This is a genomic window from Streptomyces xantholiticus (assembly GCF_014651015.1).
GTDB lineage: Bacteria > Actinomycetota > Actinomycetes > Streptomycetales > Streptomycetaceae > Streptomyces > Streptomyces xantholiticus.
Map to the genome: position 1 here is coordinate 1 of NZ_BMWB01000018.1, position 170,216 is coordinate 170,216.

At 70.8% G+C, this 170,216-nt stretch carries 148 protein-coding genes, 5 tRNA genes, 3 pseudogenes and 1 riboswitch; of the genes and pseudogenes, 44 read left to right on the top strand and 112 right to left on the bottom strand.

Annotation, left to right across the window (positions count from 1 at the left end; translation table 11 throughout):
• Positions 1-330 precede the first annotated feature (330 nt).
• From IE198_RS23600 to thyX, 3 genes are all read right to left on the bottom strand, one after another.
• Positions 331-2,016, bottom strand: coding sequence for a ribonuclease J (locus tag IE198_RS23600; protein WP_189889835.1), 1,686 nt, complete (start codon positions 2,014-2,016; stop codon positions 331-333).
• A 168-nt stretch (positions 2,017-2,184) separates the two neighbouring features.
• Entirely contained in the window at positions 2,185-3,084 is a 900-nt protein-coding gene (gene dapA, locus IE198_RS23605; RefSeq protein ID WP_189889837.1) for a 4-hydroxy-tetrahydrodipicolinate synthase, read from the bottom strand.
• A 215-nt stretch (positions 3,085-3,299) separates the two neighbouring features.
• Positions 3,300-4,040 (bottom strand): FAD-dependent thymidylate synthase, encoded by a 741-nt coding sequence (thyX, locus tag IE198_RS23610; RefSeq protein ID WP_189889839.1) that lies wholly within the window; start codon positions 4,038-4,040, stop codon positions 3,300-3,302.
• A 215-nt stretch (positions 4,041-4,255) separates the two neighbouring features.
• Between thyX and IE198_RS35500 the strand changes: the two genes are divergently transcribed.
• Both IE198_RS35500 and IE198_RS23615 read left to right on the top strand, forming a co-directional pair.
• On the top strand, positions 4,256-4,495 hold the full coding sequence (locus tag IE198_RS35500; protein WP_100109486.1) for a hypothetical protein: 240 nt from the start codon (positions 4,256-4,258) through the stop codon (positions 4,493-4,495).
• A 123-nt stretch (positions 4,496-4,618) separates the two neighbouring features.
• The gene (locus IE198_RS23615; RefSeq protein WP_189889841.1) at positions 4,619-5,164 is read left to right on the top strand and encodes an SCO5741 family PH domain-containing membrane protein; all 546 of its coding nucleotides are present in this window, start codon (positions 4,619-4,621) and stop codon (positions 5,162-5,164) included.
• Between the two features lie 18 nt (positions 5,165-5,182).
• Here IE198_RS23615 and IE198_RS23620 read toward each other — a convergent pair whose 3' ends face one another.
• The 6 genes from IE198_RS23620 to eccD all read right to left on the bottom strand — a co-directional run bounded on the left by IE198_RS23620 (position 5,183) and on the right by eccD (position 12,246).
• On the bottom strand, positions 5,183-5,635 hold the full coding sequence (locus tag IE198_RS23620) for a tetratricopeptide repeat protein (protein WP_189889844.1): 453 nt from the start codon (positions 5,633-5,635) through the stop codon (positions 5,183-5,185).
• Positions 5,636-5,643: 8 nt separating this feature from the next.
• The gene (gene dapB / locus IE198_RS23625) at positions 5,644-6,396 is read right to left on the bottom strand and encodes a 4-hydroxy-tetrahydrodipicolinate reductase (protein ID WP_189889846.1); all 753 of its coding nucleotides are present in this window, start codon (positions 6,394-6,396) and stop codon (positions 5,644-5,646) included.
• Between the two features lie 19 nt (positions 6,397-6,415).
• Complete coding sequence (locus IE198_RS23630) at positions 6,416-7,795, bottom strand: M16 family metallopeptidase (RefSeq protein ID WP_189889848.1); 1,380 nt, start codon at positions 7,793-7,795, stop codon at positions 6,416-6,418.
• Positions 7,792-10,002, bottom strand: coding sequence for a polyribonucleotide nucleotidyltransferase (locus IE198_RS23635; RefSeq protein ID WP_189889850.1), 2,211 nt, complete (start codon positions 10,000-10,002; stop codon positions 7,792-7,794). Before IE198_RS23635 ends, IE198_RS23630 begins: the two co-directional genes overlap by 4 nt.
• A gap of 299 nt (positions 10,003-10,301) precedes the next feature.
• A complete protein-coding gene (rpsO, locus tag IE198_RS23640) occupies positions 10,302-10,589 on the bottom strand; it encodes a 30S ribosomal protein S15 (RefSeq protein WP_189889852.1) in 288 nt (95 codons plus the stop codon).
• A 178-nt stretch (positions 10,590-10,767) separates the two neighbouring features.
• Entirely contained in the window at positions 10,768-12,246 is a 1,479-nt protein-coding gene (gene eccD / locus IE198_RS23645; protein WP_189889854.1) for a type VII secretion integral membrane protein EccD, read from the bottom strand.
• A 186-nt stretch (positions 12,247-12,432) separates the two neighbouring features.
• Between eccD and eccCa the strand changes: the two genes are divergently transcribed.
• Both eccCa and IE198_RS23655 read left to right on the top strand, forming a co-directional pair.
• A complete protein-coding gene (gene eccCa, locus IE198_RS23650) occupies positions 12,433-16,383 on the top strand; it encodes a type VII secretion protein EccCa (RefSeq protein WP_189889856.1) in 3,951 nt (1,316 codons plus the stop codon).
• A 126-nt stretch (positions 16,384-16,509) separates the two neighbouring features.
• Positions 16,510-16,755, top strand: a complete 246-nt coding sequence (locus IE198_RS23655; RefSeq protein ID WP_189889858.1) for a DUF397 domain-containing protein — start codon at positions 16,510-16,512, stop codon at positions 16,753-16,755.
• Positions 16,756-16,819: 64 nt separating this feature from the next.
• On the opposite strand, the gene IE198_RS23660 is transcribed toward IE198_RS23655, so the two are convergent.
• From IE198_RS23660 to eccB, 4 genes are all read right to left on the bottom strand, one after another.
• The gene (locus tag IE198_RS23660) at positions 16,820-17,116 is read right to left on the bottom strand and encodes a WXG100 family type VII secretion target (RefSeq protein ID WP_189889860.1); all 297 of its coding nucleotides are present in this window, start codon (positions 17,114-17,116) and stop codon (positions 16,820-16,822) included.
• 57 nt (positions 17,117-17,173) lie between these two features.
• A complete protein-coding gene (locus IE198_RS23665; RefSeq protein ID WP_189889862.1) occupies positions 17,174-17,512 on the bottom strand; it encodes a WXG100 family type VII secretion target in 339 nt (112 codons plus the stop codon).
• A 139-nt stretch (positions 17,513-17,651) separates the two neighbouring features.
• Entirely contained in the window at positions 17,652-18,896 is a 1,245-nt protein-coding gene (gene mycP, locus IE198_RS23670; protein WP_189889864.1) for a type VII secretion-associated serine protease mycosin, read from the bottom strand.
• Positions 18,897-18,905: 9 nt separating this feature from the next.
• Complete coding sequence (gene eccB / locus IE198_RS23675; RefSeq protein WP_189889867.1) at positions 18,906-20,447, bottom strand: type VII secretion protein EccB; 1,542 nt, start codon at positions 20,445-20,447, stop codon at positions 18,906-18,908.
• Between the two features lie 218 nt (positions 20,448-20,665).
• Here eccB and eccE point away from each other — a divergent pair, with 218 nt between their 5' ends.
• The 8 genes from eccE to IE198_RS23710 all read left to right on the top strand — a co-directional run bounded on the left by eccE (position 20,666) and on the right by IE198_RS23710 (position 32,248).
• Positions 20,666-21,964 carry a type VII secretion protein EccE gene (gene eccE / locus IE198_RS23680; protein ID WP_189889869.1) on the top strand — a complete coding sequence of 433 codons (1,299 nt, stop codon included), beginning with the start codon at positions 20,666-20,668 and terminating at the stop codon, positions 21,962-21,964.
• Entirely contained in the window at positions 21,964-22,683 is a 720-nt protein-coding gene (locus IE198_RS23685) for a hypothetical protein (RefSeq protein WP_189889871.1), read from the top strand. Before eccE ends, IE198_RS23685 begins: the two co-directional genes overlap by 1 nt.
• A gap of 285 nt (positions 22,684-22,968) precedes the next feature.
• Positions 22,969-26,172: an SCO5717 family growth-regulating ATPase gene (locus IE198_RS23690; RefSeq protein WP_189889873.1), complete on the top strand. Its 3,204-nt coding sequence runs from the start codon at positions 22,969-22,971 to the stop codon at positions 26,170-26,172.
• 199 nt (positions 26,173-26,371) lie between these two features.
• Positions 26,372-28,231 (top strand): ABC transporter substrate-binding protein, encoded by a 1,860-nt coding sequence (locus IE198_RS23695; protein WP_189889875.1) that lies wholly within the window; start codon positions 26,372-26,374, stop codon positions 28,229-28,231.
• Positions 28,232-28,234: 3 nt separating this feature from the next.
• On the top strand, positions 28,235-29,287 hold the full coding sequence (locus IE198_RS23700) for an ABC transporter permease (protein ID WP_189889877.1): 1,053 nt from the start codon (positions 28,235-28,237) through the stop codon (positions 29,285-29,287).
• Positions 29,284-30,243, top strand: a complete 960-nt coding sequence (locus IE198_RS35505; RefSeq protein WP_229834270.1) for an ABC transporter permease — start codon at positions 29,284-29,286, stop codon at positions 30,241-30,243. Before IE198_RS23700 ends, IE198_RS35505 begins: the two co-directional genes overlap by 4 nt.
• Positions 30,240-31,241, top strand: a complete 1,002-nt coding sequence (locus tag IE198_RS23705; protein WP_229834271.1) for an ABC transporter ATP-binding protein — start codon at positions 30,240-30,242, stop codon at positions 31,239-31,241. Before IE198_RS35505 ends, IE198_RS23705 begins: the two co-directional genes overlap by 4 nt.
• Before the next feature lie 14 nt (positions 31,242-31,255).
• The gene (locus tag IE198_RS23710; RefSeq protein WP_189889879.1) at positions 31,256-32,248 is read left to right on the top strand and encodes an ABC transporter ATP-binding protein; all 993 of its coding nucleotides are present in this window, start codon (positions 31,256-31,258) and stop codon (positions 32,246-32,248) included.
• A 39-nt stretch (positions 32,249-32,287) separates the two neighbouring features.
• Here the strand turns inward: IE198_RS23710 and IE198_RS23715 are convergent, their stop codons facing one another.
• From IE198_RS23715 to rimP, 9 genes are all read right to left on the bottom strand, one after another.
• Positions 32,288-33,241: a bifunctional riboflavin kinase/FAD synthetase gene (locus IE198_RS23715; RefSeq protein ID WP_189889881.1), complete on the bottom strand. Its 954-nt coding sequence runs from the start codon at positions 33,239-33,241 to the stop codon at positions 32,288-32,290.
• Positions 33,242-33,282: 41 nt separating this feature from the next.
• A complete protein-coding gene (locus IE198_RS23720; RefSeq protein WP_189889883.1) occupies positions 33,283-37,317 on the bottom strand; it encodes a hypothetical protein in 4,035 nt (1,344 codons plus the stop codon).
• Between the two features lie 213 nt (positions 37,318-37,530).
• Positions 37,531-38,430 carry a tRNA pseudouridine(55) synthase TruB gene (truB, locus tag IE198_RS23725; RefSeq protein ID WP_189889885.1) on the bottom strand — a complete coding sequence of 300 codons (900 nt, stop codon included), beginning with the start codon at positions 38,428-38,430 and terminating at the stop codon, positions 37,531-37,533.
• Positions 38,427-38,864, bottom strand: a complete 438-nt coding sequence (gene rbfA, locus IE198_RS23730) for a 30S ribosome-binding factor RbfA (RefSeq protein WP_189889888.1) — start codon at positions 38,862-38,864, stop codon at positions 38,427-38,429. Before rbfA ends, truB begins: the two co-directional genes overlap by 4 nt.
• A 27-nt stretch (positions 38,865-38,891) precedes the next feature.
• Positions 38,892-39,185 carry a DUF503 domain-containing protein gene (locus IE198_RS23735; protein ID WP_189889890.1) on the bottom strand — a complete coding sequence of 98 codons (294 nt, stop codon included), beginning with the start codon at positions 39,183-39,185 and terminating at the stop codon, positions 38,892-38,894.
• A gap of 139 nt (positions 39,186-39,324) precedes the next feature.
• A complete protein-coding gene (gene infB / locus IE198_RS23740; RefSeq protein WP_189889892.1) occupies positions 39,325-42,384 on the bottom strand; it encodes a translation initiation factor IF-2 in 3,060 nt (1,019 codons plus the stop codon).
• A 151-nt stretch (positions 42,385-42,535) separates the two neighbouring features.
• Positions 42,536-42,814: a YlxR family protein gene (locus IE198_RS23745; protein ID WP_189889894.1), complete on the bottom strand. Its 279-nt coding sequence runs from the start codon at positions 42,812-42,814 to the stop codon at positions 42,536-42,538.
• A gap of 130 nt (positions 42,815-42,944) precedes the next feature.
• On the bottom strand, positions 42,945-43,952 hold the full coding sequence (nusA, locus tag IE198_RS23750; protein WP_189889896.1) for a transcription termination factor NusA: 1,008 nt from the start codon (positions 43,950-43,952) through the stop codon (positions 42,945-42,947).
• A 2-nt stretch (positions 43,953-43,954) separates the two neighbouring features.
• The gene (gene rimP / locus IE198_RS23755; RefSeq protein ID WP_189889898.1) at positions 43,955-44,452 is read right to left on the bottom strand and encodes a ribosome maturation factor RimP; all 498 of its coding nucleotides are present in this window, start codon (positions 44,450-44,452) and stop codon (positions 43,955-43,957) included.
• A gap of 152 nt (positions 44,453-44,604) precedes the next feature.
• On the opposite strand from rimP, the gene IE198_RS23760 reads away from it, so the two are divergent.
• The 3 genes from IE198_RS23760 to IE198_RS23770 are packed head-to-tail and all read left to right on the top strand — an operon-like array spanning position 44,605 to position 46,498.
• Complete coding sequence (locus IE198_RS23760; RefSeq protein WP_189889900.1) at positions 44,605-45,156, top strand: hypothetical protein; 552 nt, start codon at positions 44,605-44,607, stop codon at positions 45,154-45,156.
• Positions 45,153-45,608, top strand: coding sequence for a ferritin-like domain-containing protein (locus tag IE198_RS23765; protein ID WP_189889902.1), 456 nt, complete (start codon positions 45,153-45,155; stop codon positions 45,606-45,608). Before IE198_RS23760 ends, IE198_RS23765 begins: the two co-directional genes overlap by 4 nt.
• A 23-nt stretch (positions 45,609-45,631) precedes the next feature.
• On the top strand, positions 45,632-46,498 hold the full coding sequence (locus IE198_RS23770; RefSeq protein ID WP_189889904.1) for an aminoglycoside phosphotransferase family protein: 867 nt from the start codon (positions 45,632-45,634) through the stop codon (positions 46,496-46,498).
• A gap of 471 nt (positions 46,499-46,969) precedes the next feature.
• On the opposite strand, the gene IE198_RS23775 is transcribed toward IE198_RS23770, so the two are convergent.
• From IE198_RS23775 to IE198_RS23825, 11 genes are all read right to left on the bottom strand, one after another.
• Positions 46,970-48,664 (bottom strand): proline--tRNA ligase, encoded by a 1,695-nt coding sequence (locus tag IE198_RS23775; protein WP_189889906.1) that lies wholly within the window; start codon positions 48,662-48,664, stop codon positions 46,970-46,972.
• A gap of 65 nt (positions 48,665-48,729) precedes the next feature.
• Positions 48,730-49,311, bottom strand: coding sequence for a GNAT family N-acetyltransferase (locus IE198_RS23780; protein ID WP_189889908.1), 582 nt, complete (start codon positions 49,309-49,311; stop codon positions 48,730-48,732).
• A 50-nt stretch (positions 49,312-49,361) separates the two neighbouring features.
• A complete protein-coding gene (locus IE198_RS23785) occupies positions 49,362-50,207 on the bottom strand; it encodes a GNAT family N-acetyltransferase (protein ID WP_189889911.1) in 846 nt (281 codons plus the stop codon).
• 129 nt (positions 50,208-50,336) lie between these two features.
• Entirely contained in the window at positions 50,337-51,506 is a 1,170-nt protein-coding gene (gene ispG / locus IE198_RS23790; protein WP_189889913.1) for a flavodoxin-dependent (E)-4-hydroxy-3-methylbut-2-enyl-diphosphate synthase, read from the bottom strand.
• A gap of 171 nt (positions 51,507-51,677) precedes the next feature.
• Positions 51,678-52,979 carry a M50 family metallopeptidase gene (locus tag IE198_RS23795; RefSeq protein ID WP_189889915.1) on the bottom strand — a complete coding sequence of 434 codons (1,302 nt, stop codon included), beginning with the start codon at positions 52,977-52,979 and terminating at the stop codon, positions 51,678-51,680.
• Positions 52,976-54,226 carry a 1-deoxy-D-xylulose-5-phosphate reductoisomerase gene (gene dxr, locus IE198_RS23800; RefSeq protein ID WP_189889917.1) on the bottom strand — a complete coding sequence of 417 codons (1,251 nt, stop codon included), beginning with the start codon at positions 54,224-54,226 and terminating at the stop codon, positions 52,976-52,978. Before dxr ends, IE198_RS23795 begins: the two co-directional genes overlap by 4 nt.
• 67 nt (positions 54,227-54,293) lie before the next feature.
• On the bottom strand, positions 54,294-56,252 hold the full coding sequence (locus tag IE198_RS23805; protein WP_189889919.1) for an acyl-CoA dehydrogenase family protein: 1,959 nt from the start codon (positions 56,250-56,252) through the stop codon (positions 54,294-54,296).
• A 177-nt stretch (positions 56,253-56,429) separates the two neighbouring features.
• Positions 56,430-57,875, bottom strand: a complete 1,446-nt coding sequence (locus IE198_RS23810; RefSeq protein ID WP_189889921.1) for an aldehyde dehydrogenase family protein — start codon at positions 57,873-57,875, stop codon at positions 56,430-56,432.
• A 157-nt stretch (positions 57,876-58,032) separates the two neighbouring features.
• Complete coding sequence (locus IE198_RS23815) at positions 58,033-59,001, bottom strand: EamA family transporter (protein WP_189889923.1); 969 nt, start codon at positions 58,999-59,001, stop codon at positions 58,033-58,035.
• Positions 59,002-59,536: 535 nt separating this feature from the next.
• The gene (locus tag IE198_RS23820) at positions 59,537-61,126 is read right to left on the bottom strand and encodes a PucR family transcriptional regulator (protein WP_189889925.1); all 1,590 of its coding nucleotides are present in this window, start codon (positions 61,124-61,126) and stop codon (positions 59,537-59,539) included.
• A gap of 141 nt (positions 61,127-61,267) precedes the next feature.
• On the bottom strand, positions 61,268-63,496 hold the full coding sequence (locus IE198_RS23825) for a type IV secretory system conjugative DNA transfer family protein (RefSeq protein ID WP_189889927.1): 2,229 nt from the start codon (positions 63,494-63,496) through the stop codon (positions 61,268-61,270).
• Positions 63,497-63,870: 374 nt separating this feature from the next.
• Between IE198_RS23825 and gabT the strand changes: the two genes are divergently transcribed.
• On the top strand, positions 63,871-65,205 hold the full coding sequence (gabT, locus tag IE198_RS23830) for a 4-aminobutyrate--2-oxoglutarate transaminase (RefSeq protein ID WP_189889929.1): 1,335 nt from the start codon (positions 63,871-63,873) through the stop codon (positions 65,203-65,205).
• 354 nt (positions 65,206-65,559) lie between these two features.
• A complete protein-coding gene (locus tag IE198_RS23835; protein ID WP_373299950.1) occupies positions 65,560-66,126 on the top strand; it encodes a phosphatase PAP2 family protein in 567 nt (188 codons plus the stop codon).
• A 334-nt stretch (positions 66,127-66,460) separates the two neighbouring features.
• Here IE198_RS23835 and IE198_RS23840 read toward each other — a convergent pair whose 3' ends face one another.
• From IE198_RS23840 to IE198_RS23865, 6 genes are read right to left on the bottom strand one after another with little or no spacing between them, the layout of a single operon-like run.
• Positions 66,461-67,873: an NAD(P)/FAD-dependent oxidoreductase gene (locus IE198_RS23840; RefSeq protein ID WP_189889933.1), complete on the bottom strand. Its 1,413-nt coding sequence runs from the start codon at positions 67,871-67,873 to the stop codon at positions 66,461-66,463.
• A 29-nt stretch (positions 67,874-67,902) separates the two neighbouring features.
• A complete protein-coding gene (locus IE198_RS23845; protein ID WP_189889935.1) occupies positions 67,903-68,700 on the bottom strand; it encodes an ABC transporter permease in 798 nt (265 codons plus the stop codon).
• The gene (locus IE198_RS23850) at positions 68,700-69,629 is read right to left on the bottom strand and encodes an ABC transporter permease (RefSeq protein WP_189889937.1); all 930 of its coding nucleotides are present in this window, start codon (positions 69,627-69,629) and stop codon (positions 68,700-68,702) included. The genes IE198_RS23845 and IE198_RS23850 overlap by 1 nt, the downstream gene beginning before the upstream one ends.
• Entirely contained in the window at positions 69,626-70,777 is a 1,152-nt protein-coding gene (locus IE198_RS23855; RefSeq protein ID WP_189889939.1) for an ABC transporter ATP-binding protein, read from the bottom strand. Before IE198_RS23855 ends, IE198_RS23850 begins: the two co-directional genes overlap by 4 nt.
• 46 nt (positions 70,778-70,823) lie before the next feature.
• On the bottom strand, positions 70,824-72,071 hold the full coding sequence (locus IE198_RS23860; protein WP_189889941.1) for a polyamine ABC transporter substrate-binding protein: 1,248 nt from the start codon (positions 72,069-72,071) through the stop codon (positions 70,824-70,826).
• Between the two features lie 48 nt (positions 72,072-72,119).
• The gene (locus tag IE198_RS23865) at positions 72,120-73,634 is read right to left on the bottom strand and encodes a gamma-aminobutyraldehyde dehydrogenase (protein WP_189889943.1); all 1,515 of its coding nucleotides are present in this window, start codon (positions 73,632-73,634) and stop codon (positions 72,120-72,122) included.
• 176 nt (positions 73,635-73,810) lie between these two features.
• Between IE198_RS23865 and ybiA the strand changes: the two genes are divergently transcribed.
• Positions 73,811-74,365 carry a riboflavin biosynthesis intermediates N-glycosidase gene (gene ybiA / locus IE198_RS23870; RefSeq protein ID WP_189889945.1) on the top strand — a complete coding sequence of 185 codons (555 nt, stop codon included), beginning with the start codon at positions 73,811-73,813 and terminating at the stop codon, positions 74,363-74,365.
• Here the strand turns inward: ybiA and IE198_RS23875 are convergent.
• Complete coding sequence (locus tag IE198_RS23875) at positions 74,355-75,065, bottom strand: DUF4190 domain-containing protein (protein WP_189889947.1); 711 nt, start codon at positions 75,063-75,065, stop codon at positions 74,355-74,357. The two genes, ybiA and IE198_RS23875, sit on opposite strands and share 11 nt — an antisense overlap.
• A gap of 146 nt (positions 75,066-75,211) precedes the next feature.
• On the opposite strand from IE198_RS23875, the gene IE198_RS23880 reads away from it, so the two are divergent.
• The 3 genes from IE198_RS23880 to IE198_RS36170 are packed head-to-tail and all read left to right on the top strand — an operon-like array spanning position 75,212 to position 77,068.
• Complete coding sequence (locus IE198_RS23880) at positions 75,212-76,237, top strand: adenosine deaminase (RefSeq protein ID WP_189889949.1); 1,026 nt, start codon at positions 75,212-75,214, stop codon at positions 76,235-76,237.
• Between the two features lies 1 nt (position 76,238).
• Positions 76,239-76,946, top strand: coding sequence for a glycerophosphodiester phosphodiesterase (locus IE198_RS23885; RefSeq protein ID WP_189889952.1), 708 nt, complete (start codon positions 76,239-76,241; stop codon positions 76,944-76,946).
• A complete protein-coding gene (locus IE198_RS36170; RefSeq protein WP_268246496.1) occupies positions 76,943-77,068 on the top strand; it encodes a hypothetical protein in 126 nt (41 codons plus the stop codon). Before IE198_RS23885 ends, IE198_RS36170 begins: the two co-directional genes overlap by 4 nt.
• A 70-nt stretch (positions 77,069-77,138) precedes the next feature.
• Here the strand turns inward: IE198_RS36170 and IE198_RS23890 are convergent, their stop codons facing one another.
• The 3 genes from IE198_RS23890 to IE198_RS23900 all read right to left on the bottom strand — a co-directional run bounded on the left by IE198_RS23890 (position 77,139) and on the right by IE198_RS23900 (position 80,031).
• Entirely contained in the window at positions 77,139-77,678 is a 540-nt protein-coding gene (locus tag IE198_RS23890; RefSeq protein WP_189889954.1) for a hypothetical protein, read from the bottom strand.
• Between the two features lie 36 nt (positions 77,679-77,714).
• Positions 77,715-78,245, bottom strand: a complete 531-nt coding sequence (locus tag IE198_RS23895; protein ID WP_229834273.1) for an HXXEE domain-containing protein — start codon at positions 78,243-78,245, stop codon at positions 77,715-77,717.
• Between the two features lie 346 nt (positions 78,246-78,591).
• The gene (locus IE198_RS23900) at positions 78,592-80,031 is read right to left on the bottom strand and encodes a gamma-aminobutyraldehyde dehydrogenase (protein ID WP_189890103.1); all 1,440 of its coding nucleotides are present in this window, start codon (positions 80,029-80,031) and stop codon (positions 78,592-78,594) included.
• 164 nt (positions 80,032-80,195) lie between these two features.
• Between IE198_RS23900 and IE198_RS23905 the strand changes: the two genes are divergently transcribed.
• From IE198_RS23905 to IE198_RS23925, 5 genes are all read left to right on the top strand, one after another.
• Entirely contained in the window at positions 80,196-80,711 is a 516-nt protein-coding gene (locus IE198_RS23905; protein ID WP_037773650.1) for an Lrp/AsnC family transcriptional regulator, read from the top strand.
• Positions 80,696-82,075 (top strand): aspartate aminotransferase family protein, encoded by a 1,380-nt coding sequence (locus tag IE198_RS23910; protein ID WP_189889957.1) that lies wholly within the window; start codon positions 80,696-80,698, stop codon positions 82,073-82,075. Before IE198_RS23905 ends, IE198_RS23910 begins: the two co-directional genes overlap by 16 nt.
• A gap of 189 nt (positions 82,076-82,264) precedes the next feature.
• Entirely contained in the window at positions 82,265-82,993 is a 729-nt protein-coding gene (locus IE198_RS23915; protein ID WP_189889959.1) for an ABC transporter ATP-binding protein, read from the top strand.
• The gene (locus IE198_RS23920; RefSeq protein WP_189889961.1) at positions 82,975-84,084 is read left to right on the top strand and encodes a hypothetical protein; all 1,110 of its coding nucleotides are present in this window, start codon (positions 82,975-82,977) and stop codon (positions 84,082-84,084) included. The genes IE198_RS23915 and IE198_RS23920 overlap by 19 nt, the downstream gene beginning before the upstream one ends.
• Before the next feature lie 144 nt (positions 84,085-84,228).
• A complete protein-coding gene (locus IE198_RS23925; RefSeq protein ID WP_189889963.1) occupies positions 84,229-85,353 on the top strand; it encodes an LOG family protein in 1,125 nt (374 codons plus the stop codon).
• Here IE198_RS23925 and IE198_RS23930 read toward each other — a convergent pair.
• The 11 genes from IE198_RS23930 to rpsB form a co-directional block, all read right to left on the bottom strand.
• Entirely contained in the window at positions 85,270-86,385 is a 1,116-nt protein-coding gene (locus tag IE198_RS23930) for an ABC transporter ATP-binding protein (RefSeq protein WP_189889965.1), read from the bottom strand. The genes IE198_RS23925 and IE198_RS23930 overlap by 84 nt on opposite strands.
• Positions 86,385-88,001, bottom strand: coding sequence for an ABC transporter permease (locus tag IE198_RS23935; RefSeq protein WP_189890105.1), 1,617 nt, complete (start codon positions 87,999-88,001; stop codon positions 86,385-86,387). The genes IE198_RS23930 and IE198_RS23935 overlap by 1 nt, the downstream gene beginning before the upstream one ends.
• A 38-nt stretch (positions 88,002-88,039) precedes the next feature.
• Entirely contained in the window at positions 88,040-89,137 is a 1,098-nt protein-coding gene (locus IE198_RS23940; RefSeq protein WP_189889967.1) for a thiamine ABC transporter substrate-binding protein, read from the bottom strand.
• Positions 89,133-89,254, bottom strand: a riboswitch (TPP riboswitch). It overlaps the preceding gene by 5 nt.
• Positions 89,255-89,316: 62 nt before the next feature.
• Positions 89,317-90,423, bottom strand: a complete 1,107-nt coding sequence (gene rlmN / locus IE198_RS23945) for a dual-specificity RNA methyltransferase RlmN (protein WP_100109414.1) — start codon at positions 90,421-90,423, stop codon at positions 89,317-89,319.
• A 496-nt stretch (positions 90,424-90,919) separates the two neighbouring features.
• Positions 90,920-91,207 (bottom strand): hypothetical protein, encoded by a 288-nt coding sequence (locus IE198_RS35515; RefSeq protein WP_229834275.1) that lies wholly within the window; start codon positions 91,205-91,207, stop codon positions 90,920-90,922.
• 258 nt (positions 91,208-91,465) lie between these two features.
• Positions 91,466-92,020: a hypothetical protein gene (locus tag IE198_RS23955; RefSeq protein WP_189889971.1), complete on the bottom strand. Its 555-nt coding sequence runs from the start codon at positions 92,018-92,020 to the stop codon at positions 91,466-91,468.
• A 273-nt stretch (positions 92,021-92,293) separates the two neighbouring features.
• Entirely contained in the window at positions 92,294-93,439 is a 1,146-nt protein-coding gene (locus IE198_RS23960) for a phosphatidate cytidylyltransferase (RefSeq protein ID WP_189889973.1), read from the bottom strand.
• Entirely contained in the window at positions 93,439-93,996 is a 558-nt protein-coding gene (frr, locus tag IE198_RS23965) for a ribosome recycling factor (protein WP_100111401.1), read from the bottom strand. The genes IE198_RS23960 and frr overlap by 1 nt, the downstream gene beginning before the upstream one ends.
• Positions 93,997-94,123: 127 nt before the next feature.
• A complete protein-coding gene (pyrH, locus tag IE198_RS23970; protein WP_189889975.1) occupies positions 94,124-94,888 on the bottom strand; it encodes a UMP kinase in 765 nt (254 codons plus the stop codon).
• Between the two features lie 158 nt (positions 94,889-95,046).
• Complete coding sequence (gene tsf, locus IE198_RS23975) at positions 95,047-95,883, bottom strand: translation elongation factor Ts (RefSeq protein ID WP_189889977.1); 837 nt, start codon at positions 95,881-95,883, stop codon at positions 95,047-95,049.
• 103 nt (positions 95,884-95,986) lie between these two features.
• Positions 95,987-96,910 carry a 30S ribosomal protein S2 gene (gene rpsB, locus IE198_RS23980; protein ID WP_189889980.1) on the bottom strand — a complete coding sequence of 308 codons (924 nt, stop codon included), beginning with the start codon at positions 96,908-96,910 and terminating at the stop codon, positions 95,987-95,989.
• A gap of 257 nt (positions 96,911-97,167) precedes the next feature.
• Between rpsB and IE198_RS36675 the strand changes: the two are divergent.
• A pseudogene (locus IE198_RS36675) lies at positions 97,168-97,788 on the top strand (peptidoglycan DD-metalloendopeptidase family protein); the annotation flags it as partial.
• A 285-nt stretch (positions 97,789-98,073) separates the two neighbouring features.
• Here the strand turns inward: IE198_RS36675 and IE198_RS23990 are convergent.
• The 18 genes and pseudogenes from IE198_RS23990 to IE198_RS24075 form a co-directional block, all read right to left on the bottom strand.
• Positions 98,074-98,631 carry a TetR/AcrR family transcriptional regulator gene (locus tag IE198_RS23990; RefSeq protein ID WP_189890107.1) on the bottom strand — a complete coding sequence of 186 codons (558 nt, stop codon included), beginning with the start codon at positions 98,629-98,631 and terminating at the stop codon, positions 98,074-98,076.
• Between the two features lie 62 nt (positions 98,632-98,693).
• Entirely contained in the window at positions 98,694-99,530 is an 837-nt protein-coding gene (whiG, locus tag IE198_RS23995) for an RNA polymerase sigma factor WhiG (RefSeq protein WP_189889982.1), read from the bottom strand.
• A gap of 243 nt (positions 99,531-99,773) precedes the next feature.
• Positions 99,774-100,961, bottom strand: a complete 1,188-nt coding sequence (gene dprA / locus IE198_RS24000) for a DNA-processing protein DprA (protein ID WP_189889984.1) — start codon at positions 100,959-100,961, stop codon at positions 99,774-99,776.
• Positions 100,958-102,583, bottom strand: a complete 1,626-nt coding sequence (locus tag IE198_RS24005; RefSeq protein ID WP_189889986.1) for a YifB family Mg chelatase-like AAA ATPase — start codon at positions 102,581-102,583, stop codon at positions 100,958-100,960. The genes dprA and IE198_RS24005 overlap by 4 nt, the downstream gene beginning before the upstream one ends.
• Positions 102,583-102,945 (bottom strand): YraN family protein, encoded by a 363-nt coding sequence (locus IE198_RS24010; protein ID WP_189889988.1) that lies wholly within the window; start codon positions 102,943-102,945, stop codon positions 102,583-102,585. Before IE198_RS24010 ends, IE198_RS24005 begins: the two co-directional genes overlap by 1 nt.
• Before the next feature lie 116 nt (positions 102,946-103,061).
• Positions 103,062-103,370 (bottom strand): DUF2469 domain-containing protein, encoded by a 309-nt coding sequence (locus IE198_RS24015; RefSeq protein ID WP_005311352.1) that lies wholly within the window; start codon positions 103,368-103,370, stop codon positions 103,062-103,064.
• A gap of 56 nt (positions 103,371-103,426) precedes the next feature.
• Positions 103,427-103,930 (bottom strand): NUDIX hydrolase, encoded by a 504-nt coding sequence (locus IE198_RS24020; protein WP_189889990.1) that lies wholly within the window; start codon positions 103,928-103,930, stop codon positions 103,427-103,429.
• Complete coding sequence (gene lepB, locus IE198_RS24025) at positions 103,920-104,663, bottom strand: signal peptidase I (RefSeq protein ID WP_189889992.1); 744 nt, start codon at positions 104,661-104,663, stop codon at positions 103,920-103,922. Before lepB (IE198_RS24025) ends, IE198_RS24020 begins: the two co-directional genes overlap by 11 nt.
• Positions 104,664-104,736: 73 nt before the next feature.
• Entirely contained in the window at positions 104,737-105,636 is a 900-nt protein-coding gene (gene lepB / locus IE198_RS24030) for a signal peptidase I (RefSeq protein WP_189890109.1), read from the bottom strand.
• A pseudogene (lepB, locus tag IE198_RS24035) lies at positions 105,542-106,613 on the bottom strand (signal peptidase I); the annotation flags it as partial. The gene lepB (IE198_RS24030) and the pseudogene lepB (IE198_RS24035), both read right to left, overlap by 95 nt.
• On the bottom strand, positions 106,606-107,400 hold the full coding sequence (gene lepB, locus IE198_RS24040; RefSeq protein WP_189889995.1) for a signal peptidase I: 795 nt from the start codon (positions 107,398-107,400) through the stop codon (positions 106,606-106,608). The gene lepB (IE198_RS24040) and the pseudogene lepB (IE198_RS24035), both read right to left, overlap by 8 nt.
• A gap of 72 nt (positions 107,401-107,472) precedes the next feature.
• Positions 107,473-107,823 (bottom strand): 50S ribosomal protein L19, encoded by a 351-nt coding sequence (rplS, locus tag IE198_RS24045; RefSeq protein WP_100109387.1) that lies wholly within the window; start codon positions 107,821-107,823, stop codon positions 107,473-107,475.
• A gap of 128 nt (positions 107,824-107,951) precedes the next feature.
• Entirely contained in the window at positions 107,952-108,773 is an 822-nt protein-coding gene (trmD, locus tag IE198_RS24050) for a tRNA (guanosine(37)-N1)-methyltransferase TrmD (RefSeq protein ID WP_189889998.1), read from the bottom strand.
• Positions 108,773-109,330: a ribosome maturation factor RimM gene (rimM, locus tag IE198_RS24055; protein WP_189890001.1), complete on the bottom strand. Its 558-nt coding sequence runs from the start codon at positions 109,328-109,330 to the stop codon at positions 108,773-108,775. Before rimM ends, trmD begins: the two co-directional genes overlap by 1 nt.
• Before the next feature lie 94 nt (positions 109,331-109,424).
• Positions 109,425-109,664: an RNA-binding protein gene (locus tag IE198_RS24060; protein WP_189890004.1), complete on the bottom strand. Its 240-nt coding sequence runs from the start codon at positions 109,662-109,664 to the stop codon at positions 109,425-109,427.
• A 2-nt stretch (positions 109,665-109,666) separates the two neighbouring features.
• Entirely contained in the window at positions 109,667-110,110 is a 444-nt protein-coding gene (gene rpsP, locus IE198_RS24065) for a 30S ribosomal protein S16 (RefSeq protein WP_189890006.1), read from the bottom strand.
• A 256-nt stretch (positions 110,111-110,366) separates the two neighbouring features.
• On the bottom strand, positions 110,367-110,960 hold the full coding sequence (locus tag IE198_RS24070) for a hypothetical protein (protein WP_189890008.1): 594 nt from the start codon (positions 110,958-110,960) through the stop codon (positions 110,367-110,369).
• 142 nt (positions 110,961-111,102) lie between these two features.
• Positions 111,103-112,498 (bottom strand): annotated as a pseudogene (locus IE198_RS24075) (His/Gly/Thr/Pro-type tRNA ligase C-terminal domain-containing protein).
• Positions 112,499-112,708: 210 nt separating this feature from the next.
• Between IE198_RS24075 and IE198_RS24080 the strand changes: the two are divergent.
• On the top strand, positions 112,709-113,509 hold the full coding sequence (locus tag IE198_RS24080; RefSeq protein ID WP_189890010.1) for a methyltransferase domain-containing protein: 801 nt from the start codon (positions 112,709-112,711) through the stop codon (positions 113,507-113,509).
• Between the two features lie 60 nt (positions 113,510-113,569).
• Here the strand turns inward: IE198_RS24080 and ffh are convergent, their stop codons facing one another.
• The 5 genes from ffh to nsdA all read right to left on the bottom strand — a co-directional run bounded on the left by ffh (position 113,570) and on the right by nsdA (position 121,421).
• On the bottom strand, positions 113,570-115,120 hold the full coding sequence (gene ffh, locus IE198_RS24085) for a signal recognition particle protein (RefSeq protein WP_189890013.1): 1,551 nt from the start codon (positions 115,118-115,120) through the stop codon (positions 113,570-113,572).
• A 229-nt stretch (positions 115,121-115,349) separates the two neighbouring features.
• Complete coding sequence (locus IE198_RS24090; RefSeq protein WP_189890015.1) at positions 115,350-117,803, bottom strand: [protein-PII] uridylyltransferase; 2,454 nt, start codon at positions 117,801-117,803, stop codon at positions 115,350-115,352.
• A 141-nt stretch (positions 117,804-117,944) separates the two neighbouring features.
• Positions 117,945-118,283, bottom strand: a complete 339-nt coding sequence (locus tag IE198_RS24095; RefSeq protein ID WP_189890018.1) for a P-II family nitrogen regulator — start codon at positions 118,281-118,283, stop codon at positions 117,945-117,947.
• Positions 118,280-119,638: an ammonium transporter gene (locus tag IE198_RS24100; RefSeq protein WP_189890021.1), complete on the bottom strand. Its 1,359-nt coding sequence runs from the start codon at positions 119,636-119,638 to the stop codon at positions 118,280-118,282. Before IE198_RS24100 ends, IE198_RS24095 begins: the two co-directional genes overlap by 4 nt.
• 310 nt (positions 119,639-119,948) lie before the next feature.
• The gene (gene nsdA / locus IE198_RS24105; protein ID WP_189890023.1) at positions 119,949-121,421 is read right to left on the bottom strand and encodes a transcriptional repressor NsdA; all 1,473 of its coding nucleotides are present in this window, start codon (positions 121,419-121,421) and stop codon (positions 119,949-119,951) included.
• A gap of 426 nt (positions 121,422-121,847) precedes the next feature.
• Here nsdA and IE198_RS24110 point away from each other — a divergent pair, with 426 nt between their 5' ends.
• A complete protein-coding gene (locus IE198_RS24110; RefSeq protein ID WP_189890025.1) occupies positions 121,848-122,510 on the top strand; it encodes a bifunctional DNA primase/polymerase in 663 nt (220 codons plus the stop codon).
• A gap of 63 nt (positions 122,511-122,573) precedes the next feature.
• Here the strand turns inward: IE198_RS24110 and ftsY are convergent, their stop codons facing one another.
• Positions 122,574-123,797, bottom strand: a complete 1,224-nt coding sequence (gene ftsY, locus IE198_RS24115) for a signal recognition particle-docking protein FtsY (protein ID WP_100109374.1) — start codon at positions 123,795-123,797, stop codon at positions 122,574-122,576.
• Between the two features lie 431 nt (positions 123,798-124,228).
• Between ftsY and IE198_RS24120 the strand changes: the two genes are divergently transcribed.
• Positions 124,229-125,200, top strand: coding sequence for an LLM class flavin-dependent oxidoreductase (locus tag IE198_RS24120; protein WP_189890027.1), 972 nt, complete (start codon positions 124,229-124,231; stop codon positions 125,198-125,200).
• A gap of 39 nt (positions 125,201-125,239) precedes the next feature.
• Here the strand turns inward: IE198_RS24120 and IE198_RS24125 are convergent, their stop codons facing one another.
• From IE198_RS24125 to IE198_RS35525, 5 genes are all read right to left on the bottom strand, one after another.
• Positions 125,240-126,661: a sugar porter family MFS transporter gene (locus IE198_RS24125; protein WP_189890029.1), complete on the bottom strand. Its 1,422-nt coding sequence runs from the start codon at positions 126,659-126,661 to the stop codon at positions 125,240-125,242.
• A gap of 222 nt (positions 126,662-126,883) precedes the next feature.
• Positions 126,884-130,486: a chromosome segregation protein SMC gene (gene smc, locus IE198_RS24130; protein ID WP_189890031.1), complete on the bottom strand. Its 3,603-nt coding sequence runs from the start codon at positions 130,484-130,486 to the stop codon at positions 126,884-126,886.
• A 204-nt stretch (positions 130,487-130,690) separates the two neighbouring features.
• Positions 130,691-130,909 carry a hypothetical protein gene (locus IE198_RS24135; protein ID WP_100109370.1) on the bottom strand — a complete coding sequence of 73 codons (219 nt, stop codon included), beginning with the start codon at positions 130,907-130,909 and terminating at the stop codon, positions 130,691-130,693.
• 392 nt (positions 130,910-131,301) lie between these two features.
• Positions 131,302-131,583: an acylphosphatase gene (locus IE198_RS24140; protein WP_189890033.1), complete on the bottom strand. Its 282-nt coding sequence runs from the start codon at positions 131,581-131,583 to the stop codon at positions 131,302-131,304.
• Positions 131,584-131,663: 80 nt separating this feature from the next.
• Positions 131,664-132,248, bottom strand: a complete 585-nt coding sequence (locus IE198_RS35525; protein WP_229834277.1) for a hypothetical protein — start codon at positions 132,246-132,248, stop codon at positions 131,664-131,666.
• Here IE198_RS35525 and IE198_RS35530 point away from each other — a divergent pair.
• The gene (locus IE198_RS35530; protein WP_229834278.1) at positions 132,247-132,594 is read left to right on the top strand and encodes a CAP domain-containing protein; all 348 of its coding nucleotides are present in this window, start codon (positions 132,247-132,249) and stop codon (positions 132,592-132,594) included. The two genes, IE198_RS35525 and IE198_RS35530, sit on opposite strands and share 2 nt — an antisense overlap.
• 83 nt (positions 132,595-132,677) lie before the next feature.
• Here IE198_RS35530 and mutM read toward each other — a convergent pair whose 3' ends face one another.
• The 8 genes from mutM to recG form a co-directional block, all read right to left on the bottom strand.
• On the bottom strand, positions 132,678-133,538 hold the full coding sequence (gene mutM, locus IE198_RS24150; RefSeq protein WP_189890038.1) for a bifunctional DNA-formamidopyrimidine glycosylase/DNA-(apurinic or apyrimidinic site) lyase: 861 nt from the start codon (positions 133,536-133,538) through the stop codon (positions 132,678-132,680).
• Between the two features lie 143 nt (positions 133,539-133,681).
• Positions 133,682-134,503 carry a ribonuclease III gene (gene rnc, locus IE198_RS24155; RefSeq protein ID WP_189890040.1) on the bottom strand — a complete coding sequence of 274 codons (822 nt, stop codon included), beginning with the start codon at positions 134,501-134,503 and terminating at the stop codon, positions 133,682-133,684.
• Between the two features lie 19 nt (positions 134,504-134,522).
• On the bottom strand, positions 134,523-134,696 hold the full coding sequence (gene rpmF / locus IE198_RS24160; RefSeq protein ID WP_026165248.1) for a 50S ribosomal protein L32: 174 nt from the start codon (positions 134,694-134,696) through the stop codon (positions 134,523-134,525).
• A gap of 2 nt (positions 134,697-134,698) precedes the next feature.
• On the bottom strand, positions 134,699-135,331 hold the full coding sequence (locus IE198_RS24165; RefSeq protein ID WP_189890111.1) for a YceD family protein: 633 nt from the start codon (positions 135,329-135,331) through the stop codon (positions 134,699-134,701).
• 135 nt (positions 135,332-135,466) lie between these two features.
• Complete coding sequence (locus IE198_RS24170) at positions 135,467-136,555, bottom strand: F0F1 ATP synthase subunit B (RefSeq protein WP_189890042.1); 1,089 nt, start codon at positions 136,553-136,555, stop codon at positions 135,467-135,469.
• A 96-nt stretch (positions 136,556-136,651) separates the two neighbouring features.
• Positions 136,652-137,134, bottom strand: coding sequence for a pantetheine-phosphate adenylyltransferase (gene coaD, locus IE198_RS24175; RefSeq protein ID WP_189890113.1), 483 nt, complete (start codon positions 137,132-137,134; stop codon positions 136,652-136,654).
• Positions 137,135-137,160: 26 nt separating this feature from the next.
• Positions 137,161-137,745 (bottom strand): 16S rRNA (guanine(966)-N(2))-methyltransferase RsmD, encoded by a 585-nt coding sequence (gene rsmD / locus IE198_RS24180; RefSeq protein ID WP_189890044.1) that lies wholly within the window; start codon positions 137,743-137,745, stop codon positions 137,161-137,163.
• A gap of 64 nt (positions 137,746-137,809) precedes the next feature.
• Complete coding sequence (recG, locus tag IE198_RS24185; RefSeq protein WP_189890046.1) at positions 137,810-139,999, bottom strand: ATP-dependent DNA helicase RecG; 2,190 nt, start codon at positions 139,997-139,999, stop codon at positions 137,810-137,812.
• Positions 140,000-140,165: 166 nt separating this feature from the next.
• Between recG and IE198_RS24190 the strand changes: the two genes are divergently transcribed.
• Together IE198_RS24190 and IE198_RS24195 are read left to right on the top strand one after the other, a co-directional pair.
• On the top strand, positions 140,166-142,001 hold the full coding sequence (locus IE198_RS24190) for an HSP90 family protein (RefSeq protein WP_189890048.1): 1,836 nt from the start codon (positions 140,166-140,168) through the stop codon (positions 141,999-142,001).
• Positions 141,998-144,940, top strand: a complete 2,943-nt coding sequence (locus IE198_RS24195; protein ID WP_189890050.1) for a tetratricopeptide repeat protein — start codon at positions 141,998-142,000, stop codon at positions 144,938-144,940. Before IE198_RS24190 ends, IE198_RS24195 begins: the two co-directional genes overlap by 4 nt.
• Positions 144,941-145,271: 331 nt before the next feature.
• Here the strand turns inward: IE198_RS24195 and fakA are convergent, their stop codons facing one another.
• Positions 145,272-146,888 carry a DAK2 domain-containing protein gene (fakA, locus tag IE198_RS24200; RefSeq protein WP_229834280.1) on the bottom strand — a complete coding sequence of 539 codons (1,617 nt, stop codon included), beginning with the start codon at positions 146,886-146,888 and terminating at the stop codon, positions 145,272-145,274.
• Positions 146,889-147,155: 267 nt separating this feature from the next.
• On the opposite strand from fakA, the gene rpmB reads away from it, so the two are divergent.
• A complete protein-coding gene (rpmB, locus tag IE198_RS24205; protein ID WP_003957616.1) occupies positions 147,156-147,341 on the top strand; it encodes a 50S ribosomal protein L28 in 186 nt (61 codons plus the stop codon).
• A gap of 179 nt (positions 147,342-147,520) precedes the next feature.
• Here the strand turns inward: rpmB and thiD are convergent, their stop codons facing one another.
• Positions 147,521-148,321: a bifunctional hydroxymethylpyrimidine kinase/phosphomethylpyrimidine kinase gene (gene thiD / locus IE198_RS24210; RefSeq protein WP_189890055.1), complete on the bottom strand. Its 801-nt coding sequence runs from the start codon at positions 148,319-148,321 to the stop codon at positions 147,521-147,523.
• A gap of 10 nt (positions 148,322-148,331) precedes the next feature.
• On the bottom strand, positions 148,332-149,303 hold the full coding sequence (locus IE198_RS24215) for a thiamine-phosphate kinase (RefSeq protein WP_189890057.1): 972 nt from the start codon (positions 149,301-149,303) through the stop codon (positions 148,332-148,334).
• 239 nt (positions 149,304-149,542) lie between these two features.
• Here IE198_RS24215 and IE198_RS24220 point away from each other — a divergent pair, with 239 nt between their 5' ends.
• A complete protein-coding gene (locus IE198_RS24220; protein ID WP_100109359.1) occupies positions 149,543-149,776 on the top strand; it encodes an Lrp/AsnC family transcriptional regulator in 234 nt (77 codons plus the stop codon).
• A gap of 20 nt (positions 149,777-149,796) precedes the next feature.
• Positions 149,797-150,267 carry a DUF3515 domain-containing protein gene (locus IE198_RS24225; protein ID WP_189890059.1) on the top strand — a complete coding sequence of 157 codons (471 nt, stop codon included), beginning with the start codon at positions 149,797-149,799 and terminating at the stop codon, positions 150,265-150,267.
• Positions 150,268-150,279: 12 nt separating this feature from the next.
• Here the strand turns inward: IE198_RS24225 and IE198_RS24230 are convergent, their stop codons facing one another.
• From IE198_RS24230 to IE198_RS24240, 3 genes are read right to left on the bottom strand one after another with little or no spacing between them, the layout of a single operon-like run.
• The gene (locus IE198_RS24230; protein WP_189890061.1) at positions 150,280-151,437 is read right to left on the bottom strand and encodes a D-alanine--D-alanine ligase family protein; all 1,158 of its coding nucleotides are present in this window, start codon (positions 151,435-151,437) and stop codon (positions 150,280-150,282) included.
• 34 nt (positions 151,438-151,471) lie between these two features.
• Complete coding sequence (locus tag IE198_RS24235) at positions 151,472-152,482, bottom strand: NAD(P)H-dependent glycerol-3-phosphate dehydrogenase (RefSeq protein ID WP_100109356.1); 1,011 nt, start codon at positions 152,480-152,482, stop codon at positions 151,472-151,474.
• Positions 152,479-153,231: a lysophospholipid acyltransferase family protein gene (locus tag IE198_RS24240; RefSeq protein ID WP_189890063.1), complete on the bottom strand. Its 753-nt coding sequence runs from the start codon at positions 153,229-153,231 to the stop codon at positions 152,479-152,481. Before IE198_RS24240 ends, IE198_RS24235 begins: the two co-directional genes overlap by 4 nt.
• 148 nt (positions 153,232-153,379) lie before the next feature.
• Here IE198_RS24240 and cofC point away from each other — a divergent pair, with 148 nt between their 5' ends.
• Both cofC and IE198_RS24250 read left to right on the top strand, forming a co-directional pair.
• Entirely contained in the window at positions 153,380-154,099 is a 720-nt protein-coding gene (cofC, locus tag IE198_RS24245; RefSeq protein WP_189890065.1) for a 2-phospho-L-lactate guanylyltransferase, read from the top strand.
• 45 nt (positions 154,100-154,144) lie between these two features.
• A complete protein-coding gene (locus IE198_RS24250; RefSeq protein ID WP_189890067.1) occupies positions 154,145-154,348 on the top strand; it encodes a hypothetical protein in 204 nt (67 codons plus the stop codon).
• 115 nt (positions 154,349-154,463) lie between these two features.
• Here the strand turns inward: IE198_RS24250 and IE198_RS24255 are convergent, their stop codons facing one another.
• The 4 genes from IE198_RS24255 to leuC form a co-directional block, all read right to left on the bottom strand.
• Positions 154,464-155,111, bottom strand: a complete 648-nt coding sequence (locus tag IE198_RS24255; protein ID WP_189890069.1) for an HU family DNA-binding protein — start codon at positions 155,109-155,111, stop codon at positions 154,464-154,466.
• A gap of 143 nt (positions 155,112-155,254) precedes the next feature.
• The gene (locus IE198_RS24260; RefSeq protein WP_189890071.1) at positions 155,255-155,482 is read right to left on the bottom strand and encodes an SCO5555 family protein; all 228 of its coding nucleotides are present in this window, start codon (positions 155,480-155,482) and stop codon (positions 155,255-155,257) included.
• A gap of 104 nt (positions 155,483-155,586) precedes the next feature.
• Complete coding sequence (leuD, locus tag IE198_RS24265; protein ID WP_189890073.1) at positions 155,587-156,180, bottom strand: 3-isopropylmalate dehydratase small subunit; 594 nt, start codon at positions 156,178-156,180, stop codon at positions 155,587-155,589.
• A 5-nt stretch (positions 156,181-156,185) separates the two neighbouring features.
• Complete coding sequence (leuC, locus tag IE198_RS24270; protein WP_189890075.1) at positions 156,186-157,610, bottom strand: 3-isopropylmalate dehydratase large subunit; 1,425 nt, start codon at positions 157,608-157,610, stop codon at positions 156,186-156,188.
• 145 nt (positions 157,611-157,755) lie between these two features.
• Here leuC and ndgR point away from each other — a divergent pair, with 145 nt between their 5' ends.
• Positions 157,756-158,472, top strand: a complete 717-nt coding sequence (ndgR, locus tag IE198_RS24275) for an IclR family transcriptional regulator NdgR (RefSeq protein ID WP_189890077.1) — start codon at positions 157,756-157,758, stop codon at positions 158,470-158,472.
• 125 nt (positions 158,473-158,597) lie between these two features.
• Positions 158,598-158,846, top strand: coding sequence for an SCO4226 family nickel-binding protein (locus IE198_RS24280; protein WP_189890079.1), 249 nt, complete (start codon positions 158,598-158,600; stop codon positions 158,844-158,846).
• Between the two features lie 49 nt (positions 158,847-158,895).
• Here IE198_RS24280 and IE198_RS24285 read toward each other — a convergent pair whose 3' ends face one another.
• On the bottom strand, positions 158,896-159,387 hold the full coding sequence (locus IE198_RS24285; RefSeq protein WP_189890081.1) for a DUF4188 domain-containing protein: 492 nt from the start codon (positions 159,385-159,387) through the stop codon (positions 158,896-158,898).
• 77 nt (positions 159,388-159,464) lie between these two features.
• Here IE198_RS24285 and IE198_RS24290 point away from each other — a divergent pair, with 77 nt between their 5' ends.
• The gene (locus IE198_RS24290) at positions 159,465-160,109 is read left to right on the top strand and encodes a MerR family transcriptional regulator (protein ID WP_189890083.1); all 645 of its coding nucleotides are present in this window, start codon (positions 159,465-159,467) and stop codon (positions 160,107-160,109) included.
• Positions 160,110-160,169: 60 nt separating this feature from the next.
• Here the strand turns inward: IE198_RS24290 and IE198_RS24295 are convergent.
• The 10 genes from IE198_RS24295 to IE198_RS24340 all read right to left on the bottom strand — a co-directional run bounded on the left by IE198_RS24295 (position 160,170) and on the right by IE198_RS24340 (position 164,994).
• Positions 160,170-160,242 (bottom strand) — tRNA-Glu (locus tag IE198_RS24295).
• A gap of 17 nt (positions 160,243-160,259) precedes the next feature.
• Positions 160,260-160,331 (bottom strand) — tRNA-Gln (locus tag IE198_RS24300).
• A 16-nt stretch (positions 160,332-160,347) separates the two neighbouring features.
• A tRNA-Glu gene (locus IE198_RS24305) sits at positions 160,348-160,420 on the bottom strand.
• Between the two features lie 87 nt (positions 160,421-160,507).
• Positions 160,508-160,580, bottom strand: a tRNA-Glu gene (locus IE198_RS24310).
• A gap of 21 nt (positions 160,581-160,601) precedes the next feature.
• A tRNA-Gln gene (locus tag IE198_RS24315) sits at positions 160,602-160,673 on the bottom strand.
• A gap of 90 nt (positions 160,674-160,763) precedes the next feature.
• Positions 160,764-161,486: an HAD family hydrolase gene (locus IE198_RS24320; RefSeq protein WP_189890085.1), complete on the bottom strand. Its 723-nt coding sequence runs from the start codon at positions 161,484-161,486 to the stop codon at positions 160,764-160,766.
• Between the two features lie 43 nt (positions 161,487-161,529).
• Entirely contained in the window at positions 161,530-162,210 is a 681-nt protein-coding gene (locus tag IE198_RS24325) for a DUF4241 domain-containing protein (protein ID WP_189890087.1), read from the bottom strand.
• 117 nt (positions 162,211-162,327) lie between these two features.
• Positions 162,328-163,803, bottom strand: coding sequence for a glutamate--tRNA ligase (gltX, locus tag IE198_RS24330; RefSeq protein ID WP_189890089.1), 1,476 nt, complete (start codon positions 163,801-163,803; stop codon positions 162,328-162,330).
• A complete protein-coding gene (locus tag IE198_RS24335; protein ID WP_189890092.1) occupies positions 163,796-164,569 on the bottom strand; it encodes a fumarylacetoacetate hydrolase family protein in 774 nt (257 codons plus the stop codon). The genes gltX and IE198_RS24335 overlap by 8 nt, the downstream gene beginning before the upstream one ends.
• Before the next feature lie 251 nt (positions 164,570-164,820).
• Positions 164,821-164,994: a hypothetical protein gene (locus tag IE198_RS24340; RefSeq protein WP_189890094.1), complete on the bottom strand. Its 174-nt coding sequence runs from the start codon at positions 164,992-164,994 to the stop codon at positions 164,821-164,823.
• A gap of 603 nt (positions 164,995-165,597) precedes the next feature.
• Between IE198_RS24340 and IE198_RS24345 the strand changes: the two genes are divergently transcribed.
• The 3 genes from IE198_RS24345 (at position 165,598) to IE198_RS24355 (ending at position 170,197) form a co-directional block, all read left to right on the top strand.
• Positions 165,598-169,233, top strand: a complete 3,636-nt coding sequence (locus tag IE198_RS24345; RefSeq protein ID WP_189890096.1) for a sensor histidine kinase — start codon at positions 165,598-165,600, stop codon at positions 169,231-169,233.
• A gap of 9 nt (positions 169,234-169,242) precedes the next feature.
• Complete coding sequence (locus tag IE198_RS24350) at positions 169,243-169,656, top strand: roadblock/LC7 domain-containing protein (protein WP_005311457.1); 414 nt, start codon at positions 169,243-169,245, stop codon at positions 169,654-169,656.
• Between the two features lie 136 nt (positions 169,657-169,792).
• The gene (locus IE198_RS24355) at positions 169,793-170,197 is read left to right on the top strand and encodes a DUF742 domain-containing protein (RefSeq protein WP_005311458.1); all 405 of its coding nucleotides are present in this window, start codon (positions 169,793-169,795) and stop codon (positions 170,195-170,197) included.
• Positions 170,198-170,216: the final 19 nt, after the last annotated feature.

Below are 170,216 nucleotides of genomic sequence, written 5' to 3' on the forward strand. Positions count from 1 at the left end.
TGTACTCACCCTCGCGGGCTTTCCTCCGGGCGCTTCCCTTCGGTCTTGCGTTTCCGACTCTACCAGACTCTTTCGTGTCCGATTCCCGGCCGACGGGATTTTGCTTGCCTTTCAGTTCTCCGCTTTCGCGTTTCCCTTTCCGGCGACTCCGACTTTATCAGAGGTTCTGAGTCGGAATTCCCCGCCCCCTCCGGGCACCACGAAGCACACATGAGTGTGGGGGGTTCCCGTCCAGGCGGAGCCGTAAACGTACTGGAGCGGGGCGCCCCGATGCAAATCGGGGGCCCCGCTCCGGTGTTGGCGCCCTCGGACGCGCTGTCCGACGCCGCGTCAGACCTCGACGACGACCGGAAGGATCATCGGACGCCGGCGGTAGGTGTCTGAGACCCACTTGCCCACCGTGCGGCGGACGAGCTGCTGCAGCTGGTGCGGCTCTGCGACGCCGTCCGAGGCCGCCCTGGCGATCGCGTCTTCGATCTTGGGCATGACGCCCGAGAACGCCGCGTCCTCGATACCGGACCCCCTCGCATGGATGTTGGGTCCGCCCAGGACCTTGCCGGTCGTGCTGTCGACGACGAGGAAGACGGAGATGATGCCTTCCTCCCCGAGGATCCGGCGGTCCTTGAGCGCGGGCTCGGTGACGTCTCCGACGGACAGGCCGTCGACGTACACATAACCGGCCTGGACCTTGCCGACGATCTTGGCCTTGCCGTCGACGAGGTCGACGACCACGCCGTCCTCGGCGATCACGATGTGGTCCTTGGGGACACCTGTCAGAGCGCCGAGCTCCGCGTTGGCGCGCAGATGGCGCCACTCGCCGTGGACCGGCATCAGGTTCTTCGGCTTGCAGATGTTGTAGAAGTACAGCAGCTCGCCGGCCGACGCGTGGCCCGAGACGTGCACCTTGGCGTTGCCCTTGTGGACGACGTTGGCGCCCCACCGGGTGAGACCGTTGATCACGCGGTACACCGCGTTCTCGTTGCCCGGGATGAGGGAGGAAGCCAGGATGACCGTGTCGCCCTGCACGATCCGGATCTGGTGGTCGCGGTTGGCCATCCGGGAGAGGGCGGCCATCGGCTCACCCTGGGAACCGGTGCAGACGAGCACGACCTCGTGGTCGGGCAGATCGTCGAGCGTCTTGACGTCCACGACGAGTCCGGCCGGGACACGGAGGTAGCCCAGGTCACGGGCGATGCCCATGTTGCGGACCATCGAACGCCCCACGAAGGCGACACGCCTTCCGTACTCGTGGGCGGCGTCGAGGATCTGCTGGATGCGGTGGACGTGGCTGGCGAAGCTGGCCACGATGATGCGCTTCTGGGCGTTCGCGAAGACGGTGCGCAGCACGTTGGAGATGTCGCGCTCGGGCGGCACGAAGCCCGGCACCTCGGCGTTCGTCGAGTCCGAGAGCAGGAGGTCGATGCCCTCTTCGCTCAGCCGCGCGAAGGCGTGCAGGTCGGTGAGGCGCCGGTCCAGCGGCAGCTGGTCCATCTTGAAGTCGCCGGTGTGGACCGCCATGCCCGCCGGGGTGCGGATGGCGACGGCCAGCGCGTCCGGGATCGAGTGGTTGACCGCGATGAACTCGCAGTCGAAGGGGCCGATGCGCTCACGTTGGCCCTCGGCCACCTGGAGGGTGTACGGGCGGATGCGGTGTTCCTGGAGCTTGGCCTCGATCAGAGCGAGGGTCAGCTTGGAGCCGATCAGCGGGATGTCCGGCTTCAGCCGGAGCAGGTACGGGACGCCGCCGATGTGGTCCTCGTGGCCGTGCGTGAGCACGATGCCGTCGACGTCGTCGAGGCGGTCCCTGATGGTGGTGAAGTCCGGCAGGATCAGGTCGATGCCGGGCTGCTCCTCCTCGGGGAAGAGGACGCCGCAGTCGACGATCAGCAGCCGGCCGTCGTACTCGAAGACGGTCATGTTGCGGCCGATCTCGCCGAGACCGCCGAGCGGGGTGACGCGCAGGCCGCCCTTCGGCAGCTTGGGCGGCGCGCCGAGTTCAGGATGCGGATGACTCAAAAGACTCTCCTCACCATGTACGCCACCTACCGCTGGGGCACGTGGCGTACATGACATTCATGCACTTGCTGTTGTCTGTGTACAGCCGGGTCCGTCGGCCGACCGCGGTGGGTCGGCCCGGGGCGGTCTCGCCGGCCGGTTCTTCGCCTATTCAGTTGTGAAGTCTGTTCAGAGCTGTACCCCGCCGGCCGCCAGGTCGAGCTTGAGCTGTGCGGTTTCTTCCGGGGAGAGCTCGACGAGGGGCAGCCGCAGCGGACCTGCCGGCAGGCCCTGGAGGGTCAGTGCCGCCTTGGTGGTGATGACGCCCTGGGTGCGGAACATGCCGGTGAACACCGGGAGCAGCTTCTGGTGGATCTCCGTGGCCTTCTCGACGTCCCCGCCCCGGTGGGCGTCGAGCAGGGCGCGCAGTTCCGGGGTGACGACGTGGCCCACGACGGAAACGAAGCCGCAGGCGCCGACGGAGAGCAGCGGCAGGTTGAGCATGTCGTCGCCGGAGTACCAGGCGAGGCCGCTGCGGGCGATGGCCCAGCTGGCGCGGCCGAGGTCGCCCTTGGCGTCCTTGTTGGCGACGATCCGCGGGTGGTCGGCCAGCCGGACGATCGTCTCGGTGTCGATCGGTACACCACTGCGGCCGGGGATGTCGTAGAGCATCACGGGCAGACCGGTCGCGTCGGCGATGGCCGTGAAGTGCCGGAACAGGCCCTCCTGAGGGGGCTTGTTGTAGTACGGCGTCACGGCGAGCAGGCCGTGTGCGCCGGCGCGCTCGGCGGCGCGGGCGAGCTCGATGCTGTGGTGGGTGTCGTTGGTGCCGATTCCGGCGACGACATGTGCCCGGTCTCCTACCGCTTCCAGCACTGCCCGTACGAGCTGGTCTTTCTCCGCGTCGCTGGTGGTGGGCGACTCGCCGGTGGTGCCGTTGACGATCAGGCCGTCGTTGCCTGCGTCCACCAGATGGGCGGCCAGTTGCTGGGCGCCTGCGAGGTCAAGTGCGCCGTCCGCCGCGAACGGCGTGACCATGGCGGTGAGGACCCGCCCGAAGGGGGTCTGCGGAGTGGAGATCGGAGCCATGGGTAACACGCTACTCGCTGCTCAGCGCCGGGGGTCCCCTTGGGTGGCGTGAGGTACGACGTGGCATGCGGAGCCCGGCACTGCCTGCTCGGGGGTTCAAGCAGTGCCGGGTCCGTTTGATCAGCCTAGATGAACTTCTCGAAACGCCGCAATACGGACACTTCGCTGCGCCTGCCGCACATCTGTGCCCTGCCTGGCCGGTGCCCCTGTGTGCCTTATGGGGCGATGCGCCCGTTGGCGTTGAAGGCGGCGTACGTGAGCGGCATGAGCTTGGCCCAGTGCTGCTCCATCTTCTCGCCGACCATCTCGATCTCACGCTGTGGGAAGGACGGCACCTTCGCCTGCTCGTGCTGGGTGCGCAGACCGAGGAAGTGCATCAGCGAGCGTGCGTTGCATGTGGCGTACATCGAGGAGTACATGCCGACCGGAAGGACGGACCGGGCGACCTCACGCGCGACGCCCGCGTCGAGCATCTCCACGTACGCCTCGTAGGCCTGGCGGTAGGAGTCGACCATCACCCGGCCGGTCAGCTCCTGCTGGGCCTGGGTGCCCTCGACGAACACGTACTTGCCGGGGCGGCCCTCCTGGACGAGCTTGCGCTCGGCGTCCGGGATGTAGAAGACCGGCTCCAGACGGCGGTAGCGGCCGGACTCCTCGTTGTACGACCAGCCGGCGCGGTGCCGCATGAACTCGCGGAAGACGAAGATGGGGGCGCTGATGAAGAACGTCATCGAGTTGTGCTCGAAGGGGCTGCCGTGCCGGTCCCGCATCAGGAAGTTGATGAGGCCCTTCGAGCGGTCCGGGTCCTTCGAGAGCTCCTCCAGCGACTGCTCGCCCGCGGTGGAGACGCGGGCGGCCCACAGCACGTCGGAGTCTCCGGCGGTGTGCTTCACCAGCTCGACGGTCACGTCGCTGCGGAAGCTGGGCTCGGCCATCTCTGCGGGGGTCTCACTCACCGGCGGGGTCCTTCCAGTTGCATCGCTCGGGGCGGCGCCCACTCTACGGCGCGGCACCGACAGCGCCGACCACGACGGCCGCTGGAGGTGTCCTTTGGTCAATTCGGGGAATTCGGGCACCAAATGACCCTTGCTTTCGTCTGTACCAGTAGCAGTGTTCAACCACACAGCGTCGATGACGCAGCCTTCCTCACGAGTTCCTTGGAGAGTCCCCGATGTTCCTCCGGCGAGAAGCCGTCCCTTTCGCATTCGTCGCAGAGGCCGACGCCTTCCGCAGTAATGTCACTCCCCCGCCGCGCGTCCGTCCCAGCCGTTCACAGCTCGCGGGCCGGGCGCTCGTCGGGCTGACCGTCGTCGGCGGGCTGGTCGGGTCCCTGCTCTTCGGGCTTCCCGCCCTGGAGACGGACCGGACGCCGGCTCATTCCCAGAAGTCCGAAGCGTCACGAAACCGCTGACGCCGCCGCCCGACGACACGGAAGGCACCCCCATGGCCCCCCTGGGGTGGTCCACGTCCGGCGGCCTCGGTAGCCTCACCCGGGCACAGCCCAACCGAGTGTGCCGGTGAGTGAGGATCAGTCGTGCCCCTGCCCTTTCTGACGGCCGACCGTGCTTTTGACACGCAAGCGGACGACGTCGCACTGCCTTTCGACGATCGCGACCAGTGGCGGCGTCCGTACCGCCCCGGGCCGTGGCGGGTGGGGGCCGCTGCCCTGCTGTTGTTGCTCGCCTCGTTCGTGCTGATCGCGGCAGTGATCACCGCCTTCGCCGGGGCCCTGTCCGGTGCCGGGGCGTGTTTCCTGCTCGGTCTCGTCGTGATCGCGGCGGCGCTGAGGCTGCTGCGCATGGGCGTCTGGGTCAGCGGGCACGGCCTGCGGCGCGTGGCCTTCTTCTCGACCAGCACGATCCCGTGGCGCCGTACCGCCCAGCTGCGCACGGTGCAGCAGCCGGTGCGCTGGCTCGGCATGCCCCGCACGGTGCAGGGGCAGGCGTTGGTGGTCGCCCGGCAGGGTGAGCCCCTCACGCTGCTCACCGACCACAACGCCGACTTCCTGTCGCGCCCCGAGGCCTTCGACCGCGCCGCGGACACGGTCGAGGCGTGGGGCGCCGAGTACCGCACCGGCTGACACCGGCCCGGTACGGCGTCAGCTCGGGACGGACCGGCCGTCGTGCAGGGCGATCGCCCGCTGCATGGCCCGCCGGGCCCGCGGTGTGTCCCGCGCGTCGTGATAGGCGACGGCCAGCCGGAACCAGCAGCGCCAGTCGTCCGGTGAATCCTCCGTCTCCGCACGTCGCTTGGCGAACACGGCGTCCGCGGAGTCGCGGTCGATGCGTCCGCCGGGCGTGCGGACCAGCTCGTCGGCCGGCAGTCCGCCTTCCGCCTCCAGTTCCGCGGCCAGTCGGTTGGCCCGGCTGACGAACTGGGTGTTCTTCCACAGGAACCAGGCACCGATCACCGGCAGGATCAGCACCGCGACCCCGAACATGACGGTGAGCGCGGTGCCCTGTTTCAGCAGCATCACACCCCGGCTGCCGACCAGGACGAAGTAGACGACCAGGACGGCAGCCGTGAGGAAGTACGTGATCTTTGCGCGCATGGTCCGCTTCAGCCGAGGTCGAGGAAGTTCTCCAGGCCGAACGTGAGGCCGGGAGCAGATACGACACGGCGCACGCCGAGCAGGATGCCGGGCATGAAGCTGCTGTGGTGCAGGGAGTCGTGGCGGATGGTGAGCGTCTCGCCCTCACCGCCGAGCAGCACCTCCTGATGAGCCAGCAGGCCGCGCAGCCGCACCGCGTGCACCGGGATCCCGTCGACGTCCGCGCCCCGCGCGCCGTCCAGGGCGGTGACCGTGGCGTCGGGCTGCGGCGCGCAGCCGGCCTCGGCACGCGCCGCCGCGATGAGCTGGGCCGTGCGGGTCGCGGTGCCGGAGGGGGCATCCGCCTTGTTCGGGTGGTGCAGCTCGACGACCTCGACCGACTCGTAGTAACGGGCGGCCTGCTGAGCGAACTTCATGGTGAGGACCGCGCCGATGGAGAAGTTGGGGGCGATGAGCACCCCGGTCTCCGGGGAGGCCGCGAGCGAGGTGTTCAGCTGCGCGAGCCGGTCGTCGGTCCACCCCGTGGTGCCGACGACGGCGTGCATCCCGCGGCGTACGCAGAAGTCCAGATTGCCCATGACGGACGCCGGGGTGGTCAGCTCGACGACGACCTGGGTGCCGGACTCCACGAGGGTCTCCAGCTTGTCGCCGCGGCCGAGCGCCGCGACCAGTTCCATGTCGTCGGCGGCCTCGACCGCTCGTACGGCTTCGGAGCCGATACGGCCCTTGGCACCGAGTACGGCCACGCGCAGCTTGCTCATCGCTTCGTTTCCTTAAGGGTTAGGAGACCGCTTCATGGAGGCGGTCCGCCTGCTTGTCCTTGAGCGGGCCGATGACCGACAGCGACGGGCGCTGTCCCAGTACGTCCGCGGCCACCGCGCGCACCTCGTCGGGCGTGACGGCGGATATCCGGGCGAGCATCTCGTCGACCGACATCTGGGAGCCCCAGCACAACTCGCTCTTGCCGATGCGGTTCATCAGCGCGCCCGTGTCCTCCAGGCCCAGAACCGTGGAGCCGGAGAGCTGGCCGACGGCGCGGCGGATCTCCTCGTCGGACAGCCCCTCGGAGGCCACCCGGTCGAGCTCACTGCGGCAGATCTTGAGCACGTCGTGGACCTGGTTGGGCCGGCAGCCCGCGTACACGCCGAACAGGCCGGTGTCCGCGAAGCTGGAGGTGTACGAGTACACGCTGTAGGCGAGCCCGCGCTTCTCCCGTACCTCCTGGAAGAGACGTGAGGACATACCGCCGCCAAGGGCGGTGTTCAGCACGCCGAGGGCCCAGCGGCGGTCGTCGGTACGGGCGAGGCCCGGCATGCCGAGCACGACGTGCGCCTGCTCGGTCCGGCGGCTGAGCAGGTCGACCTTGCCCGCGGTGCGCAGGGCGCGGCTCCCGTCGCGGGGAGGAGTCGGGACGGCGTCCGTACGGGACAGCGCGCCGGCCTTCTCGAAGGCGCGGCGCACCTGGCGTACGACCGTGGCGTGGTCGATGTTGCCCGCCGCGGCGACGACCAGGTGGGTCGGGTCGTAGTGCTTCTTGTAGAAGCGCCTGATCCGGTCCGCCGTCAGGGCGTTCACCGTGTCGACGGTGCCGAGGACCGGGCGGCCCAGGGGGGTGTCGCCGAACATGGTGTGCGCAAACAGGTCGTGCACACAGTCGCCGGGATCGTCCTCGGTCATGGCGATCTCTTCGAGGATGACGCCGCGCTCGGCGTCGACGTCCTCCTGCAGGATCAGTGAGCCGGTGAGCATGTCGCACACCACGTCGATGGCGAGCGGCAGGTCGGTGTCGAGCACCCGCGCGTAGTAGCAGGTGTACTCCTTGGCCGTGAAGGCGTTCATCTCGCCGCCGACCGCGTCGAGGGCGGCGGAGATGTCGAGTGCGGAACGCTTCTTCGTGCCCTTGAACAGGAGGTGCTCGAGATAGTGGGTGGCGCCGCCGAGCGAGGGCGTCTCGTCGCGCGAGCCGACGTGCGCCCAGATGCCGAAGGTGGCGGACCGCACGGACGGCAGGGCCTCCGTGACGACACGCAGCCCGCCGGGGAGGGTGGTGCGCCGGACGGTGCCGATGCCGTCCTTGCCCTTGAGCAGGGTTTGGGTACGGGCGACGGCCCGCGCCTCCGAGGAGGTGCGGGCCGTCGCCTGCGAACTACGGGACGTCACTTGTCGGTGTCGTCCTTCGCCTCGTCCTCGCCCTCGACCACGGGGATCAGGGAGAGCTTGCCGCGGGAGTCGATCTCGGCGATCTCGACCTGGACCTTGGAGCCCACGGCCAGCACGTCCTCGACGTTCTCCACGCGCTTGCCGCCGGCGAGCTTGCGGATCTGCGAGATGTGCAGCAGGCCGTCCTTGCCCGGGAGCAGGGACACGAACGCACCGAAGGTCGTCGTCTTGACGACGGTTCCCAGGTAGCGCTCGCCGACCTCCGGCATGGTCGGGTTGGCGATGCCGTTGATCGTGGCACGGGCGGCCTCGGCGGCCGGGCCGTCGGCGGCACCGATGTAGATGGTGCCGTCGTCCTCGATCGTGATGTCGGCGCCGGTGTCCTCCTGGATCTGGTTGATCATCTTGCCCTTGGGGCCGATGACCTCACCGATCTTGTCCACGGGGATCTTGACGGTGATGATCCGCGGGGCGTTCGGGGACATCTCGTCCGGGACGTCGATGGCCTCGTTCATCACATCGAGGATGTGGAGGCGGGCGTCGCGGGCCTGCTTCAGCGCGGCGGCCAGGACCGAGGCGGGGATGCCGTCGAGCTTGGTGTCGAGCTGCAGCGCGGTGACGAAGGTCTTGGTGCCTGCGACCTTGAAGTCCATGTCACCGAACGCGTCCTCCGCACCGAGGATGTCGGTGAGGGTGACGTAGTGGGTCTCGCCGTCGATCTCCTGGGAGATCAGGCCCATCGCGATACCGGCGACGGGGGCCTTCAGCGGCACACCGGCGTTCAGCAGCGACATGGTGGAGGCGCAGACCGAGCCCATGGACGTCGAGCCGTTGGAGCCCAGCGCCTCGGAGACCTGGCGGATGGCGTACGGGAACTCCTCGCGCGTCGGCAGCACCGGCACGAGAGCGCGCTCGGCGAGAGCGCCGTGGCCGATCTCGCGGCGCTTCGGGGAGCCGACGCGGCCGGTCTCACCGGTGGAGTACGGCGGGAAGTTGTAGTTGTGCATGTAGCGCTTGCGGGTCACCGGGGAGAGCGTGTCCAGCTGCTGCTCCATGCGGAGCATGTTCAGGGTGGTGACGCCCAGGATCTGGGTCTCGCCACGCTCGAACAGCGCGGAGCCGTGCACCCGCGGGATGGCCTCGACCTCGGCGGCGAGCGTACGGATGTCCGTGACGCCACGGCCGTCGATGCGGACCTTGTCCTTGATGACGCGCTCGCGCACCAGGGTCTTGGTCAGCGAGCGGTAGGCGGCGGAGATCTCCTTCTCGCGGCCCTCGAAGGCCGGGAGGAGCTTCTCTGCGGCGACTGCCTTGACGCGGTCCAGCTCGGTCTCGCGCTCCTGCTTGCCCGCGATGGTGAGCGCCTGGGCCAGGTCGGACTTGACCGCGGCGCTCAGCGCCTCGAGGACGTCGTCCTCGTAGTCCAGGAAGATCGGGAACTCGCCCACGGGCTTGGCGGCCTTGGCGGCGAGGTCCGACTGCGCCTTGCACAGGACCTTGATGAAGGGCTTCGCGGCCTCGAGACCGGCGGCGACGACCTCCTCGGTCGGCGCCTCGGCGCCGCCCTTGACGAGCTCGATCGTCCGCTCGGTGGCCTCGGCCTCGACCATCATGATCGCGACGTCGCCGTCCTCCAGGACGCGGCCGGCGACCACCATGTCGAAGACGGCGTCCTCGAGCTCGGTGTGTGTCGGGAAGGCGACCCACTGACCGCGGATCAGCGCGACACGGGTGCCGCCGATAGGGCCGGAGAAGGGCAGGCCGGCCAGCTGCGTGGAGCAGGAGGCGGCGTTGATGGCGACCACGTCGTAGAGGTGGTCGGGGTTGAGAGCCATGATCGTCTCGACGACCTGGATCTCGTTGCGCAGGCCCTTCTTGAAGGAGGGCCGCAGCGGGCGGTCGATCAGGCGGCAGGTGAGGATCGCGTCCTCGGAGGGCCGGCCCTCACGACGGAAGAAGGAGCCAGGGATCTTGCCGGCCGCGTACATGCGCTCCTCGACGTCCACCGTGAGGGGGAAGAAGTCGAGCTGGTCCTTGGGCTTCTTGGAAGCGGTGGTGGCCGACAGCACCATGGTGTCGTCGTCCAGGTACGCCACAGCGGAACCGGCGGCCTGCTTGGCCAGGCGGCCCGTCTCGAAGCGGATGGTGCGGGTGCCGAAGGAGCCGTTGTCGATGACGGCCTCGGCGTAGTGGGTCTCGTTCTCCACCAGCGGTTTCTCCTACATATCGTCTTTTCGTCCGACCGACCCGTGTGGCCGGGGACGGTGGTGGAGAAGCGCGCCTTGGGTGCGGGCCGGTCTTCGATCGAAGCACCCGGGGTGATGTCCGGGGGCCACTACCGAGGACCGGCGGCGAGGAGGCGGCTTCTCGTGGCTTGTGCCGTTGTGCGACCAGACTAATTGGCCTCGGGCACATCGCGCACGTACAGCAGCATGTGCGGCTGGTACGGCGAGTAAAGCAAAGGGAGCGGCTCCCTCGGCGGGGGAACCGCTCCCTTCACGGCGTCCTACTTGGCGCCGGCCGCACCGCGGCGGATGCCGAGCCGGTCGACCAGCGCACGGAAGCGCTGGATGTCCTTCTTGGCCAGGTACTGCAGCAGGCGGCGACGCTGGCCGACCAGGATCAGCAGACCACGACGGGAGTGGTGGTCGTGCTTGTGGGTCTTGAGGTGCTCGGTCAGGTCCGAGATACGACGGGAGAGCATCGCTACCTGGACCTCGGGGGAACCGGTGTCGCCCTCCTTGGTGCCGAACTCGTCGATGATCTGCTTCTTCGTAGCGGCGTCGAGAGACACTCGGTACTCCTCATGGTGATTCGATGCGCCCGCGAGTGCCCCTGGTCTCTGTCTCAGGGGAGCTTCCGTGACTCGGAGGCGAGGGCCGATGGGCGGTGCACCCGGATCACCGGGGACGCGTACACAGACGGCCGTCACACAGCGTACCAGTCTGCTCGAGCCCCCCTGGCCGGGGCCGCTAGCTGGTGAGCGAGCGGGCCGCGTTGTAGACGTCGAGCACGGCCAGGCAGAGCGGGACCAGGGAGAGGAGCACCGCGCCTTCGGCGATGTCGAGAAGGCGGCCCCAGAAGGGCGAGAGGCCCTTCTTCGGGATGACGAGACCGATCGCCGTGATCAGCGCCGCGCCGGCGGCCACCGCGGTCGTGAGCCAGATCGTACGGATGTCCAGGCCGGCCCGGTCCCCGTACATCAGCAAGTCCTTCATCAGGTCGACCGGCGGGTTCAGGGAGAGACCGAGGACGAGCAGTGCGATGGCGGCGATGCCCGCGACCAGGGCGCAGCCGACCTGGGAGGTGTAGCGGAAGAGGCGGGCGCGCAGCAGCATCGCGAGGCCGGCGGCCAGGGCCAGCAGCTGGCCCCAGATGTTGCTCGAGAAGCCGAGCACGGCGGCGCAGCCGACGACGACGGCGGCGCAGCCGCCGACCAGGCCGAGCAGCATCTCGTGGCCGCGGCGCGCCTGGGCCGCGATCCGCTCCGCGTCGACCGGCTCCGCCTCGGGTGTCACGTCGGGGTCCGCGTAGGCATCGCCGTCGAAGTCGTCCCCGGCGCTGCGGGGCGCGGCATAGCCGATGGGCAGTCGGGCGAAGCGGGCGGAGAGGCCGGGCAGGAAGGCGACCAGGCCGATGGCGACCGGTACGACCACTGCCGCCGTTTCGGTCGCGGACGACTCGGTCGTGATCGCGACGAAGGTGGCGAGGGTGCCGGTGACGGCGAGGAAGGTGGCCGCGACGAAGGGGGCGTCGCCGCTCGGTGTGAGGGCGACGAGCGCCACCGAGGCGATGAGCACGGTCACACAGCCGAGCAGGAACTGGAGCCGGCCGGGCCCCTGGCCCGCGTCCGGTCCGATGATCCCGGAGCCCGCGATCAGCAGGAGCGGCAGCGCGCCGAGTCCGAGGGCGACGGCTGTGGCACGGTCCGCGTAGACGCGTGCCCGTACGCCCGCGAACGCCGTGAGGAGCACACCGGCGGCACCCGCGATGATGCCGGGCAGGCTGTGCATGTCGTGGCGGACCGGATCGGCGAACCACAGCACGAAGCCCATCAGGACCAACAGGACCACACCGCCGACGAGTCCGGCCCCGCGCAGCAGGTCGTCGCTCCACAGATGCCGGTCACGCACCACGGCGGAGGCCACCGCGTCGGAGACGTCGTCGAAGACGGCCGGAGGCAGTGACTCGCCGAAGGGGCGCAGGCTCAGCACCTCGCCGTCCAGCACCTGTTGGGCGGCCAGGGAGCGGGCACCGTCCAGGACCGTGCCGTCCCGGCGGACCAGGTGGTACCCGGTCGGTGTGCCCGCGGCCTGGGTCTGGCCGGTCAGGCGCAGGATCTCCGGGTAGACGTCGGCGACGGCGATGTCCTCGGGGAGGGCGACATCGATACGGCTGTCCGGCGCCACGACGGTGACGCGGCAGAAGCCGGTCGCTGCGGTCGTACTCACGTGTGTGGACCCCCTGATTCGCGGTTGCGCACGATGCGCGCGCCACCCTACCGGGACACGCCGGACCGGTCTGCAAGTAGGATCACCGTCGCGCGGAGGGGAGCGCGCCGATCACCCGGTCCGGGGACGTCGGTGGCGGAAAGGGCCCATCCGTTCTTCCGTCCGTCTCGAGGGATTGATGCTCCGGTGAGCCAGATCGTCGTGAAACGCCCGCCGAGGTCCCTGCCGCCCGAAGTTCCCAGCGAGGAACTGATGCTGGAGGCGCCTCCGGAACTGCCGCGCGGCCAGCAGGAGGGCATGCTGATGCAGGTCCTGCCGGTGCTCGGCATGGGCTCGTCCGTGGTCTTCTTCTTCTCGCCGCAGGCGCCTCCGTTCATGCGCATCATGGGTGTGCTGATGCTGGTGTCGACGGTGGCGATGGTGATCGCACAGGTCGTCAGACACCGACGAGGTACGCAGGGGCAAATGGCCGATGTCCGTCGCGACTACCTCAAATACCTCGCGCAGACCCGTCGCACGGTGCGCAAGACGGCGCGCAAGCAGCGTGACGCACAGCTCTATCTGCACCCTTCCCCCGAGCAGTTGTGGTCCGTGGTGGCCGAGGGGTCACGCCTGTGGGAACGGCGCGTGGGCGACAAGGACTTCGCGCAGGTCCGGGTCGGTCTCGGCGCCCAGCAGCTCGCGACACCGCTTGTCGCACCCGACACGGCGCCCGTCGACGAACTGGAGCCGCTGGCGGCCGGTGCGATGCAGCAGTTCCTGGCGACGCACGGCTCGTTGGACGGACTGCCGATGGCGGTCTCGATGCGCGCCTTCTACCACGTGACCGTCTCCGGTGAGCCGGAGTCGGCGCAGTCCGCCGCCCGTGCACTCGTCGCCCAACTGGTGACGCTGCACTCGCCCGAGGATCTGATGCTGGCGGTGGTGGCCGCGCCGGGCGCGGTCACCCGGTGGGACTGGACGAAGTGGCTGCCGCACACCCAGGTTCCCGGCCAGGTGGACGGCGCGGGCACCAAGCGCCTGTTCGGCGACGACCTCGGGGAGCTGGAGCAGCTGATTCACAGCCGGCTCGACGGCCGGCCGCGGTTCAGCCGCGAGAGTCAACCCGTGCTGGACCAGCCGCACATCGTGGTGGTCCTCGACGGCGGGATGGTGCCGCCGGACTCGTTGTTCGCGGCGGCCGAGGGGCTGCAGGGCGTCACCATCGTCGAGATCGTCCCCGGGGATCTGGACGAGCCGCGCGGCGGGCTGTCCATAGTGGTACGGCCCGGCCGGCTCAGGCTGGAGTCGGGTTCCCGAGTGGCGTACGAGGGGGTGCCCGACGGCATCTCGCTGCCCGCCGCGGAGGCGCTGGCCCGGCAGTTGGCCCCGCTGCGGATGGGCGGTGGCGACGACGACGAACCGCTGCTCGCCAACCTCGACTTCACCGATCTGCTGAACCTCGGCGACGCCGCCGGGATCGACGTTGCCCGCACCTGGCGGCCCCGTTCGGTGGCCGAGCGGCTGCGGGTCCCGATCGGTGTCGGCGAGGACGGCCAGCCGGTCATGCTGGACCTCAAGGAGGCCGCTCAGGAGGGCATGGGCCCGCACGGCCTGTGCGTCGGCGCGACCGGTTCCGGCAAGTCGGAACTGCTGCGCACCCTGGTGCTCGGACTCGCCGTGACGCACTCCTCCGAGACGCTCAACTTCGTGCTCGCGGACTTCAAGGGTGGTGCGACGTTCGCGGGAATGTCGCAGATGCCGCACGTCGCGGCCGTCATCACCAACCTGTCGGACGATCTGACGCTGGTCGACCGCATGGGCGACGCGATCCGCGGTGAGCTGCAGCGCCGCCAGGAACTGCTGCACAAGTCCGGTAACTACGCCAACATCCACGACTATGAGAAGGCACGAGCGGCCGGCGCCGCCCTGGAGCCGCTCGCCTCGCTGGTGCTGGTGCTGGACGAGTTCTCCGAACTCCTCACCGCCAAGCCGGACTTCATCGACATGTTCATTCAGATCGGCCGCATCGGCCGCTCGCTGGGTGTGCATCTGCTGCTCGCCTCCCAGCGTCTGGAGGAGGGCAAGCTGCGCGGCCTGGACACGTATCTGTCGTACCGGATCGGTCTGCGCACCTTCTCGGCGGCCGAGTCGCGTACGGCGATCGGTGTCCCCGACGCGTACCACCTCCCTTCGGTGCCGGGTTCCGGCTACCTGAAGTTCGGTACGGACGAGATGACCCGTTTCAAGGCGGCCTACGTCTCCGGTACGTACCGCACCGGCGGCCCGGACCTGTCGGTGGGACGGCTGCCCATCGAGCGGCGGCCCGCGGTGTTCACCGCGGCGCCCGTACCGGTCGTGTACGCCGCTCCCGATCCGTCCGCGAGCGCCGGGCCGAGCACCTCGGACGACGCCCTCGCGGACACGGTCCTCGATGTGATCGTGCGCCGTCTGGAGGGCCAGGGCGTGCCGGCGCATCAGGTGTGGCTGCCCCCGCTGGACCAGGCACCGACCCTGGATCAGCTGCTGCCCGGTCTCGCTCCGACCGCGGATCGCGGTCTGACCGCCACCGAGTACACCCGGCCGGGTGGTCTGGTCGTCCCGCTGGGGCTGATCGACAAGCCGTTCGAGCAGCGGCGTGAGGTGCTGTACCGGGACTTCTCGGGTGCCGCGGGCCACATGATGGTCGTCGGTGGTCCTCAGTCCGGCAAGTCGACGCTGATGCGTACCCTGATCTCGTCCTTCGCCCTGACCCACACACCGAGCGAAGTGCAGTTCTACGGGCTGGACTTCGGCGGTGGCGGTCTCGCCTCGCTCGCGGACCTGCCGCACGTCGGCGGCATCGCCTCCCGTCTCGACCCGGAGCGGGTGCGGCGTGCCGTCGCCGAGGTGATGGGCGTACTGAACCGGCGCGAGGAGTTCTTCCGCGCAGCCGGCATCGACTCGATACAGACGTACCGGCGCAAGCGGGCCGCCGGCGAACTGCCGGGCGAGGCCTGGGGAGACGTCTTCCTGGTCATCGACGGCTGGGGCGGTTTCAAGAACGACTACGAGATGCTGGAGCCGATCGTCTCGGACATCGCGGCCCGGGGCCTCGGTTACGGCATCCACGTCGTCATCACCGCCGCCCGCTACATGGAGGTGCGCGCGGCCCTCAAGGACCAGATGCTCGGCCGGCTCGAGCTGCGCCTGGGCGATGTGATGGACTCCGAGTTCGACCGCAAGGTCGCGGCGAACGTCCCCGCCGGGGTGCCGGGCCGCGGGCAGGTCCCGGAGAAGCTGCACTTCATGACGGCGCTGCCGCGCATCGACTCGGTCAGCAGCGCCGGTGATCTCGCCGACGGCTCCGCGGCGTTCGTGCAGGCCGTCAAGGGCCACTGGTCGGGACCGGCGGCTCCGACGGTCCGGCTGCTGCCCCGCCGGCTGCCCGCGGAGCAGCTGCCGAAGGGCTTCGAATTCCCGCAGCACGGCATCGCCATCGGCATCGACGAGACGAACCTGGAACCGGTGTTCGTCGACTTCGAGACGGACCCGTTCCTCATGGTCTTCGGCGAGAGCGAGTCCGGGAAGACCAATGTGCTGCGGCTGGTCGCCAAGCAGATCTGTGAGCGGTACACACCGGAAGAGGCGCGCATCGTGGTGGGCGACTACCGGCGCACCATGCTGGAGGCGGTCCCGGCGTCCCATCTGCTGGAGTACGCGCCGATGGCGTCGGCCATGGAGATGCACATGGACGCGATCTCCACCGTGATGCAACGGCGTGCGCCGAAGCCGGACATCACGCCGCAGCAACTGCGCGACCGCAGCTGGTGGTCGGGCCCGCAGCTGTTCGTCGTGATCGACGACTACGAGCTGGTCGCCACCAACTCGGGAAACCCGCTGGCGTCGCTGGCGGAGCAACTGCCCTACGCACGTGATGTCGGTGTCCGCTTCATCGTCGCGCGCAACGCCGCAGGCGCGTCCCGCGCCATGTACGAGCCGTTCATGCAGCGCATGAAGGAACTGGGCGCCCAGGGTGTCGTACTTTCCGGCAACCCGGGCGAGGGGGACATCATGGGCAACGTGCGGGCCCGTCCGATGCCTCCGGGCCGGGGCACCTTCGTGTCACGCAAGAGGGGCAACCCTCTGGTGCAGATCGGCTGGTACCCGGGGCAGTAGTCGCACATCCCGCCGACCCACGGTCGCCATGCACGGTGCCCGGCCGCTCGTCAAGACCGGCCGTGCCCAGGCAGTAGTGTGACCATCTGCAACTGCTGGGTGACATCCATGGGAGGGACCGCGCCGATGGCTGACGCAGTCGACAAGGAACGTCAGAAGGACGAGCTGTACGCCCTCGACATCTCCGGTGCGGAGTGGGTCGGCGCCCCCGGCACCAGTCCTGACGAGGAGCGGGTCGAGATCGCGCATCTGCCGGGCGGTGCCGTGGCGATGCGCTCGTCGCTGGACCACGACACGGTGCTGCGCTACACGGAGGCCGAGTGGCGGGCGTTCGTACTGGGTGCGCGGGACGGCGAGTTCGACCTCAGCTAGACGGCACGACGAAGGGGGCTGCCCGCCGTGGCGGGCAGCCCCCTTCGTCGTGAGGAGAGGGGCGTCAGCCCATCATCATGCGGAACCGGGCGGCGTTGCCCTTGTCGGTGTCCTGGTAGCCGACGACGGCGTCGCCGAGCAGCTTGGCGATCGTCTGCAGGTCCTGGTTCAGGCCGTCCATGTCGGTGGCGAGCTGGCGCTGGATGGCCACGTAGGCCTCCTTGGCCTCACCCTGCCACTGTCCGGCGACGCGGTTGACGTGTCCCAGCAGGGTGCGCAGTTCCCCGTCCAGGTCCGACGCGGTCTTGAGCGTGTCGCGCGCGGCCTGGGTCACTGTGTCGTAATTGACGGCAGTGGTCATTGTGTGCTCCTTGGCGAAGTTCGGCGAAACGGGTTCAGGCTGTCGGGACTGCCCGGATCAGACGTCGAGGATGGCGCTGGTATTGCCCTTCGCGTTCTCCATGCCGGAGAAGGACGACAGGCGCTTGCGCTCCTCCTCGTCGAAGCCGTCGGCGCTCATCTTCACCATTCGCTCGAGGTTCTCGAGGCTCTGCTGCAGGTTGCTCAGTCGGCGGTTCACCCGCGTCTGCACTGCGTCGTACTGCTGGCTCGCCGCACCCTGCCAGCCCGCCTGGATGGTGTCGACCACACGGTTCAGGGAGGTGATCCGGTTGCCGAGCTCGATCTGGAAGCTCTGGATCTTGCCACTGAGTTCGGTGATATCACCGGTGGTTACGTCGAGATTCTTGTCCGACATCGTGCCCCTTCTTCCTGCGACAGTGACTGTAGACGGAAGCCGTTCGGATGCCGCCCCCGTGCCGGACCTATGGTCCGACGGTCACTCTATCCACTTGGTACTGCGGTTCCAACTGCAAAGCGGGCCAAGGTCGTTCGCTTCAGCGTGCCCGTTTCCGTGCGGTATCCCTCAGGACCGTCGCCGTCCCTGCGATCACCGCCACCAGTACGACGCCGATTCCGAGCGCATAGGTTGCATAGCGCTCGTTGCGTTCCTGCGGGGTCTCCGTCATGGCCAGATGGGCCGGCTCCGGCGCGGGCGGTCTGGCCGGGCCGGGGTCCTCACGCGGGGCGGGCTGGGGCTTGTCGTCGCCGCTGAGGGCACGTACCGGGTCGATCACTCCCCAGCCGACGAAGTTGTCGTGGCCGTTGATGCTTCGAGTGGCCGTTTGCTCGATCTCGGCGATGATCTCGGCCGACGTCCACTTCGGGTGCTTGGCCGTCAGCAGGGCCGCCACTCCGGCGACGTACGGCGCGGAGAAGCTGGTGCCGTTGTCGACGCACTGCCCGTTGCCGGGAACAGTGGAGACGATGTCCACGCCCGGTGCGGCGACGCCGACGAATTCGCCGGCCTGGGAGAAGACCGCTCGCTCGTTGTTGCGGTCGGAGGAGGCAACGGCCAGCACACCCGGGAAAGCGGCGGGGAAGGTGTTCTTGGCCTTTCCGTCCATGCCGTCGTTGCCGGCGGATGCGACGACCACGATGCCGGCGGTTATCGCCCGCTGCACCGCCTTGTTGAGCGCCGAGTCGAGTCCGAGCGGCTTGGTGGTGTCCTGGGAGATGTTGATGACATCGGCGCGCTTGGCGATGGCGTGGTCGATCGCCGCGGCCATCGTCCGGTCGTTGCCGCTGTTGTTCTCGTCGTTCTGCCGGATCGGAATGATGGTCGACTCGGGCGCGATGCCCACGAAGCCGGTCCCCTCGCGGGGACGTGCGGCGATGATGCCCGCGACCTTGGTGCCGTGGCCCACCAGGTCGACCGTGCCGTCGGTCTTGCCTCGCTTCTCGTCGCTGTTGTTCTTGTCGGGCTTGAGGAGATCCATGCCCGTGGAGGCGTCGACGGCCGACTTGAGCTGGACGTTGTCGTTGTCGACGCCGGTGTCGATGACGGCGACCCGGACACCCTTGCCCTTGGTGTCCTGCCACAACTCGTCGAGCAGGACCCGCTGAAGAGGCCACGGAGTGCCCGCGATCTGCTCCTTCATGGGGAAGGTGCACTCGCCGCTGCCGTCGAGGGCGGCGCCGCCCGCCCCTTCGGCGGCCGCTGCGGCCGGGGGCGCGACCGTCAGGGCGGTGAGCAGTGCCACGGCGGCCGCCGCGGCGGCACGGCTGAGCGGATACAGCATCGGCCCCCCTTACGAACCCTGCGGCTGGCGTGCGCTGTTGGTGTCCAGACGTGGACCCTTGGACAGAAACTCGGACCAGGCGATCGGCACCAGCGACGGGACGATCTTGCCGTATCCGAGGCGGATCTGCGCCTGGCTGGGCTCGGGCCGACCGTCCTGCTGCTCCCCCTGGCCCCCGGCACCGATGTCGGAGCGCTCGGAGTCACTGTCACCGTTCGCCTGGACCGCGTAGCGGAGTCCGGTGTCGGTCACCAGGAAGAGCGACCCGTCGGGCTTCGTCTGCTTGCCCTGGACCTGGGTGTACAGCAGTCCCGAGCCGGGGGTGACGTAGGTGCTGGTGCCGCCCGCGGTGATCTCCGCCGGGTAGGCGGAACCGGCCCAGGTGGACAGGGTCGTACGGCCCTTGTCGTCGACCTTCCGCAGCACGCTGCACACGGTGTCGCGGCCGCCGGTCGCGGAGTTGACGTGCTCGGCCTTCTCCTGCGGCCAGCGCTTGTCCGCGGCGAAGACGTCCGGCTCCGGAGTGAAGGAGGCGGCGTCGACGACCGTCGCCTCGCCGCCCATGTCGAGCGCATCCGTCTGCGGAGAGTTGATCAGAAGCCACGCCGTGAAATCCGAGACCGGCTGGACCTTGCCGTCGAGGACGACGTAGTGCTGCGGTCCGGCACCCGTCTGGGCCTGGAGCACCATGCCGACCTGGTCCTGCTCGGCGCTCAACCCGCCGCCTACACCGGCCGATGCGCCGACGTCACCAGGAATGACGGGGAAGTCGATCGGGCTGCCGTCGTGCAGGGTCGCCAGCCAGTCGTCAGTGACGGGCTGGGGCTCCGTCCGTTCGCCGACCAGTGCGCGGGTGAGGAAGTCGGCGTCGGCCTGGGTTCCGCGGACCAGGTACTTGGTTCCTGCCGCGTCGACCAGATAGCGCCCGCTCTTGCCCTCGACGTACAGGACCTGACCGCCCGTCAATTTCCCCCTGTCCTCGGTCCTCTTGAGGTCACGGTCGGCGAAGATGAACGTCGCCTTCTGCACCGACGCGCCCTTGCCGGCGCCCGGCTGCTCGCACACCGCCCAGCGCTTGGCCCTGGCCGCTTCCTTCTCGCTGGGCAGACGGTCGGGTGCGTACGGGATGCCGAGGATCGGGCCGCGGGGCGGCTTGCCCGAGTCGAGGATGTCGTCGGCTACCTGAATGACCTTGAACTGATCGGGCGTCAGCAGGAGCCGCGCGGAGGCCAGGTTCAGCACCGGGTGGAGCAGGACCTTCTTGTCCTTGCCCTTGCCGGTCTGGAGCACCACGTAGCGGGTGGTGGAGTCCTTGCCGACGATCACCTTGGTGCCCGGTGCCGCCCAGTCCTTGGGGGCCTTCGGCTTGAACATGCCGAAGGCGCCGAAGCCCGCGACGATCAGCACACCCACGATCAGACTCGGCACGATCGCGCGCAGCGGCCGGGGCGCACCCTCTTCCGTACCGGACGGGGAGGGTTGGAGGAATGCCGCCACCGTGCGCTTCTTCGCGAAGGTGTACGCATTGAGCTCATCCCGCCGTGATGCCATGAGTCCCCATTGGTGAAGAAGGCACTGACTCCCCGCGGGGCCCGCGCGGTGAGCGCGGTCCCCGGGCCCGCAGTGTCGGACCGGCCCCCTACTATGCCTGTTGATCGATGGTGCTTGTGGGGCGGGTAGGGTGATCCAGCCGCCGGAAGCCTTGCTGGGCGGGGCTGGACAGGGGTGATCGGGATGAATCGGGGCCTAATGAACCGGGGGGTGCCCAGATGACGGCTTCCGCGACGCGCGCGCGTCCCTCGGCCCGCAGAAGGTCGTCCACACCACCGGTTTCGCCGTCCACAGGTCCCGGTGCCCCACGCCTGCGTGCCCGGCCCGGCCACTTCGGCACGTTCCGACTGCAACAACTCGTGCTGATCGAGACAGCCGCCGCTCTGGTGCTGGTGGCCTGGATCGTCGACCCGCTGTTGCTGGTCCCCGCGGGCGTGGTCGCGGCCCTGCTGGTGCTGCTCGCGGTGGTGCGCAGGCATCGCCGCTCGCTGCCCGAGTGGCTCTCCACGGTGTTCGCCCTGCGCGCCCGCACGCGGAGGGCCAGGTCCCTGGTCATCGCTCCGGACACCGAGCCGGGTCTGGCACCGGTCGTGGAGTGCGACCCGGCGCTGCGGACCTACACGTACAGCGACCGTGACCGGCGTCCGGTCGGAATGATAGGCGACGGCACGTTCCTGACCGCCGTGCTCCAGGTCGAGGCGGGCACCACGGCACTTCGGGCCGACCGCACCGCCCGGCCCCTTCCCATGGCGCTGGTCAGGGACGTCATGGAGGTGGACGGCATCCGGCTGGAGTCTGCCCAGATCGTCCAGCACACCCAGCCCGCGCCTGCCCCGCATCTGCCGCAGCAGTCCATCGCGGCGCGCAACTACGCGCCGCTGCAGGCCCAGACCGGTTCACCGGCGCTGCGGATCACCTGGATAGCCCTGAAGCTCGACCCCGAACTGTGCCCCGAGGCGGTCGCCGCCCGCGGTGGTGGTCTCGAAGGTGCGCAGAAGTGTGTGGTGCGGGCCGCCGACCAGTTGGCGAGCCGTCTGACGGGCGCAGGCTTCAGGACGACCGTGCTCACCGAGCAGGAGCTGACGTCCGCCATCGCCACCTCGTCCTGTGCGAGCCCCATGGCCATCGCGCAGGCCGGCAGGTCCGAAGTGCCCACCCGGCGCACCCAGGAGACCTCCCGCACCTGGCGGATCGACGACCGCAGGCATACGACGTACTGGGTGGGCCGCTGGCCCGGGCTCGGCGGCGGTGGAGCATCGATGCCTCAGCTGGTGGCCCTGCTCACCTCGATTCCGGCGCTGGCGACGACATTCAGCCTGACGCTGGGTCAGGGAGACCGGCAGGGCGTGACCGTCACCGGTCATGTCCGGATCACCGGACGCAGCGACGAGGAACTCCTCGCCGCGCGCCACGAACTGGAGCGAGCGGCTCGCGGGGTCAAGACCGGCCTGGTGCGACTCGACCGCGAGCAGCTTCCCGGCATGCTCGCCACACTGCCGCTCGGGGGAGCCCGCTGATGTCCGCATCCACCGCCAAGCCACGTATCGGTTTCGGCCTCGTCGGCCCCCGCAGGGACCGGCATGCGATGTCCCTGGACCAATTGGCCGCCCTGGCACTGCCGGTGGGGGACGACGGCATGGTCATCGGCGTCGACGCCGAAGGCAGACCCGCCGTACTGGGCATCAACCGCCCCACTCCGTACGACGTGACGCTGATCGGCGGTCTGTGGACGGCTCAGGTCCTAGCGCTGCGCGCTGCCGCGACCGGGGCGAGGGTCACGGTCGAGACCGGTCGGGCGCCGGCGTGGACCACGCTCGCGCAGGCCGCGGGCGGCGGGCAGCAGTGCATCTCGCTGCACGATGTGGGCAGGGTGCCGCCGCAGGGCGCCTCTGCCGGGAGCCCGGTCGTCGTGGTGCGTGACTGCGGAATGCGGCCGCCGCGGGGGCGCGTCGTCTCCGGTCCGTGGCAGTCGGTGCTGACGCTGCTGCCGTATCTGAGCCCGGTCGCACCCCGGTTGATGGAGAAGTCGGGTCTGGTCGGCATACAGCGGGTCTCGCCGGACGAGGCCCGGCAGATCGGTCGCATCATGCATCTTCCCCAGGCGGAGACGGAGGCGCTCTCCACCCTCGCCGACGGGGTCACCCTCTGGTGCACGCCGCGGGACCGTCAGTTCGTCATGACACAGCCCACCGACGCCGAGACCGGATTGTTGGGCAGCGCCCGGCGGATGGACTGAGCGGACCGGTTCCGTCAGGGGTTGCGCCGGTTTGCCCTGCCGGATTTCTCACCCTCTGGTGTACCCGGGTCACCGGGGGGCAGGGCGTGATGTACGGGACAGTGGCCGACGGCCGGACGGGCCTGCCGCAGTGGCGTTGTCGGCGATTAGGCTGGGTCGGGGCAACAGCGGAAGAACCTGCGGGCAGTCCGACCGCGTCCCAGGGGGAGAGCCGGGCCGATCCGAAGAAGGCGGTGGCCCCCGGCCCCGACGGCACAAGGGTGCTCGACCACACCAGGAGGCAAAGTGAACGGCGATCGGGACGACATCCACGGGAGCTGGAACATTCCCGTCGACGAGTCCGACGCGGAGCCCGCCGAGATGACGGGTGAGTTCACCATCGACTACACCCCGCCTGCCTGGTACACGCAGAACGCGTCGGGCGACACCTCGGGCGCGGGCACCGGGCAGCAGACGCCCCCGCCGCCACCGCCGCAGGGTGCGCCCGTGGCGGTGCCGGGGCTGCCGGCAGGGAGCGGCTACGAGCCCAACTGGGTGGCTACGCCACCCTCTCCTGCTCCGCAGGAGCCCACACCGCCGCCTGGGGTGGTGCCTCCGGCCTCGCCGGTGCCGGCACCGGCTGCCGAGCAGACGCACCGACCCCCGTCGGAGGCGCCTGTGGCGCCGCCGGCGAACGAGCCCGCGGAGACCGCCGCCACGCCGCAGGAACCGGAGTTGTCGTGGCAGTCGTTCGGCGGAGGGGACGTGGAGAGTGGGTCCACGATGCGCTTCTCCGCCGGCGCACTGAAGCGCGAGATCGCCGAACGGGCCGCAGCGGAGGCGGCGGACGCGGGCGGGACGGACACCGGCTCCGGTGAGAGCCCGCTGGCGGCACCTGACGCCGGGACGGCGGCCGAGGGCCTGTCCACCGGCCCGGAAGCGTCGGTGGGCGACCTCGATGGGCGCAGCGACGGCGACGAGGCCGTTGCGACCGCCAACGCGGGCGGTACGGAGGGGGCGGAGGGCGACGCGAGCGCAGCGCCCACGGCTGACGGCTCCGACGCGCCGGCTTCGGCCCAGGACGACGAGAACGAGAACGAGAGCGACGACAGCGGTCAGGGCGAGGCCGACGCCGAAGCCGGACAAGGTGACATCACCACCGCGACCGCTCCGGCCGCCGACGACGACGAGCCCTCCGACGCCGTGCCGACCGTCGCGTCCCAGGCGTCCCAGCACTCCGGACCGACCGCTCCCGAGTCCCAGGACCCTCCGGCGGGAGGTCAGCCCTGGTCGCCCGCGCCGACGGCGCAGGGTGGCGGACTGCCGCCGCTCCCGCCCGAGTTCCAGCCGGCCGCACCGGCGGCCGCGCCGCAGTGGCCCGCGACGGCGGCGCCGGGACAGCCGGGCGGCTACGGCTTCCCGCAGCAGGGGCAGCAGCCGGGGCAGCCCGGGCAGCCGACACCCGGTGCACCCGCACCGCAGGGCGGCTACGGCTTCCCCCAGCAGACGGGACCGAGCCAGCAACCCGGAGCCGGTGCACCCACACCCCAGAGCGGCTACGGCTTCCCCCATCAAACGGCTCCCGCCACGCCCGGACAACCCGCCCCCGGCGCGCCGTTGCCACCGGCCGCCACCGGCCCGGGCGCCGCAGCGCCGCAGGGTGGCTACGGCTTCCCCCAGCAGACAGGACCGAGCCAACAACCCGGAGCCGGTGCACCCACACCCCAGAGCGGCTACGGCTTCCCCCATCAAACGACTCCCGCCACGCCCGGACAACCCGCCCCCGGCGCGCCGTTGCCACCGGCCGCCACCGGCCCGGGCGCCGCGGCGCCCCAGAGCGGCTACGGCTTCCCCCAGCAGCCGGGGCAGCCCGGGCAGCCGACACCCGGTGCACCCGCACCGCAGGGCGGCTACGGCTTCCCCCAGCAAACGGGACCGAACCAACAACCCGGAGCCGGTGCACCCACACCCCAGAGCGGCTACGGCTTCCCCCAGCAAACGGGTCCCGCCACGCCCGGACAACCGGCACCCGGACAGCCCGCATCGGGCGCGCCCGGGCAACTGCCGCCACAGGCCGGCGCGCCGGCACCGCAGGGGCAGCCGTACCAGCCGCCCGGTCCGCCGATCGACCCGCGTACCGGAGGGGCTTGGCCCACGCCGGTCACGCACGACCAGCGCGAGCGCTCGGTGCCCGGCGCTCCGCTCGGTTACACGGCGGCCGTCGAGCTGTCCTCGGACCGGTTGCTGCGCAACAACAAGCAGAAGCCCAAGTCGAGCCGCAACCCCTCCGGCGCCACCCGCTTCAAGCTCGGCGGCAAGAAGGAGGAGGCAGAGCGGCAGCGGAAGCTCGACCTGATCCGTACGCCGGTGCTGTCCTGCTACCGGATCGCGGTCATCTCCCTCAAGGGCGGTGTCGGCAAGACGACGACCACCACGGCGCTGGGCTCGACCCTCGCGACGGAGCGGCAGGACAAGATCCTCGCCATCGACGCCAACCCGGACGCCGGCACCCTGGGCCGCCGGGTGCGCCGCGAGACCGGGGCCACCATCCGTGACCTGGTCCAGGCGATCCCGTACCTGAACTCGTACATGGACATCCGCCGCTTCACCTCGCAGGCGCCCTCCGGTCTGGAGATCATCGCCAACGACGTGGACCCCGCCGTCTCGACGACGTTCAACGACGAGGACTACCGGCGCGCGATCGACGTGCTGGGCAAGCAGTACCCGATCATCCTCACCGACTCGGGCACCGGCCTGCTCTACAGCGCGATGCGCGGGGTGCTGGACCTGGCCGACCAGCTGATCATCATTTCGACACCGTCCGTCGACGGCGCGAGCAGCGCGTCGACGACTCTGGACTGGCTCTCGGCGCACGGGTACGCGGAGTTGGTGCAGCGTTCGATAACGGTCATCTCCGGGGTCCGTGAGACCGGCAAGATGATCAAGGTCGACGACATCGTGCAGCACTTCCAGACCCGTTGCCGCGGCGTGGTGGTCGTGCCGTTCGACGAACACCTCTCCGCGGGCGCGGAGGTCGACCTCGACATGATGCGGCCCAAGACCCGTGAGGCGTATTTCAATCTCTCCGCGCTGATCGCCGAGGACTTCGTGCGTGCCCAGCAGCAGCAAGGGCTCTGGACGGCGGACGGGAACCCTCCGCCCCAGGCCGCCCCGCCGATGCCGGGCCACGGCCAGGGGCAGTGGCAGGGCCAGGCCCAGCCCGGGCAGCCGGTTCCCGGGCAGCCGGGTCAGCCCGTGCCCGGCCACCCGTACCCGCCGCAGCACCAGCAGCCCCAGCCCCCGTACGGCGGGCCGCAGCAGGGGTATCCGCCGCAGGGTTGGCAGCAGCAGCCTCCCGCCCAGGCGCAGTCCCCGGGGAATCCGGCCGGTCCGCCGCCCCCGGCGGCCGGCGGACCTGATGCGCAGCAACAGGTTCCGCCGGGCCAGTTCCCGCCTGCCGGATGGTCGCAGCAGCAGCCTCCGCAAGCACCGCCAGCCCCTCAGCAGTAACGCGACAGAGGTCTGAACCAATGAGGGCCCGCACCGACTTCCCGGTGCGGGCCTTCGTCGTATTCCCGCAGCCCACACGGGGTTTGAGGGGCCGTTGACGCGGCATGACCACCCTGATAAACCTTCGCTTCACCAGCTGGCGAACCAGAGATCACCAACCCGCCCTCTCCGTGCGAGTAATGACGCGAGGTCACTGTCCATGGTTACAACGGCATTACCCCAGAGCGCCCGGCAACGCCCCCGCTTCCGATTGGTCCTCGCCACTGGCGCCGCGGCCGCCTCGTTGGTGACGGCGGGCGCCGTGGTCCCGGAGGCCCAGGCGCAGCCTCAGGCGCGGGCGGCGGCCGCCGACAACGGCAGGCAGGTCCTCACCGTCGCCGTGTCGCAGAGCATCGACTCGCTGAGCCCGTTCCTGGCCCAGCGTCTGGTGAGCACCTCGATCCACCGTCTGGCCTACGACTACCTGACGAACTACGACCCCGAGGACGGCCACACCGTCCCGGGTCTCGCCACCGAGTGGAAGCCGTCGGCGGACAAGCTCACATGGACCTACGCCATCCGCGACGACTCCAAGTGGTCGGACGGCAAGCAGGCCACCGCGGAGGACGCGGCCTGGACGTTCAACAAGATGATGACGGACCCGAACGCCGCCACCGCCAGCGGCAGCTTCACCGCCAACTTCAAGAAGGTCACCGCGCCCGACCCCGAGACGCTGGTCATCGAGCTGAAGGAACCTCAGGCCACGATGACGGCCCTCGACGTGCCGATCGTGCCCAAGCATGTGTGGGAGAAGGTCGGCGACTTCTCGAAGTTCAACAACGACAAGCAGTTCCCCATCGTCGGCAACGGCCCGTTCGTCGTCACGGACTTCAAGGTCGACCAGTATGTGAAGCTCGCGCCGAACAAGGCCTTCTGGCGCGGCGCGCCCAAGTTCGACGAGCTCGTCTTCAAGTACTACAAGGACGGTGACGCCGCCGTCGCGGCCCTGCGGAAGGGCGAGGTGTCGTTCGTCCAGGGCCTGACGCCGGCCCAGGCCGAAGCCCTGAAGAGCGCCGAGAACATCAAGGTCAACGACGCTCCCGGCCGGCGCTTCTTCGCCCTCGCCACCAACCCGGGCGCGCAGTCCAAGGACGGCAAGAAGTTCGGCAACGGCCACAAGGCGCTGCTCGACCCGGCCGTGCGCAAGGCGCTCTTCCACGCCATCGACCGCAAAACCATCGTCGACAAGGTCTTCCAGGGCCACGCCGTCGAGGGCGAGGGGTACATCCCGCCGCGCTTCGAGTCGTACTTCTGGAAGCCGGACGCGAGCCGGAAGATCGCGTACGACCCGGCGAAGGCGGCTCAGATCCTCGGCGGGGCCGGCTACAAGAAGAACGGCAACGGCAAGCGACTCGGCAAGGACGGCAAGCCGCTCGACTTCCGCATCCTGTGCCACGCCACCGACCCGAACGACAAGGCGATCGGAAAGTACCTCCAGGAGTGGTGGGGCGAGCTCGGCATCGGGCTGAAGGTCGAATGCCTGGACAACGTCTCGGACCCGTGGCTCAAGGGCGACTACGACCTGGCCTTCGACGGCTGGTCCGTCAACCCCGACCCGGACTTCGTCCTGTCGATCCACACGTGCGCAGCACTGCCCGCCACGCCCAAGGACACCGGCGCGACGGACAACTTCATCTGCGACAAGCAGTTCGACGGGCTGTACGCGCAGCAGGCCGCGGAGTACGACCCCGCCAAGCGCGCCGACCTGGTCAAGCAGATGCAGTCGCGGCTGTACGACACGGGCTACATGAACGTCCTCGCGTACCCGAACGCCGTCGAGGCGTACCGTACGGACCAGATCAAGTCCATCACGACGATGCCGGAGGCGGCCGGCAACATCTACGGCCAGGACGGCTACTGGAGCTGGTGGTCGGCAGAGCCGGCCGCGGCCGACGACGGTTCCGACAGCGGCTCGTCCATGGGCGTGGCGATCGGCGCCGGCGCGGCCGTCGTCCTCGCCGCCGCTCTCGGACTGTTCGTCGTGATGCGGCGCCGTTCCACCGCGGAAGACCGTGAATAGTCGATGAGCACCACAAGCACGACCGGCACGACCGCTGTGGCGCGGGCCCCCGAGGCCCGCGCCGCGAGCGGCGGCAACGTACACGCCTATCTTCTCCATGTCGCGGGCAGGCTCGGCGGCGCGGCGGTCTCGCTGCTCGCCGTCCTCGTCACCAGCTTCTTCCTCTTCCGGATCATCCCCGGCGACCCGGTGAAGGCCATGACCCATGGCATGCCGACGTCCGCGGAGCAGATGGCCACGCTGCGGCGGCAGTTCGGCCTCGACAAGCCGATGTGGCAGCAGTTCACCGACTACTGCGCGAACGCCCTGACGGGCGACTTCGGCATGTCGTACCAGTTCCACGCGCCCGTCGGCGACCTGATCGCCCAGAAGGTCCCGGCGACGCTGCTGCTCACCGGGGTGGCGGTCGTCATCTACTCGGCGATCGGGCTCTGGCTGGGCACCCGTTCGGCCTGGCGGCACGGCAGCCTCGGCGACAGGCTCAACACGGGCATGGCACTCACCCTGTGGTCCGTGCCGGGCTTCTGGCTCGGGTTGCTGCTCATCATCACCTTCTCGGTCGGCTTCGGCCCACTCCCGGGGATGTTCCCGACCGGCGGCATGGAGTCGGGCAACGAGACCGGCTTCGCGTACGTCATCGACGTGGCGCACCACATGGTGCTGCCGGTCCTCACCCTCGTCGCCGTGGGGTACGCCCAGACGCTGCTGGTGATGCGCTCCTCGCTGCTCGACGAGATGGGCAGCGACTATTTGACGACGGCACGGGCCAAGGGGCTGCGTGACGACGTGGTGCGGCGCCGGCATGCCGTGCCCAACGCGCTGCTGCCGACGGTCACCATGGTGTTCATCAACCTCGGCCATGTGGCCGCCGGTTCGATCCTGGTCGAGACGGTCTTCTCCTGGCCCGGGCTCGGCGGGCTGTTCTACCAGGCGCTGAGCGTGCCCGACCTGCCGCTCGTCCAGGGTCTGTTCGTGGTCTTCGCGGGCGCGATGATCGTGATGAATCTCCTCGCCGACCTGCTGTATCCGCTGCTCGATCCCCGGGTGGGCCGATGACGACGACACCGACTCCGCCGACGAAGCAGGTGACGCCCGGGACCGGGCCGGCCACCGGCCCCGTCCGCACCGCGAGGTCCCTGGCGTGGGAGCGGCGCCGCCACTCCATGGCCCGCTTCTGGAGCTCGTACCGCACCCACCGCGCCGGGCTCTTCGGCCTCGCGGCGCTGGCGCTCATCGCGCTGACCGCGCTCACCGCGCCGCTGCTCGTCGGCAGCGACGTGCAGAGCGTCACCGCCGCGCCCGGCACGGCCATGGAGAAGCCGAGCGGCGAATTCCCTCTCGGCACGGACCAGTTCGGACGCTCGCTGCTCGGGCTGCTGGTGTGGGGGGCGCGAATCTCGCTGACCGTGGGGCTGCTGGCAGCCGCGCTGTCCGTGGCCATCGGCACACTCGTCGGCATCATCGCGGGCCACTACGGCGGCTGGTTCTCCACCGTGCTGATGCGGATCACGGACTGGTTCCTGGTCATGCCGACACTGGTGCTGGCGATCGTGCTGGCGACCGTGATGTCACGCAACATCTGGACCGTCGTCATCGCCATCGGCGTCACCAGCTGGCCCACTACGGCACGGCTCGTACGGGCGCAGACCATCGCCGTGGAATCCCGGCCCTACATCGAGCGCGCCAAGGCGCTCGGCGGCGGACACACCCACATCATGAATCGTCACGTCCTGCCGAACGTGATGCCGCTGGTGCTCGCGCAGACCACGCTCGGCATCTCCAGCGCGATCCTGACGGAGGCGACGCTGGCCTTCCTCGGTCTCGGCGACCCCACCGTCGTCTCCTGGGGCGGCATGCTCCAGGACGCGCGGGAGGCGGGCGCGGTGTCCTCCGGCCACTGGTCGTACCTCGCCCCGCCGGGCATCGCCATCGCGCTCGTCGCCCTCGCCTTCACCCTGTGCGGGCGGGCCATCGAGTCCGTACTCAATCCGAAGCTGGGAGTGGCGCGTTGAGCCTGCTCGAGGTCAAGGACCTGCATGTGACCTACGGCTCCGGGACACGGGCGGTGCCCGCCGTCCGCGGCGTGGACCTGTCCCTGGCCGCCGGGCAGAAACTGGGCGTTGCGGGTGAGTCCGGCTGCGGCAAGTCGACGCTGGCACTCGCGCTGCTGCGGCTGCTGCCGGCCTCGGCGAAGCCGACCGGCGAGATCCTGCTCGACGGCGAGAACGTCCTCACCATGAAGTGGGGGCGGCTTCGGGCCGTGCGGTGGGCGGGTGCGTCGATCGTCTTCCAGGGCGCGATGCACTCGCTCAACGCGGTGCACCGGGTCGGCGACCAGATCGCCGAGCCGATCCTGCTGCACCGCAGGACTATGACACCGGCGGAGGCGAAACGGCGCGTCGGTGAGCTCCTTCAGCACGTCGGGCTGCCGGTGACCCGTGCGGACGGCTATCCGCACGAGCTGTCGGGCGGGCAGCGGCAGCGTGTGATGATCGCGATGGCGCTCGCCTGCGATCCGCAGTTGATCGTGGCCGACGAGCCGACGACCGCGCTCGACGTGATGATCCAGGCGCAGATCCTGCGGCTGATCGAGCAGCTTGTCGCCGAGCAGCACATCAGCCTGCTGATGATCAGCCACGACCTGGGGGTGCTCGCCGACACGTGCGACCGGCTCGCCGTGATGTACGCGGGCCGGGTCGTGGAGGAGGGCCCTGCCCGCGCGGTGTACAGCCGCGCGGAGCATCCGTACGGGCGGGCGCTGTCCGCCGCGTTCCCGCGCATCGGCGACCCGGCCTCGCGCCGTGCGCCGCGCGGCCTGCCCGGTGACCCGCCCGACCCGTCGGCACTGCCGAGCGGCTGCGCGTTCCACCCGCGCTGCGCCCTCGCGCTCGACTCGTGCTCCGAGCAGGACCAGGAGCTGGTGCCTGCGGGCGAAGGCCGCCGGGCGGCGTGCGTACTGGTGGGTGCGGGTCCAGCGGGTGCGGGTGCAGGAACGGAGATGCAGCTGTGACACAGGAGCACGTCATGACCGCGACCGCCACCGCCTCTCCCCTGCTGTCCGCCTCCGGGCTGCACGTCACCTTCCCCGGCCGCCGGGGCGGGCCGTCCGCGCGGGCCGTGGACGGCGTCGACCTGGACATCGGCGCGGGCGAGATCGTCGCCCTCGTCGGCGAGTCCGGCTGCGGCAAGACGACCCTCGCGCGCTCGCTCCTCGGCCTGGTGGCACCCACCTCCGGGCAGGTCACCTTCGGCGGGGAGCCCCTCGGCCACGGCTCACGCGCACTGAAGACGTACCGCAAGCGGGTGCAGCTCGTGCTCCAGGACCCGAGCGGATCGCTCAACCCGCGGCACACCGTCTACGACGCCGTCGCGGAAGGCCTGCGGATCCACCGTTACGCGGGTGACGAACGCGCGGCCGTCGCCGAGGCGCTGTCCCGGGCCGGTCTTCGTCCGCCCGAACGCTTCTTCCTCCGCTACCCGCACGAACTCTCCGGCGGCCAGCGGCAGCGTGTCGTCATCGCGGGCGCGCTGGTCCTCGAACCGGAGCTCATCGTCGCCGACGAGCCGGTGGCCTCGCTCGACGCCTCCGTACGCGGCGAGATCCTGGCGCTGCTGCTGCGGCTGCGTGACGAACTGGGCCTGTCCGCACTGGTCGTGACGCACGACCTGGGCCTGGCGTGGAACATCGCCGACCGGGTGGCGGTGATGTACCTGGGGCGCATCGTCGAGTCGGGGCCGGTCGAGGATGTGCTGACTTCGCCGCAACATCCCTACACGCAGGCACTGTTGTCGGTCCTGCCGGAGTCCGAGGTCCCGCCGGTGGTCCTCACCGGCGAGCCGCCGGACCCGTCCCGTATCCCGGAGGGCTGCCGCTTCCACGCCCGCTGCCAGATCCTGTCATCGGGCGAGGCCGCACGCGCGGGCGTCGCGGACCTGTGCCGCTCCCGGGCCCTCCCGGTCCTCCCGAACGCACACGCCGCCCAGGTCGCCTGCCACTGGGCAACGGCGTCGCCCTGAGTCCGGTCCGGGTCGCGCGGAGGCGTGACCCGGACCGGGTCACGCCCGGTCGTACTCCGTGGTCAGTTCTCGGCACTTCTTCACGTCGTCCCCGATCGCCACCAACAGCGACTCGATCGTGTCGAACTTCTTCTGGCCCCGCACATACGCCAGGAAGTCCACCGCCACGTGCAGCCCGTACAGATCGAGCCCCACTCGGTCGATCGCGTACGCCTCCACCGTGCGCTCCGTCCCGTCGAACTGCGGGTTCGTGCCCACCGAGATCGCCGCCGGCATCCGTTCGCCGGCTGCGGTCAGCCAGCCCGCGTACACGCCGTCCGCGGGGATCGCGGTGTGCGGCAGGGTCTCCACGTTCGCCGTCGGGAAGCCGAGTTCGCGGCCGCGCTGGGCGCCGCGGACGACGACGCCCTCGACGCGGTGCGGGCGGCCGAGGATCTCGGCGGCGCCCTCGACGTCGCCCTCGGCGATCAGTCGCCGGGTCAGGGTGGAGGAGAAGGGCTCGCCGCCGCCTGCCTCGCCCCGTACGTACAGGTCGACGACCTCGACGTCGTAGTCGTACGTCGCTCCGAGTTCGGTGAGGAAGGCGACGTTGCCGGCCGCCCGGTGGCCGAAGCGGAAGTTGGGGCCCTCGATGACCGCGCGGGCGTGCAGCTTGTCGACCAGTACCTTCACGATGAAGTCGGCCGGTGAGAGCTTCGAGAACTCGGCGGTGAAGGGCAGGACGAGCACCGCGTCCACGCCGAGCTCGGCCATCAGATCCGCACGCCGGTGGTGCGGTGCGAGCAGCGGCGGGTGGCTGCCGGGGCGGACGACCTCGCTGGGATGCGGGTCGAAGGTCACGACGACCGACGGCACATCGAGTTCACGCGCCCGCTCCACGGCGCGCCCGATGATCAGTTGGTGCCCGCGGTGCACACCGTCGTAGGAGCCGATGGTGACGACGCTGCGTCCCCAGTCCTGGGGGATGTCCTCCAAGCCACGCCAGCGCTGCACTGTGACCGCTCCTCGCCCGAACCTGTGTACGTGATTACCGATTACGCAGGTCTAAGACTGCCATGCCCCACGCTCCCGGTCGGCATCGGCACCTGACCGTCCCCGGTGCCGAGCGCCCGGCAGGCTTCCACCACGGCCCATTCCTGCGGGTCCGCGGCAGGCCAGCGCGACATCAGCGAGGCGAAGGCGGGCACCTCGCGGGAGAGCTCGGTGAGCCGCCGGTCGAAACAGACGGCGCCCTTGGGGGTACGGACCAGAAGCAGGCCCGTGCGGTGCACCAGTGCGCGGGTCCAGGCCTCCTCCCGCACGCCGCAGCCGTGCGCGGCGGCGTGCAGCAGGGCGTCGAGGACGGCGACGTCACGGGCCGCGTACTGCTCGTACCGCAGCAGTTCCTCCAGCAGCTCGGCCCGCAGCGGGCGGGAGGCAGGACTGCCCGGGGCAGCGAGGACGGGGGCCAGGGCGCTGCGTACGCCGGCTGGGCGGCCGCGCACCAGGTGGGTGACGAGCGGGAAGAGCACATCGCCCCCGTCCGGTCCGTGCTCGAGGCGGTGGTGGACGTACGCGGCCGCGTGCGCGGCACCGTCGGGGCGGTGGTCGACGTACTCGCAGACGAGGGCGGCGACGCGACGCGCGGTCGCGGCGGTGGTAGCGGCCTCCGCGAGTGTGGCGAGGATCTCTTCCGCGTCGGCCGTGGTGCCCGGCCGCAGCAGGCGGGTCCGGAAGGCGGTGAGGACCGGGCCGGGGTCGGTGGCCACGGCGTCGGTCAGCGCGGCGACGGGCAGCCGGGGGTCGCCCGCCGCGACGAGGTCCAGGGCACGTTCCAGGTGCCGTGCCCTGCTGACCGGATCGCGGACCAGGACAGTGAGCGCCGGGCCGTAGGCGTCCCGGGTCCCGGCGAGCAGTGCGCGTGCCGCGCGTCGGAGCAGGTCCCGGTCGGCGGCCTCGGTGGGCGCGAGCAACGCGGCGTAGGCAGCGGCCGCTGCCCGTCGCTCGGGGCGCGGGTCGCGGGCCCAGCGGTCGACGGCCCGGCACATCGCGGACGGTTCGTCCTCCGTCAGCGCGTGGAGAAGTTCGGCGGCCCGGGGGTGGGCGGCGTCGACGAGGGCTTCGGTGAGGTCGTCGGGCGCGAGGCCGCGGCGGGCGTAGAGCAGTGCCTGGGCGGCCGCGCCGACGGTGGGCCGCACTGCGGTGTCAAGGCCGGCGGCCAGCGGGGTGTCGTCGTCGAACCATCGGCACAGCAGCGGCTGTACGGCGCCGGGGTCGGCGGTCAGCCGCTCGTCGGCGAGCTCCAGATGCCGCGGTACGAGGGCGTCGGCGGACGGCGGAGGGTCGCTGGGGACGAGCCGCCGCAGAAGGTCGAACCTGCTCGGGTCGCCGAGCGCCGGCCGCGCCCAGAAGCGGGGCCCGAATTCGCCGCCCGGCCGCTCCACGAGCCGGTGCAGCACGGCGAGAAACGGCTCGGCGTCCGGCACGCGTACCAGCACCTCGCGCAGCAGCGCGGACGCCCACCAGCGGGCGTCGGGGGTACACCGGTCGTCGAGCGCGTCGACGAGTTCCCAGAGTTTGGAAGCCAGGAGGCCCGCGCCACGCTCGCGGCCGAGAAGGAGAAGTCCGTGGACGACAGGGCCGATGCGATGACGGGGCACGGCGGGGCCGTCCTCGCCGGGGCGGTGGTGCAGGAGGGAGCGCAGTGCCACGTCGAGGTCGAGATGCGCGCCCTGGATCCAGTCGGCCAGTTCCTCGTGGGCGAAGCGGTAGCCCTCGCCGGCCGGGACCAGCAGACCCTCGGCGAGGACGGCAGACGCCCAGCCGTCCGCACAGGGGAAGAGTTCCTCGAACGCCGCGTGGTCGAGTTGCCCGTGGCCGGGCCCGAGGCAGCGCCGGGCGGCCTCGTGCGTCCTGTCGGCGACCGTGGCGGCGAGCCGGCGGACCGCGCTGCCTCGGGGCTGGGTGCCGCTCCGGGCGGTGATGCGTACGGCGACCCGCAGGCACACCAGGTCCAGGTACGCGCCGAAGACGTCCTCCCGCCCCGGCCTGCCCGCAGCTGCGCCGGGCACGGCCCGGCGCAGCTGCGCGAGCAGCCGGAGGACGAGCGGATGCCGCTCGTCGACGGCCGCGACGGCACCGTCCTCGAGGCCGTACCGCTCGCGCGCCAGCCGGGCCTGCTCGGGAGTGAGGTCCCCCAGCCGCAGGGCGGGCGGGGTCCCCGGGTCCGGCGCCACGTAGGGGTCACGGCCCGGGTCCGGGCTGCCCGGAGCCGGCTCCGGGCAATGGTCCCGGTAAGTCCGGCTGCGCGGTACGCCGGCGGGGTCACCGGCCGTACGGCTCCGCGATGCGTCGCTGCCGCCGGGCATCACCTGCGCCGGCGAACCGGGACCCTCATGCGGCCGAGCGGGGGGCAGGCCCACGGCGGCCGTCGGCCGGGGCGCGGGTGCACTCGATCCCTCCGCGGGGAGAGCGGAAGGCCTCCCGCACCGCTGCGGCGCGAGCTGAACGCCTGCCGGCGTCCCCGACGGACGGGCGCCGGGGACGCCGGCAGGCGGCTTCAGCACGGCGGTCCTCGCCGAGGCCTTCGCGGCCGCGCCGGCTGGCATGGCGACCGTCGCCGGCCCGGGGTCGGTGTCCCACGCGGGGACACCCCCGGACTGCTCGCCCCTCGCAGCTCCTGCGGCGACCGCCACCGCGAAGGCGCCCGCAGGCCTCCCGCCAGTACCCGCGCAGCCGCCGGGCGGCGACGACACGCGTGCCGGTTCCCAAGGCACCGGGAACCTGTCCTGCGCCTCCGGGCCGGTACCCGCCCCGGGCCGGCTGCCGCTCGCCTCGGACGCGGCGAGCACGCCCGAGGGCGTGGCCGGCTGCAGCGGGGTACCGCCCTGTGCCACGCGGGGCGGAACCGGGGCGGGCCCGCCCCCGGCCGGGCGGTGCAGCACACCGGGCGGATAGAGCACCCCGGCCTCGGCCCAGTACTCGGGGCGGCAGGACACCACCAGCCTGACGCCGGAGGAGACCAGCCACTCAACCGTGGCCGCTGTCCACTCCGGCAGGGCCCCTGCCGCCTCCGGCGCCATCTCCTCCAGGCCGTCCAGGACGACGAGCAGCGGCCGCCCTGCCTCTGCGGCCAGCCGCGCCACCTGGTCCGGGCCGACGCCGCGCTCCGGTACGGCGAGGATTCGGGCGGCGCCGCGCAGCGTGCGCGCCACCGCGACGGCCAGTGATGCGTCACCGGCCCGCAGGTCTGCGCCGCGCAGCCAGAGCGTCGGGGCCGGTTGGGGGCCCTGGGCGCGGCGGTCGGCGAGGGCGCGGAGTTCCGTCGTACGGCCGGTCCCGGGGGCGCCGACGAGCCCGAGCACCCGACCGGTGCCGCTCTGCCCGGTGAACGCCCCGAACTCCCGTGCCATCTCGGGCCGTCGGACGGGCTGCGGCCGGTCCTCGTCCAGGGCACCGGCCCGGCCGAGCGTAATGGCGGTCAGCGCCAGTACCGCCGCGAGGTTCAGGTCCTGCCCGTACGCGGGCGCGATCGCCGCGTTCCTGCGCAGCAGGGCGGCATGCGGCTCGGACCGGGCCGTGCCCAGGGGCCGTGCGAGGTCTGCCGCCGGGGCGCCCGGAGGGGGCGCGGCGGCGAGCACGGCGAGGACCGCTCCGGTCGCCGCGTCGAGCACCGGACCACCGGCGGCGGTGCCCGCCAGCCGCAGGGCGTCGCTGCCGTCCGTGCCGATGGCGAGTTCCAGGACGCCGTGGCCGGCGGCGAGCACGCGGGCCTCTCGCCAGCCACCCGCCGGGAGGCGCACATATGTGCCCGGCTCCACGCGTTCGCGGGCGCCGAGGGGCAGAGGCGGGAGCCGCAGACCGCGCGCGTGGACGAGGGCGAGAGCGCTGTCGGGCAGCGGGGTGACGGCGTCGGCCTCGACTGCGGGCCCGGAGCCGTCCAGGGGCACAAGAACGGGCCGGATCAGACCTCGGACCACGTCATGGCCGGTCACGACCGTGCCGATGTCGTCGGCGACGAAGCCGGTGCCGTACGGCCGACCGGCCGGATCGCAGATCCGTACCAAACTTGCCAGGTCAGCGCGTCCCATGCGGACGACGTTAGGTCGAAGATGATCAGTCGGAGAAGTCCGCACGACGAACGCGCCCCCCAGTGCACCCCCGTTCACTCCGAGCGCCTGGCCGATGGGGTGAATACAGGGTCCGTAGTGGATAGACCCTCTGCGGGGGAGAAGAAGGGGGATCGTGGGGCGGCCGGCGCGCCGGCCGCCCCACAACGAGATCCGACGGGACGGCCGCCGGCGTCAGCCGAAGACGGCGAGGCTCTTGGCCTTGCCGTTCCGCTCCTCCACCAGCGCCAGGAAGCGGTCGCCGGGACCGAAGACGGCCACCGGCGCGTGCTCCTGCGCGGGCATGTCGAGCCGTACACCGTTGGTGAGGAGCTTGGCCCGCCGCTCGTCCACGTCCCAGCGGGGGAACGCCGCCGCGGCCGCCTCTGCGATCGGCATCACGGTCAGCTCCTCCTGGAGCTGCTCGAGCGTCTTCGCCGCGTCCAGGCCGTACGGGCCGACCCGGGTGCGCCGCAGGGCCGTCAGATGTCCGCCGACGCCAAGACCCGCCCCGAGGTCGCGCGCGAGCGCCCGGATGTAGGTACCCGAGGAACAGACCACGGACACGACCAGGTCGACGACGGCGAGCCCGTCGTCCGTGGTCGTCTCCCGGACGTCGTGGACACGGAAGGCGGAGACGGTCACCGGCCGGGCGGGGATGTCGAACTCCTCGCCGCCGCGGACCCGCGCGTACGACCGCTTGCCGTCGATCTTGATGGCGCTGACCTTGGACGGCACCTGCATGATGTCGCCGGTGAGCGCGGCGACGCCCGCGTCGATCGCCTCGCGGGTGACGCCGGAAGCATCGGCGGACGAGGTGACCTCGCCCTCCGCGTCGTCCGTGACGGTGTTCTGCCCCAGCCTGACGGTGCCCAGGTACTCCTTCTCGGTCAGCGCGAGATGGCCGAGCAACTTGGTGGCCTTCTCGACACCGAGCACGAGCACACCGGTGGCCATGGGGTCGAGCGTCCCCGCGTGTCCGACGCGCCGGGTCCTGGCGATCCCGCGCATCTTGGCGACGACGTCGTGCGAAGTGAAGCCCGACGGCTTGTCGACGATGACAAGTCCGTCGGGCGGTGGGGTGCGCTGTGTCATTCCGAGGCTTCGTCCTCGGGCTTGCGGTACGGGTCGGCCTCGCCCGCGTACGTGGCGCCGGAGGACGCCTCACGGACCTTGGCGTCCAAGGCGCGCGCCTTGTCGAGAAGGTCCTCGATGGTCTTGGCGTTCTCCGGGAGCGCGTCGGCCACGAAGGTCAGGGTCGGCGTGAACTTGGTGCCCGCCGCCGCACCGACCGCCGAGCGCAGGATGCCCTTGGCGCTCTGCAGGCCCGCCGCGGCGCTGGCCCGGTCCTCGTCGTCGCCGTAGACCGTGTAGAAGACCGTGGCCTCCCGCAGGTCACCGGTGACGCGGGTGTCCGTGATGGTCACGTTCGAACCCAGGCGAGGGTCCTTGATGCCGCGCTGCAGCTTCTCGGCGACCACCTCCCGGATGAGGTCCGCCAGCTTCTTCGCCCGCGCGTTGTCGGCCACTGGTCCGTCTCCTTCTTTGCCTTGCATTCAGTCTTCGTCGCTGTGGAGTCTGCGCCTCACCGACAGCAGCTCCACCTCGGGCCGGCCGGCGACAAGGCGCTCGCACCGGTCGAGTACGTCCGTGAGGTGCCCGGTGTCACCGGACACCACGGCCAGGCCGATCTCGGCCCGGCGATAAAGGTCCTGGTCGCCCACCTCCGCCACGCTCACGGCGTACTTCCGTTGGAGCTCGGCGACGATGGGGCGGACCACGGAACGCTTCTCCTTCAGCGACCGTACGTCGCCGAGAAGCAGGTCGAAGGACAGTGTCCCCACATACATGTATGTCCGGATGTCCCGCCGGTTCGGGGTCTGGGGCCCCGCCGCGGCTGCTTGGCAGGGACATCCAAACCGTACACGCAACGGCCGGGGCCGATCGACGGAAATACATCCGCCGACCGGCCCCGGACCGCACCGTGCGTCAGCCTCGCGGCTTCTCGCGCATCTCGTACGTCGCGATGACGTCGTCGATCTTGATGTCGTTGAAGTTTCCGAGGTTGATACCGCCCTCGAAGCCTTCGCGGATCTCGGTGACGTCGTCCTTGAAGCGGCGCAGACCCTCGATGTTGAGGCTCTCCGCGATGACCTTGCCGTCGCGGATGAGCCGGGCCTTGGTGTTGCGCTTGACCTCGCCGGAGCGGATGAGAACACCCGCGATGTTGCCCAGCTTGGAGGAGCGGAAGACCTCGCGGATCTCCGCCGTACCGAGCTCGACCTCTTCGTACTCCGGCTTGAGCATGCCCTTGAGGGCCGCCTCGATCTCCTCGATGGCCTGGTAGATCACCGAGTAGTACCGGACGTCGACGCCCTCGCGCTCCGCCATCTGCGAGGCACGGCCGGCCGCGCGGACGTTGAAGCCGATGACGATGGCGTCGGAGCCCATCGCCAGGTCGATGTCGGACTCGGTGACCGCACCCACGCCGCGGTGCAGCACGCGGATGTCGACCTCTTCGCCGACGTCGAGCTGGAGCAGCGAGGACTCGAGAGCCTCCACCGAACCGGACGCGTCGCCCTTGATGATGAGGTTGAGCTGCTGGATCTCGCCGGCCTTGAGCACCTTGTCGAGGTCCTCGAGGGACACCCGGCGGGTGCGCTTGGCGAACGCGGCGTTGCGCTCACGGGCGGCACGCTTCTCGGCGATCTGACGGGCCGTACGGTCCTCGTCGACGACCAGGAAGTTGTCGCCGGCGCCCGGGACATTGGTGAGACCGAGCACGAGGACGGGGGTCGAGGGACCCGCCTCCTCCACGTTCTCGCCCTTGTCGTCGAGCATGGCGCGAACACGGCCGTAGGCGTCGCCGGCGACCATCGTGTCACCGACGCGCAGCGTGCCTCGCTGGACGAGGACGGTCGCGACGGCGCCGCGGCCCTTGTCCAGGTGGGCCTCGATCGCGATGCCCTGCGCGTCCTGCTCCGGGTTGGCCCGCAGGTCGAGCGAGGCGTCCGCGGTGAGGACCACGGCCTCCAGCAGGGAGTCGATGTGCAGACCCTGCTTGGCGGAGATGTCGACGAACATGGTGTCGCCGCCGTACTCCTCGGCCACCAGACCGAACTCGGTGAGCTGGCCGCGCACCTTGGTCGGGTCGGCGCCCTCGACGTCGATCTTGTTGACCGCGACCACGATCGGCACCTCGGCCGCCTTGGCGTGGTTCAGCGCCTCGATCGTCTGGGGCATCACACCGTCGTTCGCCGCGACCACGAGGATCGCGATGTCGGTGGACTTCGCACCACGGGCACGCATGGCGGTGAACGCCTCGTGACCCGGGGTGTCGATGAAGGTGATGGCCCGCTCTTCGCCGTTGACCTCGGTGGCGACCTGGTACGCACCGATGTGCTGCGTGATGCCGCCGGCCTCGCCCGCAACGACGTTCGTCTTGCGGATCGCGTCCAGCAGTCGGGTCTTGCCGTGGTCGACGTGACCCATGACGGTCACCACCGGCGGACGCGAGACCAGGGCCTCGTCGCCGCCCTCGTCCTCGCCGAACTCGATGTCGAAGGACTCGAGCAGCTCACGGTCCTCCTCCTCCGGGCTGACGATCTGAACGGTGTAGTTCATCTCGTCACCGAGGAGCTGCAGCGTCTCGTCGGAGACGGACTGCGTGGCCGTGACCATCTCGCCGAGGTTCATCATGACCGCGACGAGCGACGCCGGGTTGGCGTTGATCTTCTCCGCGAAGTCGGTGAGGGACGCACCGCGCGACAGGCGAATGCTCTCGCCGTTGCCGCGAGGCAGCATCACACCGCCGACCGACGGGGCCTGCATGGCCTCGTACTCCTGGCGCCTCTGCCGCTTCGACTTGCGGCCACGACGCGCCGGGCCGCCCGGGCGACCGAAGGCGCCCTGCGTGCCACCACGGCCGCCGGGACCGCCGGGACGGCCACCGAAGCCGGGACGACCGCCGAAGCCGCCGCCACCACCGGGGCCACCGCCACCGGGACGACCGGCGAAACCGCCACCGCCACCGGGACGGCCGCCGCCGCCACCGCCACCGGGACGGCCGGCGAAGCCGCCGCCTGCCGGACGGCCGGCACCGCCGGGACGACCGGCACCGCCGGGACCGCGACCGCCACCGCCACCGCCGGGACCGCCGCCACCAGGACGGGGACCGGCAGCAGGACGCTGCGGCATCATGCCCGGGTTGGGACGGTTACCACCGGGGCCGCCGCCAGGACGCGGGGCCTGCGGACGGGGCATGCCGCCCGGGGTCGGACGGGGACCGCCCTGACCCTGCGGGCGCGGGGCACCGCCGGGACCGCCCTGCGGGCGGGGGGCGCCGGGGGCGGCACCGCCACCGGGGCGCGGAGCGCCACCCGGACGGGGGGCCTGGGGGCGCGCCATGCCGGTGGAGCCACCGGACGTGAACGGGTTGTTGCCCGGACGGGGACCGGCCGGACGGCCACCGGGACGCGGGGCGCCCTGGCCGCCGGCGGGACGCGCCGGACGCTCGCCGCCACGACCGCCGTCGCGCTGGCCGCCGGCCGGAGCCGGACGGGCAGGGCGCGGACCGGGAGTGGCACCCGCGGGACGCGGGGCCTGCGGGGCAGCGGGCTGGGACTGGGCCGGGGCCGAGAACTCGGCAGCGGGCACCGGAGCCGCCGGAGCGGGCTTGGCCGGTGCGGGCTTGGGCCCCGGGGTCGGACGCGGACCCGGAGCCGGGGCCGCGGAGGGGGTGCTGCTCGCCGCGGCCGGCTTGGGGGCCGGTGCGCCGGGCTTGGGGGCAGCAGGACGTGCCGCCTGCGCCGGGGAGGGCGCTGCGGGCTTCGAGGGCGTCGCCTTGCGGGGCGCGCCAGGCTTTGCTGCGGTCTTGCCGGCGTTACCGCCGGGACCCTGCAGCGCGTCAGTCAACTTGCGTACAACCGGCGCCTCGATCGTCGAGGACGCCGAACGGACGAATTCACCGAGTTCTTGGAGCTTGGCCATGACGACCTTGCTCTCCACGCCGAACTCCTTGGCGAGTTCGTATACCCGGACCTTAGCCACTTCGCTCCTTTTAGGTCCGGGTTACCGCCGGACCGTCGCTACTTCATGGGCGTACTCATCGCGTACTCATCGAGTGCTCATCGCAATCTCGACCTACTTCCGACTCGCGAGGTACCTGACCGCACGGGGTTCCGTGCCGTACTTCTTTCTCTTACGGTGCTGCCTGCTCGACATGCCGCCGCACAGCGGCGGTCTCGAGCGGCCCCTGGGCCCGGAAGGCCCTCGGGAACGCCCGGCGGCGGACCGCCAGGTCGAGACAGACCAAGGCGGGGTGCACGTACGCACCCCGGCCGGGCAGCGTACCGCGATCATCGGGGACGCACTCGCCCTCGATCACCACGATGCGCAGCAGATCGCTCTTGGCCGCTCGCTCCCGGCATCCCACACAGGTTCGCTCAGGGCACACGCGGGCATGCGTCCGGCCAGACACGCTTAAGTCTACCTCCCCGTACCGACATCACCCCTTGGGGGCAAAAATCGAACGGTTGTTGTCCTGATCTCGTTGAGATCCTGGTCGGTGCCCGTCAACGGTGCAACGGGATTCCGCCCCGGTCCATTCCTCAGCCCTGGTCGGAGTCCCGGTCGGCGCCCTGTTCGGTGTCGGGCCGGATGTCGATGCGCCAGCCGGTGAGGCGTGCGGCCAGTCGGGCGTTCTGCCCCTCCTTGCCGATCGCCAGGGACAGCTGGTAGTCCGGAACGGTGACGCGCGCCGAGCGGGCGCCGAGGTCGACGACCTCCACCTTGCTGACACGGGCCGGCGACAGGGCGTTCGCCACCATCTCGGCCGGGTCGTCGGACCAGTCCACGATGTCGATCTTCTCGCCGTGCAGCTCGGCCATCACATTGCGCACGCGGCCGCCCATGGGGCCGATGCAGGCGCCCTTGGCGTTCAGCCCGGAGCGGGTCGAACGGACGGCGATCTTGGTGCGATGACCGGCCTCGCGGGCGATCGCGGCGATCTCCACGCTGCCGTCCGCGATCTCCGGGACCTCCAGCGCGAACAGCTTCTTCACCAGGTTCGGGTGCGTACGGGAGAGCGTGACGGACGGGCCGCGCACACCCTTGGCCACCCGGACCACATAGGTACGCAGCCGCAGACCGTGCGTGTACTCCTCGCCCGGCACCTGCTCCTGCACCGGCAGGATCGCCTCGAGCTTGTCGTCCAGCTTGACCAGGACGTTTTTGGGATCCTTGCCCTGCTGCACCTGACCTGCGACGACGTCGCCCTCACGGCGGGCGTACTCGCCGAAGGTGACATCGTTCTCCGCGTCCCGCAGCCGCTGCTGGATGACCTGGCGGGCGGTGGTGGCGGCGATCCGGCCGAAGTCCGACGGGGTGTCGTCGAACTCCTTGGGCTCCTGGCCCTCCTCCAGATCGGCAGGGTCCTCCTTGGCCCACACGGTCACATGGCCGGTGTCCCGGCTCAGCACCACACGGGCGTGGCGGCGGCTGCCCTCGGTACGGTGGTACGCGATGAGGAGGGCCGACTCGATGGCCTCGACCAGCAGGTCGAAGGCGATCTCCTTCTCCTGGGCCAAGCCCTTCAGGAGCTTCACGTCGATGTCCACGGCTACGCCTCCTCTTCCTTCTTGTCCTTGCGGTTGAACTCGATTTCCACGCGCGCCTTGGCGATGTCGTCGAAGGGGATCCGGCGGGCGGTGGGCTTGCGCCCCTTCACGCCAGGCACCTCGAGATCGAGTCCGTCGTCGTCCACGGTCACGAGGCGGGCCACCAGGTCCCCGCCCTCGTGCAACTGGAGCTTCACCAGACGGCCGGTGGCGCGCACATAGTGGCGGTGCTCGGTGAGGGGCCGGTCGGCGCCGGGGGAGCTGACTTCGAGGACGTACTCGCCCTCGCCCATCGCGTCCGTCTCGTCGAGCTTCTCGGAGATGGCGCGGCTCAGCTCCGCACAGGCGTCCAGCTCCACGCCTTCGTCGGAGTCCACGGTGATCCTCAGCATGCGGCGCCGGCCCGCGCGGGAGATCTCGATCTCCTCCAGATCCAGTTCCGCGGCGCTGACGAGCGGTTCCAGCAGCCCGCGCAGCCTCTCGCTCTGGGTGGTGCTCATCCGGGTGACTCCTCGGCCGCGTGTGCTGTTGTGGGATCGTCGCGTGTCGAAGAAAGGGTATCCGGTCGCGGGGGGTGTTGCCGTCCACCCACGCAGGGCCCGCAGGTACGCTCGCCTGCGGCGATGATCACTGCGAGCCCGAGGAGACACGCGTGGGGCGCACGGGGACGACACGCAGACGTGCGCTTTCGGCGACGGGGGCGGCCGCGGTCGGCCTGTTGACGGGCTGTTCGAACGACGAGCCGGAGTCCCGCCGCACGCCGGGCCCCTCCCCCGACCCCGCCCGTACCGAGGCCGCGCTGCGCGTGCGACTCGTGCGCTCGAGCACGGCGCTGCGGGACGAGTACGACGCCGTCATCGCCCGCCACCCCTCGCTCACGGACCGGCTGACTCCGCTGCGGGCGGCAGTCGCAGCACATGCGGCGGCGTTGGCCGGGCCCCGGACCAAGGTGCCGCAGTCCGCTTCCGCGTCTTTGTCCCCCTCGTCGTCCGCATCCCCTTCCGCATCTTCCGGTCACTCCGGCCCGGTCCCCCAGGAGCCCGCCGCCGCCTTGAAGGCGCTGGCCGCGGCCGAGCGGCGCACCGCCGACAGCCACACGGCTGCCCTCACCGAAGCCGCACCCGAGCTCGCCCGCCTGCTGGCCTCCGTCGCTGCGGCGGGCGCCGCACATGCGTACCTGCTGACGAAGGGTGACGGCCGATGAGCAGGGTGGACCGGGGGAGCGACGTGGCGGCCCGGCTGGACGCCCTGCAGGCCGCGCTCGCGGCGGAGCACGCGGCGGTCTACGGCTACGGGGTGGTCGGCGGCCTCGTCGGCGACGACCGGGAGAACGAGGCCGCCGCCGCGTACGCTGCGCACCGGTCACGGCGGGACGCGCTGGGGCGGACGGTGCGCGACCTCGGCGGGAGGCCCGCGGTGGCCGCCGCCGGCTATGCCCTGCCCTTCCCGGTGCCGGACGCCGCCGCCGCGATACGGCTCGCCGCCGTCCTCGAGGAACGTGTGGCGGCCGTCTACTCCGATCTTGTCAGGGCCACGGAAGGGCCCTTGCGGCTGGAGGCCGCCGGCGCGCTGCGGGAGGCGGCGGTCCGCGCCGTGCGCTGGCGCGGCAGCGGCGTAGCCTTTCCTGGGCTCGCCGAGCGGGCCGACCAGGACTGACGGGGAAAGGGAACTACGGACGTATGGCTTTCGAACCGCCGCAGCGGCTGGTCCGGGCACTCGGTGAGGACGACGAGTGGCTGACGCGGCTGCCCGGGACCGTCCAGGAGGCGGTGGACCGGCGGAAGCTGCACGTCGAGCGGGCCGTCGCGCCGGGCGGCCGGAGCAGCCTGGTCCTTCTCGTACGACAGCCGGACGGCACCCCCGCCGCGCTGAAGCTCGTCCCACCGTCCGCGGCCCCCGGCCTCGAACGGACCGCGCTTGAGCAGTGGAACGGCTTTGGCGCGGTGCGGCTGTTGGACACCGCCACAGAGGACGGGCTGCTGCTGGAACGGCTGCATCCTGAGGTCTCGCTCCGGTCGCTGCCGGAGGCGAAGGCGCTGCTGGAGGCGGCGGGCACGGTGCGACGGCTGTGGGTCGAGCCGCCGGCCGGCCACGGATTCGAGACGGTGGCGGAGCGCACGGGGCGGCAGGCCGAGGCGATGCGGAAGTCCGGCGAGCCGCTCGTCGCGGCGGCGCTCGCGGTCCGGGACGAACTGGTCGCACTCGCGCCGGAGGAACTGCTGCTGCACGGCAACTTCCGCCAGGGCAAGGTGCTTTCCGGCGACCGCGTGCCATGGCTGGCGGTCGGGCCGGAGCCGCTGGTGGGCGAACGCGCCTACGACCTGGCCCGGTTGGTGCGCGATCGGGTCGAGGACCTCGTCGCCTCCGCGGCGGGAGCGTCGGCGGCCCGACGCCGCGTGAACAAACTCGCGGACTCCCTGGACGTGGACCGGGAGCGGCTGCGGGCCTGGACGCTGTTCCGGGCGGTGGAGTCGGGGACACGGGCGCTGGCCGCGGGGCGGCGTGCGGAGGGGGAACTGTCGCTGGAGTTCGCGGGCTGGTTGTAGCGGGGCGGCGCGGGTCCGCCTGCGGCGGGCTTGTCGCGCCCGCTTCCCAACCGGGACAAGCCCCGGACCCCCTCTACGGGGGCTCCACCCTCGAACCCCGCGTCTACGGCCTTGCCGTGGGCCCCGGCAAGGCCGGAACCCGCCCGGCCCCAGGGGCTCCACCCCCCGGCCCGCGCCTCGAACTCCCCCTACGGACCAGCGGCCGGGCAAGGTCCCCCCAGCGCAACGGAGATGCCACCGCCGGTCGGACCGGTTCTGCCGTGCAGCGGCGACTACCGCCCGGCTGCGGGCACCTCACGGCCGCCAGGCGGAGGCCACCGGGCGGGAGAGCCCCCGGGGGAGCCCCGAAGCTCGCCCGGAGGGCGGCACGGGTCCGGGCGGAGCCCGGTTCCGGGAAGGGGCGGGGAGGGGCAGAGGGGCCGGGCGCGGGCGCTTGCGTGCACGCGACGCGCCCCCGGCTCCCCATGTGCGCTATGCGCGCAGGCGCGCCACCGCCTCCGCGACCGGAAGCTCCTCGCGCTCACCCGTGCGCCGGTCCTTCAGTTCCAGCACGCCCTCGCCGGAGCGACGGCCCGCCACCAGGATCTTGGGGACGCCGATCAGCTCCGCGTCCGTGAACTTGACGCCCGGTGAGACTCCGGCGCGGTCGTCGACCAGGACCCGCAGGCCCGCCTCACCCAGCTGCTTCGCGACGTCGAGGGCCAGTTCGGTCTGCAGGGCCTTGCCGGCCGCGACGACATGGACGTCCGCGGGGGCGATCTCGGCGGGCCAGCACAGGCCCTGCTCGTCTGCGGTCTGCTCCGCGAGTGCGGCGACCGCGCGCGAGACGCCGATGCCGTACGAGCCCATGGTCACCCGGACCGGCTTGCCGTTCTGGCCGAGCACGTCGAGCTGGAACGCGTCGGCGTACTTGCGGCCCAGCTGGAAGATGTGGCCGATCTCGATCGCACGGTCCAGCTTCAGACCGGTGCGGCACCTCGGGCACGGGTCGCCGTCCTCCACGACCACGACGTCGAGGTACTCGTCGACCTCGAAGTCACGTCCTGCGACGACGTTCTTGGCGTGCTTGCCCGCCGTGTTGGCACCGGTGATCCAGGCGGTGCCGGGCGCGACGCGCGGGTCGGCGATGTAGCGGACCTTCTCGAGGCCCTGCGGGCCGACGTAGCCGCGCACCAGGTCCGGGCGGCCGACGAAGTCCTCCGCGGTGACCAGCTCGACGGTCGCCGGGGCGAGGTGGTCGCCCAGCTTGCCGAGGTCGACCTCGCGGTCGCCGGGGACGCCGACCGCGACGATCTCGCCGTCGACCTTGACCAGCAGGTTCTTCAGGGTCGCGGAGGCCGGGACGCCCAGGTGGGCGGCGAGCGTCTCGATGGTCGGGGTGTCGGGGGTGTCCAGCTCCTCGACGGGCCCGGGGTCCGCTGCCTCGACCGGAGCGAGCGCGAAGGTGACGGCCTCGGTGTTGGCCGCGTAGTCGCAGGAGGGGCAGTGGACGAAGGTGTCCTCACCGGCCGGGGCGGGCGCCAGGAACTCCTCGGAGGCGGAGCCGCCCATGGCGCCGGACACCGCGGAGACGATCTTGTGCTGGAGGCCGAGGCGCTCGAAGATCTTGACGTACGCCTCGCGGTGCAGGGCGTACGACTCGGTGAGGCCCTCGTCGCTGGTGTCGAACGAGTACGAGTCCTTCATCTGGAACTCGCGGCCGCGCAGGATGCCCGAGCGGGGACGCGCCTCGTCGCGGTACTTGGTCTGGATCTGGTAGAGGATCACCGGCAGGTCCTTGTAGGACGTGCACTGGTCCTTGACCAGCTGGGTGAAGATCTCTTCGTGGGTGGGACCGAGCAGATAGTCGGCGCCCTTGCGGTCCTGGAGGCGGAACAGCTCGGCGCCGTACTCGTCCCAGCGGCCCGTCGCCTCGTACGGCTCCTTCGGCAACAGCGCCGGGAGCAGCACCTCCTGCGCGCCGATCGCGTCCATCTCCTCGCGCACGACGCGGGCGACGTTCTCCAGGACGCGCTTGCCGAGCGGCAGCCAGGACCAGATGCCCGCGGCGTTGCGGCGGACGTAACCGGCACGGACGAGGAGCTTGTGGCTGAGCGTCTCTGCGTCCGCCGGGTCGTCGCGCAGTGTCTTGATCATCAGGCGGGACATGCGCTGGACCTGGGCCATGGTGAACTCCTGCTCGGAATGTGCGATGTGCAGGAGGTTAGCCGGACCGTACCGGCAGGCGGAAATCAGTTCCCCCGGCCGCCCGCCCTCAGCAGCGGCAGAAGGGCACCCATCACGGCGTAGGGGCTGGGGGCGCTCGGGAACAACACCTGGCCGGCGAGGTCCTGGTAGCCGAGCTTGCGGTACAGGACCCGGGCGGGGCTCTCGATGTCGATAGCGGAGAGGATCGAACGGGGCTCGTCCGCGCAGTCGGTGATGACCGTGATCAGTTCGCGGCCGATACCGCGTCCCTGGAAGGCGGGGTGGACGTGGAGTTCGGTGATGACGAAGGAGTCGTCGAGCCAGCCTTCGGTGCCGGTGCGGCGCAGGTACGGCTCGACGACGGTGGACCACCAGTGGGTGCGGTCGTTGGGCATGCCGTAGACGAATCCGACGAGCCGGCCGTCGGCGGTCGTGGCGCCGAGTGCGCGGGCGCCGGGGTTCTGCAGGTGCCGCAGCACGATGTACCGGCGGATGTCGATCTCGTCCTCGCTGAGCCCGAAGGCGAGTGCCTGCACGGCGAGTGCCTCGTCGACCCGTGCGGCAAGATCGAGCGGTCCGACCACGACGTCGGGGGCATGCGCGCCGTCCCCGGTGAGTGCTGGCATGGCCGAACCCTACTTGCCGTCGTCGGCCACCCCGTACGGGGCGGCGGGAATCAGAACAGCACGCTCATGAAGGCGCCGACCTCGCGGAAGCCGACCCGCCGGTACGAGGCCCTGGCGGCGGTGTTGTAGTCGTTGACGTACAGGCTCACGACCGGGGAGACCTCGGCCAGGGCGTAGCGCAGGACGGCCGCCATGCCTGTCTCCGACAGGCCGCGGCCGCGGTGCTCGGGGTCGACCCAGACGCCCTGGATCTGGCAGGCCTGATCGGTGGCCGCGCCGATCTCGGCCTTGAAAATGACCTTGCCGTCCTCGATGCGAGCGAAGGACCGTCCTGCGCCGACGAGTTCGGCGACCCGGGCCTGGTAGAGGAGTCCCCCGTCGCCGGCCGTCGGCGAGATGCCGACCTCCTCGGTGAACATGGCCACGCACGCGGGCATGATCACGTCCATCTCTTCCTTGCGGATCCGGCGGACGTACGGATCGGGTTCGATGTCGTCGGGCATCCGCTCCGTGACCATCAGCGGCTGATGGGCGCGGACGTCCCGGGCGGGGCCCCAGCTCGGTTCGAGCAGCCGCCACAGCTGGGCGGTGGGCTCTGCCGGACCGACGATGGACGAGCAGCGGCGCCCCGCCCTGCGGGCGCGGTCGGCGAAGGCGCGCACGGCTTCGTGTGTGGCGCAGATGGGGACCAGGTTGGCGCCCGAGTAGCACAGGGAGCGCAGTTGCCCGTCCGCGTACCAGCCCCACATCTCGCCGCCGAGTCGCCAGGGGTCGAGTCCGGCGACCTGGACCCGGGCAGCGACGAAAGCATTCGTCACCGGCTCGCTCTCGAGGATGGCGAGCGCTGCGCCGAGTTCGCCGGGGTCGAGGACCCGGGTGGTGGTCTGCGTCAACACGAGGGCGCCTCATCACACGGTTTGCTGGTCTTGGCACTCTACCCGGCGGGTCCGGGGCGTGGCGCGCGCACGGGAGGACCCCGCCGACCGGCGGGGGTCGGCGGGGTCCTCGGGACGCTCGGGCGCCCGTCAGGCGCCGGGCTCGCCGACGGCGACGACGTCCGGCGTCCCGGAGGCGACGCCGTCCTTCTCCATCTGCTCGGCGATCTTCAGGGCCTCCTCGATGAGGGTCTCGACGATCTTCGACTCGGGCACCGTCTTGATCACCTCGCCCTTGACGAAGATCTGGCCCTTGCCGTTGCCGGAGGCCACACCGAGGTCGGCCTCGCGTGCCTCGCCGGGGCCGTTGACGACGCAGCCCATGACGGCGACCCGCAGCGGCACCTCCATGCCCTCCAGCCCGGCGCTGACCTGGTCGGCGAGCTTGTAGACGTCGACCTGGGCGCGGCCGCAGGAGGGGCAGGAGACGATCTCCAGGCGGCGCTGGCGGAGGTTCAGGGACTCCAGGATCTGGATGCCGACCTTGACCTCCTCGGCCGGCGGCGCGGACAGGGAGACCCGGATGGTGTCGCCGATGCCCTCGCTCAGCAGTGCGCCGAAGGCGACGGCGGACTTGATGGTGCCCTGGAAGGCGGGGCCGGCCTCGGTGACGCCGAGGTGCAGCGGGTAGTCGCACTGGGCGGCGAGCTGGCGGTAGGCGTTGACCATGACGACCGGGTCGTTGTGCTTGACCGAGATCTTGATGTCGCGGAAACCGTGCTCCTCGAAGAGGGAGGCCTCCCACAGCGCCGACTCGACGAGAGCCTCCGGCGTCGCCTTGCCGTACTTCTCCAGCAGACGGCGGTCGAGGGAGCCCGCGTTCACCCCGATGCGGATCGGGGTGCCGGTCTCACCGGCGGCCTTGGCGATCTCCTTGACCTTGTCGTCGAACTGCTTGATGTTGCCCGGGTTGACGCGGACCGCGGCGCAGCCGGCGTCGATCGCCGCGAAGACGTACTTGGGCTGGAAGTGGATGTCCGCGATCACCGGGATCTGCGACTTCCTGGCGATGGTGGCCAGTGCGTCCGCGTCGTCCTGGGTCGGGCAGGCGACCCGCACGATCTGGCAGCCGGAGGCGGTGAGCTCGGCGATCTGCTGCAGCGTGGCCCCGATGTCGGACGTCCTGGTCGTCGTCATCGACTGCACGGAAACAGGCGCGTCACCGCCGACGGCGACCGAGCCGACCTGGATCTTCCGGCTGACCCTGCGGTCGGCGAGCTTCGTCGGAACGGACGGAATTCCGAGTGAAATTGCAGTCATCTGCTGTGCAACCCCAAGGCTGTGGATCGAGGTCCCGAGATCGGCGGGCTCCAGCACCCGAGATTACGGCACTGGCGTTCGGCCGGGCACATCGCACACCGAAGTGCACCCAAAGGTGACGGCCGGACACAAAGGGTGTCCGGCCGTCATGCAGTTCCGCGGAGGGACCTCTCAGCTGATCTTCACCGGGTTGACGATGTCCGCGACCAGCACGAGCAGCGTGAAGCAGATGAAGATCCCCGCCACCACATAGGCGACCGGCATGAGCTTCGCCACGTCGAACGGGCCCGGGTCGGGGCGCCGGAAGACCTTGGCGATGTTCCGCCGCACGGACTCCCACAACGCACCCGCGATGTGCCCGCCGTCCAGCGGCAGCAGCGGCAGCATGTTGAAGAGGAACAGCGAGAGGTTGAAGCCGGCGAGAAGCATCAGGAAGGTCGCGACGATGTTCGTCGTCGGCACGTCCAGGTTGAGCACCTCGCCGCTGAGGCGGGCGGCGCCGACCACGCCGACCGGGGAGTCGTCCTTGCGCTCCCCGTCGCCGAAGGCGGCGTCCCACAGGTCGGGGACCTTGGACGGCAGGGCGATGATCGACTCGGCGCCGTTCTCGATCATGTCGCCCATACGGTCGACGGAGGCACCGAACGACAGGGGCAGGATCTCGGTCTTCGCGGCGAAGCCGAAGTAACCGGCCGGCACGTACTCGCCGGGGACGACCTCTCCGTCCTCGTCCTTCTTCGCCACCGTGTTCTCGATGAGCGTCGCCTGGAGGACCTTCTCGGTGCCGTCGCGCTCGACGGTGACGCTGGCGGTGCCGATGGTGTCGCGGATACGGGCCGAGAGGCCGGCCCAGTCCTCGACGGGCTCACCGTTGAACGCGACGATCTTGTCGCCCACCTGCAGTCCGGCGGCGAATGCCGGCGACTCGGGGTCGCCCTTCGCGCAGGTGTCCCGCTCCTCGCTCTGGGCGATGACGCACTTCTGCACGCCGGCGACCTCGGTGGTCTGCGTCGGCGAACCGAAGGTCATCATCACACCGAGGAAGATCGCCACGGCGAGCACCAGGTTCATGAACGGCCCCGCGAACATCACGATGACGCGCTTCCACGGCTTGCGCGTGTAGAACAGACGCGTCTCGTCGCCCGGCTTCAGCTCCTCGTACGCGGCGGAGCGGGCGTCCTCGATCATGCCGCGCCACGGGGAGGTGGAGCGGGCCTCGATCTTGCCGTCCGCACCGGGGGGGAACATCCCGATCATGCGGATGTAGCCCCCCATGGGGATGGCCTTGATGCCGTACTCCGTCTCGCCCTTGTGCCGTGACCAGAGGGTGGGGCCGAAGCCGACCATGTACTGGGGCACCCGGATGCCGAAGAGTTTGGCCGTGGAGAGGTGGCCGAGCTCGTGCCAGGCGATGGAGAAGAGCAGCCCGACGGCGAAGAGCGCGATGCCCAGAATGGTCAACAGAATCGTCATGCGCGAGCCTCCGCCGTCGCCTTCGCTGCCGTTTCACGGGCCCTGGCCCTTGCCCAGGTCTCCGCTTCGAGGACGTCCGTCACCGTCAGGGAAGTTCCCGGGTCGGGATTCCCGTGCTCGGTGACCACCTCGGTGACCGTATCCATGATGGCGTTGAACGGCAGCCGTCCGGCGAGGAACGCCTCGACGCACTCCTCGTTCGCGGCATTGAACACCGCCGGGGCCGTTCCGCCCAACTTGCCCACGTGCCGGGCGAGTGCCACTGAAGGGAACGCCTCGGTGTCGAGCGGGAAGAACTCCCAGGTCGAGGCGGTGGACCAGTCGAACGCAGGGGCGGCGTCGGGGACCCGCTCCGGCCAGCCGATTCCGAGGGCGATCGGGCCGCGCATGTCGGGCGGGGTGGCCTGGGCGAGGGTGGAGCCGTCCATGAACTCCACCATCGAGTGCACGTACGACTGGGGGTGGACGACGACCTCGATCCGGTCGAAGGGGATGTCGTAGAGCAGGTGCGCCTCGATCACCTCGAGGCCCTTGTTGACCAGGGTCGCGCTGTTGACCGTGATCACCGGGCCCATCGCCCAGGTCGGGTGCGCGAGGGCGTCGTCCCGGGTGACGTGCGCCAGCTCCGCCTTGCTGCGGCCGCGGAAAGGGCCTCCCGAGGCGGTCACGACCAGCTTGCGGACGTCGGCGCGGGTGCCTGCGGCGAGCGCCTGGAAGAGCGCGGCGTGCTCGGAGTCGACGGGGATGATCTGCCCGGGCTTGGCGAGCGCCCTCACCAGCGGCCCGCCGACGATGAGCGACTCCTTGTTGGCCAGCGCGAGGGTACGGCCGGCCTCGAGGGCGGCGAGGGTGGGGGCGAGGCCGATGGAGCCCGTGATGCCGTTGAGCACCGTGTGGCACGGGGAGGCGGCGACCTCGGTCGCGGCGTCCGGGCCGGCCAGGATCTCGGGCAGCGGCTCGGTGCCGTACTGCTCGGCCAGCGCCTCGCGCAACGCGGGCACTGCGTCCTCGCGGGCCACCGCGACCGTGCCCGCGCGCAGCTTGTACGCCTGCTCCGCGAGCAGGCCGACCCGCCCGCCCGCGGCGGACAGTGCGGTGACGCGGAAGCGGTCGGGGTTGCGCAGGACGAGGTCGATGGCCTGCGTGCCGATGGACCCGGTGGAGCCGAGGACGACGATGTCCCGGCGGCCTTCGGCGGCGTCGAAGACGAGATGCGGGTCTGCGAGGGGAGATGGGCTGTCGCTCATCCCCCCATTGTGGCCGTACTCCCTGTCCGCTCGGACAGGGAGTCCTTGAGGCGCCCGGCCGGGGCCGTCAGCGGATCGGGCGGTGGACGTTCTCCTTCACCGTCGGGCCGGGGGTGGCGTCGGCGATCCAGGGGCCGTCGCCGCCGGCGTCGACCACGCCCTCCTCGAGCCAGGTGTAGGTGCCCGACAGAACGCCGTTCACGACCTTGCGGTCGAGGTCGTCGGTGTTCGACCAGAGCCGGGTGAACAGTTCCTCCACACGGACCCTCGCCTGGCTGCAGAAGGCGTCGGCGAGCTGGTAGGCCTCGCGGCCGTGGTCGCCGGACGCGCGGAGCATGTCCGCGCGGACGCAGGCCGCGCTCATCGCGAAGAGTTCGGCGCCGATGTCGACGATCCGGCCGAGGAAGCCCTGCTTGGTCTCCATGCGGCCCTGCCAGCGGGACATGGCGTAGAAGGTCGAGCGGGCCAGCTTGCGCGAGTTCCGTTCGACGTAGCGCAGATGGGTGGACAGGTCGCGATGCCCGGCGGGGTGGAACTCGGCGTAGCTACGGGGCAGCTGGCCCGGGCCGGTGACGAGTTTGGGCAGCCAGCGGGCGTAGAAAGCGGCCGCGTTCGCGCCGGCCTTCGCCTTCGCGGACATCGGCTTGTCGGGGTCGATGATGTCGCCGGCGACGGCGAGGTGCGCGTCGACCGCCTCACGGGCGATCAGCAGGTGCATGATCTCGGTCGAGCCCTCGAAGATGCGGTTGATGCGAAGGTCGCGAAGCAACTGCTCGGCCGGTACGGGCCGTTCGCCGCGCGCCGCCAGCGACTCGGCCGTCTCGTAGCCGCGTCCGCCGCGGATCTGGACCAGTTCGTCGGCCATCAGACAGCCCATTTCGGAGCCGTAGAGCTTGGCGAGCGCGGCTTCGATGCGGATGTCGTTGCGGTCCTCGTCCGCCATCTGGGAGGCCAGATCGACGACGGCCTCCAGTGCGAAGGTGGTGGCGGCGATGAAGGAGATCTTGGAGCCGACGGCCTCGTGCTTCGCGACGGGCTTGCCCCACTGCTCGCGCACCGCGGACCACTCTCGGGCGATCTTCAGGCACCACTTGCCGGCGCCGACACACATCGCGGGCAGCGAGAGGCGGCCGGTGTTGAGAGTGGTCAGCGCGATCTTCAGGCCCGCGCCCTCGGGGCCGATGCGGTTCGCGGCGGGGACGCGCACCCGGTGGAAGCGGGTGACGCCGTTCTCGAGGCCGCGCAGGCCCATGAAGGAGTTGCGGTTCTCGACGGTGATGCCCTCGCTGTCCGCCTCGACGACGAAGGCGGTGATGCCGCCCTTGTGGCCCTCCGACTTCGGAACGCGCGCCATGACGACCAGCAGGTCGGCGACGACACCGTTGGTGGTCCACAGCTTGACGCCGTCCAGAACGTAGTCGTCGCCGTCCGGGACGGCGGTGGTGGCGAGGCGGGCCGGGTCCGAGCCGACGTCCGGCTCGGTGAGCAGGAAGGCCGAGATGTCACTGCGGGCGAGGCGCGGCAGGAACTTCTGCTTCTGCTCGGCGGTGCCGAACTGCTTCAGCGGCTGCGGCACACCGATCGACTGGTGCGCGGACAGAAGGGCGCCGACCGCCGGGTTCGCCGAGCCGACCAGGGCCAGCGCCTTGTTGTAGTACACCTGGGTGAGACCGAGGCCTCCGTACTTGGGGTCGATCTTCATGCCGAGCGCGCCGAGCTCCCGCAGGCCGTTGATCACCTCGTCGGGGATGCGCGCCTCCCGCTCGATGAGCGCGCCGTCGATCTTCGTCTCGCAGAAGTGGCGCAGCTTCGAGAGGAACTCCTCACCGCGCCGGGTGGCCTCACCGGTCGGCATCGGATGCGGGTGGATCAGGTCGAGCCGGAAACGTCCGAGGAAGAGCTCCTTGGCGAAACTCGGCTTGCGCCAGTCCTGTTCCCGCGCCGCCTCCGCGACCTGTCGTGCCTCGCGCTCGCTGATCTTCGGGGTCTGGGGCTTGTGCAGGGGCTTGTCCGTGGGAGCGGACATGAGGCTCACCTCGCCGCGAATCGGGGACCGCCCAGGGCGTGTGCCGGACGGTGCTACTCGTTCGTAGTACCCGATTCCGGGCACCTCCACCAGCCCGCGTACGGCAGCGGGAGGAACGAGAGACGGCCAGAGCCCCCGCACAGTGGGCTCCGGCCGCCTCTCGTGGAAGTACGCGCGTTACAGCGCCAGTCCGGTGAGGACCAGCACCCTCTCGTACGTGTAGTCGTCCATCGCGAAGGCGACACCCTCGCGGCCGACGCCGGACTGCTTGGCGCCGCCGTAGGGCATCTGGTCGGCGCGGTAGGACGGAACGTCGCCGACGATCACGCCGCCGACCTCGAGGGCGCGGTGGGCGCGGAAGGCGGTCTGTACGTCGTGCGTGAACACGCCTGTCTGGAGGCCGTACTTGGAGTCGTTGACCGCGGCGAACGCCTCGGCCTCGCCCTGAACCCTGGTCACGGTCAGGACCGGTCCGAAGACCTCCTCGCAGGCGAGGGTGGCATCGGCGGGGACGTCGGTCAAAACCGTGGGCGCGTAGGCGGCACCGTCACGCTTTCCGCCTGCGAGCAGCTTCGCGCCACCCTGGACGGCCTCCTCGACCCAGGACTCGACGCGCTTGGCGGCGTCCTCGCTGACCAGCGGGCCGACGTCGGTGGCCGCGTCGGACGGGTCACCGGTGACCTGGGCCTCGACGGCCGCAACGATCTTCGGCAGCAGCCTGTCGTACACGGCGGCGTCGGCGATCACGCGCTGCACGGAGATGCAGGACTGGCCACCCTGGTAGTTGGAGAAGGTGGCGATACGGGTCGCCGCCCAGTCCAGGTCCTGCTCGGACGCGAAGTCGGCGAGGACGACGGCCGCGCCGTTGCCGCCGAGCTCCAGGGTGCAGTGCTTGCGCGGCACCGAGTCCATGATCGCGTAGCCGACCTTGTCGGAGCCGGTGAAGGAGATGACCGGCAGGCGCTCGTCCTGGACGAGGGCGGGCATCTGCTCGTTCGGGACCGTCAGCACCGACCAGGAGCCGGCGGGCAGCTCGGTCTCGGCCAGCAACTCGCCGAGGATCAGGCCCGACAGCGGGGTCGCCGGGGCCGGCTTGAGGATGATCGGCGCGCCGACGGCGATCGCCGGGGCGATCTTGTGGGCGCAGAGGTTGAGCGGGAAGTTGAACGGCGCGATGCCGAGCACGACGCCCTTCGGGAAGCGGCGGGTCAGCGCGAGCCGGCCCTGGCCGCCGGCGTCGGTGTCGAGGCGCTGCGCCTCGCCGCCGTTGAACCGGCGGGCCTCCTCGGCGGCGAACCGGAACACCGAGACGGCGCGGCCGACCTCGCCGCGGGCCCACTTGATCGGCTTGCCGTTCTCGGCGGAGATCAGCTGCGCGAGCTCCTCGGTGCGCTCGAGCAGCCGCTTCGAGACGTGGTCGAGGGCGGCCGCGCGGACGTGGGCGGGCGTCGCGGCGAACTCGTCACGGACGGCGTACGCGGCGGCGACGGCCTCCTCCACCTGGGTCTCGGTCGGTACGGAGACCCGGCCGACGAGGCGGCCGTCCCACGGGGAGGTGACGTCGAAGGCGGTCTCGCCGGTGGCCTGGCGGCCGGCGAGCCAGAAGGCGTGGGTGGAAGTCATGCGGGTCCCGGCCCTTCCGAAGTAGTGGGGTTTGCTCTCGGTCGTTCTCACCACACGGTAGGGCCGCCGGTCCGTCCGGTCGTTTGTCCGGCGTGGAGTAGTCGCGGCCCGCGTCTGGCCTCTTTGGCGGGTCGGCGGCGGGGCCGACGGCGGGCGGTCAGCGGCGGCGTTCGGTGGACACGATGAGGCAGACGCCTGCCACCACCACGGCCCCGCCCACCGCGATGGGCCAAGACAGCCGCTCGTCGAGCACCAGCGCGCCGAGCAGCACGGCGACCACGGGGTTGACGTACGCGTAGGTGGCGACCAGCGAGAGCGGTGCGGTGTGCAGCAGCCAGGCGTACGCCGTGAACGCGAGCAGCGAGCCGAAGAGGACGAGGCAGGCGAGCGCGACCCAGGAACGGGTGGAGACGCCGGCGAGAACGAAGCCTCGGTGCTCACCGCGGCCGAGCGCGACGAGGGCGCAGCCGATGCCGCCGGCCACCATCTCGTAGGCGCTGGCCGCGAAGGGGTCGGCCGGCATGGGGATGCGCGATGACGAGAAGGAGCCCACCGACCACATCACGGCCGCCGCGATCAGGGTGAGGACTCCCGCGATGTGCACTTCCCCGCTGAGCCCGGGCAGGGTCAGCACAGCGAGTCCCGCGAGCCCGAGGGCGACACCCGCGTAGGCCCCGGGCCCGGGGCGCTCGCCGGACGCCCGGCGGAGGACGACCACCCAGGCGGGGACAACGGCGATCAGCAGCGCCGCGAGCCCTGAGGGGATGGACGTCTCCGCGAGGACGACCAGTCCGTTGCCACCGAGGAGAAGCAGCAGACCGACGAGGGCCGCGGACGCGAGCTGCTTCCCGGTGACCTTGAGCGCGGTGGGGCCGCGCCGCCAGGCCACCAGGGCGCCGAGGATCAGACCGGCGACGACGAACCGGGCCGCCGCCGAGAGGAACGGCGGCATCGTCTCGACGACGATGCGGATGCCGAGGTAGGTGGAGCCCCAGACGACGTACACGATGGCCAGTGCGGCCCAGACCGCCCCGGAGATCCGACCGCGGGTGTGGGCACGGGAAGCGGAAAGGGCCGGCGAGGAAGCGCGGTTGTCGGGTGCCGACTCGGCGGCGGGGCTTGTCATGCGCAGGAGATTAGGCATTTCGAACCACGAAGACCAACAATCCTGCCCGCCTTCGGGCAGGATTCGGGACTTCGGGTGACTCCGGCCCGAATGGGCAGCTCTCCACGCCCCCGCAGCAGAGGCCGGGCCGGACGGGCAGGGCGGACGCCGTGATGGCGGTGGCCGGCACGGTGCCGCAACCGACCGCGTCGACCGCGTGCGCCGGCGCAGCCCGATCGCGACGGAGGTGCCGCAGAGGTGGGCTTCGAGCTCTGTACCCGGCCGGCCACGGCGGCCCGGGAGGTGGCGCGTGATCCGCGAGGCGTGCGGACATCGCACCCGCCGAGGACGGCCGACCGCAACGCGCCGGGGACGGCCCGGCCGCAGGTGGCTGCGCCGCCGGGCGACGGCCCGACGGCCCCGTCAGCAGACCATCGACGTGCGCGGCTCCGACGTCGTCACGGTCCGGATCGTCGCGGACGCCGCCCGCGGGGCGCGTGGGGACCACCGGCCGGCGGTCGCCCGGATCGAGTTCTACGGCCGCAGGTCGCGACCGTCATGACCCCGGCCGCGGCTGCGGCTCGCCCGTCGCCTTGAGCGCGAGCCACAGCTCCATGCGCACATCCGGGTCGTCCAGCGAGCGCCCGAGTATCTCCTCCACCCGGCGCATCCGGTAACGGAGCGTGTGGCGGTGGACGCCGAGGTCGGCCGCAGCCGCGTCCCACTGGCCGTGGCGGGACAGCCAGGCCCGCAGCGAGGCGACCAGATCACCGCGGCCGGTCGCGTCGTGCTCGTGCAGTGCGCGGAGCATGCCGTCCGCGAACGCGCGCACCGCGTCGTCGCCGAGCAGCGGCAGGATGGAACCGGCCGTCAGTTCCTCGTGCTCGACGAGGGCGCGACCGCGCCGGCGGGCTACGGAGAGCGCCTGCTCCGCCTGCTTGTACGCGCCGCCGGCCGCCGTCGGACCGGTCGGCGCGGAGAGCCCGACGTAGAGCTGCGCATCTTCCGCCTCCTTGTCCCCGTAGGCGCCGACGCACGCGGCGGCCACCGCGCCACCGTCCACGGCGAGCACCACCATGCGGTCCTCGGACCCGTCGGGCACCGCGAGGACCGTCTCCCCGGCGCGTGCCGCCGCCGACTCGACCGACTCGGCGAAGGCGGCCAGGGCTGCGGACCGCTCACCCGCGACGGGGTCCGGCTCACCTACGCGTTCGGCGATCAGCAGCCGGAACGGGGCGTCGAGCAGCCCGCCGTACAGCTCGCCGGCGACGGCACGGGCGTGGTCCGGCTGCCCGGCCAGCATCATTCGCAACACCGCTGCCCCCAGACGCTGTTCGGCGGCCTGCAGCGACCTGGAACGGGCCGTGGACAGGGTCAGCAGGGCGACCGCCGAGTGCACGGCGTAGCGCTCCGCCGTGCCCAACGGGGCGCCCGTGCCGACGGCGAGGGCGCCGCGGACCCGTCGCCCGGTGCCGAGCGACTGGAGCTCGACGCGGTCGTCGTCCTCCGTGCCGCCGACGACGGCGCTCGCCGGCGCGGCGCGCTCACGCAGCCGCTCGACGTCGGCGGTGAGCCGTGCCGCGCGCCGCGCGGCCCACTCGGGCGCCGCGGCGACGACCGCGCCCGACGTGTCGTACAGCGCCGCCCACCCGTCGACGTGCGCGGCCAGCCGCGCGACGACGGCAGCGGGCCCTTCGGTGAGCGCGGCCCGGGTCAACTCGCGCTGGGCATCGAATCCGGCGGTCACGGCCCGGTACTGGTCCGCGGCGATCGCCGCGGAGACGGCCTTGCTGATCGCGAGGAACGGCGTACGGCGCGGCACGGCGAGCAGCGGCAGCCCCTCCTCCCGTGCGGCCTCGACGAGCGCTTCGGGGATGTCGTCGTAGTAGACGCCGACGGCGAAGCCCAGTCCCACCACCCCGGCGCCCACCAGCCTGCGCACATAGCGGCGCATGGCCTCGCGGTCCTCGGCGTCGAGCTTCATGGCGGTGACGAGCAGCAGCTCGCCGCCTTCCATGTACGGCACGGGGTCGGTCAGTTCGCTGACGTGGGCCCACCGCACGGGCGTCTCGAGGCGGTCCTCCCCGGCGCGCACGGTGAGCTTGAGCGCCGAGTGCTGGACGAGCGAGGCGAGGGTGGGCGGCATGGGACCAGGGGCCCTTCGAGGCAGCGGACGGAATGAGGATTTCGCCGTCCCGTATGAACGGCCTACCTCGATTCTGCCAGGTTGTCGCAGTCCGGGTCGCGCCCGCCGGGGCCGCGGATCGGCTGAGGTCCGCGGACCCGTTCAGGTCCGCAGATCCACCAGCAGCGGCGGCGCGAGCTCCCCCCGCACGGTCGTCAGCGACAGCACGGCGTGCCCGGCGGGCACGGCGTGGGCGAGGTCGGACGCCGACCACCGTGCACGCTCGACCTCCCGCACGGTGACGGCCTCCGCAGTGGCCGCCTTGCCGGTGACCATGCGGCGCATCATGTGCAGCGCCTTGGTGAGCGGCTCGTCGGAGATGATCTGCCGGTTGGTGACGTCCCGGGTCTGGACCCACTCGGTGCCCCACGCCTCCGCGAACCGCCCGCCGTCCCAAGGGGCGAGACCCGCGAAGGCCATCCGGCACCCGACCGCACCGAGCAGCGGACCGCGCAGCGGCTCCGGCACGTCCTCGAGCGTACGCAGCGCGAGCACGACCCCCGCGTTTGCGGAACGCAGCCGTTGCAGCGCGCGCACCGAGTCGGCGGTCACCGTGCAGGTCGCGTCGTCGAGCACCAGGCACGCGAACAACGAACGGTCCGAGCGGGTGAGCGCCGCCTCGTTGAACTGGGCGAACACCAGCCGGGCGATGATCCGCGACGCCTCCGCGTGGCCGCGCTCGGGCAGGTCGACACGGACCCGCATGGGGTGCTCGATGGCCCGTAGCGAGAACGTGCGACCGCCGCCGTCGGTGCGGAAGAAGTCGGCGAACGCGGGCCGGTCGAGGAACGCGATCCGCTCGGCGAGGAGCACACCGATGTCGTCGCCGCGGGCCGACTGTCGTTCCCTGGCGTCCAGTTCACGCAACTGCGACGCCTCGCCCGCCTCCTCCAGCGCCGCCCGCAGGGCGCTCAGCGCCGCCGGTGCGCCGCCCAGCAGCTCACGCAGTTCGGGAACGTCCGGGAAGTGCCCGTGCACGCACCGGTAGGGCCCGATCAGCTGCGCCAGCGCGGTCGCCGCACGGCGGCTGTCACCACCGGGCAGACCGGCGGCGAGATCCCCGACCAGCGCCTCCGCGAGCATCCGGGCCGCCTCGTCCGGGTCCTCCGCGCCCCCGTAGAGGTCGAGGTCGTGGGTGGCCTCCGGCCTCCCGACGGAGATCACGAGATCGAAGTCGCCGTCGGGGGCCACGGCGGCCCCTTGGGCCGTCACGGCGACGAGAGCGGCGCGGTTGGCGAGCGCCAGCAGGCACATCGACTCGACGACGGGCCGTACCAGCCGCACGCTCTTGCCCGAACCGGAGGGGCCGACGGCCAGGAGGGACGTGCCGAGCAGCGCGGGCTCCAGGGCGACGCCCGTGGTCCGGCGGGCGTACGGATTGCGTCCCTCGTCGACGACGGTGCCGATCTTGACCTGGCCGGTGGCCAGGTCGTGCGTCGCGCTGCGCACCGGCAGATCGCGCAGGCCGGAAGGGTGGGCGCAGGCGGCCGGACCGTGCCTGCGGACGGTGTCGGCGAAGGCGGCGAGCCGCTCGGGCCGGGCATGGACGCCCTGCCAGGCGCGCCGGATCCGCGCGTAGTCCACGTCACCGAGGGTCCCGGCCCTGGCCGCCTCCGTGAGCCTCCCTGCCGCCTCCGCGAGCCCTGCGGCCCTCAACTCGGGCCACTCGGCGGGGTCCTGCGGCGGCGACGGGTCGCCGGCCGCCGGTGCTGCTCCCGCCGCCCGCGCGCGCCTGCGCTGAACGACCGGCCAGGTGCCGGCACGCCCGACCGCGGCGACGACCGCCGCAGCGAGGAGCACGTAGTAGATGTTCGAAAGCCACGTGAGAGAGGTGACGGTCCGTGGGATTTCCCGCCAGACGCCCGGCAGGAACACGAACAACGGCCACAGCGGCACTCCGTACCGCTGCCACACCTCTTTCCAGTTCCCGACCCGGCCGAAGGCGACGGCGAGCAGACCGAGCACGAGGCCGTAGTAGAGGCTGCTGACCATGGCGAACGTCTCGAAGTCCGGGTGGGTCGGGACCCGCCACTCCTCGGGTACGGCCCACAGCATGGGCAGCAGCCACCAGTCGTCGACGAAGAACCACCATCCGTCGAGGTAGCGGTTCCAGAGCAGGGACCACAGCAGCCAGCCGCACAGGTAGGCGATGAAGGCTCCGCTGAAGAGCTGCCGGGCCGGGACGAGGTCGGGTTCCTCGTCGGGGCGCTCGGTGTGGCCCAGCCGCCAGACTCCGGGTGCCGCAGTCGGACGGGGTACGCGCAGCCAGTCCACGAGCCGGGGCCGCGTGATCGGTGCGTGCCCCGGCAGGGCGGGGGCGCCGGGCGGCACGGACAGCGGCTCCCTCGGTGGACCGGCAGGACGTGGCACCGGACCGGCGTGTGTGCCGCGTGCGTCGAATGTGCCTTCGGATTCCATGTGAACCGCTGCCCCCTGACCAGCCAGGCCCGCTCTGTTGCACGGGCCAATCTAGTGCGTGTGCCTTCGTGCGGGTGGCGTGCCGGAACACGCGTTCCCGGCGCGGTCGGCCCCGGCCGCGGTGCGACCCCAGTGCGCTGCCGCGGCCGCCGGCGCGCGCGCCTATGTCCGTCACGGACAACGGCACATCGTCAACACTCCCGATCGGCGCATGCCCGTACCCCCGCGCCGCCCCTAGCCTGCGGAGAAAGACATCAAGCGTCCGGATACACCCCCAGGAGCCCCGCATGACCGCAATCCCGCAGGAGCGCCGCGTCGTCACCGCCATCCCCGGCCCGAAGTCGATCGAGCTGCAGGCCCGCCGCACGGCGACGGTCGCCGGTGGTGTGGGGTCCGTGCTGCCCGTGTTCACGGCCCGGGCCGGCGGCGGGATCATCGAGGACGTCGACGGCAACCGTCTGATCGACTTCGGCTCCGGCATCGCCGTGACCTCGGTCGGCGCGTCCGCAGAGGCCGTCGTGCGCCGGGCGAGCGCCCAGCTGCAGGACTTCACGCACACGTGCTTCATGGTGACCCCGTACGAGGGCTACGTGGAGGTGTGCGAGCAGCTCGCCGAGCTGACGCCGGGCGACCACGCCAAGAAGTCGGCTCTGTTCAACTCGGGCGCCGAGGCCGTCGAGAACGCCGTCAAGATCGCCCGCGCGCACACCAAGCGCCAGGCCGTCGTGGTCTTCGACCACGGCTACCACGGCCGTACGAACCTGACGATGGCGCTGACCGCCAAGAACATGCCGTACAAGCACGGCTTCGGCCCGTTCGCCCCCGAGGTCTACCGCGTCCCGGTCGCCTACGGCTACCGCTGGCCGACCGGCCCGGAGAACTGCGGCCCCGAGGCCGCCGCCCAGGCCATCGACCAGATCACCAAGCAGATCGGCCCGGAGAACGTCGCGGCGATCATCATCGAGCCGGTGCTCGGCGAGGGTGGTTTCATCGAGCCGGCCAAGGGCTTCCTCCCGGCGATCGTGAAGTTCGCGAACGACAACGGCATCGTGTTCGTCGCCGACGAGATCCAGTCCGGCTTCTGCCGCACCGGCCAGTGGTTCGCCTGTGAGGACGAGGGCATCGTCCCCGACCTGATCACCACCGCAAAGGGCATCGCCGGCGGTCTGCCGCTGGCCGCGGTGACGGGCCGCGCCGAGATCATGGACGCTCCTCACGCGGGCGGCCTCGGCGGCACCTACGGCGGCAACCCGGTGGCCTGCGCCGGCGCGCTCGGCTCGATCGAGACGATGCGCGAGCAGGACCTCATCGGCAGGGCCAAGCGGATCGAGGAGGTCATGAAGGGCCGTCTCACCGCGATGCAGGAGAAGTACGACGTCATCGGAGACATCCGCGGCCGCGGCGCGATGATCGCGATCGAGCTGGTGAAGGACCCTGCGACGAAGGAGCCGAACCCGGAGGCGGCCGGCGCGCTCGCCAAGGCCTGCCACGCGGAGGGCCTGCTGGTCCTCACCTGCGGCACGTACGGCAATGTGCTGCGCTTCCTCCCGCCGCTGGTGATCGGTGAGGACCTGCTCAACGAGGGTCTCGACATCCTCGAGCAGGCGTTCGCACGCGTCTGACCGGGGGCGACAGCACTGCTCTGTGAAGAAGCTGTGGGGGGCCGATGGCGGGATGGGAATCCGGCTGTCGGTCCCCTTCCGCCTGACGTACGGTCTCTTCAGATGAGAGAAACACCCCGCTCGCAGGAGACTGCGGGCGGCCCCAGGCCGGAGCCTCCCCAGCCCCGACTTGGTCGTGCCCTCGCGCACACCACTGGAGCTTCAGGCTCCGGAACTCCTCACCGATCGGATGGCCGCTCGCCCCAAACCCCCCGGGGCGTGCGGCAAACCGGTCCGGCCGGCCACCTCGGAACCACCCCCCCTGTTCCGATGTGGCCGGCCTCTCGGCGTTCTCGCACAGCCGTCGGTCCGTGCATGGTGCTCTTCGCCCTGATCACCTGGCAGGTTGCGGTGGAAGGGCCTCTGTTCGACGCGGACGTGCGACTGGGGCGGGCCTTGTTCGGGACCGGGCCGACCGCGCCGGCGGAACTGCTCGCGGATCTCGGGAACATGACTGTCGCGCTGCCCGTCCTGGCCGCGGCGATCGGTTACGTCCTGGTGCGCGACCGGCGGCAGTGGCGGGCGGCGCTGACCGCGGTGCTCACCATGGCGGCCGTGCCCGCGCTCGTGGTCCCGCTGAAGGCGTGGATCGCCCGCCCGGCGCCGCTGGAGCCGGGCACCGGCTGGTACCCGTCGGGACACACGGCGACCGCGACGGTCGCCTACTGCGCGGCGGCGCTTCTTGTCACGCCGTATCTGCGGCGGAGATGGGCGATGCCCGTGGCCGTGGTGCTCATCGGGGCGACAGCCATCGGTCTGGTGCTGCGCGGCTATCACTGGCCGCTGGACGTGCTCGGCAGTCTGTGCCTGTTCGGGGCACTGCCGGCGATGCTCAACTCCATTTGCAGGCGCCGAAGTTCTTCGAGAACTCGAACTGGTTGAAGCGGTCCCGGCTGATCGACCGGGTCATCAGGCCGTGCAGGGCCGGCCAGGGGCGATCAGCCGCCGCACGCCCCCGGTCGTCCGGCCCGGGTACGTAACGACGATCCAGGTGTACTGCCCGGCGGTCCGGACGCCCGTGCCCGGCCACCGGCAGGCGGTGCCCGGCGGCAGGAAGAAGCCTTGCGAGACTCACCGAAGTCGGCGAGGACGTGGCACGGCCGGTCGACCGGCCGGGTCACAACACCGCATGGGGCAGCCCGGTTCGCCCCGGGATCGGTACGTCCCAGCGCCGGCCGGCAGAAGGGCGTCCGGGACGCGCGCCGCGGCCTCGGGGTCAGCTGTCGAAGCCGAGGCCGAAACGGTCCATCGTCCGCAGCCACAGATTGCGCCGGCCGCCGTTGGCGTCCGCCTTGGCCATGGCCCACTTGGTCAGCCCGATACCGGCCCAGGCCACCGGCTCCGGCGGGAAGGGGAGCGGTTTGCTGCGCACCATCTCCAGCTCCGTGCGTTCGGTCCGCTCGCCGGACAGCAGGTCCAGCATCACATCGGCGCCGAACCGGGTGGCGCCGACGCCCAGGCCGGTGAAGCCGGCCGCGTAGGCGACCTTGCCGCCGTGCGCGGTGCCGAAGAAGGCGGAGAAACGCGTACAGGTGTCGATCGCACCGCCCCAGGCGTGGCTGAACCGGAGTCCTTCCAGCTGGGGGAAGCAGCGGAAGAAGTGCGACGCGAGCTTGAGGTACGTCTCGGGGCGGTGGTCCATCTCGGCGCGCACCTTGCCGCCGAAGGGATAGACGGCGTCGTAACCGCCCCACAGGATGCGGTTGTCGGCCGTGATGCGGAAGTAGTGGAACTGGTTGGCGCTGTCGCCGAGCCCCTGCCGTCGCTTCCAGCCGACGGAGTCGAGTTGGGCGGCGCTGAGCGGTTCGCTGATCAGGGCGTAGTCGTAGACGGGGACCGTGTAGGCCCGGACACGCCGGATGAGCGAGGGGAAGACGTTGGTGCCGAGGGCGACCCGGTGCGCGAGGACACGGCCGTACGGCGTGCGGACGACGATCCCCGGGCCGGAGGCCGACAGCCGCAGGCCGGGGGTGTTCTCGTAGATGCGGACACCGAGGTCCAGGCATGTCTGCTTCAGACCCCAGGCCAGCTTCGCGGGGTGCAGCATGGCCACCCCCTTGCGGTCCCACAGGCCGCCGAGGAAGGTCGGCGAGTCGACCTCCGCCCGCACGGCTTCCGCGTCGAGGAGGTCAAGACCGGTGAAACCGAGCCGCGTTGCCTTTTCGTGCATCTCGTGGAGCTCGGCCAGCTGGTGGGGCTCGGTGGCGACGTCGATCTCGCCGGTGCGTTCGAAGTCGCAGTCGATGCCGTAGCGGGCGACGGCGTCCTCGATGGCGTCGAGGTTGCGCGCGCCGAGATCCTCCAGTTTCGCCAGCTCGTCCGGCCAGCGGGCGAGTCCGTTGCCCAGGCCGTGGGTGAGGGAGGCGGCGCAGAAGCCTCCGTTGCGACCGGAGGCTGCCCAGCCCGCCTCCCGGCCCTCGATCAGGACGACCTCCCGCCCGGGGTCCCGTTCCTTGGCGAGCAGCGCGGTCCACAGCCCGCTGTAGCCGCCTCCGACGACGAGCAGGTCGCACCGCTCGTCACCGGCGAGGGCGGGCAGCGGCTCGGGCTTGCCGGGGTCCTCCAGCCAGAAAGGCGCCGGGCGGGCGTCGGCGAGTGATCCGGCAAAGGTCATGGCTGCTGGGGCCATGGTTCCCACTCCTTAGTGCTGCTGCCGTACTACTGCGGAAGGGCGCGTTTCCTGCGGCGGTTGGTGACGATCTGACCGCCGGCCACGATCAGTACGGCGAGGGCGAACATGGCCGTACCGATGACGTTGATCTGGACGGGCGTGCCGCGCTGGGCGGAACCCCACACGAACATGGGGAAGGTGACGGTGTTGCCCGAGTTGAAGTTGGTGATGATGAAGTCGTCGAAGGACAGGGCGAAGGCCAGCATCGCGCCCGCCGCGATGCCGGGGGCGGCGATCGGCAGTGTGACCCGCAGGAAGGTCTGCACGGGCCCCGCGTAGAGGTCCCGCGCCGCTTCCTCCAGCCTGGGGTCCATCGACATGACGCGTGCCTTCACCGCCACCACGACGAAGCTCAGACAGAACATGGTGTGGGCGATGAGGATGGTCCAGAAGCCCAGCTCGGCGCCGAGGTTGAGGAAGAGGGTCAGCAGCGAGGCGGCCATGACCACTTCGGGCATCGCCATCGGCAGGAAGATCAGCGAGTTGATCGTGCCGCGGACCCGGAAGCGGTAGCGCACCAGCGCGAAGGCGATCATCGCGCCGAGCACCGTGGCCCCGATCGTCGCCCAAAGGGCGATCTGCAGGGACAGCGTGAGCGAGCCGCACAGGTCGGCGACCCCGCACGGGTCGCGCCACGCGTCGGTGGAGAACTCCCGCCAGGCGTAGTTGAAGCGCCCGGCCGGCTTGTTGAACGAGAACACCATCACAATGATGTTCGGCAGGATCAGATAGGCGAGCGTGAGCAGGCCCGCGATGACGACGAGGTTGCGCCTCAGCCATTGCATCAGACCAGGTCCTCCGTTCCGGCCCGGCGGATGTAGACGGTGACCGTGATCAGGACGACCGCCATCAGGATGAACGACAGCGCGGCCGCCGTCGGGTAGTCGAGGACCCGCAGGAACTGCGACTGGATGACGTTTCCGATCATCCGGGTGTCGGTGGAGCCCAGCAGTTGGGCGTTGACGTAGTCACCGCTCGCCGGGATGAACGTCAGCAGCGTCCCGGAGACGACACCCGGCATGGACAGCGGGAAGGTCACCTTGCGGAAGGTGGTGGACGGCTTGGCGTACAGGTCGCCGGCCGCCTCGTGGAGCCGGGGATCGATCCGCTCCAGCGAGGTGTAGAGAGGAAGGATCATGAACGGCAGGAAGTTGTACGTCAGACCGGTGACCACTGCGAGAGGCGTGGCGAGCACCCGGTCGCCCGCGGTCATGCCGAGCCAACTGGTGACGTCCAGGACGCCGACCGTGTTCAGGACCTCCACCACCGGGCCGCCGTCCGCGAGGATCGTCTTCCAGGCGAGGGTCCGGATCAGGAAGCTGGTGAAGAACGGCGCGATGACCAGGACCAGCAGCAGATTGCGCCAGCGGCCCGCCTTGAACGCAATCAGATAGGCGAGCGGGTAGCCGAGCAGCAGGCACAGGGCCGTCGCGGTGCCCGCGTACAGCAGCGAGCGCAGGAACTGCGGATAGTACTCGGTCAGCGCGTCCCAGTAGGTGGCGAAGTGCCAGGTGACCTCGAAGCCCTGCTCCAGGGAGCCCGTCTGCACGGAGGTCGACGCCTGGTAGACGAGCGGCAGCACGAAGAAGACGACGAGCCACAGGACGCCGGGCAGCAGCAGCCAGTACGGGACCAGTCTGCGGCGGACCGAGGTCCTGTGGACGGGCGGCCGCGCCGGGGCCGGGGAGGTGGGCGGGGCCTCGGTGACGGTCATGGCGTCTCCCCCACCGTCTCCACACCGGCGTCGATGGCCTGGGCGGCGTCGAGACCGAAGGTGTGCTCCGGGTTCCAGTGCAGGACGACCTCGGCGCCGGGTTCCAGCCCTGCCCGGTGTTCGACGTTCTGGGCGTAGACCTCGAGCCCCTTGCCTGCCGGGCTCTCCACGACGTATTGCGTGGAGACGCCGATGAAGGACGAGTCGAGGATCCGGCCGGTGACCGAGTTGCGGCCGGCGGGGACGGCGTCCACGTCGGCGGCGGGGGCGAGGGAGATCTTCTCCGGCCGGATACCGACGAGGACTTTGCCGCCGGTGGCGGTGGCGTCGGGACAGCGTCCGGCCGGCAGCCGGAGCTTGCCGCCGCCCACGGTGACGACGACCTCGCCGTCGGTGTTCCGGACGACCTCTGCCTCGAGGAGGTTGGAGGTCCCGAGGAAGTTGGCGACGAACGTGGTCCGCGGGTTCTCGTACAGCTCCGCGGGCGCCCCCAGCTGCTCGACCCTGCCTCCGTTCATCACGGCGACCGTGTCGGCCATGGTCATGGCCTCCTCCTGGTCGTGGGTGACATGGACGAAGGTGATGCCGACCTCGGTCTGGATGCGCTTGAGCTCCAGTTGCATCTGGCGGCGCAGTTTGAGGTCGAGGGCGCCGAGCGGCTCGTCGAGCAGCAGGACCTGGGGGTGGTTGATGAGGGCGCGGGCGACGGCGACGCGCTGCTGCTGACCGCCGGAGAGCTGGTGCGGCTTGCGCTGTGCGAAGTCGCCGAGCTGGACGAGCTCCAGCATGTCGTCGACCTGTTTCTTCACGGACTTGATGCCGCGGCGGCGCAGCCCGAAGGCGATGTTTTCGTAGATGTTCAGATGAGGGAAGAGCGCATAGCTCTGGAACACCGTGTTGACGGGGCGTTTGTGCGGGGGGAGGGCGGTCACGTCCCGGTCGCCGAGGCGGACGGTTCCCGTCGTGGGCTCCTCGAGTCCGGCGATCATCCGCAGCGTGGTTGTCTTCCCGCAGCCGGAGGCGCCGAGCAGAGCGAAGAACGAGCCTTGCGGGACGGTCAGGTCCAGCGGGTGGACTGCCGTGAAGGAGCCGTAGGTCTTGCTGATCCCGGAGAGGCGGACGTCGCCGCCCGCTTGCTTGTCAGTCATGGATCGCGATCCCAGGTGTGTCGGGGGAAGGGGGCGGGTCGAGGCGTCAGGCACCGATGAGCTTGGCGAACTTCTCCTCGTACGCCGTCTCTTCCTCGGAGGAGAGCGAGCGGAACGAGTGGGACTTGGCGGCCATGGCCTCGTCCGGGATGATCAGCGGGTTCTTCGCCAGTTCCGGGTCGATCTTGGCGAGTTCGGCGCCGACACCGGCGACCGGACACACATAGTTGATGTACGCGGCGAGCTGCGCGGCGACGGGGAGCTCGTAGTAGTAGTCGATCAAGCGGGTGGCGTTCTTGCGGTGTCTGGCCTCCGCCGGGACCAGCAGGTTGTCGGTGGCCGTGACGTAACCGGCGGCCGGGATGGCGAACTTGATCTCCGGGTTGTCGGCCTGGAGCTGGATCACGTCGCCCGCCCACGCGAGACAGGCGGCGAGGTCGCCCTTGGCGAGGTCCGAGGTGTAGTCGTTGCCGGTGAAGCGGCGGATCTGGTTCTTGTCCACGCCCTTCTGCAGCCGGCCGATGGCGGCGTCGTAGTCGGCGTCGGTGAACCTGCCGGGGTCCTTGCCCAGGTCGAGGAGGGTCATGCCGATCGTGTCGCGCATCTCGGTGAGGAAGCCGACGCGGCCCTTGAGCGACGGGTCGTCGAGCAGTTGGGTGACGGAGTCGACCTTGCGTCCCCGGGTCGCCCTGGAGTTGTAGGCGATGACGCACGGGATGCCGGTCCACGGGTAGGAGTAGGCCCGGCCCGGGTCCCAGTCCACCCTGCGGAACTGCGAGGAGAGATTGGCGTAGGCGTGCGGCAGCAGCGAGGGGTCGAGCTTCTGCGCCCAGCCGAGCCGGATGATCCGGGCCGCCAGCCAGTCGGTGACGTTGATCAGGTCGCGCCCGGTGTCCTGGCCGGCCGCCAACTGCGGCTGGATCTTGCCGAAGAACTCGACGTTGTCGTTGATGTCCTCGGTGTACTTGACCGCGATCCCGGTGCGCTTGGTGAACGCCTCGAGGGTGGGGCGGCTCTTCCCGTCCTCGCTGGTGTCCATGTACTCGGTCCAGTTGGAGAAAGTGATCTGTTTCTCCTTGTCCGAGTGGTCGTCGGAATCCGCTGTGCCTGCCTCCCGCTTGGCGGGCGGGATGCCGCAGCCGCTCAGGATGCCCGCGCCGCCGGCGGCGAACACGCCCGCACCGGAGGCGCGCAGCAGCGAACGGCGGGAGAGTGCCCCCCGTCCGCTGGTCAGGCTGCGCCGCACGGCCGCCAGCTGGGCGGCTGAGAGGCGCTCGGTCTCGTACTGCTCCATGACGCTCTGCCCTTTCGGGTGGATGGCCGCAGAAGGCGCGGCCGCCGGCTATCGGCCTTGGAAGATCGTGCGGTGCCAGTCCTTGCGGACCACGGCGGTGTTGTCGTACATCACGTGCTTGACCTGCGTGTACTCCTCGAAGGAGTACGCCGACATGTCCTTCCCGAAGCCGCTGGCCCGGTATCCGCCGTGCGGCATCTCGCTGATGATCGGGATGTGGTCGTTGACCCACACGCAGCCGGCCCTGATCTCGCGGGTGGCGCGTCCGGCCCGGTAGACGTCGCGGGTCCACGCGGAGGCCGCCAGCCCGTACGGCGTGTCGTCGGCGAGCGCGATGCCCTCGTCGTCGGTGTCGAAGGGCAGCACGACGAGGACGGGCCCGAAGATCTCGGACTGGACGATCTCGCTGTCCTGGGCGGCGCCGGTGACGAGGGTGGGCAGGTAGTAGGCGCCGTTCTTCAGTTCGCCCTGCGGCGCCGCGCCGCCCGTGACGACGGTGGCGTAGGCCCGGGCCCGGTCGACGAAGGCGGCGACACGGTCGCGCTGCGCGTGGGAGACGAGGGGGCCGAGATCGGTGCCCGGGTCGAACGGGTCGCCGAGCCGGACCGTCGCCATGAGATCGGCGACCGCGCCGACGAAGGCGTCGTACAGGGGCCGCTGGACATAGGCGCGCGTGGCGGCGGTGCAGTCCTGGCCGGTGTTGATGAGCGACCCGGCGACGGCCCCGTGCGCGGCGGCCTCGAGGTCGGCGTCGTCGAAGACCACGAAGGGGGCCTTGCCGCCGAGCTCGAGGTGCAGCCGCTTGACGGTGTCCGTGGCGATGCGTGCGACGCGTTTGCCGACGGCGGTGGAGCCGGTGAAGGAGGTCATGGCGATGTCCGGGTGGCCGACGAGGTGCTCGCCGGCGTCCCTGCCCGCGCCGCTGACGATGTTGACGACGCCGTCGGGGATGCCCGCCTCGGTGGCCGCCTGGGCGAACATCAGCGAGGTGAGCGGGGTGATCTCGGCGGGCTTGAGCACGATGGTGTTGCCTGCGGCGATGGCCGGCAGGACCTTCCACGCAGCCATCTGCAGCGGGTAGTTCCAGGGGGCGATGGAGCCGACCGGGCCGATCGGTTCACGCCGTACGTAAGAGGTGTGGTCACCGCTGTACTCGCCGGCGGACTGGCCCTGGAGGTGACGGGCGGCGCCGGCGAAGAAGGCGGTGTTGTCGATGGTGCCGGGGACGTCGAACTCAGTACTCAGTCTGACGGGCTTGCCGCACTGGAGCGACTCCGCCCCGGCGAGGTCGTCCGCCCGGTCCGCGAGCACCGACGCGAACCGGTGCAGTGCGTCGGAGCGCTCTCCCGGTGTGGCGCCTGCCCAGCCGGGCAGGGCCTCGCGGGCGGCGGCGACGGCCGCGTCCACCTCTGCGGTGCCGGCCAGCTCGTAGGTGTGGACCGTCTTGCCCGTGGCCGGGTCGACGACGTCCTGCATGCGTCCCGAGGTGCCGGGCCGCAGCCTGCCTCCGATGTACTGCGCGCCGGCCGCGAAGCGGTCCTGCGTCTGGAAGCGGTTGCCCATAGCGCTCTCCGTAGTTCCAGCTCGAATTGAGTGCCGATCCTGACAGAGGGTGACCCATGCAACAAGTGATTCCGTTGTTGCCTTTTGATTACGCGACGGAATCGGTCGACCATGTGTCGCGTCACCGGGCCGGTGGCGGGACGTGGTGTCAATGGCGGCTGCCACACTCGTGTGTCATGGGGATCGACGAGCTGATCAAGCAGACGGCCGAGGGGCAGCGGGTGAAGTACCTGTACTTCTGGGGGCACACCGCGCGGAGGGACGGCACGATCGGGGCGAGCTGCCTCAGTCAGTGGTGGCCGTCGCCGTTCGAGGTGGACGGCGTGCGGTACGAGACGGCGGAGCACTGGATGATGGCGTCCAAGGCCCGGCTCTTCGGTGATGCGGAGGCGGAGCGCGTGGCGCTGGCCGCGAGGACGCCGGCGGAGGCCAAGAAGGCGGGGCGGCTGGTGCGCGGCTTCGACGACGCCGAGTGGAAGCGCGAGCGGTTCGGCGTCGTGCGCTCCGGCAGTGTGCACAAGTTCGGGCAGGACGCGGCGCTGTGCGACTTCCTGCTGGCCACGGGGGACCGGGTGCTCGTCGAGGCCAGCCCGATGGACCGCATCTGGGGCATCGGACTGGCCGCGGACGACGAGCGGGCGCAGGACCCCGCGCGCTGGCGCGGACTCAATCTGCTGGGGTTCGCGCTGATGGAGGCGCGCGAGGAACTACGGGGCCGGATCAGCGGGTGACGTCGACGACCAGGTGGTTCGAGTAGCTGTCGTAGTCGTAGTCGTAGTCGTCCTGCTTGTTCTCCTCGTTGATCGCCGTGGTGATGCCCCAGGCGATCAGCGCGATGACGACGGCCCCGATGACGATGCCGCACACGCCGAGGATGATGCCCGCCAGTGCCATGCCGCCGTTGGTGGCCTCGCCCCGCTGGGCGCGCTTGCGGCCCAGGATGCCGAAGATCAGCGCGAGGATGCCGAGGACGATGGCGACGACGCCGTACAGACAGAAGAGGCAGACGGAGAGGATGCCGAGCACCATCGCGGTGATGCCCATGCCGTTGGCCGGCTGCTGCTGCCAGCCGGTGGTCTGGCCATAGCCGGGATAGCCCGGGTACCCCGACCCGTACGGGTCGGGGGCGCCGAAGCCAGGGGCGCCGGCGGCCGGGGGCTGCGGCAGGCTCGGGGCCGCCGGGTAGCCGTAGGCTCCCGCGGCGGGCTGGGCGTGGCCGGGGCCACCGGGCGCGACGGGCGGCGGCGGCACCGAGCCGGTGTCGTCGGCGCCCGGCATCGAGATGACCGTCGGCTGGTCGTGCACGCCGGGCGGCGGGCCGGCCGCCGGCTTGTCCATGGGGACCTTGCCGGCTGCGCTGCTGCTCTCCGGCGGAGCCCACGGGTCGTTCGGCTGAGGCCCGCCCGGCGGCTGGGCCTGATTGTCGGACATGGTTCTCCCCCATCGGTGGTCCGGCCATGTTACGGCCTCGCCTTCGCGCTCCGAGGGCCGCCTACGATGATCCCCGGGCAGGATCACCGCCCGGCGAACAGGCCCTGCCCGTGAGCAGGAGCGGCAAGTCCCCACCCGGAGGAACGATGACCGATCTGCACCCCTTCATCGCTGGCCTGCCCAAGGCCGAGCTTCATGTGCACCACGTCGGTTCCGCCTCTCCCCGGATCGTCGCGGAACTGGCCGCGAACCACCCGGACTCGAAGGTGCCGACCGATCCCGAGGCGCTCGCCGACTACTTCACGTTCACCGACTTCGCTCACTTCATCGAGGTCTATCTGTCGGTCGTGGACCTGATCCGCACCCCTGACGACGTGCGGCTGCTCACCTTCGAGGTCGCCCGTGACATGGCACGGCAGAACATCCGGTATGCCGAGCTGACGATCACGCCCTTCAGCTCCACCCGCCGCGGGATAGAGGAGAAGGCCTTCATGGCCGCCATCGAGGACGCCCGCAGGGCGGCGGAGACCGAGTTCGGGGTGGTGCTGCGCTGGTGCTTCGACATCCCCGGCGAGGCCGGCCTCGATGCGGCGGAGGAGACCGCCCGGCTAGCGGTCGACCTGCACCCCGAGGGCCTCGTCTCCTTCGGCCTCGGCGGACCGGAGATCGGGGTCCCCCGCCCCCAGTTCAAGCCGTACTTCGACCGCGCGATCGCCGCCGGGCTCCGCTCCGTGCCGCACGCCGGCGAGACCACCGGACCGCAGACCATCTGGGACGCGCTCAACGACCTGGGTGCCGAGCGCATCGGGCACGGCACCAGCGCGGTGCAGGACCCCATGCTGCTGGCGCACCTGGCCGAGCACCGGATCCCGCTGGAGGTGTGCCCCACCTCCAACATCGCCACCCGCGCGGTGGCCCGCCTCGACGAGCACCCGGTCAAGGAGATGGTCTCCGCCGGAGTGCTGGTGACGATCAACAGCGACGATCCGCCGATGTTCGGCACCGACCTCAACAACGAGTACGGTGTCGCCGCCCGGCTGCTGGACCTGGACGAGCGCGGCCTCGCCGGCCTCGCGAAGAACGCGGTGGAAGCGTCGTTCCTCGACCCGGCGGGCAAGGCGAGGATCGCCTCGGAGATCGATGCGTACACCACCGAGTGGCTCGCCCGCTGACATGCGCGCGGTGACGGTGGTCGCCCACCGGGGCGACCCGTACCGGTTCCGCGAGAACACCCTGCCCTCGCTTCGCTCGGCCCTCGAACGCGGCGCGGACGCGGTCGAGATCGATGTGCGCCTCACGCGCGACGGCGTCCCCGTGCTGCTGCACGACGCGACGCTCAAACGGCTGTGGGGTCATGACCACCCGCTGGCGCGGCTCACCGAGGACGAGGTCGACCGCCTCTGTCACGGTGGTGTGCCGAGCCTGCGTGAGGCGCTGACCGAGCTGGGTCCGCACCGGCTGATGATCGATCTGCCCGGCGCGACACCGGAGTCGGTGCGCAGAGTGCTGGACACCGTCCGCGACTGCGGCGCCGAGGAGCGCGTCTACTACTGCGCGGGCCCCCGGACGATGCTGGCGGTGCGGGCGGCCGACGGCTCGGCGGAGATCGCGATGACCTGGACGACGCTCGCCCCGCCGCGGCCGGCGCTGCTGCACGCCGTGAAGCCGCGCTGGCTGAACTACCGCTTCGGCCTGGTGGGGCGGGAGTTGACGGACCGGGTACACCGGGACGGCCTGCTCCTGTCCACCTGGACGGCCGACACCCGGCGCACGATGCGGCGGCTGATCGGCTGCGGCGTCGATTCGATCACCACGAACCGGCCCGACGCCCTCAGGGCCGTACTGGACGCCCCGCGCTCCCCGGAGGGACCACGCAGGTGAAAGACGGGATCCGCACCGACATTGCGGACAACGCCCGTGTCCGTAACCACCACTTGGGCGCCGAGGACCACCACACCTTCGAGCCGGGCGTCGTCGCGCGTGCCCGCTGGGGCGCCCTTTGAGGCGGCGGAGGTGGCGCAGTTCGGCGCCGCGGACCGCAGGCGGCAGTGGACCTCCGCACGACCAGGGACGTCAGGTCGCCGACGGCACCGGTTGCCGCGCGGGCACCGGCGCCGTCAACGCCTCCAGTCGCTTGATCCTGCGGCGGACGGCGTACAGCGGGATCACGCCGAAGACGCCGAAGGACATGTCGATCACCGACCACCACAAGGGGATGCCCCGGATCGGGCCGCAGATCAGGGCGAGCGGAATGATTCCGGCGCAGGCGATCATGCCGAACTCGACGACCCAGATGTTGCGCACGGGGTCGCGGTAGGGCCCGTAGAAGGCGACGGCGATCACCAGGTGGGCGAAGGCAAGCCAGTCCGTGCCGTAGAGCACGAACGGATACTTCTCGTCGGTGGCGTCGAGTCCCTCCCGTACCCGCTCGACCCACTCCACGAGGGCCGGCATGTGCTCGGGGACGGGCGAGGCGGAGGACTTCAACAGATCCTCCAGCCAGTGCAGTTCCGTCACCAGCGGGAAGGCGGTCACTCCGCTGAGCACCAGGCACACGACGAAGACGGCCAACCACACGCGTATCCCCCGCAAGAGGGCTGCTCGCTCGCTCATACGGGCACCCTACGACAGAAGTGAACATGTTCAAAACTAGTGGGTGCCGCTGATCCTCCGGCCGACGAGGTGGGCGACGGCCGTGGCGCCGGCGGCCACCGCCAGGCCGGCCGCCGCATCCCGCGTCCTGGCGGGCCGGAGCACTCCGGCGCGCCGGAGCCGCCCCCTTGCCCAGAGCGCGAACGGCACCACGATCAGGGGCGAGGTGACGGAGCCGGGGGTGTAGCCGCGCACGGCGGCCGCCTGGGCGATGTGGACCAGGCCGTGCAGCCCGAACCCGTCGACGGCGCCCTGGTAGAAGGCGGACCGGCCGCCGGTGCGGTGCCCGGCCACGGCGGCCGCGCCGACGATCGCGGCCATCACGCCCACCGCCGCGGTGAACTCCCGCTGGTCCACCGATTCCATCGCCCGCCACACCCGCTGGGGGACCTGCGGGAACCGTTTACGGAGCAGGGGCACGTTCCGGCGTATCCAGCGCGGCCCGGTGGCCAGTTCCTCGAGGTCGTGCAGCGCCCAGGCGGCCAACAGGCCATAGGTGACAGTCGCGTTCATGCGGTCATCGCTCATGATCCCCAGTTTGATCCAGGGGGCACTGCCGTGCCGCACCTCATACCGGGCCGGGAGGGTCAGCCGTCGCGCGGGCCGGTCGGTCACCGAACTGCGCGCCGGCGCCCCCGACGGCGAGCCGCTCGCCACCACACCGGTGCACAACACGGGTGACTGGGGCAGCTACGGGGCGCACCGACCGTCCCGGCCAGGACGCGCAGCTGTAGCTCGTCCTCACGTCCCCGCAGCACGCGTTCGACGCTGACGCGGTCGGGCCGCAAGCAGCCCGTTGCAGCCGGCGCATGACAGCGCGCCCGGTGCACGGGTGCACCGGGCGCGCAGCGTTTCCGTACGGGACGGAATCAGGTCAGCCGTCGAGCGACGTCATCACGTGCTTGATGCGCGTGTAGTCGTCGAAGCCGTACGCCGACAGGTCCTTGCCGTAACCGGACTTCTTGAAGCCGCCGTGCGGCATCTCCGCCACCAGCGGGATGTGGGTGTTGATCCACACACATCCGAAGTCCAGGGACTTGGACATGCGCATCGCCCGCGCGTGGTCCTTCGTCCACACCGAGGACGCCAGCGCGTACTCCACGCCGTTGGCCCACTCGAGGGCCTGCGCCTCGTCGGAGAAGGACTGGACGGTGATGACCGGGCCGAAGACCTCGTTCTGGATGATCTCGTCGTCCTGCTTGAGGCCGGAGACGACGGTCGGGGCGTAGAAGTAGCCCTTGTCGCCGACCCGCCGGCCGCCCGCCTCGACCTTGGCGTGCGCCGGCAGCCGGTCGATGAAGCCGGTGACCTGGTCCAGCTGGCTGGCGTTGTTCAGCGGGCCGTAGAGCACGTCCTCGTCGTCCGGGGCGCCGGTCTTGGTCGCCGCCGCCGCCTTGGCGAGCGCGGACACGAACTCGTCGTGGATGGCCTCGTGCACGAGCACACGGGTCGCGGCCGTACAGTCCTGGCCGGCGTTGAAGAAGCCCGCCACCGAGATGTCCTCGACGGCCTTGTCGATGTCGGTGTCCTCGAAGACCACGACCGGCGCCTTGCCGCCGAGTTCGAGGTGGACGCGCTTGACGTCCTTGGCCGCGGAGGCCGCGACCTGGATGCCGGCGCGTACGGAGCCGGTGATGGAGGCCATCGCGGGGATCGGGTGCTCGACCATCGCGCGGCCGGTGTCGCGGTCGCCGCAGACGACGTTGAAGACGCCCTTGGGTGCGATCGCGCCGATGATCTCGGCCATCAACACGGTGGACGCGGGCGTGGTGTCCGACGGCTTCAGGACGACGGTGTTGCCCGCGGCCAGCGCCGGGGCGAACTTCCAGACGGCCATCATCATCGGGTAGTTCCACGGCGCGACCTGCGCGCAGACGCCGACCGGCTCGCGCCGGACGATGGAGGTCATGCCCTCCATGTACTCGCCGGCGGAGCGGCCCTCCAGCATGCGCGCGGCGCCCGCGAAGAAGCGGATCTGGTCCACCATCGGCGGAATCTCTTCGGTACGGGTGAGGCCGAGCGGCTTGCCCGTGTTCTCCGACTCGGCCGCGATCAGGTCCTCCGCACGCACCTCGAACGCGTCGGCGATCTTGAGCAGCACCTTCTGGCGCTCGGCCGGCGTGGTGTCGCGCCAGGAGGGAAAGGCGGCCGCGGCAGCTTCCATGGCGGCGTCGACGTCGGCCTGGCCGGAGAGCGGCGACGTGGCGTAGACCTCTCCGGTGGCGGGGTTGACGATGTCGATCGTCCGGCCGTCGGCGGCGTCCTTGAACTCCCCGTTGATGTAGTTGCGCAGACGACGCAGCTCGGTGGTCACTGTTGCCACCCCTCCTGTCTTGTCCGATGGGTGAGACACCCCACCCTAATCTCTTCGCGGAAGATTTCAACAGCCCCACCCGCCCGCAACTTCGGATTCAGTGAGATTTGAACCCTCACACAACGAATTTCATCACCCAGGGCTTGTCAGACGGACGAGTCCCGGTGCAGAGTGAGGTTGTGGCCAGTCGTAGCGCAGACTCCAGGAACGGGACCGCAGGCGGTTCGTCGACCCCGACGATCGACGCGGTCTCCCTCGCGATCATCGAACAGCTCCAGGAGGACGGTCGCCGTCCCTACGCCGCGATCGGCAAGGCCGTGGGCCTTTCCGAAGCGGCCGTGCGGCAGCGCGTCCAGAAGCTTCTCGACCAAGGCGTGATGCAGATCGTCGCCGTCACCGACCCGCTCACCGTGGGCCTGCGGCGCCAGGCGATGGTCGGCATCAAGGTCGAGGGCGACCTCGACCCCGTGGCGGACGCGCTGACGGCCATGGCCGAATGCGAGTACGTGGTGATGACCGCAGGCTCCTTCGACCTGATGGTGGAGATCGTCTGCGAGGACGACGACCACCTGCTCGAAGTGATCAACAAACGGATCCGTGCGCTCCCCGGCGTGCGCTCCACCGAGAGCTTCGTCTACCTCAAGCTCAAGAAGCAGACCTATATGTGGGGAACCCGATAGCCGTGAGCAAGGACCTCTCCAAGACCGCCTACGACCACCTGTGGATGCACTTCACCCGCATGTCGTCGTACGAGGACGCGCCCGTGCCCACCATTGTGCGTGGTGAGGGCACCTACATCTACGACGACAAGGGCAAGCGCTACCTGGACGGCCTCGCCGGGCTGTTCGTGGTCCAGGCCGGCCACGGCAGGCACGAACTCGCGGAGACCGCCTACAAGCAGGCCCAGGAGCTCGCGTTCTTCCCCGTGTGGTCCTACGCGCACCCCAAGGCCGTCGAACTGGCCGAGCGGCTCGCACACCACGCGCCGGGCGACCTCAACAAGGTCTTCTTCACCACCGGCGGCGGCGAGGCCGTCGAGACCGCCTGGAAGCTCGCCAAGCAGTACTTCAAGCTCACGGGCAAGCCGACCAAGTACAAGGTCATCTCCCGCGCGGTCGCCTACCACGGCACCCCGCAGGGAGCCCTTTCGATCACCGGTCTGCCGAGCCTCAAGGCCCCGTTCGAGCCGCTGGTGCCCGGTGCGCACAAGGTGCCGAACACCAACATCTACCGCGCCCCGATCCACGGTGACGACCCGGAGGCCTTCGGCCGCTGGGCCGCCGACCAGATCGAGCAGCAGATCCTGTTCGAGGGCCCCGAGACCGTCGCCGCGGTCTTCCTCGAGCCGGTGCAGAACGCCGGCGGCTGCTTCCCTCCGCCGCCCGGCTACTTCCAGCGGGTCCGCGAGATCTGCGACCAGTACGACGTGCTGCTCGTCTCCGACGAGGTCATCTGCGCCTTCGGCCGCCTCGGCACGATGTTCGCCTGCGACAAGTTCGGCTACGTGCCGGACATGATCACCTGCGCAAAGGGCATGACCTCGGGCTACTCCCCGATCGGTGCGTGCATCATCTCCGACCGCCTCGCGGAGCCGTTCTACAAGGGCGACAACACCTTCCTGCACGGCTACACCTTCGGCGGGCACCCGGTCTCCGCGGCCGTGGGCCTCGCCAACCTCGACATCTTCGAGCGTGAGGGCATCAACCAGCACGTCCTGGACAATGAGGGCAACTTCCTGTCCACGCTGCGGAAGCTGCACGACCTGCCGATCGTCGGCGACGTGCGCGGCAACGGCTTCTTCTACGGCATCGAGCTGGTCAAGGACAAGGCCACCAAGGAGTCCTTCACCGACGAGGAGACCGAGCGCGTCCTGTACGGCTTCCTCTCCAAGGCGCTCTACGACAACGGTCTCTACTGCCGGGCCGACGACCGCGGCGACCCGGTCGTCCAGCTGGCGCCGCCGCTGATCTCCGACCAGTCGACGTTCGACGAGATCGAGCAGATCCTGCGGAACGTGCTCGCGGAGGCCTGGACGAAGCTCTGACCCGACCGCCCTCTCCGCGTACGGCCCGTGGCCCGGGTACCTCCATCCGAGTGGGATGGACGGTGCCCGGGCCGCGTGCTTCCCCGGCAGCCCGGCAGTGACTCCTTAGCGTGCCCAGTGACCCATCGGCCCTGTCTTCGTTCCCCCGTACGGGGGGCCGGAAATCTGATCAGAACCGAGGTGTACGTCATGGTGACTCCGCCCGACAACGATGTGATCTGGGCTCGCTCCCTGCACCACGCCCACCGCGGCTCCCCGGCCCTCGTCGGCGTGTCGCTGGGCGTGCGGGAGGGCGAGATCCTCGCCGTGCACGGTGCGCGCGGCAGCGGAAAGACCACACTGCTGCAGTGCCTGTCCGGCCGGCTCGTCGCACAGCAGGGCGAGGTGTGGTTCAACAGTGCCCCCGTGCACACCATGTCCGCGATGGCACGCGAGCGGCTGCGGCGCGACCGGTTCGGCTGGATCGACCCCGAGCCGACGCTCGTGCCGGAGCTCAGTGCCTGGGAGAACGCGGCCCTGCCGCTGCTGCTCGCGGGCGTGTCCCGCCGGACCGCGAAGCCCACGGCGCTGGAGTGGATGGAGCGGCTGGACATCGGCACCTGCGCGAACAAGCGCCCCTGCACGCTGGTCCGTGCCGAACAGCAGCGCGTCGCCGTCGCGCGGGCACTGGTCACCACGCCGTCCGTGCTCTTCGCGGACGAGCCGACGGCGTCGCTGCACAGCAGGGACCGGGCGCACGTACTGCGTACGCTGGCCGCCGCCGTCCGCTCGCACCGGATCACCATGGTGCTCGCCACGCACGACCCGGACGTCGCGGCGCTCGCCGACCGTACGATCACGATCGCCGACGGGCGGCGCGTGGCCTTCCCTGCGGCCACCGACGCGGAAGGCCGGGCCGCGTGCTCGCTCTCCGTCTAGCCCGCGGGGCTCGTCTGCTGGTACTGCTCCGCCGCCTGATGGTGGCGGCGGCATCGGCGTGTGTCGGCTTCCTGCTGCTGTGCACGCTGATGTACGCGCTGTCGCACCCCGAGGACTCGGCCGCCGTGGTGCGCCTGCTGTGGTGCGGGCTGCCGCTCGCCTCGACGGTGTACCTCGCGGTGGCCGTGGCCCGTGCGGACCCCGGGACCCGGCCGCGACCTGGACTCTTCGCCGTCGGGCTCGGACCCTTCCGTCTCAGCGCGCTCGCCGCGGCGTCCACCGCGCTGACCTGCACGCTCGGCAGCATGGTCGCGCTCCTGTTCTTCCTCCATCTACGGGGCGATCTGTCGGGGCTGCCGTTCGACGGGGCCGCCGCCGGGATGCTCGCGGCGGAGCAACCGCTGCCGCTGCCCGCCGCGCTCACGCTGCTGGCGCTCGTCCCGCTCCTCGCCACCGTGGCGACCGCGGTGGTCCTGCGGCCGCGGGCGGCGGCGCCCGACGCCGAGGAGCCTTCCGGCACCCCGGGCGGGCTGCCGTGGGGCGTCGCACTCGTCGCACTCGGCCTGGCCGTCGAGACGTACACGAGCGACGGCCGCCCCGACGACCGGCCGGCCGGCGTGCTGGCGGGCTGGGCCCTCACAGCACTCGGCCTCTGGCTCGCGGGCCCGGGCGTCACCCATCTGTGCGGACGCCTCCTCCAGTCGCTCCGGCCGGGCGCGACCCGCCTGCTGGCCGGCCGCATCCTCATGGCGGAGTCCCGGCGCCTCGGCCCCCCGCTCGGCGTGATGTGCGCGGTGGCCTCCGGTGCGGTCACGGCGACAGCCGCGTACGGCTCAGCCCTCCAGCCCTGGGGCCCGCTGACGACCCTCGGCGCGACGCTCGTCGTCGTCTGCACCGCGACGACGCTGCTGACGGCGGCGATCGAGGTCAGACAGGGCCGCTCCGAGGCGACGACTGCGCTGCGGATCGTGGGCGCCCCGGCAACGATCCTGCGCCAGGCGGCGGCGCTGCGTGCGGGCGTCCTCGTCATGGTCTTCGTCCCCCTGACCCTCACCGTGGGCGCGCTGGCTGCCGCCCCACTGACCCGCTGAACCGTTTCGCCGGGCCCCATGTCCCATGGGGGGCTTCGAAACCCGCGCCGCCGGCTGGCAACCCAAGGCCCGCCGGCGATCGAGGGGCGGGGCCCTTGGGGGCGAGGTGGGGGGGAGGAACCCGCCGCGGCCTATCGTGGGCGCATGACGGCCACCCCGCACGACCGCGAGATCGAGTCCATCGAAGAGTTCGACCAGGTCGTCGCCCACGGCTCACTCGTCGGGTACCGCCTGCAGTCCCTCGACCTGACGGCCCGCACCTCCGAGCTGCTTCGCGTTGACGCGACCGCCGCCGTGTTCCTCGGGTGCCTGATGGAGCCCGACGCCGCCGCCAAGATCCGCGCGGACGGCGCACTCGTCCTCCCGCCCGTACCCGACCTGCCGTTCGACCCGTACCGCGGCCGGCTCTACTCCCCCGACGACCTGTTCGCAGGCCTCGCGGACAGCGGCGGCTACGAGACGACGCCCGACGCGCGCGCCCACGCCTGGTTCCAGCGGACGAAGGCAGACGGCGACATCTACGCCTCGATGCTCCGTGCCGTCCACGACGACTCGATCTCCGACGCGCTCGACGAACTCCTCGTCGGCAAGCAGGTCGTGGGCGTCATGGGCGGGCACGCGATGGGCCGCGGCACCGACGCGTACGCCGGCGCCGCACGGCTCGGCCGCGAGCTGTCCCGTGCCGGGTTCACCGTCGCCACCGGCGGCGGGCCCGGCGCCATGGAGGCCGCCAACCTCGGGGCGTACGCCGCACCGCACCCGGACGGGATGCTGGACGACGCGCTGCTGCTGCTCGCCAAGGCCCCCTCGTTCATGCCGTCGGTCACGGACTGGGCGGAGGCCGCGTTCGAGGTGCGCCACCGCTGGCCGCAGGGCGGGGACTCGGTCGGGATCCCGACGTGGTTCTACGGTCACGAGCCGCCGAACGCCTTCGCGGACCACATCGCCAAGTACTTCGCCAACGCCACCCGCGAGGACGGCCTGCTGGCCCGTTCCACCGCGGGTGTGATCTTCCTGCCGGGCGCCGCCGGCACCCTGCAGGAGGTCTTCGACAACGCCACCCCGAACTACTACGAGTCCCGCGGCGAACCAACCCCCATGGTGCTGGTCAACCGGTCGCACTGGACGGACCACCTCCCCGCCTGGCCGCTGCTCCGGTCGCTCGCGCGCGGCCGGTCGATGGAGTCACGCATCGCCCTCGTCGACTCGGTCGAGGAAGCTCCGGCCGCCCTGAAGCGTCTGCTCGCGGCGACGCCGGACGCCCTTTAGACCCTCGTCCGGCCCGAGGACCACGACCTCGTCCGCGGCGAACACCACGCCCACCGAGGCGCCCTCCTCCGGTGCCTGGGCCAAGGAGCACTCCGCCTCCAACTCGGGGCCGTCGTCCGGTCGCAGCCGTACGGCGACGTGGGTCCCGCGGAAGGTACGGGACTCGACGGTGCAGCGCAGGCCCTGCGAGGGGTCGGTGATCCGTACCCCGTCGGGCCGTACGAGCAGCGTCCGCGCGCCCTGCGGCGAGCCGTCCGGCACGGGGAGCTTGCCCCAGACCGTGTCGGCGGCCGCGCCGCCGACCGTCGCGGCCACCACGTTCTCGAAGCCGAGGAAGCGTGCGACGAATGGAGACGCGGGCCGCTGCCAGACCTCCAGCGGCGTCCCCGCCTGCGCGATTCGGCCGTCCCGCATGACGACGACGCGGTCGGCGAGGGCGAAGGCCTCACCCTGGTCGTGGGTGACTGCGAGCACCGTCGTACCCAGTCGGCCGAACAGACCGCGCAGTTCGACGACGAGCCGCTCCCGCAGCCCGCGGTCCAGCTGCCCGAGCGGCTCGTCGAGCATCAGCAGCCTCGGCTCCGGCGCCAGCGCCCGCGCCAGGGCGACCCGCTGCTGCTCGCCGCCGGACAGCGCCGCGACGGACCGCTTCTGCGCCCCGGGCAGCCCCACGAGCCTCAGCAACTCGTCGGTCCGGCGCGCCTGTTCACCGCGTTCCGCGCCGCGCATCCGCAGGCCGAACGCGACATTGCCGCCGACGTCACGCTGAGGGAAGAGCTGGTGGTCCTGGAACATCAGCCCCACCCCGCGCCGGTGCACCGGCACCCCCGCCTGGTCGGCACCGCCGAGCAGGACCCGCCCCGCGTCGACGGCCTGGAGCCCGGCAACCGCCCGCAGCAGCGTCGACTTGCCGCTGCCGCTCGGTCCGAGCAGGCACACGATCTCGTGCTCGGCGACCTGGAGGTCCACCGTGTCGAGCGCGGTCCGCGGCCCGAACCGTACGGTCACGCCCCGAAGTTCGAGCAGCGTCATCAGAACTCCTCGGAGGTGGACTCGGTACGAACGCGTTCGAGCAGGAGCAACGCCGCCGCGCACACCACCATCAGGATCGTGCTCAGCGCCATTGCCTGCCCGTAGTTGAGCTCGCCGGGCCGTCCCAGCAGGCGGGCGACGGCGACGGGCAGCGTCGGGTTGTCGGGCCGGGCGATGAAGACGGTCGCACCGAATTCGCCGAGGGAGACGGCGAACGCGAAACCCGCCGCCACCAGCAGCGCCCTGCGCACCAGCGGCAGATCGACCTCGCGCCAGGCCCGCAGTGGTGACGCGCCGAGTACGGCGGCGGCCTCCCGGAGCCGCTCGTCCACGGCACGCAGCACGGGCAGCATCGTGCGGACGACGAAGGGCACGCCGACCAGTGCCTGGGCCAGGGGCACCAAAATCCATGAGGCACGCAGGTCGAGCGGCGGTTCGTCGAGGGTGATGAGGAAGCCGAAGCCCACGGTCACGGCGGAGACCCCGAGCGGCAGCATCAGCAGGGCGTCGAAGCCGCGGACCAGCCGCCCGGCCCTCCGGGTGAGCGCTGCCGCGGCCGGCCCGCCCACGGCGAGCGCGATGGCGGTGGCCGCCAGGGCGTACTGCAGCGAGTTCCACACGGCTTCGATCGGCGCCACGAGGAACGCACCGCCGGCCGGGTCAACGGTCCCCAGTTCCCGGTAGTGGTCGAGCCCGTGGCCGCCCGCGGTGTCGAAGGAACGCTCGACCAGCACCGCAAGCGGCGCCAGGAGCAGTACGAGAACGGTGGCCAGGACGCCGCCGAGCATCGCCCACTGGGCCGTACCGCGCGGCGGCCGAGCGGTACGCACCGGGTCGACGAGCCGCAGTGCGCTCTCCCGCCGCCGCACGGTCCATGCGTGCACGGCGAGCACCGCACCGACCGCCGCGAACTGCACCAGCGTCAGCACGGCCGCTGTCGGCAGGTCCAGGAAGTCGGCGGTCTGCCGGTAGATCTCCACCTCCAGGGTGGAGAAGGAGGGGCCGCCGAGGATCTGCACGACGCCGAAGGAGGTGAAGGTGAAGAGGAAGACCATCAGGGCGGCGGCGGCCAGCGACGGCACCAGAGCGGGCAGCGTCACCCGACGCCAGGCGGCGAAACGCCCCGCGCCCAGGACGCGGGCGGCCTCCTCCTGGCGGGGGTCGAGCTGGGACCACAGACCGCCGACGGTGCGTACGACGACGGCGTAGTTGAAGAAGACATGCGCGAGCAGGATGGCCCACACCGTGGTGTCCAGCCGGATCCCCCACAGCTCGTCGAGGAGTCCGCCGCGCCCCAGCAGCGCCAGGAACGCCGAGCCGACGACGACCGTGGGCAGCACGAACGGCACCGTGACCACCGCGCGCAGCAGCCGCTTGCCCGGGAAGTCGAGGCGGGCGAAGACGTACGCGCCGGGCAGGGCGATCAGCAGGGTCAGCGCCGTGGAGGCGAGAGCCTGCCAGGTGGTGAACCACAGCACCGAGAGAATGTCCGGCCGACCGAGCACCTCACCGAAGCGGCCGAACTGCCAGACACCGTCCGTATGGAGGCCGCGTCCGACGATCGCGGCGACGGGGTAGGCGAAGAAGACGGCGAAGAACGCGACAGGGCCGGCCATCAGGCCGAGCCGTGCCGCGTTTCCGCGCAGCGAGCCGACTACTTCACGACGAGCGAGGACCACGACCGGACCCACTGCTCACGGTTCTTCGCGATGGCGTCCGCGGCGACGGTCTCCGGCTTCTCGATCACCGCGCCGTGCTCGGTGAACAGCTCCGGCAGCTTCGCGTCCTTGATCACCGGGTTGACGAACATGTTCAGCGGCATGTCCTCCTGGAACTTCTTGCTGATCAGGAAGTCCAGCAGCGCCTTGCCGCCCGCCTCGTTCTTCGCGCCCTCGAGCAGGCCCGCGAACTCGATCTGGCGGAAGCAGGTGCCGGTCGCGACACCGGTCGGCGCCTCGGTGGGCTGCGGGTCGGAGTACAGGACCTCGACCGGCGGACTGGAGGCGTACGAGACGACGAGCGGACGGTCGGCCCCCGCCTTCTTGCCGCCGGCGGAACCGGAGAACTCCTCGTTGTACGCCTGCTCCCAGCCGTCGACGACCTTGACGCCGTTGTCCTTGAGCCTCTTCCAGTAGCCCTGCCAGCCGGATTCGCCGTACTCGCCGACGCTGCCGAGGAGGAAGCCGAGGCCGGGCGAGGAGGTGGCGGCGTTCTCGACGACGAGCATGTTCCTGTATTCGGGCTTCGCCAGATCGGCGAACGTCTTCGGCGGCGCGAGCTTCTTGTCGGCGAAGAACTTCTTGTCGTAGTTGACGCAGATGTCACCGGTGTCGACGGGCGTGACGCGGTGCTTGTCCGCGTCGAGCTGCACCTCCTGCACGACCTGATCGAGGCCCTTGGCCTCGTAGGGTGTGAAGAGGTCGTTGTCGAGCGCGCGGGAGAGCAGGGTGTTGTCGACGCCGAAGAAGACGTCGCCCTGCGGGGAGCCCTTGGTGAGGATCTCCTTGTTGAGCGCGGTGCCCGCGTCGCCGCTCTTGAGCACCTTGACCGTGTAGCCGGTCTGCCGGGTGAACTCCTTCAGCACCGCCTCGGACGCCGCGAAGGACTCGTGGCTGACGAGGGTGACGGTCCTGGACTTGCTCCCGTCGCCGGACCCGGAGTCCTTGGACTCCCCGCCGCAGGCGGCGAGCGTGGAGATGCCGAGGGCGCCGACGACTGCCGTACCGACGGCACGCCGAAGCTGGCTGTTCATGATGATGCTGACTCCCTACGCCGGTATGACCCGGATCAGGTCCGAGGGTCTGCGGCCCGTTGCCGTGAAGGCCTCGCCGCACTCTCAGCGCTGTGGTGCGCTCCCCTGTCGGAATGTTTCGTTGTTCATTTGTGCGAACGCCCAGGGCACAGTATCAGCCATGGCCGACGACCCTTCGGTCACCGCTCCTGCGCCGCCAGCTGCCCGCAGGCGCCGTCGATCTCCTGGCCACGGGTGTCCCGGACGGTGACCGGCACACCGTGCGCGGCGATGGCGTCCACGAACGCCTTTTCGTCCTCGGGGCGCGAGGCCGTCCACTTCGACCCGGGCGTCGGGTTGAGCGGGATCAGATTCACATGGACCCTCTTGCCCTTCAGCAGCCGGCCGAGCAGATCGCCGCGCCACGCCTGGTCGTTGATGTCGCGAATCAGCGCGTACTCGATGGAGATCCGGCGGCCGGACTTCTCCGCGTACTCCCAGGCGGCGTCGAGGACCTCGCGCACCTTCCAGCGGGTGTTGACCGGGACCAGGGTGTCGCGCAGCTCGTCGTCCGGCGCGTGCAGCGACACCGCGAGGCGGCACTTGAAGCCCTCGTCCGCGAACCGCAGCATCGCCGGCACCAGACCGACGGTGGAGACCGTGATGCCGCGCTGCGACAGGCCGAGGCCGTCCGGCTCGGGGTCGGTGAGGCGACGGACGGCTCCGACGACCCGCTTGTAGTTGGCGAGCGGCTCGCCCATGCCCATGAAGACGATGTTGGACAGCCGTGCCGGCCCTCCGGGGACCTCGCCGTCACGCAGCGCCCGCATGCCGTCGACGATCTGGTGCACGATCTCCGCGGTCGACAGATTCCGGTCGAGACCGGCCTGTCCCGTGGCGCAGAAGGGGCAGTTCATCCCGCAGCCGGCCTGCGAGGAGATGCACATGGTCACCCGGTCCGGGTAACGCATCAGCACGGACTCGACGAGGGTTCCGTCATGCAGTCGCCAGAGCGTCTTGCGGGTGGTGTCGCTGTCGCAGGAGATGTGCCGGACGACGGACATCAGATCGGGCAGCAGCTCACCGGCGAGCTTCTCGCGGGCCGCAGCAGGGATGTCCGTCCACTGGGCGGGGTCGTGCGCGTACCGCGCGAAGTAGTGCTGGGACAGCTGCTTGGCGCGGAACGGCTTCTCGCCGATCGCGGCGACGGCTTCCTTGCGCTCGGCGGGCGTGAGGTCGGCAAGGTGCCGCGGCGGCTGCTTGGCTCCGCGGGGCGCGACGAAAGTGAGTTCTCCGGGCTTCGGCATGGTTTCTCCAGTGTCGCAGACGCCGGCCGATGGCCTGCGAGCGATGCCTCGGGCGCCGCGCAGCCCCTGACGCCTGCCACGGGGCGCCCCGGCAACGCTGTCGGCCCGGCCGGCTCCCGCCCGCAAGGCGTGCCATTTCGAGGCGCGAGCCGGGAACTGGGCGTGGCATGCCATAGATACGCGGATGACGTTCTTACGGTCGGTCGGCCCGTGCCCGGAACACCTTGCCGCTACTGACAGCGGCCACCGTCCACGGTGGCCGCTGGACTGCTCCTTGCGGTCATGGTCAACGGGCGGCGGTTACGAGACGAGCGCAGCCCGCTGCAGGAGCCGGCCCATGCCTGATGCTGCCGGCCGAGTACCGACACGGCACGTTGCACGCCCCCTCAGCCCTGGACGCGTCGACGTCAGGGGGTTGTGTTGCGCCGTACTTCCGGCCTGGCCGCCGAGGGCCGGCTCGTCCCGCCGGTCACCGGAGCAGGCCGCAGCTACGGCTTCAGCTCGACAACAGCCGGTTGAAGAACGAACGGTACTTCCGCAGGGCCATGCGCAAGTTCTCCGTGTCGGCCTCCCCGCCTTGGCTCCACTGTCCCTCGAGCTCTTGCTTGTGCTGGGAGAATGTGGTGGCCAGGGTCTGCATGACATCCGCCACCAGCCCGTCGGCCTCATGGACGGCTTCGCGTGGGTCGTCGACGAACCGGTTCTGAATTTCCTGCCACCGCGTGCGGAATCCTTCCTCGTCCTGCGAGGTCAGCAGTTGCGGAACGTCCTCCGGTGCAGACACGTCCGGAGCGTCGGACACAGGCCCCGGCTCCCCCGAGTCGGTCGAAGCCGCCTCCGGAGCCGCGTCGGCCTCTGGCGTCGCCCCAGGTGCCTCGCCGGGGAAGCTCGGGGGCTGCTCCTCGGACCGGCGGCCCGCGTCCCTGTCCAGAGGTGCGGCAAGGTCCTCCGTGGACAGTCCGCTCTCAGTGGTGCCCGGGGTGTGTTCGCGTTCCATCTCTCCTCCGTCCTGATGATCGAAGAGTTCCGATGTGTGAGGCGCTCATGTGTGGGCCTGAGGACGCCCACCGTCGGAGAGCAGCTCGTCGAACAACGCGCGGTAGTGCACCATCGCCCCACGCAGTTGTTCGGTGGTCGCCGTGTGCTGCAGGCTGCGCTCGTTGACGTCGTGGGCAGCGCGGTAATGCTCCACGGTTCTGCCGTGCTCGACGGACAGATCCTTCAGCTTCTGAGCAAGGTCGTCGGTGGGGTAGCCGCGTTCACGCATGAGCGAGGCCACCAGGAGGTCCGCCTCGTGCACGGCGTCCTCGGGGCGATCCACGAACTCGCCTTGGACCTTCTGCCAGTCCCCGGCGTAGCGGTCACGGACGGCAGGAGACAGCGGCCTGATGTCCAGGGCGTCATGCCGCTTCTCCCGCTCACTCAGTTCGCGGTCGGCAGCGACCCGGCTGCCTGCGTCCTCGACGGTCCGCCCGTACTCAGGGCCGAACCGCTCACGGAGACGGCGCCGACGCGCGGTGTACCAGCCGAGCGTGGCCAACGCAGCTACCACTACGACCACCGGGATGATGATCGCGAGAAGTGTTCCTGTGGACATCCGCTCACCCCTTGGCAACGCATCCTTTACGCCACATAGGAAATCCCCCTGAAAAGGGAGCATAAACAGACCAAAGTTGCCTTTTTTGCAAGTCTGTTCGGCCGCGGTGGAAGCCGTTCGAGAGCGCGCCCAGGGCGCCGGAAGGCGTGCGGGCCTTGTCCCGGCCTCTGCATGTCGACGCTCCGGGCCCGGGCTGTGCCGGCAATCTCGCCGTGGAAGAGCCGAGGGCCCGCCGCCCTGTGGACAGCGAGCCCTCACGGAGAACCGCGCAGGTCAGCCCGACCCGACGAAGAGCACCAGCAACAACCACACCACCGGCGCCGTCGGCAGGAGCGAGTCCAGCCGGTCCATGATGCCGCCGTGGCCGGGGAGCAGCGTGCCCATGTCCTTGATGCCGAGGTCCCGCTTGATCATCGACTCGCCCAGGTCGCCGAGCGTGGCGCTGACCGCGACCGCGAGGCCGAGCAGCAGGCCCTGCCACCAGATGCCGTCGTCGACGAGGAACTGCATGCACAGCGCGCCCGCGGCCATCGCGAAGGACACCGCGCCGAGGAGCCCCTCCCGGGTCTTGCCGGGGCTGATGCGCGGGGCCAGCTTGGTCCTGCCGAAGCGCCAGCCCACCGCGTACGCGCCGGTGTCGCTGACCACGGTGAGCAGCAGGAAGGTGAGCACCCGCTCGGGGCCGTCGTCCGCCGTCAGCATCAGGGCGACGAAGGTGGCCAGGAAGGGCACGTAGAACGCGGCGAAGATGCCCGCCGTGACGTCCTTCAGATAACCCTCGGGCGGTTCGGTCATCCGCCAGACCAGGACCGCGAGGGCCGTCAGCGCCATCGCGACCCAGGCGCCCTCGGCGCCGGCCACGTAACCGGCGACGACCATCGCCGCGCCGCCCACGGCGAGCGGGACCAGCGGCGCCTTGATCTGCTTGCGCTCCTCGAGCCGGGAGGTCAGCTCCCACAGACCGACCACGACGGCGACAGCGATGACACCGACGAAGACGGCCTTGACGAAGAAGAGCGAGACGACGATCACCGCGCCGAGCCCGACGCCGACCCCTATCGCCGCGCGCAGGTTACGGCCGGCCCGCTTCTTCTGCGGGGGCTCGGGCCGCGAGGACGGCTGTGGAGTGGGCTCGCCCGGCGGCGGCGGAGTGGGCATGGGCTCCTGCGGCATCTCATCACGGAACAGGGGGCCGCCCAGCCGAGCGGCCCCCCGGTCACGGGCCTCGCGGTCTTCGCCGCGGCGGCCCCCGGCATCTCTACCTGCGTCGGGAAAGTCCGGCACGATGGGCATGCGCCGAGTCTGCTGTGCGTCGTGCCCATCGTGGGCGGGACCCGCCGGGAGGGGCCCCTGGTCGGGCGGCGGCCACGCTCCGGCGTATCCGGCGCCGTGCGAGGGCCCCCAGGAAGAGTCGTTCATCAGACCTCGAGAAGCTCGGCTTCCTTGTGCTTGAGCAGCTCGTCCACCTGCGCGACGTACTTCGCGGTGGTGTCGTCGAGCTCCTTCTCCGCACGGCGGCCCTCGTCCTCGCCGACCTCGCCGTCCTTGATCAGCTTGTCGATGGTCTCCTTGGCCTTGCGGCGCACCGAGCGGATCGAGATCTTGGCGTCCTCGGCCTTGGTCTTGGCGACCTTGATGTACTCCTTGCGGCGGTCCTGGGTCAGCTCGGGGAACACCACGCGGATGATGTTGCCGTCGTTGCTCGGGTTGACGCCGAGATCGGAGTCGCGGATCGCCTGCTCGATGTTGCGCAGCGCGCTCTTGTCGAACGGCGTGACGACGGCCATCCGCGGCTCGGGAACCGAGAACGAGGCCAGCTGGTTGATCGGGGTCAGGGCACCGTAGTAGTCCGCCACGATCTTGTTGAACATCGCCGGGTGCGCACGTCCGGTGCGGATCGCGGCGAAGTCATCCTTGGCGACCAGGACGGCCTTCTCCATCTTCTCCTCGGCCTCGAGGAGGGTCTCTTCGATCACCACTTGCTCCTGCGTGTCTTGAGGTAGGCCCGGCTCGTACCACTGGGCCGGCGGAACCTGCGTCGCGTATTGCCTGCACGGTGTCCGACCGGCAGGACTTTGTCCATCCCTCTTGGGGCGCCCAGGATCAGGCCCGGGTGCCCCGGTCGCTCACGAGCGTGCCGATCTTCTCACCCTTGACGGCCCGAGCGATATTGCCCTCGGTGAGGAGTTCGAACACGAGGATCGGCAGGGCGTTGTCGCGGCAGAGCGTGATCGCGGTGGCGTCGGCGACCTTGAGATTGCGCGACAGCACCTCGCCGTACTCCAGCGCGTCGAACTTCACCGCGTCGGCGTTGGCCTTGGGGTCCGAGTCGTAGACCCCGTCGACTCCGTTCTTACCCATGAGCAGCGCCTCGGCGTCGATCTCAAGGGCCCGCTGTGCGGCGGTGGTGTCGGTGGAGAAGTACGGCATGCCCATACCGGCACCGAAGATGACCACACGGCCCTTCTCCAGGTGGCGCACGGCGCGCAGCGGAATGTACGGCTCCGCGACCTGGCCCATGGTGATGGCGGTCTGGACGCGCGAGTCGATGCCCTCCTTCTCCAGGAAGTCCTGGAGGGCAAGGCAGTTCATGACCGTGCCGAGCATGCCCATGTAGTCGGAGCGGGCCCGGTCCATGCCGCGCTGCTGGAGCTCGGCCCCGCGGAAGAAGTTGCCTCCGCCGATGACGACCGCGATCTCCGCCCCGTCGCGTACGACCGCGGCGATCTCGCGGGCGATGGCGTGTACGACGTCGGGGTCGACGCCAAGACCTCCGCCACCGGCGAACGCCTCGCCGGACAGCTTCAGCATGAAGCGTCCGGACTTTTTGCCGTGGTTGTCGTCGCTCTGTACGGCGCCCTGATTCATGGAGATCTCCTCGTGCACATACGAAGAAGGCCATTGCCACTGGGTCCTTGCGGTTTCCCGTACGGCAATGGCCTCCTCGTCAGATCTGCGATCGTCCGGCGCGAACGCCGACGACTGCTTCAGACCCTACCGGGGTCCGGTGTCCGTCGCGTATGGACTCAGATGCCGACCTTGATGCGCGCGAAGCGCTTCAGGGTGACACCGGCCTCGTCCAGAATCTGCTGAACGGTCTTCTTGTTGTCCAGCGCGTACGGCTGGCCGAGGAGAGTGGCCTCCTTGAAGAAGCCGTTGACGCGACCCTCGACGATCTTCGGGAGGGCGGCCTCGGGCTTGCCCTCGGCGCGGGTGGTCTCCTCGGCGACGCGACGCTCGGACTCGACGACCTCGGCCGGAACGTCCTCACGGGAGAGGTACTTCGGGGCGAAGGCGGCGATGTGCTGGGCGACGCCCTTGGCGAGGTCGGCGTCGGCCTTGTCCAGCTCGACCAGAACACCGATCTGCGGCGGCAGGTCGGGCATGGTGCGGTGCATGTAGGACGCGACGTAGGCGCCGGAGAACTGCGCGAAGCGGTCCAGGACGATCTTCTCGCCGAGGTTGGCGTTGGCCTCGTCGACGTACGCCTGGACGGTCTTGCCGGGCTCGATCTCGGAGCCGAGCAGCGCCTCGAGGTCGGCCGGGGAGGTCTTGGCGACGTGCGCGGCGAGCGCACCGGCGACGTCCTGGAACTTGTCACCCTTGGCGACGAAGTCCGTCTCGCACTTCAGCTCGACGATGACACCGGAGGTGTTGTCCTCGGCGATCAGGGAGACGACGGCGCCGTTCTCGGCGGAGCGGCCCTCGCGCTTGGCGACGCCCTTCTGGCCCTTGATGCGCAGAGCCTCGACGGCCTTGTCGACGTTGCCTTCGGCCTCGTCCAGCGCCTTCTTGCAGTCCATCATGCCGGCGCCGGTGAGCTCGCGGAGCTTCTTGACGTCAGCGGCGGTGTAGTTCGCCATGTCCTTGAATCTCTCTCGAAAGTCGAAAGTCGAAGATCTACGGGTGAGCGGCGGGGCCGGTGTGGTCACACCGTCCCCGCCGTCAGCAACCGAACCTGTGAGGTCAGGCCTGCTCGGCGTCCTCGGCCGGCTTCTCGGCCTCGGCAGCCGGCGCCTCGGCGGCCGGGGCCTCGACAGCCGGCGCCTCGGCAGCCGGCGCCTCGACAGCCGGCGCCTCGGCGGGCTTCGCCTCGGCGTCGTCGGCCTTCTTCTCGCCCTCGAGGAGGTCACGCTCCCACTCGGCGAGCGGCTCGCCGGCGGCCTTCTCACCCGGCTTGGAGTCACCGGTGGCGGCGCCGGAGCGGGCGATGAGGCCCTCGGCGACGGCGTCGGCGATCACACGGGTGAGCAGGGTGACGGAGCGGATCGCGTCGTCGTTGCCCGGGATCTTGTAGTCGACCTCGTCCGGGTCGCAGTTGGTGTCGAGGATCGCGACGACCGGGATGTGGAGCTTGCGCGCCTCACCGACGGCGATGTGCTCCTTCTTGGTGTCGACGATCCAGACCGCGCTCGGCACCTTCTGCATCTCGCGGATACCACCGAGGGTCTTCTCCAGCTTGGCCTTCTCACGCGAGAGGACCAGGAGCTCCTTCTTGGTGAGGCCGGAGGCGGCCACGTCCTCGAAGTCGATCTGCTCGAGCTCCTTGAGGCGCTGCAGACGCTTGTAGACGGTGGAGAAGTTGGTGAGCATACCGCCCAGCCAACGCTGGTTGACGTACGGCATACCGACGCGCGTCGCCTGCTCGGCGATGGCCTCCTGGGCCTGCTTCTTGGTGCCGACGAACATGATGGAGCCGCCGTGCGCGACGGTCTCCTTGACGAACTCGTAGGCGCGGTCGATGTACGACAGCGACTGGAGCAGGTCGATGATGTAGATGCCGTTGCGCTCCGTGAAGATGAAGCGCTTCATCTTCGGGTTCCAACGACGGGTCTGGTGACCGAAGTGGACGCCGCTCTCCAGCAGCTCCCGCATCGTGACGACGGCCATGGCCGTATCTCCTTGGATTCTCGGTTGTGTCCTGACGCCCCGACGCGCCGTGCCACAAGGGACCGAGGAGCGCGGCCACCGACCGCTGAGGGTGTGGTGGCGGGGCGTGCGAAGTCGACCCGGTGACCCGGATCGCCAGAAGAAGTGTACGGGACCGCTGACCTACCGGGTGACGGCGCTGTCCACAACGGGACCGTTGTCCACAGAACCGGGCCATGATCAGCGAGCGGGGCTTCGTCCGCGGGACGGTTCCGTCCATGAAGCGTACGTACTCCGCGTCTTCCGCGTCCGCGGTCTGCCTGGTGGTCACCCTCCTGCTGCTCGCCGCGCTGCCGGCGGTGGCCGGCCCCCTCCCGGCGACCGTCGTGCCCCGCCCGCCCGGCGGCGGTGGGGGCGGCGCGGCCATCCCGGTCCCGGCCGCGCACGCATGGCGTGGTGGCGCGCACGGCCATGGCGCGGCCAACGCCGAGGGGCGGGGACGCCGCGCGGCCGAGGGTGGGCAGCCGCAGAGCCGTGGGCACGGTCGGGCGTCGCAGGCACCCGTGGCGGGTGCCGCTGACGACGGTGCGGAGCGGAGTTGGCCCGTCGGGTCGCCGCGGCCCGTGGTGGTGCGGGGATGGGAGCCGCCCGGTTCTCCCTACGGGCCGGGCCACCGCGGTGTGGACCTGGCCGCGGCGGCGGGAACACCCGTGCGGGCCGCGGCGCCGGGCATGATCTCCTTCGCCGGCTCGGTCGCGGGCCGAGGAGTGGTGTCGATCAGCCTCACCGGTACGGGTGACCCGCCGATGCGCACGACGTACGAGCCCGTCCGCCCGATCGTCGAGAAGGGCACAGAGGTACGCGCCGGCGACGTGGTCGGCGTCGTCGAGCCGGGGGCGTCGCACTGCGCGGGCTGTCTGCACTGGGGGCTGCGCCACGGCCCCGCGTATCTGAACCCGCTGTCGCTGCTGCCGCCCTGGATGCTGCGCCGTGCGCCGTCCCGGCTGCTGCCGGTGTTCGGCGTGCCCCACCCGGCGGCGGGGCCGGCTGCCTTCGCGGGCCCGGCCGCTGCCGCGGGGACAGCGGGGACGCCGCACGCCGGGCTGCTGCTGCTCGCCTGCCTGGCGGCACATCGGGCCCTGCGGCGGTCCGGCCGGGCCACGGCTTGTGCCGAGACCGGCCGGTCAGCCCCGTACGCCCCGCAGCACCATTGCGACGGCCGCCTCCGCGACGGCGTCGGGCTCCTCGGCGGCGCCGAGCTCGATGCGGCGGACCGCGGCGTCCACGATGCCCTGGAGAAGCATCGCGGTCAGCCGGGGCCGGTCCTGGCCCAGCTCACCGAGCGCCTCGACGATCATCGCGATCAGCCCGCCGTGCGCGGCCCGGATCTTCTCGCGGGCCCCGGCGTCCAGTTCACTCGCCGAGATCGCGACGACGGCCCGGTGTCGCCGGTCCCCGACCAGCTCGAGCTGTCGGCGCACATACGCCTCGACCTTGTCCTCCGGCGTCCGGGCCCGCCCCATCGCGGCCTCCACCTCGGCCGCCCAGACGGGGAAGTCGACCGCACAGAGCTCTTCGACGACCGCGGCACGCGAGCGGAAGTACTCGTACACGGAGGACCTCGCCAGGCCGGTGCGCTCGGCGAGGGCGGGGAAGGTCAGCGCCTCCGTACCGCCTTCGGACAGGAGGGAACGCGCGGCGTCCAGCAGGGCGCCTCGCTGCATCGTCCGGTGCTCGGCCACGGAGGCCGCTCGAATCCTGGGCACGTCCCCACTTTACGGATGCCGTCCCGGGGATCCCAGAGTCACCGCCCCACGTCGGCCAGCTTCGCCCGCAGCTGCAGGACCGACTTGGTGTGGATCTGACTGACCCTGCTCTCCGTGACGCCGAGGACGTGCCCGATCTCGGCCAGCGTGAGGCCCTCGTAGTAATAGAGCGTGACCACGGTCTTCTCACGGTCGGGCAGGGTGTTGATGGCGCGGGCGAGGAGTCTGCGCAGCTCGCGGTCCTCGGCCACCTCGACCGGATTGTCGGCTGCGGTGTCCTCGAGCGTGTCCATGAGGCTCAGGCGCTCACCGCCCTCCGCGCCGACATGCAGCAGTTCCTCCAGGGCCACCACGTTCGCCAGCGACAACTGGCTGAAAACCGCGTGCAGTTCCTCCACCGCGACGCCCATCTCGGCGGCGACCTCACACTCGGAAGGAGTACGTCGCAACTGCGCCTCGAGCGTCGCGTATGCCCGCTCGACTGCCCGCGCCTTCTGCCGCACGGAACGGGGGATCCAGTCCAGCGCGCGCAGTTCGTCGATCATCGCGCCGCGGATCCTGGTGATGGCGTACGTCTCGAACTTGATCGACCGGTCGATGTCGAACTTCTCGATGGCGTCGATGAGCCCGAAGACCCCGGAGGAGACGAAGTCCGCCTGCTCGACGTTGGACGGCAGCCCCACACTCACCCGGCCCGCGACGTACTTGACCAGCGGTGAGTAGTGCAGGATCAGCTGCTCCCGCAGCCGGTCGTCACCCGTGGCCTTGTACGACCGCCACAACTCCTCGAGCGACGAGGGAGCAGCGGGCCGCGCGGCGCCACGGGCAGCGGGTGGCGCTGCCGCGCGGTCCGACCCGGAGGTGTGCTGGGGCATGCGTTGCCTTGAGCCGTTCTGCTGTGAGGGGAGGTGGGGAGGGGCCCGCCTGGGCCCGGAACCCGGTGAGCGTAGCGTGACTGCACGGTCGCGTTGGGCGAAGGTCAGGGATACGACCCTGCGCGTATTCGCCCTCGCCCACACCTTCGAACCGGGGCCGATGCCCCACGCACCGGCCCCTCCGGTCCCGCCGACTGGCCTGAAGAGGTCATCGGCTTCACCTTTTCACCCGAATGCTCCAGGTCAAGCACCGCCTCGCCGTGCGTTCGAACCGAGGCCGGGTCCCTGCGTCAACCTCCACCCTTCGCCGTCCCGTTCCACGAATCCGAGTGAATGCAGTTCGTACAGCTTGCCCAGGGCCTCGTCCACCGTCGCCCCCGCGCCGCGGGCGACCTCCCGCCCAGCGACGGCGCCTCTGGCCGGAAGCGCCTCCAGCACCCGTCTGCCGACCGGATCCAGCAGGTCCCTGGGAAGCACCGGGCCGATGCGCTCGGGGGCCAGGTCCCCCATGCCGCCGACCAGTTCGACCACTTCCGCCGCGTCGGTGACCAGCACGCTCTCGCCACGCAGCAGTTCGTGGACGCCGGCCGACAGTCCGCTGGTGGCAGGGCCCGGCACCCCCATCGTGCAGCGGCCCAGCCGCTGGGCGTTGCGCGCGGTGACCAGCGAGCCGCTGCGGTACTCGGCCTCGACGACCACGGTGCCCCGTGTCAGCGCCGCGATGACGCGGTTGCGCATGACGAACCTGCTGGGCGTCGGGTGATCCCCCGGCGGCAACTCGCCGATGACGAGCCCCTGTTCGACGATGCGTCCGATGAGTTGGCCATGCCCCCGGGGGTAGACGACGTCGACCCCGCAGGCGAGGACGGCGACCGTGGCACCGCCTGCGGCCAGCACGCCGCGGTGTGCGGAGCCGTCCACGCCGAACGCCGCTCCCGACACCACGACCCAGCCGCGCTCCGCCAGTCCGGCGCCGAGGCCGGCCGCCATGTGCGCCCCGTAGGGCGTGCATGCCCGCGCCCCGACAACCGCGACCGAGCGCAGCGCCCATTTCCTCAGGTCGGGCCGGCCCCGCACCCACAGGCCGACCGGACGGGCGTCGTGGAGGTCGTCGAGCTGACTCGGCCACTCGGCGTCGCCGGGCACCACGAACCGGCCGCCGACCACGTGCACCGCATCCAGATCGCGCTCCGGCTCCACCCCGACGGCACGCGCCCGCAGCCCTTGCGCCCGCCGCTCGTTGACGCCCGGCAGCGATTTCGCCGTGCGGTCCTGCGACGTCAGCCGGGCCAGCAGTTCCTCGGCGCCGAATTCCCGCAGCCACCGTCCGCCGCGTTCGTCACCCGGTTCCAGGATCCGTGTCAGAGCTGCCCGCGCCGTCCGCTCCGGCTCGTCCGGTGGCCCGTTCGGCGGGGGCGTCAGCGGCGTCATGACCCTCCTCCGGCCCCGCCGACCGCCGCGGCCGGTGCGCCTCTCGCGATACCGGTCCGCAGCTCAAGTGCCAGCGCCACGTCGCACGGCTCCGGCCGGTCCCGGCCGGCGAGGTCGGCGACGGTCCAGGCCACCCTCAGCACGCGGTCCAGGCCGCGTGCCGTGAGCAGGCCGCGCTCCACGTCCCGCTCGGCGGCCGCCAGGGCGCCTGCGGACACCGTCCAGCGGGTCCGCAGCTCATGCCCGGGGACCTCGCTGTTGACGCTCCAGGGGGTGCCGTCCAGCCGGGCCGCGGCACGTGCCCTCGCCTCCCGCACCCGGTCCGCGACCACTGCCGTGGACTCGCCCCGGCCGCCCTGACCGAGGAGATCGGACCGGCTCACCGGCTCGACCTCGATCCGCAGGTCGACCCGGTCCAGCAGGGGCCCCGACAGCCGGGCCTGGTACCGCCGGATGACCGAGGCGGGGCATTCGCAGCCGGCACCGTGAAGCGTGTGCCGGCCGCACGGGCAGGGATTGGCGGCCAGCACCATGAGGAACTTCGCGGGCAGGCGCACCACTCCGCCGCTCCTGGCCACGACGACATGGCCCGACTCCAGTGGCTGCCGCAGCGCGTCGAGCGCCTTGGCGGAAAATTCCGGGGCCTCGTCCAGGAAGAGCACGCCCCGGTGGGCGAGCGAGACGGCGCCAGGCTTCGGCAGACCGTTGCCACCGCCGACCAGCGACTGCATCGTCGCCGAGTGGTGCGGTGAGCAGTACGGCGCCGTCCGCACCAGCGGTTCTCCCGGCGGGAGGATGCCCGCCACCGAGTGCACCGCGGTCACCTCGAGCGATTCCCGGCGGGTCAGCGGGGGCAGCACCCCGGGCAGGCGCTCGGCCAGCATGGTCTTCCCCGCGCCCGGCGGGCCGGAGAGCATCAGATGATGGCCGCCGGCCGCCGCGACCTCCAGACCGGTACGTGCGCGGTGCTGGCCCGCAACTTCGGCGAGGTCCGGCCCGTCGCCCGGGGCGGCGGACAGTCCCGTGCCGACACCGGCGCCCGGTACCAGCAGGCCCGCCAGCATGGCGTCGGGTCTGCCCGGCTCGAGAGCCTCCTCGTCCGGCACCGGCTCGTCGGCGAGCACGGCGATCAACTGGCGCAGACTGCGCACGCCGAGGACCGCGATCCCCGGTACGAGTGACGCCTCGCCCGCGGTCCGTTCCGGCACGACGACGTGTTCGTACCCCGCCTCCGCCGCCGCGAGCACCGCGGGAAGCACGCCGCGCACCGGTCTGACCCGGCCGTCGAGCCCCAGCTCCCCGATCAGCACGAGGTCGGCGATCTGACGCGGGTCGATCCGCTCGGCGGCACCCAGGACCGCGCACGCCACCGCGAGGTCGAAACCACTGCCGCCCTTCGGCACGGACGCCGGGCTGAGTCCCACGGTGAGTTTCTTCTGCGGCCACTCGGCGCCCGAGTTCACCACTGCCGCCCGCACCCGGTCGCGGCTCTCGACCAGGCTCTTGTCGGGCAGCCCCACCAGCGTGAACGCGGCCACTCCCGGCTCCAGGTCCGCCTGGACCTCGACCACCACGCCCTCGACGCCCACCAGGGCCACGGAGCACGCTCGTGCGAACCCCATCAGGCCACCCCGCGGGCATGTTCTACCACTGCGGCACCGCGCCTGGGCAGCAGCACGCCCACGAGGTCGATGCGCACACCTCCCGGTGGCGCGCCGCCGTGCCGCTCGATCCAACACTCGGCGAGGCGTCGCAGGCGCCGCGCCTTGACCGGCGTGATCGCGGCCATCGGATGCTCGTACGCACCGGTCCTGCGGGTCTTGACCTCACAGACGACCACGGTGTCGCCGTCCCGGGCGACGATGTCGATCTCCCCGGCCCGCCCGCAGCGCCAGTTCCGCGCCAGCAGGCGCATGCCGGACCTGGTCAGCAGCCGCGCGGCCAGGTCCTCTCCGTACCGTCCCAGTGCCCCCGTCGCGTTCATCTCGGCACCACCTCCGGCACCGACTCTGACGCGTGGGACCCCTCAATGTGGATCTTGGTCGGGAACTGTGGACAACCCCCGGACTGTGGACAACCGCGTCACCCGCGGGAGTGGGTTCAGCTCCCGGGAAGCTCGAGGTCGCTCTTGTTCAGCTCCTCGATGTTCACGTCCTTGAAGGTGAGCACCCGGACCTGCTTGACGAACCTGGCCGGCCGGTACATGTCCCAGACCCAGGCGTCGGCCATCGACACCTCGAAGAAGACCTCACCCTGAACCGAGTGCACCTGCATCTCGTAATCGTTGGTGAGGTAGAAGCGCCGCTCGGTCTCGATCACGTATTTGAACAGTCCGACGACATCTCGGTACTCCCGGTAGAGCTTCAGCTCCATCTCGGTCTCGTACTTCTCGAGGTCCTCGGCGCTCATGGCATGTTCCCCTTCAGCCTTGCGTCCCCCCATTGTGCGCCAGTCACCCTGGGTCCTCAGACGATTTCCGGGTCCAGGACCACCGGCGCATTCGGAGGCCCCTCGTCGAGCAGCGTGCTCAGCAGCTCGGCGAGCCTGGTCGGGTACACCGTCTCACGCGCTGCCGACAGTTCGGCGGAGGTCCACCACCTCAGGCCGGAGACGCTCCGCAGCTCGAGCTCCGTCAGCCCGCCGGGCGCGGTCCCCGTCTGGGCGGTGCGCCCCAGGAAGTACCACTCGTCCTGGTCCCAGCGCCGGCCGTCGAAGGGGAACGAGCAGTGCCGCTGCCACAGCACCGGCCCCAGTTCCACTTCCGTGATCCCGGTCTCCTCCGCCAGTTCCCTCAGCGCCGCCTCTTCCCGCGTCTCGTCACCCTCCAGACCGCCGCCGGGGGTGAACCACCAGTCGTCGGACGGGTCCGCCGGCTCGTACCCGTGCAGCAGCAGGATGCGGTCCTGCGGGTCGAGGAGCACGACCCTGGAGACCTTGCGCAGCCGGGTCGGCGGGCCGTCATGCGACACCGGCGACCGCCCTGCCGCGCCGCTTGCGCCCGAAGCGGCCCGCCACGGGCCCGTACCCCGCCCCGCCGACTATCAGCAGGGCACCGGCCACCACGGATGCGGCCATCAGCTTGACCGGCCCGGGGTGCGACACCCCGCCGGGCAGATCGGCGAAGCCCTCGGGGCGCTCGACCATCCCGCCGTCGAGGGGCCACGCCACGGCGTCCACCCGGGCGGAGACGGCGGACCGCGGGACGGAGCCGTGACCGGGGTCCTGCAGGTGGGACCTGGAGTCGAGCGAGCCCAGACGCTCGTCACCGAGCAGGAACAGCTGGCCTTCGGGCACGGATGCCGTGAACTCCTCCGACGCGGGCTGGTCGCCCTGCAGCAGATACGGTTCTTCGATGGCCTTGCCGTTGACGGTCAGCCGACCGTTGTCGGAGCAGCAGGCGATCTCGTCGCCGCCCACGCCCACCACCCTCTTGAGCATGGGCATGTCGCCCCACTGCTTGTCGCGGAAGACCACGATGTCTCCGCGGCGCACCTCGCCGCCGTCGATGCGCTCCGCGAGCACCCGGTCACCCGACTCCACGGTCGGCGACATGGACGCCGTGGGCACGGTGTACGGCTGGTAGACGAGGGCGCCCCAGACGAACCCGCCGAGGAAGAGCACACAACCGACGGCCACGGCCAGCCCCGACAGCGCATTGCCGAGCCGGCCGCGGCCGTCGTCGTCACGTCCTGTTCCGCCCATCCCGGCGCTCCCCACCTCGGAGATTCGATCCCCGGGACTCCGGCACCCGGCGATCGGCGATCTGGGCGGCACCCTACCCGGCGGTACGCCCGGCGGTCAGCCTCCTGCGCCACAGTACGACCGGCACAGCGCCGGCCACGCCGAGTGCAGCGGGCACGGCGGGCAGTGCGGTGGCGGCGGCGTTGATCCCGGGCTGGTCGAAGGTGTCCGGCACCGGCAGGGTGGACCAGCGGTCCAGCGGCCAGGCGACCACCACGGCGCGGCCCACCACCTTGTCGACCGGAACGAAGCCCCGGTTCACGTCCTCCATGTGGTAACGGGAGTCCTGGGAGTTCTGGCGGTTGTCGCCCATCACCCAGATCTTGCCGTCCGGCACCTTGAAGGGCCCGAACGGCATGTCGTCGCAGGCCGTGCTGCCCGGGCTGACGTACGGCTCGTCGAGGGCCTTGCCGTTGACCTTGACCGGGCCGCCCTTCTTGCACTCCACCGTGTCACCACCGACCGCGATCGCCCGCTTGATCAGGTCCTTGTCCTCGGCGGACGGCATCAGGCCGATGAAGCTCAGGAACCGCTGCACGGCGTTCGGCTCCGGGGTGGGCTCGCCCTCCAGCCAGCCGCCCGGGTCGTGGAAGACGACGACCTCGCCGCGCTCGGGCTCGGACCCGAACCACGGAGTGAGCTTGTCCACCAGCACCCGGTCGCCCCGCTGCAGGGTGTTCATCATCGATTCCGACGGGATCGAGAACGCCTGCAGCAGGAACGTCTTGATCAGCAGTGCGAGAAGCAGGGCGATACCGATGAGGAGCGGCAGTTCCTTCCAGAAGGACTTCTGCTGCTTCCGATCCGTACCGCCGCCCTCCGAGGAGTCGCCGTCGGTCGCCGGCGCGGAGTCCTCCGTCACGCCCGGGGGCGTCTCGGGGGGACCGTGCCTCTCCTCGGGATCGTCGTGCCCGGACCGTGCGCCGACCGCCACGTCCCCCACATCCACTCCTCACGCCGTGCAAACCGCCTGTCCCGCACCAGGTACAGGCCCACCACTCCCATAACGAGCGGGAGTTCCGCAGGGGTCGGGAGCAGGACCATTCGGTTGTGGTCCTGGGAGGACAGACTATTCGACGGCGGCCCTGCAGCCGCCGCCCCGGCGCGCGGGTTGGGCACGGATGCGTATGTCTCCGGCTCCTCCAGCTGCCGCCAGTGGTCCAGCGGCCAGGCGATCACGACCGCCCTGCCGACGACCCGGTCCTCCGCAACCGTGCCGCTGCCCTCCTCGTCGAGGTGGAAACGCGAATCGGCCGAATTCGACCGGTGGTCCCCCATCACGAAGAGCCGCCCCTGTGGCACCTGCACATCGAACCGCATCGTCGAGGGGACGTCGTCCGGATGGAGATACGGTTCGTTCAACGGGGCGCCGTTGACAGTGACCCGACGGTCCTTGTCGCAGCACACGACCCGGTCGCCACCGACGGCCACGACCCGTTTGATCAGGTCCCGCTCGTCGTCCGACGGCAGCAGCCCGATGAAGGTCAGGGTCTGCTTGACCTGCTTGACCACGATCGGGTCGTCCTGCTTCGGCTTCTCCTCCGCCGGCAGCCAGCCGCCGGGGTCCTTGAAGACGACGACATCGCCCCGCTCCGGCTTCGAGCCGAACCACGGGGTGAGTTTGTCCACCAGGACCCGGTCCTGGATCCTGATCGTCTGCTCCATGGAGCCCGACGGGATCACGAAGGCCTGCACGAGGAACGTCTTCAGCACCAGGGCTATGAGGAGCGCCACCGTGATCAGGACGGGTATCTCCTTCATCGCGGAGCGGCGCCGTTTTCTCTTGACCTTCTGCGCCAGCCTGCGCCGCTCGGCCCGGCCGGGCAGCGGTCGGGCGCCGTTGGTGGGCCGGGTCCCGGTCGGGAGCCGGGTGTCCGCCCGGTGGCTGGGGCTGCGCCCGCGGTTACCCATGGGCGCCGCCCGGGGGTGCGCCGGGCACACCGGAGAACGAGTCGGTCGCGGCGATGCCCGACCAGCGGCCGACGGGCCAGCCGATCCAGTCCACCCGTCCGACCACCATGTCGACGGGCACCATGCCACCGCCCGGCCGCCCGAGGTGGTCCCTGGAGTCACGCGAGTTGCTGCGGTGGTCCCCCATGACCCAGAGCGTCCCCTTCGGAACGACGATGTCGAAGGCCACCTCGGAGGGCACGCCGTCGGGGTGCAGATATCTCTCGTCGACCGGTACGCCGTTCACCTCGACCCTGCCCCCCTTGTCGCAGCAGACCACCCGGTCACCGCCCACGCCCACCACCCGCTTGACGAAATCGGTCTCCGCCGGCTCGGCGAGTCCGAGTACGGCGAGCCCCTCTCGTACTACGGAACTGACCGGATTTTCAGTCACTTCTTCCTGCACGAAGGAGCCCGTGCCGTCGAAGACGATCACATCGCCGCGTCGGGGCTCTGCGTCGAAACGGTACGCCAGCTTGTTCACCAGCACCCGGTCACCGACCTGGAGTGTGGGCTCCATGGAGCTGCTCGGGATCTGGAAGGGCTGGATCACGAAGTGGCTCAACAGCAGCACGAAGACCGTGCAGGCGGCACCGATCAGCCCCGCCGTGCGCAGGGACATCGGGCCGCGCCGATCGCGGTGCCGCGAAAGGCGGTAACGACGCGCGGAGCGCGACCCCTCTTCCTCGGCCCCGTCCTTCGGGGTGGAAGAGCGGTCGCGCTCCGTGTGCTGTGCGTCGGTGTCCATCGGGGGCAGAGCCTATCCGGCCGCCCTGTGACCGGTTGAACCGAAGCGTCGTCGCGGCTGTGAGCCCAGGGCTCAGTTGTCGCGCTTCTCCTTGATCTTGGCGGCCTTGCCGCGCAGCTCACGGAGGTAGTACAGCTTGGCGCGACGGACGTCACCGCGGGTGACGAGCTCGATCTTCTCGAAGATCGGGCTGTGCACCGGGAAGGTGCGCTCCACGCCGACGGAGAAGGAGACCTTGCGGACCGTGAAGGTCTCGCTCACGCCCGCGCCCTGGCGGCGGATGACGACGCCCTTGAACTGCTGGATACGGGAGCGGTTGCCCTCGATGACGCGAACGTGGACGTTCACGGTGTCACCGGGACGGAAGGCCGGGACGTCGCTGCGCAGCGAAGCCGCGTTGACGTTGTCGAGCAGGTGAGCCATGGTGGTCTGCTTCCTCGCCGATGCCACAGGTCATCAGCGGAATGTCGTGATGAGAAGAGGGTGCTCGCGCGTCGGGCGGGCGTCGTTCCCCCTGTGGCAGGGGCGCCGGCCGGACGTACAGCAGCGGCTCATTCTTCCACGGCCTCGGGCCTGCGCCAAAATCGGCCGCCGGGCTCCGGTGCCCAGCCGAGTATCGACAGGGTCTCGCGGTCCTTCTTGTCGAAGGCCGCCGGGTCCAGGCGCTCGATCAGGTCCGGCCTGTTTGCGGCGGTGCGGGCCAGCGCCTCGTCGCGTCGCCAGCGCGCGATCTTCCCGTGGTGGCCACTGATCAGCACCTCGGGGATCTCGCGCCCGCGCCAGACGGGCGGCTTGGTGTAGACGGGGCCCTCCAGCAGGTTCGCCATCGCGCCGGGGGCGAAGGAGTCGTCACGGTGCGACTCGGCGTTGCCGAGGACACCCGGCAACAGGCGCGCCACGGCCTCGGTGACGACCAGCACCGCCGCCTCGCCACCGGCCAGCACGTAGTCGCCGATGGACACCTCGCAGACCGGCATACGGGTCGCGTACTCGTCGACGACGCGGCGGTCGATGCCCTCGTAGCGGGCGGGCGTGAAGATCAGCCAGGGACGCTCGGAGAGTTCGACGGCGAGCTCCTGGGTGAAGGGCCTCCCGCTGGGGGTGGGGACCACGAGAACCGGGCCGTGGGCGCCCGCTTCGTAGCCGCTCGCCAGGACGTCGTCGAGGGCCTCGCCCCACGGCTCTGTCTTCATGACCATGCCGGGGCCGCCGCCGTACGGGGTGTCGTCCACGGTGTTGTGCCGGTCGTACGTCCACTCACGCAGATCATGCACGTGGACGCCGAGCTGCCCGCGGGCGCGGGCCTTGCCGACCAGGGAGACGTTCAGCGGCTCCAGGTACTCGGGGAAGATCGTGACGACGTCGAGACGCATCAGGACTCGTCCTTTGCCGCGTCACGGCTGCTTGCCACCTCTGCCTCACCGCCGTCGAGCAGCCCCCTCGGCGGGTCGATCACGGCCCGCTGCTCCTCCAGGTCGATCTCGGTGACGATCTCCTGGACGAACGGGATCATCACCTCGCTGCCGTCGGGCCGCTCCACGATGAACAGGTCCTGCGAGGGCAGGTGGCTGATCTCGGTGATCCGGCCGATCTCCGTGCCGTCCGCCAGCACCACGTCGAGGTCCATCAGCTGGTGGTCGTAGTACTCGTCGGGGTCCTCGGGCAGTTCCTCCGGGTCCACCTCGGCGATCAGCAGAGTGTTGCGCAGCGCCTCCGCCGCGTTGCGATCGCCCACGCCCTCGAAGCGCAGCAGCAGCCGTGAGCTGTGCACCCTGCCGCTCTCGATGGTCAGCGGCCCTGCGGCGGCCGGGTCGGTGGCCAGCACGGCGCCGGGCCCGAGCCGGAGCTCCGGCTCGTCCGTGCGCACCTCGACGGTGACCTCGCCCTTGACGCCGTGGGCGCGGCCGATCCGCGCCACTACCAGCTGCACCTGTATGTCTCCTTCGATACGACTACGGGCCGGGGAAGGCCGACGGCCCTCCCCGGCCCGAGCCGGCGCATCCAAGCAAAAACAGCCAACTTGTTCAGCGGGCCTGATCCACGTCGACGAGGTCGACGCGGATGCCACGGCCGCCGATGGCGCCCACGACGGTGCGCAGGGCGCGCGCGGTGCGGCCATTGCGGCCGATCACCTTACCGAGGTCGTCGGGGTGGACCCGGACCTCGAGCACACGCCCGCGGCGCAGGTTGCGAGAAGCCACCTGCACTTCGTCCGGGTTGTCGACGATGCCCTTCACGAGGTGCTCGAGAGCCTCCTCGAGCATCCTCAGGCCTCGGTCGACTCGGTGGACGCGGCGTCGGCCTCGTCCGCCTTCTTGTCGGCCTTCTTCGCCTTCGGGGTGATGGCCTCACCCTTGGCGTCGTCACCCTCGAGGGCCTTGGCGAAGGCGTCGAAGGAGGCGCGCTTGTCCTCCTTGGCGGCCGGGGCCAGCAGCGGCTTCTCCGGGGCGGGCAGGCCCTTGACCTTCTGCCAGTCACCGGTGAGCTTCAGGATGGCCAGGACCGGCTCGGTCGGCTGAGCGCCGACGGACAGCCAGTACTGCGCACGCTCCGAGTCGACCTCGATGCGCGACGGGTTGTACGTCGGGTGGTACAGACCGATCTCCTCGATGGCCCGGCCGTCACGGCGGGTGCGGGAGTCGGCGACGACGATGCGGTAGTGGGGCTGGCGAATCTTGCCGAGACGCTTCAGCTTGATCTTGACTGCCACGGGAGTGGTGTCTCCTGGTCTTGACGTGGTTGGGCACAACGAGATGCCACGTGGGGTTGCGGTACTCGGGTGCCCGATGGACGCGTCAGCCGGAGGCGAGAGGGTTCCTGTGCGGCTGTCGAGTACAGCTAGCCATTGTGCCACACACCCGCGACGGCTTCTCACCCGCCCGGGCATACGCGACCCCGCCGACGGCACGGCATACAGGCCGCCGGTCAGGCCGGCGGCCTGTATGCCGTGGCGCGGGCGCGGACGGTCAGTTCGCCGCGCCCACTGCCTCCGGGATCCGGAAGGGCTTTCCGCAGCCCCCGCAGACGATAGGCGCCTGGGCGAGGACCGAGGGGACCACTCTGACATTGCGGCCGCAGTCGCAGACGGCCTTGACCCGCACGCCGCCGCCCGAGGAGCCGTGCCGCGCGGCAGGTCCACGGAAGGTGCGCTTGGTGTCGGATGCCGTCGCGACCGTGTGCGCCTTGAGGGCGCGCTGTAGCCGCTCGATGGTGGGGCGGTACCGCCGCTTGGCCTCCGGGTTGAGCACGACCAGCGAGAAACCGCTGCTCGGGTGCGGCTCCTCCACGTGGTCCAAGCCCATCTCCTCGGCGATCGCGAGGAAGCGGCGGTTGTGGTAGCGGCCGGCGCGTGAGGTGTCGCGGACTCCTCGCGCGGCGGCGATGCCGTGGACTGCCTCGTGGAGCAGTCGCTCGAAGGAGAGTTCCGCGCCGCAGGCGGACGAGGACTCTCCGATCAGGGACTCTGGCGCGGCAAGATCCGGCAGCTCGGGGTGGTGCCGCTGAATGTCGGCCCACGCCTGTGCCAGCTCTGCGGCGAGAACAGGTGGTGTCGTGCTCACGTCGTGATAACGAGCCGGAGGGCCGTCGGGTTCCATTCCGGGCCATCCCAAATAATTTGCACGTACCAGTCAGTTGCCATCAGTTGCCGTTGATGCGTCCTGACGCGGTCGGGTGGGCCGATCTGTGGAGAACTCTCACAGGTCACACCATGTCGGGATGTGGCGGTTCCGCCACCAGGAGGGCCGGCGGTCGGTGCGACCGGGCCACCACGGCGACAGTACCGGGCACGTCGTCCGCATCGGGCACCGACCCGTCCTCCGTGACGAGGCAGCGCACAGGAGACCGCCTGCTCCGCGAGCTTCGCCTCGCCCTCCTCGCGCGGCGTCGCCCACGGGATGCGCGCCCAGCCGCCGGCGTCCGCCGCCTCCTCGATGGTGGTGACGTCGCTCGTGGGGGACTCCCGGCGCACCCGGGACTGCCGGAGCAGCAGCGCCTGGTCGCCCTCGAGGATCTTCGGCAGCAGCGCGGCGAGCGATTCGATGCTCACCGGCTCCTTCCCTCCCGGGGTACGGCGGGCCGGCATCGCGGGACCCGCCTCCAGGACCCTGGGGCCGATCTCGATCCGTACCGGCATGTCCTTGATCTCCCAGTCGACCGCACGGCGGCCGAACGGCGTGTCCACCCCATCGTCCACCTGCACCCGCAGGCGCGGCGCCTTGAGCGCCTCACCGATCTCCCTGACTGGCGACGGCTTCGTCGCCCTGGACGGCCATGACCACCACCTGCACGGCCGCCGGCCGCGGCGGCACACGGAGTCCGTCGACGACTGCCGGACCGGCTCCTTTTGCCCGTCCTTCGACAGGCACGAGGTGTGGAAGGCCTTGGCGAAGCTGGTGCCGGGTTCGTGACCGGTGCCCATCTGCAGCGCCTTGCCGTCGCCCGTCGTCCCTTCCGGGTGGAGGGTGTTGACGGCACCGGCGAACCACTCGCGGGGCGTCTTGCGGCCCAGGACCACATCGGTGCCGAGGACGTTCACCATGAGGTCCGCGCACACCTCCCGGTGGATGCAGGCGGCACAGCCCCTGGCGTCCTCGGACGTGACGTGCGCGGTGTGGCCCTCCTGCCGGAGGAATTCGGTCGTCCGCAGGAAGACCCGCGGCCGCATCTCCCAACGGACCATGCGCGCCCACTGGTTGATCAGCAGCGGCAGATCCCGGTAGCTCTGCACCCCCTGGGAGAACTGGTCGTTGATGATCACCTCGGAGGTGGGACGCACCACGACCGGCCCCTCGAGCTCCCTGCCGCCACCGTGCGTGACCACCGCCGGCTCGGGCGCGAAGCCCTCGACGTGCTCGGCCTCGCGAGTCGGGTAAGACTGGGGGATGAAGAGCGGGAAGCAGGCGTTCGACGCACCCGCGTCCTTGATGCGGGCGTCCATCTCCTGCTGCATCCGCTCCCACAGGCCGTAGCAGTACGGTCGGATGACCCTGGTGCCGCGCACCGGGCCGTTGTCCGCCGGTTCGGCCTTGTTGATCAGGTCCTGGTACCAGCGCGGGAAGTCGTGCGACCGGGGCGTGAGAACGGGTGCCTTGGCCATGGCCGGCATCGTACGGCGGTGACACGGGACCTGTGCGTGAATCGGCCAGGTTGCCGGGGCTCCGGCCCAGGCGCAGAAGCAGTGCCGCACAACCTCTGGACGTGGGGACGCCCACGGAGTTCCCTGGCATACGGGGAAGCGCGGAGCGTACGCACACGGGGGCTGACCTTCAGGGCACAACAGACCTCTCGGCGGATTGGGGCGCTTTCGATGACATCCACGCTCGTCCAGCACCGACGCCACAAGGCGTCGGCGTCCTCTGCGGAGGCAGGCACACGAGCCCGGGACTGGGCCGAGATCCAGGAACGCATGCTGGTGCCGCTCTACGAAGCGGTCTACGAACGCCTCGAGGTGGGCACCGGCACACGACTGCTGGGACTGGGCTGCGGCTCCGGCCTCGCCCTGCTGATGGCGAGGACCCGCGGTGCGACCGTGACGGGCGTCGACACCGACCACCACCGACTCGCCCTCGCACGGGAACGCATGGAGAGCAGCCCGGCGGCCCGGCTGCTCGACGGCGACGCCGCCGCGGCGGCAGCGGCCGGGACCGGCTACAACCTCATCACCGCCTTCCAGCCGATCGGCTCCGGCACCGGCGACGCAGAGCGGCTGGAACAGGTGCTCAGGGAGTCGGTCGGCCTCGCGGAGCGCAGGAGCGTCGTCGTCCTCACCGGATGGGGCCCGCCGGAGCGGTGCGCCACGTCCGGGGTGCTGCGGGTCGCCGGTGAGCGCAGGCGATCGGCCCACCGCGACGCCCTGGAGGACATCGCCGGGCGTGCCGGCCTCAACCCGGACGGCTCGGGCCGGGTGGCCTGCCCCTTCGGATACGCCGACACGGACAGCGCGGTACGGGGACTGCTGTCGACCGGGCTCTACGACGCGGCCGTACGGGAGACCGACCTCGCGCGGGTGGAGAAGGAGATCGCCGAGGCGCTCCACGACCACCGGCGGCCCGACGGCACGGTCTGGATGCCCAACGTCTTCCGCTATCTGATCGCCCGCACGTCCTGACCCCGGTACGACAAGGCCCGCGACCGTGGCGGTCGCGGGCCCTCTCGGCTGTCTGTCGGATCAGCCCATGAACTTCTTGAACTCGTCCGGCAGTTCGAAGTCCTTGCCCGGCTCACCGGCCGGCAGCCCGAACGCCCCGCCCTGCGCCGCCTGCTCACGGCGTGCGGCCGCTGCCTGCTCCTCGGCCTTGCGCTTCATCGGGTTGCCGCTCTTGCGCTTGCCCTTGGCCTGCTTCTGCTGCTTCTTCTGCCGGCCGGGGCCGCCCCCCATGCCCGGCATCCCCGGCATACCGGGCATGCCGCCGCCCTGAGCCATTCGCGACATCATCTTGCGTGCCTCGAAGAACCGCTCCACCAGGCCCTTCACCACACTGACCTCGACGCCGGAGCCCTTGGCGATACGGGCACGGCGCGAACCGTTGATGATCGTCGGGTCCTGGCGCTCGCCGGGCGTCATCGACTTGATGATCGCGGCCGTACGATCCACGTCACGCTCGTCGATGTTGTTGATCTGGTCCTTCATCTGCGCCATACCGGGGAGCATCCCGAGCAGCTTCGAGATGCTGCCCATCTTGCGGACCTGCTCCATCTGGGCCAGGAAGTCGTCGAGCGTGAACTCCTTGCCCTTGCTGCTCGCCAGCTTGGAGGCCATCTTGGCGGCCTCTTCCTGGCTGAAGGTCTGCTCGGCCTTCTCGATCAGCGAGAGCATGTCGCCCATGCCGAGGATGCGGGACGCCATGCGGTCCGGGTGGAACGCGTCGAAGTCGTCCAGCTTCTCGCCGTTGGAGGCGAACATGATGTTCTTGCCGGTGACGTGCGCGACGGAGAGCGCGGCACCGCCTCGGGCGTCGCCGTCCAGCTTGGACAGGACCACGCCGTCGAAGCCGACCCCGTCGCGGAAGGCCTCCGCGGTGTTGACGGCGTCCTGACCGATCATGGCGTCGACGACGAAGAGGATCTCGTCGGGGTTGACGGCGTCGCGGATGTCCGCGGCCTGCTGCATCAGCTCCTCGTCGATGCCGAGGCGGCCGGCGGTGTCGACGATGACGATGTCGTACTGCTTGGTCCGCGCGTGCTCGATGGAGTCCTTGGCGACCTGGACCGGGTCACCGACGCCGTTGCCGGGCTCGGGCGCGTAGACGCCGACACCGGCGCGCTCGGCGACGACCGCGAGCTGATTGACGGCGTTGGGGCGCTGCAGGTCACAGGCGACGAGCAGAGGCGAGTGCCCCTGGGCCTTGAGCCAGAGGCCGAGCTTTCCGGCGAGGGTGGTCTTACCGGCACCCTGCAGACCGGCCAGCATGATTACGGTCGGCGCGGTCTTGGCGAACCGCAGACGGCGGGTCTCGCCGCCGAGGATGCCGATCAGCTCCTCGTTGACGATCTTGATGACCTGCTGGCTCGGATTCAGCGCCTTCGAGACCTCGGCGCCGAGAGAGCGGCCCTTGACCTGCTTGATGAACTCCCGGACGACGGGAAGAGCGACATCCGCCTCGAGGAGGGCGATACGGATTTCCCGGGCTGCCGCGTCGATGTCGGCCTCGGACAGGCGCCCCTTGCCGCGCAGGTTCTTGAAGGTCGCTGAGAGGCGATCGGAGAGAGTGTCGAACACGGCGGCGTCGGTCCTCAGGAGTCGGGGGCGGTGGATCGCCCTCCAGAGTATCGGGCCCGGCAAAGGAATCGTCCCTGCCCACCGGATCGGATGGGCAGGCACGGGGGCCCGACGGTGGCGGGGAGCAGACTTTGACGATCCTCACGATGTGCTGAGCGGGGGGGGACACTCCCCACAGGGGCGGGAGGCACACCCGATTCAAGGAGCAGCCCGGCCGCTGGTCACGCCATCACCGCAACGCCTCCTCCATCACCTTGGCCAGCTGCCGTGCCTCGCCGTCGGGCAACGGGGAGCCGTCCCCGTCCGTGACGTAGAGCGTGTCCACCGCGTTCGCGCCCAGCGTCGAGACGTGGGCGCTGCGGACCCGGACCGTCGCGCCCTCCAGGGCGCGGCCGATCCTGTGGAGCAGGCCGGGGGCGTCGTGGGCGCGGACCTCGATGACCGTGGCCAGGCGGGACCCCGTCGGCGCGACCGTCACCCGCGGCGGCGGGGCCTTGACGCCGCGCCGCCGCGGGTAGGCGGCCTCGCGTTCGGCGAGGCGGCCAGGGATGTCCAGGGAGCCGTCGAGAGCGCGTACGAGGTCCGCACGGAGCCGGACGGCCTGCGGCAGGGAGCCGTACTCGGCCGCCACCCGCCAGTTCAGAACGAGGACGGCTCCGTCGCCCACCTCGCTCGGCAGCTCGATCGACCGCAGGTCGGCGGCGCGGACGGTGAGCCGGTGCAGTGCGAGGACTCCGGCGACCGCGGGCAGCACGCCCGGCTGGTCGGGCAGGGCGATGAGCAGTTCGACGCCGACGGGTTCCGGTCGGCCGTCCTCGGCCGGGGTCTCGTGCTGGGTGTGGAGGGTGAGCACGGGCTCACCGGTGCGCAGGGCCTCGATCGCGAGGCGTTCCTGCTCGGCGCTGGGTGCGGCCTGGTCCGGCTCGTCCGGGACGTCGCCGGCGAGCAGGGCGGCGACCCGCCGTACGAGGTCCGCGACGAGCGAGCCGCGCCAGGAGGACCAGGCCGCCGGCCCTGTCGCGAGGGCGTCCGCCTCGGTCAGGGCGTGCAGCAGCTCCAGCGTGGAGGCGGACACGACGACGGAGGCCACAGAGGCCACGGTCGCGGGGTCGTCGAGGTCGCGCCGGGTCGCCGTGTCGACGAGCAGCAGGTGGTGGCGGACGAGGGTGGCGATGACGCCCACGTCGGCACGGTCGAAGCCGATCCGGGTGGCGACATCGCGGGCGATGGTCTCGCCGGCCACGGAGTGGTCGCCGGGCCAGCCCTTGCCGATGTCGTGCAGCAGGGCGGCGACCAGCAACAGGTCGGGGCGGCCGACGTGGCGGGTGAGCTCGGACGCCTTGACGGCGGTCTCGACGAGATGCCGGTCGACGGTCCAGGTGTGCACCGCGTTGCGCTGGGGCCGGCAACGGACGCGTTCCCAGTCGGGGACGAGTCGGGTGATCAGGCCTTCCGCCTCCAGGGCCTCCCAGACGGCGACGGTCGGCTCCCCGGCGCCGAGCAGGGTGACGAGTTCCTCGCGGGCCTCGGCGGGCCAGGGCACGGGCAGCGGACGGGCGTTCATGGCTTCGCCCAGGCGCCGGACGGCGTGCCGGGAGATCGGCAGGCCCGACTGGGCGGCAGCCGCGGCGGCCCGGAGCGGGAGGACGGGGTCGCGTTCGGGTCGTGCGGTGCGGGCGAGGACCACTTCGCCGTCGAGTTCGACGACTCCTTCCGCGAGGGGCGTGCGTTCGGGCTGCGCCACACGGCCGCCGAGCATGGCGCGCAGCCTCGGCCGTACGGCTCGGGAGCGCAGGACGCGGCCGACTTCGCGCCAGGTGACGTCGGTGGCGTACGAGACGGTCCGCGCGGCCTCGTACACCTGGCGCAGCAGGGCGTCGGCGTCGAGGAGGCCGAGCTCCGCGGCGACCTGGTCCTGTTCCTGGAGGGCGAGCCGGTCGGTGGCGCGTCCGGTGGTGAGGTGGAGCGCGTCGCGTACGTCGAGCAGGGTCCGGCGGGCCTCGGCGAGTCCTTCGCGGGGGGCGTCGGCGAGCCAGGAGGCGGCGACGGCGCGCAGCGCGGTGACGTCGCGCAGTCCGCCGCGGGCTTCCTTGAGGTCGGGTTCGAGGAGGTACTGGAGCTCGCCCTGACGGGCGGCCCGTTCGCGGCAGAGTTCGTCGAGTTCGGGCAGGCGTCGGGGTGCCTGGTTGCGCCAGTCGGCGAGCACGGCGGTGCGCAGGGAGGCGACGAGCCCGAGGTCGCCGGCGACGGGCCGGGCGTCGAGAAGACCGAGCTGCACCTTGAGGTCCTCCCCGGCGGTCTTGCGGGCCTCCGCGGGGGTGCGTACGGAGTGGTCGAGGGCGAGGCCCAGGTCCCAGACCGGATACCAGATCCGGTCGGCGATCGCGGCGACGGCTTCGGGCGATGCGCCGCCGTCGTGGAGCAGCAACAGGTCGAGGTCGCTGCGCGGGGAGAGTTCGCCGCGGCCGTAGCCCCCGACGGCGACGAGGGCGGCGCCCCGGACCCCCTGTTCCTGCACGGCTGCGGCGAACAGCGCGGCCAGCCATTCGTCGGTCAGCCGGGCGAGGGCCGCACGGCGCGGCGGCCCGGACCGCTCCTTCTCGTTGAGAAGGCGCAGCCGGGCCGCCGCATAGCCGCTGGGTCCCGAGTCTTCCGCTTCGTTGATCACTTCAACACTCGTCACGCCTGCGGCTCCCTTTTCCTGTGTCCGCTCGCCCCAGGGTGCTCGTACCCCCTGTCGACACTCCTCGACGCTGCGCGCGCTCGGCCTCGTCGCCTTCGACAGGGGCGCGCCCTTCGGCTCGCTCACCTCGTGCGGAATGCTCTAGAGCGCGTCGGGGCCGCGCTCGCCGGTCCGCACGCGTACCGCCGTGTCGACCGGGACGCTCCAGACCTTGCCGTCGCCGATCTTCCCGGTGCGGGCGGCCTTGACGATCACCTCGACGAGCTGTTCGGCGTCGCCGTCCTCGACCAGCACCTCGATACGGATCTTGGGTACCAGGTCGACGGTGTACTCGGCGCCCCGGTAGACCTCGGTGTGGCCGCGCTGCCGGCCGTAGCCGCTGGCTTCCGTGACGGTGAGCCCGTGGACTCCGAAGGCCTGGAGGGCCTCCTTGATCTCGTCCAGCCGATGCGGCTTCACGACTGCGGTGATGAGCTTCATGCGTCCACCTTCTTGTTCTGCCCTGCGGCTGCCACGGTCTCGCCCGTCGTGGGCACGTCCTTGCGGGAGCCGGCACCGCCGCCGGCACCGCTGAAGTCGTACGCGGTCTCGGCGTGCTCGACCTGGTCGATGCCGGAGACCTCGACGTCCTCGTCGACCCTCATGCCGATGGTCTTGTCAAGGACGAAGGCGAGGACGGCGGAGACCACCAGAGAGTAGGCGAGCACCGCGAAGACGCCGATGGCCTGCTTGCCGAGCTGGTCGAGGCCGCCGCCGTAGAAGAGGCCCTTGGCGTCGGACTGGACGCCGCCGGTGGCGAAGAAGCCGACCAGCAGGGAGCCGACGACACCGCCGACGAGGTGGACGCCGACGACGTCGAGGGAGTCGTCGTAGCCCAACTTGAACTTCAGGCCGACGGCGATGGCGCAGAGCAGACCGGCGATGACGCCGACGGCGATCGCGCCGAGCGGGGAGACGGAGCCGCCCGACGGGGTGATGGCGACGAGGCCGGCCACCGCGCCGGAGGCGGCGCCGAGGGTGGTGAAGGCGCCGTGGCGGATCTTCTCGTAGAGGAGCCAGGCGAGCATGGCGGCCGCGGTGGCCACCTGGGTGTTGACGAACATGACCGCGCCGACGCCGTCGTCGTTGCCGAGCCACGATCCGGCGTTGAAGCCGAACCAGCCGAACCACAGCAGTGCCGCGCCGAGCATGACCAGCGGGAGGCTGTGCGGGCGCATCGGGTCCTTCTTGAAGCCGACACGCTTGCCGATGACCAGGATGACGCCGAGGGCCGCGGCACCGGCGTTGATGTGGACGGCCGTGCCGCCGGCGAAGTCGATGACACCCATCTCGAAGAGCCAGCCGCCGGCACCCCACACCCAGTGGGCGACCGGGAAGTAGACGACCGTGACCCACAGCGTGATGAACAGCGCCCAGGCGGTGAACTTGACCCGGTCGGCGAGGGCACCGCTGATCAGTGCCGGTGTGATGATCGCGAACATCAGCTGGAAGACGGCGAAGACGTAGACGGGGATGGTGTAGCCGTCCCACAGCTCGGTGACGCCGATGTTGCCGAAGCCGACGTAGTCCGCGCTCCAGCCGACGATCGAGCCGATGTCGGTGCCGAAGGCCATGCTGAAGCCGTAGAGCACCCACAGGATGGTGACGATACCGAGGCTGATGAAGCTCATCATCAGCATGTTCAGGGTGCTCTTGACGCGGACCATGCCTCCGTAGAAGAAGGCGAGTCCCGGGGTCATGAGCATCACCAGGGCGGAACAGATGAGCATGAACCCTGTATTGGCGGCAGACAGCTCTGGGGCGTCTGCGGCAAGGGTCGAGATGCCTGGGGGCATCGGCGTCTCCTCGTCGTCGTGCGGCCGCGTGCGGGCGGAGCCTGTGCGGCGGAAGGGGCGGGCCGTTATGCCGCTTGAGATTGGCGGAGCGCCGTTTCCGCGGATGCCACACGATGTTTCGCGCCGGTGACGAAGAGGTCCGGCGTGTTACGTCGTCATGAACGAGCTGATCGTCCGAGGGCACCGCGCGTGTCCGCTACGGACGTCACAAACCGGCCACGACACCCGCCCGGATGACTTGGCACGGGGGGAGCCGAGTCGGGCGGTTCGGGGTGGGTGTCGCGGCCGGGGCCTGCTGTGCCACTGCCGGTCAGACCGCTTCCGCGGTCTCCGGCAGCTGGGCGGTGAGATGGTCGGTGAGCTGGGCGACCTCGGCGACGTCGCCGAAGTCCCTGGCGGCGGTGTCGACGGTCTTGCGCAGCCGGGTGTTGACCCGCTCGGAGCGGACACGCTTGGCGACGGTGAGCGCCCGGCCGGCGATGGCGGTGGCCTGTTCCGGCTCCTTCTTGAGCAGGTGGACCGTGGCCATTCCGATCAGATTGAGTGCGTACGACCGCTGGTGCTCGTCGTCCTGGTCGAAGAGCTCGACGGCGCGCTGCATGACCGGCTCGGCGAGCGAGGCGTAGGTGGGGCTGCGGCCCGCGACATAGGCCAGGTCACGGTAGGAGTGGGAGTTCTCGCCGTGGAGTTCCGCCTCGGAGAAGAAGCGGATCCAGTCGGGCTCGGGCTCGCCGTCGAGACCGACGTCGGCGAAGGTGTCTTCGGCCATCCGGACGGCTCGCCGGCATTTGCTGGGCTGGCCCATGTTGGCGTAGGCGCGGGCCTCCATCGCATACAGCATGGCCTGAGTGCGCGCGGTGGCGCAGTCGCGGCTGCCGTACTGGGCGAGGTGGATCAGTTCGAGGGCGTCGTCGGGGCGGCCGAGGTGGATCATCTGGCGGCTCATCGAGGACAGGATGTACGAGCCGAGCGGCTTGTCGCCCGCTTCCTTGGAGGCGTGCAGGGCGAGCACGAAGTACTTCTGGGCGGTCGGCTGAAGACCCACGTCGTAGCTCATCCATCCGGCGAGCTCCGCCAGCTCGGCGGCGGTCCGGAACAGGCGGCACCGGGTGGCGAGCGGCTGGGGCTCCTGAAGCAGGTCGGTGACCTCGTGGAGCTGGCCGACGACCGCTTTGCGGCGCAGGCCGCCGCCGCACTGGGCGTCCCACTTGCGGAACATGGCGGTGGTGGCCTCGAGAAGATCGAGTTCGGGGCCGGAGAGTCGGGCCCCCCGCCGCAGGGGAGCGGGCGGTTCCTGCTGCGCTTCCGGAGCGGGGGTGGGGACGAGCCAGCGCTGCATCGGCTCGACGAGGGCGGGGCCGGCGGAGAGGGAGAGCGAGCTGCCGAGGAAACCGCGGCGGGCCAGCATCAGGTCGCTTCTGGAGAACTCGCTGAGGAGTGCGACGGTCCGGTCCCCGGCCCAGGGGAGGTCCACGCCGGAGACCGACGGTGACTGGTGGACGGTGCGCAGTCCGAGGTCCTCGACGGCGACGACGCTGCCGAAGCGCTCGGAGAAGAGCTCGGAGAGGATGCGGGGGATCGGCTCGCGCGGCTGCTCGCCGTCCAGCCAGCGGCGCACCCGGGAGGTGTCCGTGCTGATGTGGTGGGCGCCCATCTGGCGGGCCCGGCGGTTCACCTGGCGAGCGAGCTCGCCCTTCGACCAGCCGCTGCGCATGAACCACGAACCCAGCCGCTCATTGGGGCGCTTGCCGGCGTTCGTACCGTCTGCGCCGCTGCCGCTCACTGGAGTGCCCCCGTCCGCCGAAGCCTCATTGCCCGAACCCCTACCAGAATGACGCCGGTTGCGGCTCGCCGTGACCGTCTTGCACCCGTCGAACAGTAAGCCGCTTTGCCTCCGGCATATCCGGAAGCAGACTGCAATTGCAGGTTGATGTACCGACCGTAATCCGACGATCACGGCTCCTGCGACTGGGATTGCAGAAACGCCACCATTCGCCACCCCTCCGAGTGAACTGACTTACGGCCGCGCGCGATTCACTTGACACACGACGATCAGGGTCCGATGGAACGTTGTGCGCACGGGCGCGCGCCGCGTTCCGCACCACCCCATGCACCACCGCACGCCGCAATCTCTCCGCAGGCGACAACACAGAGTCACAGGGGAACTTCAAGTCGTAACCACCGGCGCCTACGACCCGTTGGAGGGGGCATGGGCTTCACGATCGGCGGCACCCGTGGGATCGGTCAGATCCGGACGGGCGCCCGGCGCCGCGGGCGCACGACAGAGGCCACCGTGGTGGCCGAGTACACCGGCCTGTGGGGCTGGACGGTGATTGCGGGCGCTCGTGCCGCCTCGGGCAAGTGCTCCTGCGGGGACGCCCGCTGCGCGGCACCCGGCGCCCACCCGCTCGACTTCGCGCTCGAGGTCCCGGCCGGCGCCACGCTCGACGAGGCGGGCAAGGCATGGGCGGACGTGCCCGGGGCGTCGCTTCTGCTGCCGGTCGGCCGCAGCTTCGACATCCTCGACGTGGCCGCGCCCGCCGGCCGCCGCGCACTGGTGCGGATGGAGCGCATGGGCCTGCCGCTCGGCCCGGTCACGGCCACGCCCGACGGCCGCTGCCAGTTCTTCGTCGCTCCCGGCGCCGCGGCCGAAATGCCCGGGCTGCTCTACCGGATGGGTTGGGACGACGCCGACCTGGACCTGCGCTGCCTGGGTCCCGGCGACCACATCACCGCCCCGCCGTCGGACCGCGGCGGCCGGGGACCCGTCCGGTGGCTGCGGCCGCCCTCCCTCGACACGGCGGCCGCCCCGCCGGAGGCCCGGCTGCTGCTCGGCACCCTGGCGTACATCTGCCACCGCAGTCGCTCCTGACCCGGACATGAAAAGCGCCCGGCCGTCTCCCGACGGCCGGGCGCTTTTCTGTACGAGGTGGGCTCAGTCGCCGATCAGCGCGTCGACGAACGCCTCGGGCTCGAACGGCGCCAGGTCGTCCGCGCCCTCGCCCAGACCCACGAGCTTGACGGGCACGCCCAGCTCCCGCTGGACCGCGACGACGATGCCGCCCTTGGCGGTACCGTCCAGCTTCGTCAGAACGATGCCGGTGATGTCGACGACCTCGGCGAAGACCCTGGCCTGCACCAGGCCGTTCTGTCCGGTGGTGGCGTCCAGGACGAGCAGGACCTCGTCCAGCGGCCCGTGCTTCTCCACGACCCGCTTGACCTTGCCGAGCTCGTCCATGAGGCCGGTCTTGGTGTGCAGCCGCCCGGCCGTGTCGATGAGCACGACGTCTGCGCCCTCGGCGATGCCCTCCTTGACCGCGTCGAAGGCGATCGAGGCCGGGTCGCCGCCCTCGGGCCCCCGTACCGTGCGGGCACCGACGCGCTCGCCCCATGTCTGGAGCTGGTCGGCGGCGGCGGCGCGGAAGGTGTCCGCGGCGCCCAGCACGACGGACCGGCCGTCCGCGACCAGGACACGGGCGAGTTTGCCGGTGGTGGTGGTCTTCCCGGTGCCGTTGACACCGACGACCATGACAACACCCGGGGTGTCGAGACCGCTCTCGGTCTTGACTGCGCGGTCGGCGTCGGTACCGATGAGGTGCAGCAGCTCCTCGCGGAGCAGGGTGCGCAGCTGCTCGGGGGTGCGGGTGCCGAGCACCTTCACCCGCTCGCGCAGCCGCTCGACGAGCTCCTGGGTGGGAGCGACGCCCACGTCGGCGGTGAGCAGCGTGTCCTCGATCTCCTCCCACGTGTCCTCGTCGAGGTGCTCACGGGACAGGAGTGTGAGGAGCCCCTTGCCGAGGGAGTTCTGCGAACGGGCAAGGCGGGCGCGCAGCCGGACGAGCCGGCCGGCGGTCGGCTCCGGGATCTCGACGGCGGGCGCGGGGGCCTCGGCGACGACCGGGTCCTCGACGGCGACGGGGGTTTCGACGGCCTCGTCGGCCGTCGGAAGGTCGACCTCCTCGATGGTGCGGCGGGGTTCGTCCCGCGGTGTCTCCGCCTCGTCGCCGACATGCGGTTCGGCGGGCGGAGCGGTGATGGTCGGCGTGCTCGGCGGCGCCTGCGGAGGCAGCTGCTTCTTCTTGCGGCTGCTGACCACGAGGCCGCTGATCGCGCCGATCGCGACCAGGGCGATGACTACGGCAAGGATGACGATTTCCATAACGCGGTCCAGTATCGGCCACCGGTGCCCGTACCAGCGGCCCTCGGACGATCCCACAAAGGCCACCTCACCCATTTGGGCGTTTGGGTGCATTCACACGGTTCGGTCCCCCTGGCAGCCCTCCGTCGCCACGCCGGTACGGATACCTTCGCCCCGGCCCCCGCGGACCCTGACGTGACCCGCTGTCCGGCGCGTACGGCTTCGGGCCGGGCGACGGTGGGCGCACGGCCGGCGGCGCCGTCATCGTCGCCCTGCCGCCGCTCACCGTGACGGCGGCCTCCGCAGTGGACCCGGTGAGCGCCACGCGCCCCGGCATGGTGGCCGGACCGGTGGAGCCCCACCGGAGCGGGAGACCGCACCCTGTCCATCTGACGCTACGTCAGCTACCGTCCGTCCTCGCCATGCCCACACCCGGCGGAGGGGGACGTCCCATGGCCTTCACGGTGGTCCGGTTCAACCTGGTCGATCCTGCGGCGACACCGGAGACCCTCGCGGCCCGCTACCGCGCGGCCCTGGAGATGGCCGCCTACGCGGACGAACGCGGCGTCGACACGATCCAGACGGAGGAGCACCACGGCGCGGACAACAACTGGCTGCCGTCCCCGCTGGCCTTCGCCGGAGCAGTCCTCGGTGTCACCCGCCGTGTCGCGGTCACCGTGTCCGCGATCATCGGTCCGTTGCACGACCCGCTGCGGCTCGCGGAGGATCTCGCCGTACTCGACCTGATCGGCAAGGGGCGGTTGGTGACCGTCGCGGGCATCGGTTACCGGCCTGAGGAGTACGAGCAGCTGGGCGTGGAGTGGGGCCGGCGCGGGGCGCTGCAGGACGAGCTGCTGGAGACGCTGCTGACGGCCTGGACCGGCGAGCCCTTCACCTACCGGGGCCGCACCGTGCGGGTCACGCCGCGCCCGTACACCCGGCCCCACCCGATGCTGCTCGTCGGCGGGTCCTCGCGGGCGGCGGCGCGCAGGGCGGCCCGCCTCGGGCTGCCCTTCTTCCCCAGCGCGCATCTGCCGGAACTGGCGGAGTACTACGAGGAGCGGCGGGCCGAGTACGGCACCGACGGCTTCTGCATGATGCCCGCGGAGAAGACGCCACTGCTGCACCTCTCGGAGGACCCCGACCGCGCGTGGGCGCTGTACGGCGAGCACTTCCTGCACGAGGCGCGGACCTACGCCTCCTGGCAGTCGCGGGACATCCGCTCCGCGGTGCGCTCCGGTGCGGCGACGGTCGAGGAGCTGCGCAGCGAGGGTGTGTACCGGATCGTGACGCCGGACGAGTGCGTCGGGCTCGGCGCCGAGAGCCTGGTGCTGCATCCGCTGTGCGGCGGCATGCCGGTCGACGAGGGCCGGCGCAGCCTCCAACTGCTCTGCGAACACGTACTGCCCCGGCTCACGCGCTGAGCCGGGGCAGTTCCGTGGCGAGGAGAGGGGCAGCGGGGATTAGCCCATCTCCTCCAACGCCTTGCCCTTCGTCTCCTTGACGTACCTGAGTACGAAGGGGATCGAGAGCACGGCGAAGACCGTGTAGATCACGTACGTGCCGGAGAGGTTCCAGTCTGCGAGACTCGGGAAGCTCGCGGTGATGGCCCAGTTCGCGATCCACTGCGCGGAGGCGGCGATGCCGAGCGCTGCGGCGCGGATCCGGTTCGGGAACATCTCCCCGAGGAAGACCCAGACCACGACGCCCCACGAGAGTGCGAAGAAGAGCACGAAGACGTGGGCGGCGATCAGGGCGACGATGCCCTGGGTCTCCGGCAGCTTGCCGTCGACGAGGTCGGCGGAGAACGCCCAGGCCTCCAGTGCCAGCGCGATCGCCATACCGGCGGAGCCGATGAGCGCGAGCGGCCTGCGACCGATCCGGTCCACCAGCACCATCGCGATCACGGTGCCGATGATGTTGATGATCGACGTGGTGAACGAGTAGAGAAACGAGCTGGACGGGTCGACGCCCACCGACTGCCACAGGGTCGCCGAGTAGTAGAAGGCGACATTGATGCCGACGAGCTGCTGGAAGACCGAGAGCCCGATGCCGACCCAGACGATGGGCAGGAAGCCGAAGCGGCTGCCGAGCAGGTCCTTGAAGGTGGACTTGTGCTCGCGGCGCATCGCGTGGTCGATCTCGATGATGCGGGCGTTGAGGTCGACGTTCTTGCCCTCGACCTCAAAGAGGACCTGCTTGGCCTTGTCGACCTTGCCGACGGAGATGAGGAAGCGGGGGGACTCGGGGATCGCGAAGGACAGCAGGCCGTAGAGCACGGCCGGGACGACCATCACGCCGAGCATCCACTGCCAGGCCTCGAGCCCGCCGATCTCACCGCGCTGCTCACCGTCGGCGAGCTGCAGGATGCCGTAGTTCACCAGCTGGGAGACGGCGATACCGATGACGATCGCGGCCTGCTGGAAGGAGGCGAGGCGTCCGCGGTAGGCGGGCGGGGAGACCTCCGCGATGTAGGCGGGGCCGATGACGGAGGCCATGCCGATGGCGAAGCCGCCGATGATCCGCCACAGGGCGAGGTCCCACAGCGCGAACGGGAGCGCCGAACCGACGGCGCTGACGGTGAAGAGCACGGCCGCGATCTGCATGCACCGGATGCGTCCGATGCGGTCGGCGATCCGGCCGGCGGTGGCGGCGCCGACGGCGCAGCCGATCAGGGCGATGGCGATGACCTGGGCAAGCGTCCCGGAGCCGATGTCGTAGCGGTCCCGGATGGCTTCGACGGCACCGTTGATCACCGAGCTGTCGTAACCGAAGAGGAAGCCGCCCATCGCGGCGGCGGCCGTGATGAAGATGACGTGCCCGAGGTGTTCGGGCCGGGCCGAGCGGGCTCCCGATGCCGGTGGCGGCTGCGCAGTGTTGGTCACGTGTACTCCTGGGGCCGTCCGGCAGCGTCGCCGGGCGTGTGGGGGCGAGCCCCTCAAGTGGCACACAGGTTCACGACGCGCACCACTTGAAGGTAAAAGGAACGTTGGAGAGACTATTCCTTCAAGTTTCGAAGTCAAGACCCTGTGGCGATTCTGTTTCCGGCACGATGAGTCACGTTGCTTTCAAGTCTTGAAGAGCAGTGGGCAGGGGGCAGCGCAACGTCAGCGAAGACGCTGGCTGATGACTTTGGAGACACCGTCGCCCTGCATCGAGACGCCGTACAGGGCGTCCGCGACCTCCATGGTCCGCTTCTGGTGCGTGATCACGATCAGCTGCGAGCTCTCCTGGAGCTCCTGCATGATCCGGATCAGCCGCTGGAGGTTTGTGTCGTCGAGAGCCGCCTCGACCTCGTCCATCACATAGAACGGGCTGGGCCGCGCCTTGAAGATCGACACCAGCATCGCCACGGCGGTCAGCGACCGCTCCCCGCCCGAGAGCAGCGACAGCCGCTTGACCTTCTTGCCGGGCGGCCGTGCCTCGACGTCCACGCCCGTGGTGAGCATGTTGTCGGGGTCGGTCAGTACCAGCCGCCCCTCGCCGCCGGGGAAGAGCCGGGAGAAGACGCCCTCGAACTCACGGGCCGTGTCCCGGTATGCCTCGGTGAAGACCTGCTCGACGCGCTCGTCCACCTCCTTCACCACCTGCAGTAGGTCGGCACGGGTCTTCTTGAGATCCTCGAGCTGCTCCGACAGGAACTGGTGACGCTCCTCGAGCGCCGCGAACTCCTCCAGAGCGAGCGGATTCACCTTTCCGAGCTGCTGGTACGCCCGTTCGGCCGACTTCAGGCGCTTTTCCTGTTCCGCGCGGACGAAACGCCGCGGCTGGTTCCTCGGGTGCTCCGGGTCCTCCGGAAGCTCCTCGCCCTCCGCGGGCGGCGACGCAGGAACCAGTTGGTCGGGGCCGTATTCGCAGACCAGCCCGGCCGGCTCCACGCCCAGCTCCTCCAGGGCCTTCGTCTCCAGCTGCTCGATCCGCAACCGCTTCTCCGCCCCCAGCACCTCACCGCGGTGCACGGAGTCGGTCAGCTTGTCGAGCTCGCCCTTGAGGTCGCGTCCCGCGTTGCGGGCGGCGGTCAGCTCCTGCTCGCGCTCTCCCTTCGCGGCCTCGGCCGCGGCCCGCTCGGCCTCGGCGCGCACCAGCGACACCTCGACGTGCGCCAGCAACTGGCGGGCTCCGGCGGCGACGGCCGCCGCGACCTCGGCCTCGTGGCGCAGCCGGGCGCGCCGCTGCTCCGCGCGTGCCCGCGCCTCGCGCTCGGCGCGCGCTCCCCGGTCGAGCGCGTCCGCGCGCCCTGCGAGCCCTTTCACGCGCTCCTCGTGCGTACGGACCTGGAGGCGGGCCTCCATCTCGGTCTGGCGCGCGTTGGCCCCGTCGGCCGCGAGGCGGTCGCGCACATGGGTGTCGGGCTCCTCCTCCACCGGGGCCTCCTCGGCGACCAGCAGCCGCTCGGCCAGCTCCTCCGCCTCTTCGGTGGCCTGCTCCAGGGCCTCCTGGGCCCGGGCGGCGGCCGCGGCGGACCGCTCGGCCTCGCCCGCCGCGCCCCTGGCCTGACCGGAGAGCCGGCCGAGCCGCCCGGAAACGGCGGACTTCTCACGGTCGGCGGCGCGCCGCCGCTCCCCCAACTCCTCGACGAGCGCGGCACACCCGGCGCGGCGGGCGGTGGCCTGCTGCTGGGCGGCGGCCAGCTCCTCGCACCGGCCGGCCAGCTCCTCCAGCTCGGCCGCCGCCTCGTCGACGGAGGCCTGCACCTCGAGCAGGCTGGGAGCCCCGGCGGACCCGCCCTGCGCGAAGTACGCACCGAGCACGTCCCCCTCGGCGGTCACGGCGGTCACCCCGGGCCGCGCGTACACCAGATCCTCTGCGTCCTCGAGCGTCCCGACGACCACGGTCCCGCGCAGCAGCCGCCGCACGGCGGGCATCAGCTCCGCGGGCCCGCGCACCAGCCCGGCCGCGTCGACACGGGCCCCCGCCTCGCCTGCCGTACCACCCGAACCGCCAGGCCCCGGGACGGCCGGCGGGACGGCGCCCTCCGCGTCAGCGGGGTCCACCGACGCAAGGAGCAGGGCCGCGCGGCCGGCGTCCTGTTTGCGGAGGAGGCGGATCGCCTCCGCGGCCGTGGACGGGTCGGCGACGGCCACCGCGTCCGCCGCCGCGCCCAGCGCGGCCGCCACGGGAATCTCGTAGCCGGGCGTCACCGTGAGCAGTTCCGCCGCCGGGCCGAGCAGCCCGGAGAGCCGGTCGCGCGCGCCGAGGAGCGCGCCCGTCCCGTCCTTGCGCCGCAGGCCCAGCGCGAGCGCCTCGCGGCGGGCGGCCACCGCGGCGCGCTTGCGTTCCGCCGTGGTCAGCGCCTCGCGGGCCGCGCCCAGCTCGGCCTCTGCGTCGGCCAGTTCACGCTTCGCCGCATCGTGGCGGCCGGCCAGCTCCGAGTCGTCGGCATCCAGCGCGTCGACCTCGGCCTTGAGCTGCTCGTACTCCTCCTGCGCGGCGGCGGCCCGCTCCTGGGCCTCGTCGCGGGCGGCGGCCAGCCGGTCGATCTCGGCCTGGGCCGAGGCGGCTCGCGAACGGGCCGCGTTGACCTGGCCGCTCAGCCGGGCGAGGCCTTCACGGCGGTCGGCGATGGCGCGCGCCACGTCCTTGAGGCGCCGCTCCTCGACGACCAACTCGCGCTCCAGTTCGGCGCGGTGGGCCACGGTGTCCTCAAGGGCCCGTTCCGCCGCCTCCAGAGCCGCCTCGAGCTCCGCCTCCTGCTCGCGGATACGGGCGGCCTCGCGCTCCATGTCCTCGGGGTCGCGGCCGCGCCGCTCCTCCGCGGGCTGCGCGGTCGCGCTCTTCACGCGGGCGTCGGCCAGGGAGATCGTGCCGCGCACCCGCTCGGCGAGCTGGGACAGCTCGTACCAGGTCTGCTGGGCACGCTGCAGCCGGGGCGCGAGCCGCCGTACCTCGTCCTCCAGATCCGCCTCACGGGTCAGGGCCGCCTTGAGCTCTGCCTCCGCGGCCTCCTTACGCTGCTTCAGCGCGGCCTCGTCAGCGACCTCGGTGCGCAGCGCCTCCCGCATCCGGACGAGGTCGTCGGCCAGCAGTCGCAGCCGGGCGTCGCGCAGATCGGCCTGGATGACGGCGGCCCGCCTGGCCACCGCGGCCTGCCGGCCGAGCGGCTTGAGCTGGCGGCGCAGTTCGTCGGTGAGGTCCTGCACGCGGGCGAGGTTGGCCTGCATCGCGTCCAGCTTCCGCAGCGCCTTCTCCTTGCGCTTGCGGTGCTTGAGGACACCTGCGGCCTCCTCGATGAAAGCCCGGCGCCCCATGGGGTCCGCATGCAGTACGGAGTCGAGCTGGCCCTGGCCGACGATGACGTGCATCTCGCGGCCGATGCCGGAGTCGGACAGCAGTTCCTGGATGTCCAGGAGACGGCAGGTGTCACCGTTGATCTGGTACTCGCTGCCCCCGTTGCGGAACATGATCCGCGTGATGGTGACCTCGGCGTACTCGATGGGCAGGGCGCCGTCGGAGTTGTCGATGGTCAGGGAGACCTCGGCGCGGCCGAGGGGCGGCCGGCCCGTGGTCCCGGCGAAGATGACGTCCTCCATCTTCCCGCCGCGCAGCGACTTGGCGCCCTGCTCGCCCATGACCCAGGACAGGGCGTCGACCACATTGGACTTCCCGGATCCGTTGGGCCCCACGACGCATGTGATCCCGGGCTCGAACCGCAGTGTGGTGGCCGAGGCGAAGGACTTGAAACCGCGCAGGGTCATGGCCTTGAGGTGCACGCCGCCGGACTCTACCTTTCGCTTGCGGTTTCACCCATGAAGGTGCAGGGCACATCAGACGTTAAAGAAAGCACTTCGGCACACGGGGGCCAGGACGGAGCCGAGAGCGGACAGCGGGGGCACCGGAAGAACGGAAAAGAAAGAAGGGACGCCGAGGCGTCCCTTGCATATCTTGCTGCGCGATAACTCTGGCGGACGCCGAGCTCAGGTGAGCGCGGGCTCCGCACGAGGTACGTCGATGTCGATGCCGTCGAGCAGCGACTCTCCAGGGTGCTGAGCGACGGCAGCGCTGAGCGCATCCTTCTCGGACTGGATCCGTACGAGCTCGGACTCCAGGTCCTGGACGCGCTGCTGAAGCCGTCGCATCTCGGCGAGGAGTCGCGGGTCGGAACCGCCGACGTAACCGAGAAGCGCCTTTGCCATGATGGATGGTCCTCCACAATGAGTGACCGACCGAAGCGGTGTGGGTCGTGAGGGTTCGCACCCGCGGTGCTCGACAGTCTTCGTTGTACTGCTTGCCGTGCTGCGGTTCTTACTGCCAAACAGTTGAGGTGCGCGGGGCTTCCAGCGTCTCACCAAAAAGTTTGACGGTCAACACGATCACGCCCCGTATCGGCAGGCGTCCGGGGGGCATACGGCCGCTGCTGACTGCGACGGTGCCTCACCTGCGGGGCCCTGGGGGCGTGGCGATCATCTTTCCGGGCGCGGCCCGCCACCGCAAGCCCCTGTTGGCAACCACCAGGCAGTTCGTGCCGACGGCAGACAGCCGTGACGGTCGGCCGCGGCTGCCGCGGAAGAGCGCGCCGCGATGATCGTCACCGGATGGCGAAGTCCGGGTAGCCGCCCCGGGGCGTGTCCCAGATCTCAGTGACTCCGTCGACATGGCCGGGCGTGTCGGCGGAGCGAAGCCACTCCAGCAAACGGTGGCAATTCTCACGCGATCCCTCGGCCACCACCTGCACCCTGCCGTCGTCAAGATTGAGGGCAAAACCGGTGAGGCCGCCGATCTCCAAGGCGTTTGCCCTGGTGAACCAGCGGAAGCCCACTCCCTGTACTCGGCCGCGCACCCAGGCGGTCAGCCGTGCGGTGTCGTTCATGGCTGCACGGTAACCGGCCGATTGCTTCTGCATCACTTCGCCCCCAGGCCGCATGGCGTACAGTCCGGACGCAATCAGCTTCACTCGTTCGGGTGAGTCCATTGACGTTCGACGTCGCGCACCAGGAAGGCACAGCAGATGGGTCGCCATCGGAAGAAGCGGGCGGGTCTGCCCGTACGCACCGGGCTGCTCGGGGCTTCTGCCGCCATGGCATTCGGCGCCGTGGCCGTGACCACCGGCATCCTGCCGGGCGGCGACGACACGTACACCGTGGGCGCGGGCTCCGATCTGCAGACCGAGATGCGCAGCGAGGTGCCCTCTAGGCTGCAGGCGCAGGGCACTGCGAGCACCAAGCCGACGGCAAGCCCGTCCATCACCCCGAGCCGCAGCGCCACGCCGTCCGGGACGCCCTCGAAGCCGGCCTCGCCGAAGCCGTCGAAGACGGCCGAGAAGCCCAGGACGCCCGAGAAGCCCAGGGCGTCCAAGACGGCCACGCCGTCCAGGGAGACGACGAGGACCCCGGAGGCGAAGAAGCCGACCTCCGAACCGACCCGGGAGCCGACCCGTGAGGTGACGCGCACCCCGGAGCGCACCGTCGCTCCGTCGCGGTCGACCCCACCGGCCCCGTCGGCCGCCGCATCCGCCGAGGCCACGGTGATCGACATGGTCAATTCGGAGCGCGCCAAGGTGGGCTGCAGCCCGCTCAAGGCGAGCGGGGCGCTGTCCGATCTGGCCCGCGCTCACAGCAAGGACATGGCGGCGCGCGGCTTCTTCGACCACACCAACCCCGACGGCGAGACGCCGTGGGACCGTGCGGAGGAGGCCGGCGTGAGCGGTCTCGGCGGCGAGAACATAGCCCGCGGCCAGGCCGACGCCGAGGCGGTCATGGCTTCGTGGATGAACAGCGAGGGTCACCGCGCGAACATCCTCAACTGCGACTTCACGACGCTGGGCGTCGGTGTGCACATGGGCGAGGGCGGCCCTTGGTGGACACAGAACTTCGGCTACTGAGCCGCACCCGCGTTCCATGAGGAGGGCCCCGGTCACCTGAGGAGGTGGCCGGGGCCCTCTGCGTGCACGGCCGCCTGACCGCCTCAGGAAGGAGTGCGCGGCACCCGTTGGCAGCGCGGGCAGAAGTAGCTGGACCGATTCATCCAGGGGCGGCGGCGCATCGCTGTGCCGCAGCGCCGGCAGGGCTCGTCCTCGCGCCCGTAGGCGTCGAGGGACCGGTCGAAGTAGCCGGACTCGCCGTTCACGTTGACGTACAGGCTGTCGAAGGTGGTGCCGCCGACAGCGAGGGCGGCCGTCATCACATCCCGCACGTGGCGCAGCAGTTCGGCGGAACGGGGGCGGGTGAGGGTCGCGGTGGGCCGCTCGTAGTGGATCCTGGCCCGCCACAGGGCCTCGTCCGCGTAGATGTTGCCGACGCCGCTGATCAGCGACTGGTCGAGCAGGGCACGCTTCACGGTGGTGCGACGTGCCCGGATCGCCGCCTGGAACGCCGCGTCGTCGAAGAGCGGGTCGAGCGGGTCGCGGGCGATGTGGGAGAGGACGTCGGGCAGACCGTCCGGGGCGTTCTCGTGCAGGGACAGACCGCCGAAGGTGCGCTGGTCGACGAAGCGCAGCTCGGTGCCGAGCGCGTCCGCGAAGCGGATGCGGATGCGCAGGTGCTTCTCGTCGGCCACGTCCTGCGGCTGCACGAGGAGCTGGCCGCTCATGCCGAGGTGGCCGAGGACCGAGGCGTCGGTGTCCGCGAGGGGCAGCCACAGGTACTTGCCGCGTCGGCAGGCGTCGCCCACGGTCCGGTCCCGCAGCCGCGCCGCGAAGTCCTCCGCGCCGGCCAGGTGCCGGCGGATCGCTCGCGGATGCAGCACCTGCACGTCGGCGATCGTGCGTCCGCTGACCCAGGTCTGCAGGCCACGGCGTACGACTTCGACCTCGGGCAGCTCGGGCACGGGTCTCCTTCTGCGGCTCGCCGGGGTGATGCCCGCAGCGTACCGCCGGGCGGCGGGGCGCCGACGGGCGGGAACAGCCCGTGCGACCCCTGCCAGAAGGCAGGGGTCGCACGGGACTGGTGCGGTTCGGCGGAGCGCCGGACTCAGGCCGAGGCCCGGTCCGCCGGTGCCGGGGCGGAAGGGGCGTCGGCGTCCCCTTCGCCGGTGCCGGCCGCGTCGCTCGTGGCGGCGGCCTGGGCCGCTGCCACGCGCTGGTCCGCGGCGGTACGGATCTCCCGCCACGCGGACTCCGCCGCTTGCTGCTCCGCTTCCTTCTTGCTGCGGCCGGTGCCGGTGCCGTACGAGACACCACCGACGCGGGCGGCAGCAGTGAAGGTCTTCTCGTGGTCCGGTCCGGTCTCTGTGACCAGGTACTCCGGGACGCCGAGGCCCTCGGCCGCGGTGAGTTCCTGGAGGCTGGTCTTCCAGTCCAGGCCGGCGCCGAGGTTGGAGGACTTCTCGATCAGCGGGTCGAAGAGCCGGTGCACCAGCTCGGACGCCGCCTCCAGGCCCTGGTCGAGATAGACCGCGCCGATCACCGCTTCGAGGGTGTCGGCAAGGATGGATGCCTTGTCCCGGCCTCCCGTGCCCTCTTCACCGCGGCCGAGCCGGATGAAGGAGCCGAGTTCGAGGCCGCGGCCGACCTCCGCCAGCGCACGCGAATTGACCACCGCGGCCCGCAGTTTGGCCAGCTGGCCTTCCGGCAGGTCGGGGTGGCTGCGGTACAGCGTGTCGGTGACCACCAGGCCGAGCACGGAGTCCCCGAGGAACTCCAGGCGCTCGTTGGTGGGCAGACCGCCGTTCTCGTACGCGTACGAACGGTGGGTCAGTGCACGCACCAGAAGGGCGGACTCGAGCTGGTACCCGAGCCGCCCTTCCAGAAGCGTGTGGGACGAGGCATTGTCCGTCTTGCTGGACTCAGACATCGCGCCTCTCACCAGCCGCTCAGACCTCGAGGACCTGGCGCTTGTTGTAGGTGCCGCAGCTGGGGCACGCGATGTGCTGCTGCTTCGGCTCCTGGCAACGCTCACACGAAACCAGGGTGGGGACCGCAGCCTTCCACTGCGACCGGCGGTGGCGCGTGTTGCTGCGCGACATCTTCCGCTTCGGAACAGCCACGGCTACTTCTCCTGCTTCTCGTCGACGCCCACTTCGGCGCCGCCCATGTTGTCCTTCTCGCCGTCCTGAATGGTCTCGGCGAGTCCCTGCAGTGCCGCCCAACGGATGTCGACGGCGTCGTGGTGGTGGTCCGGGTTCTCGTCCAGCCTGATCCCGCAGTCGGGGCACAGGCCGGCACAGGTCTCCCGGCACACCGGCTGCATCGGCAGTGCGAGCACCACCGCATCACGCAGCACGGGCTCGAGGTCGAACATGCCGTCCTCGAGGAAGAGCCTGTCCTCGTCCTCTTCGCCGTCGACGGGCTCCGCGGTGCGGCCCCTGTCGTCGGCGTCGGGGTACGTGAACAACTCCTGGAAGTCCGCGGCGACCTCATGGCGCAGCGGCTCCAGACACCTTACGCACTCCCCCTCGGCGCTCGCACGGGCGGTGCCTGTGACGAGCACCCCTTCCATGACGGACTCGAGGCGGAGGTCCAGCTCGACCGGCGCGCCCTGCGGCACACCGATGACATCGGCGATGCCGAAGTCCTTGGGAGCGTCCACCGTGCGGGAGAGCCGCTGGAGCGCACCGGGTCGCCGTCCCAGCTCGTGCGTGTCGAACACGAGGGGGTTGCGATGGTCGAGGCGCGTACTCAGGGGTCTGCCTGCTTTCGGTTCGTGGGGAGGGCCGTCCCGGTTCGCGGGGCGAAGCGGACAGCCGGGATCGCGGAGCTACGCGCGACCGAAGAACCAGGGTACTTCAACAGCCGCGATAGACCCAATCCGGGCCGCTCAGCGCCCTTGTTCGTACCGGTTGAGCTGCTCGAGGTCGATCATGCTGGTGTCGAACAGGCTGGTCTCGTCCAACGCCGCCGCCTGCTGGGCCTGCGGCTGGTGCTGCGGCGGGGCGGGCGGCTGCGGCGGGACGGGCGGCTGCGGCTGTCCGTAGGTGTACGCGTCCTGGTGTCCGTACTGACCGTAGACCTGCTCCTGGCCGCCGTAGCCCCCGGCCGCGTAGGGGTCGGGCTGCTGGTAGCCCGCGTACGCCTCCTGCGGCTGGTACGTGTAGGGGTCCGGCTGGGCGGGGATCTGCGGCTCGGGCTGCGGCGGCCGGTAGACGTAGGCGTCCTGCTGCTCGCGCTCCGGGGCCGGGTCGGCGAGTTCCGCCAGACCGGCGAGGTAGTCCGCGTCGCTCGTGTGCTGGTGGCCGCCGGCGGCGTCCTGGGCGGCCATGTGCGCGCCGAGGTCGTCGGTGGCGATGCGCCCGTGCAGCTTCTGTCGGCCGCGGCCGACCGCCTCGAGCGTCTTGGAGAGTACCGCCTCGAAGGCTCCGAGCTTGGCGTCGACGTACTGATCGGCCCGCTGGATGAGCGTCTGCGGGTCGCTGCTGTGCTCCGGCGCGTCCTCGTCCGCGTATCCCTGCTCGTCGAGGCCGGGGCCCCGGCCGAGGAGCTTCTCGCGGCCGCGGTCGACGGAGCCGATGGTCTTGTTGAGGACGACCTCGAAGTTGGCGAGCTTGGAGTCGACGTAGTCGTCGGCCTCCGCCCGGATCTCCTCGGCCTCGCGGCGGGCTTCGGCGAGGATGCGGTCCGCCTCGTCCTGGGACTGGCGGGCGACCTGGGTGTCGGAGATCAGGGAGCCGCGCTCGGCGTGGGCGGACTCGATGATCCGCTCGGCCTCCCGGCGGGCCTGCTCGACCATCTCCTCACGGCCGCCGATGAGCTCCTGGGCCTGGGCCAGGGAGCCGGGCAGCGCCTCGCGGACCTCTTCGAGCATGGCGAGCAGCTCGGCGCGGTTGACCACGCAGGACGCCGACATGGGCATGGAGCGGGCGCTCTGGACCGCTTCGACGATCTCGTCGAGCTTCTTCTGCACGTCCACCGTGGTTCGCCACTCTCTACTGCGGATTGTCAGACGGACGGGGACGACTGTACGGGCAGTCCGGGGCCGTCCGACACCGGGTGACGGATTGTCAGCTCAGCCCTTCTCCGCGAGCCGCCGGACCAGCGCCCGGTGGACCGTCGCCGGGAGCAGGTGGGAGACGTCGCCGCCCCAGGCCGCAACCTCCTTGACCAGACTGGAGGAGAGGAAGCTGTAGGTCGGGTTGGTGGGGACGAACAGCGTCTCCACGCCCGAGAGGCCGTTGTTCATCTGGGCCATCTGCAGCTCGTAGTCGAAGTCGCTGACGGCGCGCAGCCCCTTGACGATGGCGGGGATGTCACGCTCCTTGCAGAAGTCGACGAGAAGCCCGTGGTGGGACTCCACCACGACGTTCCCGTACTCGCCGGTGACCTCGCGGATCATCTCGATCCGCTCGGCGACCGTGAACAGTCCCTGCTTGGACTTGTTGATCATCACCGCGACATGTACGACGTCGTACAGCTTGGAGGCGCGGGCGATGATGTCGAGGTGTCCGTTGGTGATGGGGTCGAACGACCCGGGACAGACTGCGCGGCGCAACTGAAGTCCCTCGCTCTCCGGTCCGGTCATGGTGCGTCTTCGCACGTAGCGGCGGCGCGACCGTACCAAAGCGTCCCCTCGCCGTAGCGACGGGCCCGCAATGGCGTGAAGCCCTCTGGCCACTTGAATTCTCCGCCTCTGGTGCTGCGCTCCACGGTGACGAGAGCATCGCCGGTGAGCCAGCCCTGAAGGCGGAGTGTGAGCAGGATCTCGCGAAGATCGTCATCGGTGACGGCGTACGGCGGGTCGAGGAAGACCACGTCGTAGGGGCCGTCCGGCGCCGGACCCGTGACGATCTGTTCCGCTTTGCCGCTGCGGACCTCCGCCCCGGGCAGGCCGAGCGCCCGCACGTTCTCCCGCACGACGCGGGCCGCACGGGCGTCGGCCTCGACCAGCAGGGCGTGGGACGCGCCGCGGGACAGCGCCTCCAGGCCGACGGCGCCGGAACCCGCGTACAGATCGGCGACACGGATGCCCTCGAGGGAGCCGAGCTGGGACTCCCAGCTGGAGAACAGCCCTTCCCGGGCACGGTCGGACGTGGGTCGGGTGCCGGTGCCGGGCGGGACGGCGAGGCGGCGTCCGCCGGCGGCGCCGGCGATCACGCGGGTCATGAAGGGCCTCTCTGCCTCTCGGTGCGGGCTGATGTGTCTGCACGGGCTGACGTGCCCAAGTCTCTCAGCCCTTGTCGAGGTACTGCTCGCGCTCCTTGTCCAGCAGGGCGTCCAGTGCGATGCGCAGCTCGGGCAGCTGCTCGAGCTCCGGGTCGGCGGCGACGACCGCGACCGCCTCCTCGCGGGCCGCGGCGATGACCTCCTCGTCGTCGATGACGGCCAGCATCCGCAGCGAGGAGCGCACACCGGACTGAGCCTGGCCCAGAACATCGCCCTCACGGCGCTGTTCGAGGTCGATACGGGAGAGCTCGAAGCCGTCGAGTGTGGAGGCGACCGCTGTCAGGCGCTGACGCGCCGGGGCGGCCTCCGGCATCTCGGTGACGAGCAGGCACAGTCCGGGGGCCGAGCCGCGGCCGACGCGGCCGCGCAGCTGGTGGAGCTGCGAGACGCCGAACCGGTCGGCGTCCATGATCACCATGGCGGTGGCGTTGGGCACGTTCACCCCGACCTCGATGACGGTGGTGGCCACGAGGACGTGCACCTCCCCCGCGGCGAAGCGGCGCATCACGTCGTCCTTGTCGTCGGGCTGCATACGCCCGTGCAGAACCTCGACGCACAGGCCGCTCAGGGGGCCCTTGGCGAGCTGGTCCGCGACATCGAGGACGGCGAGCGGCGGGCGTTTCTCCGCCTCGTCCTCCACCGACTTCTTCCTCGGCTTCTCGTCCTCCGCGTCACCGATCCGGGGGCACACCACATAGCCCTGGTGGCCGTTCTCCACCTCTTCGCGCACCCTCTGCCAGGCGCGGGTCAGGAAGTGCGGCTTGTCCGCGGCCGGCACCACATGGCTGGCGATCGGGGAGCGGCCGGCGGGCAGCTGGTCCAGGACGGACGTCTCCAGGTCACCGAAGACGGTCATCGCGACCGTACGCGGAATGGGAGTGGCGGTCATGACCAGCAGATGCGGCGGCTGCTTGCCCTTCGAGCGAAGAGCGTCGCGCTGCTCCACGCCGAAGCGGTGCTGCTCGTCGACCACGACGAGCCCCAGATCGTGGAACTGCACCTTGTCCTCGATCAGGGCATGCGTGCCGATGACGATGCCCGCCTCACCGGTCACCAGGTCGAGCAGCGCCTGGCGACGGGCCGCGACACCCATGGAGCCGGTGAGCAGCACGACCTTGGTGCCCTGCTCGGCTCCACCCAGCATGCCGCCTTCGGCGAGCTCGCCCATCATCTCGGTGATCGAGCGGTGGTGCTGTTGGGCCAGGACCTCGGTGGGTGCCAGCATCGCCGCCTGGCCGCCCGCGTCGACGACGGCGAGCATCGCCCGCAGGGCGACCAGCGTCTTGCCCGAACCCACTTCGCCCTGGAGGAGGCGGTGCATCGGATGCTCGGTGGCCAGGTCGTCGAAGATCTCCTTGCTGACCGACTGCTGGCCTTCCGTGAGCGTGAAGGGCAGCTTGGCGTCGAAGGCGTCGAGAAGTCCGCCGGGGACGGGCCGGCGGACCGCCGCGGGCAGCTGGGTGTCCGCGAAACGGCGGCGGGCCAGGGCGACCTGGAGGACGAACGCCTCGTCCCACTTGAGCCGTTCCCGCGCCTCGGCGATGTCCGCCTTGGTGCGCGGCCGGTGGATCTTCCGCAGGGCGTCGGGCAGCGTCGTCATGCCACGGCCCTCGCGCAGCGCGGGGGGCAGCGGGTCCGCGGCGTCGACGGCCCGGTCCAGCACCGCGTCCACCGCCTTGGCGATCTTCCACGACTCGAGCTGCTTGCAGGCCGGGTAGATCGGGATCAGCTGGTTGGCGAAGGCGTCCACGGCGTCGGCCGCGCTCGCGCCGCCGGTCAGCGGCTCGTACGCGGGGTGGGAGAGCTGCAGCTTGCGGTTGAAGACGGACACCTTGCCGGCGAACATCGCGCGGGTGCCCGGCAGCAGGTCCCCCAGTGGTTTGTGGACGCCCTTGCCGAAGAAGACCAGCTGGAGCCGGCCGCTGCCGTCGGTGATCGTCACTTCCAGGCGGCGGCCCCGGCCCTGGTTGAAGGTGTGGATCCGCGCGTCGGCGACCTGGGCCACCACCGTGACGTGCTCGTCGAGCGGCAGCTCCGACAGGGCGGTCAGCTCGCCGCGCTCCGCGTACCGCCGAGGGTAGTGGTGCAGCAGATCACCGAGGGTGTGCAGATCGAGGTGCTCGGCCATCACCTTCGCGGTGGCGGCGCCGAGCGTCTTCTTGAGGGGTTCGTCGAGCGCGGGCACGCGTTCCATTGCACACCACTCCACCGACAGTCGTCGCACACCTGTTGATAACTCCTGGTCAAGGCGGCGCCGCGAGTTCTACCATGACCCCTCCCCCACCCCTCCTCCGCGATCACCGCCCCCACGGGATCGCCCGACCCGCGCCGTCGCCCGACCCCCCACCGGCGCAGCGACGATGACATCTGAGACGACTCCGTCCGGCGGTACGACGACACCGCACGCAACGACGCCGCACACGTTCCAGGTCGATCTGCGCGGCCTGGTGGACCTGCTCTCCCACCACCTCTACTCCAGTCCCAAGGTCTATCTGCGCGAGCTCCTGCAGAACGCGGTGGACGCGATCACCGCGAGGCGCGCCGAGGAGCCCGACGCGCCCGCACGGGTGCGGCTGTACGCCGCGGACGGCGGACTCCGCGTCGAGGACTCGGGCATCGGCCTGACCGAGGCGGATGTCCGCAGCCTGCTCGCGACCATCGGCCGCAGCTCCAAGCGCGACGGGCTCGAGTCGGCGCGGGCCGAGTTCCTCGGGCAGTTCGGCATCGGGCTGCTCGCCTGCTTCGTCGTCGCTGCCGAGATCCGGGTGGTGAGCCGCAGCGCCCGTAGGCCGGACGCTCCTCCGGTGGAGTGGAAGGCCCGCGACGACGGTTCGTACACCGTGCGTACCCTGCCCGACAGTGCCCGCCCCGAGCCCGGCACCACCGTGTACCTCAGCGCCCGGCCCGGCAGCGCCGACTGGCTCGCCGAGAAGCGGGTCATCGCGCTCGCCCGGGACTTCGGGTCCCTCCTCCCGTACGACGTCGGCGTCGGGGACACCCCCGTCAGCGAGCTCCCGGCGCCCTGGGACCGTGCGTACGCCGGCCCGGCGGCGCGTCGGGTGGCCCTCGCACGGCACTGCCAGGAGCTTTTCGGTTTCGCCCCGCTCGACTCGGTGGAGCTCGACCTGCCGGTCGCCGGGGTGCGAGGCGTCGCGTACGTGCTGCCGTCGGCGGTCAGCCCGGCGCAGCGCGCCGGGCACCGGGTACATCTGAAGGGCATGCTGCTCACCGACCGGGCCGACGAACTCCTGCCCGACTGGGCGTTCTTCGTACGATGCGTCATCGACACCGACAGCCTGCGGCCCACGGCGTCGCGCGAGTCGCTGTACGCGGACGAGAGGCTCGCCGCCGTGCGCGAAGCGCTCGGCGAGCGCATCCGGGAGTGGCTGACCTCCCTGGCCGCGGGCGACCCGGAGCGACTGGGGCAGTTCCTGTCCGTCCACCACCTGGGCGTGAAGTCGCTGGCCCGGCACGACACCGACATGCTGCGCACGATGCTGCCGTGGCTGCCGTTCGAGACGACGGACGGGCAGCTGTCGCTGGAGGAGTTCGCCCAGCGGCACCCCGTGGTGCACTTCGCCCGGTCCGTCGAGGAGTACCGGCAGATCGCGCCGATCGCGTCCGCGCAGGGCATCGGGCTGGTCAACGGCGGCTACACGTACGACACCGAGCTGATCGAGCGTCTTCCACAGGTCCGGCCGGGAACGGTGGTCGCCGAGCTCGACGCCGACACGGTCACCGCGCACCTCGACGCCGTCGACCCGGCCGAAGAGCTCGCCCTCGCCGGGTTCCTTGCCGCCGCGCGCACCAAGCTCGACCCACTTGGCTGCGACGTGACGCTGCGCGCCTTCCACCCGCTCACGGTGCCGGCCCTCCACCTCGACGACCGTGCCGCCCGGCACGAGCAGGCGCGTGCGGAGGAGGAGGCCAGGGCGGACGACCTGTGGGCCGGCATCCTCGGGTCGCTGCGCGGCAGCGCGCCACGCGCCCAATTGGTGCTCAACCACCTCAACCCGCTGATCCGCAGGATCAGTTCCCTCGACGGTGAGCTCGCCGGGACGGCGACGGAGGCGCTGTACGGGCAGGCCCTGCTGATGGCGCAGCGGCCGCTGCGGCCGGCCGACTCCGCCCTCCTCAACCGCGCTTTCATGGGCCTGCTGGAGTGGGCCACCCACGACGAGGAGAACGGCCGATGAGCCTCGACACCCCTTCGGACGCCGACGCGCTGCGGCAGGCGCTGCGCGACAACGACGCGGAGCCGGAGGGCCCTGAGCGCAACGCCCGCGCGGAGCGGCTGTTCGCGGCAATGGAGCAGCTCGGTGACACGTCGCTGATCATCGACGGTCTCGAGCATCTGATGCAGGTCTACAACTACAGCTCCGAGGCGGACAAGATGTTCGTCCCCTTCGCCAGGCTGCTGCGAATGTGGGACGACCGGCCCGAGGACTTCGACGGGCGACAGGCCCACTCGCTGTTCTGGATGTTCAAGTGGGTCTCCAGCGGCATGATCGACCAGCCGCACATCCCGCTCGCCTCCATCGAGAAGTGGCAGGCGGAGATGGAGCTCCGCTACCGGCTCGCGGGCCACTCCGAACGGGCGGTGCGGCAGGGCGAGATGAGGATCGCCCGGCACCTCGGCGACATGGAGCGTGCGCAGCGGGCGTACGACGCGTGGCAGGCCGCCGACCGGGACGACAAGAGCGACTGCCACGCCTGCGAGCTGCGGGCGCAGGGGTCCTGGCAGGCGCACCGTGGCGACGACGAGGCAGCGCTCCTCACGTGGCGGCCGGTGCTGGAGAGCGAGTTCACCTGCGCGCACGAGCCGCACGCCGTGCTCTCGTCGTCGCTGCTGCCGCTGCTGCGGCTGGGCCGCACGGAGGAGGCCCGCGCCAACCATCTGCGCGGTTACCGGCTGGTCCGCTCCAAGGAGAGCATGCGCAGCGCCGTCGCCCGGCACGTCGAGTTCTGCACGCTGACCGGCAACGAGGCGCGGGCCCTGGAGATCCTCGCCGAGCGGCCCTCGTACTTCACCGACACCGGAGAGCCGAGGAGCCTGCTCAACCATCTGGAAGTCACCACACTCCTCGCCGACCGGCTCACCGCCCTCGGGCACGGCGGGCAGAGCGTGCCGGGGCCGGGCGGCCGCTCCTGGACCGCGCGTGAACTCGCCGTCCACGCCCGTGCGGAGGCCCGCGCCATCGCCGCCCGCTTCGACGCGCGCAACGGCAACACGTACTTCGGCGAGCGGAGCGCCGAACGCATGGACCGTGCGCCGCTGCTGGAGCGGCTGCCGCTGGGCGTCCGGGCGGTCCGGCCCGCGTCCGTGCCGCGCGGGGCGCCTGCGCCCGCAGCGGAGAGAGCGCCCGCCACCGGCCTCGCAGGGCTGCTGGCGAACGCGCGCCGGCTCTCCGAGGCTCAGCACCCGCAGGCGACGGCCGCGTGGGCGGCCGTGGCGGCGGCCGCGGACCGGGACGGTGCCGAACTCGACGCTCTCACCCGGGCGGAGATCGACGAGCACCGCGGGATGGCCCCCGCCACGCCGCCGGCCGACGCGATCGCTCTGTTCACCTCCGCGGCCGGGCTCTACGAGTCGGCCGGCGAGCCCGGACGTGCGGCATCCGCGCTGGCCAGGGCCGCGTACTGCATGGGCCTGGACGGCCGTCTCGGCGAGGCGCTGGGCGCCGTGCAGGAGCCCTGCGACCGCGCGCTGGCGCTGTACGCCGATGGCCGGTCCACCGCACGGCAGACCGGCCGGGCGCTGCTGTGCCGAGTACGGATCCTGGGCGACATGATCCAGGAGATCCAGGTCCCGGAGGCCGTGGCAGCGGCGGTCGCGTCCCTGGACGAGGCCGTGCAGGCGGTGCTCGCCTTCGCGGAGCCGGAGCGGGAGGACCCGGCCGTCGGTGTCGTCATCGGCGAGGCGCTCGGCTACCTGGGCGACATCACCGCCTTCCGCGGCGACGCGCCGGAGGCGGCGGCGCTGTACGCGCGAGCCGCAGACGCCTACGTGACGGCGGGCCGGCCCTGGTACGCCGTCGAAGCCGAGACCCAGCTGGCCGGCGTCAGCAGGCATCTCGGCGACCTGGAGACGGCCGAGCGGGCCTCGCGGGCCGCCCTGGAGCACGCCGCTCCCTTCGCCGCCCCGGGCGGGCAGGCCCGCCTCCACCTCCAGCTCGTCGAGACGCTCGCCGACACGGGCCGGCTCGAGGAGGCGGCCGACCACGCCCTCGAAGCGACCCACTGGGCCGACGAGGCGGGCGAGGGCGCCGGCCCCGGTGCCTACGCCAGGCACCGGCTCGGCGGGCTGCTGCTCCAGCTCGGTCGGGCCGCCGAGGCGGCTGCGGTCCTTGAGTCCGCACTGCCCGAGCTGACGGCCGAGGAGCACGGCGAGGGCATGATCGTCCAGACGCTGTGGTGGCTGGGCGACTGCTGCACCGAGCTGGACGAGTCGCGCGAGGCCGCCGAGCACTGGCTGAAGGCGGCGGACATCGCGCGCGACTGGCCGGAGCAGCGGGACCACGCGATGCTCGCGAACCTCGCGGGCCAGGCGCTGTTCCGGGCCCGGTTCGACGCACAGGCGGAGCTTGCCTACCGGCGGGCCGGCGACCTGTGGCGCGACCTCGGCGACGTGCACGCGCTGGCGCGCACGATGCGGGTACGGGCGTGGATCGCCGTCCGCGACGGGCAGGCGGGTGTGGGGGCGGCGCGTGAGCTGATGGCCGCGGCGGCAAGGGAGTGCGAGTCGGCGCTTGCCGCCACTGCCGGAGACGGGGACGAGGAAGCCCCGGCCCGGCTGCGCGCCGAACTGGCGGACACGTACCGCCAGACCGGCGACCTGATCGCAAGCTCCTGCGAGGAGTCGGAGGGCCCGCGCCGCCGGGCCGCGTACGAGGAGGCACTCGGCTTCGTCCTGCGGGCGGTGACGGTGTTCGAGGAGGCGGGCGAGCAGTTCACCGACCTGCGCACGGGCGCGCAGCTCATGGCGGCGTGGCTGCACGCGGAACTGTCCGACGGGTCGGCGGCACGGGCGCTGGCGTGCGGCGTACTGGCGGCGTACGCGGATGTCTCCGGGGAGGTGCCGTCGTCGCGGTGCGCGGAGGCGAAAGCGGTGCTCGAGCAGGTGGGCGAGGCGTAGGTCCGGGGGGCGGGCGCGGTGCGCTTGGCCGCTGCGCGGGGCCGTTTCCCCATCCCGCCCTTTCCCGGACCGGACTCCTCCCCCCGGCGGCGTAGGGGACGCCAGGACCCGTTCGCCGCGCTCCGCGCGGTGTTCCGGTCCTCTGGCCCCCCACCGCTCGCGCCTCACTCGTCGGCTTGGCTCGAAGGGAGCCCGTGGAGGAGGTCGAGGACACCCCGCGAAGCGCGATACGGGTCGGAAGCTTGCCGCGCCCACGGCGGAGCCGCAGATCGGTGCAGCGGGAACCGGGCGGGCAGGGACGCCCGGCGAAGGCGCCCCCGCCCCCGCTCGGCTACTCCACGCCGATCAGGAGCGGCGTCACCCCGTCGCCCCCCTCGTACGCCACGGTGTCCACCGCCAGGTATCCCTCCCGGACGTGCGACTCCAGCCGTGCCGAAAGCCCCTCCGGCGCCGTCCCGCCGAGGACGAGCGTGACCAGTTCCCCGCCGGACGAGAGCATGCGGTCCAGCAGGGTGAGGGCCGTGGCCGTGAGGTCCTTGCCGATCACCGCGACGTCACCGTCGATCAGGCCCAGCACGTCGCCGGCCTGGCAGACTCCCGCCGAGGTCCACGACTGGCGTTCCGCCACGGCCAGTTCGGCGTAGCGCGTCGCTCCCGCGGCGGCCGTCATGGCGACGACGTCCTCGTCGAAGCGGCGGTCCGGTGCGTGGACGGCGAGGGCCGCGATGCCCTGGACCGCGGAGCGGGTGGGGATGAGGGCGACGCGGACGCCTTCCGTGCGCGCCTGTTCCGCGGCCGCGGCAGCCGTGTGGCGCAGGGCCGTTTCGTTGGGCAGGAGCACCACCTCCCGGGCGTGCGCCCGGCGGATCGCGTCCACGAGTTCCCCGCTGGCCGGCGGCTCCCCGGGGCGGGCGAGGACCGTGGTCGCGCCCGCCTGGCGGCACAGGTCCGCGAGTCCCTCGCCCTGCACCACCGCCACGACCGCCCGCTGCGTCTGCTCACGCGGGTGGGGGCCGGGGCCCGCCGCCGTGTCGAAGTGGGTGATGCGGATCCGGTACGGCCGACCCGCCTCGACGCCCGCTTCGACCGCCGCGCCGGCGTCGTCCACGTGGACGTGGACGTTCCAGAGGCCGTCGCCACCGACGACGACGAGGGAGTCGCCGAGGCCGTCGAGCCGTGTGCGGAGGTGGGCGACGGCCTCGTCGTCCGCCTCGAGGAGATAGATGACTTCGAAGGCCGGGCCACCGTCGGCGCAGGGCTCGGCGGCCCCCGCGGGCTGCGGGACCGGACGGGCGGTCCGCGTGGGGGCGTGCGCGGGGGCATGCGGCGCCTCGCCGGAGACCGCCTGGACGAGCGTACCGAGGACGGTCACCAACCCCCGGCCCCCCGCGTCCACGACTCCCGCCCGGTCCAGCACGGCGAGCTGCCCGGGAGTGGCTTCCAGCGCGGCGCACGCGCCCGCGTAGGCCGCCCGTAGGGCGACGGCGGAGGCGCTCGAGGACGCACCGGCAGCCGCGTCCGCCGCCGCCCGGGCGACGGTGAGGATGGTTCCTTCGACGGGGTGCGCGACCGCCTCGCGAGCCAGTTCCGCGGCACGCCGCAGCGCCCCGGCCAGGTCGTCCCCGTCACCGATCCGTTCCGCCATGCCGCGCAGGAGCTGCGCCAGGATCGTGCCCGAGTTGCCGCGCGCGCCGATGAGGGCCCCGTGGGCCATCGCCCGGATCGCATCGGTGACGGCCGGGGCCGAGTCACCGGTCTCATGGGCGGCGAAGACGGCTTCGACGGCCTGGGCCGCCGATTCGACGGTCAGGTACAGATTCGTGCCGGTGTCCCCGTCCGCGACGGGATACACGTTGATCGCGTCGATCTCCTCGCGCTCCCGGCCCAGGGCCTCCAGCGCCAGTGAGCACCAGGCGCGTACGCCCGAGGCGTCGAGACTCTGCGGCACCTGGTGATCCTCCTTGAGCGGCCGGGCCTGTGCCCTGGCGGAAGGGCCGTGGGCTGCGGGTCGTCCCGCAGCGTAGACCGGGGCAGGGCCCGGCGGCGGGGCGGGGGCGGAGCGGCGCATGCCAGTTTCGTGTCTCGGAGAGAGTGGATGTATGCTGCTCCAGTTGCCCGATGAAAGTCGGGCCATGCCCCCGGCAAGCCACTTCAGATCACTGATCCGGCGCGCCGGATTTCACTGTAAGTGCATCTGAAGTCTTTGGAGTGACCCGTGGCTGCCAACTGCGACGTCTGCGGCAAGGGGCCGGGCTTCGGCAACAACATTTCGCACTCGCACCGCCGTACGTCCCGTCGCTGGAACCCGAACATCCAGCGTGTGCGTGCAGTGGTCGGTCGGACGCCGAAGCGGCTCAACGTCTGCACCTCGTGCATCAAGGCCGGCAAGGTCTCGCGCTAAGTGATGCTCCCCGCGTTCGTGGGGATGATCCCGCCGACGTCTCGTCGTAGCGCAGCCCCTGCGGTTGCCTTGGAAGCCGGTCCACCTCGGTGGACCGGCTTTCGCCTTTCCCGGGGTCGGGGCCTCTCGTTCGGATCATGCCGGGCCGGCGCGGTCCGGCCTGATCCCGAACGAAGGACCTAGGCGCACTGATCGCGCAAGCGCCAGCCGTGGTCCACCGGCCCGATGCCCGCGCCCAGAGCGAAGCCGCTCTCGATCGCCCCGGTGACGTACCCCTTGGCCGCCCGGACCGCGGCCGGCACGCTCAGGCCTTTCGCCAGGCCCGATGCCACCGCCGACGCGAGCGTGCAGCCCGTCCCGTGGGTGTGGCGGTTGTCGTGGCGCGGGGCGCGCAGCCACAGCTCCGCGCCGCCGTCCGTGAGCAGGTCCACCGCGTCACCGGCGAGATGACCGCCCTTGATCAGCGCCCAGCGGGGCCCGAAGCCGAGGACGGCGTCGGCGGCCCGGCGCATGTCAGCCTCGTCGCGGACCTCGATCCCGGTCAGCTGGGCCACCTCGTCCAGATTGGGCGTGGCCACGGTGGCGGTGGGCAGCAGCTTTGTCCGCACCGAGTCGAGCGCGGAGGCCGCCAGCAGCGGGTCGCCGTGCTTGGAGACGCCCACCGGGTCGACGACCACGGGCGCGTCCGTGCCTGCGAGCAACTCCGCGACGGTATCGACGAGCTCGGCGGAGGACAGCATCCCCGTCTTCACGGCCTGTACGCCGATGTCGTCGACGACGCTGCGGTACTGGGCACGCACCGCCTCGACGGGCAGCTCCCACGCCCCCTGGACGCCCAGGGAGTTCTGCGCGGTGACTGCGGTCAGCACGCTCATGCCGTGCACACCGAGGGCCAGCATGGTCTTGAGGTCGGCCTGGATGCCCGCACCGCCGCCGGAGTCGGAACCGGCGACGGTGAGCACGCGAGGGGGTGTGTCCATATCCGGGAATCTACTTGCCGTCCTCGATGTCCCCGAAGTGGTCCCAGCCGCCCTTGTTCGTCCACGGCGCCCCGTCGACGGTCACCTGGGGCAGTGCGGACGGGTTGAGTACCTCGCCGATGACCTTCCAGCGGGCGGGCAGCTTGGCGTCCGGCGGGAAGGTGGCGACGATCGCATGGTCCTCTCCCCCGGTCAGCACCCATTGCAGCGGGTCGACGCCGACGGCCTGGCCGATGTCGCTCATCTGCGAGGGGATGTCGATCAGCCCGGACCGCAGATCGATCCTGACCTTGCTGGCCTCCGCGATGTGCCCGAGGTCGGCGACGAGCCCGTCGCTGATGTCGCACATGGCGGTGGCGCCGAGCCCGGCGGCCGCGGGGCCCGCGTGGTACGGCGGCTCCGGCCGACGGTGCGCCTCGACGAAGGCGCGCGGGGAGCGGAAACCGCGCGAGAGGACCGCGTGGCCGGCCGCGGACCAGCCCAACCAGCCCGTGTAGGCGACCACATCGCCGGGCTGCGCGCCCGCGCGGGTCACCGGCTCGTGGTTGCGCAGGTCTCCGAGCGCCGTGATCGCGATGGTGATCGTGTCACCGCGGACGACGTCGCCGCCGACGACGGCCGCTCCGGCGACCTGGCACTCGTCGCGGATGCCGTCCATGAGTTCGGTGGCCCAGGTCACCGGGAGTTCGGCAGGGACGACGAGGCCGAGGAGCAGGGCGGTCGGTACCGCGCCCATGGCGGCGATGTCCGCCAGGTTCTGCGCGGCGGCCTTGCGTCCCACGTCGTACGCGGTCGACCAGTCGCGGCGGAAGTGCCGGCCCTCCAGAAGGATGTCCGTGCTGGCCACGACCCGTCGGTCGGGTGCGGCCACGACCGCGGCGTCGTCGCCCGGCCCGAGCCGTACCGCGGGGGTGGTGGTGAGCTTGGAGGTGAGCTCCCTGATGAGCCCGAACTCCCCCAACTCGCCCACAGTTCCCTTCACCGAGTCACCTCTCCTTGTCGTGGACGCTGCGCACTGCTTCCGCGGTCGCGAGCCGCCACCGCTGTCGGTACCGTCAAGAGACACGTCAACTTCTGTTCGCCGTACGCCACGCTGCGGGCGCCGTCCGCCGCGAGGGTCTCCCCGCAGCCCGCGACGACGCGATACCGTGGCGACCCCTCTTCTCGGGATCTCCCCACCGACGGTAGGGGACATGATCCTCGTGCCGCCCTGGAGGCTCCGTGGTACAGGCGTACATCCTCATCCAGACCGAAGTGGGCAAGGCGTCGACGGTCGCCGAGACCATCGGAAAGATCCCAGGCGTGATCCAGGCCGAGGATGTGACCGGCCCGTACGACGTGATCGTGCGTGCGCAGGCAGACACCGTCGACGCCCTGGGGCGGATGGTGGTCGCCAAGGTCCAGCAAGTGGACGGCATCACCCGTACTCTGACCTGCCCCGTCGTGCACCTGTAGCCCCCGTCTACGCTTGGCCGGTGACGTCCTTCCGCCGCCGGCCCCTCTTCCTGTCCGCACTCGCCGTGCTGGTAGCCGCCACAGGCTGCTCCTCCACGGACGCGTCGGAGTCGATCGCGGTTCCCAGCCCCCCGGCCGAGGAAGCAGCCCTGTGCCGTGCGCTGGACGCGGAGCTGCCGGACTCGGTCGCCGGGCAGGACCGCGACGACCCCGAGCCGTCTTCCGACCTCACCGCCGGCTGGGGCGATGCCGCGATCGTACTGCGCTGCGGTGTGGCCCGGCCGGTGGGGATGAGCGATCCCCAGGGCCAGGGGGTCGATGTGAACGGGGTCAACTGGCTGCTGGAGGAGCGTGACGCCGGCCCCCGGTTCACCACCACCTACCGCGAGACGTACGTGGAGGTCACGCTCGGCGAGCAGTACATGCACGACATCGGCCCGCTGACCGAGCTGGCCGGGCCCGTCAAGAAGACGGTCCCGGCCGCGCTTTGACCTGCGGGTCCCCTATCGCAGCCCCGTCGAGCGGGTGAGGGCGGCCTGGATCAGCCGGTCCACCAGCTCGGTGTAGGCGACGCCGCTCTCCTGCCACATCCGCGGGTACATGGAGATCGGTGTGAAGCCCGGCATGGTGTTGATCTCGTTGATGACGAACTCGCCGTCCTCCGTGAGGAAGAAGTCCGCGCGGACCAGACCCTCGCACGAGGCCGCGTCGAACGCCGCGATCGCGAGCCGCTGCACCTCCGCGGTCTGCTCCTCGGTCAGCGGCGCGGGCACCAGGCCGGCCGCCGAGTCGATGTACTTGGCCTCGAAGTCGTAGAAGTCGTGGGCCGTCACCGGCGGGATTTCGGCCGGCACGCTGGCGCGCGGGCCGTCCGCGTACTCGAGCACGCCGCACTCGATCTCGCGGCCGCGCAGGAGCGACTCCACGAGAATCTTGGGGTCGTGGCGCTGCGCCTCGGCGATCGCGTCGTCGAGTCCGGCGATCGAGTCGACCTTGGTGATGCCCATGGACGAGCCGCCGCGGGCGGGCTTCACGAACAGCGGCCAGCCGTGTTCACCGGCGAAGTCGACGATCTTCTTCCGGGCGGCTGCCGGGTCGTTCGCCCACTCACGCGGCCGGACCACCTCGTAGGGACCGACGGGCAGCCCGAAGGAGACGAAGACGCGCTTCATGTACTCCTTGTCCTGGCCGACGGCAGAGGCGAGCACGCCGGAGCCGACGTACGGGACGCCGGAGAGCTCCAGCAGGCCCTGAAGGGTGCCGTCCTCGCCGTAGGGGCCGTGCAGCACGGGGAAGACGACGTCGACCTCGCCGAGCACCTTGGGCACGGAGCCGGGCTCGCTGTAGACGACCTCACGGCTGCCGGGGTCGACGGAGAGCACCACGCCGCCCTCTTCGGACTCCGCGAGCTCCTCGACGTTCGGCGTCCTGCGGTCGGTGATCGCCATCCGCTCCGGTTCGTCGGCGGTGAGCGCCCACCGGCCGTCGGCGGTGATGCCGATCGGCAGTACGTCGTACTTGGTCCGGTCGATGGCCCGCAGCACCGCGCCCGCGGTGACCACGGAGATCCCGTGTTCGGAGCTGCGGCCGCCGAAGACGACCGCCACGCGCGGCTTGCGGAGCGGCTGCTCGGGGCTCTGGGGGAGGTTCTCGGTGCTCATATCGCGATGAGACTACCCGCTGGTTCGAACGACGTCAGCGTCGCTCGGGCTTGGCCGCTCGGGACATCAACTCCTTGAGAGCAACGACCGGCGGCTTCCCCTCGTGGACGATGCCGACGACCGTCTCCGTGATGGGCATGTCGACCCCGTGCCTGCGGGCCAGGTCGAGCACCGACTCGCAGGACTTGACGCCCTCCGCCGTCTGCTTGGTGACCGCGATGGTCTGCTCGAGGGTCATCCCGCGGCCCAGGTTGGTGCCGAAGGTGTGGTTGCGGGACAGCGGCGACGAGCAGGTGGCCACCAGGTCTCCGAGCCCCGCGAGCCCGGAGAACGTGAGCGGGTCGGCGCCCATCGCGAGGCCGAGGCGGGTGGTCTCCGCGAGGCCACGGGTGATCAGCGAGCCCTTGGCGTTGTCGCCGAGGCCCATGCCGTCGGCGATGCCGACGGCGAGCCCGATGACGTTCTTCACCGCGCCGCCCAGTTCGCAGCCGACGACGTCGGTGTTGGTGTACGGGCGGAAGTACGGGGTGTGGCAGGCGGCCTGGAGCCGCTGGGCGACCGCCTCGTCACGGCAGGCGACCACGGCGGCTGCGGGCCGGCGCTGGGCGATCTCCTTGGCGAGATTGGGGCCGGTGACCACGGCCACGCGCTCGGCCGGCACCTGCGCGACCTCCTCGACGACCTCGCTCATCCGCTTGGCGGTGCCGAGTTCGACTCCCTTCATCAGGGAGACGAGCACGGTGTCCGCGGGCAGCTTCGGGGCCCATGCGGCGAGGTTGCCGCGCAAGGTCTGGGAGGGGACGGCGAGCACGGTGAAGTCCGCGCCGTGCAGCGCCTCGGCCGGGTCGGTGGTGGCCTTGAGGTTCTGCGGGAGTTCGATCCCCGGCAGATAGTCGGGGTTGGTGCGGGTGGTGTTGACGGCGTCGACCAGGGTCGCGCGGCGGCCCCAGAGGGTGACCTCGCAGCCCGCGTCCGCGAGCACCATGCCGAACGCCGTGCCCCACGAGCCCGTTCCGAAGACGGCTGCCTTGACGGGCTTTGTCACTTCGCTTCCTCCCCGGCGGCCTGGCGGCGCCACTCCGCGCGGACTTCACGCAGATCGAACGGTTTCTCCGGCGCCTTCTCGCCGCGCAGCTCCTCGAGCTGCTGCGTGATCGCCGCCATGATGGCCTCGGTGGCGGCCCTGAGGACCTCGGGCGTGGGGTCCAGTTCGTAGAAGCGGTCCAGGTCGACCGGCGGGCCGGCCTGCACCTGGAGCGTCTTGCGCGGGAAGAGCCGGACCTTGTTCTCCTTGGCGTACGGCGGCATCGCCAAGTTGGCACCCCACTGGGCGACGGGGATGACCGGCGCCTTGGTCTGCAGCGCGGCGCGTGCCACGCCCGTCTTGGCGGTCATCGGCCACATGCCCGGGTCGCGGGTGAGGGTGCCCTCGGGGTAGAAGGCGACGCATTCGCCTCGTTCCACCGCGTCCACGGCGGCACGGAAGGCGCCGACCGCGTTGGAGGACTCGCGGTAGACCGGGATCTGCCGGGTGCCCCGCAGGAGAAGTCCCACACCGGGCGCCTTGAAGAGCGCGGCCTTGGCCAGGAACCGCGGAACTCGTCCGGTGTTGTACTGGAAGTGCCCGTACGAGAACATGTCGAGGTACGAGTTGTGGTTGATGGCGGTGATGAATCCGCCCTCGTGCGGAATGTGTTCCATTCCCCGCCAGTCCCGCTTGAACAGAAGCAACAGCGGCGGCTTTGCGATGACCGCGGCCAGGCGGTACCAGAAGCCGATTCTACGGCGGGACACTCGGACACCTTCCTCTTACGACCGGGCCACTGCCTGGCTGCCGGGGATCAAGTGTCGCCCCAGGCCTCTGGTCTGTCGAGAACACCGTACGCCCCGCCTGTGACCCCTCCCCTCGGGGCCTTCTGGGATCCGGGCGACAATGGGCCCGATGCGCATGGACTCGGAGCTAGCCCCGGACACGGAGCCGGTCCCCGCACCTGCCCTCCTCTGGTCCCTGGTCGTACCGCTGAAACCGCTGGCCCTGGCGAAGAGCAGACTGGCGGGGGCTGCGGACGACAGGCTGCGGCCGCGTCTCGCCCTCGCGTTCGCGCAGGACACCGTGGCGGCGGCACTGGCCTGCCCCGCCGTGCGGGATGTGGTGGTCGTCACGGACGACCGGACCGCGGCGGCCGAGCTCGCCGCGCTGGGGGCGCGGATCGTGGCGGACTCCCCCGGGACGGGCCTCAACGCAGCGCTGGCGCACGGGGCCCGCGCGGTGCGTTCGACGCGGTCCTCGGCAGCGGTCGCGGCGCTCAACGCCGACCTGCCGGCATTGCGGACCGCCGAATTGGCCAGGACACTGGCGGTCGCTTCGGTATTTACCCGGGCATTTCTGACGGATGCGACCGGAATCGGAACGACTTTGCTCTCCGCCCGGCCCGGCAGTGAATTGCGCCCCGCTTTCGGCGGCCCTTCGCGCCTTGCGCATTTGGCGTCCGGCGCGGTGGAAATCGCGTCCGACGACGTCGATTCCGTACGCCAGGACGTGGACACGGTCGATGATCTGGCGGCCGCGCTCGCGCTGGGCGTCGGCCCGTACACCGCACAGCGCCTCGCGTCCGGCGCGCATGCCGTGCGCCTTGGGCCCTCCCTGGAAGGACAGCAGTGATCCGCCGGGCAGTTTCTGCGACGGCGGACCATTAGGCTGGCGGACATGCAGGCGACCTCGTACACATACGACCCCGAGACCCGCAGCGGGAGTGTGCTGCTGGACGACGGAACCCCGGTCGAGTTCGACGCGGCGGCGTTCGACGCGGGCGGTCTGCGTCTGCTGCGGCCGGGGCAGCGGGTGCGGATCGAGACCGAGGGCGAGGCCGAGGGCCGCCGCATCACGCTGGTGACGCTCTACACCTTCTGAACCGCCCGTGACGGGACACGCCGCGGGCCGGTCTCCCAAGAGGAGACCGGCCCGGCGCGTGAGTGGCTGTGCGGCCTTCGGCCGCTTGTGTCGTGGGGCGTGGACGCCCTCGCGGCTACTTCTTCCTCGCCGTCGTCTTCTTGGCGGCCGTCTTGCGGGCCGTGGCCTTCTTGGCGGGCGCCTTCTTGGCCGTGGCCTTCGTGGCCGGGGCGGTCTTCTTGGCCGTCGCCTTCTTGGCCGCGGACTTCGCCGGGGCCGCCTTCTTGGCCGCCGCCGTGGTCTTGGCGGCGGTCTTCTTCGCGGGCGTGGTCTTCTTCGCCGCCGTCGTCTTCTTGGCGGCGGTCTTCCTCGCCGTGGTGGCCTTCTTCGCCGTGGCCTTCTTGGCGGTGGCCTTTTTGGCCGCGGCCTTGGCGGTGGTACGGGTGCCGCCGGAGAGGCTGCCCTTGGGCGCCTTCTTGACCGAGACCTCGCCGCCCTTGGGCAGCTTCTTCGAGCCGCTCACGAGGTCCTTGAAGCCCTGACCCGCCCGGAATCGCGGAACGGACGTCTTCTTGACCCGCACGCGCTCACCCGTCTGCGGGTTACGGGCGTAACGGGCGGGGCGGTCGACCTTCTCGAACGAGCCGAATCCGGTGACCGACACCCGGTCTCCGGCAACCGTTGCGCGGACGATCGCGTCAAGCACCGCGTCGACAGCGTCTGCGGCCTGCTGGCGGCCGCCGAGCTTGTCGGCAATCGCTTCTACGAGCTGCGCCTTGTTCACGTCTTCCCCTTCGGAGACATTTGGCCGGAACGATTGCGTCCAGGCTTTTTCGCACGTTAGGCAGATATATACCGCAAATCAAACACGAAACGGGCTAATCACCCTAGTGCCGCAACGAAGTCGACCTTGGCGGAGTTCTGAGGTCAGTCACCTTCAGGGAAACGGCCCTCGTCGAGGTCCTTCATCAACCGGTCCAGACGCCTTGCCGCGTCCGGGAGATCGTGCTTCGCGGCGGCCGTGACGACCAGCAGCTTCCGGGACAGCGCCATCCTTACGCCCTCCGGTACTTGCAGTTCACGCACCTTGCTGTGCGCTTCCTTCAATCGGGCCGCGACTGCCGTGTAGAGCTCGAGTTGGCTGTCACGTTCCATGCACCGATTGTGCCATCTGGGGCGAGTTGTCGCCCGACAGGACCTCAACATACGACTGCGCCCCCCACCGGGCGGTGGGGGGCGCAGTACGGGAAAAGTGCTGCTCAGGCCTGGATCGTACGAGGCTTGAAGGCCGGTCGGCCCGCCTCGTAGGCCGCGATGTCCGCTTCGTTCTGAAGGGTGAGGCTGATGTCGTCCAGACCGTTCAGCAGTCGCCAGCGGGCGTTCTCGTCGAGCTCGAAGTCCGCGGTGATTCCCGGAGCGAGGACCTGCCGCTTCTCCAGGTCGACCGTGATCTCCACCGTCGGGTCGGCCTCGGTCAGCTCCCACAGCGCATCCACGACGGACTGCTCGAGCACCACCGTCAGCAGGCCGTTCTTGAGGGAGTTGCCTCGGAAGATGTCGGCGAAGCGGGAGGAGATGACGGTCTTGAAGCCGTAGTTCTGCAGGGCCCAGACGGCGTGCTCACGCGAGGAGCCGGTACCGAAGTCCGGTCCGGCGACGAGCACAGAGGCGCCGCTCCGCTCGGGGCGGTTGAGGACGAAGTCGGCGTCCTTGCGCCAGGCCTCGAACAGCCCGTCCTCGAAGCCGTCGCGGGTGACCTTCTTCAGCCAGTGCGCCGGGATGATCTGGTCGGTGTCGACGTTGCTGCGGCGCAGCGGGACGGCCCGGCCGGTGTGTGTGGTGAAGGCTTCCATGGTGTTCAGACTCCGGCGGGCGCAGGGGTGTAGGACAGGTCGGCGGGCGAGGCGAGGTGGCCGAGGACCGCGGTGGCGGCGGCGACCTGCGGGGAGACCAGGTGCGTACGGCCACCCTTGCCCTGCCTGCCTTCGAAGTTGCGGTTCGAGGTGGACGCGGAGCGCTCACCAGGAGCCAGTTGGTCGGGGTTCATGCCCAGACACATGGAGCAGCCCGCGTGCCGCCATTCGGCGCCGGCCTCCTTGAAGACCTTGTCCAGGCCCTCCTCCACGGCTTGCAGCGCGACCCGCACCGAGCCGGGGACGACCAGCATCCGTACGCCGTCGGCGACTTTGCGGCCCTGCAGGATCGAGGCGGCCGAGCGCAGGTCCTCGATGCGGCCGTTGGTGCACGAGCCTACGAAGACGGTGTCGACGTTGATGTCACGCAGCGGCTGCCCGGCGGTCAACCCCATGTACTCCAGGGCCTTTTCGGCGGCCAGGCGCTCCGATGCGTCTTCGTACGAAGCCGGGTCGGGGACGTTCGCCGACAGGGGCGCGCCCTGGCCGGGGTTGGTGCCCCAGGTGACGAACGGGGCCAGTTCGGCGGCGTCGATGAAGACCTCGGCGTCGAAGACGGCGTCGTCGTCGGTACGCAGCGTCTTCCAGTACTCGACCGCCGCGTCCCAGTCCGCGCCCTCGGGGGCGTGGTCGCGGCCCTGGAGGTAGTCGAACGTGGTCTGGTCCGGGGCGATCATGCCGGCCCGGGCACCGGCCTCGATCGACATGTTGCAGATGGTCATCCGGGCTTCCATCGACAGCTTCTCGATGGCGGATCCACGGTACTCGAGGATGTAGCCCTGGCCGCCGCCGGTGCCGATCCTGGCGATGATGGCGAGGATCAGGTCCTTGGCGGTCACGTCGTCGGGCAGCTCGCCCTCGACGGTGATGGCCATGGTCTTCGGGCGGGCCAGCGGCAGCGTCTGGGTGGCCAGCACGTGCTCGACCTGCGAGGTGCCGATGCCGAACGCCAGCGCGCCGAACGCGCCGTGCGTGGAGGTGTGCGAGTCGCCGCAGACCACGGTCGTGCCGGGCTGCGTCAGACCCAGCTGGGGGCCGACGACGTGCACGACGCCCTGCTCGACATCGCCCAGCGGGTGCAGCCGGACCCCGAACTCGGCGCAGTTCTTGCGCAGGGTCTCCAGCTGGGCGCGGGAGACCGGGTCGGCGATCGGCTTGTCGATGTCGAGGGTCGGGGTGTTGTGGTCCTCGGTGGCGATGGTGAGGTCGAGCCGCCGCACCTGGCGACCGTTCTTCCGCAGACCGTCGAAGGCCTGGGGGCTGGTCACCTCGTGCAGCAGGTGCAGATCGATGAAGAGGAGATCGGGCTCGCCTTCGGCGCGCCGGACGACATGGTCGTCCCAGACCTTCTCCGCGAGTGTCCTACCCATCGCTTTCCCTCCGGCCGGCTGTGCCGCCGACACAACTAGAGATCTTGGTGCAGTGCCCGTTGGTCCGCGGGCCGCCTCTACAGCGTGACAAGTTCCATGGAAAATTGAACTTGCGTTTCACAGAGTGAGACGTGAGTATCGTTGCATGGACAACTCTAGCGGCGTCGGCGTCCTCGACAAGGCGGCCCTTGTCTTGAGCGCCCTGGAGTCCGGTCCGGCCACCCTCGCGGGGCTGGTCGCGGCCACGGGACTCGCACGACCTACAGCACATCGCCTGGCAGTGGCACTGGAGCACCACCGCATGGTGGCCCGCGACATGCAGGGCCGGTTCATCCTCGGTCCGCGACTTGCGGAGCTCGCCGCCGCGGCGGGCGAGGACCGGCTGCTCGCCACCGCCGGGCCCGTACTCACACATCTGCGCGACGTGACCGGCGAGAGCGCGCAGCTCTACCGCCGGCAGGGAGAGATGCGTATCTGCGTCGCGGCTGCCGAGCGGCTGTCCGGACTGCGGGACACGGTACCGGTCGGCTCCACGCTCACCATGAAGGCCGGCTCCTCGGCCCAGATCCTGATGGCCTGGGAGGAGCCCGAGCGCCTCCACCGCGGACTGCAGGGCGCACGCTTCACGGCCACCGCCCTGTCCGGCGTACGGCGCCGGGGCTGGGCCCAGTCGATCGGCGAGCGCGAGCCGGGCGTGGCCTCCGTGTCCGCGCCCGTGCGGGGCCCCTCGAACCGGGTGGTCGCCGCCGTCTCGGTCTCCGGACCGATCGAGCGACTGACCCGCCACCCGGGCCGTATGCACGCCCAGGCCGTCATCGACGCCGCCGCCCGCCTGAGCGAGGCGCTGCGCCGCAGCGGCTGATCCACAACCTCCGTAGAACACGTCCGGCCGGTCCCTTCAACGCCGCAGGGGCCGGCCGGAGGTGTTCGAGGCCCCGGTCAGGTGCAGCATGGGAAGTACCTGCGAGCGACGGAGGTGCAAGGCCGATGACCGAGTTCATGGACGTACACCGCGGGATGAAGGGCATCACGGGCCAACAGTTGCTGGAGGCGCACAACGCCGACCTGGCGATCGAGGGCGAGGAGAGGGTCCACTTCAAGCAGGCGTGGGCGGACCCGGACACAGGCACCGTCTACTGCCTGTCCGAAGCCCCGTCCGCGGACGCCGTGCAGCGTATCCACGAACGCACGGGCCACCCGGCGGACGAGATCCACCCGGTCCCACTCACCGTATGACCTTCCCTGGCCCCCGCCGCCCCGTCGCGGCGGGGGCTTCGCGCTGCCCTCAGGCCGCTGCCGAGCCCCGCAGCCGCTCCTGGGCGTGGACGCCGTCGCGCAGCGGGGCGGTGCCGTACGCCTGTCCCAGGCCGTAGGGCGGCATGTCGCCGTACATGTTCTCGTACGACCCCTCCGGCACGATGTACGTCTCGTGCCAGATGCCGACGTGCCTGCCGCCCTTGCGGGCGAGCCGGTTGTAGCGGCCCCACCACGGCCGGTGGCGCCTGTCGGAGGCGGCCGCGTAGGCGAGGAGCTTGTCCTTCGACTCCCAGTACTGGACGACGTAGTACGCACGCGGAGAGCCGATCAGCACGATGTGGTGGAGCAGTCCGAGCGAGCGGTCGCCGCTCAGCTCCCTCAGCATCATCAGCATCGCGAGCAACACCGCCGGCCAACGGTGCACGGCCCACAGGTGGTTGACCCGCATCCCGATGAGGAAGACGACGACGTCGCCGGATGCCGCGGCCGTGGTGCGACCGGGCAGCGTTCTACTGCGCATGATGACCCCCAGATATGTTGGATAGTGGCACTACCCATGATTGGATAGTGCCACTCTCCATTGAAGGGTGCAAGGGGATGCGGCTCGCTGAACTGAGCGAACAGAGCGGTGTTTCCATCGCGACGATCAAGTACTACCTGCGCGAGCGGCTGCTGCCCCCGGGCCGGCGCGTCACCGCCACCCAGGCCGAGTACGACGAGGCCCATCTGCGCCGGCTGCGCCTGGTGCGGGCGATGATCCAGGTCGGCGGGATGCCGGTGGCGACCGCCCGGGAGGTGCTCGCCCACATCGACGACGAGTCGCTGGGACTCACGATGCGACTGGGTGCGGCCACCTGGGCCCTGCCGCAGCCGCCCGAGGCACCCTTGGACGACGCCGCTTCCACGGACGCCCGACAGGAGGTGGAGCGGCTGCTCGAGGAACTGGGCTGGGACAGCGTGCGCGAAGTCGGCGACCTCTCCCCCGTCTACCGCTCCCTCATCACCTCGATCGCGACGCTGAACGGACTCGGATACACCGTGTCCGCGGCCGAACTCCTGCCGTACGCACGCCAGATGGAGCAGATCGCGATCCACGACATGGACCAGCTGGAGAACCTGCCGGAGGGCACTGAACAGGTGGAGGCGGCGGTGGCGGCACAGGTGCTCTACGACCCGCTGCTGCTGAGCCTGCGGCGCCTCGCCCTGGAGGCGGAGACCACCCGGCGGTACGGCATGGCCTGACCGCGGCGCGGGAACGCCGAAGGGGCCCTCCGACTGCTCGGAAGGCCCCTTCGGGCTCTGTACCCCCGACCGGATTCGAACCGGCGCTACCGCCTTGAGAGGGCGGCGTGCTAGGCCGCTACACAACGGGGGCATGCATCCTGCGACGCGCTGGGCTACCAGGACTCGAACCTAGACTAAATGAACCAGAATCACTCGTGCTGCCAATTACACCATAGCCCATGGTGGTTTAGACCAGTACCCCCGACCGGATTCGAACCGGCGCTACCGCCTTGAGAGGGCGGCGTGCTAGGCCGCTACACAACGGGGGCCCTAGCGATCCTCACCCGGCGTCAGCCGGATGTTGTCACCGCGCGAACCACCGGGTGCGACCCAGGTGATCATGCGGGAAGGATCTGTACCCCCGACCGGATTCGAACCGGCGCTACTGCCTTGAGAGGGCAGCGTGCTAGGCCGCTACACAACGGGGGCTTTGCAGATAAGCTCTGCGAGCTGGCCTACCAGGACTCGAACCTAGACTAACTGAACCAGAATCAGTCGTGCTGCCAATTACACCATAGGCCACCAAAACTCAACCCCCGAGCGGGGGTTTTGTTCGGTCTGCGCTTCCGGCTCCCGGGCTTTCGGCCCGCTCTCCTTGGCGCAGGAAGAACATTACCCGAAGGTGGACGGCGCTCCAAAACGGGTATCCCCGCGCAGCAGCACCGGCAGCTCGTCGAGCCCGGTGATCCGGATCAGCTCCGGACGCCCGCCGACTCCACCGCGATCGAGCCAGATGCCGGTGAGCCCCGCCTCGACCGCGCCGCGGGCGTCGATGTCGGGGTGGTCACCCACGTACACGACCTCGGCGGGAGCCAGTTCCATGGCCTCGCAGGCCGCCAGGAAGGCGCCGGCCTCCGGCTTCGAGATCCCGATCTCGACGGCACACACGACAGCCTCGAAACGGTCCCGCACACCGAGCGTGCGCAGCTTGCGGTCCTGGTTGCGGATGCTGGAGTTGGACAGGATCCCGTGACGATAGTCATGGGCGAGGAGGTCCAGGACGGGCACGGCGTCGGGGAAGAGCGACCATGCCGCCTCGTAGTGCACGACGTGCCGCCCGAACCACTCGTCGGCCTCGGCGTCGCTCATGCACGGCGCACCGAGGAACTCCCGCACCCGGTCGCGCCGCTGCCCCTGGAAGTCGGTGAGCCCGTCGGCGAACCGCACCCAATGGGTGTCGGTGATCCGCTTCCATGCGACGAGGGCCTCCTCGACGGTTCCGTAACCGTCGGGCAGGCCCTCGTTCTCAAGGTGCTTGCTCATGCCGATCCGGTCGGCGCCCGCGTAGTCGAAGATCGTGTCGTCGATGTCCCAGAGCACGGCGCGGATCGGCATGCTGCCGAGACTACGCGGCGAGGCCCGGCTCCGGTATGTCACATCACGGAGCCTCGTCCGCCGTGGGGACGACGAAGAAGTCGGTGACGAAGCAGGTGACGTCGCCGTCGGCGTCGCGGCCGACCCATGTCGGGTAGGCACCGTCGCCCCAGCCGGACATGAAGGCGATGAGGTTGTGACCGGTGCCGGGCGCGGTGATCGTGTGCGGGCCGAGGTACGCGTCGCCGCCCGCGGCGAAGGCGTCCCACAGGGGGCCCTTGTCGCCCACGCAGTCGGGGAAGGACTCGTCGCAGGCGGCGTCGTAGAAGCAGCCGGTGCCGGCGTCGACGCCGTAGGCGAAGAACTCGTCGTCGGCGAGCTCCGCCGGGTCCTGGCCGGCCTGGTGGGCGATCTCCCAGGTGACCGGCGCGGTGTCCTTGATCAGCAGGCGGGCGGCGGCGATCCGCAGGTGCGGCGGCTCGTCGTCGGCGGGGCCCTCGTCGGGCTCGGTGAGGGTGGCCACCGCGCACTCCACGCTGTACCGGCCGGGCGGGACCTCCGCGGTGAACGGCTCCGACTCGCCGGTGCCGAGAGCGACGAAGGGGTCGCAGGCGACGACCTTGCCCGTGGGCAGCCACAGTTCGCCGGCCGGGACCAGCGACATGGTGCCGGTCTGTCCGTCCTCCTCCTCGAACCGGTTGCCCGGCGTGAAGTGCCAGGAGAAGTCGGGCGCGGGCATGGGCATGGTGGTCCCCCCAGGGAGCCGTGTCGTGCGGGATCACCGCGAAGACTAGTCCCCGGCGCGGACAACGCCGGAGGGGGCGGCGCCTGTTCGGCCACCGCCCCCTCCGGGACAACAGGACTATGCGGCGAGTTTCGCCAGCGCCGCGTCGATACGGGTCAGCGTCTTCTCCTTGCCCAGGATCTCCAGTGACTCGAAGAGCGGCAGGCCGACCGTGCGGCCGGTGACCGCGACGCGGACCGGGGCCTGGGCCTTGCCGAGCTTCAGGCCGTGCGCCTCGCCGGCGGCCAGGACGGCCTCCTTGAGGGACTCGGCGCTCGACCAGTCGGCCCTCTCGAGCTTCTCGCGGGCCGTGGTGAGCAGGGCGACCGGGTCGCCCTTCATGGCCTTGGTCCAGGACGCCTCGTCCTCGACGGGCCGGTCGAGGAAGAGGAAGTCGACGTTCTGGGTGATGTCGGAGAGGACGGTGAGGCGCGTCTGGGCGTGCGGGGCGATGGCCTCCCACGCGGCGCGGTCGAAGTTCTCCGGCGTCCAGTTGGCGTGCGGGGCCTGCAGCCAGGGCTCACAGGCCTCGGTGAACGCCTTCACGTCGAGCATGCGGATGTGGTCGGCGTTGATCGCCTCGGCCTTCTTCAGGTCGAAGCGCGCCGGGTTGGCGTTGACGTCCGCGAGGTCGAACTTCGCGACCATCTCCGGGATGGTGAAGATGTCCTGGTCCGCGGAGAAGGACCAGCCGAGCAGGGACAGGTAGTTGAGCAGGCCCTCGGGCAGGAAGCCACGCTCGCGGTAGAGGTTCAGGGAGGCCTGCGGGTCACGCTTGGAGAGCTTCTTGTTGCCCTCGCCCATCACGTACGGCAGGTGGCCGAAGGAGGGGATCTCCTTGGCGATGCCGAGCTCGATCAGCGCCTTGTAGAGCGCGATCTGGCGCGGGGTGGAGGAGAGCAGGTCCTCACCGCGCAGGACGTGGGTGATCTCCATGAGCGCGTCGTCGACCGGGTTGACGAGCGTGTACAGCGGGGCGCCGTTGGCGCGGACGATGCCGTAGTCCGGCACGTTGTCCGGGGTGAAGGTCAGCTCGCCGCGCACCAGGTCGGTGAAGGTGATCGGCTCCTCCGGCATCTTGAAGCGGACGATCGACTCGCGGCCCTCCGCGTCGTACGCCGCCTTCTGCTCGGCGCTCAGCGTGCGGCACTTGCCGTCGTAGCCGGACGGCTTGCCGGCGGCACGGGCGGCGTCACGGCGTGCCTCGAGCTCCAGGGCCGTGCAGTAGCAGTGGTAGGCGTGATTGGCGGCGAGCAGCTTCTCGGCGACGTCCCGGTAGATGTCCATCCGCTGCGACTGGCGGTAGGGGCCGTGCGGGCCGCCGACCTCGGGGCCCTCGTCCCAGTCGAGGCCGAGCCAGCGGAGCGAGTCGAGGAGCTGGTTGTACGACTCCTCGGAGTCGCGGGCCGCGTCGGTGTCCTCGATACGGAAGACCATGGTGCCGCCGGTGTGCCGGGCGTAGGCCCAGTTGAACAGGGCGGTGCGGACCAGGCCCACGTGGGGGTTGCCGGTCGGGGACGGACAGAAACGTACGCGGACGGAGCCGTTAGCCACGCTTGATCACCTTGTTGGTGAGAGTGCCGATACCTTCGATGGTGACGGCGACCTCGTCGCCGACGTTGAGCGGGCCGACCCCCGCGGGGGTGCCCGTGAGGACGACGTCGCCCGGGAGCAGCGTCATGGCCTCGGTGATGTGCACGATCAGGTCCTCCACGGACCGGACCATCTCGCTGGTGCGCCCCAGTTGGCGCTGCTCGCCGTTGACCGTGCACTGGATGGTCACGTCGGCGGGGTCGAGGTCGGTCTCCACCCAGGGGCCGAGCGGGCAGGAGGTGTCGAAGCCCTTGGCCCTGGCCCACTGCTTCTCGCGCTTCTGCGCGTCGCGGGCGGTGACGTCGTTGGCGCAGGTGTAGCCGAGGATCACGTCCTTGACACGTTCGCGCGGGACCTCGCGGCACATCCGGCCGATGACGACGGCGAGCTCGGCCTCGTGGTGCAGCTCGTTCGAGAACGGGGGGTACTCGATGGCGTCCCCGTGGCCGATCACCGAGGTGGTGGGCTTGAAGAAGGCGACGGGCACATCGGGAACCTCGTTGCCGAGCTCAGCCGCGTGCTCCGCGTAGTTGCGGCCGATGGCCACGACCTTGTTGGGGAGCACGGGCGGCAGCAGACGGACCTTGCTCAGCGGGACCTTGGTGCCGGAGAGCTCGAAGTCGGCGTACGGAATGCCCTTGATGATGTCGAGGACAAGGCCGTCGGGCCCGTCCTCGACCGCGCCGAAGGCGACATTGCCGTCGATGGAGAACCTGGCGATGCGCACGGGATGCTGTCGCCCCTCACTACTTGGTCGCTGGCCGGAGACTGACGCTCCAGGCTAACGCGGTGAGGGGGCGCCCTTCGTCCGCATTACCGCCGGGTCGGGGCCGGTGAGCCGCCGCGGGTCATGGACCCCGGCGGCTGGGGCCGCCCTGTTCACACCACGGGAGAACACGCGGAGGTCCCGAGGAACGAGGGACTGAGCATGATCGACCGTCGGCGCACGCAAGAGCGCCCCGGAGGCAAACCGACCCCCTAGGAAACAGGCGCGTCCATCAGGACGGTGCGGCGGGGGTTGGCCGTCTGGGTGGGAAGATCGAGCGCGTGCTCCGGCTGCTCCGGCGTCTGCAACTCTTCCGCGTCCTTGAGGTGGGCGAGGGTGGTGCGCCGGGGGTTGGCTATGTTGCGGAACATCATCGTCGTCTTCATGTGTGGTGTCTGACCTTGTCGGAGTACGGGCGCTACGGGGAGCGCGGTTGACGGATTGCCCATCCTGTAAAGCGTCAGGCTAAACATCGAATTCCCGTCGAAAGCCAGGATGACTCAACGATCATCGTGTGAGTTTGCTCACGAGTGGACGGGCAATTCCGGCAAACCAGACCACTGACCTTCGGCACGGAATCGGACATTAGCTCCCTGAAGCGACCATTCCGCTCCTGATCATCGCGACTGGGACACCCCCCACCCCTAAGCGACTCATAGCGTAAAGTCCGTTTTCTACGAGAACGGCTTCTACGACTTGTGACTCAGCGCTTACAGCGCGTCATCCAGGTCACAGCCCGGTACGGGGCCCTTGTTGGAGGTCCGGCACTGTGCTGGAATTCCACGGACCGCCGCGGATTCAAACCGGCGCGCAAGGGCGCAACGCAGCGCCGAGTTGCGGCGGGAAAGGGGGAGAAGCGCCGGTCAATCACGACCACCATGGGGCCCGATCAATGCCCCACGACGCCGACACCGTCCCGCCGTACAAGCGGAGGGACGCCTGGTCCAGAGGTTGCGACGCTAGTGCAGGGACGTTTCAAGAGGGATGGCATGGGGCGTCCCCAGGCCCACCAGGGCCAAGGGGAAGCTGCAGCGGAACAGGAGCCGCGCGGCACCGACCGCGGCTCCTCGGCCCAGCACACCCCGGGCCAGGGACCGGCGGCGTCCGGTGACGGCGGCGAGCGCTCGGGCCGCGCCGGCGGCAGGACGCCCGGCAGCAGGACAACCGGCGTGAAGCCCTCCTCCGGCGACGCTGCCGCCTCCCCCGAGCGGTCCAAGGGCCCCACGGACACCGGAACGCGAATAGCGCTGCGCAACTGGCGCATCAGCACGCGTCTGGTGTCGCTGCTCACCCTGCCGGTCGTCGCGGCGACCACGCTGGGCGGACTCCGCATCAACGAGTCCATGGACGACATGAAGCAGCTGGACCACATGCAGCTGCTCACGAAGATGACGACGGAAGCGACCGAGCTGGCGCACGCGCTCCAGCAGGAGCGCGACCTGTCCGCCGGACCGCTGGTCAACGGCGCCGCGGACACCGACTTCAAGGTCTCAGGCCCGCGTACCCAGACCGACCGCGCCCGCAAGGCCTTCCTGGATGCCACCCGCTCCATCCCCAACAAGGACGACGACCAGGCGCTGGAGTCCATCCGCGCCAACGCCAACCAGATCGCCGTCCAGGTCAACAACCTGAAGAACATCCGGAACAGCGCCTACAAGGGCGAGATCCCCAAGTCGCAGACCATCGAGAGCTACAGCCGGCTGATCGAGTCGCTGCTGAGCCTCTCGCAGGACATGGCGCAGGCGACCAGCAACCCGGAGATGATCAAGCGGACCCGCGCCCTCGCGGCCTTCTCGTCCGCCAAGGAGTACGCGTCCATCCAGCGCGCCGTCATCGCGGCCGCCCTCCCCGGCGGTGACAGCGAAACGGTTCCCAAGCTCAGCGAGAACGACCGCCTCTACGGACAGGCGGCCCTCGACAACGGCGAGACCGAGCTCAAGACCTTCGGGTCGATCTACGAGTCCACCGGCGGTGACTCCCAGGAGCTGATGGCTCCGCTGGAGAACGAGAACCCGACGATCACCGCGGCCGAGCAGTACGCCAAGCGCGTGCTGGAGAACGAGAACGGCCTGGCGCAGCTCCCGAGCCGGTCCCACCTGGACTGGACCGACGACTACTCGGTCCGCATCAACGCGATGAAGACCATCGAGCAGACCCTGCTCGGCCAGATGGAGGCCGAAGCACGCAAGCTGCGCGAGGCGTCCCAGCAGGACGCGATCATCAACGGTGCGTTGATCCTCATCGTCCTCGGTGTGTCGCTCGTCGGCGCGTTCGTCGTGGCCCGCTCCATGATCCGCTCGCTGCGCCGGCTGCAGGACACGGCAACCAGGGTCGCCCAGGACCGTCTGCCCGAGCTCGTCAGGCAGCTCTCGGAGTCCGACCCGCAGGACGTCGACACCTCGGTCGAGTCCGTCGGTGTCCACTCCCGCGACGAGATCGGCAAGGTGGCCGCGGCCTTCGACGACGTGCACCGCGAGGCGGTCCGCCTCGCCGCCGAGCAGGCGCTGCTGCGGGGCAACGTCAACGCGATGTTCACCAACCTCTCGCGCCGCAGCCAGGGTCTTATCCAGCGCCAGCTCTCGCTCATCTCCGAGCTGGAGTCGCGCGAGGCCGACCCGGACCAGCTGTCCTCGCTGTTCAAGCTGGACCACCTCGCCACCCGTATGCGCCGGAACGGCGAGAACCTCCTCGTCCTCGCGGGCGAGGAGCCCGGCCGCCGCTGGACCCGTCCCGTGCCGCTGGTCGACGTGCTCCGTGCCGCCGCCTCCGAGGTGGAACAGTACGAGCGCATCGAGCTGGCCTCTGTGCCCGCCACCGAGGTCGCGGGCCGCGTCGTCAACGACCTCGTGCACCTGCTCGCAGAGCTGCTGGAGAACGCGACCTCGTTCTCCTCGCCGCAGACCAAGGTCCGCGTCACCGGTCATGCGCTGCCCGACGGCCGCGTCCTGGTCGAGATCCACGACACCGGCATCGGCCTCTCCCCCGAGGACCTCGCCGCGATCAACGAGCGGCTGGCGTCGCCGCCCACCGTGGACGTCTCGGTCTCGCGCCGTATGGGCCTGTTCGTGGTCGGTCGGCTGTCGCTGCGTCACGGCATCCGTATCCAGCTGCGTCCGTCCGACTCCGGTGGCACGACCGCGCTGGTCATGCTGCCCGTCGACGTCGCGCACGGCGGCAAGAAGGCTCCGGCCAAGCCCGGTGCCGGCGGCCAGGATGCCGCTGCGCCGACCGCCGGCGGCGCTCCGGCCGGTCTGCCCGGCCGTCCCGGCGCCGCGGGCGGCCGTCCGGGCCTCGGCGCCGGCAACGGCGGCCCTCTCGGCGGTGCTCCGTCCGCCACTGGCGGCGCGCCCGGCAACCGGCTCGGTGCCGGTGCCCACCGCGGCCAGGTCGGTGCGGGTTCGGCGCCTCGTGCCGCGCTGCCCGCCCGTGACGGCGCCGGACGACCGGTCCAGGGGCAGCCCGGTCAGGGTCAGGGTCAGGGTCAGCCGGGCCAGGGCGGGCGGCACGGCTCGACGCAGGACGCTTCGCGTCAGGGCGGTGCCTTCGGCGCCGGGCCGGCGCAGGGTGCTCCGGTCCGTAACGAAGCTCCGCAGAACGGTTTCCGGAAGGGTGCGCCCGCCGGGGGCGATCGTGGCCGGCAGTTGCCGGCGCCCGGTGGCCCCCGCCCGGAGCTGCCCGGTGGCGCACCCGCCCCGAGGCCGGGGGAGTCGATCCCGCCGCGGCCGCAGCGCCCGCAGACCACCAGCTGGGGCAACGACCAGCCGTCACCGCCGCAGCGCCCGCCGGCGGACGTGCCGCGCGGTCACGAGGACCACGACAGCAGCCGTGGCCCCGGTTCGACGGCCGAGTTCGCACGGCCCGACTTCAACGCCGGTCCGCCGCAGGCCGGCCGCCCGGCCGGACCGTCCGCGGCGGGGCAGTTCGTGCGCCCCGACGTGTACGGCGCGCCGAACCCGTCCGGCGCCGGCCGTTACGGCCGCCCGGACGCCCAGGACCCGGCCGCCACGGCCCAGTTCGCCCGCCCGGACTTCGGGGCGCCACAGCCGCCCACTCCGCAGCGGCGTGACGAGTCGAGCTTCGCACCGCCCCGTCCGGCGGCCGGGCTGCCCGCCCCGCAGCAGCCGGAGGCACTGCCGCCGGCCTCCGGGCCCGGTGACGGCCGTACCCCGCTGTACGACACGTTGGAGACCAACTGGTTCCGTGGTGTACAGGGCGGCGGCCGACCGGCCGAGCAGCCGCAGGCGCCGGCCGAGCGTCCCGCTCAGCCGATGCCGCAGCGCACCGCCGCGCCCGACCCGGTGACCCCGACAGGCGCGCCCCATGCGAGTGGAGCCTGGCGCTCCTCGCCCAACGACGAGTTGGTACGTCAGGCCGAGCGGGTCAGGAAGCCCGCGGCCGGCGGCGTCACCACATCGGGTCTGCCCCGACGGGTCCCGCGCGCCAACCTTGTGGCGGGAACCGCTCAGGAACAGAACCACCAGGCCGGTCCGCAGGTTTCGCGCGCGCCAGACGACGTGCGCGGCCGGCTGACCAATCTCCGCCGGGGCATCCAGCAAGGCCGTCAGCAGAACAGCTCGACGACCGGAAGCTTCGACCTCGGCCCCTCTCACCAGCAGGAGCGTTAGTTGAGCCCGATGAGCCAGGCGGCGCAGAATCTGAACTGGTTGATCACCAACTTCGTGGACAACACCCCAGGGGTGTCCCACACGGTGGTGGTCTCCGCCGACGGTCTTCTGCTGGCGATGTCCGAAGGTTTCCCGCGCGACCGCGCCGATCAGCTGGCGGCCGTGGCCTCCGGTCTGACCTCGCTGACCGCGGGGGCGTCCCGGATCTTCGAGGGCGGTCCGGTGAGCCAGACCGTCGTCGAGATGGAACGGGGGTTCCTGTTCCTGATGTCCGTCTCCGACGGGTCCTCGCTGGCCGTGCTCGCGCACCCGGACTGCGACATCGGCCTCGTGGGCTACGAGATGGCGCTCCTGGTCGACCGTGCGGGCAGCGTCCTCACTCCGGACCTGCGCGCCGAGCTCCAGGGAAGCCTGCTGCACTGATCCCGAGCGGGAGCCGTACCCCACGCACCGGCTCGCCCGTACGCCACTGCACCGTCATCAGCACGGCCGCCAATGGCCCCCCACCGGCCCAACCAGACGGCACAGCCGACCACTTGCTGTCACGCCCGGAGGATTCATGACCCCGCCACCCGCCTCTCACGATCCGTACGGCACGTCGGTAGACGCGTACGGGGACGAGGGCGACCAGCCGCTGGTACGTCCGTACGCCATGACCGGCGGACGGACACGGCCGCGCTACCAGCTCGCCATAGAGGCGCTGGTCAGCACCACGGCCGACCCGGCTCTGCTCGCCGGGTTGCTTCCCGAGCACCAGCGGATCTGCCACCTGTGCCGGGAGGTGAAGTCGGTCGCCGAGATCTCGGCGCTGCTGTCGATGCCGCTCGGTGTCGCGCGGATCCTCGTCGCCGACCTGGCGGAGGCCGGCATGGTGGCCATTCACCAGCCGGGCAACGGAGAGGCCGGCGGTACGCCGGATGTGACACTGCTCGAAAGGGTGCTCAGTGGACTTCGCAAGCTCTAGCGGCGGTGCTGCCCGCTCA

Excerpts from the sequence above, each read along its gene's own strand:
- dapA (WP_189889837.1), bottom strand. The coding sequence starts at position 3,084 with ATGGCTCCGATCTCCACTCCGCAGACCCCCTTCGGGCGGGTCCTCACC.
- IE198_RS35500 (WP_100109486.1), top strand. The coding sequence starts at position 4,256 with ATGTTCCTCCGGCGAGAAGCCGTCCCTTTCGCATTCGTCGCAGAGGCC.
- IE198_RS23620 (WP_189889844.1), bottom strand. The coding sequence starts at position 5,635 with ATGCGCGCAAAGATCACGTACTTCCTCACGGCTGCCGTCCTGGTCGTC.
- dapB (WP_189889846.1), bottom strand. The coding sequence starts at position 6,396 with ATGAGCAAGCTGCGCGTGGCCGTACTCGGTGCCAAGGGCCGTATCGGC.
- IE198_RS23655 (WP_189889858.1), top strand. The coding sequence starts at position 16,510 with ATGGCTGACGCAGTCGACAAGGAACGTCAGAAGGACGAGCTGTACGCC.
- IE198_RS23660 (WP_189889860.1), bottom strand. The coding sequence starts at position 17,116 with ATGACCACTGCCGTCAATTACGACACAGTGACCCAGGCCGCGCGCGAC.
- IE198_RS23665 (WP_189889862.1), bottom strand. The coding sequence starts at position 17,512 with ATGTCGGACAAGAATCTCGACGTAACCACCGGTGATATCACCGAACTC.
- mycP (WP_189889864.1), bottom strand. The coding sequence starts at position 18,896 with ATGCTGTATCCGCTCAGCCGTGCCGCCGCGGCGGCCGCCGTGGCACTG.
- eccB (WP_189889867.1), bottom strand. The coding sequence starts at position 20,447 with ATGGCATCACGGCGGGATGAGCTCAATGCGTACACCTTCGCGAAGAAG.
- eccE (WP_189889869.1), top strand. The coding sequence starts at position 20,666 with ATGACGGCTTCCGCGACGCGCGCGCGTCCCTCGGCCCGCAGAAGGTCG.
- IE198_RS23685 (WP_189889871.1), top strand. The coding sequence starts at position 21,964 with ATGTCCGCATCCACCGCCAAGCCACGTATCGGTTTCGGCCTCGTCGGC.
- IE198_RS23695 (WP_189889875.1), top strand. The coding sequence starts at position 26,372 with ATGGTTACAACGGCATTACCCCAGAGCGCCCGGCAACGCCCCCGCTTC.
- IE198_RS23700 (WP_189889877.1), top strand. The coding sequence starts at position 28,235 with ATGAGCACCACAAGCACGACCGGCACGACCGCTGTGGCGCGGGCCCCC.
- IE198_RS35505 (WP_229834270.1), top strand. The coding sequence starts at position 29,284 with ATGACGACGACACCGACTCCGCCGACGAAGCAGGTGACGCCCGGGACC.
- IE198_RS23710 (WP_189889879.1), top strand. The coding sequence starts at position 31,256 with ATGACCGCGACCGCCACCGCCTCTCCCCTGCTGTCCGCCTCCGGGCTG.
- IE198_RS23720 (WP_189889883.1), bottom strand. The coding sequence starts at position 37,317 with ATGGGACGCGCTGACCTGGCAAGTTTGGTACGGATCTGCGATCCGGCC.
- truB (WP_189889885.1), bottom strand. The coding sequence starts at position 38,430 with ATGACACAGCGCACCCCACCGCCCGACGGACTTGTCATCGTCGACAAG.
- IE198_RS23735 (WP_189889890.1), bottom strand. The coding sequence starts at position 39,185 with ATGTATGTGGGGACACTGTCCTTCGACCTGCTTCTCGGCGACGTACGG.
- rimP (WP_189889898.1), bottom strand. The coding sequence starts at position 44,452 with ATGAGCACCACCCAGAGCGAGAGGCTGCGCGGGCTGCTGGAACCGCTC.
- IE198_RS23765 (WP_189889902.1), top strand. The coding sequence starts at position 45,153 with ATGAGCAGGGTGGACCGGGGGAGCGACGTGGCGGCCCGGCTGGACGCC.
- IE198_RS23770 (WP_189889904.1), top strand. The coding sequence starts at position 45,632 with ATGGCTTTCGAACCGCCGCAGCGGCTGGTCCGGGCACTCGGTGAGGAC.
- IE198_RS23775 (WP_189889906.1), bottom strand. The coding sequence starts at position 48,664 with ATGGCCCAGGTCCAGCGCATGTCCCGCCTGATGATCAAGACACTGCGC.
- IE198_RS23780 (WP_189889908.1), bottom strand. The coding sequence starts at position 49,311 with ATGCCAGCACTCACCGGGGACGGCGCGCATGCCCCCGACGTCGTGGTC.
- ispG (WP_189889913.1), bottom strand. The coding sequence starts at position 51,506 with ATGACTGCAATTTCACTCGGAATTCCGTCCGTTCCGACGAAGCTCGCC.
- IE198_RS23795 (WP_189889915.1), bottom strand. The coding sequence starts at position 52,979 with ATGACGATTCTGTTGACCATTCTGGGCATCGCGCTCTTCGCCGTCGGG.
- dxr (WP_189889917.1), bottom strand. The coding sequence starts at position 54,226 with ATGAGCGACAGCCCATCTCCCCTCGCAGACCCGCATCTCGTCTTCGAC.
- IE198_RS23805 (WP_189889919.1), bottom strand. The coding sequence starts at position 56,252 with ATGTCCGCTCCCACGGACAAGCCCCTGCACAAGCCCCAGACCCCGAAG.
- IE198_RS23810 (WP_189889921.1), bottom strand. The coding sequence starts at position 57,875 with ATGACTTCCACCCACGCCTTCTGGCTCGCCGGCCGCCAGGCCACCGGC.
- IE198_RS23815 (WP_189889923.1), bottom strand. The coding sequence starts at position 59,001 with ATGACAAGCCCCGCCGCCGAGTCGGCACCCGACAACCGCGCTTCCTCG.
- IE198_RS23820 (WP_189889925.1), bottom strand. The coding sequence starts at position 61,126 with ATGCCGCCCACCCTCGCCTCGCTCGTCCAGCACTCGGCGCTCAAGCTC.
- gabT (WP_189889929.1), top strand. The coding sequence starts at position 63,871 with ATGACCGCAATCCCGCAGGAGCGCCGCGTCGTCACCGCCATCCCCGGC.
- IE198_RS23835 (WP_373299950.1), top strand. The coding sequence starts at position 65,560 with ATGGTGCTCTTCGCCCTGATCACCTGGCAGGTTGCGGTGGAAGGGCCT.
- IE198_RS23840 (WP_189889933.1), bottom strand. The coding sequence starts at position 67,873 with ATGGCCCCAGCAGCCATGACCTTTGCCGGATCACTCGCCGACGCCCGC.
- IE198_RS23845 (WP_189889935.1), bottom strand. The coding sequence starts at position 68,700 with ATGCAATGGCTGAGGCGCAACCTCGTCGTCATCGCGGGCCTGCTCACG.
- IE198_RS23850 (WP_189889937.1), bottom strand. The coding sequence starts at position 69,629 with ATGACCGTCACCGAGGCCCCGCCCACCTCCCCGGCCCCGGCGCGGCCG.
- IE198_RS23855 (WP_189889939.1), bottom strand. The coding sequence starts at position 70,777 with ATGACTGACAAGCAAGCGGGCGGCGACGTCCGCCTCTCCGGGATCAGC.
- IE198_RS23860 (WP_189889941.1), bottom strand. The coding sequence starts at position 72,071 with ATGGAGCAGTACGAGACCGAGCGCCTCTCAGCCGCCCAGCTGGCGGCC.
- IE198_RS23865 (WP_189889943.1), bottom strand. The coding sequence starts at position 73,634 with ATGGGCAACCGCTTCCAGACGCAGGACCGCTTCGCGGCCGGCGCGCAG.
- ybiA (WP_189889945.1), top strand. The coding sequence starts at position 73,811 with ATGGGGATCGACGAGCTGATCAAGCAGACGGCCGAGGGGCAGCGGGTG.
- IE198_RS23875 (WP_189889947.1), bottom strand. The coding sequence starts at position 75,065 with ATGTCCGACAATCAGGCCCAGCCGCCGGGCGGGCCTCAGCCGAACGAC.
- IE198_RS23880 (WP_189889949.1), top strand. The coding sequence starts at position 75,212 with ATGACCGATCTGCACCCCTTCATCGCTGGCCTGCCCAAGGCCGAGCTT.
- IE198_RS23885 (WP_189889952.1), top strand. The coding sequence starts at position 76,239 with ATGCGCGCGGTGACGGTGGTCGCCCACCGGGGCGACCCGTACCGGTTC.
- IE198_RS23890 (WP_189889954.1), bottom strand. The coding sequence starts at position 77,678 with ATGAGCGAGCGAGCAGCCCTCTTGCGGGGGATACGCGTGTGGTTGGCC.
- IE198_RS23895 (WP_229834273.1), bottom strand. The coding sequence starts at position 78,245 with ATGAGCGATGACCGCATGAACGCGACTGTCACCTATGGCCTGTTGGCC.
- IE198_RS23915 (WP_189889959.1), top strand. The coding sequence starts at position 82,265 with ATGGTGACTCCGCCCGACAACGATGTGATCTGGGCTCGCTCCCTGCAC.
- IE198_RS23925 (WP_189889963.1), top strand. The coding sequence starts at position 84,229 with ATGACGGCCACCCCGCACGACCGCGAGATCGAGTCCATCGAAGAGTTC.
- IE198_RS23930 (WP_189889965.1), bottom strand. The coding sequence starts at position 86,385 with ATGACGCTGCTCGAACTTCGGGGCGTGACCGTACGGTTCGGGCCGCGG.
- IE198_RS23935 (WP_189890105.1), bottom strand. The coding sequence starts at position 88,001 with ATGGCCGGCCCTGTCGCGTTCTTCGCCGTCTTCTTCGCCTACCCCGTC.
- IE198_RS23940 (WP_189889967.1), bottom strand. The coding sequence starts at position 89,137 with ATGAACAGCCAGCTTCGGCGTGCCGTCGGTACGGCAGTCGTCGGCGCC.
- rlmN (WP_100109414.1), bottom strand. The coding sequence starts at position 90,423 with ATGCCGAAGCCCGGAGAACTCACTTTCGTCGCGCCCCGCGGAGCCAAG.
- IE198_RS23955 (WP_189889971.1), bottom strand. The coding sequence starts at position 92,020 with ATGTCCACAGGAACACTTCTCGCGATCATCATCCCGGTGGTCGTAGTG.
- IE198_RS23960 (WP_189889973.1), bottom strand. The coding sequence starts at position 93,439 with ATGAACGACTCTTCCTGGGGGCCCTCGCACGGCGCCGGATACGCCGGA.
- pyrH (WP_189889975.1), bottom strand. The coding sequence starts at position 94,888 with ATGAATCAGGGCGCCGTACAGAGCGACGACAACCACGGCAAAAAGTCC.
- tsf (WP_189889977.1), bottom strand. The coding sequence starts at position 95,883 with ATGGCGAACTACACCGCCGCTGACGTCAAGAAGCTCCGCGAGCTCACC.
- rpsB (WP_189889980.1), bottom strand. The coding sequence starts at position 96,910 with ATGGCCGTCGTCACGATGCGGGAGCTGCTGGAGAGCGGCGTCCACTTC.
- whiG (WP_189889982.1), bottom strand. The coding sequence starts at position 99,530 with ATGCCCCAGCACACCTCCGGGTCGGACCGCGCGGCAGCGCCACCCGCT.
- dprA (WP_189889984.1), bottom strand. The coding sequence starts at position 100,961 with ATGACGCCGCTGACGCCCCCGCCGAACGGGCCACCGGACGAGCCGGAG.
- IE198_RS24005 (WP_189889986.1), bottom strand. The coding sequence starts at position 102,583 with ATGGGGTTCGCACGAGCGTGCTCCGTGGCCCTGGTGGGCGTCGAGGGC.
- IE198_RS24010 (WP_189889988.1), bottom strand. The coding sequence starts at position 102,945 with ATGAACGCGACGGGGGCACTGGGACGGTACGGAGAGGACCTGGCCGCG.
- IE198_RS24015 (WP_005311352.1), bottom strand. The coding sequence starts at position 103,370 with ATGAGCGCCGAGGACCTCGAGAAGTACGAGACCGAGATGGAGCTGAAG.
- lepB (WP_189889992.1), bottom strand. The coding sequence starts at position 104,663 with ATGGGCGGAACAGGACGTGACGACGACGGCCGCGGCCGGCTCGGCAAT.
- lepB (WP_189889995.1), bottom strand. The coding sequence starts at position 107,400 with ATGGACACCGACGCACAGCACACGGAGCGCGACCGCTCTTCCACCCCG.
- rplS (WP_100109387.1), bottom strand. The coding sequence starts at position 107,823 with ATGGCTCACCTGCTCGACAACGTCAACGCGGCTTCGCTGCGCAGCGAC.
- trmD (WP_189889998.1), bottom strand. The coding sequence starts at position 108,773 with ATGCGTCTCGACGTCGTCACGATCTTCCCCGAGTACCTGGAGCCGCTG.
- IE198_RS24060 (WP_189890004.1), bottom strand. The coding sequence starts at position 109,664 with ATGCTCGAGGAGGCTCTCGAGCACCTCGTGAAGGGCATCGTCGACAAC.
- IE198_RS24080 (WP_189890010.1), top strand. The coding sequence starts at position 112,709 with ATGACATCCACGCTCGTCCAGCACCGACGCCACAAGGCGTCGGCGTCC.
- IE198_RS24095 (WP_189890018.1), bottom strand. The coding sequence starts at position 118,283 with ATGAAGCTCATCACCGCAGTCGTGAAGCCGCATCGGCTGGACGAGATC.
- IE198_RS24100 (WP_189890021.1), bottom strand. The coding sequence starts at position 119,638 with ATGCCCCCAGGCATCTCGACCCTTGCCGCAGACGCCCCAGAGCTGTCT.
- IE198_RS24110 (WP_189890025.1), top strand. The coding sequence starts at position 121,848 with ATGGGCTTCACGATCGGCGGCACCCGTGGGATCGGTCAGATCCGGACG.
- ftsY (WP_100109374.1), bottom strand. The coding sequence starts at position 123,797 with ATGGAAATCGTCATCCTTGCCGTAGTCATCGCCCTGGTCGCGATCGGC.
- IE198_RS24120 (WP_189890027.1), top strand. The coding sequence starts at position 124,229 with ATGGCCTTCACGGTGGTCCGGTTCAACCTGGTCGATCCTGCGGCGACA.
- IE198_RS24135 (WP_100109370.1), bottom strand. The coding sequence starts at position 130,909 with ATGGCAAAGGCGCTTCTCGGTTACGTCGGCGGTTCCGACCCGCGACTC.
- IE198_RS24140 (WP_189890033.1), bottom strand. The coding sequence starts at position 131,583 with ATGAACGACACCGCACGGCTGACCGCCTGGGTGCGCGGCCGAGTACAG.
- IE198_RS35530 (WP_229834278.1), top strand. The coding sequence starts at position 132,247 with ATGGTCAATTCGGAGCGCGCCAAGGTGGGCTGCAGCCCGCTCAAGGCG.
- IE198_RS35525 (WP_229834277.1), bottom strand. The coding sequence starts at position 132,248 with ATGTCGATCACCGTGGCCTCGGCGGATGCGGCGGCCGACGGGGCCGGT.
- rnc (WP_189890040.1), bottom strand. The coding sequence starts at position 134,503 with ATGTCTGAGTCCAGCAAGACGGACAATGCCTCGTCCCACACGCTTCTG.
- rsmD (WP_189890044.1), bottom strand. The coding sequence starts at position 137,745 with ATGACCCGCGTGATCGCCGGCGCCGCCGGCGGACGCCGCCTCGCCGTC.
- recG (WP_189890046.1), bottom strand. The coding sequence starts at position 139,999 with ATGGAACGCGTGCCCGCGCTCGACGAACCCCTCAAGAAGACGCTCGGC.
- IE198_RS24190 (WP_189890048.1), top strand. The coding sequence starts at position 140,166 with ATGACATCTGAGACGACTCCGTCCGGCGGTACGACGACACCGCACGCA.
- IE198_RS24195 (WP_189890050.1), top strand. The coding sequence starts at position 141,998 with ATGAGCCTCGACACCCCTTCGGACGCCGACGCGCTGCGGCAGGCGCTG.
- thiD (WP_189890055.1), bottom strand. The coding sequence starts at position 148,321 with ATGGACACACCCCCTCGCGTGCTCACCGTCGCCGGTTCCGACTCCGGC.
- IE198_RS24230 (WP_189890061.1), bottom strand. The coding sequence starts at position 151,437 with ATGAGCACCGAGAACCTCCCCCAGAGCCCCGAGCAGCCGCTCCGCAAG.
- cofC (WP_189890065.1), top strand. The coding sequence starts at position 153,380 with ATGCGCATGGACTCGGAGCTAGCCCCGGACACGGAGCCGGTCCCCGCA.
- IE198_RS24250 (WP_189890067.1), top strand. The coding sequence starts at position 154,145 with ATGCAGGCGACCTCGTACACATACGACCCCGAGACCCGCAGCGGGAGT.
- IE198_RS24260 (WP_189890071.1), bottom strand. The coding sequence starts at position 155,482 with ATGGAACGTGACAGCCAACTCGAGCTCTACACGGCAGTCGCGGCCCGA.
- leuD (WP_189890073.1), bottom strand. The coding sequence starts at position 156,180 with ATGGAAGCCTTCACCACACACACCGGCCGGGCCGTCCCGCTGCGCCGC.
- leuC (WP_189890075.1), bottom strand. The coding sequence starts at position 157,610 with ATGGGTAGGACACTCGCGGAGAAGGTCTGGGACGACCATGTCGTCCGG.
- ndgR (WP_189890077.1), top strand. The coding sequence starts at position 157,756 with ATGGACAACTCTAGCGGCGTCGGCGTCCTCGACAAGGCGGCCCTTGTC.
- IE198_RS24280 (WP_189890079.1), top strand. The coding sequence starts at position 158,598 with ATGACCGAGTTCATGGACGTACACCGCGGGATGAAGGGCATCACGGGC.
- IE198_RS24285 (WP_189890081.1), bottom strand. The coding sequence starts at position 159,387 with ATGCGCAGTAGAACGCTGCCCGGTCGCACCACGGCCGCGGCATCCGGC.
- IE198_RS24290 (WP_189890083.1), top strand. The coding sequence starts at position 159,465 with ATGCGGCTCGCTGAACTGAGCGAACAGAGCGGTGTTTCCATCGCGACG.
- IE198_RS24320 (WP_189890085.1), bottom strand. The coding sequence starts at position 161,486 with ATGCCGATCCGCGCCGTGCTCTGGGACATCGACGACACGATCTTCGAC.
- IE198_RS24325 (WP_189890087.1), bottom strand. The coding sequence starts at position 162,210 with ATGCCCATGCCCGCGCCCGACTTCTCCTGGCACTTCACGCCGGGCAAC.
- IE198_RS24340 (WP_189890094.1), bottom strand. The coding sequence starts at position 164,994 with ATGAAGACGACGATGATGTTCCGCAACATAGCCAACCCCCGGCGCACC.
- IE198_RS24345 (WP_189890096.1), top strand. The coding sequence starts at position 165,598 with ATGGGGCGTCCCCAGGCCCACCAGGGCCAAGGGGAAGCTGCAGCGGAA.
- IE198_RS24350 (WP_005311457.1), top strand. The coding sequence starts at position 169,243 with ATGAGCCAGGCGGCGCAGAATCTGAACTGGTTGATCACCAACTTCGTG.
- IE198_RS24355 (WP_005311458.1), top strand. The coding sequence starts at position 169,793 with ATGACCCCGCCACCCGCCTCTCACGATCCGTACGGCACGTCGGTAGAC.